At 65.7% G+C, this 230686-nt stretch carries 184 protein-coding genes, 1 pseudogene and 1 riboswitch (2 of these 186 cut by a window edge); of the genes and pseudogenes, 115 read left to right on the top strand and 70 right to left on the bottom strand.

Translation table 11 applies throughout. The annotated features are described in order from the left end of the window. The 3 genes from E5673_RS12035 to E5673_RS12025 form a co-directional block, all read right to left on the bottom strand. Window positions 1-447, bottom strand: partial view of a PhnD/SsuA/transferrin family substrate-binding protein gene (locus E5673_RS12035; protein ID WP_136190188.1) — the 5' portion only. Its footprint begins 351 nt before the window's first position; 447 of the gene's 798 nt are visible here — the first part of the coding sequence; it begins with the start codon at window positions 445-447; its stop codon lies off the left edge, out of view. Beyond that, window positions 444-1337 (bottom strand): fatty acid desaturase, encoded by an 894-nt coding sequence (locus E5673_RS12030; RefSeq protein ID WP_136190187.1) that lies wholly within the window; start codon window positions 1335-1337, stop codon window positions 444-446. The genes E5673_RS12035 and E5673_RS12030 overlap by 4 nt, the downstream gene beginning before the upstream one ends. A gap of 147 nt (window positions 1338-1484) precedes the next feature. After that, complete coding sequence (locus tag E5673_RS12025; protein WP_136190186.1) at window positions 1485-3164, bottom strand: alkaline phosphatase D family protein; 1680 nt, start codon at window positions 3162-3164, stop codon at window positions 1485-1487. A gap of 170 nt (window positions 3165-3334) precedes the next feature. On the opposite strand from E5673_RS12025, the gene E5673_RS12020 reads away from it, so the two are divergent. Both E5673_RS12020 and E5673_RS12015 read left to right on the top strand, forming a co-directional pair. Beyond that, complete coding sequence (locus E5673_RS12020; protein ID WP_136190185.1) at window positions 3335-5734, top strand: TonB-dependent receptor; 2400 nt, start codon at window positions 3335-3337, stop codon at window positions 5732-5734. 49 nt (window positions 5735-5783) lie between these two features. Further along, window positions 5784-8258 carry a PhoX family phosphatase gene (locus E5673_RS12015; protein WP_136190184.1) on the top strand — a complete coding sequence of 825 codons (2475 nt, stop codon included), beginning with the start codon at window positions 5784-5786 and terminating at the stop codon, window positions 8256-8258. A gap of 324 nt (window positions 8259-8582) precedes the next feature. On the opposite strand, the gene E5673_RS12010 is transcribed toward E5673_RS12015, so the two are convergent. Both E5673_RS12010 and E5673_RS12005 read right to left on the bottom strand, forming a co-directional pair. Then, window positions 8583-8975, bottom strand: coding sequence for a MerR family DNA-binding transcriptional regulator (locus tag E5673_RS12010; protein WP_120300301.1), 393 nt, complete (start codon window positions 8973-8975; stop codon window positions 8583-8585). Continuing rightward, window positions 8972-10657, bottom strand: a complete 1686-nt coding sequence (locus E5673_RS12005) for a long-chain fatty acid--CoA ligase (protein WP_247599368.1) — start codon at window positions 10655-10657, stop codon at window positions 8972-8974. The genes E5673_RS12010 and E5673_RS12005 overlap by 4 nt, the downstream gene beginning before the upstream one ends. 131 nt (window positions 10658-10788) lie before the next feature. Here E5673_RS12005 and E5673_RS12000 point away from each other — a divergent pair, with 131 nt between their 5' ends. The 4 genes from E5673_RS12000 to E5673_RS11985 all read left to right on the top strand — a co-directional run bounded on the left by E5673_RS12000 (window position 10789) and on the right by E5673_RS11985 (window position 16318). Continuing rightward, on the top strand, window positions 10789-11925 hold the full coding sequence (locus E5673_RS12000; protein WP_136190183.1) for a thiolase family protein: 1137 nt from the start codon (window positions 10789-10791) through the stop codon (window positions 11923-11925). Next, window positions 11925-14252 carry a 3-hydroxyacyl-CoA dehydrogenase/enoyl-CoA hydratase family protein gene (locus tag E5673_RS11995; protein WP_136191491.1) on the top strand — a complete coding sequence of 776 codons (2328 nt, stop codon included), beginning with the start codon at window positions 11925-11927 and terminating at the stop codon, window positions 14250-14252. Before E5673_RS12000 ends, E5673_RS11995 begins: the two co-directional genes overlap by 1 nt. A 270-nt stretch (window positions 14253-14522) precedes the next feature. Beyond that, entirely contained in the window at window positions 14523-14933 is a 411-nt protein-coding gene (locus E5673_RS11990) for a DUF2147 domain-containing protein (RefSeq protein WP_136190182.1), read from the top strand. Window positions 14934-14983: 50 nt separating this feature from the next. Next, complete coding sequence (locus E5673_RS11985) at window positions 14984-16318, top strand: porin (RefSeq protein WP_136190181.1); 1335 nt, start codon at window positions 14984-14986, stop codon at window positions 16316-16318. Window positions 16319-16359: 41 nt separating this feature from the next. Here E5673_RS11985 and E5673_RS11980 read toward each other — a convergent pair whose 3' ends face one another. Then, the gene (locus tag E5673_RS11980) at window positions 16360-16887 is read right to left on the bottom strand and encodes a gamma carbonic anhydrase family protein (RefSeq protein ID WP_136190180.1); all 528 of its coding nucleotides are present in this window, start codon (window positions 16885-16887) and stop codon (window positions 16360-16362) included. Continuing rightward, on the bottom strand, window positions 16887-18995 hold the full coding sequence (locus E5673_RS11975; RefSeq protein WP_210731733.1) for a malate synthase G: 2109 nt from the start codon (window positions 18993-18995) through the stop codon (window positions 16887-16889). Before E5673_RS11975 ends, E5673_RS11980 begins: the two co-directional genes overlap by 1 nt. 93 nt (window positions 18996-19088) lie before the next feature. On the opposite strand from E5673_RS11975, the gene E5673_RS11970 reads away from it, so the two are divergent. Then, window positions 19089-19964 carry a LysR family transcriptional regulator gene (locus E5673_RS11970; RefSeq protein ID WP_136190179.1) on the top strand — a complete coding sequence of 292 codons (876 nt, stop codon included), beginning with the start codon at window positions 19089-19091 and terminating at the stop codon, window positions 19962-19964. On the opposite strand, the gene E5673_RS11965 is transcribed toward E5673_RS11970, so the two are convergent. Then, window positions 19919-20419, bottom strand: a complete 501-nt coding sequence (locus E5673_RS11965) for a MarR family winged helix-turn-helix transcriptional regulator (RefSeq protein ID WP_210731732.1) — start codon at window positions 20417-20419, stop codon at window positions 19919-19921. The two genes, E5673_RS11970 and E5673_RS11965, sit on opposite strands and share 46 nt — an antisense overlap. Before the next feature lie 79 nt (window positions 20420-20498). Between E5673_RS11965 and hppD the strand changes: the two genes are divergently transcribed. The 5 genes from hppD to E5673_RS11940 all read left to right on the top strand — a co-directional run bounded on the left by hppD (window position 20499) and on the right by E5673_RS11940 (window position 25135). Further along, the gene (gene hppD, locus E5673_RS11960) at window positions 20499-21569 is read left to right on the top strand and encodes a 4-hydroxyphenylpyruvate dioxygenase (protein ID WP_136190178.1); all 1071 of its coding nucleotides are present in this window, start codon (window positions 20499-20501) and stop codon (window positions 21567-21569) included. A 198-nt stretch (window positions 21570-21767) separates the two neighbouring features. Further along, window positions 21768-23102: a homogentisate 1,2-dioxygenase gene (gene hmgA, locus E5673_RS11955; RefSeq protein ID WP_136190177.1), complete on the top strand. Its 1335-nt coding sequence runs from the start codon at window positions 21768-21770 to the stop codon at window positions 23100-23102. Next, window positions 23099-23743 (top strand): maleylacetoacetate isomerase, encoded by a 645-nt coding sequence (gene maiA / locus E5673_RS11950; protein ID WP_136190176.1) that lies wholly within the window; start codon window positions 23099-23101, stop codon window positions 23741-23743. The genes hmgA and maiA overlap by 4 nt, the downstream gene beginning before the upstream one ends. Then, window positions 23740-24105 (top strand): Rieske (2Fe-2S) protein, encoded by a 366-nt coding sequence (locus E5673_RS11945; RefSeq protein WP_136190175.1) that lies wholly within the window; start codon window positions 23740-23742, stop codon window positions 24103-24105. The genes maiA and E5673_RS11945 overlap by 4 nt, the downstream gene beginning before the upstream one ends. 55 nt (window positions 24106-24160) lie before the next feature. Continuing rightward, entirely contained in the window at window positions 24161-25135 is a 975-nt protein-coding gene (locus E5673_RS11940; protein ID WP_136190174.1) for a rhodanese-related sulfurtransferase, read from the top strand. 80 nt (window positions 25136-25215) lie between these two features. On the opposite strand, the gene E5673_RS11935 is transcribed toward E5673_RS11940, so the two are convergent. Genes E5673_RS11935 through E5673_RS11920 form a run of 4 tightly spaced genes read right to left on the bottom strand, consistent with a single transcriptional unit; the run spans window position 25216 to window position 28104 of the window. After that, entirely contained in the window at window positions 25216-25737 is a 522-nt protein-coding gene (locus E5673_RS11935) for an ankyrin repeat domain-containing protein (RefSeq protein WP_136190173.1), read from the bottom strand. Beyond that, window positions 25727-26896 carry a glutathionylspermidine synthase family protein gene (locus tag E5673_RS11930; RefSeq protein WP_136190172.1) on the bottom strand — a complete coding sequence of 390 codons (1170 nt, stop codon included), beginning with the start codon at window positions 26894-26896 and terminating at the stop codon, window positions 25727-25729. The genes E5673_RS11935 and E5673_RS11930 overlap by 11 nt, the downstream gene beginning before the upstream one ends. Further along, window positions 26896-27645 carry a PspA/IM30 family protein gene (locus E5673_RS11925; RefSeq protein ID WP_056049207.1) on the bottom strand — a complete coding sequence of 250 codons (750 nt, stop codon included), beginning with the start codon at window positions 27643-27645 and terminating at the stop codon, window positions 26896-26898. Before E5673_RS11925 ends, E5673_RS11930 begins: the two co-directional genes overlap by 1 nt. A 24-nt stretch (window positions 27646-27669) precedes the next feature. Beyond that, the gene (locus E5673_RS11920; RefSeq protein WP_136190171.1) at window positions 27670-28104 is read right to left on the bottom strand and encodes a YjfI family protein; all 435 of its coding nucleotides are present in this window, start codon (window positions 28102-28104) and stop codon (window positions 27670-27672) included. A gap of 128 nt (window positions 28105-28232) precedes the next feature. On the opposite strand from E5673_RS11920, the gene E5673_RS11915 reads away from it, so the two are divergent. Genes E5673_RS11915 through E5673_RS11905 form a run of 3 tightly spaced genes read left to right on the top strand, consistent with a single transcriptional unit; the run spans window position 28233 to window position 29901 of the window. Further along, window positions 28233-28874 carry a DUF2491 family protein gene (locus E5673_RS11915; protein WP_056481639.1) on the top strand — a complete coding sequence of 214 codons (642 nt, stop codon included), beginning with the start codon at window positions 28233-28235 and terminating at the stop codon, window positions 28872-28874. A gap of 32 nt (window positions 28875-28906) precedes the next feature. Further along, the gene (locus tag E5673_RS11910) at window positions 28907-29320 is read left to right on the top strand and encodes a DUF350 domain-containing protein (protein ID WP_136190170.1); all 414 of its coding nucleotides are present in this window, start codon (window positions 28907-28909) and stop codon (window positions 29318-29320) included. Window positions 29321-29331: 11 nt separating this feature from the next. Further along, a complete protein-coding gene (locus tag E5673_RS11905) occupies window positions 29332-29901 on the top strand; it encodes a DUF1190 domain-containing protein (protein WP_136190169.1) in 570 nt (189 codons plus the stop codon). A gap of 29 nt (window positions 29902-29930) precedes the next feature. Here E5673_RS11905 and E5673_RS11900 read toward each other — a convergent pair whose 3' ends face one another. After that, entirely contained in the window at window positions 29931-30557 is a 627-nt protein-coding gene (locus E5673_RS11900) for a glutathione S-transferase family protein (RefSeq protein WP_136190168.1), read from the bottom strand. A 102-nt stretch (window positions 30558-30659) separates the two neighbouring features. On the opposite strand from E5673_RS11900, the gene E5673_RS11895 reads away from it, so the two are divergent. After that, entirely contained in the window at window positions 30660-32075 is a 1416-nt protein-coding gene (locus E5673_RS11895; protein WP_136190167.1) for a dihydrolipoyl dehydrogenase, read from the top strand. A 169-nt stretch (window positions 32076-32244) separates the two neighbouring features. Here the strand turns inward: E5673_RS11895 and E5673_RS11890 are convergent, their stop codons facing one another. Next, the gene (locus tag E5673_RS11890; RefSeq protein WP_133019783.1) at window positions 32245-32445 is read right to left on the bottom strand and encodes a hypothetical protein; all 201 of its coding nucleotides are present in this window, start codon (window positions 32443-32445) and stop codon (window positions 32245-32247) included. Window positions 32446-32554: 109 nt separating this feature from the next. Between E5673_RS11890 and paoA the strand changes: the two genes are divergently transcribed. From paoA to E5673_RS11870, 4 genes are all read left to right on the top strand, one after another. Continuing rightward, a complete protein-coding gene (paoA, locus tag E5673_RS11885) occupies window positions 32555-33199 on the top strand; it encodes an aldehyde dehydrogenase iron-sulfur subunit PaoA (RefSeq protein ID WP_136190166.1) in 645 nt (214 codons plus the stop codon). Beyond that, window positions 33196-34146: a xanthine dehydrogenase family protein subunit M gene (locus E5673_RS11880; protein ID WP_136190165.1), complete on the top strand. Its 951-nt coding sequence runs from the start codon at window positions 33196-33198 to the stop codon at window positions 34144-34146. Before paoA ends, E5673_RS11880 begins: the two co-directional genes overlap by 4 nt. A gap of 5 nt (window positions 34147-34151) precedes the next feature. Next, window positions 34152-36344 carry an aldehyde oxidoreductase molybdenum-binding subunit PaoC gene (gene paoC, locus E5673_RS11875; RefSeq protein WP_136190164.1) on the top strand — a complete coding sequence of 731 codons (2193 nt, stop codon included), beginning with the start codon at window positions 34152-34154 and terminating at the stop codon, window positions 36342-36344. Window positions 36345-36435: 91 nt separating this feature from the next. Next, window positions 36436-37395, top strand: coding sequence for a nitronate monooxygenase family protein (locus E5673_RS11870; protein ID WP_136190163.1), 960 nt, complete (start codon window positions 36436-36438; stop codon window positions 37393-37395). Window positions 37396-37425: 30 nt separating this feature from the next. On the opposite strand, the gene poxB is transcribed toward E5673_RS11870, so the two are convergent. Next, window positions 37426-39174, bottom strand: coding sequence for a ubiquinone-dependent pyruvate dehydrogenase (gene poxB, locus E5673_RS11865; RefSeq protein WP_136190162.1), 1749 nt, complete (start codon window positions 39172-39174; stop codon window positions 37426-37428). A gap of 269 nt (window positions 39175-39443) precedes the next feature. Between poxB and E5673_RS11860 the strand changes: the two genes are divergently transcribed. From E5673_RS11860 to E5673_RS11805, 12 genes and pseudogenes are all read left to right on the top strand, one after another. Then, the gene (locus tag E5673_RS11860; RefSeq protein ID WP_210731731.1) at window positions 39444-40793 is read left to right on the top strand and encodes a mannanase; all 1350 of its coding nucleotides are present in this window, start codon (window positions 39444-39446) and stop codon (window positions 40791-40793) included. After that, window positions 40793-41068 (top strand): annotated as a pseudogene (locus tag E5673_RS20235) (hypothetical protein); the annotation flags it as partial. The gene E5673_RS11860 and the pseudogene E5673_RS20235, both read left to right, overlap by 1 nt. Beyond that, complete coding sequence (locus E5673_RS20050) at window positions 40987-41922, top strand: GDSL-type esterase/lipase family protein (RefSeq protein WP_348769866.1); 936 nt, start codon at window positions 40987-40989, stop codon at window positions 41920-41922. The pseudogene E5673_RS20235 and the gene E5673_RS20050, both read left to right, overlap by 82 nt. A gap of 21 nt (window positions 41923-41943) precedes the next feature. After that, window positions 41944-42096, top strand: a complete 153-nt coding sequence (locus E5673_RS20045; RefSeq protein ID WP_247599367.1) for a glycoside hydrolase family 9 protein — start codon at window positions 41944-41946, stop codon at window positions 42094-42096. A 218-nt stretch (window positions 42097-42314) separates the two neighbouring features. Beyond that, window positions 42315-42548, top strand: a riboswitch (cobalamin riboswitch). 231 nt (window positions 42549-42779) lie between these two features. Further along, window positions 42780-44960: a TonB-dependent receptor gene (locus E5673_RS11845; protein WP_136190161.1), complete on the top strand. Its 2181-nt coding sequence runs from the start codon at window positions 42780-42782 to the stop codon at window positions 44958-44960. Further along, entirely contained in the window at window positions 44947-46389 is a 1443-nt protein-coding gene (locus E5673_RS11840; protein WP_168711616.1) for a PepSY domain-containing protein, read from the top strand. The genes E5673_RS11845 and E5673_RS11840 overlap by 14 nt, the downstream gene beginning before the upstream one ends. A gap of 88 nt (window positions 46390-46477) precedes the next feature. After that, entirely contained in the window at window positions 46478-46879 is a 402-nt protein-coding gene (locus tag E5673_RS11835) for a DUF2946 family protein (RefSeq protein WP_247599366.1), read from the top strand. A gap of 147 nt (window positions 46880-47026) precedes the next feature. Then, window positions 47027-49252 (top strand): TonB-dependent siderophore receptor, encoded by a 2226-nt coding sequence (locus E5673_RS11830; RefSeq protein ID WP_136190159.1) that lies wholly within the window; start codon window positions 47027-47029, stop codon window positions 49250-49252. A 14-nt stretch (window positions 49253-49266) separates the two neighbouring features. After that, entirely contained in the window at window positions 49267-50649 is a 1383-nt protein-coding gene (locus E5673_RS11825) for a PepSY domain-containing protein (protein WP_136190158.1), read from the top strand. A gap of 547 nt (window positions 50650-51196) precedes the next feature. After that, a complete protein-coding gene (locus E5673_RS11820) occupies window positions 51197-52879 on the top strand; it encodes a ShlB/FhaC/HecB family hemolysin secretion/activation protein (RefSeq protein WP_136190157.1) in 1683 nt (560 codons plus the stop codon). Window positions 52880-52936: 57 nt separating this feature from the next. After that, a complete protein-coding gene (locus E5673_RS11815) occupies window positions 52937-55813 on the top strand; it encodes a filamentous hemagglutinin N-terminal domain-containing protein (protein WP_247599365.1) in 2877 nt (958 codons plus the stop codon). Window position 55814: 1 nt separating this feature from the next. After that, complete coding sequence (locus E5673_RS11805; RefSeq protein WP_247599364.1) at window positions 55815-56537, top strand: L,D-transpeptidase; 723 nt, start codon at window positions 55815-55817, stop codon at window positions 56535-56537. A gap of 150 nt (window positions 56538-56687) precedes the next feature. On the opposite strand, the gene E5673_RS11800 is transcribed toward E5673_RS11805, so the two are convergent. Continuing rightward, window positions 56688-57404: a 2OG-Fe(II) oxygenase gene (locus E5673_RS11800; protein ID WP_136190156.1), complete on the bottom strand. Its 717-nt coding sequence runs from the start codon at window positions 57402-57404 to the stop codon at window positions 56688-56690. Window positions 57405-57677: 273 nt separating this feature from the next. Between E5673_RS11800 and E5673_RS11795 the strand changes: the two genes are divergently transcribed. The 3 genes from E5673_RS11795 (at window position 57678) to E5673_RS11785 (ending at window position 61804) form a co-directional block, all read left to right on the top strand. After that, window positions 57678-57869 carry a hypothetical protein gene (locus E5673_RS11795; RefSeq protein WP_133019800.1) on the top strand — a complete coding sequence of 64 codons (192 nt, stop codon included), beginning with the start codon at window positions 57678-57680 and terminating at the stop codon, window positions 57867-57869. A gap of 95 nt (window positions 57870-57964) precedes the next feature. After that, on the top strand, window positions 57965-58408 hold the full coding sequence (locus E5673_RS11790) for a hypothetical protein (RefSeq protein ID WP_136190155.1): 444 nt from the start codon (window positions 57965-57967) through the stop codon (window positions 58406-58408). 183 nt (window positions 58409-58591) lie between these two features. Continuing rightward, window positions 58592-61804, top strand: coding sequence for a histidine kinase dimerization/phosphoacceptor domain -containing protein (locus tag E5673_RS11785; RefSeq protein WP_247599363.1), 3213 nt, complete (start codon window positions 58592-58594; stop codon window positions 61802-61804). On the opposite strand, the gene E5673_RS11775 is transcribed toward E5673_RS11785, so the two are convergent. Further along, window positions 61773-62978, bottom strand: a complete 1206-nt coding sequence (locus tag E5673_RS11775; RefSeq protein ID WP_136190153.1) for an MFS transporter — start codon at window positions 62976-62978, stop codon at window positions 61773-61775. The two genes, E5673_RS11785 and E5673_RS11775, sit on opposite strands and share 32 nt — an antisense overlap. Before the next feature lie 100 nt (window positions 62979-63078). On the opposite strand from E5673_RS11775, the gene E5673_RS11770 reads away from it, so the two are divergent. The 3 genes from E5673_RS11770 (at window position 63079) to E5673_RS11760 (ending at window position 65726) form a co-directional block, all read left to right on the top strand. Further along, on the top strand, window positions 63079-63987 hold the full coding sequence (locus tag E5673_RS11770; protein ID WP_136190152.1) for a LysR family transcriptional regulator: 909 nt from the start codon (window positions 63079-63081) through the stop codon (window positions 63985-63987). Between the two features lie 69 nt (window positions 63988-64056). Further along, window positions 64057-64830: a glucose 1-dehydrogenase gene (locus tag E5673_RS11765; RefSeq protein WP_136190151.1), complete on the top strand. Its 774-nt coding sequence runs from the start codon at window positions 64057-64059 to the stop codon at window positions 64828-64830. Continuing rightward, window positions 64830-65726 (top strand): glycosidase, encoded by an 897-nt coding sequence (locus E5673_RS11760; protein ID WP_136191485.1) that lies wholly within the window; start codon window positions 64830-64832, stop codon window positions 65724-65726. The genes E5673_RS11765 and E5673_RS11760 overlap by 1 nt, the downstream gene beginning before the upstream one ends. Window positions 65727-65772: 46 nt before the next feature. On the opposite strand, the gene E5673_RS11755 is transcribed toward E5673_RS11760, so the two are convergent. Beyond that, entirely contained in the window at window positions 65773-65994 is a 222-nt protein-coding gene (locus E5673_RS11755; RefSeq protein WP_136190150.1) for a hypothetical protein, read from the bottom strand. 233 nt (window positions 65995-66227) lie between these two features. Here E5673_RS11755 and E5673_RS11750 point away from each other — a divergent pair, with 233 nt between their 5' ends. Beyond that, entirely contained in the window at window positions 66228-66725 is a 498-nt protein-coding gene (locus E5673_RS11750; RefSeq protein ID WP_247599362.1) for a DUF2141 domain-containing protein, read from the top strand. Between the two features lie 4 nt (window positions 66726-66729). On the opposite strand, the gene E5673_RS11745 is transcribed toward E5673_RS11750, so the two are convergent. The 4 genes from E5673_RS11745 to E5673_RS11730 are packed head-to-tail and all read right to left on the bottom strand — an operon-like array spanning window position 66730 to window position 72013. Then, entirely contained in the window at window positions 66730-69156 is a 2427-nt protein-coding gene (locus E5673_RS11745) for a TonB-dependent receptor (RefSeq protein ID WP_136190149.1), read from the bottom strand. Further along, a complete protein-coding gene (locus E5673_RS11740; RefSeq protein WP_136190148.1) occupies window positions 69110-70123 on the bottom strand; it encodes a FecR domain-containing protein in 1014 nt (337 codons plus the stop codon). The genes E5673_RS11745 and E5673_RS11740 overlap by 47 nt, the downstream gene beginning before the upstream one ends. Next, window positions 70095-70652 (bottom strand): RNA polymerase sigma factor, encoded by a 558-nt coding sequence (locus E5673_RS11735; protein WP_247599361.1) that lies wholly within the window; start codon window positions 70650-70652, stop codon window positions 70095-70097. Before E5673_RS11735 ends, E5673_RS11740 begins: the two co-directional genes overlap by 29 nt. Beyond that, window positions 70649-72013 (bottom strand): lipopolysaccharide biosynthesis protein, encoded by a 1365-nt coding sequence (locus tag E5673_RS11730; protein ID WP_247599360.1) that lies wholly within the window; start codon window positions 72011-72013, stop codon window positions 70649-70651. Before E5673_RS11730 ends, E5673_RS11735 begins: the two co-directional genes overlap by 4 nt. Window positions 72014-72124: 111 nt before the next feature. On the opposite strand from E5673_RS11730, the gene E5673_RS11725 reads away from it, so the two are divergent. Continuing rightward, a complete protein-coding gene (locus E5673_RS11725; protein WP_136190147.1) occupies window positions 72125-73348 on the top strand; it encodes a hypothetical protein in 1224 nt (407 codons plus the stop codon). 64 nt (window positions 73349-73412) lie between these two features. After that, a complete protein-coding gene (locus E5673_RS11720; RefSeq protein ID WP_136190146.1) occupies window positions 73413-74333 on the top strand; it encodes a formyl transferase in 921 nt (306 codons plus the stop codon). Here E5673_RS11720 and E5673_RS11715 read toward each other — a convergent pair. The 3 genes from E5673_RS11715 to E5673_RS11705 form a co-directional block, all read right to left on the bottom strand. Then, window positions 74305-75387, bottom strand: a complete 1083-nt coding sequence (locus tag E5673_RS11715) for a glycosyltransferase (RefSeq protein ID WP_348769865.1) — start codon at window positions 75385-75387, stop codon at window positions 74305-74307. The genes E5673_RS11720 and E5673_RS11715 overlap by 29 nt on opposite strands. Next, entirely contained in the window at window positions 75384-76466 is a 1083-nt protein-coding gene (locus tag E5673_RS11710; RefSeq protein WP_136190145.1) for a glycosyltransferase, read from the bottom strand. The genes E5673_RS11715 and E5673_RS11710 overlap by 4 nt, the downstream gene beginning before the upstream one ends. 82 nt (window positions 76467-76548) lie before the next feature. Further along, window positions 76549-77352, bottom strand: coding sequence for a transglutaminase-like domain-containing protein (locus tag E5673_RS11705; RefSeq protein WP_136190144.1), 804 nt, complete (start codon window positions 77350-77352; stop codon window positions 76549-76551). 108 nt (window positions 77353-77460) lie between these two features. Between E5673_RS11705 and E5673_RS11700 the strand changes: the two genes are divergently transcribed. After that, window positions 77461-78045, top strand: coding sequence for a glutathione binding-like protein (locus E5673_RS11700; protein ID WP_136190143.1), 585 nt, complete (start codon window positions 77461-77463; stop codon window positions 78043-78045). A gap of 331 nt (window positions 78046-78376) precedes the next feature. Then, window positions 78377-80260: an EAL domain-containing protein gene (locus E5673_RS11695; protein WP_168711615.1), complete on the top strand. Its 1884-nt coding sequence runs from the start codon at window positions 78377-78379 to the stop codon at window positions 80258-80260. Window positions 80261-80268: 8 nt separating this feature from the next. Here E5673_RS11695 and E5673_RS11690 read toward each other — a convergent pair whose 3' ends face one another. The 7 genes from E5673_RS11690 to E5673_RS11660 all read right to left on the bottom strand — a co-directional run bounded on the left by E5673_RS11690 (window position 80269) and on the right by E5673_RS11660 (window position 87543). Next, window positions 80269-81111 (bottom strand): crotonase/enoyl-CoA hydratase family protein, encoded by an 843-nt coding sequence (locus E5673_RS11690; protein WP_247599677.1) that lies wholly within the window; start codon window positions 81109-81111, stop codon window positions 80269-80271. 196 nt (window positions 81112-81307) lie between these two features. Next, on the bottom strand, window positions 81308-83473 hold the full coding sequence (locus tag E5673_RS11685) for a TonB-dependent receptor plug domain-containing protein (protein ID WP_136190140.1): 2166 nt from the start codon (window positions 83471-83473) through the stop codon (window positions 81308-81310). A gap of 97 nt (window positions 83474-83570) precedes the next feature. Next, window positions 83571-84569 (bottom strand): FecR domain-containing protein, encoded by a 999-nt coding sequence (locus E5673_RS11680; RefSeq protein ID WP_136190139.1) that lies wholly within the window; start codon window positions 84567-84569, stop codon window positions 83571-83573. Window positions 84570-84709: 140 nt separating this feature from the next. Beyond that, on the bottom strand, window positions 84710-85219 hold the full coding sequence (locus E5673_RS11675; RefSeq protein WP_136191480.1) for an RNA polymerase sigma factor: 510 nt from the start codon (window positions 85217-85219) through the stop codon (window positions 84710-84712). Between the two features lie 137 nt (window positions 85220-85356). Beyond that, a complete protein-coding gene (locus E5673_RS11670) occupies window positions 85357-85623 on the bottom strand; it encodes a hypothetical protein (RefSeq protein ID WP_136190138.1) in 267 nt (88 codons plus the stop codon). Then, the gene (locus E5673_RS11665) at window positions 85620-86795 is read right to left on the bottom strand and encodes a glycosyltransferase (protein ID WP_136190137.1); all 1176 of its coding nucleotides are present in this window, start codon (window positions 86793-86795) and stop codon (window positions 85620-85622) included. The genes E5673_RS11670 and E5673_RS11665 overlap by 4 nt, the downstream gene beginning before the upstream one ends. Continuing rightward, window positions 86782-87543, bottom strand: a complete 762-nt coding sequence (locus tag E5673_RS11660; RefSeq protein ID WP_247599359.1) for a polysaccharide deacetylase family protein — start codon at window positions 87541-87543, stop codon at window positions 86782-86784. Before E5673_RS11660 ends, E5673_RS11665 begins: the two co-directional genes overlap by 14 nt. A gap of 281 nt (window positions 87544-87824) precedes the next feature. Between E5673_RS11660 and E5673_RS11655 the strand changes: the two genes are divergently transcribed. From E5673_RS11655 to E5673_RS11635, 5 genes are all read left to right on the top strand, one after another. Continuing rightward, complete coding sequence (locus E5673_RS11655) at window positions 87825-88748, top strand: hypothetical protein (protein WP_136190136.1); 924 nt, start codon at window positions 87825-87827, stop codon at window positions 88746-88748. Continuing rightward, window positions 88745-89251 carry a DUF2141 domain-containing protein gene (locus tag E5673_RS11650; RefSeq protein WP_136190135.1) on the top strand — a complete coding sequence of 169 codons (507 nt, stop codon included), beginning with the start codon at window positions 88745-88747 and terminating at the stop codon, window positions 89249-89251. The genes E5673_RS11655 and E5673_RS11650 overlap by 4 nt, the downstream gene beginning before the upstream one ends. An 82-nt stretch (window positions 89252-89333) precedes the next feature. Continuing rightward, a complete protein-coding gene (locus tag E5673_RS11645) occupies window positions 89334-90362 on the top strand; it encodes an endonuclease/exonuclease/phosphatase family protein (protein ID WP_168711614.1) in 1029 nt (342 codons plus the stop codon). Between the two features lie 81 nt (window positions 90363-90443). After that, on the top strand, window positions 90444-92426 hold the full coding sequence (locus E5673_RS11640) for a beta-N-acetylglucosaminidase domain-containing protein (RefSeq protein WP_136190133.1): 1983 nt from the start codon (window positions 90444-90446) through the stop codon (window positions 92424-92426). After that, a complete protein-coding gene (locus E5673_RS11635) occupies window positions 92423-92806 on the top strand; it encodes a GCN5-related N-acetyltransferase (RefSeq protein ID WP_247599358.1) in 384 nt (127 codons plus the stop codon). The genes E5673_RS11640 and E5673_RS11635 overlap by 4 nt, the downstream gene beginning before the upstream one ends. Here E5673_RS11635 and pbpC read toward each other — a convergent pair. Together pbpC and E5673_RS11625 are read right to left on the bottom strand one after the other, a co-directional pair. Further along, window positions 92793-94898, bottom strand: a complete 2106-nt coding sequence (gene pbpC, locus E5673_RS11630) for a penicillin-binding protein 1C (RefSeq protein WP_136190132.1) — start codon at window positions 94896-94898, stop codon at window positions 92793-92795. The genes E5673_RS11635 and pbpC overlap by 14 nt on opposite strands. After that, the gene (locus E5673_RS11625) at window positions 94895-100639 is read right to left on the bottom strand and encodes an MG2 domain-containing protein (RefSeq protein ID WP_136190131.1); all 5745 of its coding nucleotides are present in this window, start codon (window positions 100637-100639) and stop codon (window positions 94895-94897) included. The genes pbpC and E5673_RS11625 overlap by 4 nt, the downstream gene beginning before the upstream one ends. A 163-nt stretch (window positions 100640-100802) precedes the next feature. Between E5673_RS11625 and E5673_RS11620 the strand changes: the two genes are divergently transcribed. Further along, window positions 100803-102578: a GGDEF and EAL domain-containing protein gene (locus tag E5673_RS11620; protein ID WP_136190130.1), complete on the top strand. Its 1776-nt coding sequence runs from the start codon at window positions 100803-100805 to the stop codon at window positions 102576-102578. A 26-nt stretch (window positions 102579-102604) separates the two neighbouring features. Here E5673_RS11620 and E5673_RS11615 read toward each other — a convergent pair whose 3' ends face one another. Beyond that, on the bottom strand, window positions 102605-103561 hold the full coding sequence (locus E5673_RS11615; RefSeq protein WP_136190129.1) for an alpha/beta hydrolase: 957 nt from the start codon (window positions 103559-103561) through the stop codon (window positions 102605-102607). Window positions 103562-103659: 98 nt separating this feature from the next. On the opposite strand from E5673_RS11615, the gene E5673_RS11610 reads away from it, so the two are divergent. From E5673_RS11610 to E5673_RS11600, 3 genes are all read left to right on the top strand, one after another. Further along, a complete protein-coding gene (locus E5673_RS11610; protein ID WP_136190128.1) occupies window positions 103660-104658 on the top strand; it encodes a LysR family transcriptional regulator in 999 nt (332 codons plus the stop codon). A gap of 194 nt (window positions 104659-104852) precedes the next feature. Beyond that, window positions 104853-107624: a DUF3857 domain-containing protein gene (locus E5673_RS11605; protein WP_136190127.1), complete on the top strand. Its 2772-nt coding sequence runs from the start codon at window positions 104853-104855 to the stop codon at window positions 107622-107624. A gap of 92 nt (window positions 107625-107716) precedes the next feature. Further along, window positions 107717-107974, top strand: coding sequence for a hypothetical protein (locus tag E5673_RS11600; RefSeq protein ID WP_056059124.1), 258 nt, complete (start codon window positions 107717-107719; stop codon window positions 107972-107974). On the opposite strand, the gene E5673_RS11595 is transcribed toward E5673_RS11600, so the two are convergent. Together E5673_RS11595 and E5673_RS11590 are read right to left on the bottom strand one after the other, a co-directional pair. Further along, window positions 107971-108708, bottom strand: a complete 738-nt coding sequence (locus E5673_RS11595) for a DUF72 domain-containing protein (RefSeq protein ID WP_247599357.1) — start codon at window positions 108706-108708, stop codon at window positions 107971-107973. The genes E5673_RS11600 and E5673_RS11595 overlap by 4 nt on opposite strands. Before the next feature lie 115 nt (window positions 108709-108823). Next, entirely contained in the window at window positions 108824-109939 is a 1116-nt protein-coding gene (locus tag E5673_RS11590) for a Gfo/Idh/MocA family oxidoreductase (RefSeq protein ID WP_136190125.1), read from the bottom strand. 185 nt (window positions 109940-110124) lie between these two features. Here E5673_RS11590 and E5673_RS11585 point away from each other — a divergent pair, with 185 nt between their 5' ends. The 3 genes from E5673_RS11585 (at window position 110125) to E5673_RS11575 (ending at window position 113482) form a co-directional block, all read left to right on the top strand. Then, on the top strand, window positions 110125-111105 hold the full coding sequence (locus E5673_RS11585; protein WP_136190124.1) for an aldo/keto reductase: 981 nt from the start codon (window positions 110125-110127) through the stop codon (window positions 111103-111105). A 103-nt stretch (window positions 111106-111208) separates the two neighbouring features. Further along, window positions 111209-112402: a DUF2252 family protein gene (locus E5673_RS11580; RefSeq protein WP_136190123.1), complete on the top strand. Its 1194-nt coding sequence runs from the start codon at window positions 111209-111211 to the stop codon at window positions 112400-112402. Between the two features lie 120 nt (window positions 112403-112522). Further along, a complete protein-coding gene (locus tag E5673_RS11575; RefSeq protein WP_136190122.1) occupies window positions 112523-113482 on the top strand; it encodes a glycoside hydrolase family 43 protein in 960 nt (319 codons plus the stop codon). Between the two features lie 19 nt (window positions 113483-113501). Here the strand turns inward: E5673_RS11575 and E5673_RS11570 are convergent, their stop codons facing one another. Then, complete coding sequence (locus E5673_RS11570; protein ID WP_136190121.1) at window positions 113502-114515, bottom strand: NAD(P)-dependent alcohol dehydrogenase; 1014 nt, start codon at window positions 114513-114515, stop codon at window positions 113502-113504. Window positions 114516-114550: 35 nt separating this feature from the next. Further along, window positions 114551-115753 carry an MFS transporter gene (locus tag E5673_RS11565; protein WP_247599356.1) on the bottom strand — a complete coding sequence of 401 codons (1203 nt, stop codon included), beginning with the start codon at window positions 115751-115753 and terminating at the stop codon, window positions 114551-114553. Between the two features lie 105 nt (window positions 115754-115858). On the opposite strand from E5673_RS11565, the gene E5673_RS11560 reads away from it, so the two are divergent. The 13 genes from E5673_RS11560 to E5673_RS11500 all read left to right on the top strand — a co-directional run bounded on the left by E5673_RS11560 (window position 115859) and on the right by E5673_RS11500 (window position 140729). Next, window positions 115859-116485: a TetR/AcrR family transcriptional regulator gene (locus E5673_RS11560; protein WP_136190120.1), complete on the top strand. Its 627-nt coding sequence runs from the start codon at window positions 115859-115861 to the stop codon at window positions 116483-116485. A 197-nt stretch (window positions 116486-116682) separates the two neighbouring features. Further along, a complete protein-coding gene (locus E5673_RS11555) occupies window positions 116683-117633 on the top strand; it encodes an alpha/beta hydrolase-fold protein (RefSeq protein WP_136190119.1) in 951 nt (316 codons plus the stop codon). A 152-nt stretch (window positions 117634-117785) separates the two neighbouring features. Continuing rightward, complete coding sequence (locus E5673_RS11550; RefSeq protein ID WP_136191476.1) at window positions 117786-119069, top strand: DEAD/DEAH box helicase; 1284 nt, start codon at window positions 117786-117788, stop codon at window positions 119067-119069. A gap of 390 nt (window positions 119070-119459) precedes the next feature. After that, complete coding sequence (locus tag E5673_RS11545) at window positions 119460-122795, top strand: autotransporter domain-containing protein (RefSeq protein ID WP_168711613.1); 3336 nt, start codon at window positions 119460-119462, stop codon at window positions 122793-122795. A 734-nt stretch (window positions 122796-123529) separates the two neighbouring features. Then, complete coding sequence (locus E5673_RS11540) at window positions 123530-126322, top strand: TonB-dependent receptor (RefSeq protein WP_136190117.1); 2793 nt, start codon at window positions 123530-123532, stop codon at window positions 126320-126322. Between the two features lie 663 nt (window positions 126323-126985). After that, window positions 126986-130177 carry a TonB-dependent receptor gene (locus E5673_RS11535; protein ID WP_136190116.1) on the top strand — a complete coding sequence of 1064 codons (3192 nt, stop codon included), beginning with the start codon at window positions 126986-126988 and terminating at the stop codon, window positions 130175-130177. 131 nt (window positions 130178-130308) lie between these two features. Continuing rightward, complete coding sequence (locus tag E5673_RS11530; RefSeq protein WP_136190115.1) at window positions 130309-131028, top strand: SapC family protein; 720 nt, start codon at window positions 130309-130311, stop codon at window positions 131026-131028. A gap of 14 nt (window positions 131029-131042) precedes the next feature. Continuing rightward, complete coding sequence (locus E5673_RS11525) at window positions 131043-132065, top strand: cupin-like domain-containing protein (protein WP_247599676.1); 1023 nt, start codon at window positions 131043-131045, stop codon at window positions 132063-132065. 9 nt (window positions 132066-132074) lie between these two features. After that, entirely contained in the window at window positions 132075-133580 is a 1506-nt protein-coding gene (locus tag E5673_RS11520) for a tryptophan halogenase family protein (protein ID WP_136190113.1), read from the top strand. A gap of 217 nt (window positions 133581-133797) precedes the next feature. Continuing rightward, entirely contained in the window at window positions 133798-134781 is a 984-nt protein-coding gene (locus E5673_RS11515) for a LacI family DNA-binding transcriptional regulator (protein WP_136190112.1), read from the top strand. Between the two features lie 98 nt (window positions 134782-134879). Further along, window positions 134880-137390, top strand: a complete 2511-nt coding sequence (locus E5673_RS11510) for a TonB-dependent receptor (protein WP_136190111.1) — start codon at window positions 134880-134882, stop codon at window positions 137388-137390. A 14-nt stretch (window positions 137391-137404) separates the two neighbouring features. Then, window positions 137405-139207 (top strand): alpha-amylase family glycosyl hydrolase, encoded by a 1803-nt coding sequence (locus E5673_RS11505; RefSeq protein WP_136190110.1) that lies wholly within the window; start codon window positions 137405-137407, stop codon window positions 139205-139207. 178 nt (window positions 139208-139385) lie between these two features. After that, complete coding sequence (locus tag E5673_RS11500; protein WP_247599355.1) at window positions 139386-140729, top strand: MFS transporter; 1344 nt, start codon at window positions 139386-139388, stop codon at window positions 140727-140729. 75 nt (window positions 140730-140804) lie between these two features. Here the strand turns inward: E5673_RS11500 and E5673_RS11495 are convergent, their stop codons facing one another. From E5673_RS11495 to E5673_RS11450, 10 genes are all read right to left on the bottom strand, one after another. Beyond that, complete coding sequence (locus tag E5673_RS11495; RefSeq protein WP_235517993.1) at window positions 140805-141554, bottom strand: serine hydrolase; 750 nt, start codon at window positions 141552-141554, stop codon at window positions 140805-140807. A 403-nt stretch (window positions 141555-141957) separates the two neighbouring features. Then, the gene (locus tag E5673_RS11490; protein WP_136190109.1) at window positions 141958-142668 is read right to left on the bottom strand and encodes a FadR/GntR family transcriptional regulator; all 711 of its coding nucleotides are present in this window, start codon (window positions 142666-142668) and stop codon (window positions 141958-141960) included. Further along, window positions 142665-143417, bottom strand: coding sequence for an AraC family transcriptional regulator (locus tag E5673_RS11485; RefSeq protein WP_136190108.1), 753 nt, complete (start codon window positions 143415-143417; stop codon window positions 142665-142667). Before E5673_RS11485 ends, E5673_RS11490 begins: the two co-directional genes overlap by 4 nt. A gap of 96 nt (window positions 143418-143513) precedes the next feature. Continuing rightward, the gene (locus E5673_RS11480; RefSeq protein WP_136190107.1) at window positions 143514-144818 is read right to left on the bottom strand and encodes an MFS transporter; all 1305 of its coding nucleotides are present in this window, start codon (window positions 144816-144818) and stop codon (window positions 143514-143516) included. A gap of 9 nt (window positions 144819-144827) precedes the next feature. After that, window positions 144828-145766 (bottom strand): alpha/beta hydrolase, encoded by a 939-nt coding sequence (locus tag E5673_RS11475; protein WP_247599354.1) that lies wholly within the window; start codon window positions 145764-145766, stop codon window positions 144828-144830. Window positions 145767-145814: 48 nt separating this feature from the next. Continuing rightward, window positions 145815-147218 (bottom strand): FAD-linked oxidase C-terminal domain-containing protein, encoded by a 1404-nt coding sequence (locus E5673_RS11470; protein ID WP_136190105.1) that lies wholly within the window; start codon window positions 147216-147218, stop codon window positions 145815-145817. A 1-nt stretch (window position 147219) separates the two neighbouring features. Next, window positions 147220-149379, bottom strand: coding sequence for a TonB-dependent receptor (locus E5673_RS11465; RefSeq protein WP_136190104.1), 2160 nt, complete (start codon window positions 149377-149379; stop codon window positions 147220-147222). A gap of 129 nt (window positions 149380-149508) precedes the next feature. Next, complete coding sequence (locus tag E5673_RS11460) at window positions 149509-150270, bottom strand: glucose 1-dehydrogenase (protein WP_136190103.1); 762 nt, start codon at window positions 150268-150270, stop codon at window positions 149509-149511. Window positions 150271-150279: 9 nt separating this feature from the next. Next, window positions 150280-151764, bottom strand: coding sequence for a carboxylesterase family protein (locus E5673_RS11455; RefSeq protein WP_136190102.1), 1485 nt, complete (start codon window positions 151762-151764; stop codon window positions 150280-150282). Between the two features lie 132 nt (window positions 151765-151896). Then, window positions 151897-152364 carry an NUDIX domain-containing protein gene (locus tag E5673_RS11450; protein WP_136190101.1) on the bottom strand — a complete coding sequence of 156 codons (468 nt, stop codon included), beginning with the start codon at window positions 152362-152364 and terminating at the stop codon, window positions 151897-151899. A 222-nt stretch (window positions 152365-152586) separates the two neighbouring features. Between E5673_RS11450 and E5673_RS11445 the strand changes: the two genes are divergently transcribed. The 4 genes from E5673_RS11445 to E5673_RS11430 all read left to right on the top strand — a co-directional run bounded on the left by E5673_RS11445 (window position 152587) and on the right by E5673_RS11430 (window position 156576). Beyond that, entirely contained in the window at window positions 152587-153768 is a 1182-nt protein-coding gene (locus E5673_RS11445; RefSeq protein ID WP_136190100.1) for an alpha-hydroxy acid oxidase, read from the top strand. A gap of 191 nt (window positions 153769-153959) precedes the next feature. After that, the gene (locus tag E5673_RS11440) at window positions 153960-154688 is read left to right on the top strand and encodes an NUDIX domain-containing protein (protein ID WP_136190099.1); all 729 of its coding nucleotides are present in this window, start codon (window positions 153960-153962) and stop codon (window positions 154686-154688) included. A gap of 5 nt (window positions 154689-154693) precedes the next feature. Next, window positions 154694-155683, top strand: coding sequence for an SPFH domain-containing protein (locus E5673_RS11435; RefSeq protein WP_136190098.1), 990 nt, complete (start codon window positions 154694-154696; stop codon window positions 155681-155683). Further along, window positions 155683-156576, top strand: coding sequence for an NAD(+)/NADH kinase (locus E5673_RS11430; protein WP_136190097.1), 894 nt, complete (start codon window positions 155683-155685; stop codon window positions 156574-156576). The genes E5673_RS11435 and E5673_RS11430 overlap by 1 nt, the downstream gene beginning before the upstream one ends. A 77-nt stretch (window positions 156577-156653) precedes the next feature. Here the strand turns inward: E5673_RS11430 and E5673_RS11425 are convergent, their stop codons facing one another. Then, window positions 156654-158213 carry a hypothetical protein gene (locus E5673_RS11425; RefSeq protein ID WP_136190096.1) on the bottom strand — a complete coding sequence of 520 codons (1560 nt, stop codon included), beginning with the start codon at window positions 158211-158213 and terminating at the stop codon, window positions 156654-156656. Then, window positions 158213-159607 carry a DUF4139 domain-containing protein gene (locus E5673_RS11420; RefSeq protein ID WP_136191474.1) on the bottom strand — a complete coding sequence of 465 codons (1395 nt, stop codon included), beginning with the start codon at window positions 159605-159607 and terminating at the stop codon, window positions 158213-158215. Before E5673_RS11420 ends, E5673_RS11425 begins: the two co-directional genes overlap by 1 nt. A 381-nt stretch (window positions 159608-159988) precedes the next feature. Here E5673_RS11420 and E5673_RS11415 point away from each other — a divergent pair, with 381 nt between their 5' ends. From E5673_RS11415 to E5673_RS11340, 16 genes are all read left to right on the top strand, one after another. Next, a complete protein-coding gene (locus tag E5673_RS11415; protein WP_136190095.1) occupies window positions 159989-160276 on the top strand; it encodes a hypothetical protein in 288 nt (95 codons plus the stop codon). A gap of 194 nt (window positions 160277-160470) precedes the next feature. Beyond that, window positions 160471-161649 (top strand): inositol-3-phosphate synthase, encoded by a 1179-nt coding sequence (locus E5673_RS11410; RefSeq protein ID WP_136190094.1) that lies wholly within the window; start codon window positions 160471-160473, stop codon window positions 161647-161649. Beyond that, window positions 161646-162539: an HD domain-containing protein gene (locus E5673_RS11405; protein ID WP_136190093.1), complete on the top strand. Its 894-nt coding sequence runs from the start codon at window positions 161646-161648 to the stop codon at window positions 162537-162539. Before E5673_RS11410 ends, E5673_RS11405 begins: the two co-directional genes overlap by 4 nt. Continuing rightward, window positions 162536-163735 (top strand): methyltransferase domain-containing protein, encoded by a 1200-nt coding sequence (locus tag E5673_RS11400; protein WP_136190092.1) that lies wholly within the window; start codon window positions 162536-162538, stop codon window positions 163733-163735. Before E5673_RS11405 ends, E5673_RS11400 begins: the two co-directional genes overlap by 4 nt. 2 nt (window positions 163736-163737) lie before the next feature. Then, window positions 163738-164733: a Gfo/Idh/MocA family oxidoreductase gene (locus E5673_RS11395; RefSeq protein ID WP_136191473.1), complete on the top strand. Its 996-nt coding sequence runs from the start codon at window positions 163738-163740 to the stop codon at window positions 164731-164733. Then, entirely contained in the window at window positions 164724-165539 is an 816-nt protein-coding gene (locus E5673_RS11390) for a hypothetical protein (RefSeq protein WP_136190091.1), read from the top strand. The genes E5673_RS11395 and E5673_RS11390 overlap by 10 nt, the downstream gene beginning before the upstream one ends. Next, on the top strand, window positions 165536-167056 hold the full coding sequence (locus E5673_RS11385; RefSeq protein WP_136190090.1) for a YcaO-like family protein: 1521 nt from the start codon (window positions 165536-165538) through the stop codon (window positions 167054-167056). The genes E5673_RS11390 and E5673_RS11385 overlap by 4 nt, the downstream gene beginning before the upstream one ends. Further along, window positions 167053-167883: a sugar phosphate isomerase/epimerase family protein gene (locus E5673_RS11380; RefSeq protein WP_136190089.1), complete on the top strand. Its 831-nt coding sequence runs from the start codon at window positions 167053-167055 to the stop codon at window positions 167881-167883. Before E5673_RS11385 ends, E5673_RS11380 begins: the two co-directional genes overlap by 4 nt. A 47-nt stretch (window positions 167884-167930) precedes the next feature. Further along, the gene (locus E5673_RS11375) at window positions 167931-169091 is read left to right on the top strand and encodes a glycosyltransferase family 4 protein (protein WP_247599353.1); all 1161 of its coding nucleotides are present in this window, start codon (window positions 167931-167933) and stop codon (window positions 169089-169091) included. Window positions 169092-169098: 7 nt separating this feature from the next. Further along, window positions 169099-169794, top strand: a complete 696-nt coding sequence (locus tag E5673_RS11370; RefSeq protein WP_136190087.1) for a PIG-L family deacetylase — start codon at window positions 169099-169101, stop codon at window positions 169792-169794. Window positions 169795-169845: 51 nt separating this feature from the next. After that, window positions 169846-170775: a galactosyltransferase-related protein gene (locus E5673_RS11365; protein WP_136190086.1), complete on the top strand. Its 930-nt coding sequence runs from the start codon at window positions 169846-169848 to the stop codon at window positions 170773-170775. Continuing rightward, entirely contained in the window at window positions 170772-171845 is a 1074-nt protein-coding gene (locus E5673_RS11360; protein WP_136190085.1) for a glycosyltransferase, read from the top strand. The genes E5673_RS11365 and E5673_RS11360 overlap by 4 nt, the downstream gene beginning before the upstream one ends. Then, window positions 171842-172774: a polysaccharide pyruvyl transferase family protein gene (locus tag E5673_RS11355; RefSeq protein WP_136190084.1), complete on the top strand. Its 933-nt coding sequence runs from the start codon at window positions 171842-171844 to the stop codon at window positions 172772-172774. The genes E5673_RS11360 and E5673_RS11355 overlap by 4 nt, the downstream gene beginning before the upstream one ends. Continuing rightward, window positions 172771-173694 carry a glycosyltransferase family 2 protein gene (locus E5673_RS11350; protein ID WP_247599352.1) on the top strand — a complete coding sequence of 308 codons (924 nt, stop codon included), beginning with the start codon at window positions 172771-172773 and terminating at the stop codon, window positions 173692-173694. The genes E5673_RS11355 and E5673_RS11350 overlap by 4 nt, the downstream gene beginning before the upstream one ends. Before the next feature lie 69 nt (window positions 173695-173763). Next, complete coding sequence (locus tag E5673_RS11345) at window positions 173764-174084, top strand: HNH endonuclease (RefSeq protein ID WP_136191471.1); 321 nt, start codon at window positions 173764-173766, stop codon at window positions 174082-174084. Window positions 174085-174194: 110 nt separating this feature from the next. Next, window positions 174195-175070: an SDR family oxidoreductase gene (locus E5673_RS11340; RefSeq protein WP_136190083.1), complete on the top strand. Its 876-nt coding sequence runs from the start codon at window positions 174195-174197 to the stop codon at window positions 175068-175070. A gap of 39 nt (window positions 175071-175109) precedes the next feature. Here the strand turns inward: E5673_RS11340 and E5673_RS11335 are convergent, their stop codons facing one another. The 3 genes from E5673_RS11335 to E5673_RS11325 are packed head-to-tail and all read right to left on the bottom strand — an operon-like array spanning window position 175110 to window position 177174. Then, window positions 175110-175871 carry a sterol desaturase family protein gene (locus E5673_RS11335; RefSeq protein ID WP_136190082.1) on the bottom strand — a complete coding sequence of 254 codons (762 nt, stop codon included), beginning with the start codon at window positions 175869-175871 and terminating at the stop codon, window positions 175110-175112. Next, entirely contained in the window at window positions 175868-176644 is a 777-nt protein-coding gene (locus E5673_RS11330) for a fatty acid desaturase (protein WP_247599351.1), read from the bottom strand. Before E5673_RS11330 ends, E5673_RS11335 begins: the two co-directional genes overlap by 4 nt. 2 nt (window positions 176645-176646) lie before the next feature. After that, the gene (locus tag E5673_RS11325) at window positions 176647-177174 is read right to left on the bottom strand and encodes a sterol desaturase family protein (protein WP_107953011.1); all 528 of its coding nucleotides are present in this window, start codon (window positions 177172-177174) and stop codon (window positions 176647-176649) included. A 299-nt stretch (window positions 177175-177473) separates the two neighbouring features. On the opposite strand from E5673_RS11325, the gene E5673_RS11320 reads away from it, so the two are divergent. Beyond that, the gene (locus E5673_RS11320) at window positions 177474-178337 is read left to right on the top strand and encodes a phosphatase PAP2 family protein (RefSeq protein WP_168711612.1); all 864 of its coding nucleotides are present in this window, start codon (window positions 177474-177476) and stop codon (window positions 178335-178337) included. On the opposite strand, the gene E5673_RS11315 is transcribed toward E5673_RS11320, so the two are convergent. Together E5673_RS11315 and E5673_RS11310 are read right to left on the bottom strand one after the other, a co-directional pair. After that, a complete protein-coding gene (locus E5673_RS11315; RefSeq protein ID WP_247599350.1) occupies window positions 178285-179592 on the bottom strand; it encodes a glycosyltransferase in 1308 nt (435 codons plus the stop codon). The genes E5673_RS11320 and E5673_RS11315 overlap by 53 nt on opposite strands. A 263-nt stretch (window positions 179593-179855) precedes the next feature. Continuing rightward, entirely contained in the window at window positions 179856-181634 is a 1779-nt protein-coding gene (locus E5673_RS11310) for a DUF885 domain-containing protein (protein ID WP_247599349.1), read from the bottom strand. A gap of 434 nt (window positions 181635-182068) precedes the next feature. On the opposite strand from E5673_RS11310, the gene E5673_RS11305 reads away from it, so the two are divergent. The 3 genes from E5673_RS11305 (at window position 182069) to E5673_RS11295 (ending at window position 184117) form a co-directional block, all read left to right on the top strand. Next, entirely contained in the window at window positions 182069-182941 is an 873-nt protein-coding gene (locus tag E5673_RS11305; protein WP_247599348.1) for an alpha/beta hydrolase, read from the top strand. A gap of 88 nt (window positions 182942-183029) precedes the next feature. After that, complete coding sequence (locus E5673_RS11300; protein ID WP_136190078.1) at window positions 183030-183224, top strand: hypothetical protein; 195 nt, start codon at window positions 183030-183032, stop codon at window positions 183222-183224. Continuing rightward, on the top strand, window positions 183224-184117 hold the full coding sequence (locus E5673_RS11295) for an alpha/beta hydrolase (RefSeq protein ID WP_136190077.1): 894 nt from the start codon (window positions 183224-183226) through the stop codon (window positions 184115-184117). Before E5673_RS11300 ends, E5673_RS11295 begins: the two co-directional genes overlap by 1 nt. Before the next feature lie 166 nt (window positions 184118-184283). On the opposite strand, the gene E5673_RS11290 is transcribed toward E5673_RS11295, so the two are convergent. Next, complete coding sequence (locus E5673_RS11290; protein ID WP_136190076.1) at window positions 184284-185009, bottom strand: SDR family oxidoreductase; 726 nt, start codon at window positions 185007-185009, stop codon at window positions 184284-184286. Between the two features lie 152 nt (window positions 185010-185161). On the opposite strand from E5673_RS11290, the gene E5673_RS11285 reads away from it, so the two are divergent. The 7 genes from E5673_RS11285 to E5673_RS11255 all read left to right on the top strand — a co-directional run bounded on the left by E5673_RS11285 (window position 185162) and on the right by E5673_RS11255 (window position 190804). After that, window positions 185162-186058: an AraC family transcriptional regulator gene (locus E5673_RS11285; protein WP_136191468.1), complete on the top strand. Its 897-nt coding sequence runs from the start codon at window positions 185162-185164 to the stop codon at window positions 186056-186058. Window positions 186059-186296: 238 nt separating this feature from the next. Continuing rightward, the gene (locus E5673_RS11280; protein ID WP_136190075.1) at window positions 186297-186629 is read left to right on the top strand and encodes a hypothetical protein; all 333 of its coding nucleotides are present in this window, start codon (window positions 186297-186299) and stop codon (window positions 186627-186629) included. Window positions 186630-186844: 215 nt separating this feature from the next. Further along, window positions 186845-187129, top strand: coding sequence for a hypothetical protein (locus E5673_RS11275; RefSeq protein WP_136190074.1), 285 nt, complete (start codon window positions 186845-186847; stop codon window positions 187127-187129). Window positions 187130-187132: 3 nt separating this feature from the next. After that, entirely contained in the window at window positions 187133-187447 is a 315-nt protein-coding gene (locus E5673_RS11270) for a DUF1488 family protein (RefSeq protein WP_136190073.1), read from the top strand. Between the two features lie 45 nt (window positions 187448-187492). Beyond that, on the top strand, window positions 187493-188479 hold the full coding sequence (locus E5673_RS11265; protein WP_136190072.1) for an aldo/keto reductase: 987 nt from the start codon (window positions 187493-187495) through the stop codon (window positions 188477-188479). Next, window positions 188476-189309, top strand: a complete 834-nt coding sequence (locus tag E5673_RS11260) for an SDR family NAD(P)-dependent oxidoreductase (RefSeq protein WP_136190071.1) — start codon at window positions 188476-188478, stop codon at window positions 189307-189309. Before E5673_RS11265 ends, E5673_RS11260 begins: the two co-directional genes overlap by 4 nt. 139 nt (window positions 189310-189448) lie before the next feature. Beyond that, window positions 189449-190804 (top strand): serine hydrolase, encoded by a 1356-nt coding sequence (locus E5673_RS11255; RefSeq protein ID WP_136190070.1) that lies wholly within the window; start codon window positions 189449-189451, stop codon window positions 190802-190804. A gap of 28 nt (window positions 190805-190832) precedes the next feature. Here the strand turns inward: E5673_RS11255 and E5673_RS11250 are convergent, their stop codons facing one another. The 3 genes from E5673_RS11250 to E5673_RS11240 all read right to left on the bottom strand — a co-directional run bounded on the left by E5673_RS11250 (window position 190833) and on the right by E5673_RS11240 (window position 194090). Next, complete coding sequence (locus E5673_RS11250; protein WP_136190069.1) at window positions 190833-191846, bottom strand: acetamidase/formamidase family protein; 1014 nt, start codon at window positions 191844-191846, stop codon at window positions 190833-190835. 10 nt (window positions 191847-191856) lie between these two features. Then, window positions 191857-193746, bottom strand: a complete 1890-nt coding sequence (locus E5673_RS11245; RefSeq protein ID WP_136190068.1) for a gamma-glutamyltransferase family protein — start codon at window positions 193744-193746, stop codon at window positions 191857-191859. Window positions 193747-193877: 131 nt separating this feature from the next. Continuing rightward, window positions 193878-194090 carry a hypothetical protein gene (locus E5673_RS11240; RefSeq protein WP_120300415.1) on the bottom strand — a complete coding sequence of 71 codons (213 nt, stop codon included), beginning with the start codon at window positions 194088-194090 and terminating at the stop codon, window positions 193878-193880. A gap of 67 nt (window positions 194091-194157) precedes the next feature. Between E5673_RS11240 and E5673_RS11235 the strand changes: the two genes are divergently transcribed. The 3 genes from E5673_RS11235 to E5673_RS11225 all read left to right on the top strand — a co-directional run bounded on the left by E5673_RS11235 (window position 194158) and on the right by E5673_RS11225 (window position 197654). Next, window positions 194158-195069, top strand: coding sequence for an oxygenase MpaB family protein (locus E5673_RS11235; RefSeq protein WP_348769864.1), 912 nt, complete (start codon window positions 194158-194160; stop codon window positions 195067-195069). 64 nt (window positions 195070-195133) lie between these two features. Beyond that, complete coding sequence (locus E5673_RS11230; protein ID WP_136190067.1) at window positions 195134-195523, top strand: barstar family protein; 390 nt, start codon at window positions 195134-195136, stop codon at window positions 195521-195523. A 163-nt stretch (window positions 195524-195686) separates the two neighbouring features. Continuing rightward, on the top strand, window positions 195687-197654 hold the full coding sequence (locus E5673_RS11225; protein WP_136190066.1) for an alpha/beta fold hydrolase: 1968 nt from the start codon (window positions 195687-195689) through the stop codon (window positions 197652-197654). Between the two features lie 125 nt (window positions 197655-197779). Here E5673_RS11225 and E5673_RS11220 read toward each other — a convergent pair whose 3' ends face one another. Beyond that, a complete protein-coding gene (locus tag E5673_RS11220) occupies window positions 197780-198673 on the bottom strand; it encodes a hypothetical protein (RefSeq protein WP_136190065.1) in 894 nt (297 codons plus the stop codon). A 153-nt stretch (window positions 198674-198826) separates the two neighbouring features. Between E5673_RS11220 and E5673_RS11215 the strand changes: the two genes are divergently transcribed. Further along, window positions 198827-199303 carry a DUF2231 domain-containing protein gene (locus E5673_RS11215; RefSeq protein WP_136190064.1) on the top strand — a complete coding sequence of 159 codons (477 nt, stop codon included), beginning with the start codon at window positions 198827-198829 and terminating at the stop codon, window positions 199301-199303. After that, window positions 199300-200649: a sorbosone dehydrogenase family protein gene (locus tag E5673_RS11210; protein WP_247599346.1), complete on the top strand. Its 1350-nt coding sequence runs from the start codon at window positions 199300-199302 to the stop codon at window positions 200647-200649. Before E5673_RS11215 ends, E5673_RS11210 begins: the two co-directional genes overlap by 4 nt. Window positions 200650-200679: 30 nt before the next feature. Here E5673_RS11210 and E5673_RS11205 read toward each other — a convergent pair whose 3' ends face one another. Beyond that, on the bottom strand, window positions 200680-201552 hold the full coding sequence (locus E5673_RS11205) for a VOC family protein (RefSeq protein WP_136190063.1): 873 nt from the start codon (window positions 201550-201552) through the stop codon (window positions 200680-200682). A gap of 421 nt (window positions 201553-201973) precedes the next feature. Here E5673_RS11205 and E5673_RS11200 point away from each other — a divergent pair, with 421 nt between their 5' ends. Beyond that, window positions 201974-203800, top strand: coding sequence for a DUF885 family protein (locus E5673_RS11200; protein ID WP_136190062.1), 1827 nt, complete (start codon window positions 201974-201976; stop codon window positions 203798-203800). Between the two features lie 123 nt (window positions 203801-203923). Here E5673_RS11200 and E5673_RS11195 read toward each other — a convergent pair whose 3' ends face one another. The 3 genes from E5673_RS11195 to E5673_RS11185 all read right to left on the bottom strand — a co-directional run bounded on the left by E5673_RS11195 (window position 203924) and on the right by E5673_RS11185 (window position 208440). Next, window positions 203924-206341, bottom strand: a complete 2418-nt coding sequence (locus E5673_RS11195; RefSeq protein WP_136190061.1) for an ABC transporter permease — start codon at window positions 206339-206341, stop codon at window positions 203924-203926. A 126-nt stretch (window positions 206342-206467) separates the two neighbouring features. Continuing rightward, window positions 206468-207148 carry an ABC transporter ATP-binding protein gene (locus E5673_RS11190; RefSeq protein WP_056481307.1) on the bottom strand — a complete coding sequence of 227 codons (681 nt, stop codon included), beginning with the start codon at window positions 207146-207148 and terminating at the stop codon, window positions 206468-206470. Between the two features lie 8 nt (window positions 207149-207156). After that, a complete protein-coding gene (locus E5673_RS11185; protein WP_247599344.1) occupies window positions 207157-208440 on the bottom strand; it encodes an HlyD family efflux transporter periplasmic adaptor subunit in 1284 nt (427 codons plus the stop codon). A 126-nt stretch (window positions 208441-208566) separates the two neighbouring features. Between E5673_RS11185 and E5673_RS11180 the strand changes: the two genes are divergently transcribed. Beyond that, window positions 208567-209799: a response regulator gene (locus E5673_RS11180; RefSeq protein WP_136190060.1), complete on the top strand. Its 1233-nt coding sequence runs from the start codon at window positions 208567-208569 to the stop codon at window positions 209797-209799. Further along, window positions 209789-210985, top strand: coding sequence for an ATP-binding protein (locus E5673_RS11175; protein ID WP_136190059.1), 1197 nt, complete (start codon window positions 209789-209791; stop codon window positions 210983-210985). Before E5673_RS11180 ends, E5673_RS11175 begins: the two co-directional genes overlap by 11 nt. Window positions 210986-211235: 250 nt before the next feature. Here the strand turns inward: E5673_RS11175 and E5673_RS19680 are convergent, their stop codons facing one another. After that, a complete protein-coding gene (locus E5673_RS19680; protein WP_168711611.1) occupies window positions 211236-211385 on the bottom strand; it encodes a hypothetical protein in 150 nt (49 codons plus the stop codon). Window positions 211386-211434: 49 nt separating this feature from the next. Then, window positions 211435-212934 (bottom strand): MFS transporter, encoded by a 1500-nt coding sequence (locus E5673_RS11170; protein WP_247599343.1) that lies wholly within the window; start codon window positions 212932-212934, stop codon window positions 211435-211437. A gap of 136 nt (window positions 212935-213070) precedes the next feature. Between E5673_RS11170 and E5673_RS11165 the strand changes: the two genes are divergently transcribed. Then, window positions 213071-213751, top strand: a complete 681-nt coding sequence (locus tag E5673_RS11165) for a DUF6445 family protein (RefSeq protein ID WP_136190057.1) — start codon at window positions 213071-213073, stop codon at window positions 213749-213751. A gap of 86 nt (window positions 213752-213837) precedes the next feature. On the opposite strand, the gene E5673_RS11160 is transcribed toward E5673_RS11165, so the two are convergent. Continuing rightward, window positions 213838-214926: a substrate-binding domain-containing protein gene (locus E5673_RS11160; RefSeq protein WP_210731730.1), complete on the bottom strand. Its 1089-nt coding sequence runs from the start codon at window positions 214924-214926 to the stop codon at window positions 213838-213840. A gap of 212 nt (window positions 214927-215138) precedes the next feature. Here E5673_RS11160 and E5673_RS11155 point away from each other — a divergent pair, with 212 nt between their 5' ends. Genes E5673_RS11155 through E5673_RS11130 form a run of 6 tightly spaced genes read left to right on the top strand, consistent with a single transcriptional unit; the run spans window position 215139 to window position 227154 of the window. After that, entirely contained in the window at window positions 215139-218090 is a 2952-nt protein-coding gene (locus E5673_RS11155; RefSeq protein WP_247599342.1) for a TonB-dependent receptor, read from the top strand. A gap of 44 nt (window positions 218091-218134) precedes the next feature. Next, window positions 218135-219688, top strand: coding sequence for a tryptophan halogenase family protein (locus E5673_RS11150; protein ID WP_247599341.1), 1554 nt, complete (start codon window positions 218135-218137; stop codon window positions 219686-219688). Continuing rightward, complete coding sequence (locus tag E5673_RS11145; protein WP_136190056.1) at window positions 219685-221487, top strand: alpha-amylase family glycosyl hydrolase; 1803 nt, start codon at window positions 219685-219687, stop codon at window positions 221485-221487. Before E5673_RS11150 ends, E5673_RS11145 begins: the two co-directional genes overlap by 4 nt. Further along, a complete protein-coding gene (locus tag E5673_RS11140) occupies window positions 221487-223100 on the top strand; it encodes an alpha-amylase family glycosyl hydrolase (RefSeq protein WP_136190055.1) in 1614 nt (537 codons plus the stop codon). Before E5673_RS11145 ends, E5673_RS11140 begins: the two co-directional genes overlap by 1 nt. Next, the gene (locus E5673_RS11135; protein WP_136190054.1) at window positions 223097-224629 is read left to right on the top strand and encodes a tryptophan halogenase family protein; all 1533 of its coding nucleotides are present in this window, start codon (window positions 223097-223099) and stop codon (window positions 224627-224629) included. Before E5673_RS11140 ends, E5673_RS11135 begins: the two co-directional genes overlap by 4 nt. Beyond that, window positions 224626-227154 (top strand): TIM-barrel domain-containing protein, encoded by a 2529-nt coding sequence (locus E5673_RS11130; RefSeq protein ID WP_136190053.1) that lies wholly within the window; start codon window positions 224626-224628, stop codon window positions 227152-227154. The genes E5673_RS11135 and E5673_RS11130 overlap by 4 nt, the downstream gene beginning before the upstream one ends. Before the next feature lie 451 nt (window positions 227155-227605). On the opposite strand, the gene E5673_RS11125 is transcribed toward E5673_RS11130, so the two are convergent. Then, complete coding sequence (locus E5673_RS11125; RefSeq protein WP_247599340.1) at window positions 227606-229342, bottom strand: flotillin domain-containing protein; 1737 nt, start codon at window positions 229340-229342, stop codon at window positions 227606-227608. A gap of 25 nt (window positions 229343-229367) precedes the next feature. After that, window positions 229368-229988 carry an OB-fold-containig protein gene (locus E5673_RS11120; RefSeq protein WP_136190052.1) on the bottom strand — a complete coding sequence of 207 codons (621 nt, stop codon included), beginning with the start codon at window positions 229986-229988 and terminating at the stop codon, window positions 229368-229370. Between the two features lie 302 nt (window positions 229989-230290). Between E5673_RS11120 and E5673_RS11115 the strand changes: the two genes are divergently transcribed. After that, window positions 230291-230686 carry the start of a DUF4173 domain-containing protein gene (locus E5673_RS11115; protein ID WP_136190051.1) on the top strand. Its footprint extends 1221 nt past the window's final position, so only the first 396 of its 1617 coding nucleotides appear in the window; the start codon lies at window positions 230291-230293; the stop codon falls past the right edge of the window.

The raw sequence follows: 230686 nt of genomic DNA, 5'->3' as shown, positions 1-230686 counted from the left end.
ATGCGCTCCGGTTTCGACCACCTCGGCAAAGAACGCCCCCTGCCCCGCAAACGGCGCGATAGTCGCGCGGAACAGGTTCATGCCGGTGTTCGACTGGCGATCGTTGATGGCCGCGCGACTACCGCGAAACGCCGAGACCGACCCGCGGGAATCGTCCGCTCTCGCCACGATCACGCTGCCACTCTCTCGCCCGGCGTAGATCGGGAACGCGATCACGCGCAGATCCAGCGTCGGATCGGCGATCAACGGATAGCCACAGGCCTGACCGAACAGCAGCGCCGGATCACGCCAGATCGCATGGACGTAACGCGTTCGATCGAGCCGATCGGGCACCTCCGCGACACCGCGTTCGCGCAGGACAGCGGCAATCGCCGACCACAGCCGGTCGTTGGCATCATGCTGCGCGGGGTGATCGTACATCCCGAGCGAGGCGATCCGGCCCGTCAAGACACGGGCTCGCGGTGGAGGGGGTGGATCATGTCGTCATGCGCGCTGAAGGCGAACCGCCGTACGATCTCGCCATACCCCTGATAGATCGGTGCCCCCGCCTCCGCGAAACGGGCTCGGTTATGTCGGTGGTACGCTGGCAGGTCGTACCAGGCGAGCGAGGGCCGCTCGTGATGCGCGGCATGCAAATTGTTGTTGAGATACAGCAGCCCGAGCAGCCCGCCATGCTCGACGCTGGCGGCGCGACCGGGGCTTGCGAGATCGGCGCGGTGCTCGGCATAGGAGCGCACCATGGTCAGCGCCATGCCCGGATAGACGAAGCACAGCACGTAACGGCCGAGGCCAAGACCGACATGACCGAGCCACCAGAGCACCAGTGCGACCGCGACGAGGTGCGGTGCCCAATCGCGCGCGACGCGCGCCGGTTCGAGCGCAAGTCGGCGGGACTCTTGTAGGAAGAAGCGGCCGACCGAGATCGCAGGTCCGAAGATCATCTGACCGAGAAGCGTCGATTGAAGCCGGCCGAGGACCGCGGCGAGACCACGCGCCTGCACGCGGTAGCGGGACTCAGGGTCATGCCGCGGATCGGTGATGACCTCCGCGCGGTGATGCGCGACATGGCTGCGGCGGTACAGGCGGTATGGCAGCCACAGCGACAGCGGCGCGAACCCGATCGCGTCGTTGATCCAGCGGATCCGCGTCGGATGCCCGTGAATGACCTCGTGCTGCAGCGATCCCTGCCAAGCGAGCAGCCACCCGCCGATCAGCACCAGCAACGGCGTCGGAATGACCACATGCCACGCCGTCGCGACCACCCATCCGCCGTACACGATACCTGCCAGAAGGACGGTCGGCCATCCTACCGTCGAACTCGAAGCCTCTCGCTGCATTCCCATCTCCGTCCGATGGAATGAATATCCCCCGGACGGATGGGAATTGACAGTCGATTGAACTTTGCGGCGGAAAAACTTTGATTGTCAGCGGTAACCCTGGCGATCGGCGACCGGTTTCCGTTCCTCTTCGAACGGAGGATCGTTTTAGGCAATCTCTTCCAGCGGCAGTTCGGGCCGAGCCGCGAGCGCACGAAACCGCTTCACCGTCGCTTGGGTGAACGGCTTGGCAAACACCGTCGACACGGTCACGAAATCGGCGGTCGCCTGCTCATGCGTGAGCGTCAGCAGCGTGAAGCCCTTGGCGTCCTGATCGCAGAACCGCACTTCGCCCTTGTTGGCGTCGGCGATCAATGTGCCGATACCCGGCAACAACGAACCGTAGGACGGACTGGTGATCGCGGTGCAGCCGAACTCGACCGCGACCAGCTTGCCCGCGTCGTCGTGCAGATCGTTCGCCCAGGCGGCATGACTGTCACCCGACAGCACGATCGGCCGCGACTTCGCACGTCGGAACGCCGCGTACAGGCGCTCGCGGGCGGGCGGATAGCCGTCCCAGCTGTCGAGGCCGAACGGCATGCCGGCACGGTACGAAGCGATGCCTGCCGCCAGTCGCTCGCGCCACATCGCCGGCAGCTTCGCCATCGTCTCGCCGAATTTCACCGGTCCGAGTTGCCGCTCCATGTCGGGACCAGCGACCTTCGCCATCACGATCTGGTTGCCCAGCACCTGCCACGGCTTCCCCGCCGACACGGACGCCGCCATCGTCTTCTCGACCCAGGTAAGCTGTGCCGGCCCGAGCAGTTCGCGTTCGGGCCGGGCGCGTTCCGCCAGCATCGGCGCGTATTCTGCGGGTGTGATCGCCTCGCCCTTCGAAACGACCTGATGACTGCGCGCCAGCAGCCGCGTCTCGACCATCACCAGCGTCGCGAGATCGCCGAAATCGAAGCTGCGGTTGATCGCCGCCCAAGGCTGGCTGGGCTTGGGATCGCGGATCGGCATCCACTCGAAATACGCCTGCATCGCGGCGGCCTTGCGCGCGTCCCAGTCGCCCTCGGTCTTGGGATCGTGGTTCTCGGCACCGTGCATCCAGTCGTCGTTGGCGACCTCGTGATCGTCCCACACGCAGATGAACGCAGCGCGCGCATGGGCGGCCTGCATGTCGACGTCGCGCTTCACCTGCGCGTGGCGCATCCGGTAGTCGGCGAGGCTGACGATCTCGTGCCGCGGCTCGACCAGACGGCCGATCTTCTTGGCGATGTCCGCGCCGTACCCGTCGACGCCGTATTCGTAGATATAGTCGCCGAGGTGCAGGACGGCGTCGAGCCGGTCGAGCTTGGCGATCGCGTCATACGCGTTGAACAGCCCGCCCGCGTAGAGCTGGCACGAGACGACCGCCATCACGACGTCGGCAACCTTGCCCTTCGGCAGCGTCCGGAGCCGGCCGACCGGCGAGCGCGTGCCGTCCGCGGCATCGAACCAATAGCGGTACTCGCGGCCCGGCTGGAGCCCGGTCGCCTCGACCTTGGCGGTGAAGTCGCGCGCCGCGCGGGCCTTGACCGTGCCCGAGCGGATCGGCTTGCCGTCTTCGGTCTCCGCGACGTGCCAGGTCAGCGCGATGTCGCCGGCCTGCGCCGCATCGACCGGTGTCGCCCGCGTCCAAAGAATGGCGCCGTCGACCGAAGGATCACCACTCGCCACCCCGTGATCGAAGCGCGCTTTCGCCGCGTCGGCCGCTTGTGTCGCTACCGCGGGAAGCGCGAGGGTCGCACCCGAGCCCGTAAGTTTCAGGGCATACTTGAGCGCATCGCGGCGGTTGATCGTCATCGTCTCGGGCTTTCGTAACGGCTGTTGCCCGCCTGCTAGCCACGATCGAAGACACCCCGGCGGCAACGATGTGACAGCGTCGTTACGGAATAGTCATTTTGCTTTCATGAAGACGCCATCGAAACGTCACCTCGCCCCCGTAGTGCGACGGCAACGACACGGGGGACTTAATGACACGTATCTTCACGCGGCTCGCGGTTGCGACGCTCGCCACGACCTGCTCGACCATGGCGCTCGCACAAGCCGGCACGCCAGGCACTGCCCAAGCCGAAACCGAGGCCGCAACGTCGGACGACGAGATCGTCGTCACCGCGCAGAAGCGCGAACAGCGGATCGAAGACGTCCCCATTACCGTCACCGCGCTGACCGGCGCCCGCATGGCGTCGATCGGCGTCAACTCGCTGAGTGAGGTCGCTGCCTATATTCCCGGTCTCCAGATCCAGGAGCAGAGCGCCAACAACCCGGGCTTCGTGATCCGCGGCATCACGTCGGACAACGGCTCGTCGCAGCAGGGCGCGCGCGTCACGCTCTACTACAACGGCATCGACATCAGCCGTTCGCGCGGCGCGTATCAGGACCTGTTCGACCTCTCGCGGATCGAAGTCGTGAAGGGTCCGCAGGCGACCCTGTTCGGCACTGCGGCTGCGGTCGGCGCGATCAGCCTCGTCTCGGCCAAGCCAGAGCCTGGCGTATCGGGCGCGATCAACGGCACGTACGGCAATTTCGACCGCACCCAGGTGTCGGGTTTCTTGAATGCAGGCAACGACGTGCTCGCCGGCCGCATCGCCTTCGCGTATAAATATCGCAAGGGCTACGTCCGCAACATCGCGGGCGACGCGAACGTGCCGAACCAGAACCAGGGCGGCGTCGACCAGGACGATCTGAACGGCCAGGACCAGCGCGGCATCCGCGGTTCGCTCCGCTATCGCCCGAGCGACAGCATCACCGCCGACCTCGTCCTGACTTATGACGGACAGCGCAACCCCGGCACCGCGTTCAAGAGCCGTGCGCACGCCCCGACCGGCGGCCAGACCGGTGACTATGGCTACGCGGAACTCTCCGGCTCGCCGTACAGCGCCGCAGTTCTCGGCGCGCGGAAGCTCGGTCTCGACCGCAACGTCTATGACGCGAACCTGACGATCACCGCGGACGTGTCGCCGGGCATCACCTTCACCACCGTCAACGGGTATCGCAAATTCGATGCGCTCGAAGTGTTCGACGCCGATGGTGGCCCTGCCGCGTATCTCGAGTTCGCCGAGGACGCGAAGGGCGACCAGTGGAGTCATGAGAGCCGCTTTGCTTTCGAAGGGCCTAAGTACCGCGCCTCGGTCGGCTGGAACGCATTCTTCGAGAACGGCTTCCAGCGCGTCCCGTTCGCGACCGAAGAGGGCACGTACCTCGCCTGTTCGGTCACGCCCGCCTACGCCCCGATCCGCTCGGCGCTGAACGGCGCGGGCATCCCGACCGGGACCGGATGTGTTGCACCGAACGGCACGGTTACCGCGACGCGCGCAACCGCAGCGCTTACGGGTGGTCGTGCAACGGCAATACCTTACGCTGCGGAGTTCACGAACTACGGCAACAACGACACCTACTCGGTGTTCGCTGACGCAACGTACATTCCAATACCCGCGCTCGAACTGACCGCGGGCGCGCGCATCCTGATCGAGGATCGCCAGTCGGGCTATTCGTCGGTCCAGCCGAACTCGGTAATCTTGGCAGCGCTCGGTATCCAGTCGAGCCTGCTTGGTACGGCCAACACCAATGGCAATAAGTTCGTTGCGGAGAAGAGCTTCACCGCGATCCTGCCGCGCTTCAACGCGCTGCTGAAGCTCAACGACGCGGTCAATCTCTACGCGACGATCAGCAAAGGACGCCGCTCGCCGGTAGTCCAGCTCGCCGCGCAGCGCACCGCGTTCGGCGTCGGTCCCAACCTGCAAGTCGTGCCGCAGGAGAACGTCTGGAACTACGAAGGCGGCATCAAGGGTCGCGTCGGCCCGTTCAGCGGCGCGGCATCGGTCTTCTACCAGACCTATGACGGCTTCCAGGTGTCGGTGACGAACAACGGCGTGACCACGACGCAGAGCGCCGGGTCGGCCAAGAACCTCGGCGTCGAACTCGAAGGCAATCTGAAGCTCGCCTCGTATCTCTCGGTATTCGGGACATTTGCGTATATCGACGGCGGCATCGGCGACGAAGCGGCGAACGGCGTATTCGCTGGCAACCGCTTCCGCCTTCAGCCGGACACGACCGCGTCGGGCGGCGTGATCCTCCGCCTGCCGGTCGGCGGCGCGACGGTCTACGCCACGCCGAGCGTCACCTACCGCACAAAGGCGTTCTTCGAGCTGCCGAACAATCCGGCCATCAGCACGCCCGGCTATACGCTGGTCAACGCTCGCGCCGGGGTCGAGTTCGCGCAAGGTCGCTACAGTGTCGGCGGGTTCGTCCGGAACGCGACCAACAAGCGCTACCTGATCGACGCGGGCAACACCGGCGGCGGCTTCGGTATCCCGACCTACATCGCCGGCGAGCCACGCTTCTACGGCGTCGAGCTGGGCGCAAAATTCTAACTCTCACGCATCGTTACACACCACGCAACCATCCCCGGGGGGACCAAGCATGACGTTCGAGACCATCTATACCGACGGCGATATCGACACCAACCCGACCGCCAATCCGCATATCAACGACCTGATCGAGTCGCGCTATTCGCGTCGCCAGACCTTGATGGGCGGCATGTCCGCGACCGCCGCGGCGGTGTTCGGCGGCATGTTGCTGACCGGCTGCGACGACGACAATGACGGCAACGGCTCAAGCCCTGTCACGGTGACGGCGACCGCCGGCGGCAGCTCGACCGCGGGTCGCGTCGCGACGCTGACCGGTGCAGCGATCGGCCAGGTCGACAGCGTGACCTGGACGCAGACCGCCGGCCCCGCCGTCACGCTAGCCGGTGCCTCGACCGCCACCGCGACCTTCGTCGTACCGGGTGCTGCTGCCGGAACCGTCCTCAGCTTCCAGTTCACCGCGGTATCGGCCAGCGGTTCGGTCAGCGCTAACACCAGCGTGACCGTCGGCGCGGCCTCGCTGGGCTTCACCGCGGTTGCGAAGAGCCTTGCGGATGTCGTTGCCGTGCCTGCGGGTTACGCGGTGACGGTCTTGTACCGACTGGGCGATCCGATCGGCAGCGGCGTCGGCGCCTATACCAATGACGGCACCGACGCGACCTTCTCGAAGCGCGCGGGCGATCATCATGACGGCATGAGCTATTTCGGCATGTCCGCCACCGGAACGCCCGACGCGAACGGCAACACCCGCGGCCTGCTCGTGCTCAACCATGAGAACATCACGCAAGCCTATCTCCATCCGAACGGCCCGACCACGACCGCAGGCGCCCGTCCCGAAGCCGAAGCGCTGAAGGAGATGGAGTGCCACGGTGTGTCGGTGATCGAGGTCAACCGCGCCGCCGCCTGGAGCTACACGACCGCCTCGTCGTTCAACCGTCGCATCACACCACTGACGCCGATGAGCTTCTCGGGCCCGGTGCGCGGCGCCGACAGCCTCAAGACGCGCTACTCGCCGGATGCCACCACGGGCCGCGGCACGATCAACAATTGTGCCAACGGCACAATGCCTTGGCACACGTACCTGACAAACGAAGAGAACTGGGTCGGATATTTCAAGCGCGAAGTCGGCGACGCGGCGCGGCGCGCGGCAACTGGCCCGGTGGGCGTCAAGGCGAACACCTCGCTGACGCGCTACGGCAAGGGCGAGAGCAACACCGGCGGTAACTATGGCTGGTCGACGGTCACGCCAGCGGACACGACCAGCACGATCTATTCGCGCTGGAACATCACCGCACAGGTCAGCGCGCCTGCCGATGGCACGGGCGATTTCCGTAACGAGATCTTCCAGTACGGCTGGGTGGTCGAGATCGATCCGTTCGACGCAGCTTCGACGCCGCGCAAGCGGACCGCGCTCGGTCGCATGAACCATGAGGGCTGCCAGATCGGCCGGACGATCGCGGGCGTGAAGCCGGCCTTCTACATGGGCGACGACGCGCAGAACGAGTATATCTACAAGTTCGTGTCGGCGACGCCGTGGTCTGCGGCGGATGCAACGGCGGCGAACCGCCTCGCGATCGGTGACAAGTATCTCGATGCAGGAACGCTTTACGTTGCGAAGCTCGCAGCGGACGGCAGCGGTCAGTGGTTGCCGCTGGTGTTCGGCCAGGGGCCCCTCACCTCGGCCAACGCAGCCTATCCGTTCTCGAGCCAGGTCGATGTGTTGATCAACACGCGACTGGCCGCGGATGCTCTGGGTGCGACGCGCATGGATCGGCCGGAGTGGACGGCGGTGAACCCGGCAACCGGCGAGATGTATTGCACGCTCACCAACAACTCGTCGCGGACGGTGGCTACCGCGGACGCCCCCAACCCGCGCGCCTATGTCGATCCCAAGACCACGGGCGGCCAGACCACGGGTAACGCCAACGGCCACATCATCCGCCTGCGCGAGACCGGTGACACGTCCGAGGCAACGACGTTCGCTTGGGACATCTATGCCTTCGGTGCGGGTAGCGATCTCGACGCGACCAACATCAACCTGTCGGGCCTCGATGCGACCAACGACTTCTCGTCGCCGGACGGCCTGTGGTTCGGCCTGCCGAGCAATGCTTCGGGGACGATCGCACCGGTGATGTGGATCGAGACGGATGACGGCGCATTCACGGACGTCACCAACTGCATGCTGCTCGCCTCGGTGCCGGGGATCGTCAACGATGGCGGCACGCGGACGTTGACCAACACGATCGGTGCGGCGACCGGCTCGGTGACGACGCGCGTCGGCAAGGCACCTGGGGCGGCGCTTCGCCGCTTCCTGGTCGGGCCGAAGGAGTGCGAGATCACCGGTATCCATACGACGCCGGATGGGCGGTCACTGTTCGTTAACATCCAACATCCGGGTGAGAATGGCGGGCCGACGAACATCACGAGCAGCTGGCCGGCTAACCAGGCGGGGACGGTGACGACCCCGTCACGGCCGCGGTCTGCGACGATCGTGATCACGAAAAACGACGGGGGTGTCGTGGGGCTTTAAGCCAGGCGAACTTCCGATCCTCCCCCGCAAGGGGGAGGTGGCACCGAAGGTGACGGAGGGGGAGGACTCGGAACAGCGGTTATCCTGTCCGCCCGCTCCGTCTGGCAAGTGCCAGCCACCTCCCCCTGGCGTGGGAGGATTTTACACGCTCCTCGATCTGCACAATGTGCCCCGCCCCGGCCGAGGCCGGGGTCCAGTTGGGGGACGTTGCTGATTGGCGCTGCGCTTCGTTATTGCCACCTTTCCAACTGGGCCCCGGCCTTCGCCGGGGTGGGGCAGTTTCAAAGGGTGGTGCAATTTCAGGGGTGCCGCGTCCCGCAGGCCTTAAACCGTTCCCGCCGGGATCCGCGCGAGAGCCTCCTGCTCGATCTTCTCAAGCTCATCCCGCGTTTGCACGATCGCCTCGCGTTGCGCATCGAGCAGATCGATCCGCTGGCGACATCGTTCCGCCAGCGCGCGCATCTGCTCCACATGCTGCGGATCGGCGTCGTAGAGGTCGAGGAACTCCTCGATGTCGCGCAGCGTGAAACCCAGCCGCTTGCCGCGCAGGATCAGCTGCATCCGGGCGACTTCGCGCCGCGTGTAGACGCGCGTGGTGCCGATCCGGCAGGGCTCGATCAGCCCCTTGTCTTCGTAGAACCTGAGCGTTCGCGCGCTCACGCCGAGCATGCGCGAGACTTCCTGTATGCCGGTAAGATCGTCCTGTCGGTCGTTCACGCGTCCACTCCCCTCGCCTCCGACGCCGCCGCTTTTGCGGTCTCTTCAGCGACAAGTTCCTTTTTGGATAGCTTGCCGATCAGCGTCTTGGGGAGACTGTCGCGGATTTCGACCTCGCGGGGAAGCTCGATCTTGCTGATCTTGTCGCGGAGAAAATCGCGCAGTTCGAGCGGGGTAGCGACCGCACCTTCGGCCAGCACCACGAACGCCTTGGGCGCCTGGCCGCGGTATTTGTCGGGGACGCCGATGACGACGGCTTCGAGCACGGAGGGGTGTTCGTACAAGGCCTCCTCGATCACGCGCGGATAGACGTTGTACCCGCCGGCGAGGATCAGATCCTTGATCCGGTCGACGATGAACAGATAGCCGTCCGCGTCGAGGTGGCCCACGTCACCGGTGCGTAGCGCGCCATCCGCGAACAACTCGGCGGTGGCGGCGGGCTTGTGCCAGTATCCCTGCGTGATTTGGGGCCCACGCGCGCAGATCTCGCCATTCTCACCTACGGGCAGCAGCCGGGTCGGGTCCTCGCGGTCGCGGATCTCGATCGTCGTGCCGGGAAAGGGCAGCCCGGCGGAGCCCGGCTTGTTGAGGCCATCGATCGGGTTGCAGGTGATGATCGGCGAGGCTTCCGACAGACCATACCCCTCGCACAGCTTGGCGCCGGTCGCCGCCTCGAACGCGATCCGCACTTCCGCTGGCAGCGGTGCGCCACCCGAGATGCAGGCGTGGATCGAGGACAAGTCGATCTTCTGCGTCTCGGCGGCGGTGGTGATCGCGGCGTAGATCGTCGGCACCGCGGGGAAATAGCTGGGCTTGGTGCGCTCGATCGTTTTCAGCAGCGCTCCGAGTTCGAACCGCGGCATCAGGATCATCTCCGCGCCGGTGCGGATCGAATAGGTCAGCACGGTGGTCAGCGCGAAGACGTGGAACAGTGGCAGTGCGCCAAGCACGCGATCCTGATGCGGCTGCTCGCCGCCGACGAACACGACCATCGCATCGGCGTTCGCGACGAGATTGGCGTGGCTGAGCATCGCCGCCTTGGGCTCACCGGTCGTGCCGCCGGTATATTGCAGCACCGCGACCTCGTCCGGGGAGACAGCGACCGGAGCAGGCGCGCCCTTCGCTTTCAGCAGCGCATCGAACGTCGAATGCCGTGCGTCGCTGGGCGCATGACCAATCTCGGCGCGCTTGAAGATGCGGTAGGCGATCGACTTCACCGTCGGCAGCGCGCCCGCGATCGGGCAGGTGATGACGTGCTTCACGCCCATCTGCCCCGCGACCTTGAGCACGCGCGCGTGGATCTCGGCGATGTCGCAGGTGGCGATGATCGTCGCGCCCGAATCCTCGAGCAGATGCGCTAGCTCGCGCTCGACATAGAGCGGGTTGACGTTGACGACGACGCCGCCGGCTTTGAGGATCGCGAAGAACAGGATCGGATAATAGGGCGTGTTCGGCAGGCACAGCGCGACGCGCGTGCCCTTCACGACACCCATGTCCTGGAGCCCGCGCGCCGCCCGATCGACCGACTTGCCTAGCTCGGCGTAGGTCAGCGTCCGGCCCATGAAATCGAGCACGTTGCGCGACCCGAACCGCTGCACCGACAGGTCGAGCATGTCGCCCAGCAGCCGTGGCTCGCCCAGCAACGGAACGCCGATCGCCTTGCCCCCGGAAGTGTCCTGCATCTCGCTCTCCATTGCTCAGTGTGCGTAAGCCATATTGTCGGCCGCTTCACCTTGACGTAAAGGTGAGGTATCGCACCTTAAGGGTAACCCGCAAGCGTTAACCGGGTCGACCGCAATATGAGAGGATCATCGTGACCAACGTCGTCATCGCCGGGTACGCCCGTTCGCCGTTCCACATCGCCGGCAAGGGTGAGCTCGCCCGCGTCCGTCCGGACGATCTCGCCGCGCAGACGATTCGCGGGTTGCTGGACAAGACCGGCGTCGATCCCGCCGAGATCGAGGACATCATCCTCGGCTGCGCGTTCCCCGAGGGCGAGCAGGGCCTCAACGTCGCCAAGCTGATCGCACAGATCGCCGACCTGCCGATCTCGGTCGGCGGCATGACGGTCAACCGGTTCTGCGGCTCGTCGATGAGCGCGATCCACATCGCTTACGGCCAAATTGCGGTCGGCGCGGGCGAGGCGTTCATCTGCGCGGGCCTCGAATCGATGAGCCGCGTGCCGATGGGCGGCTACAACCCCCTCCCCAACCCCGAGCTCGCGAAGAAGAGCGCCGGCGCGTACATGGGCATGGGCGAGACTGCGGAGAACGTAGCACGCAACTACCAGATAACGCGCGCCGAACAGGACGCGTTCGCGGTCAAGAGCCAGGACAAGGCCGCCGCGGCGCGCGCCGATGGCCGCTTGTCCGACGAGATCGTGACGATCCAGACCAAGGCGGGCCCGGTCAGCCAGGACGGCGCGATCCGCGCCGGCACGACCACTGAAGCGCTCGCCAGCCTGAAGCCTGCGTTCAGCGCGGAGGGTTCGGTCACGGCCGGCACGTCGTCGCCGCTGACCGACGGCGCTTCCGCGGTGCTGGTGACTTCCGAGGAGTTCGCGAAGAAGCACGGCCTGACAATCCTCGCGCGGATCAAGTCGATCGGCGTGTCGGGTTGCGCGCCCGAGACGATGGGGCTCGGCCCGATCGGTGCGTCGAAGAAGGCGCTGGAGCGTGCCGGGATCACCGTCGCCGACCTCGACGTGGTCGAGATCAACGAGGCGTTCGCGAGCCAGGCGATCGCCTGCATTCGCGACCTTGGCCTGAAGGACGAGACGATCAACCTCGATGGCGGCGCGATCGCGATCGGTCACCCGCTCGGCGCGACCGGCGCGCGGATCGTCGGCAAGGCGGCCGCGCTGCTGGCGCGCGAGGGCGGCCGCTATGCGCTGGCGACCCAGTGCATCGGCGGCGGTCAGGGCATCGCTACGGTGCTGGAGCGCGCATGATGGTCGATGCTGTGAAAAAGGTCTGCGTCATTGGCGCAGGCGTCATGGGCGCGGGCATTGCGGCGCAAGTCGCCAACGCCGGCATCCCGGTGCTGCTACTCGATATCGTACCGCGCGACCTGCCCGAGGGCGGCGACCGCGATGCGGTGGCGAAGGGCGCGGTCGCTAAGATGCTCAAGACCGACCCCGCCCCCTTCATGTCGAAGCGCGCGGCCAAGCTGGTCGAGACCGGCAACATCGACGATCACCTCGACCGAGTCGCCGAGTGCGACTGGATCGTCGAGGCAATCGTCGAGCGGCTCGATATCAAGCAGGCGCTCTACGCCAAGCTCGAAGCGCTAAAGCGTCCTGGCACAGCGGTGTCGTCGAACACCTCGACGATCCCGCTTGGCAACCTCGTCGAGGGGCGTTCGGACCAGTTCAAGGCCGACTTCCTCATCACGCACTTCTTCAACCCGCCGCGCTACATGCGGCTGGTCGAGATCGTCCGCGGCGTGGCAACCGACGTCGCGGTCGCGGAGAAGGTCGAGGATTTCGTCGATCGCTTCATGGGCAAGCGGATCGTCCGGGCGAAAGACACGCCGGGCTTCATCGCCAACCGCATCGGCACCTACTGGCTGGCGATCGCGATCAACGCGGCGATGGACCAGGGGCTGACCGTCGAGGAAGCCGACCAGATCGGCGGCCGTCCGATGGGCGTGCCCAAGACCGGGATCTTCGGGCTCGTCGACCTCGTCGGCGTCGATTTGATGCCGTTGCTGTCGAAGAGCCTCTCCTCCACGCTCCCCGCGGGCGATCCGTATTTCGATACGGTGCGTCCGCTGCCGCTGGTCGACAAGATGATCGCGGAAGGGTTCACCGGCCGCAAGGGCAAGGGTGGCTTCTACCGCTTCGACAAGGCGACGCGGACCAAGTTGTCGCTGGACCTAGCGACCGGCGAGTATCGGCCTGAGGCCAAGCCGGCGGAGTTGCCGGGCAAGGCCGGCAAGGACCTTGCCGCACTGATCGCGGAGCCGGGCAAGATCGGCACCTATGCGTGGTCGATCCTCGGCAACACGCTGTCCTACGCGGCGATGCTCGTCGGCGAGGCGGCGGACGATGTCGTCGCGATCGATGACGCGATGAAGCTGGGGTATAACTGGAAATACGGGCCGTTCGAGCTGATCGACCGGATGGGTCCCGGCGTGCTCGCCGCGCGCCTCGCCGAGGAAGGTCGCGACGTTCCTGCGATCCTGACGACCGCGGGCGATCGACCGTTCTATCGCGTCGAGAACGGCCAGCGTCAGTACCTCACGGCTGGCGGTGAGTATGCCGACGTGCCGCGCGCCGACGGCGTCGAATTGCTGGAGGACATCAAGCTTCGCTCGCAGCCGATCATGATGAACCTGTCGGCGTCGCTCTGGGATGTCGGCGACGGCGTCGCGGCGCTCGAGTTCCACACCAAGATGAACGCGCTCGACGATCAGGTCGTCGCGCTCATCAACGAGGCGATCCCGGTCGTACGCGAGCGCTTCAAGGCGCTGGTGGTGTATAATGAGGCGGCGAACTTCTCGGCGGGCGCGAACCTGGGCGCGGCGATGTTCGCGGTCGGGGCAGGCCTTTGGGACATGGTCGAGGCCAGCGTCTCGGGCGGGCAGCAGGCGTACAAGGCGCTTAAATACGCCCCCTTCCCGGTCGTCAGCGCACCCGCCGGCCTCGCGCTCGGCGGTGGCTGCGAGATCCTGCTCCACTCGGACGCGGTGCAGGCGCATGCCGAGACCTATGCCGGGCTCGTCGAATGCGGCGTCGGCCTTGTCCCCGGCTGGGGCGGCAATGGCGAGATGCTCGATCGCTGGACCAAGTCGCGCACGCTGCCGAACGGCCCGATGCCAGTGCTGACCAAGGTGTTCCAGGCGGTCTCCACCGCGCAGGTCGCCAAGTCGGCAGCGGAGGCGAAGGAGATGATGATCCTGCGCAAGGCCGACGGCATCACGATGAACCGCGACCGGTTGCTCGCGGATGCGAAAGCCAAGGCGCTGTCGCTGGTTGACGGCTATGTCGCGCCGGAGAAGCCGACCTTCCGCCTGGCGGGCGCAAGCGGCCGGACAGGGCTCAACATGGCAGTGGCGGACTTCCACAAGAAGGGCATGGCGACCGACTACGACCTCGTCGTCGCGGATCGTCTTGCCGAGGTGCTGACCGGCGGCGAGGCCGATCTGGTCGATACGGTGACCGAGGATCAGATGCTCGACCTGGAGCGCGCGGCGTTCATGGCGAGCGTGAAGGATCCGCGGACGCAGGCGCGAGTCGTGCACATGCTGCAGACTGGCAAACCACTCCGCAACTAAGACTGTTCCCCCGTGAAAGCGGGGGCCCAGGGTCAAGCAGCGTTGCGTTCGTGATCCTGGGCCCCCGCCTGTCCGGGGGCACACCGTGCGCATGAACACTTTTTCACCGCCCGAAATCAGTAAGAAGACTTGACTTGTCTTCGTACAATTCTAGTCGGGACCGATAACTGCCGTATACGGCAACGAGGTCGCGGTAACGTCGCCGACTTTACGAGATTTTAGCGACCGTACGCATACGGCGCGCCAAACGACACTAGGAGAGGATAGAAGATGTCCCTGTTGATCGCCACCGCCCTGCTCGCCGGCGCGTCTGCCACGCCCGAGACCGTCATTGGCCGCTGGAAGACCGAGACGCACAACGCCATCGTCGAGATCGCTCGTTGCGGCCCGTCGATCTGTGGCAAGATCCTTACCTCCGACGCGTTGCGCGCGAATCCTTCGATGAAGGACGCGAACAATTCCAACACCGCGCTGCGCAGTCGCCCGATCCAGGGCCTGCAGATGCTCAGCGGGTTCAAGTCGGACTCGGACGGCGTGTGGAGCAGCGGTCAGGTCTATAATGCTGAGGACGGCAAGACCTATAGCGGCAAGATCACGCCGCTCGGTGCGAACCAGCTCAAGCTGCGCGGCTGCGTTTTCTTCCCGCTTTGCAAAACCCAGACCTGGACGCGTGTGCGCTGAGGCGCGGCTTCCTCTTCCCTATTATCAGTATAGCTTTCAGGACCTTACCCATGATACTTCGCACCAAAGCTCCGCTTCTCGCGGTATCCGCACTCGTCTCCGCCTTCGGCTTCGCCAGCACAGCCTACGCCGACGCCTTCTATCTCCAGGCGCAGTCCGCGCGCGGCGCAGGCCGCGCATTCTCGGGCGAAGGCGCCGATACCGGTCCTGACTCGCTGTGGTGGAACCCGGCCGCGATCGCCGGTATCCGCGATGGTAGCGCGACACTGAGCGCAAGCGCGATCCTGCCCAAGGGCGACGTCGTCGACACCGGCACGCTCATCGGCCGCCCGACCTTCTCGCCCACGACCGGCCGTCCAACCGGGTTCAATTACGCGCCGGTCGGCGGCAACGGTACGTCGAGCGATCCGATCAACAAGGGTGTCGTTCCGTCGGGCGCGATCGCCTATCCGCTGACCGACCGGATCGCGATCGGCGTCGCGGTGACGTCGCCGTTCAGCTTCACCACCAATTACGAGGCGAACAGCTGGGCACGCTATAGCGCGGACAAGACGCGGCTGCGGACGATCGACATCCAGCCGTCGATCGGCGTTGCGGTGACCGACTGGCTCCGTGTCGGTGGTGCGCTGAACGTCGAATATACCGATGCGACGCTGAACAACGCGCTCCCCAACCTGTCTGCGGCGCTGCCCGATGGCTTCCAGGAGTTGAAGGGTGACGGCTGGGACTTCGGCTGGACTGCAGGCGTTCAGCTGCACAACGACTTCGCGACCGTCGGCGTCAGCTACAAGTCGAGCATCCGCCACAATCTGAAGGGCAGCCTGAACATCACGGGGCTGGTCGGCCCGCTGGCGAGCTCGAACGTCTCGATCGACGGCGCCAAGGCGAGCTTCAACACGCCGGGCCAGGTGATCGTCGCCGGTCGTATCCGTGCCACCAACGCGCTGACGCTCAATGCGCAGGTCGTCGCGTACAACTGGAGCAAGTTCGACACGATCGATCTCGGTGCCCCGCTGAACACCGCGATCCCTGAAAACTACCAGGACAGCTGGAGCCTCGCAGGCGGCTTCGATTACGCTGTCACCCCCAAGGCGACGATCCGCGCGGGTGTCCAGCGCACCAAGACTCCGACGCAGGACGGCTTGCGCGATGCCCGCGTGCCCGACGCCGACCGCTGGACCTATGCGGCGGGTGGGTCGTACCAGTTGACCTCGCGCATCGCACTCGATGCCGCCGCGCAATATGTCGACTTCGAGAACACCACGATCGACCGCAGGACTGCCGCCTATGTCGGCACCGCCGCACAGACGAACATCCTGACCTCCGGTGCACTGCGCGATGCGTCGGCCGTCGTGCTGTCGCTCGGTGGCCGGCTGAGCTTCTAAGGGTCCCACCTTCACGATCCTCCCCCGCAAGGGGGAGGGTTTTATACCTCGACCAGTCTCAAGCCGTCGGCGTAGATGCGCTGCTTGGCCGCGTACGACGCCGCGGACATCTTCAGCCCCGCAATCGCCTCCGGGGAGAGTTCGCGGACCGCCTTGGCTGGCGCGCCGACGATCAGGCTCCCGGCCGGAAACACCTTCCCCTCCGTCACCAGCGCGTTCGCACCGATCAGGCAATCGTCGCCGATCACCGCGTTGTTGAGGATCGTCGCGCCCATCCCGACCAGCACATTGTTACCAATCGTGCAGCCGTGGAGGATCACGTGATGGCCGATCGTGCAACCCTCGCCGATGGTCAGCGGCGCACCGGGATCGGAATGCAGCATCGCGCCCTCCTGGATGTTCGTTCGCGCGCCGACGAGGATCGGCGTGTTGTCCGCGCGGATCACCGCACCGAACCAGACGCTCGCGCCCTCCCCCAACCGTGCGTCGCCGATGACGTCGCCCGATGGCGCCACCCAGACGTCGTCGGCCAGCGTCGGTCGTTTACCCTCGATCTCGTACAGCGGCATCAGGCAGCGTCCCTTTCCTTTGCCCGCGCGCGGAACGCGTGGAGCAGCGGCTCGGTATAGCCGCTCGGCTGCGTGAGACCATCGAACACGAGCGCCCGGGCGGCTCGGAACGCAAGGCTCTCGTCCTCCCGCCCCGCCATCGGCCGGTACAGCGGATCGCCCGCATTCTGCGCATCCACCTTCGCCGCCATCCGCCGCAGCGCCGCGTCAGCCTCTTCGGGCGTAGCGATCCCATGAAGCAGCCAGTTCGCCATGTGCTGCGAACTGATCCGCAGCGTCGCGCGATCCTCCATTAGGCCGATGTCATGGATGTCCGGCACCTTCGAGCAGCCGACGCCCTGGTCGACCCAGCGCACCACATAGCCGAGAATGCCCTGCGCGTTGTTCTCCAGCTCCTCGCGAACCTCGTCCGGCTGCCAGTTATGCCCGGTCGCGACGGGGATCGTCAGCAGCGCGTCGAGCGAGGCGATCGGCTCGGCCTTTCTTTCCGCCTGCCGCGCGAAGACGTCGACCCGGTGGTAATGCGTCGCGTGCAGCGTCGCGGCGGTCGGCGACGGTACCCAGGCAGTGTTCGCACCGGTCATCGGATGCGCGATCTTCTGCTCCAGCATGTCCGCCATCCGGTCCGGCGCGGCCCACATGCCCTTGCCGATCTGCGCCTTGCCGCTGAGCCCGCAGGCGAGGCCGATCTGGACGTTGCGATCCTCATACGCCTTGATCCACGACGACGCCTTCATCTCGCCCTTGCGGATCATCGGGCCGGCGCGCATCGACGTGTGCATCTCGTCGCCGGTGCGGTCGAGGAAGCCGGTGTTGATGAACACGACGCGGTCCTTTACCGCGGCGATGCAGGCGGCGAGGTTGGCGGAGGTGCGGCGCTCCTCGTCCATCACACCGACCTTGATCGTGTGGCGCGCGAGCCCGAGCAGGTCTTCGATTCCGTCGAACAGCCGGTTGGTGAAGGCGGCTTCGTCGGGCCCGTGCATCTTCGGTTTGACGATATAGATCGAGCCCGCGCGGCTGTTGCGGATCGGGCCGGTGCTCTTCAGGTCGTGCAGGCCGATCAGCGACGTGACGATGCCGTCGAGGATACCCTCGGGCGCCTCGCCGCCGTCAGCGAGCAGAATCGCAGGCGTTGTCATCAGATGGCCAACATTGCGCACGAACATCAGGCTGCGACCGGGGAGCGTGAACGCGCTACCGTTGAGGGCGGTGTACTGCCGGTCTGGTTCGAGCGAGCGCGTGACCGTGCGGCCGCCCTTGTCGAAGCTGGCGGTCAGGTCGCCCTTCATCAGCCCGAGCCAATTGGCATAGGCGGCCACCTTGTCCTCCGCATCAACTGCGGCGATCGAGTCCTCGAGATCGGCGATCGTGCTGAGCGCGGATTCGAGCACGACGTCGGCGAGGTTTGCAGGGTCGTCGCGGCCGATTGGATGCTGGGAGTCGATTACCAGTTCGATGTGCAGGCCGTTGTGGCGCAACAGGATATTGTCGCCTTCGTGCCCGACGAGCTGGCTCGGCTCGGCGAGCTGCGGCGTGCCACCGGTCCAGTCGGTCCACGACCCGTTCGTCAACGGCACGGCATCGTCGAGGAAGGCCTTCGCCCAGGCAATTACCTGCGCGCCTTGGGCGGCGTCATACCCCTTGCCCGACGCCGCGCCGGGAATCGCATCGGTGCCGTAGAGCGCGTCGTACAGGCTCCCCCACCGCGCGTTCGCCGCGTTCAGCAGGAAGCGCGCGTTGAGGATAGGCACCACCAACTGCGCGCCGGCGAGCGAGGCGACCTCCGCATCGACCTTGGTCGGGGCGACCGCGAACGGCGCAGGCTCGTCGACCAGATAGCCGATCGCGCGCAGGAAAGCCTGATACTCGGCCTGGTCGATCGGCTTGCCGGCGCGGGCTTCGTGCCAGGCATCGATCTTGGCCTGAAGGTCGTCGCGAACAGCGAGTAGCGCGGTGTTTTCCGGCGCGAACCGGGCGTAGATATCGGACACGCCTTGCCAGAACGCGGCGGCGTCGAGACCCGTCCCCGGCAACGCCTGTGTCTCTATGAAGTCCACGAGCGATGCGGCGACCTTCAGGCCTGCCTTTTTGATCATCTCGGCCATGCTGCTCTCCTATACTCTGCTGCGATGATAGACGCCCGCCACCTTCGCCACTAGACACTATAAACCGAAAGCTGTTGATCGCCTGGAGAACGAATGGATCCCGACATCGTCCTCTTCGCCGAAGTCGTCCGCACCGCCAGCCTCAGTGCGGCGGGGCGTTCGATGGGTATCTCGCCAGCAATGGTGTCGAAACGGATCGCGCGGCTGGAGGCACGGCTTGGCGTGCGGTTGCTCAACCGGACCACTCGCCGCCTCGACCTTACGGCACGGGGTGCCGCCTATCACCGCGACATGGTGGATATCCTCGCCGCGATCCGCGACGCCGAGGCGCGGGTGTCGGACCGCACGGATACGCCGGCCGGTCCACTACGGGTCAGCGCACCTACGTCGTTCGGCCGCCTCCACATCGCGCCGCACCTCAAGCCGTTCCTCGACGCGTATCCGGCAATCGAACTCGACCTAGATCTGTCGGACGGCTTCTCGGACGTCATCGGCGACCGGCTCGACCTCGCGATCCGGATCGCCCCAGCCGTGCCGCCAAGCCTGACCGGCCATCGCCTCGCCGACACCCGTCGGGTCCTGTGCGCTGCTCCGAGCTACAGTGCGCCGTGCGACGCGGCCGATCTTACGGAACACCGCCTGCTCGCAGCGAAGGGCCAGATGCCTTGGCGCCTGGCCGGACCAGATGGCGACGTTACGATCGATCGCCCGAGCTACGTCGCAACCAACTCCAGCGAAGTCGTGCGCGAACTCACGCTGGCTGGCGTCGGCATCGCGCTGCGCTCGCTGTGGGACGTGAGCGCGGACCTTTCGAGTGGCCGCCTCGTCCGCATCCTGCCGGAACTGGCCGGGTCTGCGGACGTCGGAATCTATGCAGTCCATGCGCGCGGCCCGGTGTCGTCGGGTACCGCTGCACTACTCGATTACCTGCGCAGCCTCTGGTCACCGACGCCGCCATGGGAGTCCTGAACGAGGTCAATCGTCACCGCATCGATCCGTCTCAGCATCGCCACGAACTGCTCCACCTCTGCGCCTGAGAACCCGGCGAAGATCCGGCGCTCCAGATCAAGCGCTTTTGGCGCGACCGAGGCGTAAAGCGTGTGACCATCACCTGTGAGCTTCAACAGATGCGAGCGGCGATCCTCGGGGTTCGCATGCCGCTGCATCAGCCCGCGTTCGACCAGCGCGATCGCCGCGCGACTGACCGTGACCTTGTCCATCCGGGTCTGCTGGCCGACCTGCTGTTGCGTGATTCCATCCGCCTCGGCGACCACCGCCACCAGCCGCCACTCCGGGATCGTCAGCCCGAACAGCGCCTCATACGTATCCGCCACCGCCTCGCTGACGAGGTTCGAGGTGATCGACAGGCGATACGGGATGAAATCGTCCAGGACGAGTGCGCGAGTGGCATCGGAGTTGGGCATATCAAAATCGTAACGATTGACACCAGTTGTTCAACCCGCCAGATTGGTAACAACGGATACCAACTGTCAGGATGTGATCATGGACCATATGGACGTAAACCCGATGGGTCTCGACGGGTTCGAGTTCGCCGAATTCACGTCGCCCGATCCCGACCGGATGGCCGCGCAGTTCGAGCAATTCGGCTTCGTCGCCGCCTCGATTCACCCGACCAAGGCCGTCACGCGCTACAAGCAGGGCCGCATCAACCTGCTGCTCAACCGCGAGGACGGTGGTCATGCGGCGGCATTCCACGCGGATCATGGCCCGTCGGCGAGCGGCATGGCGTTCCGCGTTCATGACGCCAAGGAAGCCTTCGACGCGGCGCTCGCCCGCGGCGCCAAGGCGGCCGATGCGAGCATGGGCGCGCTCGGCGAGGGCAGCTATGTGCTCGAAGGGATCGGCGGTTCGCTGCTGTATCTGGTCGACAAGCACGGCGCGGCCGGCAGCCTGTACGACGACTGGAATGCGGTGCCGGGCGCGGCCGAAGCCGAAGCCGAGAACAACGTAGGGCTCGATCTGCTCGATCACCTCACGCACAACGTGAAGCGTGGCCAGATGCGGACTTGGGCCGAGTTCTACGGCCAGATCTTCGGCTTCGAGGAGCAGAAGTATTTCGACATCAAGGGCAAGGCGACCGGTCTGTTCAGCCAGGCGATGATCGCCCCCGACCGTGCGATCCGGATCCCGCTCAACGAGAGCCAGGACGACAAGAGCCAGATCGAGGAATTCATCAAGGATTACAACGGCGAGGGCATCCAGCATCTGGCGCTGACCACCGACGACATCTTCGAGACGGTCGAGAAGCTGCGCGCGCGCGGCGTCAAGCTGCAGGACACGATCGAGACCTATTACGAGCTGGTCGACAAGCGCGTGCCGAACCACGGCCACGACCTGGAGCGCCTGCGCCGCAACCGCATCCTGATCGATGGCAATGTCGGCGAGGAGGGGTTGTTGCTCCAGATATTCACCGAGAACATGTTCGGGCCGATCTTCTTCGAGATCATCCAGCGCAAGGGGAATGAGGGCTTCGGCAACGGCAATTTCCAGGCGTTGTACGAGTCGATCGAGTTGGATCAGATCCGCCGCGGGGTCATAACGGTCGACGCGTAAGTTCTAAGCCCTCTCCCTCGGGGAGAGGGATAGGCGCGCTAGCGCCGAGGGTGAGGGCACGGGCTACGCCAGCACGTGCCCTCACCCTTCCGCCGCGCAAGTGCGCGTCTCCCTCCCTCTCCCCCGAGGGGAGAGGGGTAAGAGTTTGAACGGCCGGCGGTTCGGGCGTTGATCGGAACAGGTGACGGAGAGGAAGCCATGACAATCCACCAGCCGACCAATGCCGCAGGCGAGACCGCCGGCCAGACCGAAGACACGGCGTATCAGCCCGGCTTCGGCAACCACGTATCGACAGAGGCGATCCCCGGCGCACTGCCGATCGGCCGCAATTCGCCGCAGCGCCCTGCGTTCGGCCTCTATACCGAGCAGCTCTCCGGTACCGCGTTCACCGCACCGCGCCACGAGAACCGCCGCAGCTGGCTCTACCGGATGCGCCCGACCGCGGAGCATCCCCCGTTCGAGCGCTACGCCGGCGCCAAGCGGTTTGCGCCCGGCACCACCGATGCGCCGCTCGCGCCCAACCGCCTGCGCTGGGATCCCATCGAGGCGCCCACTCCTGGCACCGATCTGATCGACGGCATGACGACGATGCTCGCCAACCGCGAACCCGCCGATCTCGAAGGCGTGGCACTCCATGTCTATGCGGCCAACGCCGACATGACGACGCGCGTTTTCATAGATGCGGACGGCGAACTGCTGTTCGTGCCGCAGGCCGGACTGCTCCGGTTGCTGACCGAACTCGGCCGTATCGACATCGCCCCCGGCCAGATCGCGCTGATCCCCCGCGGCGTGCGCTTCCGCGCCGAACTCCCCGATGGCGAAGCGCGCGGTTATGTCGCGGAGAATCACGGCGCGCTGTTCCGTCTGCCCGATCTCGGCCCGATCGGCGCCAACGGCCTCGCCAACCCGCGCGATTTCGAGACGCCGGTCGCGTGGTTCGAGGACCGCGACGAGCCGGTCGAGGTGGTTCAGAAGTTCATGGGGTCGCTGTGGACCACGACGCTCGATCACTCGCCGCTCGACGTCGTCGCGTGGCACGGCAACTTGGCGCCGTGGCGCTACGATTTGTCGCGGTTCAACACAATCAACACGGTCAGCTTCGACCATCCCGATCCATCGATCTTCACGCTCCTGACCTCGCCGAGCGACGTGCCCGGTCGCGCGAACGCCGATTTCGTGATCTTCCCGCCACGCTGGATGGTCGCCGAGGGTACGTTCCGGCCGCCCTGGTTCCACCGCAACGTCATGTCCGAGGCTATGGGCCTGATTACCGGCGCATATGACGCGAAAGCCGAGGGGTTCGCACCGGGCGGTATATCGCTGCACAACCTCATGTCGGGCCACGGGCCGGATCTGGCGAGCTGGCAGGGTGCGAGCGCGGCCGACCTGAAGCCGCACAAGATCGACGGGACGATGGCGTTCATGTTGGAGAGCTGCTGGCCGTACAAGCCGACCGCCTATGCGCTCGAGCATTCGCAACTCGATTATGATGCGGTCTGGTCGGACTTCCCCAAGGCGATCCTGCCGAAGTGAGCCTGACATTACACGGTTACTGGCGCTCGACCACCGCCTACCGCGTTCGCATCGCGCTGGCGCTGAAGGGCGTGGCGTATGCGCAGGTCACGCACGACCTTCGCAAAGGCGCGCAACGCGAGGCTGGCTACCGCACGCTCAACCCGCAGGGGCTCGTGCCGGCTCTAGAGACCAAAGACGCGGTCCTGACGCAAAGCCCCGCGATCCTCGAATGGATCGAGGAGACGTACCCCGATCCACCGCTGCTTCCTGGCGACGCGAACGGCCGGGCGATCGTCCGTGCGATGGCCGCGACGATCGCGTGCGACATTCATCCGGTGAATAATCTTCGTATCTTGAACGCCTTGCGCACCGAATTCGGAGTGGACGAGGCTGTGGTGAACCGCTGGATCGCACGCTGGATCGGCGACGGTTTCGCCGCGATCGAGACGCAGATCGCGCGGCATGGCGACGGCTTCGCGTTCGGGACGACACCGACGATCGCCGATTGTCACCTCGTCCCGCAGGTCTACTCCGCGGAACGGTTTGCGGTCGATCTCTCACCTTACCCGAAGCTCAAGGCGGCGGCAGAGAACGCCCGCGCTCTCCCCGCTTTCGCCGCCGCGCATCCGGATCGGCAACCGGACGCGGACCGCGCATGAGCGACGGCGAACGGCTGATCGCGACGCCGGCCGGGATCAAGCTCGCGCCGCTCGACGCGATCGTGGACGGCAAGGCGCGGAACTTCGTGCTGCAGATGCGCGCCGGCCGCTTCCACGGGTTCGTCGTGCGCAAGGACGACGCGGTGTTCGGCTATGTCGATCGCTGCCCGCACATGGGACTGCCGCTCGCGCAGGTGCTCGACGAGTATCTCACGCCGCGCGGGGACCTGATCGCGTGTAGCTGGCATTCCGCGCTGTTCGAGATCGACAACGGCGCGTGCGTCGGCGGACCATGCGGGGGAACGCGGCTGACGCCTTGGCCGGTCGCGGTAGTCGACGGGATGATCGTCACCGCAGGCTGACGCGGCGGGCGACTTGCGCTAAGGGAGCGCATCTCCTCCCCTGCACGATGAACCGATGACCGAAACCATGCCCATTCGCGTCGTGGCGCTGTACCGCTTCACGCCGTTCGCCGACATCGCCGCGATCCAGCCGCCGCTCGCGCTCGCCTGCTGCTCGAACGGGGTGAAGGGGACGCTGCTGCTCGCCGCCGAAGGGATCAACGGAACGATCACGGGGTCCGAAGAGGGGATCGACGCGGTACTCGCGCATATCCGCGCGTTGCCGGGATGTGCCGACCTCGACGTCAAGGAATCGCGCGCGGAGACGATGCCGTTTCACCGGATGAAGGTGCGGCTGAAGCGCGAGATCGTGACGATGGGTGAACCGACGATCGATCCGCTGACGGGCGTCGGCCATTATGTCGAGCCGAAGGACTGGAATGCACTGATCGCCGAGCCGGGGACGATTCTGATCGATACGCGCAACGACTATGAGGTCGCGGTCGGGACGTTTGCCGGCGCGGTCGATCCGCAGACGCGGACGTTCCGGGATTTTCCGGCTTGGTTTCGCGAGCATCGTGACGAATTGGTCGGGGACGGCCCGCCGCCGAAGATCGCGATGTTCTGCACCGGGGGGATACGGTGCGAGAAGTCGACTGCGTTCCTGAAGGCCGAGGGGCTGGACGAGGTGTATCACCTCAAGGGCGGCATCTTGAAATATCTGGAAACCGTGCCCGCGGCGGAAAGCCTGTGGGAGGGGGAATGTTTCGTGTTCGATCAGCGGGTTGCGGTTGGACATGGTCTAGCGCTGGGAAGTCATGTGCTGTGCCATGCGTGCCGGATGCCGGTGAGCGTGGAGGACCGTGCTTCGCCTCTATATGTCGAGGGGGTGAGTTGCCCGGCGTGCTATGACGCACGGGATGAGGCGCAGCGGGCGGGGTATGCGGAGCGCGAGCGGCAGATGCGGTTGGCAGAGGCTCGGGGCGAGGCGCATGTCGGGGCGGTTTTGCCAAAGACGCATGCCGGAGCCGCGCTCGAGGTCGATGGCTAACGAAGTGCAGTAAGCTTGTTCACCCGCGAAGGCGGGTGCCCAGTCTGGGCACCCGCCTTCGCGGGTGAACAAATGGGGGGCTAGTTGGTCGTTGCGAAGCGCTCGGCCAACGCTGCATTACCTTGCGACACCGCCAGCGAATGCACGCTGTTTCCCGCCGCATCCACAATCGTCGCATCCGCGCCGTGCTCCACTAACAGGTCGATGATCGCCGTCTTGTTTACCAGCGCCGCCATCATCAGCGCGGTCTGACCCACGCCGTTGCGCCGGTTCACGTCGGCGCCCGCGTCGAGCAGGATCTGCGCGATCTCGGTATAGCCCTTGAAGCAGACGCCCATCAGCGCGGTGTTGCCGCGTGCATCTGCTGCGCCGTCGACCTGCGCGCCTGCTGCGAGGAGAGCCGCGGCGGCTTCGGCCTGGCCGTTGTAGCTGGCGATCACCAGCGACGTGTAGCCCTTGGCGTCGGTCACCTCGATATCGACGCCCGCCTGCAGCAGCGCCGGGATCATCTCGTCACGCCCCGTCCGGGCTGCATCGAACATTAGCTCGACCAGCCGCTCCATCGGCGGCAGTGGCGGCAACTCTGGCGCGTCAGTCACCATTCGCCTCGATGATATGCGGCACGAACCGCGCGAGATTGCGCGTCACGACCGTGTCGTCCTCCCGAACGCCGATCCCGGCGGCTTCGTTGCCGACCATCCATGCGCCGATCACCGGATGCCGGCCATCGAAAACCGGCGGCGGTGCATAGGCCTGGCGGATTGCGCCCTCTGCGCCGTAGCCCTGGTCGAGCACGGCGTGGCCACTATCGCCGATCACCTCGACGTTGGCGCCTTCACGCGAGAACAGCGGCTTGCGCACATATTTCGGCCCGAGGATCTTCGCGGCGGGATCTTTGTCGAAGAACGCCGGCAGCAGGTTCGGATGTTCCGGATGGCGCTCCCACAGCAGCGGCAGGATGCCCTTGTTCGACAGGATCGACTTCCACGCCGGCTCGATCCAGCGCACGTCGGCGCGCGACAGGTTCGGCGCGTAGGGCTCGCGAAGCATGAACTCCCACGGATACAGCTTGAACGCGGCCTGCACCTCGAAGCCGTCGGTATCGATGAAGCGGCCGTCGGCGGCGAGGCCGATGTCCTTCATCTCGACGAACTTCGGCTCGATCCCGACCTGCGACGCCAGATCCTCGAAGAACCGCACCGTCTGGCGGTCCTCGATCGCCGACGCGTCCGCGGCGAAGTGCACGAAGCCGCCGCTCGGGAACAACGCGCGGAAGCGTTCGCGCAGCTTGTCGAACAGGCTGTTGAACTGGTCCGTTCCGGCCGGCAACGCACCGCTGGCAAGCAGATCCTCGAGCCACATCCACTGGAACGTCGCGCATTCGAACACAGAGGTCGGCGTGTCCGCGTTATACTCATAGAGCTTGGCAGGCCCGGTCCCGTCATAGGCGAAGTCGAACCGCCCATAAAGCGACGGCTGGCGCGTCCGCCACGTCTCCGCGACGTAGTTCCACTGCTCGCGCGGGATAGCCAAACGTTCCATCAGCTGCTGATCGCGGACCACCTCGTCGACCAGATCGAGGCACATCGCGTGCAGCTGTTCGGCGGCGGGTTCGAGGTCGTCCTCGATCTCCGCCAGCGTGAAGCTGTAGGCCGCACCCTCGTCCCAATAGGGTTCGCCATCCGTGTCGTGATAGACGAACCCGATCGCGTCGGCCCGTTCGCGCCAGTCGCCGCGCGGGTCGACCGCGATCCGGCGCATCAGGAGTCCGACGTCTTGGAGTCGTCGCGCTGCTCGATCTGCAGCGTCTGGCCGACCTGCGGCGTCTTTGGTGCCGTCAGGCGCGCGAGCACGTCATCCGCCGACGACTGTCCCGGTCCGATGCCCGCCAGCCGCAGCTTCTCGTCGAGATCGGCACCGGTGCGGCGGTCTTCCAGTTCGCCTGCAGCCTTGATCCGCTCGCCGCGGATCGCCTGGCGTTCACGAATACGCGCGAGGCTGTCCGCCGCCGAGCCGAGCTTGTTGCCCGCACCCATGCTGCCCGACGCGACCGAAGCCTGCGCCTTCTGCACCGACTCGTTGACCTTGACGACCTCGACCTCGCGGCGGAGCTGTTCGATTTTCCGATCGGTCTGCGCGACGGCGGTATGGATCTGCTCCTCGGCGGCGCGCATGTCCTCGACCTGCGGGGACTTCAGCGCGATGTCCTGCTCGAGGTCGGCGATCCGTTGCGCGACCTGGCGCGCGAGATCCATGTTGCCCTTCTCGACCGCGATCCGCGCAGACGCCTCGTACTTGGTCGCCTGAGCACGGAAGCTCTCGACCTCGGTTTCGAGGATACGACGACGCGCTACCAGCCCGGCGAGATCGTCGCGTGCCTTGCCTTGCGCCTTGTCGGCATCGCGGATTTCCTGGTCGAGGATGCGCAGCGCGTTCGCATCGACGACCGCGGCTCCGGCTTCGTGCGCGCCGGCGCGACCGAGGGTGAAAAGCTTGCTCCAGATGGCCATGCCAGTCTCTCCGTTTGTATCAATTCAGGCGGCGGGAATCTGCGCGTGGCGCAGGTCGGTGGCCGCATCGATCGCATTCTCGGCAAGCGTGCGCAGTTCGATGATCACGGTATCGAGCCGGCTCGACGTCGCGAGTTCGCCGAACAGCTCGTAATAGTCGCGGCCATCGACCGTGCCGATCCCGAAGTTCGACAGCGGCACCAGCTTCTGCGATTTCAGCAGGAAGGTGTTGAACGCGAGCGGATGCTCCTGCTCGTCGCACGGCCACAGTAACGTCGAGCACGCGATCTGCGCCTCGCTGACGTTGACGAACAGTTCGAGCTCGCCGTGATGGTGCATCGTCACCAGCAGCACCGGGTCCGCGCCCTCCAGGATTCGTGCGGTGAATTCGCCGGCTTTCGCAGGCTCGGACGTGTCGAGCGCGGCTTTCAGGCTGCGGACGGTCCAGATGTCGGTCAATGCAAGAACTCCCGTGCTTGTCGCTCGCGCAGACACATAGGCGCAGGCGAAGGGCACGCCAATGGCGCTTTGCGACGGCCCGCGCTTTGGCCTAAGAGGCACGCCAACCACAGAGACGCGAGGATTGCATGTTCGATCGCCTGTTCGGCCGCAAGCCAGCGCTTGACGGCAACGCCCTACCCGTCGTCCGCAACGTTACGCTGGGGCGGACGGTGACGGTCGATCCGCTGGCGTGGCGGCGGTTCGGGTCGGAACTGCTGTTTCCGTTCGACCGCGACACGCTGGTGATCGTCGCACAGGGGCTGATTGACCTCAACGAGGGCGGCTTCGTCCACCGGTTCTACACTGACGACGACATCATGTTCCAGGCCGTGTCGAACGACCGCGACGGGCAGGACGTGACGGACGTCACGCTGTTCGCACCGTGGGACAGCAGCTACCCGTCGTCGGCCGCCGAGCGTCCGGCGTGGAAAAGCCGGCTCAAGGCGCGCACCTTCACCGCCGAGGGACTGCCGGAATACAGCCGCGCATGGTTCGGCCCCGAAGCCAGCGAGCAGGAGCCCGTGACGTTCTGGGAGGAGCTCCACGACGACCGCGACGGGATCGTCGACCGCCGCATCTTCCAGACCTGCATGTTGTTCAGCCGCGACCTGCCGGGCGACGACGGGCGCGAATTGCTGTTGGCGATCGACATGGAGACCGAGTCCGGCGACGTCTCGTTCGAGATCATGCTGGGCGTGGCACTGGAACTCGGCGAGTTCCGCGCCTAGCGTCTGCCGCTAACGGCTTCGGGGGAACCAGCATGATCGACCAATACAGCTTCGGCGCCAGCGCGCTCGCCTTCCTGATCGCGTTCGTCGCGGCGGGGGCGTTCACAATACTGTTCAAGATCGTCTATCAGGTCGCGACGCCGTATCACGAGAAGTCGCTCATCCGCGAAGGCAACACCGCCGCGGCAATCACGCTCGGCGCGGCGTTGCTCGGCTATGTCCTGCCACTCGCATCCGCGCTGACGCATACCGTATCGCTGCTCGAGTTCGCGGTGTGGGCGTTGCTGGCGGGCGTGATCCAGATCGTGACGTTCCTGATCGTCCAGCATTTCGTGATGCGCGACTTCAACGACCGGATCGTCCGCGGTGAAATCGCGGCGGCGACCTATATGGGCAGTATCTCGCTGTGCGTCGGCATCCTCAACGCCGCCTGCATGACGAACTGAGAGGCATAGCGATGAAGCGTTCCAGATCGATCGTCCTCACCAGCCTGATCGCAGGATCGGGCATCTCGCTGACCGCCTGCGATGGCGATGTCGGCGGCAAGCCCGTCGAGGCGCAGAGCTACGCGTCGGTGGCTGAATGCCGTGCGGCCGGCGCGTTGTCCGCCGTCCAGTGCGACACCGCGTTCGAACAGGCCAAGGCCGATGCCGCGAAGACCGCGCCACGGTTTCAGGACCGCCAGACGTGCGAGGAGCAATATGGCGCCGCGCAATGCGAGCCACGCAACAACGGCAATGGCGGCAGTTTCTTCACCCCGCTGCTCACCGGCTTCCTCGTCGGGCAGGCGCTCAACGGCGGCTTCGGCAACCGCGGCGCACCGATGTACCGCGACCGCGACGGCAATTACTATGGCGGCGCAGGTGGCCGGATCAACCGCGACTATGTGACCGGCCGCACCCGCGTAGGCTCCGACGCCTTCACCCCGACAACCGCCAGAGCCCCTGCCCGCGTCCAGTCGCGCAGTTCGGTGATCTCGCGCGGTGGCTTCGGCGGCGGCTTTGGTGGTCGCAGCTTCGGGGGGTAACGCGGCCGCTACCCCCTGTCGTATCGCGTTTAGCGGCGGGCCGGCATCAGCGGGCCACCGATTTCAGTCGCGGCGATGAACGCCGGGCGGGCGCGCAGGCGATCCAGATACGCCGCGACGTCGGGGTGCTCCTTGAGCAATCCGGCGCTCTCGGCGATCGCCAGGATGTAGCACATCTGGATATCGGCCAGCATCAGCTGCTCGCCCATCAGATACGGGCCATCGCCAACCCCCGCGCCGATATAGTCGAGCGTCTTGGTCACTTCGGGTCCGGTGAACTTGGCAAGGCCGTCGGGCAGACCGCCCATCCGCTTGCCGAGCGACGTCATCATGATCGGCAACGACGCCGAGCTTTCGACATATTGCAGCCACTCGTCGTGCACGGCGGCGGCATCGCTGTCGACCGGCGGCGAGAAGCGGCGGTCACCGTAACGCTCGTCGATGTACGACAGGATCGGCGCGCTCTCGGCGAGCGTCAGCGCATCGTCGACCAGCACCGGCGCCTTGCCGAGCGGATGGATCGCTTTCAATGCGGACGGCGCGCGGAAATTCTCGTCACGCTCGTATTTTACGAGGTCGTATTCGATGCCGAGCTCTTCGAGCAGCCAGAGTACGCGGATCGAGCGCGAGTAGTTCAGGTGGTGGAGCGTTAACATGAGCGTCCTTCGACTAGGAATGTGCTGCAGCGCGGAACGGCTGGGCGGCATCGAAGGTTTCGTTGACCGCGGCTCCGGAATTCTCCGGCAACGGAGAGACTTATGACCAAGCTGACCTGCGACGTGGCAATCATCGGTGCCGGAACCGCCGGCCTCGCCGCCGAGCGCAGCGCCCGACGCAATGGCGCCAAGACGCTGCTGATCGACGAAGGCTTCGGCGGCACGACCTGCGCGAGCGTGGGATGCATGCCCTCCAAGCTGTTGATCGCGGCCGGTAACGCGATGCACGCGGTCGAGCACGCGTCGGTGTTCGGCGTCGACGCGTCGGGCAAGGTCGACGGCGTAGCGGTGATGGCGCGGGTTCGGAAAGAACGTGATGCGTTCGTCGCGGGTGTCGAGAAATCGATCGATAAGCTGCCCGAGGAGGTGAAAATCGAAGCACGCGCCAAATTTGCGGGTGCGACGATTCTGTCGTTGAGTGACGGCCGCGAGGTACACGCGAAGTCGGTGGTGATCGCGACCGGATCGAGCCCTGCGATCCCCGAGATGTTCGACGCGGTGCGCGACCGCGTGCTGACCAACGAAAGCATCTTCGATCTCAACGACCTTCCGAAGTCGCTCGGCGTCATCGGCGCGGGCGCATTGGGCCTCGAACTGGCGCAAGCAATGGCACGGCTTGGCGTCGACACGATGGTGTTCGACACGGGCGAGACGATCGGCGGGTTGAAGGACCCCCACGTCGCCGAGGCCTACCACGCGATTCTGGAGCGCGAGATGCCGATCCTGCTCGGTGTCGAACTGACGGTCGAGCCGGACGGCGATGGCGTCAAGCTGGCTTGGAGTGGTTCCGCATCGAGTGAGCAGCGCTTCGACTATCTGCTCGTTGCGACCGGGCGGCCGCCGCGGATCAAGGGTATCGGACTGGAGACGACTGGCCTCGTGCTCGATGAGCATGGCATGCCGGACTTTGACCTCGAGACGATGCAGTGCGGCACGGCACCGATCTTCATTGCGGGCGACGCCGACCATGACCGCGCGGTGCTGCACGAGGCGTCGGCGGAGGGCATGATCGCGGGGCGGAACGCGGCGAGCTACCCCGAGGTGACGCCGGGCAAGCGTACCGTGCCGTTCGCGATCACCTTTACGCATCCCAACGTCGCGGTCATCGGCAAGATCGCCAAGGATGACGATGCCGACACTGTCATCGGTACCGCGTCGTATGACGATCAGGGCCGCGCGAAGGTCGAGGCGTGCAATGCCGGGTTGGTCCGCTTCTACGCTGATCGCCGCGACGGGCGCCTGACCGGTGCGACGATGGCGGGGCCTGCGGTCGAGCATAGCGCGCATCTGATCGCGTGGGCGATCCAGAGCGGATGGACCGCGACCGAAGTGCTCGACCTGCCGATTTACCATCCAACGTTCGAGGAGGGGATGAAGGGTGCGCTTCGTTCGATATGTAGCGAGGTGCATGCGCCTACCCCGCCGGATCGGGATGACGGGTTCACGCCGGGGACGTAACCGAACCAATTAATAGAGTGCCACCCCGGCGGAGGCCGGGGCCCAGTTGGAAAGGTGGCAATAACCGATCGCAGCCCGCCGTTAAACATACCTCCCAACTGGGCCCCGGCCTTCGCCGGGGTAGTGAAATCTAGTGCGGCGCATGCAAACAGCCGTCGCTACCTCGGCGCTACTCCTCCAGATCGAGATACGCGACGACGTCGTTCTCCGTGGCCAAATACAGCCCCGCCTGCACATCCTCTTCCTGCTGCGCTGCGATCGTCAGGGCCTCGCCGAGTGGACCATAGAACAGCGTGGTTGCCGCCCCGCCCTCGCCGCTGTCGTCGAGATGATACAGCCGCACCGACACGCTGGAAGAAATTGTCCGCATTTCAATACCCTATCGCAGATTTTATGACGTAACATTCACGGAACCAATTGTGAAGCAGCGCAACTTTGCCCGCTCTCGCCCGTTACGCTAGCAGATACAGGGATTTGATATGCATCAGGATGAAGGTTTTCCGGTGTCGCGCCGTAGCGTGATCGCCGGCGGTGTTGCGTCGGCTACGTTGGTTGCGGCGCCCGCCGTACAGGCTCAGACGCAGGGTACGGCGCAAGCGGCCCCGCCGACTATGCCCGTGACGCTCAAGGTCAATGGTCGCACGACCAAGATCACCGTGGATACGCGGACCACTCTTCTGGACGCGCTGCGTGAGAATTTGAAGCTTACCGGCACCAAGAAGGGCTGCGATCACGGTCAGTGCGGTGCGTGCACGGTCATCGTCGAGGGTCGGCGCATCAACAGCTGCCTGACGCTTGCGGTCATGCACGAAGGCGAAGAGATCACGACGATCGAAGGCCTCGGCACCCCCGAGAAGCTGCACGCGATGCAGGCCGCGTTCGTCAAGCATGATGGCTATCAGTGCGGCTATTGCACCCCCGGCCAGATTTGCTCGGCCGTCGCGACGCTCGGCGAGATCAAGGCGGGCATCCCCAGCCACGTGACTGGCGATATTTCGGCTCAGCCAACGGTGACCACCGACGAACTGCGCGAGCGGATGAGCGGCAACATCTGCCGCTGCGGTGCCTATGCGAACATCATCGACGCGATCCACGACGTCGCCGGTACGGAGCGCACCGCATGAAGGCCTTCACCTACGAGCGCGCGACCTCGGCAAAGGAAGCTGCCAGCGCTGCAGTCCGCACGCCAGGCGCGAAGTTCATCGCGGGCGGCACGAACCTGCTCGACCTGATGAAGCTGCAGATCGAGACGCCGCAGCACCTGATCGACGTCAACGGCCTCGGCCTCGACAAGATTACGCCGACCTCCGACGGCGGCCTCCGCGTTGGTGCGCTCGTCCGCAATACGGACCTCGCCGCCGACGCACGCGTGCGGAAGGATTATGGCGTGCTCAGCCGCGCGCTTGTGTCCGGCGCGTCGGGCCAGCTCCGCAACAAGGCGACGACTGCGGGCAACCTGCTCCAGCGGACACGGTGCCCGTATTTCTACGACACCACTAAGCCCTGCAACAAGCGTCAGCCCGGCAGCGGTTGCGCGGCGATCGGCGGGTTCAACCGCAACCTTGCCGTGATGGGCACGAGCGACGCGTGCATCGCGACGCACCCGAGCGACATGGCCGTCGCGATGCGCGTGCTCGATGCAACCGTCGAGACAGTGAACGCCGCGGGCCAGACGCGCGCGATTCCGATTGCGGACTTCCACCGCCTTCCGGGTACCACACCGAACATCGAGACGTCGCTGGCGCCTGGTGAACTGATCACTGCGGTCAGGCTGCCCAAGCCGATCGGCGGAACGCACATCTACCAGAAGGTACGTGATCGCGCGTCGTACGCGTTCGCGCTGATCTCTGTCGCTGCCGTGATCCAGCCGGGTGGCCGCGGGCGTCTCGCCTTCGGTGGTCTTGCTCACAAGCCGTGGCGCGTCGAAGCGGCCGAGGCTCAGATGCCGAATGGCGCCAAGGCGACCGCATCGGCGGTCCTCGCCGGCGCCCGCACCACATCACAGAACGCGTTCAAGCTGCCGTTGGTCGAACGCACCATCGGCGCCGTGTTCGAAGAAGCGAAGGCCTGACGCCCATGAAGTTCGATACCCCCGCCACGGCGAATCCGACCGACCGGATGAAGGTGCTCGGCAAGCCGCTCGATCGCGTCGACGGCAAGCTGAAGACTACCGGCACCGCGCACTACGCGTATGAGCGCAACGATGCTGCGCCGAACGCCGCCTATGGATACATTGTAGGCTCGGCGATCGCCAAAGGCCGGATCGAGAGCATCGACGACGCCGACGCGAAGGCCGCTCCCGGTGTGCTCGCGGTCGTCACCTACCAGAATGCCGGCAAGCTCGGCAAAGCCAAGAACCACACGGCGCGAATGCTCGCTGGCCCGGACGTCCAGCATTACGACCAGGCCGTCGCGGTCGTCGTCGCCGAGACGTTCGAGCAGGCCCGTGCCGGTGCCAAGCTGCTCCGCGTCAACTACGCGCGGACGGCCGGACGCTTCGATCTCGCCGCATCGCAATCCTCGGCGACCAAGCCCAAGAGCGGCACGCCCGACACCGCCGTCGGCGACTTCGCCGGTGCGTTCGCCAAGGCGCCGGTCAAGCTCGACGAGCGCTACACCACGCCCGACCAGAGCCACATGATGATGGAGCCGCACTCCACCACCGCGGCGTGGAAGGACGGCAAGCTCACGCTCTGGACGTCTAACCAGATGATCAACTGGGCGGTCGGCGACATGAGCGAGACGCTGCTGCTGCCGAAGGAAAGTATCCACGTGATGTCGCCTTATGTCGGCGGCGGGTTTGGCTCGAAGCTGTGGGTCCGCAGCGATGCGGTCATGGCGGCGCTCGGCTCGCGTGCGATCGGCGGGCGTCCGGTGAAGCTCGCGCTTGCGCGTCCGCAGGTGATGAACAACACCACGCACCGCCCGGCGACGATCCAGCGCCTGCGCATCGGTGCGCAGAAGGACGGCAAGATCACCGCGATCGCGCATGAGAGCTGGTCGGGCGATCTCCCCGGCGGTGGTCCCGAGACCGCGCCTAATGCAACCCGCCTGCTCTACGCCGGCGCCAACCGCATGACCGCGACGCGTCTCGCCGTGCTCGATCTCCCCGAAGGCAACGCGATGCGTGCACCCGGCGAGGCGGTCGGCCTGCTCGCGCTCGAAGCCGCGATGGACGAACTGGCCGAGAAGCTGAAGATGGACCCGGTCCAGCTGCGGATCATCAACGATACGCAGGTCGATCCGGAAAAGCCGTCGCGCCAATTCTCGCAGCGCGACCTCGTCGGCTGTCTGAAGACCGGCGTCGAACGCTTCGGCTGGAACAAGCGCAACCCCGTCCCGGGGCAAGTTCGCGACGGCCGCTGGCTGGTCGGCATGGGGATGGCGTCGGCGTTCCGCGACAACGTCACGATGAAGTCGGGCGCACGCGTCGGGATCGACAAGAAGGGCGTCGTCACCGTCGCCACCGACATGACCGACATCGGCACCGGCAGCTACACGATCATCGCGCAGACCGCGGCAGAGATGATGGGTGTGCCGATGGACAAGGTCATCGTCCTGCTCGGCGACAGCAGTTTCCCGGCTTCGTCGGGCTCCGGCGGCCAGTGGGGCGGCAACAGCTCGACCGCGGGCGTCTACGCGGCGTGCATGGCGCTGCGCGAGCGGGTCGCGCAGAAACTGGGCTTCAACTCGACCGACGTCGTGTTCGAGGACGGCAAGGTGAAGTCGGGCAACCGCAGCGTGTCGCTGTCGGAAGCTGCTGGCGATGCCGGCATCTCGGCGGAGGATTCGATCGAGTTCGGCGACCTCACCAAGACGTACGCGCAGGCCACGTTCGGCGCGCATTTCGTCGAGGTCGGCGTCGACTCGGCAACCGGCGAGATCCGCGTCCGCCGCATGAGCGGCGCGTTCGCCGCCGGTCGTATCCTCAACCCGAAATCGGCCCGCAGCCAGGTGATCGGTGCGATGACGATGGGCGTCGGTGCCGCGCTGATGGAAGACGCGATCGTCGACACGCGGTTCGGCTATTTCGTCAACCACGACCTCGCCGAATATCATGTGCCCGCACATGCCGACATTCCGATGCAGGACGTGTTCTTCATGGACGAACTCGACGAGAAGTCCTCGCCGATGAAGGCCAAGGGCATCGGCGAACTCGGCCTGTGCGGCGTCGGTGCGGCGATCGCCAACGCGGTCTACAACGCATGCGGCGTCCGCATCCGCGAATACCCGCTGACGCTCGACAAGGTCATCGGCAAGATGGCCTGATACCCTGCCCTCCACCCCGCCGTATCGAGGGCCGGGGTGGAGGGCAAAACCGGCTCTGGCGCGCGCGAATAGGTTGCGCTAGAAAACTGGCATGACCGTACCCGCCATTCTACAAAACCTGCGCCTGCCCGTCATCGGCTCGCCGCTGTTCATCATTTCCGGCCCCGATCTGGTGATCGCGCAGTGCAAGGCGGGTATCGTAGGTTCGTTCCCCGCGCTCAACGCGCGGCCTCAGGCGATGCTCGACGAGTGGCTGCACCGGATCACCGAGGAACTGAGCGCGCATAACCGCGCCAATCCCGATCGCCCGGCGGCGCCCTTTGCGGTCAACCAGATCGTCCACAAATCCAACGACCGGCTCGAAAGCGACCTCGCGACGTGCGCGAAGTGGCAGGTGCCGATCGTCATCACCTCGCTCGGCGCGCGCGAGGATCTCAACACCGCGGTACACGGCTGGGGCGGCATCACGCTCCACGACGTGATCGACGACCGGTTCGCGCGGAAAGCGATCGAAAAGGGCGCCGACGGCTTGATCGCAGTCGCGGCCGGTGCTGGCGGTCATGCGGGTCGGCTGTCACCGTTCGCGATCATCCAGGAAATCCGCCAATGGTTCGACGGCCCGCTCGCGCTGTCGGGCTCGATCGCAACCGGCGACGCCGTCCTCGCCGCGCAGGCGATGGGTGCGGACTTCGGCTATATCGGTTCGCCGTTCATCGCGACCACCGAGGCGAACGCGGACCAGGCGTACAAGGACGGCATCGTCGCCGGCAAAGCCTCAGATATCATCTATTCCAACCTCTTCACCGGCGTGCACGGGAATTACCTGCGCGCGTCGATCCAGGCGGCCGGGATGGACCCGGACAACCTGCCCGAGGGCGACCTCACGACGATGGACTTCGGCGGCGGCAACGGTTCCAAACCCAAGGCGTGGAAGGACATCTGGGGCTCGGGCCAGGGCATCGGCGCGGTCACCGAGGTCGAGAGCGTTGCCGATCGCGTCGATCGTCTCGAACGCGAATACCGCGCAGCGCGGGCCCGTCTTTCGCTCTGACGGACCCGGCAACGACCGATCTGAGCTCGCTCAGAACAGACGTTTGAGCAAGCCGACATTCGTCTTGCCCAGCTCGACCACCTCGTCGCCGCGCCCGCTGATGATCGCCTTCGCCATATAGAGCGTGAAGCCCTTCATCTGCTCCAACGTAATCTTGGGCGGCATCGACAATTCGGTGCGCGCGGTGACGGCGTCGAGCAACGCCGGCCCCGGATGCGCGAGCACTTCCCGGATGCTGGCCTCGACATCCCCCGGATCGGTAACGCGCACGCCGTGGATCCCGATCGCCCGCGCCATCGCCGCAAAGTCGGGGTTGTCGAGCGCGACGCCGGTCTCGACCAGGCCCGCCGCCTTCATCTCCATCTCGACGAACCCGAGCGTGCCGTTGTTGAAGACGATGATCTTCACCGGCAGACCAAGTTGGCGCACGGTCAGCAACTCGCCCATAAGCATCGCCAGCCCGCCATCGCCCGACAACGTCATGACCTGCCGCTCCGGGTACGCCGCCTGCACGCCGATCGCCTGCGGCAGCGCGTTCGCCATCGATCCGTGGTTGAACGATCCGATCAACCGGCGCCGACCGTTCATCTTCAGGTAGCGCGCAGCCCATACGGTCGGCGTGCCGACATCGCAGGCGAAGACAGTATCGTCCGCCGCCTGCTCGCTGAGGACACGGGCGACATGCTGCGGATGGATGACGCCACTGCCGGGCGTCCCGTTGGCAAGATCGTCCAGCCCCTTGCGGGACTCGGCGTAATTCTCGATCGCTGATTTTAGGAAGCTGCCATCGCGCCCGGTCTTCACGCGCGGGATCAGCGCCGCAAGAGTAGCGCAGACATCGCCGACCAGCCCGATATCGATCGCCGTCCGCCGACCGAGGTTCTCCGGGATCAGGTCGATCTGTGCGACCTTCGCCTTCTCCGGATAAAATTGCCGATACGGGAAATCCGTGCCGAGCATCAGCAGCACGTCGCACGCCATCATCGCGTCGTAGCCGCTCGCAAAGCCGATCAGCCCGGTCATGCCGACGTCATAGGGGTTGTCGTATTCGACGAACTCCTTGCCCCCCAGCGCGTGGACGATTGGCGCCTGAAGCACGCCAGCGAGCGTGACGAGCTCGGAATGCGCGGTGCGGCACCCCCGCCCTGCCAGGATCGTCACCTTCTGCGCACCGTTCAACAGCGCAGCGAGTTCGGCGATGTCCGCCTCCGCCGGTATCGTCACCGAAGGCGGCGGCAAGAGTGCGCCCTTCGACCGCGCCAGCGTGCCCGTCGTCGACCGAAGCGCTACATCGCCCGGCATCGCGACGACCGAAACACCGCGATGCCCGACCGCCGCCCGGATCGCCGTCTCCAACGTTCGCGGCATCTGGTCGGCATCGGAGATCGTCTCGCAATAGACGCTGCATTCGCGGAACAGCGCTTCCGGGCGCGTCTCCTGGAAATAGTTCGAGCCGACCTCGCCGCTCGGTACCTGTGCCGCGATCGCCAGCACGGGCACGCGCGTCCGGTTGCAGTCGTAGAGTCCGTTGATCAGGTGCATGTTGCCGGGACCGCAGGATCCGGCGCATACCGCCAGCTTACCGGTAAGTTGCGCCTCCGCACCCGCCGCAAAGGCCGCAGCCTCCTCGTTGCGAACATGGATCCACTCGATCTTGCCCTGCCGTCGCAGACTGTCGGTCAGGCCGTTGAGGCTGTCGCCAACGACACCGTAGATCCGCTCTACGCCCGCCAGGTGCAGCGTCTCGGCAAACAGGTCGGCGATGATGGTCTTGGACATGAGCAACTCCGGCAGTGATGGCGACCTAACTCGGCTAGCGAGACGGTAGAGGACAAACGCGTTCTGGTACGATTGGGATGCACGGAATGCAGGTGCATCATCCCCCAGCCGCGAACGTCCGACGTGTTCGACTTCAAGTATGATAAATCCCGGTAGCGCGCCGCGTCATGCAAACCTAAAGACGAGGGCTCTGGTGCTGGGCAATCCGACCGGTCGATCAATCGTCCGGCGGAGACGCTCGACGCGGTGGCGGTATAAGGGGGGATGGCGTGGACGAGGCGATGATCGGTCGACGTGCGGCGTTGCTGGGGGGCGTTGCTCTGGCCGCTGGCTGCACGAACAACGGTCGGCTGGCTGGATTGCCCGCAGCATCGCCGTTCGTCACGGTCGACGGAACCCATTTTCGGCGTGGCGGCGAGCTCTACCGCTATGCTGGCGCCAACATCTGGTACGGCGCGTGGCTCGGCGCGGAGACCGCATACGGCAACCGCGCGCGTCTCGGCCGTGAACTCGACCGCTTGAAGGCGCTCGGCGTGCGCAACCTCCGCATCCTCGGGTCGGCGGAACTCTCGCCGCTGAAGAACTCTATTACGCCCGGCTTCCGCGACAAGACCGCGACTTATAACGAAGACTTGCTCAAGGGCCTCGACTGGACGCTCGCCGAGATGGCGAAGCGCGACATGACCGGGGTGATCTACCTGGCCAACTTCTGGGAATGGTCGGGCGGAATGATGACCTATTTGTCGTGGGTCAACGGCGGCAAGTTCATCAACATGAACGACCCCGCGCATCCGTGGCCCGCGTTCGCCGACTGGAACACCGCGTTCTATGCCAACGGCCAGGCGCAGGCGATGTACCGCGACTATATCCGCGCGATCGTCTCGCGGACCAACACCGTGACGGGCGTCGCCTACGCCGCGGATCCGACGATCATGGCGTGGCAGTTGGCGAACGAGCCACGCCCCGCCGGTGGCGCCGTGGTGGCCATACCCAACCTGCCTGCTTTCTACCGCTGGATCGACGAGACCGCGCGGTACATCAAGACGCTCGATCCCAACCACCTCGTCTCGACCGGTTCGGAGGGGCTCAAGGGTTCGATCGAGCGCGAGGACGTCGTGCTCGCCGCGCACCGTTCTCCGTCGATCGATTACCTCACGACGCATATCTGGCCCAACAACTGGACCTGGATGGACGCGGGTGATCTCGCCGGTACCTATGACGCGGGCGCGGCCAAGGTCGCCGGCTATATCGACGCGCATATCCGGCTCGCCACGACGCTCGGCAAGCCGCTGGTGATCGAGGAGTTCGGCTATCCGCGCGACGGGAAGACCGCCTATGATCCGACCATCACGACGGTCTATAAGGATCGCTTCTATCGCCAGATCTATGCGGCGATCGAAGCCAATGCGAGGTCCGGCGGACCACTCACGGGCTCGAACTTCTGGGCGTGGAACGGCGAGGCGCGGACACCGCATGCCGACCACCGGTTCCAGCGCGGCGACCTCGGCTATATGGGTGACCCGCCGCACGAGCCGCAGGGTTGGTACGGCGTGTTCGACAGCGACGCCTCGACGCAAAACGTGATCCGGGCGCATGCCGCAGCAATGGCGGCGCTCTGATGCCGGCCGTGTCGGATCGAACTGGAGCACATGGTATGCGTACGGTTCTGGGCCTGCTCGGTGCAGCGCTGCTGTCGACATCGGCGGTCGCGACGCCGATCACCGTCACCGCGGTATCGAGCAAGCCCGGTGCCGCGCTTCCGATGCATATCGGCGGCCGGGTCGAGCGGACGCCGGACGGCTATCGACGCCAATGGCCGGGCACCTATTTCGAGACGAATTTTCGGGGCGCAGGCATCCTGCTGAAGATCGGCGACGGGGATGTCATCCTGCTTATCACGGTGGACGGTCCTCCCCGACGACGCTCTTCAAGCCCAAGCCAGGCCTCTACCGCGTCACCGGCCTCGCCGACGGGCGCCACGCAATACGCGTCGACGTCGTCAGCGAGAGCCAGGCCGCACCGACCGTCTTCGGCGGATTTTACGCGGCGTCCGGGACGCGCCCGTTGCCCGCCCCCGCCCGAGCGCGGCAGATCGAGTTTATCGGCGATTCCCACACCGTCGGCTATGGCAACGTCTCGACCAAGCGCGACTGCACCGAAGCGGAGGTGTGGGCGACCACCGATACCTCGCAAGCCATGCCGGCGCTCGCGGCGAGGCGGTACGGCGCGGACTATCAGGTCAACACCATCTCTGGCCGCGGGATCGTCCGCAATTACAATGGCATGGCGGCCGACACGCTTCCCGTTGCCTATCCCTTCACGCTGTTCGACAAGGCGACGCGCTACGTCGACCCGGCGTGGCACCCGCGTCTGTTCGTGATCGCGCTCGGCACCAACGACTTCACCACGCCGCTCCATCCCGGCGAGCCGTGGAAGACGCGCGAGGCGCTCCATGCCGATTACGAGCTGCGTTATGTCGACTTCGTCAAACGCCTCCGCGCCCGCGATCCGGACGCACATGTCGTCCTGTGGGCAACCGACATGGCCGGGGGCGAGATCGCGGCGGAAGTCGGCAAGGTCGCCGCGCGTTTGAAGGCGGAAGGGCAGCGCAATATCGCGTTCGTGCCCGTCACGGGGCTCGCGTTCACGGGATGCCATTCGCATCCGTCGACCGCCGACGATGCGCGGATCACGACCGCCCTGTCGGGCTATATCGACGCGCATCCCGAGATGTGGGCGCAGCGATAGCCAGCGTACCGCAATGCAGTCGTGGCGAGCCTCGACTACATCCTTGGCCGCAATCCGCTCGACCGGTCCTACGTCACCGGCATCGGCACGCGTCCGATGCAGCACCCGCACCACCGCTTCTGGGCCGCCGCGGCGGACGGACGCTATCCGGCCCCCCCCCCACCGGCCCGATGAAGGGGTGCGCACCACAAACGTGGTGGACCGACGATTACCGCGCGTTCACCGTCAACGAAGTGGCGATCAACTGGAACGCCCCGCTCGTCTGGCCCGCCGCGTTCCTGGACGCAACGCGACGACGATAGGTCGACGGATCGCCAAGATCGTTACGCGATCGTCGATTGCCCGCGTCGGAACGTCACGCTACACCTTGCCCGTCGGCCCGTTCTCGGATGGGTCGGCATGATCGCACCGGTGCTCCGCGAGGAGCTTAATAGGGAACGCGGTGAGGGTGGCTTCGTCCACCTGATGCCGAGGCTGTCCCTGCAACTGTAAGCGGCGAGCGTGATGCACGTGCGTGGTCGGGCAAAGTCCCCGGCCACCAGCCACTGGACCGATCGGTCTGGGAAGGTTGTGCATCGGGCGTTGACCCGTGAGCCAGGAGACCTGCCGGCGTGTGGTCGCTCTTGCCTAGTCCAGGGGATGGCCGAGGCACGGTACTCCGTCTGAGCGACGATGTGTGCGGTGGGGACCGCATGGGCAGGCGTGCCGGTCGCGATGGCGTCCGTCGGGCACGACTGGTCCCGTTCGCTTGGACGTGCTCGGGCAATCCGCTCGTGGCGCGCTCGCCGGCGCACGTTCGAGCCTCGTGCTCGGTGACAGGCCCCTGCCGGTTCGTCCGACGCCTCGGGGGCTTTTATATGTCGTTTCCATCACCGTGCGCCGCGTTTGCCGCGTCGTTGCTCGTCACCTTTCTACCATCCCTGGCCAGCGCGCAGGTTGGGGAGGATCGCTCGGCGGGTAACGCCGACGATATCCTCGTCACTGGCCGCCATCAGGCCGACCTTACGGTTCCGAACTCGACCGGCAGCCGCCTGAACCTGTCGCCGCTCGAAACGCCGGCAACGCTGTCGACGATCGACGGCAACACGATCCGGGCGCGCGGCGACGTGTCCGTGAACGACGCGACGAGCCGCGCGCCCGGCATCACCAGCGTCGCCAATCTCGGCAATGGTGGCACGGCGCTCGCCGCGCGCGGGTTCAGCGGTCAGGGTTCGGTGTTGCAACTGATCGACGGTATCCGCCTCTTTCCTGCGGCCGGCACGATCACCTTTCCGAGCGATCCGTGGATGGTCGAGCGGATCGACGTGCTCAGCGGTCCGGCTTCCGTCCTGTACGGGCAAGGTGCGCTAGGCGGCGCGGTCAACGTGCTGATGCGCAAGCCGAATACACGGCACACCGATGTGGACGGCGAGATCGGCTATGGATCGCAGGACAGTTTCCACGTCGCTGCCGGTGCCGGTGGACCGCTCGACGAGCATCTCTCCTACCGTGTCGATGGCAGCTACAGGCGGTCCGACGGATATGTCGATCGCGGGCAGTCGCGCAGCTACGCGCTGTCGGGGACGTTGCGCTGGGCACCGACCGATCGGCTCGTCGTCACGGTGCGCGATGATTATGGCAACCAGAACCCGATGCGCTATTTCGGCACGCCGCTGATCGACGGACGGCTCGACCACGACAATCGCGACCGCAACTACAACACGCGCGACGGCCATGTCCGCTACCGCGACAACCGGACCAGCCTCCAGATCGATTGGCAGCCGAGCGAGACGCTCACCGTCAGCAACCAAGCCTATCGGCTCACCTCCAAGCGCGAGTGGCTCAACCTCGAAAGCTATTGCTGGCTGGCGGCGGACGGCTTCTGCCCCAATGGCGCGAATGACGTGCGCGCCACGCCCGGGGGCATTTATCGCACCGACATGACCGGGATCGTTCACGATCAGACGCAATGGGGCGACCAGGGTGGCGTTACGCTCAAGACGCGGATCGCGGACGGCGTGACCAACGATGTCGTCGCGGGGTTCGATGTGAACCTCGTCAAGCTCACCTATTCGCACAATTTCGGCGCCGACCCGCAAGTCTCGGTGGTCGATCCGTTCGTGTTCGATCCTGGCGTGATCGTCGACACCCAGGGGATCGCGCCGCGGTATCGCACGCGGACGAACGAATATGCGATCTTCGCGGAGGACCGGCTGAAGGTTGGCGAGCATGTCTCGATCGTCGGCGGCATTCGCTACGAGTGCGATCGGATACGGCGCTGGACGATCGACTCGACTGTCGCCGTCCCGACCGAAAGCTTCGCGCTCGACAAGCGGCTAGGCAACACGACATGGCGGGTCGGGACGGTGTATCAGCCAGTCCCGACGGTCTCGTTCTATGCGCAATATGCCACCGGGGTCGATCCGCTGGGGACGCTGACGACCTACACCACCGGGCAGGTCCAGTTCAGCAACGCGACGGGCGATCAGGTCGAGGCGGGGGCCAAGGCCGTGTTCCTGGGTGGCCGCGGCACCGCGACGATCGCCGCCTATCGCATCGTCAAGAAAGGACTGTTGTCGCAACTGACGCCGACGAGCCCGATCGAGCAGGTCGGGCAGCGATCCGCGAAGGGTATCGAGGCCGCGGTGTCGCTGGACTTGCCTGCAGGGTTCGGGATCGATGCCAACGGTAGTGTATTGGAGGCGCGGTTCGACGACTTCGTCTCGGGCGAAAGGAGTTTTGCGGGCAACACGCCACCCGACGTCCCCGGGACGACAGCGAACCTATGGCTTAGCTGGACCGCGACACCGGCAGTCCAGGCGCGCGCCGGACTTCGCTATGTCGGGCGAAGATTCTCCGACAACGCCAATGTTTTCCGCATTCCGGGCTATGCGACGGTCGACGCGACGCTGTCCTACGCGGTGACGCCGCGGGTCGTGGTCGACGTGCATGTCTACAATCTGTTCGACAAGGATTATGCGATCAACAGCTACGGCGTGCAGCAATGGGTGCTGGGGCGGCCACGCGCCTTGGACGTGTCGCTTCGTGCCGGTTTCTAACGCCGGCAGGCTCGCGCGCCGGTGGCTGTACCTCGTGCACCGATGGGTCGGCATTGCCAGTTGCCTGTTCTTCGCGATGTGGTTCGGGTCGGGCCTCGTGATGCTGTACGTGCCCTATCCTTCGCTCTCACCAACCGAGACTCTGGCGAGAGCCGAGGCGATCGACTGGTCCGCCGTGACCGTGCCGCCACCGCTCGATGGGGGGCGAATGCCGCAAGAGCAGTTGCTCGAGATGCGCGACGGCGTCCCGGTCTGGCGAAGCCAGGGCTGGGACGACGAGCGGCATACCATTCCCGCAAGCAAGGGCCGGCATCTGGCTCCGGCTGACGCAGCTTATGCCGTCCGCGTCGCAAGCCGTTTCGGGCGAGCACACGTCCTGAATGTCGAGCGGATCATGCGGGATCAGTGGACGGTGTCGGGTGGTTTCGACCGACATCGCCCGCTGTGGAAAGCAACATTTAAGGACGAGGGCGGCACCAATCTCTACGTGTCGTCTTCGACCGGCGGGATCGTCCAGTCGACCGACCGGACCGAGCGGTTCTGGAATTGGCTGGGATCGGTGCCGCACTGGCTGTATCCGACCGTGCTGCGCCAGGACAACGCCGCCTGGCGACAGGTTGTCACGTGGGTTTCGGGGCCGTGTATCGCCGCGGCACTCGCGGGCATCTGGATCGGTATCCTCCGCGCACGCATCGGCACACGCCGGTTCAAGGGTGGGCGGATGACGCCCTATCGCGGGTGGATGCTGTGGCATCATGTCGCGGGGCTGGTCGGCGGCGGTTTCCTGATCGCGTGGATCTTCAGCGGATGGTTGTCGGTCGATCCCTGGCACCTGTTCCGAAGTACGGAACCGGATGCGCGGGCGGTGCGTGCCTACGCTGCCGCTGGCCTGATGCCGGCCGTCTCCCTCGACCGGCTCCGCCATGTCGGTGCGGGAGCCGTCCGCGCGAGGATTACCGACTATGCGGCGACACCCCTCGTGGTGCTCGAGTATCTGGATGGTCGACGTCGGATCCTAGACGCGGCGACGCTCGTGCCGTCCCAACCAAAGCCAAATGCGATCGTTGTCGCCGCACGGGTGCTCGTCGCTAGCACGCAGCCGGTCGCGATCGACCGGTTGACCGAGGCCGACGCATATTGGTACGATTCCGGTGGTCTCCCTCGCCTGCCGATGCTCCGATTGCGCTTCGACGATCCCGCCGCGACGTGGCTGTATATCGACCCCGCGACCGGCGACGTGCTGGCCAGGATCGATCGACGCAGGCGGACATACCGCTGGGCGTTCGACCTGCTGCACAAATGGGATCTGACCATACTGACGCGGCACCGGCCGGCGTGGGACCTGCTGATCTGGCTGTTCTCGCTGGTTGGCTTGGTGACGTCGGTCAGCGGCATCTGGCTCGGCTGGAAGCGGTTGAGACGCTTCTGATCCAGGCTTTAACGGGACGTTTCGTCCACGTGACAGCGCCACCGCGAGCGCGTAGTCGTGCGTCGTGGCAGCACTCCGTCGCCTTCTCTTGAACCATCGCCAGCTGGCGGCTTGGGTGCTTGCGTGCGCGCTGGTGATGAAAATCCTGGTGCCCGCCGGGTTCATGCCGGTCGTCTCCGGGGGGCGCGTGACGATCGAGATCTGCGGCGGCATCGCGCCCGCGCAGAAAGTGATGGCACCGATGATGGCGATGCCGATGCCGGGCATGGCGCATCATCCGGGCAAGTCCGATCATCAGGAGCGGGAAATGCCCTGCGCCTTTTCCGGCCTGACCGCGCCGTCGCTGGCAGCGGTCGATCCGGTGCTGCTGGCGATCGCAATCGCGTTCATCGTCGGCCTCGTCTTCCGCGTGAGAACCGCGGTACCGATCACCGCGCGAGCCTATCTTCGGCCACCCTTACGAGGCCCCCCGCCCTTCCCCGCCGCGTGATCCGTCGGTCTTCGGACCGCGCGCGATCACGATGCTTCGACTGGTCCACCACGTCGGCGGACCGGTTTCGACACGCGCGGCAAGTCCGCGGGGATGACGGTATCCGATCCGCACCTCGATGTGCGGACGGGTCCAGCAGGGATTCACATGTTCAAAACCATAGTCTTCGCGTCGGCATCGATCGTCGCGTTCTCGGGGACCGCCCACGCGTCTGACAAGGACGAAGCGATCGACAAGAAGGCCGAGATCGTCGTCACCGGCCAGCGCGACCAGCTGAAGCTCGATCGCAAATCGGATACCGGCAGCCGGCTCGGCCTGTCGGTGCGCGAGACACCCGCGACCGTCGAGACGCTGACGCAGGCGGACATGCAGGTGCAGGGGCTGCGCACCGCGCGCGAGGCCTTCAACAGCGTCGTCGGCGCGATCGCTGGCAACGTCCCCGGCAACCCCGCGGTCGTGACGTTGCGCGGGTTTTCGGGCGGCGCCGTCTCGATCCTGCAGGACGGCGTCCGTATTTCTACCTCGACCGTGGTCCAGCGCGATACCAATGTGTGGCATTTCGACCGGATCGAAGTGATCAAGGGGCCAGCCTCGGTGCTCTACGGCGAAGGCGCGCTGGCTGGCGTCATCAACAAGGTCACCCGCAAGCCGACGTTCGACGGCGACCACCTCGATGGATTGCTGAGCGTCGGCAGCTTCGACACGGTGACCGCAGCCAGCGGCGTAAACCTGAAACTGTCGGACACCGTCGCAGTCCGCGCGGACGCGAGCTACATGCATTCCGCCAGCCTGTACGACGTCGACGACAATGCGACGCGCTCGGTCGGCCTGACGGGCAGCATCCTGTTCAAGCCGTCGGCCGACCTGAGCCTGCTCTTCGCCGTCGACCATTACGAGGACCGATACGACAGCAGCTATCAAGGGCTGCCGTTCGTCTCCGCCGCCGTCGCGCGCGATCCGAGTGACGCATTGCGTAGCCAGAACGGCATGGTGCTCGACAAGGCACTGCGCCGTCGCAACTATAATCCGTACGGTGCCTATTCCGGCGCACGCGACACGACGCTGCGGTCGCGGATCGATTATGCGATCGGCGGCGGCTGGTCGGTAGCGAACGACATCACCTGGTATCACGCCAAGCGCGACTTCGTGCTGAGCGGCGATCAGAACTTCACCGCCCCCACAGCCGCCTTCCCCAATGGCAGCTTCGCGCGGTCGGTCCAGCGGATCTACCACGACCACAAGTTCTGGAACGAGCGGCTGGTGATCACCAACGACAGCGTGATCGCAGGACTGCGCAACCGGTTCAGCCTGGGCGGCGAATATAACGACACGAACTTCGTCAACCCGCGCCAGCAAAGCCCGGTCGGTGGCAATGCGGCTGTGCGGATCGCGAACGTCGATCCGTTCGCGCCAATCGTCGGCGTCTTCCCGACCAGCGATGCCGCCTATTCGACGACCAACGTCGTTTATGACTCGAAGCTCAAGACGGCGTCGGTGTTCGCCGAGGATGCGCTCAACCTGACCCCGGGCTGGCTGCTGGTCGGCGGTGCGCGGTACGATCACATCGACCTGACCCGCGTCATCACCAACCTCAACGCGAACGGCGCGGTCACGCGGGGCACGCCGACCTATGATCCGTTCTCGTGGCGTATCGGTACCACCTACGACCTTACGCCGGGCATCACCTTGTACGGCCAATACACGACCGCGGTCACGCCGGTATCCTCGATCCTGCTCCAGTCGATCGTCAACACGACCTACAAGCTGACGAAGGGCCGCTCGTACGAGGTCGGTTTCAAGGCCTCCGCGTTCGCCAAGCGGGTGACGATGACCGGCGCCGCATACCGGATCGAGCAGACCAACATCCTCACGCGCGATCCGAACAATCCGCAGCAAGCCATTCAAGGCGGCGAGCAATCGTCCCAAGGCGTCGAGCTCAACATCGGCGCGGCGGTGACCAACGCGCTCTCGCTATCGGCGGGCGCTGCCTACACCGATGCGCAATATGATCAATTAAGCGAACTGATCGCCGGCGCCCGCATCGACCGCGCCGGCAACCGGCCGATCAACACGCCATCGACCACCGTCAGCGGCTCGGCGCTCTATACGATCAAGGCAATTCCGGTGACTCTCGGCGGGTTCGTACGGCACGTGTCCGGCTTCTACACCGACACCGCCAACAGCTATTTCGTCCGCAGGCATACGACAATCGATGCGTCGATCAGTTATCAGGTCGCACCGCAGGCCTCGGTTTCGGTCCGCGGCCGCAACCTGACCGACGCGTTCTACGGCGAGTATTCGGGCTACCCGACGACCAACGTCTATATCGGCGCGCCACGCAGTGTCGAAATCGCGCTTTCCACGCATTTCTGAGCAGGGGTTTCCAGATGGCATTCACCGGTTCGGTCGATCCGAAAGCATACCGCGCGCTGTGGCGCTGGCACTTCTATGCAGGCCTGATCGTCGCCCCCTTCCTGCTGATCCTCGCCGTCACGGGCTCGATCTATCTGTTCAACGACGAGATCGATGATGCGCTGTATCCGGCGCAGCGCTTCGTCGCGGTCCATGCAACGCAGGTGCCGCCGTCGCGGATGATCGATGCCGCGCTGAAGGCTCATCCGGGGGCTGCAACCCGGATCGACCTGCCGGGCGCGCCCAACCGCTCGGCGGTCGTCTTCGTCATCCCCGATCACGGCGAGCCGCTCCGCGTGGCCGTCGATCCGGGAACGGGCCGCGTGCTCGGCTCGACTATCTACGCCCGCACGCTGGTAGGGTTCGCCGACGAGATGCACGGATCGCTGACGCTCGGCACGGTCGGCGATCGGATCGTCGAGCTTGCCGCCTGCTGGGCGCTCGTCCTGATCGTGACCGGAGTGTATCTGTGGTGGCCGCGCGGTCGCGGTGGGTTCGGGGGTATCCTCTATCCCAGGCTCGGTGCGAGAGGGCGCCTGTTCTGGCGCGACCTGCACGCGGTGATCGGCGTCTGGTCCGTCGCGTTCATCGCGTTCCTGCTGCTGACCGGCCTCCCCTGGGCCGGCATCCAGGGCGACCTGCTCAACCGCGGCACCGCGGCGCTCGGCATCGGCTACCCGGCATCGAACCGCACCCACAATGCCCCGGCGAGCGTGCCGATGAAGACCGCGCTCGGCGAAGCACAGTGGACGATGGAACTCGCGCCCATGCCAACATCGACGGCAGCTTCCGAGCATGCCGGTCATTCTGGCCACGAGATGACCATGGCCGTCCGCGACGATGCAGCGGTGGCCGGGATCGACCGGATCGCAAACTCGGTGACGCGCAATCACCACGTCGCGGGTGCGTATCGCCTGTTCCTGCCGAGCGGACCGACCGGCGTCTATACGGCCTACACCTATCCCGATCAGCCGCAGGGGCAGCGTACACTGTATTTCGATCGCTGGACCGGCGCCCTGATCCGCGAGGTCGGCTACCCCGATTATGGCTGGGCGGCGAAGGCGATCGAGCTCGGCGTCCAGCTGCACATGGGCAATTACTTCGGACTCGCGAACCAACTCGTGATGTTGGCGACGTGCATCGCGATCGTGCTGCTCGTGATCAGCGGCGTCGTGATGTGGTGGAAGCGCCGCCCGACGGGCCGCCTCGCCGCGCCAGCGCGCGTCTCCCCGACGAGGATCAAGGGCGCCATCGCCATCCTGATTCTCGCCGGGATACTATTCCCGATCCTGGGCATGTCGGTGATCGTGATCTTCCTGATCGACCGGTTGGTCCTGCTCGTTGCCGTGAAGCGGTAGCGGAACGATCGAGGATAGCTGCGGCACGCTATGCGCCACGGCCGCGAAACAATCGGTGGCGGACGTACCGTGTCCCCGCGTGCGAGGGATGCCGATTACGACGCGTGCCTGCGGCAGCCTAACCACTTCCAGCAACAGCATACCGCTGCCGACCGTCCCGACTGACAGTATCCCCCTGCTCTTTACGTCAACGTCATCTACACGCTCACGTAACAGGCCCCAGTCACGCCCACGACTGCTACTCTACTGCAATAGTTGTAAATTAATGATCAATTAAGCATACATTTATCTTTTAATTGATCTTAGTAACATACATAGATCAAGTATGGTGGAATAGGCCAAGCGTTGCGAACGTCGCGACGGACCGTTTCAGCCCCATGACGCCTGTTTGCATACAGATTCTTGAGACCCGATCATAATCGGGCTCCAGTGTCTTCGAAGGCTTCGTCCTTGCTTCGGACGCTCTCCCCACATTCATTGAACATGGCTCCCGCTGCTGCGGATGGGAGACCCGTGCCTTCCATCCGCGGTGACTTTCGAGGTGTTCATGTACAAGTCGACCCTTTGGGCGGCCGCGCTTGCGGCTGTGAGCCCGGCTGCCTTGCTGATTTCGACGCAATCGGCGCAGGCGCAGGTGCCCGTCGGCGCTGGTGGACAGCTACAGCAGATCCCGCCCGTACCGTTGAACGAGACGCCCGCACCCGACTTCGGCTTCGAGCACAAGACGCCCGTCGTCGTTGCCGCGACCGGTGGCCCGAAGACGCTCGTGCGGTCGCTGCGCGTGACCGGCGCGACGCTGTTTCCCGAGGCCGACCTGATCGCCGCGTCGCAGTTCACGCCGAACAGCGAGCTCGACCTGTCCGACCTGAAGACGCTCGCCGCGCGGATCACCGCCTATTACACCAGCCGCGGCTACTTCGTCGCGAACGCCTACCTGCCCGCACAGGACGTACGGAGCGGCGCAGTGACGATCGCCGTCATCGAGGCACGCTTCGGCGCGGTCGGCGTTAAGAACGAGTCACGACTTTCCGACAGCGTCGCGAACGGCATCCTTGCCGGGCTCGACGTTGGCGATCCGGTCGCGGTCGCGCCGCTCGAGCGCCGCTTGCTGATGCTGTCGGACCTGCCCGGCGTGCGCGTATCATCGACGCTGAGCCCCGGCACCGCGGTCGGTACGTCGGACCTGCTGGTCGCGATCACCCCCGGCCAGAGCATCACCGGCAGTGTCGAGGCCGACAACGCCGGCAACCGCTACACCGGCGCCTACCGCGTCGGCGGCGTGGTCAACTGGAACAACCCGACCGGCTCGGGCGACGTGCTGAGCCTGCGCGCGCTGACCTCGTTCTCGGGGCTGGCCTATGGTCGCGCGTCGTACCAGGCACCGATCGGGCAGGTCACGCTCGGCGTCGCGTTCGCGCATCTCGAATATTCGCTCGGCAAGGAATTTGACAGCCTCGACGGCAGCGGCAACGCCGACGTCGCCAGCGTCTATGCGAGCTATCCGCTGATCCGGTCGCGCGACAACAATCTGTACGTGACGCTCGGTGGCGACGTGAAATGGTTCGAGGACAAGATCGGCATCGTCGACGTCACCACTTTCCGCCGCGCGCAGGTCGTCACCGCAGGACTGAGCGGCGACGAGCACGACACGCTGCTCGGTGGCGGCTGGAGCGCGTATTCACTAAGCTATTCGGTCGGCAATCTCGACATTCGCGGCGCCTATGAGCGCTCGGTCGATGCGCTGACCGCACGCACCGACGGCAGCTACGGGAAAGTGCAGTTCAGCTTCGCGCGATTGCAGACGATCGCCGGGCCGCTGTCGCTGTTCGCCTCCGCCCGCGGGCAGATCGCGTTCAGCAACCTCGATATTTCCGAGAAGATGGAGCTGGGCGGCGCCTATGCGGTGCGCGCCTATCCGGAGGGCGAGGCGTACGGCGACCAGGGCTATGTCGCCACCGCCGAGGCGCGACTGGCCCTGCCGCAGGTCGTGCCGGGTGCGCTTCAGCTGTTCGGGTTCGTCGACGTCGGCGAGGTCGATTACGTCAAGCACCCGTATTTCGACGGATCGAACCACGCGAAGCGCAGCGCATACGGCGCCGGGCTGAGCTGGGCGGGACCGTACGGTATCGCCGCCAAGGCGACCTATGCGCGAAAGCTCGGCGACGAGGACGCGACGTCGGCCCCCGACAAGTCGGGCCGCGCCTGGTTCCAGCTCTCGAAGACGTTCTGAGCGCACCAGCACCCCCCGAAATTCAGCGGCCATCGGCCGCCACCGAGGATACCGCACATGACCCCCATCCCTTCGTCGATCAGAAACACCCGTCGCCCCGCTCCCACCGTCACGCGCATCAAGCGCGGCGGCTTGTTCGGCACGACCGGCCTTGCGCGGTTCGCGTGGCTGATCGGATTCAGCCTCGCGGGCACGGTGGCGGCGCGTCCGGCCGAGGCGCAGACGCTCCCGACCGGCGGTGAGGTCGTCGCGGGCCAGGCAAGCATCGCGACCGGTACCAATTCGCTGACCGTGACGCAGACCAGCGACCGCGCGGCGATCAACTGGCAGTCCTTCTCGATCGGCAAGGGCAAGAGCGTCGTCTTCGAGCAGCCGACCAGCAGCTCGGTTGCGCTGAACCGTGTGCTCGGCTCGGACCCTTCGGTGATCCTCGGCAATCTGTCGGCGAACGGGAAGGTGTTCCTGGTCAACGCGAACGGCATTCTGTTCGGCCAGACGGCCAACGTCAACGTCGGCGGGCTGGTGGCCTCGACGCTGAACATTTCCGACGCTGATTTCCTCGCGGGCAAGAACAGTTTCGCGGGCACGAGCGGCGCGAGCGTGCAGAACGACGGCACGATCACTGCGAAGAACGGCTATGTCGCGTTGCTCGGCGCGAACGTCGGTAACGGCGGCACGATCAAGGCGAATTTCGGCACGGTCGTGCTGGCGGGCGGCGAGGCGATCACGCTCGACGTTGCGGGCGACGGGCTGCTCAACGTCGCGGTCGACAAGGGTGCGGTCGGCGCGCTGGTCCGCAATGGCGGGCTGATTCGCGCCGACGGCGGCAAGGTCGTGATGACCGCGCAAGGGGCTGGCGATCTGCTCCACACCGCGGTCAACAACACCGGCATCGTCGAGGCACGCACGTTGCAGAACCGCGGCGGCACGATCATGCTGCTCGGCGACATGAAGACCGGCACGGTCGGCCTGGCCGGTACGCTCGACGCCAGCGCGCCGGTCGGCGGCAATGGCGGCTTCATCGAGACGTCGGCGGCGACCGTCAACGTTGCGGACAGCGCCAAGGTGTCGACCTTCGCGCGGTCCGGCGCGACGGGCATGTGGCTGATCGATCCGCAGGATTACGTTATCGGCGCGGGCGGCAACATCTCGGGCGCGACGCTGTCGGCGCAGCTCGTGACGACCAGCATCACGATCAGCACGATCCCCGCGGCGGGCGACACGACCACCGGCAATGGCGACATCTTCGTCAACGACGCGGTAGCCTGGACCGCGTCGGGCGTGCCGACCACGCTGACGATGAACGCGTTTCGCGACGTCAACATCAACGCGCCGATCACCGCGACCAACGGCAACATCGTCGCCTGCTGCGGTCGCGACGTGAACGTCAACGCGGACCTGACCACCACCAACGGCAGCATCCTGCTCAACGCCGGGCGGAACGTGCAGGTGTTTCACGCGATCACGACAACCGACGGCAACATCGCCTTGTGCGCCGGCCATGACGTGATGATCGATGCGGCGGTCACGCTGACTCGCGGCACGACAATTCCGGCGCAGAGCCTCGGCCTGCCGGTAGGCCTCACGCTGATCGCTGGGTCGGACGGCACCGGGCCGGGCGTCAACGGCGGCACGATCGTGTTCTCCGCGCTGTCGCCACCGACCACCGTCACCGCGGCGCCGGTGTCGATCAACTACAACCCGGTCTCTTACACCACGCCGACCGACTTCTCGACCGAGTTCGTCCTGACCGAGGGCGCCGCGATCACCCAGCGGATGCTGTTGTTCCCGACCGCGCAGAAGGTCGCCGACGGCACCAATGCGGCGGTGCTGAGCGGGTTCAACACCAACGGCACCTCGGGGACGCCGACCGGCGTATCGCTGGTCGCCGGCCCGAATGCGACCGCGACGTTCGACAGCACTGGCGAAGGCACGGGCATCGGCGTCAGCTTCAGCGGCTACACGCTGACCGGCGCGAACGCGAACCAATATGCGCTGGCGAGTTCGTGCTGCGTCGCCGGGTTCCGGACGACCGGGACGATCACGGCTGCGGCACCTGCTCCAGCACCAGCGCCTGCTCCAGCACCGGCGCCGGCGCCTGCTCCAGCACCGGCGCCCGCTCCAGCACCGGCGCCCGCTCCAGCACCGGCGCCTGCTCCAGCACCGGCGCCCGCTCCAGCACCGGCGCCTGCTCCAGCACCGGCGCCTGCTCCAGCACCGGCGCCTGCTCCAGCACCGGCGCCTGCTCCAGCACCGGCGCCCGCTCCAGCACCGGCGCCCGCTCCGGCACCGGCGCCCGCTCCAGCACCGGCGCCCGCTCCGGCACCAGCGCCCGCTCCGGCACCGGCGCCTGCTCCGGCACCAGCGCCCGCTCCAGCACCGGCGCCTGCACCGGCACCGGCGCCTGCCCCGGCACCAGCGCCCGCTCCGGCACCAGCGCCCGCTCCGGCACCAGCACCAGCGCCTGCCCCGGCACCAGCGCCTGCTCCAGCACCAGCGCCTGCTCCGGCCCCGGCTCCAGCTCCGGCTCCAGCTCCGGCTCCTGCGCCTGCCCCGGCACCAGCGCCCGCCCCTGCACCAGCGCCTGCTCCGGCACCGGCACCGGCACCGGCACCAACGCCGACGCCTCCGCCAGTACTCGCGCCGCCCCCAACCGCGACACCGCCCGTTACCCCGGTTCCGAACCTACCGAATGCTACGCGGCCGTTTCTGGAGGTTCCGCCGGTGACGGTGCGTATCCCGACGCCGCCGACGATCGAGGTCGTCGAGGGTGGCGTGACGTATCCGACGCCAGAACGGCCCGGCACCGTGATCGTAGAAACACCCGAAACGCCGCAGGTCGTGCAACCGGTCGTCGAACGCCCGTTCGTGCAGCCTACGCCGCCCAATACGCCAGCCGTGCCCAATTATCCGCGGAAGCAGGCGCGTCATTGAGATGATCGGGACCGCGCGGCGCGGCGTCTCGGCGCCCGCTCGCTGGTTTTCGCGCTGGCAGGCACTGCTCGGCTGGGGCATCGTTGCAAGCGGCGCGGCGGCACCGGGCATCGCGGGGTCCCCCGTGCCGGCTGCTATTGTCGCGACCGCCTCGCCGGACGATGCCGGCCGCTTCGGCGGCGTGGCGACGTCCGACGACGTGCGCGACACGGTGAACTGGGTGTCGACGTCGCACGACAATCACGCGCTGCCGTTCGTCGTGATCGACAAGGTGAATGCAGTCGTGCTCGCGTTCGATGGCAGCGGCAATTTACGCGGGCGGGCGCCGGCGTTGCTCGGGATGGCGCGCGGCGACGCCACCGTGCCAGGTATCGGCCAGCGCAAGCTAGCGACGATCACGCCAGCCGAGCGCACCACGCCGGCAGGGCGCTTCCAGGCCTCGCTCGGGCGCGATTTCGAACAGGATATCCTGTGGATCGACTATGATGCTGCGCTGTCGCTGCACCGCGTGATCAAGGGTCGCCGCGTCGACGATCGCGCCGGACGGCTCGCATCGGCGACACCGAGCGACAACCGGATCTCATATGGCTGCGTAAACGTGCCGCCGGGATTTTACGATGGGGTGGTAAAGCCGTTGTTCACCGGCACGGTTGGGATTGTTTATATCTTGCCCGAGACCAAGCCGTTGCGAAGCGTGTTTGCGGTTCCGGTCAGCGAGAAGTAGCGGATCTTGCTAATCCTCCCCCGCCAGGGGGAGGTGGCACCGCAGGTGACGGAGGGGGCGGACACGGAACCGGTGTTGCCCTTTCCTCCCCCTCCGTCTGGCAAAAGCCAGCCACCTCCCCCTAGCGGGGGAGGATTAGGAGGGCCTACTTCACTGGCACCAAGGTCGTTCGCGGTACCATTTCGTCAGAACGTACTTCACGCCCTGCTCGACCGGCATTCCCTGGTGGAGCGACCCCGAGTTCGGCGCGCCATACTCGTCCATGTTGTTCCAGATCACGAGGTTGCCTGCTTTCGGCGCGATCATCACCCCCGCGGTCGGGTAGTTCGTGCGCCCTCCAGCCTCGGGTTCGTTGAGGAAGGTCATCGCCGACCAGGTCCGCTGGCCGCCCATCGTCACCTGATCCAGCCAATAGGGCTGTTCGGTATCGAAGAAGTCGTGATGCGGCTTGAACTCCTGCCCGACCGCGTAACGTTGCCCCTGCAACGCCTCGCCGTAGCGCGGCTCGAGTCCCGTCAGCAGGTCGAGCTTGGTCTCGACCGCGGTCACGGGCGCGGGGCCGGGATAGAGGTAGCACGTCTCGCTGGTGCGGTGCGGAGACACCGGGGCATCGCCGACGACCGGCGACGGCACGCGATTGGCCTCGATCAGCGCGATCACCGCGGCGCATTCGTCGAGCGTGAGAAAATCGCGAACGATATAAAGCTCCATGCCGTTCGCCGGCATCCGGACCGCGCCGGGATAGCACAGGATCCGATCGCGCACCTGCTCGGCAGAGTTCGCCCTGCCAAGCGCTTCGCTTTGACCATCGCGACGATCGGTGGATCGTGCGTACGAATTGGCGCCCAGGCTTTCAATATTAGTCATCAAGTCCGCAATACTCACAAGAATCACGATATGGATTGTGACTTGGATCTATAAAGCAGGTTAAGTTTCGTACAACGTGCATCCTTATCAGACAACCGACGTTTATCCTGTACGACCAACATAGGTTAGGCCGGTTGCGCGACTACATCGCGAACCGCAGCCCTCATGGATGCGCATAAGTCGCACCTACCGAAGAGTTCGGGAACATCCCCCGCTCCGCTGCCGGCGTGAGCCTTGGGTGACGCGATTGAACGACATCGGCGGAGATTATTCATGAACACGAGGTATCTCGTGGGTGCGGGACTGCGGTCCGGCACGCGCGCACCCCTGGCGGATAGACCGCGCTCGACCGCCGCATTCCAGCGCGGCGCTGCCTGCGCGATGGCGACGGCGGTTGCCGCGGAAGCACAGGACCAGCGCGTCTCGCAGCGGATCAAGAACCGGGAGACCGAGCGCTTTCGGTAGCCGCTCGCGGGTCGCGCGCTGAACGCCAGCGCAACCCACCGACGTCCCCCATTCTGCTCTTGCTCGTCCTCGCGCCTCGCGGGGCCAGGATAGTCATGTTCAAAAATCTTCTCGCCGGCGCCGCCGCGGCGTTCCTCGCAGTCATCCCGCAACCCTCGGCCGCGCAGACGGTGGTATTGCCGGGCGCGCTCCTGCTCGCCGGCTACCGCGCGACCTGCGGACCGGTCGACACGATGATCCAGCCGATCAACGACATCGCCGCCGCGTACAAGGGTCGCATCATCCTCCACCCGCGCGTCCTCGACTTGCCGCGCGCACAGCAACTCTTCTGGTACACGCACGAATGCGCGCACCAGATCTTCGGGCCGGGCGAAGCCGCCGCCGATTGCTGGGCGGTACAACAGGGCAAGATCCAGGGCTGGCTCACCGGAGACGAACTGGCGAAGCTCGCGGTAACGATGCGCTACTATCCAGGTGACGCCACGCATACCGACGGTGCAGCGCGGATCGTGGCGATGGACGCTTGCTTCGCACGATAGTCCAGCGATCCCAGCGTATAATAGAAACTCAAGACTGTGGCGCTAGTTCGGTATCGACAACGCAATAACTACCTCCGGCTGATCCAGGTCGTTGACAAGATCCTACCGACGGCTTCTGTATCGTTAGCGTAACGATACGGCCCATTACGGTGTCGGATCGCCTCCGTCTGGATTGCACACGCCATGCCTGGTTCTCTACCCGAGGCGATAGATGGCGGTGCACGATCGCACGGCCCGGACGTTTCCGCCTGCGACCGCGAACCGATCCACCGGCCAGGATCGATCCAGCCGCACGGCCTCGTCCTCGTCGCCGACGCCTGCACCTTCAAGATCATGGCGGGCGCGGGCGACATCGAAAAATTGCTTGCGCCGCATTGGCTCGGCGCGAACCTCGACGATCTTCTCGGCCAGCCCGTCTCAGCGCAACTCGCGGCCAAGCCCAACGCCAGCACGGTTGTGCTCACGCGGGCGGTCGGCACCAAAACGCCGTTCGACGCAATCGCACACCGCATATCGAACACCATCGTCGTCGAACTCGAGCCCGCCCCCCTAGCGATGCCGTCCCCGATCGACGTTCTGGTGGAGATGGAGGAAGCCGCGGCAACGTTCGAACAGGCGTTTGGCTTACGCGAACTGTGCGAGCGCGCGGCGAGAACGTTCCGCCAGTTGACCGGCTTCGACCGGGTGATGCTGTACCGCTTTCTCGACGATGACGCCGGGGTCGTCCTGGCCGAGGACCGCGATCCCGCGCTCGGCAGTTTCCTGAACCAGCATTTCCCGGCGTCCGACATCCCGAAACAGGCGCGCGCGCTGTACGTGCGAAACCGCGTCCGCATCATTCCCGACATCGCCTATGAACCGGCATTGCTACGTCCAGCAGGCGCGACGCCGCTCGACATGAGCGATCTCGCGCTGCGCAGCGTATCGCCGGTCCACCTACAATATCTCGCCAACATGGGCGTCGCGGCGTCGGCGTCGGTGTCGATCGTCCGCGACGGCGCGCTGTGGGGCCTTGTCGCCTGCCACCATCCGACACCGAAGTTCCTACCACTGCATGTCCGCATGGCCTGCCGTGCGCTCGCCGGGAGCCTTGCCCGCCAGATCCGCGCGAAGGAGGATGCGGAGCTCTACCGCGAGCGCATTCGCCTCCGTACCGCGGAGGACGCGGTCGTGCTTCGGCTCGGCAGCGACATATCGCTCGCCGGCTTCTTCGCGACCGCGGGCGACGACATGTGCCGGATGCTGGGCGCCGACAGTTTCGCGGCGGTTCGCGGGACCGAATTGTTCGTCGCCGGCCGCTCGCCGCGCCATGACGACATCCGCGCGGTCGCCGATCATGTCATCGATCTCGGCCGGGCGCTCCCCTTCTCGACGGATCGGCTGTCGGAACAGCTGCCCGCAGCCACCGGTTTCCAGGATCTCGCCAGCGGCGTTCTCGCGGTGACGATGTCGACCGACGAGCCGACGATCCTGATCTGGTTTCGTGCCGAGCAGATCGAGGTGATGAACTGGGCGGGCAACCCGCACAAGGATTTAGGCGTCGATCCTCACATCCCGTTGACACCGCGCGCCTCCTTCGAAAGCTGGAGCGAGGCGGTTCGCGGCCGATCGGTACCGTGGACGTTGTTCGAGATCGAGGCGGCCGGGCGGCTGAAGCGGACGATGTTCGACGCGCGCCAGAACCGTCGCCTGTTCGAGGTGAACCGCGAATTGACCGCGACGATCGCCGACAATGAGAGCCTGTTGCTGCAGAAGGACTATCTCATCAAGGAGGTCCATCACCGCGTCCAGAACAGCCTGCAGCTCGTCTCCGCGTTTCTCGGCCTTCAGGCGCGGGCAGTCGGCGACGACGTGCTGACCGCGCACCTGGCGGAGGCGCAGCGACGGCCGTCAGCGGTCGCGATGGTCCACCGCCGACTGCACTCGGACGAGCACGTCCAGGCGGTCGATCTCGCGCGGTACATCGGCGACCTGTGTACCGAGATCAAATCGACGATGGACAAGTCATGGGGCGGCCAGATCGAACTCGAACTCGCGCCGATCCTGATCTCCACCGACCGCGCGGTCAGCGTCGGACTGATCCTGACCGAGCTGGTGATCAACGCCAACAAATACGCCTATGCCGGCGCATCGGGACCGATCACGATCGCGCTAGAACAGCATCGCAACCGCTTTCGCCTGATCGTCGCCGATCGCGGTCGGGGCAAGGCGAGTTCCGGGACCGGTTCGGGTCGCGGATGCTCATGTCCATGGTCGCGCGGCTGTCCGGCACGATCGAGGAGGCCGACAACGATCCCGGCCTCCGCGTCACCATCGGCGCGCCGATCAACGACGACCTCCCGCACGCCTGATCCGCTACTCGGTCGAGCCCGTATGCATCAGGTGACGCACGTCGTCCGCGACCTGGTTGTTGGCGCCGAGCCGCTCGATCAACTGCGCCTGACGGCTGCCCCGCAGGCCGGCCGTCGTCAGCTGCTTGTCGCGGACATAGGTGTAGACGCCGCTCACCGCGAACGCCTGGACATGCGCGATGTTCGCCTTCTGCGCGCCCTGCGTGGCGACGAAAATGTCGGACTCGAAGAAAGCGCGGCGTGCGAGCGGACTCTCGAAGGCCAGTTCGATCACCGCGATCAGCGCACGCTCGGCCAGCACGAGGTGGTCGACGTTGGGTGCGGGCGGCGCGGGTTCGGCGTTGTCGTAGCGGTCCGGCAAGTGCAGCCGCAGTTTCAATACCGCAGGGTCCGCGGCGAGCGTCCGGGCAAACTCGGTCATGAACGTACCAAACGCGTCCGCATCGTCGCCCGCCGCGCCGAAATGGACGTGGATCCGGTCGAAGCCGTCGTCGCCATTCGGGATCGGATCCGCGATCCGGTCGACCAGCGTGCGCGATCCGCTCGGCAGCGCATAGGCGACAGTGGCGGCGAACATGTTCTGTTCGTCGGCGAACAGGATGTGGCTCGCGGCATTGAACACGTCCTGATCCGCCTTCGAGGCGAAGCCGATCTCGACCCCGCCATCGAGTTCATAGTCCGCAAACGGCGCGATACCGTCGATCACCGGCCAGAGATGCGCGTCCTGCTCGCGGTTCAGATGGTTCTGGACGTACCAGCCCAGTCCCGGAATGCGCGAACACAGCGGACCGTGGACGTCGCGCCAATAGGTCGCGAAGACCTCGTGCGGCACGCGGGGGCGGCGCAGCACCGTCGTGTAGCTGTTGATGACGATGCTGGCATCGCGCTCTGCATAGTCGGTCGTGGTCGAGACTTTGGGCATGGCTGGGTTCCTGATGACGGAAGGGTCGAACGCGCGGAGACAGAATGTGGGGTCCAGACGGGTGCGTTAATTCCCGCACAAAAACCGATCGTTACGCGATGCTCCGGGTCTTCAACCGGTTGACCACCGGCGTGACGAGCACCGCGAGGATGGCGATCGCGGCGGCGACATAGCCGACCGCGCCGAGCCCGAGATGCTGGATCACCGAGCCGCCGATGATCGCGCCTAGACCAATGCCGGCATTGGCCATCGACACGTTGAGCGTCCCGGCCAGTGCCTGCGCGTGGCTCGCCGACTGCATCACGCGGACCTGGCAGATCGGGTAGAGCGCGGTGTTGGCGATGCCCCAGACGGCGAGCGCCACCGCGAGCCAGGCATGCGAGCCCGCGACCAACGTCGTTGCCGCCATGCCGACCGCCAGCACCAGCGACGTGATCGCCGTCACCAGCAACGGTCCGCGGCCGACGAACTGTCCGCCCAGCCAGTTGCCAGCGAGACCGACGATGCCGAAGCCCATCAGCCACCAGCCCACCTGCCCCGCCGGAATGTGCGCGATCTGCTCCAGCGTGTCGGCGAGATAGGTATAGGCCGTGAACATCGCGGTGAAGACGATCACCGACAGCACGACGTTGCCGAGGAAATACGGGTCCTTCAGGATGCGCGCCTGTTCGGCCAGCTTGACGCGCGCGGGGCGGGCCAGCGTCGGCATCACGACGAGCAGCAGCACTGCCATCAGTAGCGACAGTCCCGACAGTCCCCAGAACGTACCGCGCCAACCGAATGCCGTCGATGCGAGCGTCCCGAGCGGAATGCCGAGCACCATCGCGCCGGAAATCCCGAGATAGACGTTGGCGACGGCCTTGCCCGCCTTCTCGGGCCCCGCGAGTTCGCCCGCGGTCTCGCTTGCCGTCCCCCAGAACACCGGCAGGGCGAGCGCCGGCAGGAACCGCGCGACGCCCAGCACCCAGATATCCGGCGCGGCCGCGGCGAGAGCGTTGGCGGCGGCGAAGATCACGAGGATCACGACGAACAGCTTTTTGCGCTCGAAATGCGACAGCACCGCGGTCAGGAACGGGCCGGCGAGCATCACGGTGAACGCAAACAGCGTCACGAGTTGCCCCGCGACGGTGATCGAGATGCCGAGGTCGCGCGACAGGCTCGGGAGCAGGCCGACGATGATGAACTCGGTCGTGACGATGACGAACGCGGAGATCGCCAGCAGCAGCACGGCAAGGCCATGCCCTGCGGACTTGGCACCAGGCGGCGCAGCAGCAATGGGACGAACGGGGGACGACATTGGCAAACTCCTGTAGCTGCCGTCTCTACGCGCGACGAAAAGCGACGTCTTGCGGCATGTTTTCGCGTATGGCGGGACAATAATTCCAGAATGGAGTCGCATGATCCCCTCCGAACGCCTCAAGGGCATCGAAGCTTTTGTCTGTACCGCCGACGCCGGCAGCTTCACCGCGGCCGGTGTGCGGCTGAACTTGACCAACTCCGCGGTCAGCAAGAGCGTCGCCAGGCTTGAGGCGCGGCTGGGTAGCCGGCTGTTCGAACGAACCACTCGTCGCCTGACGCTGACCGACGTCGGCGCCGCCTTCTACGAGACCTGCGTCCGCGTGCTCGAAGATCTTGCCGATGCCGAAGCGGTACTGGCAGCGCACCGGTCGGAGATCGTCGGACGGCTGAAGGTCGACGTACCGATCGCGTTCGGGCGGATGCAGGCGATGCCGCTGTTGCTCGCCTTCGCCGAACGCCATCCGAATTTACGCCCGAGCATCACCTTCACCGACCGGAAGATCGACATCGTCGAGGAGGGCATCGACGTCGCGATCCGGATCGGCGCGTCGGAGCCATGGGCGGACAATCTCGGCCATCGCTATCTCGGCAGCGAGCGCGTGATAATCTGCGCCGCCCCTGCCTATCTCGCGCGGCGCGGGACACCGGCAGCGGCGGACGATCTCGCGCGGTTCGACTGCATCCTCTACGGTCGCGGCGACGGCAGCACGATCAAGTGGCGTTTTGCCGACGGCGCTGGCCGCATCGACGAGCGCGCGATGGATGGCCGGATCGTCCTCGGCAGCGCGGAGGCCCAGGTCGGCGCGGTCAAGGCTGGTTTCGGTATCGCGCAACTCGCGACCTGGTTGATCGAGGACGAACTCGCGCGTGGCGACCTGGTCGAGGTCCTTCCCGAACTGGCGACGGCGGGGCTTCCGCTGCATCTGGTCTGGCCCCGGCGACGTCAACTGAGCCCGAAGGTTGATGCGCTGCTCGATGCACTGACCAGCGGACTTCGGATTGCATGACGACGAGGTGAAAAGCGCGTCATCCCGCCATTTACTGCAACTCGGGGTCGCATCGCCTGTTGGGGAAGGATGACCATCCTCAACGATCAAATCGCTATCGTCACCGGCGGTGAATCCGGCATTGGTGCTGCTTGTGCCAAGGCGCTCGGCGAGGCCGGCGCGCGCGTCGTCATCACCTATTTCAAGGACGCGGCGGCGGCGCAGGCTGTATGCGCGGCGATCGGCGGCACCGACCGTGCGATCGCCGTCCAGGCCGACGTCGGCGACGAAACCGCGATCGAACATTTGTTCGCGCAGGCGGAAGCAGCGTTCGGCACGGTTACGCTGCTCGTCAACTCCGCGGGCCTCAACATGAGCGGCGTCATGCTGGTAGATATGGAACTGGCCCAGTTCGACCGAGTGATCCGCTCCGACCTCTACGGCCCGTTCCTCACCTGTCGCCGCATGGTACGCGCCCTCGAAGCCAAGAACATCAAAGGCCGCATCGTCAACATCTCGTCGATCCACGAACGTGCGCCGCGACCCGGCGGCGTCGACTATGACTCCGCTAAGGGCGGCCTGTCGCAACTGACGGCGACGCTGGCGCTCGAACTTGCGCCGAAGGGCATCGCGGTCAACGGTGTCGCGCCGGGCATGATCCTGACGCCGATGAACCAGTCCGCGCTCGATCATCCGCAGGAGCTCGCCGCCAAAGAGGCCGCGATCCCGTGGAAGCGCGCCGGACGGCCCGACGAGGTGGCGTCGCTGGTGACGTTCCTGCTCTCCCCCGCCGCGGACTATATCACCGGCACGACGGTGACGATCGACGGCGCGCTGTCGTTGACCGTGGCGCAAGACGCGTGATGGTCACCTACGCGGTCGAGCAGCTCGACACCGTCGCGATCTCGGCCAATTCGGTGATCGATGGCATGGATCTGATGAGCCCGTTCGTCTGGAAGGAAGGCGGCCTCTACCGGATCATGGTCCGCGGTGTTCCCCATCCGCTCGGACCGCACGACCCGACCGGGATCATCGCCCGCGGCGAAAGCCGCGACGGGCTGTCGTTCACGATGGATCCGGGCTTAGCGATAACCCCCGGCCCCGGCGCGGAGGACATGGGTGGGTGCGAAGATCCCACCGTCCTGACGACGCCCGACCACGAATATCTGATCTACTACACCGGCGTCGATGCGGACCGCTCGCAGGGCTGCATGATCCTCGCCGCCGGCCGCGACCTGACGGCGCTGGTCAAGGAGGATCTGGTGCTCAAGGCGCCGCCGGGCGAGGGCAACATCAAGGAAGCCACGCTGGTGCAGACGAGTGCTGGCGACTGGCGGCTGTTCTACGAATACGCCGCGGATGGCGCGTCGCGGATCGGCATGGCGGGCGGACCCACTGCAAAGGGACCGTGGACCGTGCTGCCCGATCCGTTCGGGATACGCGAGGACAGTTGGGACAATTGGCATCTGTCGACCGGGCCGATCTGGCAGGCTGAGGGCGCCGACCCGGTAATGTTCTACAACGGCGCGACGCATGATGCACGGTGGCGGATCGGCTGGATCAGCTTCAGTCCCGATCTCTCGCGGGTCACGGGGCGCGGGTTGGAACCGCTGCTTGTGCCGCCACCTGCGCTGAGCCGTGAGGCCACCGATATCGCGTTCGCGGCATCTACCGTCGCCGAAGGCGACCGGATCGCACTCTATTATTCGCTCGAGGACCGCATGCTGCGGCGCGCGTTGATCGGACGCTATAGCCGCTGACCACGAGAAAGGTCGCGAGCGGCGTACCGTCCGCGACCCTTGATCATCAGCCGTGGGTGCGGGCAGCGGCTTTCTGCGCGCGTGCCTGCTTGGCGTAGTGGTGATGTGCAACGACGCACCCGATGGCGGCACCAGCAACCGCGTGTCCCTTACCGACGAAATGCCCGCCAACGCCGCCGGCAGCAGCGCCGCGGATGCAGCCCTTCGCCAACACGGGCGACGCCGTCATCGCGAGGAGCGGAAGAGCGAGAAGGGGAATGAAGCGCATGGTGGTATCCTTGAAAGCACTGCAGCAAGACCTGAAATACCGTTCAAGCCGCCACCGTGTTCCGTGAGAAATTCGTCATGTTCGACATGCGCGAGGTTCTCTCCAACGATACGAACTGTCCGCCATAAGATATTGAAGATGCGGTAGTCCTGTAACGAGCGGCACATCCACTGATCCGGGGTACGACGCGCCGGCGTTGCATCCCGATCCGAAAGAACCGAAAGCCACGAACCATGATTGCCCTGTATCTCGCGGCGTTGTCGATGACGCCCAATGCCGCCTTGAAACCGATCGGTCCCGACGCTGCGAAATGCACAGTGGGTAGCACCCATCCGGCGATGCTGGTGATCGTCGAGGGGTTCAAGGCGCGCACCGGAACCGTTCGTGTCCGCACGTTCGGGGGGGCGCCCTCGACCTATTTTGACAAGAAAAAGACGCTGTTGCGCACCGAAGTTCCGACGCCGCGCGAAGGCCGGGTCGCCATCTGCATGCCGGTCGATCGGCCGGGCGTCTATGCTGTCGACGTGCGCCACGACATCAACGCCAACGACAAGACCGACCGCAGTGACGGCGGCGGGGCGTCGGGCAATCCGCATGTCACGCTGTTCGACATGCTGTTCTCACGCAAGCCCGATCCGAAGATCGTCCAGGTGCGGGTCGGATCGGGCACGACGGTCGTGCCGGTCACCCTCACCTACCTGCAAGGCGGATCGTTGCAACCGATCCGCTGATCGATCACCAGCCGATCGCGCCGCCCAGCCGGAACGTGCGCGGGCGCAGTGGCGTGTATTCGTTACGCGCCGCCAGCGCGAACGGGTTGCCGCCCGCAAAGCGGTCTCCCTTCACGTCGAACACATTCTCGACGGTGGCGGTCAGACGAATGTTGTTCCTGCTCCACGTACCGCCGAGGTGCGTGCTGCCATATTCCCCCTGTGACACGTCGAGCGGGGCCTGCGTCCCGACGGTCGACCGGCCGACGTAGCGCCAACCCGCGTCGACGCTGGCGTGCGTATCGGCGCTGAGCGACCATTCATAGCCGACGCTTCCCGATACCGCGAACGGCGGCGTGTTGGGCAGCCGTGCGCCGACCTGCCGACGGAATGCCGGATCGGGATCGGCGACACGCGTATCGTTGAGGAACATCGCCATGTCGATCTTCAAGCCGGACAGCGGCACCCAGTTGGCGCTCGCCTCAAGCCCATAGATGTGGCTGTTGCCGAGATTGGTGGTGAACGGAAAACCGGATTTGTCGACCAGATCCGCCTGGATATGCCGCCAGTCGGTCAGCGATGCACCGATCGATGCGGAAAGCCCGAGCGGTCCATGGCGCTCCCTGCGCAGGCCGATCTCCCCGACGTGGATTGTATCGCTAACGAGATCGGTAACGCGGCCGACGCCCGGCGCCACGGTGATCCCCCCGGTCCGAAAACCCGATTGGTAGCGCGCATACGCCGCCAGCGTCGGGGTCAGCAGCCAGGATACGCCGAGCGTCGGATCAAGTCGGGTCGAACTTAGTCCGCGGATGTATGTCGTCGTCTTGAGCTTGGCGATCGGGTCGCCGTCGGTGCGCTGATGCGTCAGTCGTGCACCTGCGGTGATGGTCAACGCCGGGCTGATCGCGATCCCCGCCTCGCCGAACACCGCTGCGTCGAGTGTGCGATTGGTGACGCCGACGATGTCGCGCAGGTTGTCGGGCGCGCCGTATTTGCGCGCATAGGCGTCGCGCGCGTGGATCAGTGCGACGCCGACCAGCCAACCGGCGCCGTTCGGCTTTGCGCGGGAGAGCCGTGTCTCGTGCGAGAACAAGCGGCTGCGTTCGTCGGTGTCATAGGCGATCGGTGCGTTCGGACGGATCGGCCGCGTGGCGTCGAACCGGCTCGCCGCATCGCGGTGGACGAACCCGGTCGCCGAGACGAGGTGCAGCCCGTCCTCCCAACGCCTGTCGACCACGACACGTCCGAGGAAATATTGCTGGCTGAACGGCTGCGCCAGCAGGGACGCGCGCGAGAGCGATCCCATTCCGCGCTCGGCATATTGCAGGTCGGGGGCAGTCAGATTCTGGATCACGACGCCCGCGTCGACCGTCCACCCGCTCGCCGGAACGACGCGCACGTCCAGACGTCCGCCCGTCGTCGCCACGCGGTTGACGTTGCGCAGGCCGCGGCGCACGTCGTCGATATAGCCGCCTTCGACGACCCGGTAGCCGACCGCGCGTACGCCAGCGACGCCCGTCTCGATCGGTATGTTGACCATCCCGGCGATATCGCCGCCTGGATCGCCCGACTTGGTCGCGCTGACGCCGCCCGACACATTGGCCGACACCCCCGACAGATCGACCGCGTGCGGCACCAGCCTGACGATCCCCCCGATTGCGCCTGCGCCGTACAGCGTGCCCTGCGGGCCTTCGAGCACTTCGACCTGGTCGACGTCGTACAGGTTCAGCCCCGGTTCGGGACCGTTATAGGCGACCGGTACCTCGCCAAAATAGACGTTGGCGGTCGATTGCGTCGGTCCGGTGAAGCTGCTGTCCGCGACCCCGCGAATGAACAGCTTGTTGCGACCCGCACCAAGCGCCGTGCTCTGCAGGATCGGCGTCGCGGCGATCGCCTCGTCCATGCCGTTCGCGGCATCGTTGCGGATGTTCACGGTGCTTGCCGGTCGCAGGATGGTGAGCGCGCCGGGAAAGCGTAGTCGCGACGTCGCGCGCTTGGTCGCGGTGACGATGATTTCGGGAGACACTTCGACCGGCGGCGGCGTCAGCGGGAGTCTCGGTTTCGGTTGGCGTCCGCGCGCAACTGGTTGCTGGACGACAGCGCGACGAACGATCCTAAAGCTGCCTCCGCCAAGTCGCTGCGCGGTGTACGGGCTGCCTGCGAGCATTTGGTCAAGGGCTGCGGCCGCGGTCAGTCGACCCTTTGCCCCCCGCGTCATGACCCGCGACAAGCCAGGCTCCGCACTGCCGATATCGACGCCCGCCTGCTGCGCAAGCACCGCGACCGCGCGATCGAGCGGCCCCGGCGCAACGGCGATCGCCCGCCGCTCCGCTGCGTGAGCAGGCGTAGACAGCGACGGTGTGATCAGGGTGGCGGCGAGGAGCGATACGGCCAGGCGGAGTTTACGGACCGGCATGGCCTCCAACCAGACGCCAGCGGCCGTTAGCATGCTCCGCTCGAGCGCCGATCAGCGCTGCGGCGCGCGGGATCAGGCTGTCGGCACCGCCCGCCACGCCGATCGATCCGGTGAACCGCGTTTCCGCCAGTCCGGGAGCGACGCGGACGACCGTACCGGTGCTGCGTTCCAAAGCTGCGGCGACGAGCCGAACCGGCGTCTGCTGGAACACCAGCCGGCCTTTACGCCAGCTGCCGACGTCGTCGATCGCGATACCCGACATCCGCGGTGCGCCGCCATCGACGTGTGACAGCGCCGCACCGGCGGTCAGCATGATGCGCTCCTGTTCGGGCTGGAACATCACTGCACCCTCAGCAACCTGAACGCCGAGATGCGTACCGACGCGAGCGACGTTGAATACGGTGCCGACGTCCTGCAACCGCATCGTCCCTGACTGGACCACGAACGGATGGGCGACGTCGTGCGTGACCCGGAAGATCGCTTCGCCGCGTTCCAGCGTGACCAGCCGCGCATTGCCGTCGTCGACCGCGAGCCTAGTGCCGCCGTTCAGGTCGATACGGCTGCCGTCGGCGAGCGTCACGCTGCGGCGAACCCCGGCCGGTGTCTCGATAATCCGCGCCGCCGTCGTCGATGGGTTTTCGAGCGGCAGCATGACGCCGACGATCCCGGCCGCAGCCAGTCCGCCGACGGTTCCCAGCACCCAGCGCCGCCGCGGTGTCGGTCGATCGTCGTTGGCGGCAACCAGCGGTATTGCTTGCGACCAGTCTGGCGGCGACAGCGCGTCGGTCAGTTCCGCGTCCGATACCGCCAGCGCGTCATAGGCACGTGCATGCTGCGGGTCAGTCTCCAGCCAGTCGGCAAACGCCGTCCATGCGCCACCATCGGCAGTCGGCAAACGGATGTGCCACGCGACCGCCTCGGCCGCGGCGTGTTCGCCGTAACCCGGGCCGTAATCGCCGTCCTTGCCCCACTCATCGACCATCGCGCTGGTCCTCCTCATGAGTGAGACGTCCTGCCTGCGGGATATCCGCACCGGAATTGCCCCGTTGCAAGTGAATTCGCAGATACGCGCGGTGCAGCAGTTTCTCGACGCCACTGACGGTTATGCCCATCTGCTCGGCGATCGCCTTCTGCGGCAGGTCCTCGAACCGGTAGAGGCGGAACGCGGTCGCCACGCGATCGGGCAGGCCGGTGAGCGTCGCCTCGACCCTACCGAGCCGTTCGCGCGCGATCAACGCGCGTTCGGCATCGGGATGCTCGTCGGCGGTCGCCTGCGTTTCCAGCCAGTCGGTGTCGCGGTCCGCCCGCCGCGCCGCGCGACGGCGACGGTCGACCGCGATGTTGTTCGCCATCCGGCAGATATAGCCGAGCGGTTCGGCGATCGGGCCGCCGGTCACCGTCTCCAGCTTCAGCCACAGATCCTGCAACGCGTCCTCCGCCTCCTCGACGCTGCCCAGTCGCGCGACGAGCAGCCGCAGCAGCATCGCGCGCTCAGCGAGGAATACGGCGCGGAGCCCGCCCAGGGTCATGCCGGGTCGGCCTTCGCATCGCGGCGGAACAGCACCGCAAGCGCAATGATCGCGACGCCGTTCTGGAGCAGCGCGTGCCACCCTGCCCCGTCGGCCCCGAACGCCCACAGCATCGCGGGCAGCAGCGGGTAGAGCACGAGACTGGTGACGAGGCCGATGGTCATCGAGCGGCCCGGCAGTCCGAGTGCGGTCAGACCCGAGGCCATTGGTGCGCTTGCGAGCCCTGCGGCACGCGCGCCGGCAATGAGGATCAAGAGGACCGTGCCGCCTTCAAAGCTCGCGCCGCCCAGCGTCACCAGCAGGCGGTTGCCCGCAAAAGCGAGAACCAGAACGATCGGCAGCGCCACTGCGAGCGCCAGTCCCGCGCTGCGCCAGACCGTGTGCCGCAACGCCTTCAGATCACCGCGCGCGACCTGGGCGGCGAGCACGGCGTAGCTGGCCTGGCTCAGCAGCACCGTCGGCTGGGCGAGCAACGACGTCGCGCGCTGCGTCAATGCGAGCAATCCTGCCGCCGCCGGCCCGAGCAACCAGCCGACCGTCAACGGCGCGAGGTTCGGCGCGAGCTCCCGGACCGTGATGTCGAAGTTGGTGATGAGGATGAAGCGCTTGAGCCCCTCGGTATCGCGCGCCGTGCCGCGCCAAGGTCCGCGCAATGGTTCGCCCCCGGCAAGCTTGCGCCACGCCACCCAGCCGAAGCCCCACATCGCCAGCCCCTCGGCGACGGCGGCGACCAGCCAGACCGCGATGAACCCGATCAGCCCCCCGCCCGCGAACCAGACCCCGAGCGCACCGACCAGGCGGATCAGCGGCGACACCGCCTGGTGGATGCCGATCAGGTCGAACCGGTCGGCGATCTGCAGCAGTCCTTGTGGCGTCGCGCGCACCGTCGCGATCACCGCGAGCGAATAGGGAATGGCAATCCGGATCGTGTCGGGCGACCAGCCAAGCCGTGGTCCGATCAGCGGCACCAGCAGCGCCGCCACGACCACCGCGGCGGCACCGCAGCCGAGTTCGATCACCGCCATGAACCGGACGATCCGCGCGAACCCGGCCCGATCGCCCGCCTCCAGCGCCAGCCCGCCATACCGAACCACGCCGTGGAATCCGGAGAACGCGAGGACGCTGCCGATCAGGACGGCATAGGCGTTGACCAGCACCAGCACGCCATAATCGGCCGCACCCAGCCGGTGCGTCACCAGCACGAGGTAGACGAGGCTCATGATGCCCGCCGCCGCCTTGCCGCCGAGCAGGTGACCGAGGTTCGCCAACACCAGCCACAGCCCCGACCGATCGCCGCGTCCCGCCCCAGCTTTGGCGGAGTCCGCCTGCCGGGACGTCATACGGTGGAAAAGCGAACGCATCGCGAGCGCTTAGACGCGGAGCGTTGCGCCGACGAACGGAAAGTTCCGCGTGATCGGCCAGATGACAAAATATTTAGTGAGGATGCCCGGCGCCGGGAACGTCTACCGGCCATGAAGATCGGTTTTCTGTTCAATCACGACCAGGTTCATCAGGTCGCGCACGCTCTCCCGACTGCCCTGGCGATGGCGGAGGGCTATCCCGATGCGGAGATCGTCGTCGCGACCACCAACGCACGGCTAACCGACGAAGTGCGGCGCCTGTGCGCGCGGCTCGGCGTCACCGTTCCCTTGGTCGAACTGGGCCTGCGTCGCGCATCGACGCGCGCGCTGGCGAGCTCGCTCGAATGGGCGCTGCCGGTGACCAAGATCGGTATCTACCGCGACAATCTCGATTTCTTCCGGTCGCTCGACGCGCTGGTGGTCGCCGAGAAGACGTCGCTGCTGCTCAAGACGCGCTATGGCCTCGACGATCTCAAGATCATCCATACGCGCCACGGTGCGGGCGACCGGGCGATCGGCTTCAACAAGCACAGCGCGACGTTCGATCACGTCCTCGTGTCGGGTAGCAAGATCCGCCAGCGCCTGCACCGCGAGGCCGGCGTGCCGTTCAACCGGATGAGCCTGATCGGCTATCCCAAGTTCGACCTGATGCCGGAGCCCGCGCCGCGCCTGCCGTTCCAGGCTAACGGCAAGCCGACCGTGCTCTACAACCCGCACCCGTCGCCGCATCTGTCGTCTTGGTATGCGCAGGGCCGCGCGGTGCTCGAGCATTTCCTGCACGACGACCGCTATAATCTGATCTTCGCGCCGCACGTCATGCTGTTCCACCGCAAGTTCGTGCTGACGATCGACAAGTTCCGGATCGACCGCGCGGGCGTGATCGAGCAGCGTTTCCTCGATGCGCCGAACATCCATGTCGATCTCGGATCGGCCGCATCGACCGACATGACCTATACCGCGGCGGCGGACATCTATTTCGGCGACGTGAGCAGCCAGGTGTACGAGTTCCTCCACACGCCGCGCCCGTGCCTGTTCCTCGATGCGCATGCGACGGCGTGGGACGGCGATGCGAACTATGCGCACTGGCAGGCGGGCGAAGTCGTCACCAGTACCGAGGACCTCGGCGCCGCGCTCGACCGCGCGGTGGCGCAGCATGATCGCTATCGTCCCGTGCAGCGCGCGCTGTTTCAGCGCAGCTTCGAACTGACCGCGGAGCGCTCCGCGGTCCGTGCGGCGCGGGCGGTGATGAGCGTGCTCGGCGATACCGTCCCGACAGTGCTACCCGAGCGCGAACTCGAAACGGTCACCGGAACGCAGGGGTTGCGCGTAGCCTGATCAGCCGCGAGAAGGCCCGCGCGGCGCCCCTGTCGGACGCGGCGTTTGGGATCGATCGACCACCGTGGCTCTACGCAAGGATATCTGGCGCCCCGCGATCGTGATGGCGACTGCCGAGGCGATCGTCGCGCGCGGCTCGATCGAGGGGTTCCCCCTGATGTGGCTGCCGCCGATGGGCAGCTTCCAGTTTCTCGCCGACCCGTTCGGGCTGTGGCGCGACGGGCGGCTGTACGTGTTCGTCGAGACCTATGACTACCGAGTCCGGATCGGCGCGATCGAAGTGCTGGTCTATGACGCCGACTTCCGCCTGGTCGACCGTCAGCCGGTGCTGAACGAGCCCTGGCACCTTTCCTATCCGCTAGTGTTCGAGGCGGAGGGCGAGACGTGGATGCTGCCCGAGGCGCATCGTTCGAACCGGCTGAGGCTGTATCGTGCGGTGGACTTCCCGACCCGGTGGGAGCCCGCGCACGTGATCGAACTCGATCACGTCGCGGTCGACGCGACGCCGGTGTTTCACGACGGGCGGTGGTGGTTGTTCTACACCTCGGCCGACCGCGAGCCGGACAAGATGAGCGCGCTGCACGTCGCCTATGCGGACCGGCTGGCGGGACCGTGGACGCCGCATCCGATGAACCCTGTGCGGGTCGATGTCGCCAGCGCGCGACCGGGCGGGATGCCGCTGGTGATTGATGGCCGGATCGTGCTGCCGGTGCAGGATTGCAGCCGGACCTACGGTGGCGCGATTCGGCCGCTGACGATGACCGTTTTGACCACCGAACGGTTCGAGGCCGAGGTGGGCGACGCGATGGTCCCGCCGGCCTCTTCCGCGCCGTTCGTCGAAGGGTTTCACACGCTGTCGGCGGCGGGGCCGGTGACGCTGGTGGATATGAAACGTACCGAATTGTCGTTGCATGGTCTCTCTATCGAAGCGGTCCGAGAGATCAAAAAATTGCGTCCTAGAAGGCGCGAATCCGTTCGAGGATAGCAATACCGGTCGCGGCGAACCGGTCCGGCCCGAATGTCGCGAGAACGCGCTCGCGACCCGCCTGCCCCATCGCTCCCAGTTGCGCCGGCTTGGCGAGCGCGCGCGACATCGCGGCGGCGAGTGCAACCGGATCGCCCGGGGGGACGGTGAAGCCGGTCTCGCCGTCGACGATGCTACCGGGGAGTTCGCCGACCGCCGAAGCGATCACAGGCAGCCCCGCCTGCATCGCCTCGTGCGCTGCCACGCAAAGGCCTTCGGAGCGCGATGGCTGCACGTAGAGATGGCAGCTTGCCAGGAATGCCGCGGGGTCAGCCGCATAGCCCGCGAACCGCAGCGTCTTTATGCCGAGAGCGTTCGCGCGAGCTTTGAGAGCGTCCCGTTCTGCGCCGTCCCCCGCGATCACCATCTCGTACGATGTCGACGTATCGAGCAGCGCCAGCGCTTCGACCAGTACGTCGTAGCCCTTCACGCGGTGCAGACGGCCCAGGCTACCGATCCGAATGGGCTGGCCCGGCCGCCACGGCGTCGCTTGAAGCGCTTCGGGATCCGCGCGGAAGATCGACCATTGGACTAGACGCTCGGGGGGAACGTGCAGACGTTCCGCGGTCAGTCGCGTCACTGCGGTGGAGTCGCCGACCCACAGCCGCGACAGGCGCTGCATCGCGCGTAGTAAAATGCGGTTGGCCGGCTTGAGGAAGGCGGCGTGCTGCCAACTGACCACAGGCCATCCCCGCCGGACGCCGACGATCTGGCCGAGCAGGGTCGCACGGGTGAGCGAGGTCCAGAGATGCGTCGGCGCCCAGTCCTTGAGAGTCGTGTCGAGCCAGCGGAGTGCGGCGGCGTGATCGGTCTCGCCGCCGTCGCGCACATGCACGTCGAGCCCGGCGGCGCGCATCGCCGTCTCGCCGCGACGATCGCGTGCGGTCAGCGCGAAAACCGCCACCTCCGCACGGCCGTCGCGCAACACGTCGAGCACCGCGGGCACGGGGGAAGCAGCCCCGCCGCCCTCGACCGAGTTGATCACATAGGCGATCCGCATCGGGCGATCGGTCACGCGCGCAACCCCGCAAACAGTTCGAGATACTCGGCCGCGACCGCACCTATCCGATGATGTGCGACCAACGCCGCCAGTGCTTCCGGATCGGGCGGAGATTGCGCGAGCATTGCCGCGATCGCGCACGCCAACGCCTCGCTGTCGCCCAGAGGCACGACCATGCCCGCGCCCGACGCATCGAGCAGACGGGTCGCCGGGGTACAGTCGGTCGCGACCACCGGCCGCCCCGCTGCAAGAGCTTCGACCAGGACCGCCGGATAGCCTTCAAAATCCGACGCCAGCACAAACAGCCGCGCGGTATCGAGCCACGGCCGGATGTCCGTGACATACCCGACAAGCTCTACCCGATCGGCCAGACCCAGCGTCTCGCTCTGCCGACGTAACGCATCCGCCTCCGGGCCGTCCCCGACGATGACAAGTCGCGCCTTGACGTCCCGCAGTTTTGCAAAGGCCTCGATCAATCGCGCGAACCCCTTTTCGGGGACCAGTCGCCCCGCGGCGAGTATGACCGGCGGCTTCGTTTCGGGGATCGGCAATGGCGGCGAGGCGTCTTCGCTCAGTGCGGGCAACGCGATCGTCGTCGTCACGGGACGGCGCAGGATCCGGTCGGCCTGATCGCGCGCGACGTCCGACAGCGCGACCACGGCTTGCACCCCGCGAAGAAGGTATCGCATCCGAACCTCGAACGCCCATTGCCGCAGCCGACCGCGCTGCGGCTTGTCGAGCGCTGCGCTGACCTGCGCGACCACGGGTATGCCCGATCCAGCCAGCGCGGCGGCGACCGGCCAATGGAAATTACCGGGAATGAAGACGCCGTCGAACCGTCGCTGCTCGACGAACGCGCGCGCGGCCTGCGCCAACCGCCTGCGTGAGCCCGATCTACGTGTGATCGAAGGCTCGGCAACGACGATCTCGACCGCTTCGCCGGCCAACGCCCGAAGCGGCCCGGCGTCCGAACCGGCAAAGATCGTGACCGCGGCACCCCGCTTCGCCCACGCTTCAGCGAGCCGCACGGCAACGCGTTCGGTGCCCCCCAGCGCGAAATCATGGAGGACGATAAGGATCGACAGCGCGGCCATTCCCGCGCGGTTAGCGCCGACAGCGCGCCGACGCCAAGCTTTGTTAGGGCGGGACCCCGTGCCCCGACACGAAAGAGGAGAGCTAGGTTGGAGGCAGAGACCCCAGCGTATCCGTCACGCGCCGTCGCAAATCGGGATCGCGCGTGATCTCCAACATCGCGCTCAGGCTGCCACGCGCGGCCGTCACGTCGCCGTCGACCAGTTCCAGGCGCGCGCGCTCCCACCACGCGTGCCCGTAGGCAGGCGCCATCAAAGTCATTCGCGTATAGAGTTCCAGCGCGCGTCGGCCATGCCCCGCCTGCTCGGCGCGCGTCGCCTGGTTCAGCAACAGCCGCACCAAGATCGCGCGATTTGGCATCGTCGCGATGTGGGACACGGCTTCGGCAGGTCCAGTGTTGGACGCCAGCACCAAAGCGGCCAGCGCCTCGCGGTCGACTCGCATCCCGCCGCGAAACGGATCGACGATCACGGGTGCCGCTTCGGCCCCGACCATCACCAGTACGTGCCCGGGAACATCGAGCGCGTCGGCCGCCCATCCGATCCGGCGTGCCGCACCCACGTAGAGAATGGACAGGCTTACCGGCAAGCCGCGGCGCCGGTCGATCACACGGATCAGGTCGGCATTGGCGGGGTCGTCATAGGTCTCGCGGTCGCCGACGAAGCCGAACTCCTCGCCCAGCACTTCCGACAGGACATCGGCGCGCTCTTCAGCGGTACCGGCGCCTCGGCCGACCGCCTCGAGACGTGTCGCCACGGCGTCGATCAGAGCGCGATAGGGTATCGGGTCGGTGTCTGGATGATCGAGCAGCGCCAGCGAAAGCGCGGCCTCATCGAGAATGATGTCGTCCTCGTCGAGGAGACCGAGGCGGATCAAATTGTCGTTCATCGACCGGAGATGGGTGCGCGTAGCGATGCTGCAATAGCGGCGGTCGGGGTGGCGGTCGCAGCTATTGCCGCGCTTGCGCGTTCAGGAGGATCAACGCGGAGACCATCGATGAAGCTCTATTATTCCCCCGGCGCTTGTAGCCTCGCAGATCACATCGCGCTGCACGAAGCCGGGCTTTCGTTCGAACACGAGAAGGTCGATCTCAAGGCCAAGCGGACCGAGAGCGGCACCGACTATACGACGATCAACCCGAAGGGATACGTCCCCGCCCTGACCCTGGACTCGGGCGAGACGCTGACGGAGAACATAGCCATCCTCGACTGGATTGCGCATCAGGACAGTGCGCTGAAACCAAGCGGAGCGATGGGGCACACGCACCTGCTCATGGCGCTCGCCTTCATCTCGACCGAGATCCACAAGAGCTTCAAGCCGTTCTTCTCCGGCGGGAGCGATGAGGAGAAGGCCAAGGCCAGCGAGACGATCGTCAAGCGGATGGGCTATCTCGCCAATACTATGGAGGGCGACTATCTGTTCGGGGACGCCGTCAGCGTGGCGGACTGCTACCTGTTCGTGATGCTGTTGTGGGCGGCGAAGAACCAGATCGACGTGCCGGCGCCACTGGAAGCATTCCGGGAACGGATGAAAGCGCGCTCGGCCGTCCAGACGGCGATGCAGCATGAGGGGCTGATCTGATGCGGTTGGGCGTCAAGGGTCGCTGTCCGAACCGGTCGTTCGACTTCACTCGGGGTCGGTGACTCTTGTCGCCATTGGCTTATCGGTCTGACGCATATGCGGAGCGCACTAACGATCCGCTTGACCACGCGTGTTCTGCGGACGCGCAGGGGCTCCATCACGGTGTCTTCGACATTCCTGACTCACGTACTGAACGGTGGCAAATCTCGCTTCATTCGTTTCTTTTAAATCTTCGACGTCCATGGACGATTGAATGAGTGGCTTAATCTCTCGTCTCAGACAGCTACGGCATTCTGACCAGGCGATCGCCGCGTCGGTTCGTGCCACCCTGTTGGAGTCGCTATACGCATCCCCTCAATCGCTGATCATCGGCGCGATTACCAGCAGCGGTATTACGGGCATCGTCGCCTACGTCAGTGGCAATCATTGGCTGGTCGTCTGCGCCTTGGCGATCGCGCTGGTTGCGGGAATACGAATGATCGATGCGCTGAAGCGACCGGGTCGGGCTGCTCGGACAAGATCATCGAAAAACGGCTGGGCGGCACGGCAGGAATTTATCTATCGGTCGGGCGCACTGGGGTATTCGGCGCTGCTCGGCACGTTCGGGCTTTTGACGCTTGTCCATAGCGACGACGGCGTTCTTCAGCTGCTCGCGGTGACGACGACGATCGGATACGCTGCAGGGATTGCGGGTCGCAACGCCGGGCGGCCCTGGATAGCGCTGTCCCAATTATGCTTCGCCTCGCTGCCCCTGACCGTGGGGCTGGTCGTTTCGATGCAGCCGTTGAAGATGGCACTGGCTGCGGTGATCGTCCTGTTCGTCGTGGCGATGATGGACATCACCTTACAGACTTATGGCGTCATCTTGAAGGCGACGCTGGTATCCCGCGAGAAGGCGGCGCTCGCCGAACATCATGCTGCCGTCGCCCGCCGCGACGACCTGACCGGCGTCGCCAACCGGACGGCGTTCCGCGAACAGTTCGAGTCGCGGTTGCAGGCTTTAGGTCACGGCAACCGACGCCTCGCCATTTTCTGGATTGATTTGGACCGGTTCAAGGAGATCAACGACTCGTTCGGGCATTTGGCCGGCAATGCGCTGCTGGCAGGGGTGGCACAGCGGCTCGACACCGAATTCGGCGCAACCGGGATCGTAGCCCGGCTGGGTGGCGACGAGTTCGCGGTGATCTGCGACGTCGTCTCGCAAACAGAAGCCGTCGCGAAGGGCGAGCGGATCATCGCGCTCGTCGAGCAACCAGTCCATCACGACGGCCGCGCGTTGTGCGTCGGGGCATCGCTTGGCATCGCGGTCGCACCATCCGACGGCATCGACGCGGACACGTTGTTGAAAAATGCCGATCTCGCTTTGTACCGCGCAAAGGAGAGCGGCCGTGGCCAGATGCGGTTCTATGAGCCGCTGATGGACGAGAAGATCGAACGGACGCGCGATCTGGGCGCAGAGATGCAGGGCGCGCTGAAGCGCGGCGAGTTCCATCTCATGTTCCAGCCGATCTTCGACCTGACCGGACAGCGCATATTGTCCTGCGAGACGCTGCTGCGTTGGACCAACCGCCGTTACGGCGCGATTTCGCCCGCCGAGTTCATACCGATCGCCGAGGAGAATGGGTTGATCGTCGTGATCGGTGACTGGGTGATTCGGGAAGCGTGCCGGACCGCCAGCGACTGGCCTAAGGACGTGACCGTCGCCGTCAACTTGTCACCGATCCAGCTGCGATCGGCGAACATGCCGACCGTCATCATGAGCGCGCTGGCCGCCAGTGGCCTGGCAGCGGACCGCCTTGAGCTGGAGGTGACAGAATCAGTCCTTCTCGAGGATATTGATGCGTCGCTGGCGGCGCTGGACGCGATCAACCGCCTTGATGTCCGGACCACGCTAGACGATTTCGGGACGGGATATTCCTCACTTAGCTACCTGACCAAGTTTCCCTTCCAGACTTTGAAGATCGACCGATCGTTCATCACGGACCTCGAGCAGAGCCCGGCATCGGTTGCGATCGTCCAGACCGTGATCGAACTGGCAGCCAAGCTGGGTATGCATACGGTGGCCGAAGGGGTCGAGACGCAGGCGCAACTCGAACAGTTGCGCCGTACCCGCTGCGATGCGGTGCAGGGTTTTCTGCTGGCACATCCTATGCCGGCAAGCATGGTCATGACGATGCTTGCCGGCAAAGACGTCAAGGCGTTAGGCCGCTCCTGAGCGGGACGCTACGCTGCCTTGTCCAACAGCCGCGTCTGCGCACCAACCAGGCGGCGCATCAGCTTGAGGTCCGCCTCGCTAAGCCTGAGCGCGGCATCCGCCCACAGATCCACGACCGCCTGCAGTTCCCCGAGTGGCAGCGGATTGACCGACCTCGACGCCTCGTAGATCGCGCAGTGCCCGCTATGCCGGCGGCGGTTCTGGCGAATATAGCGCTCGACTTCGGCACGGCCCATGCCGGGATCGGCGAGCGCGTGGACGATGCCGAGATCGTACAGCTCTTCGGCGGTGTACGACCGGCCGCTCAGGATCATCTGCTCCGCCCGCGCCGCGCCCAGGCGCCGGGACAGGAAGCAATGCGCCCCCATGCCGGGAAAGAGACCGAAATTGGTTTCGGGCAGGCCGAAATGCGTGCCGCGTTCGGCGACCACGACGTTGAACGACAACAGCGCCTCGAACCCACCCCCCAGCGCATCGCCTTCCACCAGTCCGATCGTGATGATCGGTTGATTGAGGCTCAGCATGTTGCGGTGCAGGATATGGACACATGCACGGCCGTAGCGGACGAGTGCCTCCCGATCGCCGTTGCGGATGTGCGCCGAGAAGAGATCGAGGTCACCGCCCAGGGAAAACACGCCGGGAAAACGAGATCCGAGGACGACATACCGGATCGGCATGGTAGCCGACGACCGTGCGGCTGCGATGTCGTTCTGCCACTGAGTGAACTCGGCGAGCAAACCAGGGTTGAAGCTTGGCCGGCTGCGTTGGCGCATATAGGTCCAGAGGGTTTCGAGTTCGGCGTCGAAATGCGTTTCCAGATCGACGAACTCGAACGGGCGCCGGCTGGGCACCGCGCTCAAGGAATGAATTGAGGCCTCGTGAAGCTCTTGGTGCCTTTCGGAGGGTATGAAGGGGGAATGTTCGAAGGTCATTGCGACGTCCTTTTTTACAAGCAGCGATCTGCTGCGCGAAAAGGTTACGTCGGAATCCGAAATCCAAACTGCGATTCGGTCGGCAATTGCGGTGGTTGGTCGTGCGTTCGGGACTTTACAGCCCGATCGTGGCGCGCAGGGTTATGGTTCTCGGCCGGATTGGAACGGTCTGCGTGCTCGTGGCCAGCGTGAACGGATTGCCGAAGCCGAAACTGTTGCCGCGGCTGTCGAGCAGGTTGTCGACGGCGATCGACCAGTGCCACGGCCCGCGGTCGATCGTCGCGCCGGCGTCGATCGTCGCGTAGTTCCCCGCCGGGCGATCCAGCAACGGATCGAAGCTCAATCGCGTGCGACCGGTATAGCGCGCGACACCGTAAACCGACGCGGGCGAGCCGAACGCGACGAGGGTTCGCGATGCCGTCAGTCGAGACGATATGTCGGGAACGACCGGCAGGCGCCGATCGTCGCGATCGAGGCCGGTGTTTGACGACGGCGACGTCAGACGGGCGCGTTGCAGCGTGGTCCCGAAATCGATCGTGATCGGGGACAGGTTCAGGACGCCGCCGAGTTCGACGCCGTAGTTTACTGCATTGCCCGCATCGACTGTACCGAGAAGTCCGTCGGGGCCGACCGTATCGCTGCGCAAATGCTGCCACGCCGAACCAAACACGGCACCGTGGAAGGCCAGCCGGTCACGTGCGACGCGGATGCGCCAGCCGAGTTCCAGGCTCTGGAGTTCGTCGCCGGGGATCCGGAGATTGGTCGGATCGGCTGTCCGGCTGATCCCCGCGGGACGCACGGCGCTGGCATAGCGAAGCCAGACGAGGCCGAGATCGTCACGATGCCAGCTAAGCGTTCCGCTGGGGGTAATGCCGATACGGTTGGCGCGAACGCGGCCGGGTGCCTGTTGTTCGAGATGGCTCGACGTCGAGAAGGCCCGCAGCCCGAGCTTGAAATCGAGCGCGCTCGAGAGGCGCTGCGTACCCTCGGTGAACACGGCGAGGTCCGTGACGTCCTCCTCGTCGCGTCGCACGTCGATGGTGTCGTCGCCGACCGACGTGAAGCGCCCCTTCAGAAGACTGGTCGAATGCAGGATGGTCGCACCGATGATCCAGGGATGGCGCGCGGTCGGGTCACTCAGCCGGACCTCCTGCGACAGCAACCGCGCGGAGCGATCCTCGATATAGGCGACCGGCGATGCGACGCCGAGCGACGATGCCAGAATGCTCGCATCATAGGTGCTTCCGAACTCCTGGTCGACATAGGCCGTCGTGGCCTGCGCCTCGAGCTTGCCGATCGGCCCCCGCACAGTCAGCGCTCCGGATGTGAAGTCGTTGTCCTGCGGCTCGGCGATCCGCGTGGCGCGCGAGAGGCCGCTGGTCGCATATTGGCTGTCGCGCGCGTCGATGCGTTGGGCGACGCCGCTCAAGGTCGCCGACCACCCCTCGCCGATCGACCAGCGCAGCGCGGCACGGCCGCCGACCCGCCGCGTGCGGTTTACGTCGCGCCGGTCGCGCCCGGTATCGTCGATCCAGCCGGGGATCGTCTCGGCCCAAGCTGATGTTCGTAGCGCGACCGTCCCGGTGACGATCGGGAGGTTGAGCATCCCCTCGACCGCGCCACCGACCGCACCGTTGTTGATGCCCGTTCCCTCGACCGCGACGCCGCCCGCGCGCCGATCCAGGTCCGGCGCGGCGGTCACGACACGAACGACCCCGCCGAGTGCACCGGTGCCGTAGAGCGTGCCCTGCGGTCCGCGTAATATCTCGATCCGGTCCACATCGACGAGCCGCAGGTCGGGATCGGGCGACGAATAGCCGATCCGCGCATCGTCCAGATACAGGCTTACGAGCGACTGGCTGGTGCCGTTGAATGCGCTGTCGGCAACCCCGCGGAGAAATATCCGGTCACGGCCCGGGCCCAGGTTCGTGGAAAATGCCCCGTCGGTCGTCGTCATTACGTCCGTCAGTCCACGCCGTCCCGCCAGCCGACCCAAGCTAGGTGCGCCGACGATGCTGATCGAGGCGGGAAGATCGGACAGCCGTTCGTCGCGCTTGCTGGCGATTACGACGATATCGCCGGTCATCAGCGTCCCTGCGGCGTCAGCGCGACGCGCCAACGCGCGCGGTGGTTTTGCCGGAATAGCCTCGATCCGCCACGTGGTCGCATCGACCTGCACCGCCCGCAGCCGGCTGCCGGCCAACATGCGGCGCACGGCCTGCGCTACGTCAGTTGAATGGTCGACCCGCTTGACGACGAGATCCGGCAACCCACCGGCCATCCCGATCGAGATCCCGGTCTGGCTTGCGAGCGACTCGAGCGCAGACCGTAACGGTCCCGCAGGGATCGTAATCGAACGCCTGGCCGGTGGAGCCCGTTCAGCGTCCGCCGGCGGCACCCAGATGCACGACGCCAGCAACCCGACGAACGCGTATCGGCAACACTGCCTGTAGCTGATCGACGAGCCGCGATCCGTCACCAATCGTCAATACCCCGGAAAAGCGCAGGTTCGCCGCCGATGCGTCAACGGTCAACGGGCTGTCCGCATACCGCGCGATATCCGCGGCAACCAGTGGCAATGGGGCGCCGTCATAGTCGAGCCGGCCGTCGGTCCAGTCGGACACGCGCGCAGGATCGACCTTCCGCCGTTCGGCAATCTGTTTGTCCTGCGTGATATCCAGGTTCTGGCCCGCGTGCAGCGTCGTTGCGTCGGATGGCGTGCCACCGACGGGCGTGACGCTCACCATACCCTCGGCGACGGTGACGGCGACCCGTCCACGCGCACTGACGACATCGAACGTCGTGCCGAGATCGCGTACTTCGTATCCGCCCGCGCGTACCATCAGGACGCGCGAAGGATCGTGCCGGACGGCAAAGTTCGCCGCACCCTGTGCGATCTCGATCACCGGACTACCGCCGCCGCTGACGGACACGCGAGAGCCGCGATCGATCTGCATGCGACTGCCATCGGCAAGCGTCACCGACCGGGTTTCGCTGCGACCCGTCTCATAGGCCTGCGCCGCGTCGTCGCCCGACGGCGCGACCAACATCAACGCCAGCCCTGCGGCAAGCGCTCCACTGGAACCGAGCGCCGCCCACTGCCACCGGCGACCGCGCGCTGCTGCGCGGGGTACGACGTCTTGGTCGGCGATGTCTGCATTGTCGTCATTCGCCGGCAGGCGCGCGGCGATCGCCGGTGCGGCAGCGACGAACTCCGCATCGAGACTCGCGATCGAATCATAGGCATTGCGATGGGCCGGGTCGGCCGCCAGCCACTCGCCAAACCGGTCCCAGTCCATATCCGGCGCGTCGAGCCGCGAATGCCACGTCGCAGCGGCTTCGACCGCGCTATCCGTCGCAGCGTGCGTGTCAGTCATGCGTCCCCCTTTCCGGCGGATGCCCCCCGCCTGCGTCAGGATCGACGCAACCCGCGCCCATCCTGCAAACCTCTCCCGATGAATATCGGACCGCTTGATAGACGCCGCGGCGCGGATCGAACCGCACCCCTCCCCCTAAATCATTCATCCAACGCCTTTCTCAGATGTCGGAGAGCGACGGCGATGTGTTTTTCGACAGCGCTTCGCGAGATGCCGAGTTCGGTGGCGATGTCGGCATGGGACACGCCGTCTATACGGTGGCGACGAAAGACGCGCATCGCACCCTCGGGAGGGCCGGACAGCGCAGCGGCCAGCCGATCGAACCGCTCGCGGCTGGCGACCGCGTCGAACGCGGAGGGCGCATCGTCGACCGCCTCTACACCGACGATCGACGTCGTCGCGTCGACATAGCCAATGTCGCGACGCTGACGACGGCCATTCGCACGGACACGGTCGAGCACGATGTTCATGCCGACGCGGTGCAGATACGCTAGCGGATTGGCGATCGGTCCCGTTGCCTGTCCCAGCGACGGCTGCGCCGTGTGGAGCCAGATTTCCTGCACGACGTCCTCGGCCTCCGCGACGCTGCCCGTCCGCGCCGCAAAGAACCGGACAAGCCGGCCACGGTTGGCAGCGAGTACGGCGGACAGGCCTTGGGACTGGCCCGCGGAAGGTATTGTATCGGGGTCGGCTACGGCATTCCTCCGAGGCTCATCGTCGCTGGAAGAGCGTCTTGCTCCTGCCCGTCCGGGATGTCGCCCTGAAAAATAAGACCGTCGGCGTCGGGTCAGCGCGCTGAGTGGTTCGGTACAATCCCGACACGGTCGCACAGGCGGATCGCCGCGGCAGCAAAGGCCAGGACCGCATACGCCGGAATGGCAAGGTAGAACAGCGGACAGCGCCAGGCGGAGCGCGGGTGGACGATGGCATCGATCAGGCGTCCGTCGCCCCGAAAATCGCAGAGCGGCACCGCCGCTTCGGGCGGCTCGGCTCCCCAGACCGGATCGTGATCCGAGACGTGTATCGGTTGCAGGGCGAAATGGGTCGCGGTCATCGACATGATCCTTCTCTCCTCACCAGATTCTCGTTCGCGTACAGTGCCAGCAGCGCGTCGAAGTGATCGTCCATCGTGCGGACCGGGGCTGCCGCGCGTGGCGTACGACAGTTGCGTGCAACCGAAAGGATCGCCTCGGACGCCGCCAGCGCGTCGCTGGACCGATAGAGGACGCCACCGGATTTTCGCGCGAGGTCGGCAGCGCCGCCCCGGTCGGGGGCGATCAGCGGCAGGCCGGAGGCGATCGCCTCGGCGGCGACGAAGCAGAAGGTTTCCGCCTCGCACCCGTGGATCAAGGCATCCGCGCTCGCCATCATCCGCGCTAGTGCCGCACGATCGGTGGTCGGTTCGAGCAGGCGAACGTGGGGATTGCCGTCGATCGCCTCGATCACGGGACGCTGGCGTGATCCGCCACCGACGATGACGAGACCTACCGGCGCCTGCGCCCCCGCCATGGTCGCCGCCTGCGCCACCATCGGCCAGCGCTTTTCCGGTGCGTGGCGGCCGACGCCGATCAGCAGCATCGCATCTTCCGGGAGCCCGCATAGCGCCAGCATCTCGCGACGCACGGTCATGTCACGAAGCGCTGGAGAGAACTGGCCGGGTTCGACGCCCATCGGATCGGTCAGCACTTTTTGCAGGCCGCCCTCCCGCAGCCGTTCGCTCAGGCTGTCGCTTGCGCTGACGATCATGTCGAAGCGTTCGTCGAGGCGGCGTAAGTGGCGCCAATACCAGTCGAACGCGCGATCGATCGTCTGCGTCGATGCCACGCCGCCGAACCAGCGATACGCATAGGCCGCAAGCGGATCGGCGTGAGCGATCAGCGCGAGCCGCGCCCGGGCGCCGCGTTCGCTTTTCCAGTCCGCGACCATCGACGCGCTGCGCCAGGGCGACGAGACTTCGACCAAGTCAGGATCTTCCTCATCAAGCACGCGGTGAAGTGCCGAGCGATTGGAGAAATAACGGTAGGACCGGTCGAGGGGAAACCGCGGCGAGCGCACCCAGCGGATGCGCGCGTTCGGTCCACGACGTTCCTCGCCGTCGCGCTCGCCCGGTGCGACGACCACCATCTCATGCCCACGTTCCGCAAAGGCGACGAGCTTGCGGTCGACATAGGTCCGGACCCCGCCGCCGCTCGGCGTGTAGAAGGCGCAGACATCAACGATCTTCATGACGGCCCTCCCCTTCCGACATAGCTGCGCCCGGCAACAGATCCGCGTAGCGGGCAACCGTGCGGCGGCCCGCCAGACCCCGGATGGTCCGATCGATACTGGTCATAAGCGACTCCTTCGTGACGTCACCGGGATGCACGGCCACCCGCAGCGTCGGGAGCCAGTCCGGGAGCATGCGCGCGGCGGCGGCGACTGCGAGCGAACTGGCGGTGCGCGCGCGGGAGCGACTTGCCCAGGTGACGACGGGACCGCGCGCGACGACCGCGTTGTTGACTGGACGCCAGACCCGGAGATGGTCCTCCGCGAGCGCGAAATCGCATGCCTTCAGCGCCGATATCGCGCCCGGGCCGTAGAGCCAGGCCGGCGCGATGAAGCCGGCGACGGGGCCGCCGATCGCCTGTTCGACCATATCGCGTCCGGCGCGCATCCGGTATTCGGCCTCGTCCGCGCTGAGTCCGAGAAACTCGCCCTCGCCCGCGGTCATGTAGCGCGCCTTCATCGTCGCCGCCGTGCTGCTGTGTGCGCTCGTGTCGCGGTGGAACCAGCCGTGGAGGAACATCTCGACGCCCGCATCGGCCCATTCGCGCAACCGGCGCGCGAACGCCGGCGTCCGGTCGAGCGGCGCCGCGCCCCAGTGATCGGGGACGACCAGCATCGCGAACCGCGGCCCGCCCAGGATCGCGCCGATCATTTCGACCAGTCGCTCGATGGGATCGGCGAATGCCGGCGAGACATCGTGGATCGACACGATGAGGCGCCGGTCCGGTGACGGCGGACGCACGGCCTTTGGCAGGGCGTTCACGACAGAAGGTCGAGCAGCTTGGGCACACACATGCCCCGGAGACGGCACCGCGCGATCCGAACCGCAGTCCGCCAAGATTATTTTTTGTGGCGAATATTTCGGGCTGCGGATGCTGCGATGCGGTGACGTCCAGAACCCATGACACATCCCGGCTCCCCCGCCGTCGCGGCATCGCTGCGTCATGGAAATCAGATTGCCGTCCCGGTCGCCGTACGGCGCAGGGCGGCATGAGTAACGCCCTCAACCCGGCGGCCCTGCCCGCCCCCAAGCTTCCGCTGAAGACGATCGAAGTCCGCAAGGGAATCGTCGCGCGCGGGCTGACGCCTTTGTTGTCCGCGGCGATCCTGATCGCGGCGTTGTGGCAGCTGCGCTATCTCGACGTCCGCGGCGTGATCGCGATGGTGCCGCGCTCGCCGCTGTTCTGGCTGCTGTTCGCGGCCGGCTATCTCGCGCTGCCGGCGAGCGAGTGGTTGATCTATCGCCGCCTGTGGACCCTGCCGCCGCGCGGATTCCTCGCGCTGTTGCGCAAGCGGATCAGCAACGAGATCATCGCAGGCTATTCGGGCGAGCTGTACTTCTATGCTTGGGCGCGGCGGCATGCTTCGCTGGTCGGCACTCCGTTCGGCGCGATCAAGGACGTGTCGATCCTGTCCGCGGTCGTCGCCAACGTCTGCACACTCGCGCTCGCCGCGGTCAGCTGGCAGTCGCTGGTTGCGCTGAACCTCGGCACCGATGCCAAGGTGATGATCGTATCGGCCGCGAGCATCGCGTTGCCGTCGGTCGTCGCGCTCGTGATGCGCAAGCGGCTCTTCACGCTGCCGCGCGATGAGCTCGGCCGGATCGCGGTCATCCACCTGTTGCGGATCGTCACGACGACGGTCTTCGCCGCCGCGCTTTGGGCAGTCGCACTGCCCGCCGCGCCGCTCGCCTGGTGGCTGGTGCTGGCGACGTTGCGGCTGCTCGTCTCCCGCCTGCCGCTGTTGCCGAACAAGGACATCGTCTTTGCCGGCCTCGTCGCGTTCACCGTCGGGCAGGCCTCCAACGTCGCCGCGATGCTGACGATGATCGCGGCGCTGTGGCTAGTCACGCACCTCCTGCTCGGCGCGGCGCTGACCGCGGTCGAACTTCTCAATCCGGAGCATAATCAATGATCGTCGCGCTCTTGGCCCTCGCCGCAACGCCAATCGCGTCGACCCCTGCGCTGGGGACCGCGGCGGCGCAGTGCCGGCCGCACGAGACGGGCCCGGCGATCGTCGTCACGGTCGAGGGACTGAAGGACCGCGTGGGCAACCTGCGTGCCGAGATTTATCCCGCGGTCGAGGGTGAGTTCCTGGCCGACGACAATGTGCTGGTGGCGCAGGGCAAGACGTTTCGCCGCGCGGTGATCCCGGTTCCGGCATCAGGTCCGGCGCGGCTGTGCCTGCGGGTTCCTGGCGAGGGTGCGTATGCGCTCAGCGTCGTCCATGCCCGCAGCGGCGGGCACGGATTCAGCCTGCTCCACGACGGCATCGGTTTTGCCGGCAATCCGCGGCTCGGCCATTCCAAACCGAGCGCGGAGGCGGCGCGGGTCGTCGCGCATGCCGGCATCACGCCGACGACGGTGGTGATGAACTACCGAAGCGGACTGTTCTCGTTCGCGCCGCTGAAGCGCTGACATCGTCATAAATATGCCCGGGCAGGTGCGGTTCCGGCCGGACCGTGGCGTCACCCACGCACATACAGGAATTGGATCGCCAATGGTTTCGCGTCGTCTCGGTCGGTTTGCCGTTTTCCTCGCGCTGTTTGCAGCAGCCGCATCGCCCGCAATCGCGAGCAGGCCGGAATCGACGGTATCGGTCATGACCTACAATGTGCACGGCCTGCCTTGGCCGATCGCGGAGGACCGGACGGCATCGCTGTCGGCGATCGCGGCACAGCTCAAGGCGATGCGCGCCGCCGGGCACCAGCCGAGGATCGTCGCGCTGCAGGAGGCGTTCGTGCCCGACGCGAAGGCGATTGGTGCCGCCGCCGGCTATCGCTACATCGCGTTCGGTGCCACCGCCGACGCCGCCGCGACCGCCGAAACGCCGACCGACCGCAGCTTTGTATCGGCCGGCAGCATGTTCCGCGGCGAACAGGTCGGCAAGCATGTCGACAGCGGACTCGCCATCTTTTCCGATTATCCGATCCTGGCGGTGCGGCGGATCAGCTATCCGGTCTGCGCCGGCTATGACTGCCTCGCCAACAAGGGCGCGATGGCGGCGATGATCGCGGTTCCCGGATTGGCGGGGCCCGTCACGGTGATAGACACGCATTTGAACTCGAACGGCGCCACCGGCGTATCCGAGCCCCGCGCGCTCTATGCGTACAAGCGCCAGATCGACCTTTTGAGCGCGTTCATCGGCTCGATGGAACGACCACGTGAGACGCTGCTCGTGGCGGGCGACTTCAACGTCGGGCAGGACATCGCGCGCCGCGCGTATTTCGCGCAGCACATGTTCGGCGGGGCGATGCCGCTCACGGGCGGCGAGCAGCGGTGTCGGTCGACCCCGACATGCCTGGTGACGCAAGCCGCCGACGTCGCAACCTCGACCGGTCGCGCAAAGGACTGGCTTATGTACCGCGCGTCGGATGCGTCGTCGGTGAAACCAGTCGCGTTGAGCGCGCCGTTCGGCCTTGCTGGCGACAAAACCATGCTGTCCGACCATATCGGCGTGATGGTCAGCTACAGGCTCGACGGGGTCGCCGTCCGGCCGAAGATGGCGGCGATGCTCGCCAGCCGCTGAGGGTTTTCCGTACGGGTTGCGGTCGTCCCGCGGCTACCGTATCCCCGGGTTCATAATACCATTATGATACCGGAGACGATCATGACGCGACAGATTGGCAAGTTCGGCCTCGTGCCCTCGCTGATGGTTGCCGCGAGCCTGGCGAGCCTCGCGGCGGGATCCGCCTCGGCCAGTCCGGTGACGATGCCCGCACTGTTCCCCACGCCGACCTCGATCGAGCTCGGCTCTGGGACGATCGAGGTCGGGCGTTCGGTATCGCTGATCGCAGCGCCGGGCGTCGATCCCGACACGATTGCGCTGGTCCGCAGCATCCTGACGGCATCGGGCGTCGAGACGATCACCACCGCCCGGCGCCTGCCCTCGGTCATCGACGGGACGTATGTCGTGCTCGGGACCGCCGCCGCACCGATCGTCCGCGACGCGCTTAGCCGCAGCCGCGCGGTGGCCGACGACCATGCCGAGGGCTACACGATCGCGAGCCTCGCTTCGGCAACGGGCGGCGTCGTCACGCTGGCGGGTCACGATGCCGACGGCCTGTTCCATGCCGCACAGACGTTTCGCCAGCTTGCAAGGCGGCCGACGATCCCGGCCATGGTGATCCAAGATCATCCGGCGATGCCGATCCGCGGCACGATCGAGGGATTCTACGGCGCGCCGTGGTCGATGGCGGACCGCACCAAACATCTCGACTTCCTCGCCACGGTCAAGGCGAACACCTATGTCTACAGCCCGAAGGACGATCCGTACGCGCGCGATCGCTGGCGGGAAGCGTATCCCGCCGCGACGCTGAAGGCGCTGGGGACGCTCGCGACGACCGCGCGGCGGAACCATGTCGACTTCGTCTACGCGGTCTCGCCGGGGCCGTCGGTATGCTTCTCCGATCCAGCGGACGTGCAGGCGCTGGAGCGCAAGTTCGACGCGATGCGATCGATCGGCGTCGGCAGCTTCTACGTCGCGCTCGACGACATCGAATACACCAAGTGGAATTGCGAGAAGGACAAGGCGTCGTTCGGTCCGTCGGGCGCGGAGGCGGCAGGCATCGCGCAGTCGCAATTGCTGAACGCGGTGCAGGCGAACCTCGCGGCCAAGGACCCGGCGGCGCGTGCGCTGATCATGGTGCCGACCGAATATTACGACGCGAAGGAAACCCCGTACAAGGCGGCGCTGCGCAAGCATCTCGATCCGCGGATCGTCGTGCAGTGGACCGGTACCGACGTCGTGCCGCCGGCGATCTCGATCCCCGATGCCAAGGCAGCGACCAAGGCGTTCGGTCGCAAGACCCTGTTGTGGGACAATTATCCGGTCAACGATTATGCGCAGACCACGGGTCGCCTGCTGATGGCGCCCTATACGCGGCGCGAGGCAGGGCTGTCGGGTGAACTGACCGGTATCCTGTCGAACCCGATGAACCAGGAGGCTCCTAGCCGTCCGGCGGTGACCGGGGTCGCCGCGTTCGGCTGGAACGACAAGGCGTATGATGCGCAACGGACGTGGCATTTCTCCGCGCGGGAACTGGCGGGCGGCGACGAGCGCGCGACCGCGGCGCTACTGACGTTCTTCGATACGCAGCACATGGCACCGACCTTCGGCAGCCAGCCCTGGCAGGAGCAGGCGCCGCGATTGAAGGCGGCGCTGGACGGCGTGCGGGAGGCACTGGCCGGCGGCGATGCGGCGGCGCGGCGTGAAGCTATCGCGGACCTGACCGCGCGTGCCGACGAAATCACGAATGCGCCCGACATCATTCGGTCCGGGACCATCGACCCCGGTTTCGCGGCGCAGTCGCGGCCGTGGCTGGACGCGATGCTGCGTTGGGGGCGTGCGCTCCAGTTGACCGCCGCCGGCCTCGACGCGGCCGATCACGGCAGCAGCGCCGCGGGACGGTATTTCGCCGATGCCAAGCGGCTGGCCGCCGAAGCCGCAGCGATCCAGAGCATTCCTGGCGCAACGCGGTTCGACGGGCCGATCAAGATCGCGGATGGCGTGCTCGACACGTTCGTTGCCGACGCGCCGACGCTGATCGCGTTCGACCGCGCTGGCAACGCTTCCCCCGCCATCGAGCGGTGACCGATGATCCGGTAGCGGACGGCGCGACCTTACCGGGTTTCGATCGTTGCCACCGGATGGAGTCCGAAGACCGTTCTGCCGCCGAAGCCCGATGGCTGAAACTTACCCGCGAGAGTTTGCCGGCGGTGGCGGGTACACGCCGCTGGCCGGTCGTGGCGGATCATTGCTTCCAGCGCATCTTCCTCGACACTGCGTGCGACGGCGTGTGGTATGACCGCATACCGGGCCGCCCCGCGTATGCGCACGCCGACCGCGCGCTGCTGGACCGGGCCATCGCGCTGGCCGAAGCTGCGCTTGCGGATAAGGTGGACCTTGCCGTTCTGAACCGCCGTTCGCTGACCTGGCGGAGAAAACGAACGGTCCCGCTTACCGGATCGTGACGACGACCTGGTCGGTGGCGCGACCGGCTGTGTCGACGAGCCGCAACCGGTGGCGGCCCGGCGGAGCGAAGAACAGCAATTGCTGGGCGGCGGGGCCGAGGTCGCGATTGTCGAGGAACACATGATGCGCGCGGACGTCACCGGTGGTCTCGATCGCGAGGCGCTGGCGGTCGGCGGGGATGTCGGGGTCGATCGCGTAGACGCTGCCCGAGGCGGGGTTGACGATCCGCGCGCGCCGGGCGGTCGCTGGCGCCGCGGCGATCAGCGACTGGCCGGTGCCGCGGAGGAAATATTCGATCCGTGGCTGTTCGATCGCGTCGGCAAATGCGATGCGGCGGCGCTCGATGCCGGCGGGGATAGGGGGCCCGCGTTCGTCGTCGCGTCCGAGCGCCAGCATGACGTCGCGCCAGACCGGCGCCGCGCCACTGGTGCCCGAGACCGCGCGCATCGGATCGCCCTCGACGTTCCCGACCCAGACCGCGACGGTGTAGCGGCGCGAGAACCCGACGCACCAATTGTCGCGCATGCCTTTCGAGGTGCCCGTCTTCACCGCTGTCCAGAACGGCAGGCGTAGAGCCGAGTCCAGACCGAAGGTGGCGGCGCGGGCATTGGGGTCGGCCATCATGTCGGCGACGATCCAGGCTGCGGCAGGGGTCGTGACCGGGCGTGCGGCGACGTGGGGAGCATCAGCGGTCAGCCGCAGCGGGGACCAGCGGCCGCCATTCGCAAGCGACCGGTACGCGTCGGCCTGCTCGAGCAGCGTCACTTCTGCCGATCCGAGCGCGAGGCTGAAGCCGTAATAATCGCCGTCCTCGACGAGACCACGAAAGCCCGTATCCCATAGCCGGTCGCGAAACGGCTCGACCCCAACCAGCAACAGCGTCCGCACCGCGGGCACGTTGAGCGATCCCGCCAGCGCGCTACGCACCGACACGCGCCCCTTGAACCCGCGATCGTAATTCTGCGGCACGTAGAGCCCCGACGCGGTATCGAGCTGCACCGGAGAATCGTCGAGCACCGACGCTGGGGTCAGGTATCCGCGCTCGATCGCCTGCGCGTAGAGGAACGGTTTCAGCGTCGACCCGGCCTGGCGATAGGCGTTCGCGGCATCGACCGCAGGGGCGGTCGAGGCGCCGCCGATCCCGCCGACATAGGCAAGGACGTCACCGCTGGCATTGTCGATCACGACCGCGGACCCGTCGCGCGCGCGCGATCCGCCCAGCCCGAGAAGCTGGCGACGCAGCGCGGCGGCGACCGTGCGCTGGAGCGCGGCATCGAGCGTGGTGGTGATCCGCAGGCCGGGCTTGGTCAGCAGGCGATCGGCGAGATGCGGCGCGAGCCCCGGATCTAGCGCGAGCGTCCGCACCGGGCCAAGCATCGACGCGGCCTCGCTCGCGAACCGCGTACAGTCGCCCGCGCCCCCCAATCGGCAGGCCCGCGCGGCGATGCGAGGGGCGGGCGCCTGCGGATCGGGGAGCAGCGCGGTCAGCAGCAGCGCGTCGTCGCGTGCCATCGCCGCGGGGGTCTTGCCGAACAGCGACAGCGCCGCCGCACCAATCCCCTGCGCCTCCCCGCGGAACGGCGCGAGGTTGAGGTACGCCTCGAGGATCTGGTCCTTGCTCCACGTCATCTCGAGCGATCGTGCCGCGCGCATCTGGCGAAGCTTGTCGCGCCAGCCGCGTGCGCCGGGCATCGCCAGTGTCGGCGACAGGAACGCCGCGACCTGCATCGACAGCGTGCTGGCACCCCTGCCCCGCTCACCCTTAGCGTGCGCGCCAACCGACCCGAGGATCGCCAGCCAGTCGACGCCGCCGTGGCTGCGGAAGCGGGCATCCTCCGCCGCGACGACGGTGGCGGGCACGACCGGGGCGATCTGATCGAGCGGCACCCATGCCAGCCGCCGCGCCGCGAAATTGACGCGCGCGCTGTCGATCAGCACGCCGTGGCGATCGTACAGCCACGCCTCCGACGGCTTCCACGCAGCGCGCACCTGCGCATAGCCCGGCAAAGGCGGCGGGAACGTCGCCCAGTCGAACCCGACCGCGGCCAGGATCAGCACCAGCAGTCCGGCGAGCGCCGCGCGCTGCTTCATCGATCCGCGACGACCATCGTCTGGTTCGGCACCGCGGCGCGAATTGCCGGCGAATACATCGCCTCGACCCGGCTTGGCGGCATCTGGAACCGGCCGGCACCGTTGAGCCGCACCGTGTACGTCACGGTGGTGGTCCCCTTGGGCAGCCAGGCGAAATAGGCGCGCCACGTATCGCGGCCGCGTTCGACGTAGCTCGGACCGCCACCCTCACCATCTGCCGCGCCGCCTTGCTGGAGCAGTTGCGACTGGCCGCCGAGATCGCCGATCACGGTTGCGCCGGCGGGCACCGGATCGCTGATCGCGACCCAGTTGCGCTCGGCGGTCGCCTCGACCGCGAGCGTCACGCGGAGCACGTCGCCCGTCGTCAGCCGCCCTGGTGTGCGCGCCTGCACGACGTCGACTTTCCGCGTCAGGCGATAGCCCGCGAACAGCGGTTGCCGCAGCGGCACGGCCGCGGAGATCGACACGGTCGCCCACGGCCCCGCCCCGCCGCCTTGTGCCAACCGCAGTGGTCCGGCGGCGGCCAGCGGGAACGATACCGTCCGCGCGGGTTCCGCCAGCGGCCAGCCGCGTGCGACGCTCCGCCCTGCGTAAGACAGCATCGTCGTCCCCGTGACCGCCTGCGCCGGATAGACCTGCGCGAACCGCCGCGCGGCGATCGCACCCCAGGCGTTGGCGGTGGTCGTATCCCAATGCCCGCGCGACTGGCGCAGCGCCGTGCCGACCATCAGCCGCGGCGCATCGTCCTGCCAACCCGGCCGCCCGAGCACCGCCGCGGTCGCCTTGTTCGCGGCCTCGTCCGCCGACGACATCAGCCACCACGACGCGTTGGCCGAGTCCGACAGATCGAGCCGGGTGCCCTCGAACACGAGGCGCGTGCGCAACACCGCCTCGGCCTGCGCCTTGGCCTCGGTCGACGCGCCGGGGATCGCGGTCAGCGCGGTGATATAGTCGGCGAGGCTCGCGGTCGGCATTTCCGCGGGCGTCATGCCGATCTGGCCGAGCATCGCTGCCGTCGCGTCGCCCTGCCGCGCCAAGGCCGCCAGTGCCGCGACCTTGGTCAGGCGGACATCGCCGTAATCCTCATGCCGCAAGCGCCCGTCGAGCACCGCCTTCATCGCCTCGATCATCCGCGCGCGCTGGACCGGCGGCAGCCACAGGTTCGCCGCGCCCGTCATCGACAGCACATAGGCGGTCAGTGCCTCGGACCCCTGCAGGCTGTCACCGGGGAAATACCGGAGCAGGCCATCGGGCGCCTGATAGGTCGGGATCTCGCCCGCGAGCGTCGCCCAGCCCGCCATGTCGCCGAGCACGACGATCCGCGACAGCCGCTGTTCGAAACAGTTGAACGGATAGCGGCTCATATAGTCGCGGACCCCGGCAAGCGACGGCGCCAGCGTATCGGCAAGGCGGATGTCGACGCTGCCACGACCCGGCAGCGCCCCCATCGGCGGCGCGATCGGGATCAGCGTAGTCTCACCGACCTGCGCGAGCGTTGCCGCCCAGATCTCGGTCGGCACCGCCGGGATGACGTCCTGCGTCACCGTCACCTGATCCGTCGCGCGGCCGTCGTTACTCCTCGCGCGCACCGTCCAGCGCAACGTATCGACTCCGGACGGCGCGGTGAGGTTCCACGCCACCGGTGCCGCACCACCCGCGGGAATGGTGACGGTCAGCGGCTTGCCCTGCGCGATCCGCGGGAAGACATCGACGTTCGCCGTGACTGTCATCGCGCGATCCGATCCGTTGCGCAGCGTGAACCGCGCGCCGTAGAAATCGCCCGAGCGGACCAGCGGCGGCATCCCGGCATAGAGCGACAGATCCTGCGCGGTGCGGATGTCGGTGCTGCCGGTACCGAACGCCTGCGCACCGTCGGTGGCGATCACGACCAGCTTGAACGACGACAGCGCATCCGACAGCGGCACGGACACGCGCGCACGCCCTTGCGCATCGAGCGGGACATGCCCCTTCCACAGCAATACCGGCTGGAAATTCTCGCGGTTGAGCCCCGACAGGTCGCCGCCACCACCGCCGCCACCCGCTTCGAGCGCCTTGCGTCCATAATGCCGCTTGCCGACGACCTGCATCTGCGCGGTCGCGGTCAGCACCGATAGCGGCCGATCGCCCATCATCGCGTCGAGGAGGTTCCAGCTGTCGTTCGGCGCGAGTTGCAGCAACGCCTGGTCGACCGCGGCGAACGCGACATCGGCCTCGCGTGCCGGGCTGCCATCGGGCTTCCGGACCTGGATCGCGACGTTGGCCGTGCCCCGCGGCGCATAACGCTCGCGGTCGGCCTTGACCGCGACGGCGAGCGTATGGCCTTCCCAGCCGACCTTCACCTTGGCGATGCCGAGGCGGTAGGCGGGCTTGGCAAGATCGACCAGCGCGGTCGGCTCGGCGGCGTCCTCCGGCGTATCCGACAGCCCGAGCGTTCGCGCGATGCGGTGGATCCAGCTCCAGAAGCCGCTCTCCACGCGCCCGCGCACGACCAGCACCGAGACATAGACGTCGGGCGCATAGGCCGCGTCCATCGGCACCTCGATCACCGGGTCCTTGCCCGACAATTCGGTCACGAAGCTCGACAACACGCCCTCGCGCTCGACGCTGACCAAAGCGGTCGCGGAGCGGAACGGCATCCGCACCTGGAACCGCGCGGTCTCGCCCGAGGCATAGGTGAGCTTCTCGGGAACGACATCCATCCGGTCGCCATTGTCGCCGCCGAACCACCAATCGTCGTTCCCCGCGAGCCACACCGACTTAACCGCGCGGGCGACGTTGCCGTCGGCGTCGGTGGTGGTGACGACCGCGTAGATCTCGCCCGAGACGCCCGGATCCGCCTTGCACTGCGCGAGCCCCTGCGCATCGGTCGTCGCGCTGCACGACGCCGACAGCTTCGTCGTCCGCATCCGGTTGTCATAGGCATAGAACCCACCGATCAACCGCCGCCGAGCGGTCAGGATCTGGCGATTGTAGAGCGCGACCGACAGCTTCTGCCCCTTGATCGGCTTGCCGTCGGTATCGAGCGCGACGAAGCGCAGGCGCAGATCGTCCGCGCGCATCATCCAGCCATCGGTGGCGACGCCGAGCTGCACGCCCGAGGCGTAGATCGGGATCGATTTCGAGGCAGTCAGCGTCTCGCCATTGGCATCGCGGTAATCCATCTCGACCTGCATATCGGTCGTGCCGGGCAGCGTTTGCGGCATGTCGACGGTCATCCGCCGCGTACCGTCGCTGCCGAGCGTCGCCGGCAACATCTGCGTCGGCGGCAACGGCGTCTTCGCATCCTCGCCCTCGCCGTCGAGCGGCTTGACGCCCTCGGTGATCGGTTCGCCGCCGAAGCTGAACTTGTCATAGCCGACAGGCGTCGCACTGTGCGCGAACCAGCCGATGCGGACGTCGACCGGCAAGTCGGGAGCACCGCCGCCCGAGAGATAGCCGGCGAACAGATCGAGCTGCGCGGTCCGTGGTTTGATCAATGCGGTCTTCGGCCCGGTCACGCTCGCGCGCATCGTCGGCAGGCGGTATTCGTCGACCTTGAACGACTGCGCGGACTCGCTGGTGGTGTCGCCAACGACGAAGACCAAGTCGTAATCCCCCATCGGCGCGCCCTTAGGGGCGGTCCAGACGGTTTCGCCGGTGCCGTTGGCGCCGATCGTCACAGGCATCTCGAACTGCGTGTCGGAGCCGCGATGCGACAGCCGAAGCGTGCCGGTAAAGCCCGGCGCCAACGAGAAGCCGCGCGCGTCGGGGCGGCGCAGGATGTGCTTCATGTGGATCGTCTCGCCCTGGCGGACCAAAGCGCGATCGAACACGGTGTGGATGATGTCGGTCGCCGCCGAATAGCCATAGGACAGGTCGAAGTCGAACGGCCGGATGCCCTCGCCCCAGTCGGTCAGCGTGAAGCTGAAATCGTCGCCAGTACGCGCCGAGATCATTAGTGGATGCGGCGAACCCTCGCCCTTGCAGCTGCCATAGGTCTCGGGTTCGGGCAGCCCGCGCGCGACCATCAGCCCGCCGCTCCTGTCGGTCGCGCCGCGCGCGAGTGGCTTGCCCGTGCAGCTGTCGCTGACCTGCACCACCGCGTTCGCCACCGGCTTGCCGGTCGACAGCCGCGTGACCCAGGCGAGCGAGCGATCGCGTCCCCATTCGAAATGCACGGCCAGATCGGTGACCAGCGCCGCGCTCGCGACATAGCGCGGCACGTCGCGACCGAGCAGCGCACGGCCGAGCGTCGGGCTGGCGAGTTCGACGACGTAGAAGCCGGGCTTGCCGAGCGGAAGTCCGACGACCTCGAAATCCTTGCCCTTGCCCGGCAGATCGAGCTTGAACGGATCGCCCGCGCCTCCGCCACCGCTCCCGAACAGCAGCGGCTTCTCACCGGTATGGTTGATCTGGAGCGGCTCGGCGCCCTTGCGCTCGATCGTCTGGTAGTCGGTCTTGCCCGCCTCCTCGACGCGCCGCAGCCACGCAGCGATCTCGCCGTCGGTGCCGCCCACGCGCAGCCGCTGGCCGCCGATGCCCGCGGTCTGGCCTTGCAGCGACGGCTCGACGTTGCGGACGGTAACGGGCAGCACGCCGCCCTGTTTCGCCTCGAGGATGCCGAAATCAGCCGCGAACTTGACGAGCGGCGGGGCTTCGTCGAACTTCACCTCGAGCGGAAAGCGTTCGCTGTTTGCAAGGATCCGGCCGCTTTCGTCCTTGAGGTCCGCGGGGATCGACACGTTGCCACGCGTCGCGAAGGGCAAGGGTGCCGCGAACCTGATCTGTTCGATCGTCGCGCGGGTCTTCTCCTCGTCGCTGAACACGGGCGCGACAGACTTGCCGTCGGCAAGCGTCAGGCGGACCTGCGTCGCCGCGCTCATCGGGACCGGCGCGGAGAACCGCAGATACGCCTTCTCGACCGGGCTGCATCCCGCCGCGGTGTTGACGCGCGAGCATTCGAACCGCGCGGTGAAGGGTTTCCGAACGGTGAAGTCGAACCGCTGGTCGGCGCCGGCGAGCTTGCCCCCGGCGCTGGCGATGTTGCTACCCCAGACCAGCGCCATGTCGCGGCCGGGCGGCAGGGGGCGACGGCATTTCAGCGCTGTAATGCCGGCCAGTGCACGCTGGCGCGACGCGGCATCGGCGGGGATCGTCTTGGGCAGCCCGGCGCTTTCGAGGAAATTAGTGACTGCGTAGTTGTTGCCCAACCCGGCGAGCAGCTTGCCGGGCAGATCGGGCGCGAGCACGTCGACCGCGATCTTCTCGCCGATCCCGTCGACCGCGCAATAGGCGTTGGCGGCGATCGACCCACGGGTCGCGAGCATGTTCGCGGCGACCAGGAACACCTGATCCTCCTCGATATCGCCTTCGCCGGGCAGCACCGCGCGGACGATCGGACCACCGGCATCGACGGTGAAGCTCTCCGTGTCGACGCCGTATCCAGCCGCGCTCTTGAGTCCTTCGCGCGTCGCGAGCGTACAGCGCGTTCCGCCCGGCAAGGGCTGCGCGAAGTCCCAGACATAGGTCTGCTGATCCGCCCAGCGCCCTTCGCCCGGCACTGCGCACTCGATCTTCAGCGGCGAGGCGGCGCGCGGATCGCCCAGCGGGACGATCGCGGCGCTGAACCGCACGGTAAAGCGTGTGATCGTGCCGTCCGAGATGTTGGGCGTGGCAAGCGTGACGTGTGGCGTATCGCCCCCGAACGCGGCAACCGGCGCGACGACGATCGCTAGCGCCGCCCACAGTCTCGCAAATCGCATGCCCGCTCTCCCCGCCAACAGAATAGGGGCCGGGCGGCGCTAGTCCAGACTTAACAGGGCCCCGCCCGAGTAGCGCTAGATAAACCTAGGTTTCATTTATCTAGTCTGACATGGATTAAACCATTAAGGTTTTGATTATAGAGGGGAACGTGAAAGGAATCGTGTGCGCGACCATCACGAAGAGGCTCGGCTGGACGCCCTGTACCAGCTGAAGTTGCTCGATACCCCGGCCAGCGAGGGATTCGATCGGATAACCCGGATGGCCAGCCAGATCTTCGGATTGCCGGTGGCTGCGGTGTCGCTGACGGATCGCGACCGGCAATGGTTCAAGTCGCGCGTAGGCGTCGAGCATCGCAGCATCCCGCGCGATAAGGCGCCCTGCGCGCAGGTCGCCGAGTCGACCCAGCCGCTCGTCATCGAGGATTTTCAGGCCGACGCGTGTTACGCCGACAGCGTGCTCGGTCGTGCCGGAACGCGCTTCTATGCCGGCGCGCCGTTGGTCACCAGCGATGGCTACGGCCTCGGATCGCTTTGCGTATTGGGGACCGAACCGCGCAAGGCAACCGAGGCCGAGCTTGCCGCGCTGGTCGATCTGGCGGCGATGGTGATGGCGCAGATCGAGCTGCAGCACGCCTTCGGACGGATCGATCCGGTCACCGGCATGCCGACCCGGAACCAGTTCCGCGACGACCTGATGGATCTGGAGCGGGACCATCCGGGCGAGCACCGGTTCGCGGTGGTGGTCGACATGGCGCGCGAAGATCAAATCAGCCGGATCGTGCGTGCGTTGGGTGTTGCCCGCGTCGACGATTTCATCCGGGAGGCGTCGCAGGCGCTGCGCGTGGCGCTGGGGCCGGGTCGCGTCGCCTATCAGGTTGGCAGCGCGCAGTTCGCGTTCATCTCACCGCCGGGTGTCGAGGAGCTGGCCTATGTTTCGCTGCTCCGGTCGAGCTTCGAGACGATGCATGCCACGTCGTCGGTACGCTTCGTCACGAACGTCGCGATCGGCGTCCGGTCGTTCGTCATCGGCAGCGTTTCGGCCGACGACGTGCTGAGGGGGGCGGCCAGCGCTGCACAGGACGCACGCAACGCCGATGGCGCGATCGCACTGCATTCGCCCGCCAACGACATCGCCCACCGCCGCCAATACGGCCTGTTGCAGGATTTCGGCGCCGCACTCGAAGCCGGCGACCAGTTGCGACTGGTGTACCAACCACGGATCGAGCTCGCGACGGGACGGTGCCTGGGCGCGGAAGCGTTGCTGCGCTGGCAACACCCTCGACTGGGCGAGGTGTCGCCCGCCGAGTTCATCCCGATCATCGAAGAGACCTCGCTGGCGCGCGCGACGACGCAGTGGGTGATCGATGCGGCGATGGATCAGATGGCGGCCTGGAATTGTGCTGGGATCGCGCCGGTCCTGTCGGTCAACATCTCCGCCGCCAATCTCGGCGAGGCCGACCTGATCGACCGGATCCAGCTGGCCTTGTTCAAGCGCGATCTGCGGCCCGAGCGGCTGGAGATCGAGCTGACCGAAAGCGCGATCATGGACCAGCCCGACCAAGCACTGGCGATGCTGCGCGAACTGGCGGAAGCGGGCATTTGCCTTGCGATCGACGATTTCGGGACGGGACACAGCAGCCTCGCCTATCTCCAGCGCCTGCCCGCGCGGATCGTGAAGATCGACCAGGCCTTCATGCGCAACCTCACCGAAGCGGCCGGGCCCGACTTTGTCCTTGTCGAGACGATGATCGGGCTAGCGCACAAGCTCGGCTACCGCGTGGTGGCCGAGGGGATCGAGACCGCAGAGGCAGCCGCGATCCTGACGCAGCTCGGTTGTGAGGAGGCGCAGGGCTTCTGGTTCGCGCGCCCGATGGAAGCCGCGCCGTTCGCAATCTGGCTTGCCGAACGCGATACGGCGGCCGAGCCCGAACGCGGCTGACTTTGCAGCCCCGCCCGGGGATCGTCTCAGGTCCCCCGTACGAGGAAGCCCCGCATCAACGCCGCGATCTCGGCATGGTGTGTTTCCAGCGCAAAGTGGCCGGTGTCGAGAAGGTGGACCTCCGCGTCCGGGACGTCGCGGCGATAAGCCGTGGCGCCGGCTGGCAGGAACGCCGGGTCATGCCGACCCCAGACTGCCAGCAGCGCCGGACGATGTTTGCGCAGGTACGCCTGGAAGGCGGGGTAGAGTGCGACGTTGGTCCGGTAGTCGAGGATCAGGTCGAGCTGGATCTCGTCCGCACCCGGTCGCGCCATATAGGCGATGTCGAGCTCGTAGCCGTCGGGTGATAGTCGGAGCGGATCGGCACCGGTGCCGTATTGCCAGTTCCGGATCGTGTCCGGCGCGAGAGAAGACCGGCAGGCTTCGCGGTTGCTTGCGCTCGGATCGCGCCAATACGCCTCCCACGGTCCCCATTGGTCGCTGAAGCCCTCGACGTACGCGTTGCCGTTCTGCGAGACGATCGCCGAGACGCGTTCAGGATGGCGCATCGCGAGACGCAGACCGACAGGCGCGCCATAATCGAAGATGTAGAGCGCGTACCGCGTCAGGCCGAGTGCCTCGACGAAACCGCCGACCACGGTCGCCAAGGCATCGAACGTATAGGCGAATGTCCCCCGCGGCGGCGCCTTGGTCTGGCCGAACCCGGGCAGGTCCGGCGCGATGACCCGAAACCGGTCGGCCAGTTGCGGGAGCAGGTCGCGGAACATGTGGCTCGCCGTCGGGAACCCATGGAGAAGCAGGATGACCGGCGCGTCGACCGGCCCTGCCTCTCGGTAGAACAGATCGACGTCGCCGACTTTCTGCCTGCGATACCGGACGGATGCCGCCGACGCATTCTTCGGTGACGTGGCGACGCGCGACGCGTCCGCGACGGTCGCGCGCGCCGCCGCCAGGACTGCAGGACCGGTGGCCAAGGCAGACATGACACCTCGGCGGGTCGGCGTAGTCAGGTTCGTTCTCATGGCGTTGTCCTTCGTTGAATACTCCAGATAATCGTTTCAGCACGGATCATAATGCTTGCATGCCGGCAGGCTCAGTTGCAGGCTCCGCAACGATGGACCGGCTCGATGCGATGAAATTGTTCGTGGCCTCGGTCGACGAAGGATCGCTAGCCGCCGCCGGGCGTCGGCATGGTCGGTCTGCGGCCAGCGTGACTCGGGCCATCGCGTTGCTGGAGGGCATTGCCGGCGAAGCGCTATTGCTCCGGTCGACGCGTCGGCTGCACCTGACCTCGGCGGGGGAACGGCACGTGGCAGTATGGCGCGACGTGCTGCTGCGGCTCGGCGACATCGCGCCCGCCCCGTCTGAAGGCCCGATGCGTGGCAGTTTCGTCCTGACCGCCCCGGAGCTCTTCGGACGGCTGAAGGTGATGCCGGTGCTCGAAACGTTCCTGCGTCGCGAGCCGTCGACCAGTGCGCGCGTGTTGCTGGTCAACCGCCTCGTCGATCTGATCGGCGAAGGCGTGGACATGGCGGTTCGGCTGGCACCACTGCCGGACTCGACGATGACTGCGACCAAGCTTGGCGACGTTCGGACGCTCGTCTGCGCCTCGCCCGACTATGTCGCGCGGTGCGGCATACCGGCGACGCCGCAGGATCTGGGTCGGTTCGATTGCGTCGGGTTGAACGTCGAAGGCGATGGCGAACTCTGGTCGTTCGGATCGGAGACCGAGCGCGCCCGCGTCCGATCGATCCGGGTTCGGACCCGCCTGAGCCTGAACAATGCGGGCGCGGGTATCGATGCGGCGGTTCGCGGCCTCGGGCTGGTGCGCACCCGGGGATATCAGGTGGCGGAAGACCTGGGGACAGGCCGCCTCGTCACCGTTCTGACAGCATTCGAGCCACCACCGCAGCCGGCGCACCTCGTGTTCCATCCGGACCGGGGAAGCCGGGGCGTCGTTCGCGCGTTCATCGACCATGCCGTGCCGGCACTGCGGGACGAGTTTCGGCGGATCACGACGATGCTGGACGCGATCGGCGAACCGACGCCGCCCAAGAACGATCGCTTGCCCGCGGAATAGAGCGCTGGCGGGCCGATCCCGACTCCGCAGATGCGGCAAGAGTTGACCGACATCGACAGCGATTTGCGCGTGTCGCTCATCTATCTTCGATTTCTCTGGGCTTGCGAACGAATTTGCCGATATCGTCTGCGCGGGGACTATCGGGGGGCCGAATTGTGCGAAGTATAGTGGTTGCAGCGGTGTCGCTGGGGTGCATGGCGACATCTGCGGCGCAGGCCAGCGACCTTCCCTTGTATCAGCCCGCGCCCGGCTGGATCATTCCGGCCGTGCTGCCGGACGCGGCGAAGACAGGCGCAGATACGCCGGCGCTGGTGATCTTCGATACGCAGCAACGGATCGAGGACGGGCGGCTGTGGTCCTACATAGATGTCGCGTCGCACATCACGTCGCCGGAGATGCTGGCGCAGGCGACGTCGCTTGCCTTGCCCTGGGCGCCGGACAAGGGCGACATCATCGTCCACGAACTGGCGATCTGGCGCGGGAGCCAGCGTATCGACCTGCTGGCGAACGGACAGAAGTTCACGGTCTTGCGGCGCGAACAGGCGCTCGAACAGCGCGAATTGACGGGTATCCTGACGGCGACGCTGGCGGTCGAAGGTCTTCAGGTCGGCGACATCCTGCGGTTGCGGGCGTCGACGACATCGAAAGACACCGCGCTGGGTGGGCGCGTGCAGAACGTCGTTCCGATGATCGCCCTACCCGCGCGGGTCGCCTTCGCTCGCGCACGCATATCGTGGCCGACCGCGACGCCACCGCGCTGGAAGCTGGAAGCCGACGGCGTCAAGGCCGTGCCGATCCGCGACGGGCAATACACCGTGCTCGACCTGGCCCTGCCCGCGCCGAAGCCGGTTGAGATGCCGCAGGATGCGCCAAGTCGGTTCCGGCATCCGCCGATGATCGAATTCGCCACGTTCGCCGACTGGGCGGACGTCTCGAAGACCTTCGCACCGCTATATGGCGCGGAAGCCAACGCCATCGCGCCCGGCTCCCCGCTGAGGACCGAGGTCGACGCGATCATGAAGGCGGATGCGACGCCGATCGGCAGGGCCGAACGCGCGCTGGAACTCGTCCAGGACAAGATCCGCTATCTTGCCGTCGGGATGGACGGCGGGAACTATGTTCCGCAGAAACCCGCGCGGACGTGGGAGGTTCGCTACGGCGACTGCAAGGCGAAGACGGTGCTGTTGCTGTCGATGCTGCGGGCGATGGGGATCGATGCCGAGCCGGTCCTCGCCGCCGTCGGATCGGGGGACTTCGTGGCCGAGAGGCTGCCGAGCGCGGCGGCTTTCAACCATGTCTTCGTGAAGGCGACGATCGACGGGCAGACCCTGTGGCTCGATGGGACGGGCGCCGGTTCGAGGCTTGCGGATATCCACGACACGCCCGACGTCGGCTATGTCCTGCCGATCCGCGCCGACGGTGCCGCGCTGCTCAGGATCGCGACGCACGCAAATGCGCGTCCGGTGATCGATTTGATCGTCGAGGCGGACGAAACCGCCAGCGTCGACTTGCCGAGTGCGTTCGAGGCGACGGCGATCGTCCACGGGCGACCGGCGGCGATGCTGACGATGGCCAAGACCCAGTTGGGCGAGAAAGAGCAGCGCCAGGCCGTCGGGCAGTTCCTGCAGGGCTTCCTGGGCGAAGGGCAATTCGTCGATACGTCGATCACGTCCGATCCCATTACCGGTGCGGTCACGCTGAAGGCGCGCGGCGCGACGAGCACGATCTGGACGACCGACGACCGTCGCCGCAAGCGCGCGGTCGACAGGCTGATCGATCAGGTCAATTTCGATCCCGACCGCAGCAAGGCGACCTGGGCGTCCGTTCCCGTTCTGGTCAACCAACCCGACGGTATGCGCTATCGCTTGCGGTTGCGCCTCCCCGACGGTGGCCGGGCGTTCGCATTAGAGGGGGAGCCCGATCTCAAGGCGAACATTGCCGGGTATGACATCGTTCGCAGCGCCAGCTTGGCGAACGGTATGTTCACGCTCGACGAGCGGATCGACACGGTCGGCGGCGAGATCGCGGTTGCCCGCATTCCGGCGGAGCGCGATGCCCTGACGACCGCGAAGGCCCGCGCACCACGTATCGTCGCCTCGGCCGACACGCGGCGGCGCTGGGACATCAACGCCATCGACCCGCCCGGCGCCACGCAACTGAGGGCGATCGAGGCGATCTTTGCGAAGTCGATCGCCGACGATCCCGACGAAGCCAGCGGCTATACCAGCCGCGCATCACTCAGAAGCGGCGTGGGCGATCGCCGCGGTGCCGTCGCCGACCTGACGCACGCGATCGCGATCGCCCCGACGATCGACCTCTATCTCCAACGCTCGACGGAGTCGCACGAGTTGGGCGACATGGCGGCGGCGCTCAAGGACGCGGAAGCAGCGCGTGCCCTGGATCCTTCGTCGCAACAGGCGATCGGCCAGCTCAGCGACCTGAAGGCCGAAGGCGGCGACATGCCCGGAGCGCTGGCGCTCCTGGATCAGCGCATCGCGCTGGGCGGCAGCATGCGCAACGCGTTTCGCGAAGCCAAGGCCGGCCTGCTCGGAGAATATGGCGACGTCACCGCAGCACTCGTGTTGTTCGACAGCCTGATCGCGGACAAGCCGGGTTCACCGTCGCTGATGAACGCACGGTGCTGGGCCAAGGGAACGCGCATGGTCATGATCGACAGTGCGTTGAAAGACTGTACGGGGGCGATCGAGTTGAGCACCGACACGAGTGGTCCGCTCGATAGCCGGGCGATGGTCTGGTATCGGCTCGGAAAGTACGAGCAGGCGCTGGCCGATCTCGACGCGGTGCTGGCGTCGACACCCAATCAGGCGGAAAGCCATTTCATGCGCGGAATCGTGTTGGCGAAATCGGACCGGCGACCCGAAGCGACGAAGGAATTCGCGATTGCACGGCGGCTTCTACCGAGCGTCGACAGGCGGTATGCGCGCTACGGCATCAAGGCGGACTGATCATCGGTATCGGGTAGCCATCAACGTGGCGCTCGGCATAGTGATTGGCGGTGACGGTGAATGGTGCCGGATCGCAGGGAGAAAACCGCTTGATGTCGGACGAGTATGCGCATGGCCGGCGAGATGGGTTGCGGCTGGCGCTGGCGATCTTGGCTGCCGAAGAAGCCAAATGGGCGGCGTTGCTGGGCGAGAGTGCATCCTGGCGGACCAACGCCACGCGTGAGGTGCGGCATAAAACGCTTCAGGTCGCACAAACGCGCGTCCAGACCGTGCTGAACCGGCTTTCTCCCAAGGACGACACTGCGTCGAATGCGGAATTGTCCGCCGCGCTGGCGAAGATCGGGCTTTAGCCCGCCCTGCCGTCCGACAATGCGTCGACCAGTTCGATTAATTGAACCGCATCACCCAGCGCCGCAGAGGCGGCCGTGTTGTCGAACATGCACCATGCCGGGCGCCCTGCTGCGCGGTCCTCGGCAACCAGGCGCGCATAGGCGCATAGGCGGTCGAGCCCGTACGCGGTTCGGTACATGTCGGGCGACCCGTGCAGCCGGTAATAAGTGAGCCCGCGCCAGCCACCCGGCCGTGCCGCCGCCGGGACCCGGGCGGGATCGGCAGCGACCCGTGCTACTTTTTGGGCCGCTAACAGGCTGTCGACATCGGGCTCGAACCAGCTGGCGTGGCGCGGTTCACACACGATGCTGGTGTCGGTTCGTTCGCCGACGTCCGCAAGAAAGCGAGTGACCGTCGCATGATCGAAGACGAGGCTTGGCGGTAGTTGCAGGAGGAGGAGCGCAAGCTTGCCACTCAGGCCGGACACCTCGTCGAGAAAGCGATCAAGCGGCGCGGCGGCGTCGTGCAGGCGAAGATCGTGGCTGATCGACTTGGGTATCTTTGCCGCGAACCGGAAATCGTCGGAAACGCTGGCGGCCCATCGAGCCCAAGTCGATTGCCGGTGTGGCCGGTGGAAGGACGAGTTCACTTCGACACCGTGCATCACGGCCGCGTAACGCTGTAGCGCGGTCCCCGTTTCCGGAAAGTTCGGCCGATCCGCGGCCGGTATGCTCCAGCCGGCGGTGCCGATCACGCAGGCCGGATCCGTCACCGGAAAACGACCTTCGCGGAAGCACCACGGCAATCGTCCGGCATCCGTCCCCTGCCCCGCTGGTCATCGCGGCGAAGGAGACGGACGCCGGCGTCGATCATGCCGATTGGGGGATGATGCTGATCATCTCGCCCGCGCCAGGTTCCTTCGCCGGCTTGAGCTTGAGCGCTTGGTCCGGTTCGACATGGCGGCTTCGCGAAGCGGGTTCGAGCGTCACGGTCTCGCCGGTGTCGAGCGACCGCTCGATCGCGGCCAGGACACGCATGTCGAACAGGCCTTCCTCGCCGTCGGCTTCGGGATGCAGATCCTCGAGGATGCAGTTCGAGAAATACTGCGTCTCGTTGCCGAACTGTTCGACCGGATCGAAGCTGTGCGTCTTGCTGCCGGCGCTGGTCTTCTCGACATAGGTGATGCCGATCTTCGGCCCGAACATGAAGGCGGGCGACGCGTGGATGCTCGCCTTCGTGCCGACGAGCTGGAAGAATTCGGCCGATGCGGTGGCGTAGCTGACGCTGAACTGTGCGACGCGTTCGTTGGGGAAGCGCAGCGTGACGGCCACGGTGTCGTGGAAGTTGAAGCCGCGCCCCGGGGTCTTGGTACCGATCGCGTGCACGGCGATGGGTTCCTGCCCGAACAGGTTGCGCACCGCGTTGAGTGGATACGTCCCCATGTCTGGCACCGGACCGCCCCAGTAACCGTTGTGACCGCGCGAATTAGCCTCAGCGACATTCTGCGCGAATACCGAGACGAAGCTGCGCAACTCGCCGAACTCGCCGTCGCGAGCGCGGGTGATCATCTCGACCGTGGCCGGTTCGTTGTGGAGGCGATAGGCGATCATCAGCTTGCCGCCGCCCTTCTTCTGCGCGGCGATGATCTGTTCGGCTTCGGCGACGCTGGACGCCATCGGCTTTTCGAGCAGGACGTGAATGCCCGCTTCGAGCGCGGGAACCGCGTATTGCAGATGGAGGAAGTTCGGTGTCGCGACATAGACGGCGTCGATTTCGTCCGACTTGAGCAGCTCGTCATACTGCTCGTAAGTCCATGCCTTGATACCGTAGAGCTTGGCGAGCTTGTCCGCCTTGACCGGATCGCCCGTGACCAACGCCGCGAGTTCCGAATTGTCGGTGCGACCGATGCCCGGCATGAACGCCTGCTGAGAGATCTGGCCACCGCCGACGACGGCATAGCGCACCTTCTTCTTGTGTCCGAACATATCGGTCCTTCGGTGTAGTTTGGGGATGCAGAGCGAACGACGGACGACCATGATCGTTGCATTCTTCGCGCGTTTGCCCCGTACGTCGGGATCCGCGACGCTGCGTTTCCGCAATCGCGCCGATCATACCGGACCGCATCGCGGTGCCGTTCGTTCGGCACGTGAACCTCTGAGGTAGACGAATCATGGACTATACCAAACTCGGCAGCACCGGCCTGGACGTTTCGCGGCTTTGCCTGGGCTGCATGACCTACGGCATCCCCGATCGCGGCAATCACGCGTGGACGCTCGACGAGGAAACCAGCCGGCCGATCCTGCGCGCGGCGGTTGAGGCCGGGATCAACTTCTTCGACACCGCCAACGTCTATTCGGATGGCACGTCGGAGGAGATCGTCGGTCGTGCGCTGAAGGACTTCACGCGCCGCGACGAAGTGGTGATCGCGACCAAGGTGCACGGGCGGATGCGTCCGGGCCCGAACGGCGCCGGTGTCAGCCGCAAGGCGATCATGGCCGAGATCGATGCCAGCCTCACGCGGCTCGGCACCGACTATGTCGATCTCTACCAGATCCACCGGTTCGATTACGACGTGCCGATCGAGGAAACGCTGGAGGCGCTGCACGACGTCGTGAAGGCAGGCAAGGCGCGGTATATCGGTGCGTCGTCGATGTTCGCGTGGCAGTTCGCGACGATGCTGCACGTCAGCGAGGCGAATGGCTGGACGCGGTTCGCGACGATGCAGGATTATCTGAACCTGCTGTACCGCGAGGAAGAGCGCGAAATGCTGCCGCTGTGCGATGCCGAAGGGGTCGGCGTGATCCCCTGGAGCCCGCTCGCTCGCGGGCGCCTGACGCGCGACTGGAACGAGACCACCGGACGTTCGCAGACCGACGAGTTCGGCAAGACGCTGTACGCGCATACCGTCGAGGCGGACCGCAAGGTGGTGGAGACGGTCGCGACGATCGCCAAGGAACGCGACGTGCCGAGGGCACAGGTGGCGCTCGCTTGGGTGCTGGCGAAACCGGAGGTATCCGCGCCGATCATCGGGGCGTCGAAGACCGCGCATCTCGACGATGCGATCGCGGCGCTCGAACTGGGCCTTACCGATCGCGAGATCGCACGGCTGGAAGAACCCTATGTGCCGCATGCGGTCGTCGGCTTTTCGTAAGCGATCTGCGGCCGGCTACCTTTGAGCTGGCCGCATCAATTCCACCGAGCGTAACGCGCATATTCTGCCCGACGGATCATCCGTCGCGGCACAAAGGACCTATATGACGAAACCGACACTGGCCGAGCGACCGGCTATCCTGGCCGCCAAGCGCCAGCTGAAAATGGCGCGCTCGACCCATGCCTATGTCAGGGGCAACACAGCCAAGTTCTACGAATGGCTCGACGAGTCACCCGCGTCGCGACGCGTTCCGCAAGGGCCGGCGATCTGGATCTGCGGCGACTGCCATCTCGGTAACCTCGGCCCGATCAACGATGGTGGCGGGCGGATCGCGATCCAGATCCGTGACCTCGACCAGGCGGTGATCGGCAACCCGGCGCACGACCTGATCCGCCTCGGGCTGTCGCTCGCGACCGCGGCGCGAGGCTCCGACCTGCCCGGCGTGACGACCGCGCACATGATCGAGGAGATGGTCACCGGCTATGCCAGCGCGATGGCGGATCCCGCGAGCAACGATGCCGGCCCCGAGCCCGAGGCGGTCCGCAGCGTCAAGCGCCGCGCGCTGGGACGCCGCTGGCGGCACCTCGCCAAGGAGCGGTTCGCGACGCAGGAGCCGATGATCCCGCTCGGCGACAAGTTCTGGCCGCTGGAGCAATCCGAACGCGATGCGCTTGCCGAACTGGTCACCGAGCCGGAGGTCGCCGCCCTGGTTCTCTCGCTCGACGCGAAGGACCGGGACCGAACCGTCCGGCTGGTCGACGCCGCCTACTGGATGAAGGGGTGCAGTTCGCTCGGGCTGTTGCGGTTTGCGGCCCTGGTCGGGTTGAAGAACGCGAAGGGGCGATCGGACTATGCGCTGATCGACTTGAAGGAAGCGACGACACCGATCGCGCCTGCCGCTAAAGGCGCCAAGATGCCGACCGACCAGGCGGCGCGCGTCGTCGAGGCTGCGCGCGCGCTGTCTCCTCACCTCGGTAGCCGGATGGTCGCGGCGCGTGCGCTCGATCGGTCGCTGTTCGTTCGCGAATTGTCGCCGCAGGACCTGAAGCTCGAGGTCGAGCAGTTCAGCGCGGGACAGGCCGTAAAGGCGGCACGGTATCTCGCCTTCGTTGTCGGCAAGGCGCACGCACGCCAGATGGATACGGACACGCGCCACGAATGGGCGAGCGTGCTCGATGCGGACCGTCGCGGCGCGATCGATGCGCCGAACTGGCTGTGGGAGAGCGTCGTGTCATTGGCGGGAAGCCATGAGGCGGGATATCTGGAACATTGCCGCCAGTACGCAATGCGGGCGTGATCGGCGGTAGGGCTATGCCCGCCGCGAAGTACTCCGAGTGCTGCGTGCTTTACATGGCCGATCCTGCTGTCACACTCATCGCCGAACTCGGGCGCGTGCGCCGTATTGGAGCATTCGACCATGGACTTCATCGACCGGCGTACGGCTATTTCCGGTATCGGTGCGGCGATCGGGTGCGCCGCCTTGCCCGTCTCCGCGCGTGGCGCACCCGACGACGTGTTCCTGCTAAGCTATTTCACCGACATGGATGAGGGTCGCGAGGGCCTCAAGCTCGCTCGCAGCGACGACGGGTATGTCTTTCGCGCGCTAGGCAATGGCCGTGGCTTCCTGACACCGATGGTCGGCGAGAACAGGCTGATGCGCGATCCCAACCTGTTGCAGGGACCGGATGGGCTCTGGCATCTCGTCTGGACGAGCGACTGGTTCGGCCCCGTCATAGGTCACGCCACGTCGCGCGACCTGATGCACTGGTCGCAGCAACAGACCATTCCGGTGATGAAAGGCTTTGTCGGCGTCCGCAACACCTGGGCGCCCGAGGCGATCTACGATCGCGCGCGGGGCGACTTCGTCCTCATGTGGTCGAGCAGCATCGACGGCCGTTTCGGGGCGACTGCGGGCGAAAAGTTCGCGGGGATCAAGCTGCGCCCCTATTATACGCGGACTAGGGATTTCCGTACGTTCACGCCGACCAAGTTGTTGTTCGATCCCTGCACCGACTCGATCGACTTCACCTGGCTGAGGCTGGCCGACGGCAGGTTGCGGCTGATCTACAAGGACGAGACGCATGACACCGAAACGCGGCGGTGGCTGGTCAGCCGATCCGCGGCCTCGCCGACCGGTCCGTTCGGGCCGGTCAGCGCGCCGTTCACCAAACCGATGACGGAGGGACCGACGGCGATACGGCTCGGCGACCGCTACATGGTCTATTACGACGTGTACGAGCAGCATCGCTTCGGTGGCGCCTCGACCACGGACTTCGTCCACTGGACCGACGAGAGCGCGCGCATCCGGTTTCCCGAGAACGCGCGCCACGGAACAGTCGTTCGCGTGCCTCGCGCCTTTGCCGACAGGATCGCGTGATGCCGGCGACTAGGCGCAATCAGAACGCGATCATCACCTTGCCGAGATGCCCGGCGGCGGCGAAGTAGCGGACCGCTTCCGGCGCGTCGTCGAAGCGAAAGGTCCGGTCGACCACCGTCGTCATGCCGTTCGCCACCATCGCGTCGAGCAGGTCGACGAACATAGCGCGGCTGCCGTTGGCGATACCGCGGATCGTCACGTTCTTGATGATGAGCGACAGATAGTCGGGGATCGCCGGCCCCTCGCCCGGCGACACGCCGACGACGATGATCCGCGCATTGGCTGCAGCCGCAGCGATCGACTGGCCCAGCGTATCGACGCCGCCCGTTTCGATCACGATGTCGGCGCCCTTGCCGTCCGTCTTGGCATTCACCTCGGCTACCCAATCGGGGCAGGTCCGGTAGTTGATCGTAATGTCCGCGCCGAGCGCTCGCGCCGTCGCGAGTTTCGCATCGTGGGACGAGGTGATCGCGACCCGCGCACCGCGTGCCTTGGCGATCTTCAGCGCAGCAAGCGAGACGCTGCCGGTGCCGAGGCACAGGACGGTGTCGCCAGCCTCGACGTGACAGATCTCGACCAGCGCGTTCCAGGCCGTTAGCGCTGCGGACGCAAGCCCGGCAACATCGGCATCGGCCAGCGCATTGGGCACCCGGATGAGCGCCGCGGCGGGCAGGACGATGCGCTCGGCCAGCCAGCCGTCATGCGTGATGCCGATATCGTGCGCGAAAACGTCCGCCCGGAACGCGCCGTCGAGCCAGCTCGCGAAATGGCCGCAGACGGCGCGGTCACCGACCGCGATCTCGGTCACGCCCTCCCCGATTGCGATGACCTCGCCGACGCCTTCGGACATCGGGATGCGGGTCTCGGGTTGGCGAGGACCATAGGTACCGCGCAGGAGTTGTACGTCGCGGCTGATGAGGCCGACGAGACGCGGTGCGACCAGCGCCTCGCCGGGGCCGGCGACTGGGTCCGGCCGGGTCGTCGCGACGAGCGCGTCGATGCCGTCCTGCGCGCCGATTTGATAGGCTTTCATCGAAATCTCCTGGAGTTAGGCGCGCGGCCGGCGCATCAATCGAATGCTGTTGGGCCGGGCTTGAAGGCGTGGCGGTGGGCGCGCAATGCAATCCAGAGCGCCAGCAACGTCGGCGCCAGCACGGCCCAGGCGAGCGAACCCGCGCCAAGATGGTCGAGCATCACGCCGCCGACGATTCCGCCCGCGGCGATCGCGCCGTTCCACGTCGTCGTCAGCATCGCGTTCGCCAGATCGACGCCCTCGCCTGCGGCATCAGCCAGCGCGGTTTGGAGCTGCGTCGCGGCGCCGCCGAACGACAGGCCCCACAGGATCGTCGCCACGATCGTCACGACGGGGCTGGCTGCAAACAGCCCGAACGCCAGCGATACCGCCGCGAACGCTGTTAAGCTAACCAATACCAACGGTCGCAACGCCCGGTCGATCAGCACGCCCGTCACCCAGATCCCGACCAGCGCGGCAACGCCGAACCCGAGCAGCAGCAGGTCCAGCCGGCCTTGCACGCCCGAGAGCGCGGCGACCGGCGCGATGTAGGTATAGAGGATGTTGTGCGCGGTGATCCACGCGAACAGCGTGACGAGCACGGTGCGTACGCCGCGCGTGCGGAAGACGCGCGCGATCGACAGTCGCTGTTCCGCCGGCTGTCCGGGGAAATCCGGCACTTGCCACAGCACCCAGCCGATCAGGACCAGCGTCGTGATCGACATCAGCCCGAACGCCATTCGCCAGCCAAGCGTGGTGCCCAGCATCGCCCCCAGCGGAACGCCGATCGACAACGCAAGCGGCGTACCGACCATCGCGATCGCCAGCGCCTTGCCGCGCAACGGCGCGACGACCATCCGCCGCGCATAGCCGGCGATGATCCCCCAGCCGAGCCCGGCCGCGACGCCACCCATGAACCGCGCGACCAACGTCAGCGCGTAGGAAGTCGATACCGCGGTCACGCAGTTGAAGATCAGGAACCCGACGATCGCAACCAGCAGCGTCGGCTTGCGACGCCAGCCTTGCGTGTACAGCGTGAGCGGGATCGCCGCGAGCAGCGATCCGACCGCATAGACCGTGACCGTCTGCCCCGCGAGCGACTCCGATACGTCCAGCCCCACTGCCATGTGCGGCAATAGTCCGGCGGGCAGCGTCTCGGTCAGGATCGCGGTGAAGCCGGTCATCGCCAGCGCCAGCAAGGCTGAGATCGGCAGCGTCTCGCTCGCGCCGACGTCGGTCGGAATAGGGTTTGGACGCACGGACTACTCACTTCTGGATCGACTGGTCCAGTGCAGTCGACGACCGAACGCGGCTTGTCAATGAATAATGGATCGATTAGTCCACAACGTCAGGAGCGGAGACTTATGGCACGGAGCGGACGACCGCGCGGTTTCGACCGGGATGCGGCGCTGGACAGCGCGATGCACCTGTTCTGGGAGCACGGGTATGAGGGCGCGTCGCTACTGACGCTGCGCCACGCGATGGGTGACATCTCGTCGGCAAGTTTCTACGCGGCGTTCGGCTCGAAGGAAGCGCTCTACCGGGAAGCGCTGGCGCGGTACCTGGATCGGCATGGCAGCATCATCGACGCGCTCGATGACGAACGGCTCCCGCCGCGCGCGCGGCTCGAACAGGCATTGATGGCGTCGGTTGCGGTACAGACCGACGTCGCGCATCCCACTGGCTGCATGGTCACGCTGTCGGCGACGATCTCGTCGGAAGCCAGTGCATCGACGCGCGCGCTGACCCGAACCGAGCGCGAAGCCACACGGCAAGCGTTGCGTCGGTGTATCATCGCCGGCATGAACGCAGGCGATCTCGACCCCGGTGCCGATGTCGCAGGGCTGGTCGCGCTGTACGACGGATTGGCGCTCGGTATCTCGATCCAGGCGCGCGACGGCATCCCGGCGGAAACGATCCGCGCGGCCATCCGGCACGCGATGGCGGCGTGGGACCTGAACCGAAGCGCTCGCAGCGGCAACGGCAAATGATGGGCTGAAGCGGCGCTCGCACCAAGCGTTCTGACAGCGCGCGTCCGTCGTATGGACCGCCCTGACCTAACCCATTCGCGGCTGACGACACTAAGCTAGCGCGACGAGTGCGGCGGAGATCCGAAGGCGCGATCGATTACCCCGTCTATCTTGCCGATCCCGTGTGGTAGGACCCTTGCGACGATTGGGGAACGGCAATGCGGACGATCATCATGGCGACGATGTTGCTGGCGCTGGCATCGGGTACCACGTCGGTAGCTGCCGTCAGGGTGGCCGACGCCGTGGCGCAAACCTCGCTGGCGCACGGCAGGATGGAGGGTCCGTTCGAACTCCATTCCCGGGTCTATCCGGGCACGGTCAGGCGCTATTGGGTGTATGTGCCAGCAGGCTACGACGCGTCGAGGCCACCCAATCTGCTGCTGTTCCATGATGGCCAGCGCGCGGTCAATCCGGAAGGGTCGCTGAAGCTTCCCGCGGTTCTCGATACGCTGATCGACCAGAAGGCGATTCCGCAGACGCTGGGCGTGTTCGTCACGCCGGGGAATGTATCGGCCCGGTATCCCGATACGCTCGGCATGCAGAACCCGGACCATCGGCCCGAGGAGTACGACGCGCTTTCGGACGCTTATGCCCGGATGACATTGGACGAGTTGCTGCCCGCCGTGGCGCGGCGATGGCGGTTTTCGGCGGATCCGAAGCGGCGCGCGATCGGCGGCACGTCGAGTGGTGCGATCGCCGCATGGACGGTCGCATGGCGCCATCCGGACGCGTTCGGCAACGTGATAAGCTTCATCGGCAGCTATACCTCGATCGGCCTGAAACTCGGCCCGGACGGTACGCCGCTGGCCTATGGCGGGGATACCTATCCCGGCCTGATCCGGAAAAGCGCGATCCGCCCCTTGCGCGTCTTTCTTCAGGACGGGCGCAACGACCTGGATAACGAGCACGGCAATTGGTTTCTCGCGAACCAGCAGATGCTGAAAGCGCTCGAATGGGCCAATGCGCATGCGGACGCGGAAAAGCACGCGGGGCCGCGGTACGCCATCAACCATGCCTGGACCGAGGGTACGCATTCGGATGCCGATGGTGGATCGATCCTGCCTGACGTGCTGCGCTGGATCTGGCGGGATCAGCAACCCGGCCGGTAAGCCTCGGGTCTGATTCAGGCGTGCTTCGCCGCAACCGCCTGAGTCTCGCTTTCGACATTGACGCAGTGCAGCATCACACCTACCAGCCCGCGCTCACAAGATGCTTGCCTACAAGGCGCAGTTTAGCTCAGCGCTGGAGGCGCCGCGTGACCATGACCATGACCTTTGCCGATCTCTCCCTGGCGCCGTTTTTGCTGCAGGCGCTAGCAGAGGAAGGCTATGCCCACCCTACCCCGATCCAGGCGCAGTCGATCCCGATGCTGCTGCAGGGGCGCGACATCCTCGGCATGGCGCAGACCGGCACGGGCAAGACCGCCGCCTTCGCGCTGCCGCTGCTCCACCGCCTCGCTGCCGACCCCCGCCCTGCACCCAAGGGCGGCGCGCGCATCCTGGTACTCGCGCCGACGCGTGAACTCGTGTCGCAGATCGCCGCCGGGTTCGAGAGCTTCGGTCGTCATCTGAAGCCGAGCGTGATGACGATCTTCGGCGGCGTCAGCCAGTTCCATCAGGTCAAGGCGCTCGAAGGCGGGGTCGACATCATCGTCGCCGCACCGGGGCGCTTGCTGGATCTGGTCGATCAGGGGCTCTGCGACCTGTCGCAGCTCGAGGCGCTGGTGCTCGACGAAGCCGACCAGATGCTCGACATGGGCTTTGCCAAGCCGATCGAGCGGCTCGTCGCGACGCTGCCGACGGATCGCCACACGTTGCTGTTCTCTGCGACCATGCCGAAGTCGATCGCGGCGCTGGCCGAGAGCCTGCTGCGCGATCCGGCGAAGGTCGAGATCGCCCCGCCTTCGACCACCGTCGACCGGATCGACCAGTCGGTGATGTTCCTCGATGCGACCGACAAGAAAGCGGCGCTGCTGGCACTGCTCAACACCCCCGACATGGGCCAGGCGGTCGTCTTCACGTTGCAGAAAAACATCGCCAACGACGTCTGCGCGTTCATCGGCGAGGCCGGCTTCACCGCCGAGGCGCTCCATGGCAACAAGTCGCAGGGCCAGCGCGAGCGTGCGCTCGACGCCTTCCGCGCCGGCACCGTCCAGGTGCTCGTCGCGACCGATATTGCCGCGCGCGGGATCGACGTCGACACCGTGACGCACGTGTTCAACCACGACCTGCCCAGCCTCCCGGAAAGCTATGTCCACCGGATCGGCCGCACCGGTCGCGCCGGTCGCAGCGGGTTCGCGATCACGCTGTGCGATGCCGAACAGCGTGCCTGGCTGCACGACGTCGAACGAGAGATCGGTCGCACCTTGACCGTTCAGGACGATCACGAATGGCATTGCGAAGTGGCACGCCATTCGACCAAGCGCGCCCCCGTGCTGGGTGGCGGCCCGGTCAAGCAGGCCAAGCCGGCGAAGGCACCGCGCGAGCGGAAGGTCTGGACCGAGGAAGAAAAGCTGGCCGCACGGATGGCCGCAAAGGCCGCCTGATAGCGGTGCATCGTTCGACGAGGGTGCGATGCCCCTCGTCGAATGATACAACGGTCGCGGCGAGACAGGGGTCACGCATTCGCGACCTGTCTGACGCGGCATCCTAGCGTGTCCAACCCCGCCATGACTTGAGAGTCTGATGCGGGCGTCCGATGCCCATCGGGCAGTTTTCGCCGCACTGCGGAAGATAAACTGAGCGCCGCAAGCACCCACTCTGGCGGCCCTCGCTCTGACACAGTTTGCATGATGTCGGACTTATCGTCCAGCAACCTGACCGCCCAAGCGATCATTCCGCGACCCCCGTCTTTATGACGCACCTGCAACATAAGTCGCATAAAACCGTCGCCGCAGGATGCCATGCCCCTCTTCGAAACGCGTAAGGGGAATGGTGTGTCTTTAAGTAAGTTCATGGTCTGTGCGGCATCGGCAACGATGCTGACGCCGCTGTCGATCGCGGCGCAGACGATCCCGACATCCCCACCAGTCAACTACGTCAACGAGAGCAATCCGGCGATCGGCAGCATCGTTCCGAAGCTGCTCGACAGCTATGTGAAGCTGATCCGCGACCATCCCGAAGTGATGGTGCAGAACTACAAGACCGTTGTCACGATGACCAACGCGCGCACGCCGAGCCAGACCTTGGCGGCGATCCACGACGATCGCACCAACCAGGCATACAGCATCCTGAATGGCCTCGGCGCGCTGACCAATCTTTACATGGCGGGCGCAGGGGCGTCGACCAGCGGATCGGCGCCGAACACGCTTACCCCTACCAGCTATGCGACCGCAACGCTCGCGGACTATGTCGCGAATATCAATCTCGGCAACAGCTTCAGCCCGGGCGCCGAGAAGTTCGGCAACGGTACCGCCACGCCGCTGGCCGCCGCGGTCGCCTTCATCAACAACACTGTCCGCGCCAGTTCGTCGACCGAGCCCGCCAAGCGGACGTTCGCGCGGTATCAGGGCGAAAACCCACCGATCGATCCGCTCGATCCGCGGTTCGCCAACTACAACGTCAACACCAATCGCGGTGCGCTGACGCTGGCGGACACCGCGGCGATCATCGTGCCGTCGTATCTGTCGAGCTTTACCACGCCTGCGCCCTACGCCTCTACGACGCAGTGGGTACGTGGGTTCGTCGTGACGGCGGACATGGTCGCGGCAAATGGCGGCAAGCCGATCACCGCACCCAATTTCGGCACGTTCGATTCCGCGGGCAAGTTCACCGCGGCGACGTTCAAGGTCGGCGAATATGTTCCCGGCATCGGTGCCTCGCCGCGACCGTACCGCGTGACGACCGACGTCAACGTACCGACGCCGATGCTTCAGATCATCAACTCGTCCAACCCCTATGCCGATGGTGCCTATCCAAGCGGGCATACCAATTCGGGCATGCTGCAGGCGCTGGGCACGGCGTTCCTGGTCCCGCAGCAAGGGCAGGAATTGCTCGCGCGCGCGGCGGATCTCGGCACCAACCGTATCCTAGCGGGCATGCATTCGCCGCTCGACATCATGGGCGCCCGGATCGAGGCGACGGCGCTGTCGGCGACCAACATCTACGCAGCCTTGTATGACGCGAAGGGCAATCGCCTCGACTGGACCAACCCCGGCAATGCCGGCGCGTACGCGGTCTACCAGGCCTATACCCAGACCCAGTCCTATCTGGCGTCCGCCTGCGGCACCGCGACCGTCACGGCATGCATCGCCGCCGCCAACGCGTCTGGCGCAACCGCAGCCGATCCGTATGCCAACGTCGCACAGAACAAGGCGACCTACCTTGCCGAGATGACCTACGGCTTCGCGCCGGTCGGTCCGGTCAGGGCGATGACCGCCGCGGACGTGCCGGTGCAGGCGCAAGTGCTGCTGCTGACGCGGTTCGGGTATCTGACCGATGCGCAGCGGACCGATATCCTCGCGACTACCGCCCTCCCCTCGGGCTATCCCGTGCTCACCGGCAACACGCTGGACGGATGGGGCCAGTTGAACCTCTATGCCGCGAACGACGGCTATGGCGCGTTCAACGGCCAGGTCGCGGTGACGATGGACGCCGCGCAAGGTGGCTATGCGGCCGCCGACAGCTGGGGCAACGATATCGGCGGAACCGGCGGGCTGACCAAAAATGGCACCGGCAGCCTGACCCTGACCGGGAAGAACAGCTATGCCGGCCCGACGATCGTCAATGGCGGAACGCTTGCCGTCACCGGCTCGATCGTCTCGGCGACGACCGTCAACACCGGCGCAGTCTTTGGTGGCACGGGCAGCACCGGCGCAGTCACGGTCAATAGCGGCGGCACGCTGGTGCCGGGCATGGGAACCACGCCGGGCACGCTGACGATCAACGGTCCGCTCACGGTCGCCAGCGGTGCGACGCTGGTGCAGACGGTATCGCCTACGCTTGCCAGCCGCACGGTCGTATCCGGCGCGGCGAAGCTCGACGGCACGGTACGCGTCCAGGGTTCGGTCGGCACGCTACCCGTCACGCGCATCACTTTGGTCACGGCAGCCGGTGGAGTGTCGGGCAGCTTTGCGGGCGTTACGGGGGTGCCCACCAACCTGCGCGGCGTGCTCGACTATTCGACGACGGCGGCAAGCCTGAACCTCAACCGGACCGATATCGACTATCGTCCACTCGGGGTCACCGCGAACCAGCGACGCGTCGCGGCGGCGCTGACCAGCGCGGTGCCGTTGGCGAGCGGTGCCGGCGCGGCAACGTTGCTCAACACGGTCTATGCCACGGGCCAGGGCTCGGCGGCGGCGGGTACTGCAGCGCTCGACACCCTCTCGGGTGAAGGCCTTGCCGACGCGAACAGCGCAGCGTTGTTTGCCGGGCGGGTATTCGGCGATACCGTGACCGATCAGCAGCGTGCGGTCCTGACCGACACGCAGATGCACCTCTGGGGCGGGCCGCTGGGTGGTCGGGAATGGACTGATGGCCGGGACGGCGACGGTACGGTCGATCGTCGCAGCAACAGCTGGGGCGGCGTGATCGGGCTCGACGGCGAGGTCTCGACCGGGTGGCGTGCCGGTTTCGTCGCGGGGGGGCTCGATACCCGTTTCAACACCGCGGCGCGCGCGACCAAGGGCAAGGCGTCGAGCTATCACGTCTCGGCCTACACCTCGTATGCGCTGCCGACGGGCACGTATGTTCGCGGGTCGCTGGGCTATGGCCATTATGCGATCCGTACGACGCGGACTGCGGGCGGGATCGGCAGCGTCGCCAGCGAAACCGAGATCGCACGGTACGACGCCGCGGAGTTGCGCCTGCGCGGCGAAATCGGTCAGCGCATCGCAATCCAGTCGTTCGACCTGACGCCGTTCGTCGCGGCGGAATATGCGCGTCTCTACACCGATGCGTTCGCAGAGCGCGGCAGCGTGCTGGCGTTGCAGGCGGGCAAGCAGACCACGACGTCGCTCCCGATCAATGTCGGGTTGCGGATGGATGGCAGCGTCCCGTTCGGGAACGGCCTCGTGCTGCGGCCAATGATCGAAGCGAGCTACCTGCACGAGTTCCGCCGCGACCGCGATATCGGAGTCGATTTTGTCGCGCTGGCCGATCCGTCGTTCACGATCGCCGGCGCTCGACCTTCGCAAAGCGCGTTCGTCGGCAAGGCCGGACTCCAACTGCCGCTGGCCTCCGCGCTGGTCCTCTACGCCACGGGAACCGGCGTGTTGTCCTCGCAACAGCGATCCTATGCCGGCAACGTCGGCGTGAGGATCAACTTCTGAGACGTTAGAACACTCGGTCGACCGAGCGCACGCGCGCGGATGATCGCCAATTGGCGAGGTGTTTTGATGGAACACCTCGCCGGTCTGCTGCTGCTGGCCCTCTACATGATCGGTGGGCCTTCGAACGAGTCGGAGACGATCGGCGAGAACTACCCTTCGGCATAGATTGCCGCTCAGCGACGCTGGATCTCGCCCGCCTTCCAACCCAAACCAGAACCGAACTCGGATTTTCGGCATCAGGTCGCGCGCGATCCGCAGCGCATCGTCATACGCAGATCACGGATGGTCGCATTTCGGACCAATCGATCTGGCCGAACAGGCGCGATTCCATAAGCTGCCTATACGTGCCGGATGACTAGCCCGGCGGTTTTTGAGTTCGACGGTCGGTCGTGACTATGCGGACGATGGGTGTCGCTTGCACTATGCTATAGATTGGTAGCATTCTAGATCACTGGCATCTTGAGATCGTAGCGTCGTCTCGGCCAGCTTCGCATTTTGTCGACGGACCACCTCCAAACGATCATGAGATTTTTGCGGGCTTTGCAAAGCGCATCGGCCACCGCGAAACTGTAATTTTCCGATAGCGTCAGGAATTAGATTGGTTATATAGTACCAATACCACGCTGCGATGACAGTACCCTGTAGAGGTCCGGCCAGTGAGGTGAGTTGAACGATACGGGCAGGACCGTGTCGAAGGGTGACGCTGCGGCGTCGATGGGAAGGGGCTTTTGACGATGGTTTTTCGTAAGCAGGTTTTGCTCGCATCCGGTGCGGCGATATTCGGTCTGGTACCAGTTTTCGCGCAACCCGTTCTCGCGCAGTCAGCGCCCGCGCCATCGTCCGCCCCCGTCGCCACCGCAACCCAAGGTAATCCCGCCCCGGACGGCGCCGATACGGACATCGTCGTCACCGGTATCCGCGGCAGCCTGCGCAGCGCGATCGCGGTAAAGCGCAACGCCAACGCGATCGTCGACGTCATCAGCGCCGAGGCGATCGGCAAGTTCCCCGACCGCAACGTCGCCGAATCCCTCTCGCACGTTCCCGGCGTCAGCATCGATCGTCGCTTCGGCGAAGGCGAGAAGGTCGCGATCCATGGCACCGATCCGGCGCTCAACCGCATGCTGCTCGACGGCCACGCGGTTGCTTCGGCGGACTGGGGCGGCAACGACAACGATCCGACCAGCCGTACCTTCAACTATTCGCTGCTCGCGCCCGAACTGGTCGAGCGCCTCGAAGTCTACAAGTCGCCCGAGCCGCGTATCGAGGAAGGCAGCATCGGCGGCACGGTCATCGTCCGCACACGCCGTCCGCTCGACACGCCCGCCAACTCGATCTTCGCGTCCGGCGGCTATTCGTACAACGACCGCGCCGACAAGGGTAACGTCCGCGCGTCGGGTCTGTACAGCTGGCACAACGAGGGTGGCACGTTCGGCGTGCTCGGCGCCGTCACCTACGACAAGCAGAGCCTGACCCGCTCGGGTGTCGAATTCTTCGGGTTCGAGAATGCCGGCGACCGCTTCTTCCAGAAGGACGCCAACAACGCGCTGATCCGCGACGCGAGCGGCCAGCCCGTGTTGAAGAACACGGCCGCGACGGTTACCGGCGGCACGCGCCAGGATCTCGCCAACGCGGTGTCGCCGTTCGGCATCAACTACGCGTATTTCACGCAGGAGCGTAAGCGCATCAGCTATGTCGGCACGGTCCAGGCCAAGCCGACCGACGATATCACGCTGACGCTCAACGGGCTGCATATCGACGGCAACTACAACAACAGCAGCCAGTCGATGTACGTCATCCCCGGCGCATGGAGCGGCGACGTGCTCCAGTCGGCGACGGTCGCGAACGGCGTCGTCACCAACGCGAGCTTCGGCGCAGCCTCGGCTAACAGCCAGAGTGCGCAGCTCGACCTTCTGATCCGCAAGACCAAGCTGACCACCGACAACCTCAACTTCGTCGCCGAGTGGGAAGGTCCTGACGGCGCGACCGTGGCGGCGACCGGCGGCTGGAGCAAGGCGATCGGCGGGCGCAATCCCGAATATCTGCTCGATGTGCGGACCGACCTGCCGTACAGCTACGGCTTCACCTCGGACAGTGCGAACGTCGATTACGTTGGCGACCTGACCAACCCGGCCAATTACCGCCGCAGCAACAGTCCGCAGCTCCAGACGATCGACGGCGCCCCCGTCATCGTCAACGGCACGCAGCTGAATGCAGCGCGAGCGGGCGGCATCGATTTCTCCAAGACGATCGATCGCGATTACTACGCCGGCTATGACGCGGTCATTCCGTTCGAGGCGGGGCCGTTCAAGGAAATCCGGATCGGCGGCAAGTTCACCGATCACCGCAACCGCCTGAACGCGAGCGGCTTCAACAACTACTCGACGTCGAACTACACGCTGGCGAGCCTGGGCGTCGACACGATGACGACGCCGAACGGCACGTTCGACGGCACTGGCGGTACCGGCAACGCGACCAAGTACATCAACCTGTCGCAGCAGACCGTGATCGACATCCTCGCGAACTCGATCAACATCCCCGTCGCCAAGCCGACCGCATCGTACATCGTCGACGAGACGGTCGCGGCGAACTACGTCCAGCTGAACTTCGACCAGAGCGGCTTCCGCGGCAACATCGGCGGTCGTCTGGTTTATACAAAGAACGTGTCGAACTACGCCGATCAAGTTTCCGGCACCGATGGCAGCCTTCCGACGATCGTGCCGCAGCGGGTCGAGAACGACTATCTGAAGTTCCTGCCGAGCCTGAACGTCGCGTACGAAGCGGGCACGCACCTGATCTTCCGCGGCAGCGTTGCCAAGGTGATCGCCCGCCCGCGCTATGAACAGCTCGGTGGATCGGTCGGTCGCAACGACATCACGCTCGATGCGAGTGGCGGCAACCCGAACCTCAAGCCGTACCAGTCGACCAACTACGAACTGTCCGCGGAATATTATCCGCGCGAGGGGACGTTGCTGTCGCTCGAGCTGTTCCGCCGCGAGGTGAAGGACTACATCCTCAACGGCCTCAGCCGCCAGACGTTCTTCAACGAGCTGACGCAGAGCAACGCGTCCTATCTCGTATCGCAGCCGCTGAACGGCGGCAAGGCGAACGTCAACGGTGCGCTGGTTTCGGCACAGGGTGAGATCTGGCATGGCTTCGGGCTGCAGGCGAACTACTCCTACGCCGAGAGCTCGACCGACGAGGGGCTGAACCTGCCTTATCTGTCGAAGCACACCGTCAACGTGATCCCGTATTACGAGAACGGACCGTTCCAGGCGCGCCTGAGCTATAACTACCGCTCGTCGTATTTCCGCGCGATCGGTCGCCTGAACTCGATCGATATGGTCGCGCCGTACAGCCAGCTCGACTTCTCGGCAGGCTTCAACCTGACCAAGGCGATCACGCTGACGGTCAACGCGCAGAACCTGCTCGACTCGACCTACACGCAGTATAGCGGCTCGCGAGATCGCCCGACGGCGTTCTACAAGAACGGCCGCACGTACGTCGCGTCGGTATCGTTCCGAATGTAAACCAAGGGAGGCGCGCCGCGATGGCGCGCCTCGTCGAACTGAGCGGTGACTGCGATTAGCCTGCGGCACGCCTTTACAGGTGAACCGCTAGCGCCCCTCACCTTCCCTCATCGATTCAATCGCGCGTTGGTGGTCCGTTTAAGTCGCCTGTGTCGCAAGGACCGGTATCGCTTACGATCGGGATCATATGCCCGTTGTCTAACTGCACGAATCTACTTCAAGTCCACCCGCCTCGCGTTGAAGTAGACCCACATGTCTATAGGTATTCCATGCCGATATTGGATCAATTGGGTAATAATGGCTGACCTTAAAGACTGGAATTCCGGGATAGTTCGACCTCCCAGCGCTGGCCTTCCGCACACTGCCCGCACACTATCGTAATAGTGCTCAATTTATCACAGCTGAGACAGATTCCATTAGGTTCATTACTGATGAAATCAGTACGGAATATCCAAGCGCAGCAATCCGATCAGGTAAACCGCTGTAAATAATGGTATTCCATGAGCGCTGTTCGCGACGTCGGTCGATCAAGTTCTGACGATCGTACGGGTCTACTTCCCTCCCACAGTTGACACCCGCGCCCTTAATGGTAGCCCTATCATACACGGCAACGACCGTGTGCAATCCGGCCTGATCAGGGCGGCCGGGAATGGGGGAGGATTTATGAAGAAATTTTCGCGCACGCTCGCGCATTCGGTATCGACCATCGCGGTCGTGACCGGGCTGGCAGCTTCCAGCGCTGCGATCGCGCAGACGAACACTGCCGCGACCAGCCAGAGCACTCAGACGACGACCGTGCAGCAGACCGCACCCGACGCGGCGCCCGCGACTAGCACGCTCGACGAAGGGACGGCCGGTCCGGCCAACGAGATCGTCGTTACCGGCATCCGCGCCAGTCTCAATCGCGCGATCGACATCAAGCGTAATTCGGCAGGCGTCGTTGATGCCATCTCGGCCGAGGATATCGGCAAGTTTCCCGACACCAACCTCGCGGAATCGCTGCAGCGCATCACCGGCGTGTCGATCACCCGCGCCAATGGCGAAGGCTCGCAGGTCGCGGTCCGCGGCTTTAGCGGCGGCTTCAACCTCGTGACGCTCAACGGCCGTCAGCTTGCCTCGACCAGCATCGACACCAGCACGGGCAACGCCTTCGCGGTCGGCACCGGCCGCTCGTTCGACTTCCAGAATCTAGCGTCCGAAGGCGTCGCTACGCTGGAAGTCTACAAGACCGGCCGGGCGAACATTCCAACGGGCGGCATCGGTGCTGCGATCAATGTCGTCACCCGCCGGCCGCTCGACGCGCGCGAAGACGGCCTGTCGGGCTCGATTGGCGCCAAGGCACTGTACGACAGCTCGGTCGAGAATGCGGAGGCGAACCTGAAGAAGGTCACGCCCGAACTCTCTGGCCTGATCAACTGGAAAAACCCCAGCGAAACCTTTGGCGTCAACGTCTTCGGCAGCTATCAGTTACGCGAGTCGACATCGATCCAGTCGAACCCGAACTACTGGAATATCGTTCCGCTGGCCGATTTCCTGAATACGGCGGGTGCGTACATCACGCCGACGACGAACATCACGAACCGTCCCACTACACAGTACGTGCAAATCCCGAACGACAGCCGCTATCAGTTCTCCGAGAACCGCCGCGAGCGCATCAACGGGCAGGCCAACATCCAGTTCAAACCTACGGATCGGCTGGAGATCACGATCGACGGCTTGTATGCGCGCAACAAGTTGAGCGACGAGCGTAGCGAGCAGACCAACTGGTTCCAGCGGCCGTTCAGTGACGTCACCTTCGACGACAACAAGAAGATGCAGACTGCGATCATCCTGGCCGAGGCTAAGCAGGCGGATAAGGGGTACGAGCAGCAACGGTTCGCCACGAAGACCGAGCTCTACTCGGTTGGCGGTAACGTCAAGTGGAACTTCACCGACGTGCTGTCGCTGAAGCTTGATGCAAACCATTCGAAGTCGACCACGAACCCGGACAACGCGAACGGCACGTCGGCGACGACGATCTCGATCGGCGCTCCGGTTCGCGCTACGCACAAAGTCGACTTCAGCAGCGGCTTCCCGCAGCAGTCGGAAACTCTGAACGATTGCAACGCGACCAACGGCGGCCGCGGCGGCAATTGCAACAATATCCTCGACATCGGCGACTTGGGCACGCAGGTCGCGCGTCGGATCTTCTCCAAGCAGGAGTCGAGGGTCAACCAGTTCAGTGGCGAACTGGGCTGGGATCTCGGCAACGATAGCCGTTTCGTGGTCGGCAGTAACTATGTGGATGCAACGACCCGCTCGGCTAGTTCCAATAACCAGCAGATTCTCGGCGACTGGAGCATTACGGACACCGGCCGCGTCCAGGAGCTCGCCGGCGATCTCATCAAGACCTATTGCATGACCTGCAAGTTCGACAAGTATAATCCGAACTCGACCGGGTCGGCGCTGGTCGCGTTTCGTGGCGATGCGGTCGACCTGCTGGACATTTTCTCACCCTATTATGCGAAGCTGGGACGCCCCGACGCCTTGCAGGGTTCGTCGGACGACACCGTCGGCGAGAAAAACCTGGCGGTCTATGGCCAGATGGCCTGGGGCGGTGACATTGGCGGACGCCGTGCAAACGCGCTGATCGGCGTTCGCTACGAACGGACCCGGGTCAAGTCGGTCGGTCTTCAGTCGATCCCGACGGCTTTGGCCTGGCAATCGGACAATGACTTCACCGTGATCGGCGGACCGCCGGGCGCCGCGGTGATCGTGAAGTCGAAGTACGACAACCTGCTGCCGTCGCTCGACTTCAATATCGAAGTGCTCGACAACGTCATGGCGCGCACCTCGTTCAGCCGTACGCTGGCCCGTGCGGACTATGGCAATTTGTTCGCATCGGTGACGGCAAACGCTCCGAACCGTCCGACAGCACTCGGTGCGGCCCCGGCTCCTGCCACGCGGCAGGATCCAGCGCTGTTGCCGCTGATCTCGGACAATTTCGACGTGTCGCTGGAGTGGTATTACAAGCCCACGAGTTTCGTCTCGGTCGGCTTCTTCAACAAGAACGTGCGCAACTTCGTCGGCAACCAGATAACCAACGGTAACCTGTTCGGGCTGCGCGACCCGGGTTCAGGCGCGCCAGGATCGCGGTCGGGTATTGCGCAGGCCTACCTCAGGAACAATGGGATTACCCAGACCGATCGAAATCTGTTCGCCTACGCGGCGCTGCTACAGCAGAATGGCGGCAATCAGGCGGCGGCGACGGCGGCCTTCCGCGGCGCGCTCAATCCCGCCACGGGCGAAATCAGTGATGCGGTCTACAATCCCCTCGCCCTTGCGGTCGATCTCGTCGGGGACGCCAATGATCCGCTCGTGAACTTCGCAATCAGCGGGCCGGTCAACAACAAGGAAGGCAATATCCACGGCTTCGAAGTCGCCTGGACCAACTTCTTCGGTCAGACCGGCTTCGGTTTCGCGGTTTCGTACACGAAGGTGAGTGGCGACGTGAACGTGGATCCCTATGCCGATCCGAACGTCAACATCTTCGCGCTGAGCGGTTTGGGCGACAGCGCCAACTTGACGGCAATCTACGACAAGGGCGGTATCTCGGCTCGCGTCTCGTACAACTGGCGCGACAAGTATCTCGCGGCTACGAACCAGGGCGGCAATCGCAACCCGCTGTTCACGGCCGCGTTCGGTACCTTGGACGGCAGCATAAGCTACGATGTCACGAAGGCGTTCTCGGTCTCGCTCGAAGCGGTCAACCTGACCAGCGAACCGTTCCGCCAATATGCCCGCACCGAGACGAACCTGGTGTATGTGCAGGAACTGAAGCCACGCTATTATCTCGGCGCGCGCTATCGTTTCTGATGACGGCGGGAGTGGATCTTGGTCCACTCCCGACCCCATTAAGAAGGCCGCCGCCGTGCCGTGCAGCGGCCTTTTCCTTTGTCGGTCGCCGTCGCGCTGATAAGCGTGAGGCAACAACAGGACCGGAGCGGATGAATCCCGTACAGATCAACAACGTCGACCATGCCGATTTACGCGTAAGCCCGCGGGCGGGCGCCGCATTCGGCGACGCGGCCAATCAGACGCTGATATTCCCCGCCGAGTTCGAGGCGGTGCAGCGCGAATTCGCCATCATATTCCGTCGTCGTGACGAGGGATTGCAGGCCTATGCCCTGTTGGGGCTGGACCGCGACGAGAACCTGTTCCTGTCCGGCGACTATTGGACAAGCCGCTATGTGCCCGCCAGTCACCAGCGCGGCCCCTTCTCGATCGGGATGGTTCGCCCCTCCGGAGACGATGTCGGCGAGCCTATGCTGCACGTCGATCTTGACGACGGGCGCGTCGGCGACAGCGCCGGCCTGCCGCTGTTCCTGGAACATGGCGGCAACACACCGTATCTGGAACATATCACCGGCGTGCTCCGCCTGCTGTACGAGGGGCTGGAGACCGCGCCGGCTGCCTATACCGCGCTTGACGAGGCTGGCCTGCTCACGCCGGTAACGCTCACCGTCGATGTCAGCGAAGAGCGTCGCTATACCATAGCCGATGTGCTGGTCGTCGACCTGGAGCATCTAGCCGCTCTGAAAGGCGAACCGCTCGAGCGGCTCCATGGATCAGGCGTGCTGCGTCTTGCCATCCTGGCCGCAGCGTCGCTCGGCAACATCCAGCAGTTGATTGCGCGCAAGCAATCTCTGCTCACCCAGAACGGTTGATCCCGGTGGCAGGTATCACGCGCCGTACGCGTGTCATCGAGGGCACGAGCGCGATCAGCGTGCCGATCGCCGACCTGATCGCCGATGGCGTTCCGGTGATCCTGCGCGGGATCGCCAGCCACTTGCCGCTGGTGGCTGTCGGGCTGGAAGGTGCAGAGCCTGCGATGACATGGCTCAAGCAGTTCGACGGTGGCCGTCCCGTCACGGCGTACGTCGGCGATCCGGCGATCGGCGGCCGCTTCGGGTATTCCGACGATTGCACCGCGTTGAACTTCAAACGAGAGAGCGGTTCGCTGTCCGGCTATCTCGACCAGCTTCTTGCTGGCCTCGGCGATCCGGAAGCCCCCGCCATCTATATCGGCTCGACCGACATCGATCTGTACCTGCCTGGCCTTCGCGCGCAGGCCGCGCTGCCGTTCGAAGACCCGCAGCTCGTCGAGAACCCGCCCCTGGTCAGCATCTGGATCGGCAATCGTACCACCGCCTCGACGCATTACGACATGTCGAACAATCTGGCGTGCTGCATCGTCGGCCGACGACGCTTCACGCTGTTCCCGCCGGACCAGGTCGCCAACCTCTACCCCGGACCGTTGGAGCCGACGCCGGCCGGACAGGTGGTGAGCATGGTCGACCTCCGCGCACCCGATCTCGACCGATACCCACGCTTTGCCGAGGCCCTGGCGCATGCCGAGGTCGCCGAACTCGAGCCGGGTGACGTGCTGCTCTACCCGGCGTTGTGGTGGCATAATGTCGAGGCGCTGGACGCGTTCAACGTGATGATCAACTATTGGTGGAACGCGGTGCCACGGTTCATGGATACGCCCATGAACACCCTGCTTCACGGCCTGTTGTCGTTGCGCGATCGGCCTGATCACGAGAAGCAGGCATGGCGCGCGATGTTCGACCATTATGTCTTCGGCCCTGCGGATCAGGCTAGGGAGCACCTACCCGAGCACGCGCATGGCGAACTCGCGCCGCTGGACGCGATGTCGGCACGCCGGTTGCGCGCCAAAATCCTCCAGCGCATCAACCGATAGGAGCCGAACATGGCCGAGCAGCGCATCAGGAAAGTGGTCATCGCCGGCGGTGGCACCGCCGGCTGGCTCGCCGCTGCCGCGCTGTCGCGGCAGTTGGGCCAGTTGCTCGACATCACGCTGGTCGAATCGGAAGAAATCGGCACCATCGGCGTCGGCGAAGCGACGATCCCGACGATGCGCGCGTTCCACTCGATCCTGGGCCTCGACGAACGCGAATTCATGCGGGCGACGCAGGCAACGTTCAAGCTCGGCATTTCGTTCGAGAACTGGGCACGCGACGGCGATCGCTACATCCATTCGTTCGGCGACATCGGCAAATCGACCTGGTTGGGCGACTTCCACCATTTCTGGCTTGCCGCAAAGGCGGACGGGGATTCGAGCGAGATCGGCGACTATTGCCTGGAACTTCAGGCGGCCAAGGCGGAGCGGTTCGCGCTCCCCTCCGAGGGCCAGATCAACTACGCCTATCACCTCGACGCAGGCCTGTACGCCCGCTTCCTGCGCGCGCGCAGCGAGGCGAACGGGCTGAAACGGATCGAGGGGCGGATCGCCAGCGTCGATCGCGACGGCGAGACCGGCTTCATCCGCGCCCTCGTCCTAGAGTCTGGCGAGCGCGTCGAGGGCGACCTGTTCATCGACTGCACCGGCTTTCGCGGGCTGCTGATCGAGGGCACCTACGCCGCCGGATACGAGGATTGGTCGCACTGGCTGCCCACCAACAGCGCGCTGGCCGTGCAGACGGCCGCGGCGGGCCCGGCGCACCCGTACACGCGCGCGATCGCGCATGACGCGGGCTGGCGCTGGCGTATCCCGTTGCAGCACCGCGTCGGTAACGGACTGGTCTATGCCAGCGATCATCTGTCGGACGACGAGGCTCATGCCCGGTTGCTCGCCACGATCGACGGCGCGCCGCTTACCGAGCCGCGGCTGATCCGGTTCCGTACCGGTCGCCGGCGACAGGTATGGATGGGGAACTGCGTCGCGCTCAGCCTTGCCAGCGGGTTCGTCGAGCCGCTCGAGTCGACCAGCATCCATCTGATCATGACGGGCATTACGCGGCTGATGCAGACCTTCCCGTTCGGCGGAATCGCACCCGCGCTGGTCAAGCGGTACAATGATCAGGCGCAGGCCGAGCTCGAGCGCGTCCGCGATTTCATCATCCTCCATTACCACCTCAACGAACGTCCCGAACCCTTCTGGGCAACGCGCCGGGACATGCCGATCCCCGACACGCTCGTGGAGCGCATCGCGCTCTTCACCGAAGGTGCGCAGGCGTATCAGGGTGGCGATGATCTGTTTCGCGTCGCCAGCTGGGTGCAGGTGATGCTCGGCCAGCGCCTGACCCCGCGCGATCACCACCGCCTGGGGAGCATCATGGGCGGCCCGCAGCTCGCCGGCGTGTTGGGCAATATTCGCAGCACGATCGCAAACGCAGTTGCAGGGATGCCGACGCACCAACACTTCCTGGATCGCTACCTTGCAGCCCCGATCACCGCCTCGCATGGGATGTGTTAGGTCGCGTCGAACGTCACTATGATGCATCCGGCAAGCGGACGATGACGCTACGGCAGTGTTCGCGATCGCATGGCGATCCTATTGCCAAATAGCCCGTTGGCACTCTCTCGATCACCGGATCGTACAAGTCCGTCGGTAATTCGCCCGACAATTGCAGCCCCTCGGTGCTGACTGTACGACGTGGCCTACGCGCGTACCGACGAGGAACTCCATCACAATGAAACTCGCCGACCTGGCCGCCCTCGCGGGCGTTTCGACCGCAACCGTGTCGCGCGCGCTTGCCGGGCATTCCTCCGTGAACGAGCAGACGCGCGAGCGGATACGCGTGCTGGCGCGCGAGCATGACGTGCGGCCCAACCAGCTGGCGCGCAACCTGCGGATGAAGAGCACCGGCGCGATTGGGTTGGTCCTGCCGCTGGGCCACGCGAAGACGCAGCACCTGACCGACCCGTTCTTCCTGTCGCTGCTCGGATTTCTCGCCGACCTGCTGGTCGAGCGCGGCTATGACATCCTCTTGTCGCGGGTGATTCCCGATGCCGACGACTGGCTCGAACGGCTGGTCGACAGTGGGCGGATTGATGGCTTGCTACTGGTCGGCCAGTCGGACCAGTTCGCGGCGATCGAGCGGGTTTCGCAGCGCTATCGTCCGCTGATCGTGTGGGGCGCGAACCGTCCCGGCCAGCATCATTTGACGATCGGATCGGACAATGTCGCGGGCGGTCGACTGGCAGCGGAGCATCTGATCGCGCAAGGGCGGCAGCGACTGCTCTTCGTCGGCGACCCTGCCCCGCCCGAGTTTGCCGACCGGCTTGCCGGGTTCGCTGCGGCGGCTGACCAGGCCGGTGTCGCGTACAAGGTCCTCGCCACGCCGATGAGCCCCGAGGCGGTTCATGCCGCGGCGGCGGCGCACCTCGCGGGCGGCACCGTTCCCGACGCGATCTTCGCCGCATCGGACGTTGCGGCGATGAGCGTGCTGCGCGCGCTGGCCGAAGCGGGGATCGACGTTCCCACCACGACCGCGGTCATCGGCTATGACGACGTCTCGTTGGCAGCGCACACGTCACCGTCCTTGACGACGATCCGCCAAGATCTTGCGATCGGGGCGGAATTGATGGTCGATCGCTTGCTGAAGCGCGTCGCCGGCGAGCCAGCCGAGTCCGCGATCGTTCCCCCTGCGCTGATAATGAGACAGTCCGCCTGATTTCTGCAATCGATTGTGAAAACTTGTTGCAATCGATTGCGGCGACGGTAGGAAGCGGCCTTGGGCTTCTCAGAAAGCCGTCGCGCAGGGAGAGTCGCATGAAAGTACGTCACGCATTGCTGGCTGGCATCGCCGCCGCATCGTTCGCCACCGCAGGCGCCGCACAGACCGCACCGCAGGCCGCTCCGGCAGCCACGCGGGCCGACACCGCCGCTGCTCCCGCTGCCGACGTCCCGCAGGACGACATCGTCGTGACGGCGGTCGCGCGCGGCACGAACAAGCTCAACACGTCGATCACGACCAGCTCGATCAGCTCGGATGCGCTTATCCAGCTCGCACCGCGCACCTCGGGTGAACTGCTCCGCAACCTCCCCGGTATCCGGGTCGAGGCATCGGGCGGCGACGGTAACGCGAACATCTCGGTCCGCGGCCTGCCGGTCGCATCGGGCGGCTCAAAGTTCCTCCAGCTGCAGGAAGACGGCCTGCCGATCCTCGAATTCGGCGACATCACGTTCGGTAATGCCGACATCTTCCTCCGCGCCGATTTCAACGTGAGGACGGTCGAATCGGTCCGTGGCGGTTCGGCCTCGACCTTCGCATCGAACTCGCCCGGCGGTGTCATCAACTTCATCTCGAAGACCGGCGAGCAGGAAGGCGGCGCGTTTCAGCTGAGCAGCGGGCTCGACTACCGCGAGTTCCGCGTCGACTTCGACCAGGGCGGCAAGCTGTCCGACACGCTGACCTATCATTTCGGCGGCTTCTACCGGATCGGTGACGGCCAGCGCGAAGTCGGCTTCGATGGCGTCAAGGGCGGTCAGTTCAAGGCGAACATCACCAAGTCGTTCGGCAATGGCGGCTATGTCCGGCTGTACGGCAAGTATCTCGACGACCGCGCGATCGGCTACCTCCCGAACCCGGTACAGGTGAGCGGTACGAACAGCGACCCGACCTACAGCAACATCACCAACTTCTCGATCAACAACGGCACGCTGCACAGCGCCGACATCCGAACCGTGCAGACGCTCGACGGCAACAACCAGCTCGTCACGCGCTCGATCCGCGACGGCCAGCACCCCGTGGTCTATTCGGCGGGTCTCGAGACGCAGATCCCGGTCGCGGACGGCTGGAACATCGTCGAGCGGTTCCGCTATTCGGACATCTCGGGCGGCTTCACCTCGCCGTTCCCCTCGGCCGTCGGCTCGGCGCAGACGATCGCCAACGGCATCGGTGGCGCCGGCGCGCAGCTGTTCTACGCGAGCGGACCGCAGAACGGTCAGCGGATCGCCAACCCGGCATCGCTCAACGGCAACGGCCTGCTGGCGAACGTCGTACTGTTCGACGTCGACCTGAAGAGCCTCAACAACATCACCAACGACATTCGTCTCAACGGCTCGGTGCCGGTGGGTACCGGAACGCTGGCGATCACCGGCGGCTTCTACGCCTCGCGCCAGGACATCAAGAGCGACTGGCTGTGGAACTCGTTCGTCCAGACCGTCGGCGATGACGGCCGCTCGGAGCTGGTCGACATCCGCACTGCAGCGGGCGTTCCGGTCACGCAGAACGGCACGCCGGGGTATTCGGCATTCGGCTTCGGCAATTGCTGCCGCCGGTCGTACGATCTCGACTACACGACCTACGCACCATTCGCGCAGCTCGGTCTGGAGATCGGCCGCTTCAACATCGACGGCTCGCTGCGCTACGATTTCGGTCGGGCCCGTGGCAGCGTCGCCGGCGCCGATCTGGGTGCGGGCTTCGGCAGCGGCATCACGACGTTCGACATCAACGGCGACGGCGTGATCTCGGCGCCCGAGCGTCAGGTTGCGATCATCCCGAACCGCCGCTCGCCGCTCAACTATAACTATGATTACCTGTCCTACTCGGGTGGCGCGAACTATCGCCTGACCGACAGCACCGCGGTGTTCGCCCGCTACAGCCGCGGCGGTCGCGCCAATGCCGATCGCCTGCTGTTCGGCCCCTCGATCAACACGACCACGGGCGGCCTGACCGACGAAGGCGCGGCGGTCGATTTCGTCCGCCAGCTCGAAGGTGGGTTCAAGTTCCGCCAGAACGGTCTTTCGCTCTACGCCACCGGCTTCTGGGCGCGCACCGAAGAGCAGAACTTCGAGGCGACGACGCAGCGTTTCTTCAACCGCGAATATGAAGCGAAGGGCGTCGAGCTCGAGGGCCGGATCGCACGCGGGCCGTTCTCGCTATCGGCGGGCGGCACCTACACCGATGCCGAGATCACCAAGGATGTGCTCAACCCTGCGGTCGAGGGCAACCGCCCGCGTCGCCAGGCCAAGTTCATCTTCCAGGCGACCCCGCAGGTCGATGTCGGCCGTCTGACCGTCGGCGCGAACGTGATCGGCACCACCGATAGCTACGCGCAGGACAATAACGGGCTGAAGATGCCCGGCTATACGCAGGTCAACGCGTTCGTGTCGGTGCACCCAACCGAGAACGTCACGCTGTCGGTCAACGGCAACAATCTGTTCGACGTGAAGGGCATTACCGAAGCGGAGGAAGGCGCGATTCCGACCAACGGCATCGTCCGGGCACGCTCGATCACCGGCCGGACGATCTCCGCCGCGGTCCGCGTCGGCTTCTGATAGGGCGGGTGAGCGTGACTTTCTCCTCCACCGAGCGCCGTCTCGACGCGCTCGCCCCCCTGCTCAAACGCCAGCTCGAACGCCTGTACGGCACCGATCGGCTGGCGCAGCTCTGGCCGCGGATGGAAACGATCCTCCGCGACCGGGCGGCCGAACGGCCAGCGGCGATGGTCGCGCTCGACGAAGCGCAGCTGAGCGATCCCGACTGGTTCGTTGCGCCCGACATGCTCGGCTATTCGACCTATGTCGATCGGTTCGCGGGCACCGTCGGCGGGTTGACCGACAAGGTCGACCACCTCGAATCGCTCGGCGTCCGCTACCTCCATTTGCTCGCGCTGTTGAAGGCCCGTGAAGGCGACAGCGACGGCGGGTTCGCGGTCGCGGACTATCTCGCGATCGAACCCCGGCTGGGGACGATGGCCGATGTCGAGCGCCTCGCCGCGCGGCTCCGCGAGGGGCGGATCAGCTTGTGCGTCGACCTTGCACTCAACCACACTGCGGACGATCACGCCTGGGCGAAGGCGGCGCTCGCGGGCGATCCGCATTACCGTGCCTTTTATCACGTGCTGAGCGTGGACGAGGCTCAGGCGTACGAGAACGACCTCCCGCAGGTGTTTCCGACCACCGCACCGGGTAACTTCACCCATGTGCCGGCGATGGGGGGACAGGTCTGGACGACCTTCTATCCGTTCCAATGGGACCTGAACTGGTCCAATCCCGAGGTCATGCTCGCGATCGTCGACACGATGCTGAGGCTGGCGAACCACGGCTTCGAGGCGTTCCGGCTCGATTCTATCGCGTTCCTGTGGAAGCAGATCGGCACCGATTGCCGCAACCGCCCGGAAGCGCATTTCATCGTCCGCGCCCTCCGCGCCGCGCTGGACATCGTCGCACCCGCGACGTTGCTGAAGGCCGAGGCGATCGTCCCCACCGCACTTGTGCCGCCGTATTTCGGCGCCGACGAGGGCGCGGACTGGGATGGCGGGTTCGAGCCCGAATGCCATCTCGTCTACAACAATTCGCTGATGGTCGCAGGCTGGGTCGCGCTGGCCGAGCAGTCCGCCACCCTGCCCCACGCGATCGTCGAAGCAAGCGGCGGCCTGCCGCGCGGCGCCAACTGGCTGAGCTATGCGCGCTGCCACGACGATATCGGCTGGGGCGCGGTGATCGGCGACCTTGCCGGGATCGACCCCGATCCGGTCGCGCGGCTCAAGGTGGCGGCGCGGTTCCTCGAAGGCGGTGACGGCAGCTGGGCACGCGGCGCGCCGTTCCAGTCGGACGGCTCGGTGCTGCACGGCTCGAACGGGACGATGGCGTCGCTGGCCGGTCTCGAAGCCGCGGCAGACGATGACGCGCGGGAAATGGCGTTCCGGCGGATCGCACTGCTCAACGCGCTATCGATTGCGAGTGGTGGTCTGGCGACGACGTACATGGGCGACGAGGCGGGGCTGCTCAACGACGCGAGCTATCTGGACGACCCTGAGCGCGCGCATGAAGGCCGCTGGCTGCACCGGCCCGAGATGGACTGGACGGCGCTCGACGGCACGGTCGCGAGGCGGATCAGCGGGGATCTTGAGGCACTGCGGACGGCACGAATTTCGAGCGGCGGCGCGGGTTCGCCGACCGTCATCGCGACGGGCCATGCCGCGCTACTCGGGATCGGCTGCGGCAGCGACCGCGTCTTCCTGAACTTCTCCGATACGCCCGTCTCGATCGATGGGTTGGAGGGCTGGCAGGATCGGTTGTCCGAACAGCCTTGCGGTGCCACCCTCACCGTCGAACCCTGGGGCGTCATATGGGCGGGCCCGGCGACATGAACATCCGGCGAACGCACAATCCTCCCCCGCAAGGGGGAGGTGGCTGGCTCTTGCCAGACGGAGGGGGGGGCATGCGAAACGCAGGTTCCGTGTCCTCCCCCTCCGTCGCCTACGGCGCCACCTCCCCCTGGCGGGGGAGGATCGATCGGCCCACGCTGGGCCATCTCGCACAAGAGGCATGACAATGAACCTCGGCCTGATGACCAAACCCCGCCTCTCGCTGATGCGGCTGATCGAGATGAACCTCGGGTTCCTCGGGCTGCAATTCTCGTTCGGTCTGCAACAGGCCAACATGGCGCCGATCTACGGCTATCTCGGCGCGGACGAGGCGAGCCTGCCGCTGCTATGGCTCGCCGGGCCGATGACCGGCCTGCTGATCCAGCCGCTGATCGGCGCGATGAGCGACCGGACCTCGACTCGGATCGGCCGCCGCACCCCCTATTTTGTGGTCGGCGCGGTGCTGTGCAGCCTGTGCCTGCTGGCGATGCCGTACAGCCCGACTCTTTGGGTGGCGGCGAGCCTGTTGTGGGTGCTCGATGCCGCCAACAACGTGACGATGGAGCCGTACCGCGCCTATGTTGGCGACCGCCTGCCCGACGACCAACGCGCCGCCGGCTTCCTGACGCAATCGGCATTCACCGGCCTCGCGCAGACGCTATCGTATCTAGCGCCGTCGCTGCTGGTGTGGATCGGCTTCAACAAGGACGCCGTGGATGGCAACGGCATCCCCGACATCACGCGCATCGCGTTCCTGATCGGCGCGGTGCTGTCGCTCGCGACGATCGTCTGGTCGGTCGTGCGCGTCCCCGAACTGCCGCTGCCGGCCGAGGAAAAGGCACGGCTGGCGAAGGAACCGCTGACGCTCGGCGGCACGCTGCGAGACTTGAAGACCGCGCTGGTCGAGATGCCACGGCCGATGCGACAGCTGGCGATTGCGATGCTGTGCCAATGGTACGCGATGTTCGCCTATTGGCAGTTCATCACCTTCGCCGTCGCACGCTCGCTGCACGGCACCTCGGACGCCAAGAGCGAGGCGTTCCGCGACACCGTGCTCACCGTCGGCCAGCTCGGCGCGTTCTACAACGCCGTCGCGTTCGTCGCGGCGATCGCGCTGGTCCCGCTCGCCCGACGCTGGGGCGCCAAGAGCGCGCACGCCGCGTGCCTGCTCGCGTCGGGGGTGGCGATGCTGGCGATCCCGGGCCTGCGCACCGAGCCCGCGCTGTTCGTCGCGATGCTCGGGATCGGCATCGGCTGGGCGAGCATGATGGGCAATCCGTACATCATGCTGATCGACATGATCCCGCCCGAGCGCAACGGCGTCTACATGGGCATCTTCAACATGTTCATCGTCATTCCGATGATCATCGAGAGCCTGACCGTACCATTGTTCTACCACTCGCTGATGGGCGGCGAACCGCGCAACATTCTGTATCTCGGCGGCGCGCTGATGGTCCTGGGCGCGATTGCGACGACCCGCGTGACGATGCGCCCATCGGTGTCGCCCTCTGAAACCTCCGCCTAGGCCAGATACATGCTTTGCGGTTTGGCGAAAACCGTGCCGCCCACAGTTCGCAGCAGGCCGGAAACTGAACCTGGATTACCGCATCTGCATGAAGAGAGCGAGCGCGTTGCGGGCGCTATCGGCGAAATAGTCGTAAATCGCGCGTGAGACTTCGGCGATAACCGGCTGGCGGTCGCGCCCCCCTCGCGCGAACACCACGATCGCGACGCGGCGGCCGTCGGGCATGGTGATGAACCCGACGTCATTGGTGATACCGTCGAGCGTACCCGTCTTGTCCTCCACCCTGGTACCCGCGGGAAGAAGGGCGCGAATACGGCGCGTACCCGTCTGGCAGCGGCTCATCAATTCGAGCAGGAATTGACGACTTTGAGCCGCCAGGACGGTGCCGTTGTCGAGCTTGTTCAACAGCGTGACCATGGCGATCGGCGTGGCAACATCCTTGCTGTCGGCAAGGTGGCCACGCTCCCTCAGCAACTGGGCGATAGTCCGGTCCATTCGGATGCCAGTAATCCTGTGCGACGACAGCCACTGCTGGATCGCGACGGGGCCCCCGAGAGCGGCAAGCAACTGGTCGGTCGCCTGGTTGTCGCTATGGACGATCATCAATTCCATGACCTTCGCGGCGGGACGACCGACAATCATATCGCCGAGGGTACGGCGACCTTGATCGACATCGGCAAGGTAGGCGGCGGCAATCGCGATCTTGACCGTGCTCGCCATCGGAAACGGCGTGTCCCCCCTAACGGATGCGGTCGAGCCATCGCGAAGGTCCAGGGCTGCGATGCCGTAGTCACCGGAGCGTTCCGCGACCAGCAAACTCAACACGCGTTCGAGCCCGGTAGGCGCAATCGAGTCTGCAGTCGCCGGTGTCGCAACGAGGAGGCTAGCGGCGATGCTCGATAGAAACAGGCAGGAAAGCCGAGGTGCGCGCATCAGTCGTCCTTGAATGTCGTCCGTCGTTGTAGTGGAGATGCTAGACCGAAAAACATCAACGCATCATGTTGCATGCCGCTGAGGAACGAACAACGGCGAATGGCATGCGACGGGGGGCGACGCCAGCCATGTCCGGTATTTTCCCGTTCCGCCCGTCGCTTTTGACATGGCAGAGGCCGCTGCGACCAGGTCCCATGCGGTAGATGATGCCAACGCCCGCGCGCCCCCGCCGATGTCAAAGGTTGAACTTCAAAAGTTACCGGCCCTGGAGAAAGCGATGCCGGCTGGGCGCAACTCAAAGACGCGCGAAAAGATCGCCGATGGACGCGACGAAATGCGTGCTCATTGCTGCGATCGCCGCTTTCGGGTCACGGTCGGCGATCGCGCCCGCTAGGTTATGATGGTGCACCAGCACGGCGGTACGCTGCCGTGCGGTGGTTCGCGTTGCCCAGGCGGCAGGCACCGCGTGCACCATCATCGGTGCGAACGAGCGGACGATCTGCAGGAACAGCATGTTGCGCCCCGCCTGCGCGATCGCCTGGTGAAACGCGATATCGTGGCGGGTCAGCGCATCGACATCGGTACCGGCCGCTTCCATCGCCTCGGCCAGGCCGACGATCGTCCGGGCCTCGTCGTCGGTGCGCTCGATCGCGGCGAGTTCGGCGGTGCGGAGTTCTAGAGTGCGGCGCACGTCCCAGATCTGCACCATCGAGATCTGCGCCGTCGCCACCGCGTGATCAAGCGACGTCGCCATCACCGATCCGTCGATCGCGGCAACGCGCGCGCGCCGGCCGTTGCCGACGTCGATCAACCGAAGCGCCGCCAGCGCGCCGAACGCCTCGCGCAGCACCGGCCGGCTGACGCCCAGTTCGGTCGCGAAATGACCTTCGGACGGCAGCGTATCGCCGACTTTCATGTCATTGGCGCGGATATGCGTGCGGACCGCGTGGACCGCCTGGTCGACGAGCGAGCCGCCCTCGACCAGCCGCAGGCTCGCCGCGCTCATGCCGCGAGCCGCGGTGCGCGCAGCGAGGACGGTGTCGTGCCGAACTGGCGTGAGAAGGCGCGCGTGAAACTGGCATTGTTGAGATAGCCGCACTGGTATCCGATCGACGATACCGGCAGGTCGGTCGCAATCAGCAGCTGACGCGCCGCCCCGAGCCGCCGGTCGAGCAGCGCGTCGGCGACCGTGCAGGCGAACATATCGCGAAACCCGCGCGTGAGCTTTGCCCGGTTCAGTCCACAGGCGCGTGCGATCGAATCGAGCGTCATCTTCTCACCCCAGCGCTCGTCGATCATCCGCTTTGCCGCGACGATCCGCTGGCTGTCGCGGGCGGACAATTGCCCGGCACCCGCGAGAGGGACAAGCTCGTCCTCGACGATCCGCTGGAACGTGCTGGACAGGAGCTCGATGCATTTTGCCGAACGATGCGTGCTGCGCCAGGGTTCGGGCAGCGTGCAATCGAGGATCGCGGCGACCATCATCCGCAATTCGCTCGGCAGATGGCACGCGATGTTCGCGTCGGGCGCGTAATCGAAGACCCGCAGGCAGGCGCCACGTTCGACCGCGAGGACGAGGATCGCGCGCTCCTCCGACGGAACCGTGCCGGTGGTAACGGTGACTTGCGCCGGCGCGTCCTCGCCTACCGTGAAGCAGAGGACCACCGCGTCGGCGGAAGCAGCCGTTGGGTCGACCAGGCCCTCGCCGATGAAGGCCGCCATCTCAGGCGACACCGTGACCCGTTCCTTCTGCATGCTACCCTCGCCCAACACCGATCTCCTGTTCCCGATTGCCGGGATTGGGTTGATCATGCAGCTATCGGATAGCTCGTGCAAGAGCTATCTTACAGGTCAGGCCGTTGCCGATACCGGTGCGCGACGCATCGCCATCGTGAAGGCAATGACGGAGATCGCGCTGCTCACCACGCCGACGATCGCGAGACCCTGCGCGAGATGCCCCTCGCCGCCCAGCATGCCGCTTGCCGCCGCGACCAGCGTCGGTGCGAGACCGTAGCCGATCAGCCCGGCGATCGCGATGAACGCGCCGATGCACAGCCCGCGCAGTTCATTGGGAATAAGCACGGTCAACGCCACCGAAGTCACCACGCCCGTCACCGCGCCACACGTCACGAGCAGGCCGACCGCGACCCCGAACAGCGGAACCGAGGGCATGATCGGGAACAGCGCGGCAGGCACGCCGACCGCCGCGGCGACGATCGCACCGATCAGCAGGCCACCACGCCGCCCGCTCTTCTGTCCCCGGTCGGCGGACAGCCCACCGACGATCGCACCCACGACGCCCGAGCCAAAGAGCAGCGTGCCCATCCAGCCGGCGAACTGGTCGGGCTGCAGGTGGAAATTGCGTGACAGGACCGGCGAGACCCAGATTCCCGCGGCGGCATCGGCCATCACCACGCTGATCTGGCCGATGAACAACGGAATCAGGAACACGCGCCGCGCCCAGAGTTCGCCGGCCACGATTTTGAACGGCGCATGCGTGCCCGCCGCAACCTCCTGTCGCGCCGGCTCGCGCAACAGCAACAGCGGCAGGATAGCAAACACGCTGATGACAGCGAGGCCCAGATGGACGCTGCGCCACGGCATCATGCCTGCGAACCATGCCGGCGCGCCGCCATGCGCGAACAGGCCGAACAGCGCGCCTGACAACCCCAAGGCGAGCGCAATGCCGAGCGACTTGCCGAGGTTGACGACCAGCATCGCCCTGCCCCGCTGCGTCGGAACGCAGAAGTCGGCGCACAATGACAGCGCTGCGGTCAACGCGCCGGTCGTGCCGATCCCGGTCAGCATGCGCGCAACGAACAGCAGCGGCACGCCCTGCGCGAAGCCGGTGAGCACCGTGCCCAGCGTCCACACGAGCGCGAGCGCGATCATCATTCGCACGCGGTTGTAGCGATCGACCATGATACCGATCGGGATCGAGAACACCGCGAGAGGCAGTGCCGCCGACAGTCCCTGAATCAGGCTCAGTGTATAGTCGCTGAGGTGGAGTTCGGCCTTCGCGCCCTCCTGCACCGTCCCGAACGAGCCCATCATCGTGAAGCCGACCGCCATCGCCAGCGCGAGCGCGAGCAACGGCATCAGCGTCCTTGCGAACGGCGGTGAGGCCGCGTCGATCGGTCGGGCGAAATCGGTCATGGGAGGTCCTTATGCAAGCGCACGGCGCAGTGCCTCGTGGCTGTCGCGGCGCCCCTGTTGCGAGACCGGACCGTCGGCGAAGACATCGAAGGCGTGATAGCCGCCCGGATAGACGTGAAGCTCGACCGGCACGCCCGCGCGAATCAGCCGCGCCGCGTAGTCGATGTCCTCGTCGACGAAGAGATCAAGCGCGCCGGTCGCGATATAGGTACGCGGCAGGTTGCCGAGGTCGGTGGCACGCGCAGGCGCGGCGTAGGGCGAAACGTCGTCGCCACCGGGCGCGTGGCCAAGCAACGAACTCCAGCCGAAGCGATTGCTCTGAGCAGTCCAGATGAACTCGCCGGCGTACGGATGCGGCGCGGCGGTGCACGTACGATCGTCGAGCATCGGGTAGATCAGATGCTGGAACGCGAGCGCATACTCACCACGGTCGCGCACCATCAGCGCCAGCGCCGCAGCATACCCGCCGCCCGCACTCTGCCCCATCACGCCGAGCCGGGTCGGATCGATGCTGAGTTCCTCGGCATGGGCGATCGTCCAGGCGAGCCCGGCATAGCAATCCTCGATCGGACCTGGAAAGTTCGTCTCGGGCGCGAGGCGATACTCGACCGACACCATGATGCATTGCAGGTCGGCGATCAGCGGACGGACCAACGGATCATAATCGCTGACCTTGCCCATCACATAGCCGCCGCCATGGATGTGATAGATACAGGGCAGCGGGCCAGTGACGCCCACCGGACGGAAGACGTGCAAATCGATATCGGGCGCTCCGGCAGGCCCTGGAACCGTATGGATCTCCAGCGTCGCCAGCGACTCGTCGGCCGGGGGAAACATCGAGGGCCGGTCGCGCATCGCCGGCAGGATGTCGTCCGTGAGCGATATCCGCGGCATCATCTCCAGCAACGGGCGCAGCGTCGGATCCACCAGGTGCAGGCTGTCCATCATTCTCTCCACGATCTTTGTTACGACGCACGTTAGATATCGGAACGTCGTTCAGAACGCGAAGATCTTGCCGGGATTGAACAGGTTGTGCGGGTCCAGCGCATGCTTCAGAGTCCGCATCAGATCGACCGCATCGCCCAGTTCCGCGACCAGCCAGTCCTGCTTGCCGATGCCGATGCCGTGCTCGCCGGTGCAGGTGCCATCCATCGCCAGCGCCCGCTCGACCATCCTTGCGTTGATCGCCGACACCTCGGCGAGCTCCGCCTCGGACTCCGGATCGATCGAGAAGACGACGTGGAAATTGCCGTCGCCGACATGCCCCAGGATCGTTGCTGGGACCGACGACGCCTGCAAATCGGCCTTGGTCTCGCCGATGCACTCCGCCAGGCGGCTGATCGGCACGCACACGTCGGTCGCCCAACCCACTGCGCCGGGACGCAGATTGACCGCCGCGTAATACGCCTCGTGCCGTGCCTTCCACAGCTTCGAGCGTTCCTCGGGCAGATTCGACCAACGGAAGTCGCCTCCGCCGTTCGCCGCCGCGAGTTCGCGCACCGTCTCGGCCTGTTCGTTGACATAGCTTGGCGAGCCGTGGAATTCGAAGAACAGTGTCGTCAGTTCGGGATAATCGAGCTTCGACCAAGCGTTGACCGCCTTCATCTGCATGTCGTCGAGAATTTCGACGCGCGCGAGCGGCACGCCGATCTGGATCGCCTGCACCACCGTATCGACCGCGCCGTTCAGCGTGTCGAAGCTGCACACCGCGGACGAGATCGCCTCGGGAATGCCGTGCAGCCGCAGCGTGACCTCGGTGATGATGCCGAGCGTCCCCTCGGAGCCGACGAACAGCCGCGTCAGGTCATACCCCGCCGCCGACTTGCGCGCGCGGCGGCTGGTGCGGATCTCGCGGCCGTCGGGCGTCACCACGCGCAGACTCAGTACCGCCTCGCGCATCGTGCCGTAGCGCACCGCGTTGGTTCCGCTCGCCCGCGTCGCCGCCATACCGCCGATCGTCGCATTGGCGCCGGGATCGATCGGGAAGAACAGCCCCAGGTCGCGGATATGCTCGTTCAGCTGTTCGCGGCGGACCCCGGCCTGCACCGTGCAGTCGAAATCCTCGGCGTTGATCGACACGATCTGCGTCATCTCGGACAGGTCGACAGAGACGCCGCCGTGCACCGCCAGCGTGTTGCCCTCGATCGAGGTGCCAGCCCCGAACGCCACGATCGGCACCTTGGCGGCAGTACACAGCTTGACGAGATCGACCACCTCCTCGGTCGATCGCGCGAAGACGACCGCGTCGGGCAGCATCGGTGCGAAATGCGCCTCGCTGCTGCCGTGGTGGAGCCGCATCGCGTCGCTCATCTGGAGCGCGTCGCCGAACCGCTGCTTGAGCGCCGCGACGAACGCGGCGTCGAGCGGTGCGCGTTCTATGGGATCGAAGTGCATGGTCATCCTAGAACCGGAAGCTCGCGCGCACGCCGTAGCGGCGGCGGTCGCCCTGGATTGCGAGGTTCGACGCGAGCGGCGCGAGCCCGGCGCGAACCAGCGCCGACTTGTCGATATAGCTCTCGATGAACTTGGTGTTGAACAGGTTCGTGCCGAACGCCGTGATGGTCAGGCCGCTGGAGAAACGAAAGCCGAGCGACGCATTGGTGATCGCATAGGCCGATAGTTTCGGCGCGACATTGGGGTCGAGCGAGGAGCCGATGCGGCTGCCCTTGCCGAAGATCCCGGCGTCGAGCAGCACCGCATTGGCGCCGACCGGCACGATGTAGGTCGTATTGAAGTTGAAGTTGTAATCGGGCGTGAAGATGATCCGGTCGCTCGATACGTGGACGCCGGTGGTCGCGAAATACTGGCTGTCGTCGGTGATGCGGGCATGGAGATAGGACGCGCCGGCATCGATCCGCCACTGGTTCGTCACGCGCAGGTGCGCCTCCACTTCGGCGCCGTAGCTTTCGACGGTGCCGGTGTTGAGGTTGATCGCGACGAAGCCCCCGCTGGTGTTGGGCGCGAGCGAGTTCTGGCCGATGAAATCCTTGTAGTCGTTGTAGAACACGTCGGCGTTGATCGTCAGGCGGCGGTCGAACGCGTCGAACTTGGTGCCGAGTTCGTAGGTCCAGACATTGTCGCCCTTGTAGGTCGCATTCTCCGGCCGCGTACCCGGACCGTTCTGGCCACCGCCGCGGATACCCTTGGCGACCGAGGCGTAGCTCATCACCGCCGGTGTCCAGTGCTGCGTCAGCGTGACGCGCGGCTGGAACTGGTCCTTCTTGTACTCGGGCGCCGTATACGGCGTGATGCCGTTCACCTGGCTCGCGACCAGCTTCTGGTGATCGTAACGGCCGCCTACGGCGAGATCGAGCGTGCCGACTTTCAGGAACGCGGTGGCGAAGATCGCGCGGGTGTCGTTGCGGACATAGGTCGACGACGGCGTGGTCGAGGCCGGCGCCGGGAAGGTCGGCCCCAGCAGCGCACGGAAATCGATCGTCGTCAGCTGGTCGCTCGTCTGCGTGTAGCGGTTGCCGTACAGCCCGATCAATGTCGAGAACGCGTCGCTCCACTGCGTATCGAAGCGCAGTTCGGCAGTCTTGGTCTTCAAGGTCGAACCGCCGCGGGTGCGGAGCAGGTCGACGGGGCCGAAATCGCCGTCGTTGATCCCGGCGACATTCTTCTGGTTGTAGGCGCCGATCGCAGTGATCTTGGTCTTGAGCGAGGCGGCGTCGAACTCGCCCTTCACGCTCGCACCGTAATAGTCGATCACCGCGCGGTTCAGGACGTTGGTCGCGCCGTCGAGACGGTAATCAGTCGGCCCGGCGACATGAATATACGACGTGCTGCCGCCTGCGGTCTGGTCGTAATTGCCGTTGACCGTGAACACCGCCCAGTCGGCCGGCGTGAAGCGCAGCGTGCCGCCGACGCTCTGCTGCTTCAGCGGATTCATGTCGCCGATCGTCAGCGTGTTGCGCATGAAGCCGTCCTGCTCGTGATAGGACGCACCGATCCGGAACTGCAGCAGGTCGCGCACGATCGGCCCGCTGACCGAGCCCGAGACTGACGCATAATTGTCCGTGCCGGCGACCGCGGCGTCGAACCGCCCTTCCCATTCGTTGCCCGGCTGGCGTGTGATGACGTTGATCGCGCCGCCCAGCGTGTTGTTGCCGAACAGCGTCCCCTGCGGCCCGCGCAGCACTTCGATCCGCGCGACGTCGACGATCGGCGAGTTGAGGTACGACGTGTTCGGCTGATAGACGCCGTCGATGAAGATCCCGACGCCCGGCTGTACCGTGTCGATCAGCGTCGTACCGATGCCGCGGATCGACACGAACGCGCGGCCCACGCTGTCCGAATTGATGTTGAGGCCCGGCGTGTAGGACGCGACGTCCTTCACCGTGTTGACCTGGAGCTCCTTCAGCCGATCGCCGGTGATAGCGGTGACTGCAATCGGCACATCCTTCAGCGACTCCTGGCGCTGGCGGGCGGTGACGACGATGTCATCGGAGCTGACGGGCGTTGCAGTCTTGGCCGTATCGGCGGCGTCCTGCGCGAAGGCCGGTACCGTGGTGAAGGCGGCGGCGGCGCATCCTGCGGCGAGCAATGTCTTGAAGCGCATTGGATCCTCATCCCTGTAGAGCGCCGATCCATCGCCGGCTACTTCTAGGATTAGAGCTATCCGATAGCTCACCTGTATGAAAGGTCCAGTGCTATGCCGTCCGGCTCGCGTGCTTCGCCGATCGGTGCGCTACCAGCAACTATAGCCGCCGTCGGCGAGGACGATGCTCCCTGTCATCAGGCTTGCCGCATCCGAGGCCAGAAACGCAACGATCGACGCGACCTCTTCGGGTTCGCCGAGACGGCCCTGCGGCGTGCCGTCGATCCAGCGCTTGTACATTTCGCCCTCGCGATCCGCGAAGCTGTTGAGAACGGTGTTGATGTAGGTTGGCGCAACCGCGTTGACGCGGACGCCGCGTGGCGCCCATTCGGCAGCGAGGCTCTTGGTCAGCTGATGCACTGCGGCCTTCGATGCGTTGTAATAGCTCTGCGGCTGCGGTCGGTTGACGATGAAACCGCTCATCGACCCGACATTGACGATAGCACCCTTCCCCGCCGCCAGCATGTGCCGGCCAAAGGCGCGCGCGCACCAGAAGGTGCCGTTGAGATTGACGTCGAGTACGTTCAGCCAATGCTCGTCGGCGACGTCTTCCGCTGGGGTTTCACTGCGCGCGATGCCGGCATTGTTGACGAGGATGTCGATCGCCCCTCGCTGATCGGCGACCGTGGTGACGCGTGCTGGGTCGGTCACGTCCATCGCTATGCCGTCGACCGCATAGCCCTTGTCCGCGAGCGCTGCCTGTCCGGCTGCAATCGCCGCCTCGTCGCGGTCGGTGATCGTCACGTGCGCGCCCATCTCCGCCAGCGCTTCGGCACAGGCGAGGCCGATCCCCGCCGCGCCACCCGTCACGAGCGCACGGCGGCCGGTCAGCTTCTGTCGTTCGAGATACATCGTCGGTCCTCAGGGCAGGAAGGGTGCGGCCGGCATGACGGGCTCGTGCCGCGCCTCCTGCCGGACAAGCGAATAGACCTGCCGCGTTTCGGCATCGAATTCGCCCCAGGGCAGGCGGCCGTCGGTGGCGAACCGGATCCACAGCGCGTGCATCCGTTCGGCCAGATCCTGCGGCGGGTTGGGTCCGCACAGACCCTGCTCGCCGGTCACGCAGGCCAAGGCGTCGAACACGAACGGCAGCTCCATGCCGTGCGACGCGCCTAGCTCGCCGCCGAACATCGGCGAACGCCAGTCGAACTCGTACATGTGCGTGCGCCCCTTGTGCGCTTCCGCAAATCGCCGCGCGGGCCAGCGAAAGACGAGATCGTTCATCGCGTCGGTCAGCGCCTGTCCCGGCTTCCTGCCCTTCGTGCCGATCCCGTAGGCCTTCAGCACCTTGCGCGCATGCGGTTGCGACTTGTAGAGGACATAGGTCGCCAGCAACCGCCCGATCTTGTCGCGCACACCGGTGGGGACGAGATACAGGTTCATCTCCTCGGCATTGGTGCCGATCAGCAGATCGACCTCCGCGCCAGCGTCGTTCGCCAGCGCATCGAGCGGACGCTCCGGCAGCACGTCGTCGCCGTGGACCGGGACGAAGCGGCTGATTCCGAACACCGGTTCGTGGCCCGCCTCGTCGCGCAGATCGATCCGCGCGGTCGGTGCGGATACCGCCTCGACCGCGTCGATCAATGCGTCGTACGGCACGCTGCTAAAGCCGGTCGCGTCCGGGGTGATCTTCAGGATCTTCGCGAGCTTCTTCACCAGTCGCTGCATCACCGGGACCGAGCGCGTCATCCCGCCATGCCCGCTCTGGACGATCGCGCGCCGGAACAATCCCCTGGCGAGCGGCGAGGCGATCAGGTCGGCGATCGCCATGGCACCCGCGGACTCACCAAACACCGTGATGTTGCCCGGATCGCCGCCGAACGCGGGTATCCCGTCCCGTACCCACGTCAGCGCCGCGATCATGTCGCGCAAGCCCAGGTTGGTCGAAACACCCGGGATCGGCAGGAAGCCGTCCACGCCCATCCGGTAATTAATTGCGACGCAGACCACGCCATCGCGTGCGAACGTGCTGCCATCCTGCACCGGCGCATCCTTGCTGCCGATCACGAAGCCGCCGCCGTGGATGAACACCATCACCGGCAGGCCAGTCCGGTCGTCATCGGGCCGCCAGATATTCGCCGTCAGATACTCGTCGCCCGGCGTCCAGCCCTCGCCGATCAGCGGTACGGTATCGAGGCCGGGAAACGCCTTGGTCCGCTGCGGCGCATTGGGGCCGGCCACCGTCGCGTCGCGCACGCCTTGCCACGGCACGACCGGTTGTGGCGGCGCGAACCGGTTCGCACCCACCGGCGCCGCGGCGTAGGGCACGCCGAGGAACCGCCGCACGTCGCCTGCGGCACTCCCCTGCACGATACCGTCGGCGGTCGAGACGATGGGTTGGCTCACGATGTTCTCTCCTCCCGATCCGCAGCCGCGGTCGGAGGACAAAGGTAGCAGCCCGGCAACGCACGTCGCGAACTCACGTTATGCGCATCGTTGCTTTTATCGTGCAGTCCGGTGGGCCGACGAGCGCCCGCGTTACCAGGCCCCGGTCCCGGTCGCGCCCTGCTGGTATTCGGCGATGCGCCGTCGGGTCGCCGGCGATGTTGTCTCCGGCAGGTCGCCCAGCGGGAACCAGCCCGCCTGTTCGATCTCCCGCAAGTCGGCGCGGGCGAGAACACCGCTCGCCCCGGTTCGCACGACGAAGATCACGATATGGTCGTCCTTGCCCTCCCCGCGACTGTGATAGATGCCGAGTACCCGCTCGATCACCGGGTCGGCGATCGCCACTTCCTCGGCAAGCTCGCGCATCAGCGCAGCGGCGATACTCTCGCCCTTCTTCACGCCGCCGCCCGGAAGATACCAGTGATCGACATAGGTGTGCCGTACCAGCGCGACCCGCCCGTCCCGGTCCAGCAACAACGCACGAACACCGATCGTGCGCGGCTTGGCGATCCGCCAGACCAGCCGCGCCACCTTGCCGATCAGTCGATGACGTACACCCACGCGCTTATTCCCCTGCTTGTGATCGACTCGTCCCAAGATACCCAAGAGCCTGGTTTTACGCGCGATGTCGTTAGGAGGCACAGCCAAGCAGCGGACGGGCACAGCGAAGCCCTTTGTAGCTCGCTCCGACCGCAGGCAGATTACAATCGCATCGCCGTCATTCTGATCACGGGAGCAATCCGCACCGATTTCAATCAGTGGCGATGGAAAGTGGCAGGGCCGATGACGCGACTTCGACGGGCGAACAATGTTGCCGACCTGCGCCTGATGGCGCGCAAGCGACTGCCGCGCCCGATCTTCGACTATATCGACGGTGGCGCCGACGACGAGGTATCGCTGCGCCGAAACGTCGATGCGTTCTCGCACTACGAGCTGGTGCCGGACGTCCTGAACGACGTCTCGGCAATCCGGACCGGGACGACGCTGTTCGGACAGCCATCGCGCTGGCCGCTGATGCTGGCGCCGACCGGCCTTACCCGCATGTTCCACGGCCATGCAGAACTCGCCGTGGCACGCGCTGCCGCGCGACACGGCATCCTTTACAGCCTGTCGACGATGGGAACGACGCGGCTGGAAGACCTTGCCCAGGCATATGCCGGGCCGAAGGTCTTCCAGATCTATATCTTCAAGGATCGCGGCCTGACCGCGGAGTTCGTCGCGCGCTGCCGGGACGCAGGTTTCCACGGGCTGGCGCTGACCGTCGATACGCCCGTCGCCGGCAACCGCGAGAGAGACCGGCGCAGCGGACTGTCATTGCCGCCAAAGCTGACGCTCAAGTCGCTCATGAGCTTTGCGCGTCATCCCTCATGGTCGCTGCCCGCGCTCACAGGATCGAAATTCGATCTCGCGAACGTCAGCCACAAGATCGACGCGCTCGCATCGGGGCCAATGAGCCTGTTCGACTATATCGGCGGCCAGTTCGATCGCTCGGTCGGTTGGCGCGAGGTCGAATGGCTTGCCCGCGAATGGAACGGCCCGCTCGCGATCAAGGGCGTAATGACGCCGGAGGACGCGCGCCGGTCGATCGCGTCGGGCGCAACCGGCGTGATGGTCTCCAATCACGGCGGTCGCCAGCTCGATGGCGCACCTGCGCCGATCGACCAGATCGCCGCGGTACGCAACGCCGTCGGCGATGCGCCGGACGTCATCTGCGACGGCGGCATCAGGCGCGGCTCGGACATCGTGAAGGCGCTGGCACTGGGAGCGACCGCCTGTTCGATCGGGCGCCCCTACCTGTACGGCTTGGCGGCAGGCGGAGAGGCAGGGGTCGACCGCGTATTGACGCTGCTCACGGAGGAGTTCGAGCGTACGATGACCCTGGCTGGCGTGAACGATATCGCGGCCCTGGCCCCCCGCCATGTTCGGGTGAACCGCGCCCAGGCGAAATCCGTCGGCACCTCCTGATCGTCATCGTTCTCACGTCTGACGTGATCCAGGCATTGTCTGTGGCTGCCAACCTATCGGACGGAGCCTTCCAGGGCATACGCTGAACTTCTCGCCTCAGTCTAAACCGTGATCGGCCCCTAGCACGACCATCCTTGACATATATCCTTCTGGCATATTAGTAATATGCCAGAAGGATATATGGGTGCGATATGAACGAGACTGAGTTTCTCGATGGATATGATCCAAACCCGTACGAGCGCCCATCGGTTGCGGTCGATCTGATCCTGGCCAGCGTCGTTAACGGCAGGCCCGCCGCGTTGCTCATGCAGCGTGCCGAGCATCCTTGTCTCGGCGCGTGGTCACTGCCTGGTGGGTTCGTCGGCATCGACGAGAGCCTCGATGCCGCGGCACACCGAGTGCTCGAAACAAAAGTGCGGATGGCGGACGCGTATATCGAGCAGCTCTACACGTTCGGTGCTGTCAAACGCGACCCGCGCACCCGGGTGATCAGCGTCGCGTACTTCGCACTGCTTCCCCCTGCCCGCTTCGCAGCCGCGCTGAAGGCGGCGCCCGACCTTACATTGGCCGAACTCGTCGTCCCCTGGTCCGGCGAGACCGGGGGTCCGGTCGAGGCACGATCGCAGGACGGAGACGCGCTGCCATTGGCGTTCGACCATGCCGACATGCTCGGGCTGGCGATGCTGCGACTGCGCGGCAAGCTCGATTATTCGGACGTCGCCTTCGCGCTTCTCCCCGAACGCTTCACGCTGAGGGCGCTGCAGGACGTCCACGAGACGATCCTCGGGCGATCGCTCAACAAGCCCGCCTTTCGCCGCCGCATGCTCGCCACGAACACGCTGGTGGCGACCGGCGAACGCGAAACCGGTGCGTCGTTCCGTCCCGCCGAACTCTTCCGCCACCATTCGACACAGGAGTAACCGTCATGGCCTCGATCAAGAACCTCGGTTTCCTCGCGCAGTTGCGCAGCGATGCCAGCAACCACGTGATCCGCTACCGCAGCGGCAAGGTGAAGCAGAGCGGGCGCGGGCTGGTCTTCTGGTTCCGTCCGGAGACCGCGAGCATCGCCGAGCTGCCGATGGACGACCGCGAGATGGCGATATTCGTGAAGGGTCGCAGCCAGGATTTCCAGAGCGTGGCGATCCAGGGCACGCTGACCTGGCACGTCGCCGATCCCGAACTGCTCGCCTCGCGCGTCGACTTCAGCCTCGGCCTGCTTACCGGTGCCTATAAGAGCGAACCGATCCAGCGGATCGAGACCCGGCTCGCGGGGCTGGTCAACCAGGCGGCGCTGCAATATCTCGCGCAGGGCTCGGTGCGGGCGCTGCTCGATGCCGGTCCCGAGCCGCTGCGCCACCAGCTCGAAGCTGCACTCGCCAACGATCCGGCGCTGAACGAGATCGGCATCGCGGTGACCGCGGTTCGCCTGACCAACCTCGCGCCATCGAGCGAACTCGAACGCGCGCTCCAGACCCCGACCTTCGAGGCGCTCCAGCAGAAAGCGGACCAGGCGACGTTCGAACGCCGCGCGCTCGCGGTCGAGAAGGAACGCGCGATCGCCGAGAACGAACTCGCAAACCGTACCGAACTCGCACGCCGCGAGATGCTGCTTATCACGCAGGAGGCGGAGAACGCACGCAACCGCGCGACCGGCTTGGCCGAGGCACAGCAGGTCGAGGCTGGGGCGGAGGCCGAGCGCATCCGCACGGTCGAGAGCGCCAAGGCGGAAGCGGAGCAGGCGCGGATGACGATCTACCGCGACCTGCCGCCCGGGGTGATGCTCGGGCTCGCGGCGCGTGAGCTGGCTGGCAAGCTGGATACGATCGAGCATCTGAACATCACGCCCGACCTGCTCGCGACCGTGCTGGACGGGTTTCGTAATGCCCCGACAGCGCACACTGCGCTGCCCCGCTGATGGCGACCAACGCCCCGCGCGCGGTCTTCGTCACCCGGGAGACCGACTATGACCTCCTGCTCGCGCGGCACGCCACGCGCGGACAGGCGAAGTTCTTTCTCGATACGCGGGGCCAGGACATCGACGTGATCGAGGATCGGCACCGCCGGTTCCACGCCACGCTGCACGAAGCGCGCTCGCTCGTTCCCGACGACTGGCGCCAAGCGAGCGTCGCTCGTGCCGACCTCGATCGATTCCTGTTCGGCCCCGAGGACGTGATCGTCGCCGTCGGGCAGGACGGGCTGGTCGCCAACGTCGCGAAGTATCTTGATGGGCAACCCGTGCTCGGGCTTAACCCCGCTCCCGATCTGTACGACGGCGTCCTGGTGCGCGTGCCGCTCGCGCGCCTGTCTGCGTTGCTGCCGGCGAGCGTCGCGGGTGCGGCGCCGGCCGAGCAGCGGACGATGGTCGAGGCGCGGCTGGATACCGGTGAAAGGCTGCTGGCGCTGAACGAGGTGTTCGTCGGTCATCGCAGCCACCAGTCGGCGCGCTACCGGATCACCTGCGGCGACCAGGCCGAGGACCACTCGTCAAGTGGGCTGATCGTTGCGTCGGGGACCGGCGCGACGGGCTGGGCACGCTCGATCATGGAGGCGACGCATGCCGCCCTCCCGCTCGATCCGCAGGAGCGCGCGGTCGGCTTCTTCGTACGCGAACCCTTCCCCAGCGTGGCTACCGCGACCTCGCTTCGTGCCGGCAAGCTCTCAGGGATGCCGCTCGCGGTCACGTCGCGGATGAACGACGGCGGGGTGATCTTCGCGGACGGTGTCGAACAGGACTTCTTCGCGTTCGACTGGGGCCGCGGCGTCACCATCGCCCCCGCCACCCGCACCCTTCATCTCATTACCGGTTGAGTCGTTCGGCACAGTGTTCGCTCAAGGCAAGCACGGCTGCCCGAGACAACGACCTTTGTGCTGGTCAGCTCGAGACGTCAGTAGCGGTAACGCAACACGGCCTTGCCACCCGGTGGCAGCAGCGGCGACCAAGTAGAAGTTCCGTCGATACGACGAACCTCCTCGCCGTCGGCTTCGATCGCCTGGCCCGCGGCGCCAATCGCCACGTCTAGCATCACGGGAAACAAGTTGCCGTTGCTCGCCGTCACGACGGCCTCGTGCGAACCCGCGGTTCCTGATGCGAGCGCCCCCGGCGGGCTCAGCACGGCGACTGCCTGGGTTAGCGTCACACGGCTACTCACGCCGGCGGCCAGACGAACCGTTTCACCAATAGTGCGGTCGCCGATCGTCCCCAAACCCAGGAGCAATCGCCCCCCTGTCTGCTCCGCGTAGAGCGCAGTGCTGCCGGCGGGCAGCGGCACGCCCAAGCTGTGCTGTTTATCGTTCTTCAGCACCAGCACGATCGACGTCGGCACACCGTCGAGTTGTTGCCCGGGATACACGGCGCGCCGGTAGCGCCGTTCGACCGGCACCGCCTTCTGAACGATCAGGGCAACCTGCTTCTGCCCCCGGGCCGCGACGGTGGTCGGCATCGGCACGCGGTACAGCTTGAGGTCACCCAGGTCCTCGGGTGGCGGTGGTGGCGGCGGTGGTGGTGGTGGCGGTGCCGGAACCGGCGCAGATAGCGCGAACTCCATGACTCGCGATCCGGTTACCACGATCTCTTCGGGCAGCTCGAATTGCTTTTGCCGTAGGTCGGAGGTCGTGGTGCCGAGCGGGTAGCAGACCAATCGCAGCGCACCAGCCGTCGCAGGGATCGCCGGAACCGCGACGCGGTTGAGCCGGCCTGCGACAGCCTGAACGTCCGCGTTCGCGAAGATCTCCGGATTACCGTTGGCGAGAGTCAGCCAAGCGAACAGGTCGACCGTGCGACCGTCGGCGGCAAGCGACGTGACGTAGCTCGCGCGCCAGTCGAAGCCCGAGGACAGATAGGAGAGTCGCACCGTGACCGTGCGCGCCGTCGGGCTAGTCGTCGTTACGCTCAGCACCGGCTTGCTCGATAGGCTCGTAGGCACCCGCGCGAAGTTCAACCGCTCGGCCAGACCCGAACAGCGCAACGCCTCGATCCCGGCAGTCGTGCGCAGGATAACCCCCGGTGTCGGGCCCGCAACGATCGTCGCGGGTTCGCTCACCAACCTTCCGCTCGCCTTGTCGGTGCGGATCAGCGTCACCTCGCGACCGAGCGTACCATCGACCAGAGAGGCGGGCGACAGCAGGCGGGCGTCGCGGTTCTTTTCGATCGTGCCGCCAGGTAGGCCGTCGACAATCGCGCTGACAGGGACGATCCCCTCCGCCACGCCCTCGAACCGGATCACTGCGGATCCCCGCGGCAATCGTACGCGCCGGGTCTCCGTCACCAGGGCGAAGCCACCGAGATACCGCAGGTTCATCGCGCCCTTGCCGTAAGGCGAGCGGTATACCGTCAACGCGACGTGATCGGGCGCGGACGACGTAACGATGGCCGTGCGGGTCTTCGCTTCCGCCCCTCCCGACAACAACACGCCCGTCAACAGCGCGAGGAGCAGCCAAAGCCGCATCAGTAGCGGGTGTCGAAGGTCACAGTCACCGTCGCGGTGCCGTTGGCCGGCACCGGGACTTGCCACGTCATCTTGCCGGCGTCGCGACGCTCACCCTTGGCGCTATCCGCAACGACGCGCACATCGCCCCCGTCGAGACCGCCCTGCACGAGTTCGACCGTCACCGGTCGGCCGCGCGCATTGGTCAGCGTATACCGCATCGCCGTACGCCATCGGCTATCACCCTGCCGCGTACGCGATACGGTGGTCGGCCGCACCTTCACGTCGAAGGCATCTCCTGTTGGCAGCGCGATCGTCGATCCTTGGGGAGTATGCTCGATACGGTTCTCGCCCGTAAACTGTGGTTGGCCACGCGCGTCCCGGACATAGACCCGGACCACGCCCGCTGGCAGCGCGTCGCCGAGGCCGGCCGCGCCCGAGTTGCTGAAACGGAGCACCGACTGCGCGCTTCGTGGCTCGTCGGAGCTGCCCAGCCAGCCATTCTCGAAACGATAGCCCGCGCTTGCCGCAACGCCCTTTGCGTCGAGGAAACTGACCTGCTTGGTCTGCTTGTCGGCGATCGTGGTGCGCTCGGCCAAAGGGTACAGATAGAAGTCGCCGATCTGTCCGCGCGCGGTGCTTTCGGTTCCGGGCATAGTTGTCGTCATGCGGCGGCGGCGCGGCGTGTAATTGCCGTCCCCGTCATCATCCGTGCTGCCGACCTCGCCAGCGACCAGCAACGTTCTGGCGTTGCCGAACGTCGTGCCGCTGGTGTTCTTCAACGTCACCCAGCCTTGAACGTCCACTGTCCCGCTCTTGTCGTCGAACAAAGCGACATAGTCGGCACTCCAGCCTAGCCCGCGGCTCAGGTAGGACAGCGTGGCCGGCCGCGATCCCGCACGCGTGCTGGCCAGCGTCACCGACAATGTCGGACGTGCTCGCAACGCATCGGGCACCCGGTCGAAGATCGCGCGCACGGGCAGTCCGTCGTCGCGCAACACCTCGACATGACCGTTCACCTCGATCACGACGCCGCCATTGACCGCCAACACTTTCGCACGGTCGCGGGTCTCGGCGCCGGTAGCGGGGTTGGTGCGCACCAGCGTGATCGTCTCGCCTACCGCTTTCTCCATCAGGCTCGACGGGCTGAGCAGATCATAGTCAAAGTTCTGCTCGACGATCGCGGCATCGGGCACCGTCAGCGATACCGTCTCCGGCCGGATCGACGCGCTCACGTCGGGAAAGCTCTGCCGCACCCGCCCGTCTGCCAGGGCCAGCGACCGCACGTCCTGCACCAGCGCGACGTCGTTATTGTAGATGGTGACCGACACGTCCCCCTGCGCGCTACCTGCGGTCGGCGAGTCGGCGGGGGGCGGCAGTTGTTGGGCGCTCGCCGCCGTCGATCCGAGCAGCATTGCCAGCCCATACGCTCGCCAGATGTTGTCGCGCACACCATTCTCCCCTGAGCGCGCGACAATGACGCGGTCGGATCGGAAGGGCAATGCGACAATGCCCCCCGCTAAGCGCTGGCGAGGCGTGGGCTCGTTGGTCGATCCGTGATCAAGCAGAAGCCCAATCGACTCCCGATGGCGCTGAACAGAACGTACGGAATCTCGAATTGCGCCGGGCCTCGTCGAACTGGCTCAAGGGGTTAGCCGCCCAGGCCTCTGCTCCAGGTCTGCAGCCCGCCCGACGCTCTGCGATCAGCGCTCCCCGGAATGTGGCACGGGGACCTTGCCGGGGACTTCATGACGACGGTGCGTCGTTGCGAAAGTGGGATAGTCCCGACAAGCGGATTGGCGACCGACACCGCGGAAGCGTTTGTTTACGACCGAATCCTGACAGCTCTCGACCGCCGCCGGAAAGGGCTTGGCCGGGCGCTGACGACCGCCCTGCGCGAGACGCGTCACGATCCGAACCTGCCCGAACTATTCATCGCAACAGCGGATGGCCGGGCGCTGTATCCGACCTTGGGATGGGAAACTTTATCGACCTATCGACGGCATCGATCCCAATGGTCTGATTGCGGCCCCTGGCGGATAGCGGACCCGACGTTCAATCTGGCGGTTTTCGTTCAAGACTAGGTATCGAAAATCTGATCAAGCCAACAAGGCTCGTACTGACGAGGTGGCGCCCCGACCAGGCCTCATCGTCTTCCCCCTCCCATGACAGCAACATATGTAATTCCCGGAGCAGTTTAGCGCCAATTTCCGCAGACTTCGATGGACTTTACTTTGCGGACAGCTAGCCACGCGCTCAGTTTTGAGAGGACGTAATTATGGGCGAACGGGTCGGGATCGCAGTGATCGGACTGAATGGCGCGGTGGCCACCACCGCGGCCGCGGGGATCGCGATGATCCGCGCGGGGTCGAACGACCTGTCGGGCCTGCCGCTCGCCAGCCGCGACGTCGACGGCATGGCGGCATACCGCGATCTCCATTTCGGTGGCTGGGACCTCAGCCATGACGACCTCGCGACCGCCGCGCTGAAGCACGGCGTGCTGAGCGAGAGCGAGCTCGCCAACGGGGCGTCCAGCCTGTCGGACATGCGGCCCTGGCCCGCCGTCGGCTCGACCGATTTCTGTGCGAACATCGACGGCGCCAACAAGATCGCCGCGCCCGGCCACCGCGCCGCGGTCCAGCATATTCAGGACGATCTCGCGCGCTTCAAGACCGAGCAGAATCTCGACCGCGTCGTGATGATCAATCTCGCCTCGACCGAGCGCAAGGCCGATCTCGGTGCGGACTCGCTGACCAGCGTCGAGGGCTTCGAACGCGGTCTCGACAGCGACGACGCGGCGATCAGCCCGGCGATGCTCTATGCCTACGCCGCGATCGCCAGCGACACGCCCTATGCCAATTTCACGCCATCGGTCGCCGCCGACGTGGCACCGCTCGCCGAGCTGGCCCGCCAGCGCGGCGTGCCGATCGCCGGCAAGGACGGCAAGACCGGGCAGACGCTGTTGAAGACGGTGATCGCGCCTGCGCTGCGCGATCGTGCGCTGCATGTCGATGGCTGGTTCTCGACCAACATCCTCGGCAATTCGGACGGGCTCGCGCTCGACGATCCCAAGAGCCTCGCCTCCAAGGTCGACACCAAGAAGTCGGTGCTCGACCAGATCCTCGGCTATCCGGTCGAGGATCACATCATCATGATCCATTATTACAAGCCGCGCGGCGACAACAAAGAAGCGTGGGACAACATCGACCTCACCGGCTTCCTCGGCCAGAGGATGCAGCTGAAGCTGAACTTCCTGTGTAAGGATTCGGTGCTCGCGGCGCCGCTGGCGATCGAGATCGCGCGCTGCCTGGCACTGGCGCAGACGCGCGGCGAAGGCGGCGTGCAGGACCAGATGGGGATCTTCTTCAAGATGCCGCAGACCGCAGACGGCGGCGAGCCGATCCACGCGTTCGGCGAGCAGCAGTTGATCCTCGACACCTGGCTCGACCGCCGGTGACGCTGGATGCGGCGCATCTGCCGCTGCTGCGCGAACTCGGCGACCTGAAGCGGATCCGCTCGGCGGACCGCGACGGGTCGATCGCGGAGCGGTTGTTCGCGCGCGGGTGGGCGGCGCTGGCGGCGGGTGAAGATCCCGCGGTTGTGATGCGTCGTACCGTCGCGGCCGCGCTCGCCGCGGCACGACTGGGTGATCTGGACCGCGCCACGCTAGCCGAGCTTGGTCTGTCCGGTGCGGAAGCTTGCGCCGTGCTGGAACGCGGGTTCGATGAGGTGGCAGTGCTGCTCGACCCGGCGCTCGCGGCGGACCTTCGCCGTGCACTGCCGGAGGGCGCACCGGCGGCGGGGCCGGTGCCGCGGTTCGTCATGCAGCTCGCGACACAACCGCGCGCGGGCGTCACCTGCCCGGGTCGGCCACGCCTGCTGCTCCAGCCGCCGGAGAACCATGCCGAGCACTGCTTGATCGTCGCGGTGTATGGCGTGCTCGCGGCGCCCGGTTACGGCGCCGATCCGGCGGAGGTGTTCCTCGCGTCGATGGCGCATCATTTCCACAATGCGGCGATGCCCGATGCGGGGTTCACCGGCGAAGTGCTGCTCGGCGACCTGCTCGACCGGGTGATCGACGCCGCGCGCGAGCAGGCGATGGCGATGCTCGATCCGGCGGTCGCGGCGCAGGTTCGCGCGGCGATCGCGCCGATCGCCAGCGACACGACGCCGGCGGCGCGCGCATTCCATGCAGCCGACGTGCTCGACCGGGTGCTGGAGATCGAACAGCACACGCGCGCCGCCTCGGCGACGATGGACGCCGTGCTGCACACCTACGAACTCGTCCATGCCGGCCCGATCAAGACGTTCCACGACCGCGTGCTGGCGGACGTCGGCCTGTTGTGACCTACCGCTCGCCCGTCACCGGACGGCCACTCGTCGCCGACACGCCGCATTCGCTCGCCGCGGTCGGAGAGCGCTGGCCGGTGGTCGATGGGATCCCCTATCTGCGGACCGACAGCGAGGGGCTGGTGGCGGTGGCGCTCGACCATCTCGACGCAGGCTGCCCGGACGATGCGCTGGTTGCGTTGCTGACCGATCAGGATGCGTGGTGGACGGGCCCCGCGACCGATCTCGGCGAGCTGAAGCAGTTGGTGCGCGAGCGTGACACGCTGTCGTTGCGCGCGGCAATGGGGTTGCTCCGGATGGGGCCCGTGGCGGATTACTTCGCGCATCGCTGGAGCGATCCGACGTACCTCGCCGGGCTCGCGCTGGTCGAGGCGCATTGGCGGCAGCCCGGGACCGGGTTCGAGTTGGCGTGCGGCATCGGCCACTATCTCCGCGAGCTGGCAGCGCGAGGCGTCGCGTGCGTCGGCGCAGACGTCGTGTTCTCGAAATGCTGGCTCGCAAAGCACTGGGTCGCACCGGCCGCGGAGTATGTCGTGTTCGACGCTGCCGCGCTGTGGCCAATCGAAACGCGGAAGTTTTACTTGGTCGCATGTCACGACGCCTTCTATTTCCTGCCCGACCAGCCGCGGATCGCCGGGCTGTTGCGCGAAGCCGTCGCACCCGGCGGCGTGCTTTCGGTAAGCCATCTCCACAACGCCGCCGTCTCTGGCGGGGCAATGGGACCGGCACGCGCAGGGACCGAGTGGGCGACGCTGTTCCCCGATGCCGTCGTCTATGATGAGCGCGAGTTGCGCCGTGCGTTGCTTGCGGCGGATTCGCCTGTGGCGACCGCGTGGTCCGACGATCCGGCGATCGAGGCGTGGTCGATCGTCGAGGCGGACGGCGTCGAGGCGGACGGCGTCGAGGCGGACGGCGTCGAGGCGGACGGCGTCGAGGCGGACGGCGTCGAGGCGGACGGCGTCGAGGCGGACGGCGTCGAGGCGAACGGCGGCGCTGCGCGTGCGCTTACCAGCGGGCTGGTGATGCCGGTCGTCGATGCGGTCCTGCAACCGAACCCTTTGCTCGATGGCGAAGCGCCGCGCTGGCCCTCCGATCGCTACCGCGCGGAATATGGTGAGGCTGCCACATGGCTCGCGGACTCCGGCGATGCGGCGCGAAATCGTCGCGTCCTCGACCTGCCGGCGCGGTGGTGAGCATGCGCTGGGGCATCGTCGGCTTCGGCTGGGTCGCACGCGATTATATGGCGCCCGGCATTGCCGCGGCGGGCGGGACGCTGGTCGCGATTGCCGACCCCTCGCCGATGGCGCAGGCCAGCGCGATGTCCGGCGGCATCCTCGCCTACGATACCGCCGAGGCGATGCTGGCCGATGCCGCGCTCGACTGCCTCTACGTCGCCACGCCCAACAATCTTCACGCCGACCCGGTCCGCGCGGCCGTTGCGGCGGGCGTGCCGGTGCTGTGCGAAAAGCCGATCGCCGCAACGCTGGACGATGCCGAGACGATCGGCGCGGCGGTTACGGGACATCTCTACGGTACCGCGTTCGACCAGCGTCACCACCCTGCTCACCGCGCAATGGCGCAGGCGATTCGCGACGGGGCGATCGGCCGACCGATCGCGGTACGGATCGTCTACGCCTGCTGGGTCGATCCGACGTGGTCGCCTTCCAGCGAAGGCGGCGGCTGCAACTGGCGCGCCGATCCAGCGGCCGCGGGCGGCGGCGCAGTCATCGACCTCGCGCTCCACGGCCTCGATCTCGCGGCGATGCTGGTCGACGAACCGCTCGCGCGCCTGCACATCGACCTGCAGCGGCGCATCCACGACTATCCGGTCGACGATGGCGGCATCCTGTCGGGTCGCACCGCTGGCGGCATCCTGGTGCAAAGCCATGTCGCCTATAACTGCCCCGAGGTGCTGCCCCGCCGCCGGCTCGAGATCCTGGGCGAGGACGGCCTGCTCGTCGCGACCGACACGATGGGCCAGACCAAGGGCGGCACCGTGATCCGCCGTTGCGCCCGCACCGGGGAGGAAGCCGCCCTGCCCTTCGATGCCGCGCTGTCGCCATTCACCGCGCAGGCCGCCGCGTTCGCCGCCGCCGTCCGCGGCGACGCGCATGATTTCTCGATTCACAGGGACCTGTCGCTCATGCGCCTTTTCGACACCGCCTATACCGAGGCGCGATCATGCCTCTGAGCTGGTATGCCTGCGCGCATTGCGGCTTCTGGCAACGACATTTCGCGCCCGCTGATTGCCCGGTCTGCAACGATACGCGCAACGACTTGCCCGAGGATGGCTGGTGTTTCCTCCCCGAGCACGACGTTGCCGCAAGTCATGACGGCAGTTGGCGACAGGTTGCCGATGATCTCTGGGCCTTCACCACAACGCCGCATCTGGGGCTCGGCGGCACCGGCTGGCTGATCGTGCGCGAAGGCGGCAACATCGCGTTCGAAGCCGCGCCCTATTACTCCCCCGCGATGCTCGAACAGATCGAACGGCTAGGCGGCATCCGCTATCTCGCGGCCAGTCATGCGCATGGCTATGGCGCGCTGTTCCAGCTCCAGCGCGACTGCACCCCTGAGATGCTCGCGATCCACAAGGACGACCTCGGCATGACCAAGGCGTTCCGCGTCACGACGCCGTATGACGACGTGCTGGAGATCGCCCCAGGCTATACGTTGCATCACGTCGGCGTCCATTACGAAGGCCAGGCGGCACTCCACGATGCGGTCGGCAAGCGCCTGTTCTGCGGTGACATGTTCAAGATCGACCAGGACGCGGCGGGCGTCAGCCACGCGATCTCGAGCCACAAGGCGTTCCACAAGGACATCCCGCTAACGCATGGCGAGATCCGCCAGTACCGCGACGTGATCGCACCGCTCGCGTTCGACGCCGTCCTGACCCCGTTCGAATATGCCCCCGAAGTCGGTCGCGACGTCGCTGTCGCCGTGCTCGACGAGGCGCTGGCCCGTGCGCCGGGCGTGAAGAGGATTCCGCTATGACCCGCACCATTACCGGTCTTCCCGAGCAACTCGGCGCAGCCTGTCACCTCTATCTCGACGCCTTCCCCGCCGGCGACATCGTCGCGTTTCCGATCGACGGCATCGACCGCGTCGGCATCCCGGTCTGGGTAGTCGCGTTGTTCCCGGAGACCACGGACCTCGACGGCATCATGCCGTACGGCGTCGGCTATGGCGCGACCGACGAGGCCGCGATCCTGGGTGCCTTGGGCGAAATTGCCGAGATGGTTTGGCCGACGCTCACCCTGTCGGCGCGCGGCAAGACGCACGGCAGCTATGCCGACCTCGTCCGCGGACGCGGCGAGCGTGGGATCGCCGATCCGCTGACGCTGTGCCTTCCCGCCGGCTCCCCGGTCGGCCGCGAAACGCCGCTCGATTGGGTCGAGGCCAGGCGTTGGGCGGACGGTTCGAGCGTCCTCGTGCCAATCGACCTCGCCGCCTATTCGGCGAAGGAACTGGCGCCCGGCTACGTGCCGTTCACGACGATAATCTCCAACGGGATGGGCGCGGGGCCGGACCTCGACTGGGCGATCGGCCACGGCCTGTGCGAGATCCTCCAGCGTGACGGCAACGGCCTGCTGTTCCGCGCGCTCGACCGCGGCGTCGCGATCGACCTCCCCGAAAGCCTGCCCGCCGAGATCGGCGACCTGATCAACCGGTTCGCCGCCGCCGACGTCCGCGTGATCCCCAAGTTCGCGACCGACGAGTTCGGCCTTGCCAACGTCTATTGCGTCGGTGTCGATGCGCGCGAGCCAGCAGTGCCGATCATGGCGACGGCGTGCGGCGAGGCAGCGCATCCCGACGCGGTGCAGGCGCTGGCCAAGGCGATCGCCGAATACGCCGCCAGCCGCGCGCGCAAGGCGTTCGCACACGGCCCGATGGCGCTTGCCGAGACGATAGCGCCACGCGGCTATATAGACCGGTTCATGGCGCAGGCCAGTGGTGCCGCGAAATCGAGCGACGGTCGCGCCTTCACCGAGATGCAGCGCTGGACCGATGTCGACGCCGCGACGCTGCGCGCATGGCTCGCCGACACGATGCTGTCCGAGCGCAGCCGCCGCGCCTTTGCCGACCTGCCTCGCGCGGACGTGCCCGATGCGCGTGCCCGCGGGCGACTGGCAAGGGAGGCGGTCGAGGCGGCCGGCTTCGACATCCTCTACGTCGACATGTCCCCCGCGGATGCCAGCGTCGCGGTCGTCAAGGTGATCGTGCCCGGCATGGAGGTCGAGACGATGAGCTATTACCGGATCGGCGAGCGCAACGTAGCCAAGTTGGTCGCGCTCGACAGCCCGATGATCAGCTTCGGCGGCGAAGAAAGCGCATCCCGCCGGCCCGTTCGCCTCACGGAGGAAGCAGTCGCGCGGCTCGGCGGCCAGCCGTTCTTCGATACCGTACTCGCGGACGAAATTGTCGGCCCGCTTTATCCGCTCTACCGCGAGCCCGAAGCGCACCACGTCGCCTGGTCCGACCAGGGACTCGAAACGGAGGCGGCACGATGACGCTCCGTTTCGCGTACAACACCAACGGCGCGGCCAACCACCGGCTCGACGATGCGCTGCATCTGATCGCCGACGCGGGTTACGACGGCGTCGCGCTGACGCTGGATCATCACCACCTCGATCCCTTCGCCGACGATTGGGCGCGGCACGCGGAGCGGGTCGGCGCGCTGCTGCGGTCGCTCGGGCTGGGGTCGGTGATCGAAACCGGCGCGCGCTATTTACTCGACCCGCGCGACAAGCATGAACCGACACTGGTCACGGCCGACCCCGCGGGTCGCGACCGCCGCGTTGCTTTCCTCGCCCGCGCGCTGGAGATTGCGGCGATCCTGAACGCCGAGACCGTGTCGTTCTGGGCCGGCGTGCCAAAGGCCGGTGTCGCGCATGGAGACGCGCTCGACTGGCTCGATGCGGGGCTCGGCAAGGTTGTCGAACATGCAACTCGCACCGGCATCCCCGTCAGCCTCGAGCCCGAGCCCGGCATGCTGATCGAGACCGTCGCGGACTATGCGCGGCTCGCGATCCGCCACCCGGACCTGCGGCTAGCGCTCGACACAGGCCACTGCCTCGTCACGCAGGATATCGCCCCCGACGCCGCGGTGCACGCCTATGCCGATCGTCTCGGCACCGTCGCGGTCGAGGACATGCGCCGCGGCGACCATACGCACCTCCCGTTCGGCCAAGGCGACATGGAGATTCCCGCCATCCTCACCGCGCTGAAATCGATCGGCTTCGACAAACTGGTCTGCGTCGAACTATCGCGCGAGAGCCCCCGCGCGCATCAGGCCATTCCGGAATCGATCGCCTATCTTCGTGCGGCACTTGCCTGATGAGGATCTGCTTCGTCTCGCGCCGCTTCTTCCCAGCGATATCGGGCATGTCGATTTACGCGATCAACCTGTTGCGTCAGCTCGTCGCGGCGGGCCACGACGTGACGATGATCAGCCAATATTACGGCGATCCCGCGCGCGTGCGCGTCTATGGCGGCGGCCCCCCGCCCCCGGTACCGGGCGTGCGCGTCGTCGGCCTCGAAGCACTGGGCGAACAGGATGGCGGCGATTTCGAACGCGATATCGACGCTATGGTCGAGGCCATCGCACGTGACCATGCCGTGAACCCGTTCGATATGCTCCACGCACAATATGGTTATCCGACCGGCTGGGCGACGATGATCGCGGCCCACCGCCTAGGCCTGCCCTGCGTCGTGTCGATCCAGGGCGGCGACGGGCATTGGGTCGGCTCGTGCTGCGAAACGCACCGGCTCGCGATGGTCCGCGTGCTCGATCGTGCCGGCGCGCTGCTGATCGGCGGCAACAGCTTCGCCGGCGAAGTTCACGACCGGCTCGGCACACCGCTAGACAGGTTCACGATCGTTCCGGGTGCCGTCGATACCGACCATTTCACGCCGGCATCCAAGGCAGCGCCCGAAGGTCCGGTCCGCTTGCTCTATCACGGCCGCGTCGACCGCCGCAAAGGCGTGCTCGACTTTCTCCAGGCGCTACCGGAGGTGCACGGCGACTGGCACGCCACCATCTCGGGCATCGGCCCCGACGTCGACCCCGCGCAGGCGCTCGCGACCGAACTCGGGCTGACCGACCGCGTGACGTTCAGCGGCTATGCGGATTATGACGCGGTCCCCGAACTCTACCGCGCACACGACGTGTTCGTGTCGCCGACCTACGCCGAGGGGTTCTCGAACACGATCCTCGAGGCGATGGCGTGCGGCCTTGCCGTCGTCTCGTGCCACGCCGTCGGTGTCGTCGACTGCGTCCGCGACGGCGAGAACGGTGTGCTGACCGATCCCGGCGACGTACCTGCGCTGGCTGCTTCGCTGACCCGCGTCATCACCGATACGAGCCTGCGCACGCGCTTGGCGACCGCTGCGCTGGAAGAATGCCGCCGAGTGTATAGCTGGGACGCGGTCGGGCAACAGATCGTCGGGATCTACCGCGACCTGCGTAGCCAGCCGCAAGCCGCCTTCGATACAGACCTGCCGATCACGCCCTGCCGCTTCCGCAGCGAACCGCATCTGCTGTGACCGACCAATGAAGCTGCTCGCGATATCGCCGCATCTGGACGATGCCGCCTTCTCCGCCGGCGGGCTGCTGGCGTCGCGCGTCGACCAGGGCTGGGATGTCACCGTCGCGACGTGCTTTACCGGCAACGTCGCACAGCCGACCGGGTTCGCGCTCGCGTGCCAGCTCGACAAGGGGCTTGGCGCGGACGTCGACTACATGGCTTTGCGTCGTGCCGAAGACCACGCGGCCTGCGAAGCCCTTGGCGCGCGCGCGATCCATTTGCCATTCCTGGAGGCTCCGCATCGTAGGTACACCTCGGCAAAGATGCTGTTCGCGGCACGGTTGCCCGACGACCGGATCGTCGACGATGTCGCAGCGGCGCTAACCGAACTTCTCGCGGCGGAACAGCCTGATCTCGTCCTCGGGCCAGTGTGCCTCGGCAACCATGTCGACCATCACGTCGTTCTGGAAGCGATCCGGCGATCCTGTGCCGATCATACCGTATTGCTGTGGGAAGACTGGCCTTATGCCGATCGCGAAGACCGGGTTGCCGCCATGCCCGCGGTGATCGAATACCTCACGTCCGAGACACGCGCGCGGCGGATCGCTGCCTGTGCCGCGTACACGTCGCAACTCGGCTTCCAGTTCGGTGGGGTCGAAGCGATGACCGAGCGGACCGAACGGATCACCGAGGAACGTTTTTACCCCCTTCAAGCGTTCTGATCGACCGGCCAACACCGCCGCGCGTCCCCAAATCCAAGCAGAGCCATCATCATGACCGAAGTTTCCGTCGTTACCCTGGGCAAGGGGCGTCCAGACCATCTCGTCAACGTCGTCCGCGGGCTGATGCGCCAGACGCTGATGCCGACCGAACTGATCGTCGCGGTGATGCAGGACGACCTGTACGACCTGCCCGAGGCGCCGTTCCCGATCCGCCAGATGCAGGTTGTCGCCGACGCCCTGCCCCTCGCCTCCGCACGTAACGTCGCCGCCCGCGCAGCGACCGGCGACGTCATCGTCTTCCTCGACATGGACTGTATCCCGACGCCCACGCTGCTGGCCGATTATGCCGGGTTCCTCGACACGTTCGACGGACTGCTGATGGGCGAGGTTCTGTACCTGCCGGGTGGCGCGACCGATGGCGACTGGCAGTATGACCGGTTCGCCGAGATCGCGGTAAAGCATTCGGACCGCCGCGGTCCCCCGCCGCAGGGGATCGAGATCTGCACCGACTATCGCTGTTTCTGGTCGCTCAACTTCGCGATGCGGCGGACGACGTTCCTCGGTCTCGGCGGGTTCGACGAGCGCTATGTCGGCTATGGCGGCGAGGACACCGATTTCGGCAAGGCGCTCGACGAGGCCGGCGTGCAGATCGCGTGGATCAAGGGCGGTCTGGCCTATCACCAATATCATCCGCACCACATGCCGCCGGTGCATCATCTCGACAGCGTCGTGCGCAATGCCGAGCTGTTCGAGACCAAATGGGGCTATCTTACGATGGGTCATTGGCTTCAGGCCTTCCGCCTGATGGGCCTGATCGACCCGACCCCGGGTCGGCCGATCCGCATCCTCCGCCGCCCCGACGCCGCCGATCTCGCGCTGACCGGGCAGCAGAGCCATCAGCCCTATGCCAATACCGCGACCGTTATTCGCCTGCTCGAAGACCGGCTGGCCGCAAGCGAGAGAGCGGCGGCGGCCGAATGAGGATCGCGGTCCTCTGCCATGTCCGCCAGCCGATTGCCCAACCCTTTGCTGGCGGGATGGAATCGCAATGCTGGCATCTGGCAGCGGGTCTCCAGGCGCGCGGCCATGACGTGGTGCTGTTCGCTTCAGGGGACAGCGATCCGCGATTTACGATCGATGCCGTGATCCCCGAGCATTACGAACGCACCTTTCCGGGGGCCGAGCACCGTGGTTTCGCGCCGCTGATCGCGCATCTCGACGACGGCTATGCCGCTGCCTGCGACCGGATCGCCGCCGGTGGTTTCGACGTGGTGCACAATAACAGCCTGCACCGCTTCCCGCTCGAGCCGGCGCGGACCGCGGCGGTCCCGACCGTCACGTCGCTGCACGTCCCGCCCTACGACGCGCTGCGCTGGTTCGTGCACGCCAGCGTCACGCCGACCCACCGCCTGACCGCGACCTCGGCACACCAGCTCGCCGCCTGGTGGCCGGATGGCCCGCCACGCGAAGCCTCGTTGCTGCACAATGGCATCGACCTCGCCGCGTGGCCGTTCGTCGCCCAAGGCAACGGCAGCGCAGTCTGGTGCGGAAGGATGACGCCGGACAAGGCGCCGCATCTGGCAGCGCAGGCGGCGCGGCTGGCCGGCGTCCCAATTACGCTGTTCGGACCGATCGAGGATCGCGACTATTGGGACACCGACGTCGCCCCGCTGCTGGACGGCAGCATCCGATATGGCGGGCATCTGGATGCATCGGCGCTGGCGGCGGAGATGGGGCACGCCTCGGTGTTCGTGTTCACGCCGTGCTGGGACGAACCATTCGGGCTGGTCGCGGTTGAGGCGATGGCCTGCGGCCTGCCGGTAGCAGCGTTCGACCGCGGCGCGCTGCGAGAAGTCATCGGCGAGACGGGGTGTTTCGCGCCGCCCGGTGATGTTCCGGCGCTCGCCGACGCGATCACTGCGGCTATTCAACGTCCCCGCGCCGCGCAACGCGATCGGGTCGAGACGGCCTTTACCCGTGATCGGTGGCTCGATCGATGCGAGGACCTTTACCGTGACCTGGTCGGTCACGAACAAGGGCGGGTCGCATGACGAACAGCGACCATTTGGGAGAGCAGCGCGCACTGCTCACCGCACTATACCGGACGCATGTTGAGCTTGGTTCGCGCTATGCGCTGGTCGACTTTCCGGATCATGCGAACGTCGGCGACAGCGCGATCTGGCTCGGCGAACTGGCGATGCTGCGGGAGATAACAGAGCGCGATCCGTGCTACGTTTCGACCTGGCACGATTTCGATCTCGATGCCTTTCGTAGTGCCTGCCCCGACGGCGTGCTGTTCCTGCATGGCGGCGGAAATCTCGGCGACATCTGGCCGCATCACCAGCGGTTCCGCGAGGACATCCTAGCAAGGGTCCGCGATCGACCGGTTGTTCAGCTACCGCAATCGATCCATTTTCGCGTGCCGTCGGAGGTCGATCGGTTCGCCGCGCTCGTCGCAGACCATCCGGATTTCGTCCTGTACGTCCGCGATACGCGCAGCCTGGACTTCGCGCGCAAGCATCTGGCCTGCCCGTCACACCTCGCCCCGGATTCGGCGTATGCGCTCGGCAAGCAATCTCGCGACGCGGCCCAATGTGACGTGCTGATGCTGATGCGCACCGACGACGAACGGCAAGGCTATGCGATATCGCTGGCCGATCCAGCGACCGTCGTCGACTGGCTGGAGGACGATGCCGATCTACCGGTCGGGATCGACGCCAAAGCACGTGAAGCTCAAGCGGTCGCACGCGTCGACCGTGGGCTGCGGTTGCTCGCGCAGGGGCGGGTCGTCGTGACGGACCGGCTCCACGGCCACATCCTCGCCGACCTGCTCGGTATTCCGCACGTCGTTCTCGACAATGACTACGGCAAGATCGCCGCGTATCTCGACGCTTGGCCTGCCCCAGACGCGATCGTGACGAGGGCCACGACGATCGAACACGCCGTGGTTCTTGCCAAGCAGCTCGCCGGCGCGCGGTGACTGCCGCCATGGACGTCAGCCTGCTCGTCTGCACGCGCAATCGCGCCGGCTCGCTGGCGGCTACGCTGGAGTCCGTGGAGCGTGCGGCAGCGTATGCCAGAAATACGACCGTGGAGGTCGTCCTGGTCGACAATGGCTCGGTCGACAGCACGCCGCGGCGACTGGCGGAATGGGGCGCGCAGCAGACTTTCCCGGTCCACCTCGTCTACGAACCGCACCCCGGGCTCGCCCGCGCGCGCAACGCCGGGCTCGCGCACTGCACCGGGCGCATCATCGCGATGACAGACGACGACTGCGTCCTGCGTCAAGACTATTTCGCTGCCCTCTGCGCGGCATTCGGACGAGCCAGCCGGCCGGCGATCATCGGCGGTCGCATCCTGCTCGGCAACCCGGCCGATTTGCCCGTCACGATCAAGCTCGAGGACCATGCCATGGTCGCACCGTCGCGCGGGTTTCCGGGCGGGTTCATCATGGGGGCAAATCTGGCGTTCACCGCGGATGTCCTGCGGTTGACGGGACGCTTCGACGAACGGTTCGGGGCCGGAGCTCCGTTCATTTCCGCCGAGGATACGGATTTCCTGTTTCGTGCAGCAGGCGTCGGCGTCGCGATACTCTACGACCCGCTGATGGTCGTCGATCATCATCACGGGCGCCGGGATATCAAGGACGAAACACGATTGCTGGCGGGCTACAGCTTCGGCGACGGCGCGCTGTACGCCAAGTATCTCGTCTCCGACCGGCGCGCGCTTCGCGCTATCGTCGAGGATATTCTTGCCGTTCGCTTCGACTGGACGCGGCCTGTGAAGACGCATGCCGGCATCAAGCGGTTCTACTGGTTCCGGCTGCGCCATAAGGCCCGGGGCTTCGCCTACTTCTGGTGGATAGCCCTCCGGCGAAACATGTCACGTTTCATCCGATAAACCGCTGTATCTGCTGTTCTTTCGTCCACGATTCACCATATTCGGACCATGGGCGGACGTGTGAAGCGGATGGCAGGACTATTGGAGGCGGAGGCGCGGACGATCGCTGCCGAAGATGCCGGGCGATGCGGGCTGTGCGAGCGGCCCTTGGGGCGAAAGATGGAATGGCATCACCGCATTCCGAAAAGCCGGGGTGGTACGGAGGTCATCCCGGTTCATCCGATCTGTCACCGTATCATCCATGCCAGCGTCTCGAATCAGGATCTGGCGACGGAGTTCGCGGACCTCGATGTCTTGAAAGCACGCCCGGATATCAGTCGCTTCTTGCGCTGGATCGCCGACAAGCCCGCGGATTTTCACGCCCCCACCCGCCGCGCCGATATCCGCTGAGTACACCGGCCTCGACGATCGATCGGTCATCATCAACGGACTTCGACGTAGGCGGCACTTAACGATCGGAGGACCGTTCCTTCAGCGACCCGAACAGCAGGACGCTTTCCATGACCGATGATCCGCGCACCAGCCACCCGACGAGCTTCCCTGGTGAACCGCAGCAGCCGCGCCCCGGGCTTGTCTCCAACATGAAGACCAAGCCCGACCACGGCGAGGAAAGCTATGTCGGCAAGGAGCTGCTGAAGGGGAAGGTCGCGCTCATCACCGGCGGTGATTCCGGCATCGGCAAGGCGGTGGCTATCGCCTATGCACGTGAAGGCGCGGACGTCGCGATCTCGTACCTCGCCGTCGAGCAGGTGGATGCCGACGATACTCGCGCCTGGGTGGAAAAGGCTGGACAGCGATGCGTCTTGCTGCCGGGCGACATTCGCGACCGGGATCACTGCGTCACGCTGGTCGAGCGCACCGTCAGCGACCTTGGCGGGATCGATATATTGGTCAACAACGCCGCAGCGCAGACGATGAACGAGGATCTGGACAGCATCGACGACGACGAGATGCAGGGTGCGTTCGCCGCCAATGTGTTCGCGATGATCCGTCTGGCGAAGGCCGCGGCGCCGCACATGAAGCCGGGGTCGGCGATCGTGAACACCACCAGCGAGCAGGCCAAGGTCGCGACCAAGAGCATGATCGTCTACGCCGCGACCAAGGGCGCGATCTCCAGCCTGACGGTCGGGCTTTCAAACCTGCTCGTCGCAAACGGCATTCGCGTCAACGCCGTGGCGCCGGGCCCGATCTGGACGCCGATCCAGCCGATCGCGAAATCGCCGGAGGAACTGGAGAAGCTTGGACAGGATACGCCTCTGGGACGCGCGGGTCAGCCCGCCGAGCTCGCGCCGGCCTATGTCTTGCTGGCGTCTTCGGAGGGAAGCTACATGACCGGCGCGGTGATTGCGGTCACCGGTGGCGTGCCGATCAACTGACGAACGGACGGGCGCCCCGGCGCCCGTCCATTGATACGGCTAAGAGTTCGCCACTTCGACGCGACGCGCCGCGCGCGCATGCTCTTTCGTGAAATCCCCGACGCCGCGGTCGGTGTGGCACAACCGGTCCCAATGGCGAAAATACAGGCCATAGTTGCAGCCATAAAGTTCGTGATGCCGCTGATGATGGCTGGCCGTGATCAACCATCCGCCCAGCGGGCCCGACCACATGAAACGCGGAAAAATCTCCCATCCCATATGGTTCGTCACTCCCATAACCGTCATGATCGTCAGCACGATGCCAAGACCAGCGATATGAATCGGGACGAGGAACACCAGCAGCGGAATCACCACCGCACCAGTCAGCGCCTCAATCGGGTGAAACGCCATTGCGGCCCATGCCGTCGGAGGGCGGCTGGCATGATGCAGCGCGTGCGCCAGCTTAAACGGTTTCGGACGATGCATCCAGCGGTGCGTCCAGTAGAACCAGGTATCATGCAGCAGCAGGTACAGGAAAACCGAGACCGGCAGGTACCAGAGCGGATAGGCGTGGATATCGGAATATACCTTGGTCCAGCCATGATGCTGCCATCCCCAGGCGACGACGCCTGCGGGGATCCCGTAGAGCGCTGCGGACGCCAGGCTCCAGATGATTTCCCGACGGACCTGCGGGTCCAGCCCGAGGTACAGCCCCGGATGCTTGCGGACCGTGATCCACGCGAACGCGCCCGACACAAGGAGATAGCGAACGCCGACGATGACGGTCATCGCGACAGCGGAGAAGATGATGGCGAGCGTCATGCTTGATCCTCGACGACCCTGCAATCGGCTGCTCGCACCGTGAGAGCACGGCGCCGCGAGGGAAGCCCCCACCACGGCGTTCCCGGCGAGAGATGGTGCTCGTGATGATAGCCGCCGAAGTGGAAGCAGGTCAGCAGCGATACTATCGGGCCCACGTCGATACTGTGCGCGCGGTGAGCGTCCACAAAAGGAGTCTCGCGCTCCCGGTGCGGCAACCACGTCCCGAACACGAACAACTGCGCCACGGCACCCAAGGCCGGCAATGCCCAAAAGATGACGATGTTGCCGAGCGGTGCCCCGAGCAGCAACGTATAGATCAGCGCGACCACGGTTATCCGGATGATCTGCCCGTGGGAATAATAGGTCTTGAAGAACTGCAGGAACCAACCGCCGAGACTGGGGTCGCCACCGTGAAAATCGGGGTCCCCCGCTCGTCCGGTTTCCTTGTGATGCAGATGATGCTGCGGCAACAGGGATGCATAGGACAGGCAGGCATAGAGCGAGAGGCAGGTCGCACCGATCGCCCGGTTCAACCGTGGTCGATCGGGCGCCAGCGCACCGTGCATTGAGTCATGCGCGACGATGAACAATCCGGTACTCAGCCAAGTCTGGACGATGACCAGCACGGCGGCCAGAGGAATTGTATCCAGGCCCCAACGCCAGAAGAAAATGCCGGTTATGTGGATCGCCAGCCACGCCACGACGATCGCGGCGGATAACGACACGCCGACACGGGTCTGATGCCGCAGCGCCTCCGATTGGCGAACCGTCACGCTCACTTCTTTGCATCTGCCGAGACAAGGTTTCCCGCTTTGTCAGCACGTACCGCTCGTCGCTGCGGATCGGCGTTCGCGCGCAACTGCGCCTTCAGCACGGCAGGCTTGCGCGCGAACAGGAAACCGTGACTGACGGTACCGTCCTTGCCCTCTACCGCGTGGTGCAGGCGGTGCGCTTGCAGCAGGCGCTTGAAATACCCTTGTTTGGGCACCCAGCGGAAGCCGCCGCGCTGATGCACGAGCATGTCGTGCACGAAGGCATAAATGCCGCCGTACACCGTGATGCCGAGCGCTGCCCACCACAGCGGCTCCCACCAGAGCCCGACGACGAACAACACGATCGGCACGATCGCGAAGACGACCGCATACAGGTCGTTCTTTTCGAACCAGCCCTCGTGATCTTCGTGATGCGACTTGTGCCAGCCCCAGCCCCAGCCGTGCATGACATAGCGATGCGCCGCCCACGCGAAGCACTCCATGAACAACACCATGAAGACGACGATCGCGAGTTTCTCGAACCAGGTCACTTTGCGCGATCGCACGAATTGACGGTGGACGGGTGCAGCGAATTCAGCATGATGCACACATAACCGTTACCCGCCGGCTATGCGAGGGCGCTGCGCGACAAAATATCCCGAGCCGGTGGCGTCGAAGCCATTCTCCGCTCCGGACCACGTCGTCTTTAGATCGCGTGATGTCCATGTAATGTGGTCGAAATCGACCTGCTTGGGCACCGCATGGCGGCACGCTGCGTTCGACCGGTATGATTGCCCCGTTGTTCCGCGCCGACCACCGAGAGACTCCCTCCTGGGTCTTGATCGGGGCCATGTTGATGAGCTTCCTCGTCGCCCAATATCATCACCGCTTTACCGTGGATCCGATCCGAGCGGCTCCCGCGATGGCAGCGGTGATGGCACTCGCCCTCGCGCTGGCGATCGGCAAGTACACCGCGCGGCCGCGCCTCATTGCCGGCGCGCGAGCGTTTCTCCAAATGACGCTGTTCACGGTGCTCGGCGTCGTTCTGGCGTATGCCCTGGCAGCAAACGCAGGACGGTTGTGGGATGCCCGCCTAGCCGCCGCTGATCGCGCGATCGGTTTCAACTGGCCGGTCGTGTTGGCGTTGCTCGACAAATCCCCTCCTTTGATTTGGCTGCTTGGACTGGCGTATCACAGCCTCACCTTGCAGATGATCGTCGTCATCGTAGCGCTGAGCGGCATGGGGAAATTCGACACACTGAGGACGATGGTCTGTGCCGCGATCCTGTCCGGTTTCGTCACGATACTGATTTCAGGGCTCACTCCGGCGATGGGCAATCTGTTCGATCCATCGCGCTACGGGCATCTCTGGCCGTCCATAGCCTGGCTCGAACAGGGGCTGATTTCTGGGCTTCGCGACGGGTCGCTACGCGTGCTCGATCTCACCATGCTCATGGGAATCGTCAGCTTTCCCAGTTTCCATGCGACGCTCGCCACCATCTTCATATGGGCGTTCGGCGCGATGCCACGGCTTGCGGTTCCAGGCCGGGTATGGGCCGTACTTACGATCGTCGCGACACCGGTCTTCGGCGGTCACTACGGGGCCGACGTCATCATGGGGCTGTTCCTCGCACCACCTGCCATCATTGCAAGCCGCCACATCACGCGGCGCAGGCGGGCTCCCCATCTGATGGACTCAGCCCTGCCGGCATAGCGTCGACATCGTCGAAGAGGGCCGAATCAACCAGCGCCGCAGCCTCGGCAGCGCCCCCGGCCCCCGCCATTTCAGCGGCGAGCAAATTCGCCGCCTGGCGGTACGACGGATCCGACAGCACGAGTCGCAGCGCCGCTTCAAGCTCCCCCTTGTCTGCTTCGGCGGGCGATACGATACGAGCCGCCCCGATCCGCTTCAGTCGCGCGGCGGTAGCGGGTTGTTCGAATGCCAGCGGTACCGCAACGATCGGAACGCCGGCGGCCAGTGCGTCCAGCACCGTGTTGAACCCGCCGTGCAAAATCGCCGCCGAACATTTTGGCAGGATACGTGTCTGAAACCAGAATGCCCGCACCAGCGGCCTCCCGGGTAGCGAAGTGACTTCGGCCTCGCGCAGCCCGCCACCATGCGCGACCACCGCACGAGCGCCGACCGCGGCACAGGCAGCCGTCATCGCGGCGAACAACGATCGGCGCGCGCCCTGCAATGACCCCAGCGAACAGAATATGAGGGGTCGGCCGTCGTCTTCCGGAAGATCGACGTCAGGTTCGTCCAGCCGCCACGGCGCGCCGTATCGGAAGCTCGGTGGCAATGCCGCGCGGGGGAAATCCAGACCTGCCGGGCATTGTGCGACGTGCAGGCGGTCCGACCATTGATGCCTAGGGTCGGGGTCAAGCTTCCACCGGCGCGCATAGGACGACACGACTTTCGCGATCGGCCGCATCAGCAGGTCGCTGACGGCGTACCCACCATTGTTGCGGCGAAGGCCGGCCGCGGTGGGACGATATTCCCACCCGAGAAACGGTGGCGGGACCATTGGCTCTCTGAGCAAGGGCAAGCCGGTGACGGCAGTCACGAACGGCAGTCGGAGATGTCGTGCCACCAGCGCACCGGCCGGCTCGACGGAGTCGGCGAGTACCGCATCGACCCCAAGCCTCGACAGTGCCGCCGGAAGAGCCTGCAATAGCAGTTCCGTCACGGACGCCGTGCCGCGGATCATCCTGGTAAGTCCGACAGGGCCGGACGGCTGCGCCAGCTTCCGGTTATATGCCGCCAACAAGCCTTGGCAGTCCGCCGGGTGGTCCAGCGCCGCAAAACCGACACTGCCGTTGGGCACTAGCGAGGCGACGTCGGCCAGATGGACTATCGTGACTCTACGCCCTGCTTCGACGAGCGAAGTTCCCAATGCCACCAGCGGATTGATATGCCCGGCCGTTGGCGGCGCGATGATGGCGATGTGTCGCCGATTGACCGTCAATGCCGTGGAGCTTTCCGTCGCCGTCTCGTTTGACCGCTTACTATCAGCATGCAGGCGAGCAGCGATAGCTCGATTTTGCGGGGTAACCCACTACGCTTGCTCCATTGATCGTAGTCAACGCGTGTTCAAATACAGGCGTTCAGACACTCGTCCCAGAACTCGCGTGCTGATCTGGCCTCACCAAATTCTGACCTTTGGACTGCTAACCAAGCGGCGAGGTTCGTCGATCCGCCCCTCGTCGCGTGGTAGCCTTGGCGTAGGTCTCAGGCCACCCCGATCCAAGCATCGACCTGTTCCGCCAGTACCCCGAGCGGCAGCGCGCCATGCGCCAGCACCACCTCGTGAAAATCGCGAATGTCGAAGCGCGCGCCCAATGCGGCCTCCGCTTTATGCCGGAGCGCCGATATACGCTGCTGGCCCATCATGTAGCTCGTCGCCTGGCCAGGGTTGTTGATGTAACGGTCGACCTCCTTGACCACGTCGCGTGCCGAGAGTGGCGCATTCTGGGTGAAATAGGCGACCGCCTGATCGCGGCTCCAACGCTTGGCGTGCATGCCCGTGTCGAGCACCAGGCGACACGCGCGCCACACTTGCAATGCCAGCATCCCCAGTTCCGAATAAGGGTCGCGATAGGCGCCCATCTCCTTGGCGAGCCGTTCCGAGTACAGGCCCCAGCCTTCGGTATACGCGCCATAATAGCCGAAGCGCCGGAACTTCGGCACGCCGGTCGGCTCCTGTGCGCGAGCAATCTGGAAGTGATGCCCCGGCGCGCCTTCGTGATGGGCGATCCCCTCGACCTGAGTCTTCTGCACCTGCGTCATGTCCGCCAGATTGACGTAGAAGATGCCGGGCCGCGAGCCATTCGGGGCGGGCTGATCGTAAAACGCCACCGCGGCAGTTTCCTGTCGCCACGTCTCGACCGCGCGTACCTCCAGCGGCGCCTTTGGCAGTCGGCGAAAGAAGCGAGGTGCGGCGGCCATGGTCTGCGCGATTGCCGCGCGTGCGTCGGTGAGATAGAGTTGACGGCCAGCATCGGTGTTGGGGTATTTGAATTTCGGATCGGACCGCAGCGCCACGAAGAGATCCTGCAACGATCCGGTGAAGCCCGCCCGTTTCATCACCGCCGTCATCTCGGCGTGGATCGATCGTACCTGATCCAGCCCAAGCTGGTGGATCTGCTCCGCAGTCATGTCGGTGGTCGTGTAATAGGCGAGCCGCGCTTGATAATAGGCGTCGCCGCCTGGCAGGCTCCACGCGCCGTCATTGCCCTTGGCGAGTGGCTCGTTCTCGTCCAGCGCGGCAAAGAGTATGTCGAAGCCTTGGCGGAACGGCCCTTTCAATGCCGCGACCGCATCCGCGATCAGCGCCGCCTTGATGCCCTCGGACACGCCGAGCTTGCCGACCTTCGCCTTGAAATCGGCGAGCAGGCTGCTGTCCGCGCCACTATCGAACGGCGCTCCGGTGATAACTTGGCGGGCATCGCCACGGGCAGGCGTGAAAACCATCTTTGGCGGCACGATGCCCTTGGCCGCCTGTTTGCGCATGGTTGCGGCGACCTCGCGCATGACGCGCAGGGAATCACGCAACCGCGCCACATAGGCGTGAGCGTCGGCTACCGTGGCGATGCGGTGCTGGTTGATGAGGAAAACCGGGATGTTGCCCGCCGGGCTGCCGTTCGTCGATACCGGGAAGGCATAGTCTCGGAACGCGAACTGGCGGCGATCCGTGGCGACCTGCGCTTCGAACAATCTATAGCTCAGCCGAGCATCGGGTCCAAGCCGATCGACCGAGAAGCTGCGTCGCAGGTCGGCGAGTTGCGCATCCTGCAAAGCTTGTGCGCGCTGTGCGGCAGCGTCGGTATAATCGTCGAGCCTGTCGTAGTTGGTCTTGAGGCCGAGGCTGGTCTGTGTCTCGGGACTGAGTGCGACACTCGCATCGAACGCGGCATCGAGAAAGCGCAGGAGCCGCGCATCGTCATCGGCGGTCCCGGTTGCCGCAATGGCGATCTGTGGGTCGATCAGCGGCAGAGCGGCGCCCGCCATCAGCATTCCTACAAACGCGCGCTTGGTAAGCATTCCAGAGTCTTTCTATCGGTTCCGGACCAGCGCTAGCCGCCGCTTTGCGTCACCGCAATGATCAACACTGCCGAATACTAGGAGCCGAACAGGAGATCGTTCACAACGCGCGATGACCTTGGGGGGAGATGTTCAGTAGACCTCTGATGCCTTCCAAGTCCTGTCATCTGGACGGCCCCCATGGCGGCGATCATGTGATCCCGGGCACTCTAACTTTCGCTAGTATTCACGGTAGACGGGTTACCGGGGAAACCTGTTCAGAACCTATTGTACTATGGTAGCGCTATCGATATCGTCACGAAAAGAACGATAAAAATGGGAGAGCGACTATGGGATTCGGGTTCCGCGTGAACGCCGTTCGTCGATGGGTTGGACACCCGCTTCTGTGCCTGTCCGGCCTGATGATTGCCTCGACCACGCCGGCGCTGGCACAGACCGACAAGATGGCGTCTATCGCCACTCCGGCGCAGCCCGACGCCATCGCGCTTGGTACCGGTAAACTCCCGGGGGCGACCGCACCGGAGGCTTGGCACAGTCAATATGGCAGCGTGTTCGCCCGCAACGTCACCGTTGCGACCCTAACCCCCTTCCTGCCGGATCCCGCCAAGGCCACCGGTACAGCGGTGATCGTCGCACCGGGCGGTGGATTCCAGACGCTGTCGATGCAGAACGAAGGCTGGGACGTGGCGCGTGCACTTGCCGCCAGAGGCGTCGCTGTGTTCGTCCTGAAGTATCGCCTGAACCCGACACCGCAGGATCTTGCCACATTCGCGCGACCGGTGCCGCAGGGTATGCGCCCGCCACGTCCGAACGCCGCTGCGATGATGGCGGGACTTGCGCCGCAGATCACGGATGCGAGGGCAGCGTTCGCCACGGTCCGCAAGCGTGCGGGCGAATGGCATGTCGATCCCAACCGCATCGGCATGGTCGGATTTTCCGCAGGTGCGATGCTGACGATGGCAACGACCGTCGCCGGGCAGGACGCCAAGCCGGCCTTCATCGGTAACATCTACGGTCCGCTTGCCGCGATGACGGTGCCGGCCGACGCGCCGCCGATGTTCGTTGCGCTCGCGGCAGACGATCCCTTCTTTGGCAATGGCGGCTATGGGCTGATCGACAGCTGGCGTGCGGCCAAGCGTCCGGTCGAGTTCCACCTGTTCGAACAGGGCGGTCACGGCTTCGGCATGTACCCGAAGACCACCACGAGCACGGGCTGGTTCGATGAATTTACCCGCTGGATGGCGATGCACGGCTGGCTTAAACCGGCGCAGTAAACTCCCTCTCACGAGTTTTATGACATTTCCGCCGGAGAGCCGCGCAACCAAGCGCGCCACCGGCCACGATATTCGACAGGAGAGACGTGTGTCCCGCAAGAGCATCGCCACCGCCCTCGCTTCGGTGAGACTCTGTGCATTTTCCAGCGCGATATACGCGCAGTCGCTGACGGTTAGCCCCGCCGAAACGCTCGAGGCGCAGGGGTTCAGCGTCATCGTCGACCATAACCAGTCGAGCCCGATCCGCTTCGCGGCGATGGCCGCGACCGCGGAGGTGAAGTGATGCGCACCCTTTTCATCGCTATTGCCCTGCTGGCCTCCGCTACCGTCGCAACCGCATCATTGGCTGGACAGGATCCGGCGCCGGAGCAGCCGCCCCGCTACACCGCGATCAAGCTCTGGCCCAACGGCGCGCCGGGTTCGGCGGCACGCCGCGGCGAGGCGGAGATCGGCCGTGACTATTGGGTCCGCAACATCCACGACCCGTCGCTGGTCGCCTTTCCCGCCGACGTAGCGAACCGCAATGGAGCCGCGATCGTGATCATGCCCGGCGGTGGGCACAAATTACTCGTATGGACGAACGAGGGCACGAAAGTCGCGACCGCGCTGAACCGCATGGGGGTGACCGCGTTCGTGCTCAAATATCGCCTCGCGAACGAGCCCGGCTCGAAATATTCGGTCGAAGGCGATGCTGCGGACGACGCGCGGCGCGCGATGCGCTGGGTCCGCGCGCATGCCGCAGACTATGGCATCGATCCGTCGCGCGTCGGTGCGATGGGCTTTTCGGCAGGCGGCGAACTCGTGTCGCTGATCGCGGACAATCCCGAGCCTGCCGAGCGTCGACCCGCCGATCCGATCGACCGTCAGTCCGCTCGCCCCGATTTCCAGGTGTTGATCTTCCCCGGGCCACGAGGCATCCCAGCGACCGCCATCGCCAACGCGCCCCCAGCGTTCCTCGTAGCCGGCAGCCGCGATCCTTGCTGCGCCGCACCGACGGTCACGCTCTACGAACAGTTGCGCAAGAGTGGCGTGTCGGCGGAACTTCACATGTATGCCGACAGTGGCCACGCGTTCAATCTCGACGAGTCGAACCGGATCTCGATCCTGCACTGGCCGGATCGCCTGCAAGACTGGCTAGCGGATGGCGGCTGGCTTTCGCCCCGACTTGCGAAATGAGGCACGGATATTTTCGTTTTTTGGGGCCGATCATGCCGGGCGACAATCCGGATTCTCCAATGTGAACTGACATTGATGGTTTTCGATGACCTATTGACGAGACGGTCGTCCACCTGACCCGTCCGGGGGACAGAAAGTCCGCCCGGATTGAGTTTGGCACCGTCGCCTACATGCCGGCTGCGGTCGGGCGGACGATGACCTCGTTGATGTCCACTCCCTCGGGCTGCTCCAGTGCGTAGCGGATCGCCCGTGCGATCGCGTCGGGAGTCAGCGACTTTTGCCGCCATGTGGTCAGTGCAGTGGCAATATCCGGGTCGGTGATGTCGTTGCCCAGTTCGGTTGCCACGACGCCGGGCGAAATGATCGTCGTGCGGATATCGTCATGCTCCTGCCGCAACCCTTCGGTGATCGCCCAGACCGCGTATTTGGTGGCGCAGTAAACGGCGGCGCTCGGCATCACGAAATGCGCGGCGATCGATGCGACGTTGACGACGTGGCCCGCCTGCTGCGCGATGAAGCGGGGCAGCACGGCAGCGATCCCGTTCAGCACGCCGTGAACGTTGACGTCGATCATCCGCGTCCACTCGTCCTGCTTCAGCGCCGCAAGTGGCGATAGCGGCATCACGCCGGCATTGTTGATCAGCACGTCCACGCGCCCGAACCGCGCTTCCGCCGCATCGGCGAACGCGGCGAAGCTTGCCGCGTCGGTCACGTCCAGCACCTGCCACGCGACGTTGTTGCCGAGTTCTGCCGCAAGCGCCTCAAGGCGATCGGTCCTGCGCGCACCGATGAAAAGGCGCGCGCCCTCGGCCGCCAGTTCGCGCACGGTGGCCTCGCCGATACCGCTGGAGGCGCCGCTGATCAGCACTGTCTTGTCGATGACGTTGTTCATGATGGTTCCTTTCGTGTCGCCTTGAAGGCTGGACACAGATGGAACCGGATTGCCGACCAGCGTGAGACCGATCCCCCGCAATGCTTGCACGATCCTCCGAAACGACCTCACCTCCGCTTGTGACAATGGCTGGCAGCGGACACAGTCCCATGATGAGTACGATCGCAGACCTCGCCACGCTGGTTGCGCGCCATGTCCCGAGAACCGGCATGGTCAGCACGCCAATCCATCGACTATCGCTGTTCCGGGCCGATGAGCCGACCGTGCCCCTGCCCGCCGTGTATGACGCGTCGCTTTGCATAATTGCCCAAGGTGCTAAGCGAGTCTCGCTCGGCGGAGAGAGCCTGCTCTACGATGCCGCGCATTATTTGCTGGTCTCGGTCGACCTGCCGCTCGTCGGACACGTCGTCCAGGCGGATCGTGACGCGCCGTACCTCTGCTGCAAGATCGACATCGACCAGTCCATGCTGGCGGACCTCATCCTGGCGGAAGGCGGCCGGGCGCCGAAAGCCGATCTGCCGGCGCTCGCGGTATATCGCAGCGACGACGATCTGGTCGACGCGGCATGCCGACTGGTTCGGCTACTGGATCGGCCCGACAGCATCGCTGCGCTAGCGCCGCTGATCGAACGGGAGATCCTGTACCGTTTGCTCGTGGGTCCCCACGGGGCTGCGCTTCGCTACATGGCAGTCGCCGACAGCCACCTCAATCAGGTCAGCCGCGCTATCGCAACAATCCGCACCGGGTTCGATCGGCCGCTCCGCATCGGCGACATCGCCACCGCCGCGGGTATGAGCCCGTCGTCGCTCCACGAACACTTCAAGGCGGTGACGAAAATGACGCCGTTGGCGTATCAAAAACAATTGCGACTACAGGAGGCACGACGCCTAATGCTGTCAGGGAACACCACGGCAAGCGGCGCAGGTTTTGCCGTGGGCTATGAAAGCCCATCACAGTTCAACCGCGAATATACACGGTTGTTCGGTGCCCCTCCGCGTCGTGACATCGAGCAACTCCAACTGAGCGGCAATTTACTGACGCCCGTGTAGCGACACTCTACTGGTTCGGCGATTTCTACCCGCTCGACAACGGCGCCGATCGCGGTTGCGGAAACGATGATCGCCGAACCGTTCCAGGTTCGGGGAGTCCGGCCAATCGCTAACACTTTGCGGCAAAGCTATTCTCTTGTGGGCGGATCATCGCGCCTTCGATCTTGGCGGGACCGATGGCCTGCGCCTTTCGCCCCCCAGTCTCGAACGATACAGGTCAGGAACGGAGGAGACGAGCATGACCGCAAACACGATGAAGGTAGACGACCAAGCCAAGATCGACCTGTTCCAGGTTATCGCGCCCATCGTAATGCAGTATCTCGCCGCGAACTCCCCGGATCGAGCACTGATTGCGGATGACATCATCGATTTCTTTGCGCTGTCGATCGCTGCGGTGATCGAAAACGACACGGATCTCTCGACCCCGCAGCATCAGCGAAAGGCCGGTGAGGCAGCCGGGAAGCATATCGCGCACTGGGTCAGGCTTCTGAAGCTGGATCACGAACACCGCGGCATGTCGTTGCTGGCGATGACGATGGGTACGGTCGCGTCGGACGAGGCGCAGCAATAGCCGCCCAGTTGTTCCCCTCGTTCCCCTGCGCCGGCCAGAAGGCGACACCCGCCGCCGTCGATTTCTAATCGCTCATGCTGAACTACGTCGCGGCCTGAGCCTGCCGCGAAGGTGAACCGTCCGACCGATATGCGAATTAACCTGGAACCAGCCTTCGAAGGTGAGCGCTTGAGCCATCAGGAAGCCGGCACTCCCGGTCAATTTGGGATTTGAGCATGACGGAAGCGACCTGGGGCGACGATGCGAAGACGCCGGATATCGACTGGCGGATGAGTGCTGCGTTGGAGAACGTGCCGCGTGGGAACGAAAACCTCGCCGAGGTAACGAGCCTGGAGGGCGCTGTCCGTACGTGGATGACGCTCGATTTCGAGCATCGCGACGCTGCCGTTCTTACGCCGGAGCACCCTTTGCAAATCGACGGTGCGGCCCATGCAACCCTCGCTGGCGACGGTATCGCCGCGCTGGCCGAGCGGCTGCCTAGCGCGAACGACGAGGGCTGAGGCATGGCATCTGCGAGCGTTCGCTTCGAGCCTGGCGAGTATGAATGGCTTGCCGAACGGCACGGCGTCCTGTTCCTCGGCCACACGGACCTTGGCATGGTCGAGTTCCTGATCACGAGCGAGGCGTTGGCGGAGTTCATCGATCCGGACCTCGACGGCATCGACAGCGATACCGCGATCGAGGCGTATGGGGAATTCGAGTCCGACATACACCGTATCGCGCGGCGGGAGTTCGTCAGCCGGCTGGGTGGGGAGCCCCCAGTCCTGCTCACGGCCGCCGACGTTTGGGACGAACCTTCGCAATCCCGCAGGCCGTAACCCTTCGACCGCCAATCATATTGCCCGCCAACAAGGACTGATCTGATGGAAACCCGCAAACTGGGCCAGCAAGGCCTCGAAGTCTCCGCGCTGGGTCTCGGCTGCATGGGCATGTCCGACTTCTACGGAAGCCGCGACGAGACGGAGTCCATCGCGACGATCAATCGCGCGCTGGATCTCGGCGTGACGTTCCTGGACACCGCCGACATGTACGGCGTTGGCGCCAACGAAGAGCTGGTCGGTCGCGTGGTACGCGAGCGGCGCGAGTGGATCGTGGTCGCGACCAAGTTCGGCAACGTCCGCGGGTCGGATGGCAGCTTCAAGGGCATCAACGGTCGCCCCGACTATGTACGGTCGGCTTGCGACGCGAGCTTGAAGCGGACCGGGCTCGATTTTATCGATCTCTACTACCAGCACCGCGTCGACCCCGACGTGCCGATCGAGGAAACTGTCGGCGCGATGGCAGATCTCGTCCTCGCGGGTAAGGTCAAGTATCTCGGCCTGTCCGAGGCCGCCCCCGCGACGATCCGCCGAGCGCATGCCGTGCATCCGATTTCCGCGTTGCAGACCGAATATTCGCTATGGAGCCGTGACGTCGAGGACCAGATCCTGCCGACGGTACGCGAACTGGGGATCGGCTTCGTGCCGTACAGCCCGCTTGGCCGCGGTTTTCTCACGGGCCAGTTCAAGACACCCGACGATTTCGACGCAGGTGACACGCGCCGCAACCATCCCCGCTTCCAAGGCGAGGCATTTCAGAAGAACCTCGACCTCGTAACCGCGATTGGCACGATGGCGGCAGACAAAGGCTGCACACCGGCCCAACTGGCGCTCGCCTGGGTACTCCGCCAAGGCGAGGATATCGTGCCGATCCCGGGTACCAAGCGCCGCAAGTATCTTGAGGACAATCTGGGTGCGCTCGACGTGGAGCTGAGCGATGCCGATCTCGCCCATATCGATGACATTCTTCCGCCCGGCGCGGCGCAGGGGACACGCTATCCAGACGCCTCGATGGCGAGCATCGACGCGTGAGCGTGCCATCTTTCGCGGCGATCGCGCCGGGCAGGCTCGCGGTCGTCACGGGTGCGGCCGGCGGCATTGGACGGGCCGCTGCTCGCGCCTTTGCGGACGCGGGCATGCGGGTGGTTCTGGTCGACCGTCCCGGTGAGGCGCTAGAGCAGGCCGCAGCCTCGATGAACGGCGCGGTTGCGCTGCCCGCCGACGTCGCGGATCGTACCGCGATGGCCGCGCTGGCAAAGGAGGTGGTCGACCGTCACGGTCCCGTCTCGGTGCTGATGAACAACGCCGGCATTGGCGGGGGCGGTGATGTGTTTGCCGACCCATCAAAGTGGGACGAGGTGCTCGGCGTCAACCTGATGGGCGTGATCCACGGCGTCCAGGCCTTCGTCCCGGGCATGGTCGAAGGCGAGGCCCCTGCCCTCGTCATCAACACCGGCTCCAAACAGGGCATCACGCAGCCGCCCGGCAACACCGCCTACAACGTCAGCAAGGCTGGGGTGAAAGCGCTGACCGAAGGCCTCGCCCACAGCTTGCGCGAACGGTCCGGAAGCCGGGTCAGTGCCCATCTGCTCGTGCCCGGCTTCACCTGGACCGGAATGACGGGTGGTCGACTGGCCGAGAAACCGCCCGGCGCGTGGACAGCCGAACAGGTCGTGGCGCTGATGATGGACCGCGTGGCAGCGGGCGACTTCTACATCTTGTGCCCGGACAACGAGACGACTTCCGAACAGGATGCGAAGCGCATAGCGTGGGCGGCGGGGGACCTGATCGAAAACCGCCCCGCCCTGTCGCGCTGGCATGAGGATTGGCGCGATGCCTTCGCGGAGTTCATGCGGGACTAGTTGCCTGCTGGGGGGCCTTCACGGCAAGTCATCGCTGCCGTGAAGGCCCGCCCTGCATGCGCCAGACCGTGCCGCTCCCCTCACACGCATGGCAGAGAAACGGATTGCCGATCTGGTTGCGTGATGGAAGAATGCGATCATGCAGATACTAAAAGCGGCCGGTCTCGCCCTCCTCGCGTCAGTTCCCGCCAGTGCACAGATCGTCGCACAACCCTCGGCAGGAACATACCAACGCGCCGTCGCGGCCGGTTACAAGGCGGCGTTCTATTGCTCAGGCATCTTCAATGCAGGCCGCACGCCGGAGCAGATCGATGCCGATGAGTTGGCCGGCATCTACCCGGACTATGAGAAGATCGTGCTGAGGCTCACGGCGAACGTCGACCGCGCCCGCCAATCCGTCTCCGTAGGGTTCGATCCAAAGCTACCTCCGAGACGCGCGGAGTGGACTAGCGGGCATGGTTGCGTGACGTTGCCGATCGGCAGCACGGCACCATCTAGCCGCAAGTCGACGGCGGCACCGTCGATTAGAGCAGCCGATCCTCGTCGCTGGCCGCTAGGTGACGCCGGCATCGCACCGCGTCCGTCGGCCACGCTGACCGGCGCCGTCGGCCAGGCATTCGGGACCGGCTATGGCGTCGGCACCAAGACGGTCGGCGTAATCGTTGTGAAGGACGGCGAAGTTCTTGCCGAGCAATATGGCCCCGGTTTCGGGCCGTTCGTGTCCAATCGAACCTGGTCGGTCGGCAAGTCGATCGCCGGCACGCTCATCGGCCTGAACAACGCAGGCGCGTTGAAGGCCCCCGCCGCCGTGCCGCAATGGAAGGCCGGCGATCCGCGTCATGCCATCACGCTCGACAATCTTCTCCGCATGGCATCCGGCCTGCACAGCGACACCGCCGGCAATCGCACCGATGCCATTTATTTCGGCGGTACCACGGTGGACGAACAGGCGGTGGCATGGCCGTTGGAAGCGCTGCCCGGCACGCGCTTCCGCTACGCCAACACCGATATCCTGCTCGCGATCTATGCCACCCGAAACGCGATCGGAGAGGCGCGGTACCGGGCATTGCCGGGCAGCCTGTTCGGCCCTCTCGGCATGGCGCATACCGTTGCCGAGACCGACTGGCACGGCAATTACATCCTCTCCAGCCAGGTCTGGTCGACCGCGCGCGACCTAGCGAGGCTGGGATTGTTCTGGTCGCAGGACGGCGTCTGGCAGGGCAAGCGCCTGCTGCCGACAGGCTGGATGCGCACCATGACGACGCCGAGTGGACCGCAGCCGTTGAGCGGACCAGGCTATGGCGCAACGATGTGGCTGTTCGGGCCCAAGCAGGGTTTGCCCGAGGGCAGCTACGCCGCGCAAGGCAACCGGGGCCAGTATGTGATGGTGATCCCGTCCCGGCAGCTCGTGATAGTCAGGCGCGGCGAGGATCCCGGTGCTGCGCGGTTCGACGTCGCGCGCTTCGCCGCCGACGTCGCCGCGGCGTTACCGTGAGCTTCCCAGGCAGAGTCCGCCGCGACATCTAGCGTTTCGTGAACACCGCCTTGGGCAAGACGACGTGGACGCCCTTGTTGCGGTCGACGAGCTCGGTGATTTCGACATCGCCCGCGACGCTGATCAGCATGTACGCATCGTCGCGCGTCATGCCTTTTTCCGCGACGAGGAAATCGATCATGTTGCGCAGCGCCTTGCGGGTCGCATGGCTGAGATCGTCGTCGAAGCCCATCGCGATATAGGCCTTGGGTGTCTCGGCGCGCGGATAGGTGATCGCCGCCCTCTTGTGCAACACGAACTCGAACGTCCCGGTCAACGAGGTCTCGAGAGCGGTGATATCGACCTCGCCATTACCCTGCGCGGCATGGCCGTCGCCGACCTGGAACAGCGCGCCGGGGGCGTAGACGGGAAGGAACAAGGTCGTCCCGGCGACGAGCGCCTTGTCATCCATGTTGCCGCCGTTGATCGTCGGCGGCGCGCTGTCGTAGCGTCCGAACGCAGGCGGCGGCGCGACCCCCATGCTGCCGAAGAACGGTGCCAGCGGCACTTCGACGCCGGGCGCGAACAGGCCCACCATGCGCTTCGCGTCCAGCGGCACGATCTTCATCCGCGCATAGGGAAAATCGTCGGTCAGGAACCCCGCCCCGTACCGGAACGCGTTATAGGCATAGGGTATCGCCAGATCGACTCTCCGGATGCGCACTTCCAGCATATCGCCGGGTTCCGCGCCGGTGATCGCGATCGGTCCCGTCAGGATATGGCCGCCGGGGCCGCGCGCGCTGGCTGAGACGCCGTCATAGACTGCACGCAGCGCCGGTTCGATCTGCGCGGGCGCGACGCCGGCCTTTTCGAGGCCCGCCGGGCTGTTGGTCAGCAATGTGTGGATCACCACCGTGTCGCCCGACCGGATCGTCAGCACCGGCTTGTCGGTGGCATCGTAATGCCCCCAGGCGACCGTCTGCGGCGTCGCCTTCAGTTCGTAGGTCGCGGCGCCCGCGGGCATCGCCACGGAAGCCAGAGCGGCAAGGATCAGGTAGCGCATCGTCATCCCCTTAATAGGCCAGAGCGCAGCCGTCCGCGCGCATCTCGCTCGCGGCGGCATAAACGCGCGTGTCACCGTCCATGCGGTGCTCGACGCATTCGTAGCGGCCGAAGCCCCCGTCGGGCTCACCGATCGTCCAGCCGATGTCGGCCAGACGCTGCTTCGTGGCAGCAGGCACACCCGATTCCAGCCGCAACAGTCCACGCGGTCCCAGCCCGGCGCTGTCCTCCCCCATCGATTGCGACGAGCCCTCATGGTGCCATCGCGGCGCATCGCCCGCCGACTGGATCTCGAGGCCATAGTCGACGCGGTTGACGATGATCTGCGTCTGCCCCTGCGGTTGCATGTCGCCGCCCATCACGCCGAAGCTCATCCAGGGATCGCCGCTGCGCGTGGCGAAACCGGGGATGATCGTCTGGAACGGCCGCTTGCCGGGCGCGTAGATGTTCGGGTGACCGTCCCTGAGGCTGAACAGTTGGCCGCGATCCTGGAACATGAAGCCGAGACCATCGGCGACCAGTCCCGACCCCATGCCGCGGAAGTTCGACTGGATCATCGACGCCATCATGCCGTCCTTGTCGGCGCAGCTGAAATAGGTGGTGTCGCCGTGGCTGGGCGCTTGGCCGGGGTGAACGGGGTCGAGGATCCGGTCGCGGCGGATCAGTTTCGCGCGCTCGCGGGCGTAGTCCTTGGAGATCAGCCACTCGACCGGGACTTTGCTGAAATGCGGGTCGGCGTAGAAGCGCGCACGGTCTTCATAGGCGAGCCGCTTGGCTTCCGCCTGCAGATGGATCGCCAGCGGCGACTGGAAGCCCGCGTCGCCGAGGTCGAAGGTCTCGAGGATGTTCAGCATCTGCAGCGTCGCGATGCCCTGCGTGTTGGCACCGAGCGCATGCACGTCCACGCCGCGATACCCCGTCTTATGTGGCTCGATCCATTCCGAGCGGTGCGCGGCCAGATCCTCGAAACGCAGCCAGCCGCCGATCCGCTTGAAGTAGCGATCGACGACGCGCGCGATCTCGCCGGAATAGAACGCATCGCGTCCGCCCGCTGCGATCGCGCGATAGGTGCGGGCAAGATCGGGATTGCGGAACACCTGCCCGATCGCCGGGCCCTTGCCGTCGGCTAAGCCATAGGTCCTGAGGGCGTTCGCAGTTTCCTCGATGCCGTTACCCGGCCGGCGGAATGCCGCCATGCTGCGGCGGATGTAATAGGCGATGATGTCCGGCACCGGCGCGCCCGCCTCGGCATGCGCGATCGCCGGCTCGAACAACTGCGCCCAAGGCAGCCGGCCATAGCGTTGGTGCATCGTCCACCAGGCATCCACTGCACCCGGCACCGATACCGACACCGCACCCAGCGGCGGCAGCGCCCCGCCCCGCGCGCGCGACCGCACCGTTTCCAGGCTCAGGCCCCTTGGCGACGCGCCCGACCCCGCGAGCCCGACGACCTTGCGCTGCTTCGGATCCCAGATCATCGCATAGGCGTCGCCACCGATGCCGCTCGATGTCGGCTCCAGGAAACCGAGACACGCGTTGATCGCGATCGCGGCGTCGACCGCCGATCCGCCTCGCCGCAGAATGTCGATCCCCGCCTGTGTCGCTAGCGGATGCGCAGTCCCCGCAGCGCCGTTGAGGCCATAGGCTGCGGTGCGCGAGGCGAAACTGGCGCCGACCGGGCGATCCCCCGCCGCCACGTCGGGACGAAGGAAACGGTCTTCCCCCGCAACCCAGCGCGGCGGAAGAGTTACCGTCGTTGGCTGCGGCGCACCACCTTGTCCGGGCCCCGGTGCCCCCTGCTTGCCCGGAACGCCGGGTCCGGCCTGACCGCCTTGTGCCATACCGATGCCCGGCAGCAATGCGGCCCCTGGCAAGGCGGCAATGAAAGTTCGACGACGCATAGAGGACGCTCCCGGTGCTGATGCCCGATCTTCGCTGGCTCCTTGAGCGAGTTCAAGGGGTTGATAGCGCCCGCGTCGCTACAGCGTCCGTCCACCGAAGCTGACTCCGTCAGACACCGCAGTCGCAGCGCCTAACCGTCGCGCGGGGCGCGGGCGATCACGGCTTGAGCTACACGAAGACGCGCCTTCCAGATCTTGACCGAAGGATGCCCGGCAGCGAGGCCGACCAGTCGCCCCTCGATCTGCGTGACCTCTCGCTTGGCTGCATCAAGCTCGGTCGCTGTCGGTGCAGGCTGGATATTGGCGCGTGCATGCGCGCCGGTGCGTCCCTTGCTCTTTGTCATGGGCAACGCGATGGTCTCAGATGGCAGGGGCCGTCAATATAGGACGGCATCTATGACAGGTCTCAGCATGTCGATGACCGATCCGCCGTTGCTAAATACGGGCTCGGGCGTTCGTGACGGCATGAACGACAGCCTGCTATCGATCCGCGACCAGACCAAGACCGGCATCGTGCGACAAGTGCGGACTCTGTTCAATGACCAGGCTCGTGGCGAGGAGCCGGTGAAGCGGAGCGATACTGCACTGTTTCCGCCCGACTCCATGATCTGGCGTGTGCATGGCGACGTTGTCAGCATGATGGTGGGCGGCGTGTCCGCGTTGCTGCTCCAGATGCTGCATCCAGCCGTTCTAGCCGGGGTTTGGGACCATTCGAACTTCCGAACCGATATGCTCGGCAGGCTGCGGCGCACTGCCCGATTCATCGCTGCGACCACATATGGCGAGCGCGCGGAGGCAGAGGCGGCAATAGCGCGAGTCCGCGCGGTCCATTCGCACATCGGCGGCGCGCTTCCCAACGGTACGCCCTACCGTGCCGACGACCCCAGTTTATTGGCGTGGGTCCATGTATCCGAGGCGTGGTCCTTCCTGGCGGCGTGGCAACACTACGGAGATCGCCGGCTGACGCTTGCGCAGGAGGATCTTTACTACGCCGAGTTCGCGAGCATAGGTTCAGCATTGGGTGCTGACGCCCTCCCGCGGAACCGTGCGGGCACGAATCAGGCGCTTCGTGATATGCAACCGGCGTTGATCGCAGACGGTCGCACGCGCGAGGTCGCGCGGTTGGTGCTGGATCAGACGCCGGGCAATCCGCTGGCAATACCGCTTCAACGAACCATCGCCCAGGCGGCGGTGGACCTTCTCCCGAGCTGGGCACGTCGGATGCATGGCCTGCATGCGTCGCCGGTATTCATGAGACCCGTCGTTCGGTCCGGTACGCGACAGATGGCGAAAACGTTGCGCTGGGCCTTCGACGGCAACTGAAGCGGGAGGCGCAGAAGGCGAAGCTCGTTGCTACCCATCGACGGCATGGTCCGGGAGTGATTTGATGAAGACGTTGACCATCATTGGGCGGAATATCGGCGATATCCCGACCTTCTACGCCGAGATCAACCGGGTGTTTATGTCAAAGGAAGATTGGCAATTGGGCGAAAGTCTCGATGCGCTGAACGATCTGCTTTATGGCGGCTACGGCGCGATCGAGGGGCGGGAACGGGTTCGTATCGTCTGGCAGGACGTTGCGGCCAGCAGGACGGCGCTCGGTATCGAGACGACCCGGGCGTTCCTCGCCAGAAAGTTGCAGCGACCGGCTGGCTTCGACGTGGCTGCGATTGGTCGCCAACTGGACGCGCTCGACCGTGGCACCGGGCAAACCTATTTCGAGATCGTCATCGAGATCTTCAGCGATCATCCGAACATCGAGCTTGTCATGGCTTGATGCGAAGCGATCGAGCTCCGTTGGCGACCTTGCCGCGCGGACGTTGACGCAACCTCCTCAGTCTCGCGACTTTGCCCGCGGCTGTCGGACGATTGAACGCGACGTACGCGAGCGCGTTGTCGATCGAGAAGGGGCGCGTCGCCTCGGAGCGCGAGGACACGACATGGCAAAGCCCTTCACGATTGCAGTACCGGATGAGCGGCTCGCCGGCATCGACGCCAAAGTCGCATCGTTCGACTGGGGGGCGCTGCCGGACGCCGGAGGCTGGCAGTCGGGTGTCGGCCTCGCAGACCTTAAGCGGCTCGTGGATTATTGGCGTACACGGTTCGACTGGCGTGCGCAGGAACGTCGGTTGAATGCTCTACCCCACTTCACCAGCGAAGTACTCGGCCAGAAGCTTCATTTCGTTCATGCGCGGGGCGATGGTTCACGCGCACCGCTGCTCCTGCTGCACGGCTGGCCGGGGTCGTTCATAGAATTCGAAGCGCTGATCGCCCCGTTAGTGGCTGACGGCCATGACGTCGTCGTGCCCTCGCTCCCGGGCTACGCCTTCTCCGGGCGTCCTGCCGCGCCGATCGGACCGCGCCGAACGGGGGAGATCATGCATGGCTTGATGACCGAACTGTTCGGTGATGCTCGCTATCTGGTGCAAGGCGGCGACTGGGGCGCAGCAATCGGAAGCTGGATGGCGCACGATCATCCTGAAGCGATCGACGCGCTGCACCTCAACATGGTTCTCATCCAGGCTGCAGACGTATCGCCGAAGACGCCGGACGAACTCGCCTGGGCAGCACGACGCGCGACGCTGGCCAAAGAGGAGACCGGCTACTCGCAAGAGCAGGGCACGCGTCCGCAGACGCTCGGGGTCGCCATGGCGGACAGCCCCGTCGGCGTTGCCGCCTGGATCCTGGAAAAGTTCGGTGCATGGGCGGACGTGCCGCGCGACGAACAGGGCCGGCCCGATCTTTGGCAAGCCTTCGACGAGGATACCCTTCTCACCAACATCATGCTTTACCTTGTCGAGGGGTCCTTCATCACATCGACCTGGATGTATCGCGGTCGCGTATTGGAGGGGTCGGGCCAATTTCCGGCCGGCAGCCGCATCAAGGTGCCGACCGGCGTCGCAGCCTTCCCAGACCCCGTCTTCCCGCCGCCACCACGATCGCACGCACGCAAGACCTACAACATCGTCAACTGGAGCGAGATGAAGGCCGGCGGCCATTTTGCTGCACTCGAGCAGCCCGAACTCCTACTGGCGGATATGCGACGTTTCTTCGCGGACCAAGAATCTTCGCAGAGGGGCAGACGCCATCGGCTGATAGGTGCGGCTGGCCTTGCTGGCGTCGCCGCCTTAGGCCTCTGGGCACTGGCAGGCGGCAGCCGACGCTCGCACGATGCGGAGGCCCGGCGCCGCGCGACCTACCAGCCACTGGATGTCCCAAAAGCAGTTGCCGAGGGTGTGTGGATCGTCGACAGCGGGCCGATCGATGCGATGGGTTTCGCATTACCTGTACGGATGACGATCCTTAGGCTCGAGAACGGCGATTTGCTGTTACACTCGCCCACCCCCTTTTCGACCGAGTTGGCCCAGGCCGTCGAGGCGCTTGGTCGGGTCCGGCATCTCGTCGCACCTAACGTGGCCCACTGGACTTTCCTTGCCGACTGGCAACGCGCCTACCCCGAAGCGACCACCTGGGCCGCGCCGGGGCTACGGGACCGGGCGCCGGTCCGTGCATCGTCCGTCCGGTTCGATGCCGAACTAGGTGAGACAGCCCCCGCCGAATGGTCGGGCACGCTTGATCAGGGCATCGTGCATGGCGGTGCCGGTTTCAACGAGGTCTGGTTCTTCCACCGGCCAACCAAGACGCTCGTTCTCGTCGACCTCATCGAAAACCTAGATCCTGAAAAGCTTCCGCCCATCACGCGAATGGTGATGCAGGCGTCCGCTGCGACGCACGGCACGACCGCACGGTACCTGCGCCTACCGGTACGACTAGGTGGAGCGGACGCCAAAAAGGCTGTGCAGGCGATCGTGGCGCTCGAGCCTGACCGGGTGATCTTCGCGCACGGGCGCCCGTTCGACAGCGATGGTGCGGCACGATTGAAGCGTGCCTTCGAATGGCTGATTTAGGCACGATCCCGTGCAGTCTCTGTTGCCGCCTTGGCCCTAGAATGTCGTTCGGGTGTCGGTTTCAGCAGGCGCGGCCGGCGGCATCGTTTATCGGCGGCGTATTGGTTCCCGATAGCTATAGTGGACTAATATGCCGTCGAAACTGACCACGTGATCAGCGGCACGACGGTACCGGTTTCCCCGCGCGGACCGCTCAGCGCTGCAAGGCGATCATCACGTACGACTGCCAGCGCTTCAAGGCGCGTACTCCACTGCATGGCGCCCAACAGAAATGGCTGCTCAAGGGCGGCGCCGGCGCTGAGGTAGCTACGGCTGCCACTTCCCGAACCATAGAAGCCGCCCCATCCTCGCCCGATCGCGACCGGTATGCTCAATTTCGGCCCGTCTTTGCGCTCGGAAAGGTTGAAGCTCGGCTCGATCGCCGCCAGCGTGAAGACCCCGTTGTCTCCCTTCGGTCGCATCGTGACGGCGAAGGTCGGCGACAAGTTGCCAACTACGTCATCGCCGTCATAGGCAAGCGACAGACTCGCCTCGTGCGTCGTGGCCGACACGCCGTTGGGACTCGTCTTGATCGTATAGACTCCGACGGCTCTCAGCCCCTTCACCGGCGTGAACACCAGAGCCGCGAGGTTGTTGCTCTCGTACCATATCCGCGGTGTCGATATTTCTCCCGTCGACGGCGCATGAAAACCATTGGAGGAGCGCAACACCAGCCAGCTGGTCGCCACGCCATCCGAGCCGTGCGACAGATCGATCGCGACCCCGAGTTGCGCATGGACAGGCAGCCGGTCCAGGTCCGCACGATCGTCATCGTAATTGCCTCGCGCGAAGTCGCCATTGCGGACGTCGAAGGCCAGTTGAGGATGAAGGTCGCCGCCCCCGGATATTTTGGCCGACCCTAAAGTCGCATCCTCGGTATCGATCGTCGGCACCGACTGCGCTGACGCATCGATGGACGCAAGCACGGCAATTGCCGACCACGCGAAGCGCGCGCCACGACAACATGTCAGAAATTTCATGTTACTTAGCCTCGTGTACCATCGTCGTTAGTATGTCCGAAGAACGGCGGTTAATTTGGAGGAAAACGTACTGATCTACATTCAAATACGATCGATACTTGCTCGGATACTTTATGGCCGGGAACTGACTGCCCAGTTTAACGCTTAGACAGTATGAGCATTCGATCTGAAGAGCATCGCACCGACGGGGGAAACCCAAGGTCCACGGCCAAGCTTTTTGGCCACCCCCTCCATCCCATGCTGGTACCGTTCCCGATCGTTTGCTTCATAGGCGCACTGCTAACCGATCTTGCTTATTTAGGGTCGGCAAACATCATGTGGAGCAACTTTTCTATCTGGCTGATCACCGCCGGGTTGGTGATGGGTGGACTAGCTGCCGTGACCGGGATGATCGACTATGCGGGTGACCGCCGAGTGCGCGCGGCACGTCCGGCGACCCCGCATATGATCATCAACCTCGGGGTGTTCGTGATCGAGCTCTTCAACGCATTCGTTCACAGCCGCGATGGTTGGACGAGCGTAGTACCGACCGGCCTGACCTTATCGGTGATCTCGGTGGTGTTGCTCGGGATCAGTGCGTGGCTCGGCGGGTCGCTCGTCTACAAGCATCGCGTCGGGGTGAAGTCGTGATCGCCGCAAGGGTGCGCGTCTGGAACCTTCTCGCGGGTGTCGCGGTGGCATCGGTGATCGCGCTTTCCGGCTGCAACGATGGCGGCGCAGAGTTCGATCGCAATTCGCAGATCGGGTCCAATCCCGTCTTGCCCGCACCAAAGCAATATCTGGTCCCGCCCATACACGTCGCTGAGGTCGTCGGATGGAGTGCGGGCCAGGCACCCACCGCTGCGGCTGGCCTCCGAGTACAGGCGCTGGCACGCGATCTGAATCATCCGCGAAACATTCTGGCATTGCCGAACGGCGACGTACTCATCATCGAGTCCCAGGGCCCAAATCTCGATCCGATCACGCGCCCGAAGAATCCTATCGTGTCATGGGTTCAGAAGCGCGCGACCGGCCAGAACGGTGCGAAACCGAAGGGCGGGACCAATCAGATCACGTTGGTACGGGACACCAATGGTGACGGCGTACCCGAACTGCGTACAGTTCTGGTCGACCATCTCTTCTCGCCTTTCGGCGTCGTCTTTGCCGACAATTATCTGTACGTCGCAGCCACCGACGCGGTCCTGCGATATCCCTATACGCTGGGTCAGACCCGGATCACGGCCGCCCCCGTGCGGTTGACCGAATTGCCCGGGGGGCCAATCGACCATCACTGGACGAAGAGCCTGGCGCTCAGCCCGGATAGCAAACTGCTCTATGCGACGGTTGGATCGAACAGCAACATCACCGAGAACGGCATGGAGGCCGAGAGGAACCGTGCGGCAGTGTGGGAAATCGATCGGTCATCGGGCCGCTCCCGCGTGTTCGCCACGGGACTGCGCAATCCGAACAGCCCCAACTTTTACCCAGGGACCAACACGCTTTGGGTCGTCGCGAACGAACGCGATGAACTGGGGCCGAACCTCGTCCCGGATTATCTCACCTCGGTACGCGATGGCGGCTTTTACGGTTGGCCCTATAGCTATTACGGCCGTCACGTGGATCCTCGCGTCATGCCACAGCGACCCGATCTGGTCGCGCGCGCAATCGTTCCGGACTACGCGCTGAGCAGCCATGTCGCGGCGCTTGGACTCACATTCTATTCCGGGTCGTCGCTTCCGCCCCGCTACCGCGGCGGTGCCCTGATCGGCGAGCACGGCAGTTGGGATCGCGACGAATTGAATGGCTACAAGGTTGCCTTCGTACCGTTCAGCAACGCACGCCCAAGCGGCAAGGCCGAGGACTTTCTGTCCGGCTTCGTGTCGCCCGATGGCAAGGTTCGCGGTCGTCCCGTCGGCGTTACTGTTGACCGAACAGGCGCGGTTCTGGTTGCCGATGATACCGGCAACGTCGTTTGGCGGGTTTCGGCGGCGCGGTGACCCGATACGCGCCGGAGGATCACATTGGCTTCAGTCCGTGGGGCTTTGGGCGGTGAAGGGGGAGCAGCACGGCTTGGTGACCGGCTGAAACTCCATCAACTCGACCCGGGTCCCGTCCGGATCGTAGAAGTTGGCCTGCCACTTGCCGTCCAGCCCCATCTGGGGTCCATCGTGACGCGGGCTCAAGCGGCTTTCCCGATACAATGTCGTGACGGCTGCCTGCATGTTCGGCACGCCAAGCGAAAGATGGTTGAGTACGCCAAGCTGGTTGGCGTTCACCTTGGCGATCGGCACGTCTGATCCCGGCCCGACCATCATGTATTCCATCCAATCACGCCCATCCGGCGCCTGCTGGGATACCCAGTCGACCTTTGTCGGCTCGAACGCACCAAACCAATAGGGTCGAAAGCCGAGCAGGCGGCGGTAGAAGCCGTCCTGTTTAGCGCGATCATGGACCGCATAGCCGACATGAATGACGCGACTACTTATCGCGCCAAGTACCGCAGTGGCATCCGGACTGGCGGATTGAACGAACTGGACCTCGTTACCTTCCGGATCGTGCGTAACGAACCAACGATCGCCGCCAACCACGCCCCGGACCGGACCAAGCTCCGTCATGCCCTGCGCTACGAGCCATGAGCGCAGGCGCGCTGCGTCCGTCGTGAGATAGGCCGCATGGGCGAGCATGCTGGCGCCGTGTCCGGTAGGCGCGGGCAGCACCTCGACGAACTGACGAGAACTGAAATAGAAGCGGACGCCGGATGCGTTCTCCGGGTCCATACCTTTCCGTGCGCCGAGTACGTGCGTGTAGAAATGCTCCGATTTCGCCATGTCGCGCGAGTAGACGGCGAGATGCGAGATCCCCGTGATTGCGGGTCGAACCTCAGGGGGCCTGGCCCCCATCAGTGCAGTCGCAGCGCATGCCAACGCTAATAGCCGTGGCGTCACAGGTCGATCCTCTCATCATTATACGCACGTCGTAGGCCGGCTGATTGACCGTTTAAGGACACTATTGCCCTTGTCACGCGGGGCGCATTAATCGTCAAGAAGTTGGAACACTCTAAGAGGAAGTTTGATCGGCTACTGCGCTACATCACACCCCATCCATGCCTCGTATCAATCCCGAAAGCCGCAAATGCTTCCCCTTTAGCGGGCGAAGTCCAGGAAGATTTACGGGCGTCACAGAGCGGGGTTGGCTGCGCATTGGCCTGACTGCACGATGCATGAGGCTGTACTGCTCGGGCTGTCCAATGCAGTAGGGTTGCGCGGCTGCCCTAGTGTCGCCTAGCGTGGCGCCATCAGCTTCACAGTCAGGAACATCGGCATGGATCGTCGCGCTTTTATCATGTCCAGTGCCGCTACCGCCACGCTGAGCGTGCTACCCACACGGCTCGCGTCTGCGCAGACTTTGGCAGGAACAGCAGCGCCACCATCGCCGGGCGACGCCCGGTTGAACGCGGCCTTCGATCAGGTCCTGCGCGAAACCGTCCGCCAATCGCCGGAATTCGCCACCTCGCTTGGGCTCGATACCGGCAAGGATGCCGATCTGCGCCACATGCTGGGTGACAACAGTTACGCCGCCATCGCGAAGGATCTGGCGCGCAACCGCAAGGCACAGGCGCTCGTCACTGCCGTCGATCCCGCCTCGCTGTCGCCGCAGGCGCGCATTGATCGCGAAGTCGTCCTTTACAGCATCCAGTCGAACATGGTCGGCCCGGAGAAGTTCGGCCTCTCCTCGCCGCAGGGGCCCTATCCGATCACGCAGCAGGACGGCGTCTATTTCTCCATGCCGGACTTCCTGGCCTCGACCCACCCGGTGAAGACCGCGGATGATGCCGAAGCCTATCTGGATCGATTGGCGATGATGGGCCGGCAGCTGGATAACGAAACCGAGGTTCAGCGTCGCGAAGCCGCCAAGGGCAGGCTGGCGCCCGACTTCTCCCTCGATCTCGCGCTAGGCCAAATGGCGAACCTGCGGTCACCCAGCCCGGCCGACAACCAGCTCGTCCAGGCGCTGACCAGCCGCACCGGCCCCGCGAAGATCGCCGGGGATTGGCAGGCACGCGCTGCCCGGATCGTCGCGACCCAGGTCTATCCGGCGCTGGACCGCCAGATCGCTTTGCTGCGCTCGCTGCGGCCCTCGGCGCGCAGTGCCGCCGGCATCTGGGCGATCCCCAACGGCAATGCGATCTACGCCGCCGCGCTCGCGCAGGCGACCACCACCAGCTTGTCGCCCGACGAAGTCCATCGCATGGGCCTGCAACAGGTCGCAGAACTCACCGCACAGCTCGATCCGATCCTGCGTGGGCAAGGCCTCACGCAGGGCAGTGTCGGTGCCCGCCTCGACCAGCTCAACCGCCTGCCCGCGCAATTGTTCGCGAACACGGACGCCGGCCGTGCCGAGCTGCTCGCCGGCCTCAACGCAGGCGTCCAGGCAATGCAGGCACGGCTACCTCAGGCATTCACGAACCCGCCCAACGCGGCGCTCGAGATCCGCCGCGTGGCGCCCGAGATCCAGGACGGGGCCCCCAACGGCTATTATTTCCGCGCGCCGCTCGATGGCTCGCGCGCCGCGATCTACTGGATCAACCTCAAGAACGTGCACGACTGGCCGAAATACACGCTGCCGAGCCTGACCTATCACGAAGGCGTGCCGGGGCATCATCTCCAGATATCGACCGCGCAGCGCGCGCCCACGCATCCGCTGCGCAAGATCGCCTTCTTCAACGCCTATCTGGAAGGCTGGGCGCTCTATGCGGAACAACTCGCCGACGAACTCGGCGGCTATGCCTCGCCGGTGGAACGCGCCGGCTATCTGCAATCGTTCCTGTTCCGCGCGGCACGGCTGGTCGTGGATACCGGCATTCACACCAAGCGGTGGACGCATGATCAGGCGACGAAGTATCTGGTCGATACGGTCGGCTTCGCCCCCGGGCGCTCGCAGCGCGAGGTCGAGCGCTATTGCGTCTCGCCGGGTCAGGCATGCAGCTACAAGATCGGTCATGCGGCGTGGCTGCGCGCGCGCGCGAAGGCCAAGGCGATCGCCGGCGATCGCTTCGACCTGAAGCATTTCCACGATGTGCTGGAAGCCGGTGCGATGCCATTGTCGATGCTGGAGCGGATCGTCGAGGAACGTGCGCGCGCCGTCTGACGGCTGGTCCTGGGGCAACACGCGATGCCGAGCGCCCGCCCGCCCATGTTGAGGACGGCGTGTAGCCGATGCCGGGCGAGCGAACGGTACAGCGTCGGGAAGGCTGAGGACATCGACCGGCCCCTATTCGTGGCGTAGCGCGCGCGCGGGCTCGGCGCGGGCGACGCGCCATGCCTGGCCGAAGACGGTCGCGCTCGCGATCAGCGCTGCGGCGAACGACGCGCCGACGAAGAACAACGGCGACAGCGCGATCCGGTCGTCGAACCCACCAAGCCAACGCTGCATCGCGACATAGGCGAGCGGCCACGCGACGAGGTTGGCGAGGATCACGGGGCGCAGGAACTGGCCGATCAGAAGCCGCAATACCTCGGCGGTCGAGGCACCGAGCGTCTTGCGGATACCGATCTCCTTGACGCGTCGCGCCGTGTCGAACGCCGCCAGCCCGTAGAGCCCGATGCAGCCGATCAGGATCGCCAGCACCGCACCGATCGTGAACAGCCGCGAGCGTTGCGCATCCGCCTTGTAATAGCGCTGGTACAGATTGTCCTCGACCGAGCGCGCCTCGAACGGAACGCCGGGAACGACGCGCTTCCACGCCGCCTCGAGTGCCACCATCATCGTCTTCGCATCGCGGCCGGCATAGCGTACCGCCGCGAACGGCGAGAGGATATCGACCGTGTTGTAGGTGTAGGCGACCGGCGTAACGGCATCGCGCGGGCTCCTGAAGCGCAGATCGTCGACTATGCCGATAATGGTCGAGTCCCGCTCGCCGTCGTTGATCGCCTGCCCCAGCGCTGCGGCCGGCGACGCAAAGCCCAGCGCGGTCACCGCCGTCCGGTTGATCACCACGTTGGGCCCGGCCCGCTTGCGTTCGGCAAGCGTCAACAGGCCGCGGTCGTCGGCATGCGCGGCATCGAACAAGCGCCCCGCGACGAGGCGTGCGCCGTACACGCGGAAATAGTCGCGGCCGGTGCCGACATCCATCAACGATATCTTGGCGCCCGACGCTCCTGCGCGGCTGTACCCTGAGAAATTGGTCGTGCTCTGGTCGCCCGGGGCATTGTTGGCGACGGTGACGCCGGTGACGCCGGGGGCCGCCGCGAGGCTGCGCAGGATCGCAGCGCGCTGTGGGGAGTCGATCCCGCCGGTCATCAGCGACCGCACGATCATCAACCCGTCGCGGCGAAATCCGAGATCGGCGTCACGGATATGTTCGGTCTGTTTGAGCATGACTCCGGTCGCGATGGCGAACGCGATCGCGATCGCGAACTGCACGACCACCAGCGCGCTTCGCAGCCGGGTCCCGCTACGCCCACCACCGGGTGCTCGCGTCGAGGCGAGCACTGCGGCAGGGCGAAACCCCGAAAGCACGAACGCGGGATACAGCCCCGCGACCAGCGCGATGCCCAGGACCAGCAGGACCAGCGGCAGGACGACGCCGTCCCATCCGACGTAGCGGATCGCCAGCGTCGTTCCGCCAAGCGCATTGATGAAAGGCAGCGCGATCTCGGCCAGCGCGAGACCGATCAGCGCTGCCAACGCGACGGTCGCCAGCGCCTCGCCCAGGAACTGCCGCACCAGCGACCGCCGCGTGCCGCCCAGCACCTTGCGCATCGCCACTTCGCGCGCGCGCAACCCGGCACGCGCGGTGGCCAGATTGACGTAGTTCACGATGGCGATGAGCAGCGTCAGCAGCCCGACCGCACCCAGAGTCGTGACGATCGCGCGATCACCCGGACTATACAGATGCATCGCGGTCAGCGGCCGCAGCGACTGGAAATACTCGCCTTTCTTCAGATTGCCGCCGGCATAGGCATGGCGATCGAGAAAGGCTGGCAATTGCGCCTCGAACGCTCGCGCTGCCACCGCATCGGGAAACCGCAAAAACGTGGTCAGCGACGCGCTGCCCCAATGCTCCCACCATTCGTTGCCGAAGCGAGTCCGTGAGATTTGCGCGAACATCTCGCTCTTGAAGGTGACGTCGTCGGGCATGTCGCGTAGCACCGCCCCGACCGTGTAGGGATAGGTCGTCCCATCGATCGACAGTTGCAGCGTCCGGCCGATCGCCGACTGGCTCCCGAAATATTTCCCCGCGGTCTTCTGCGTGACCACCAGGCCGTTCGGATCGGCGAGCGTTGCCGCTGGATTCCCCTCGACAGCAGGAAAGCGCATGAGATCGAAGAAGTTCGGGTCGACCGTGCCCAGATCCTCGGCCGTCGCCTGCCCGCCCTGCTGCACCGTCGCCGCCATGTTCATGTAGCGCGTGCCGACCAGCTGCGGGTAATCCGCTTGCAGGATCTTGAGTTCGCTGCCCATCGTGTTCGGATTGGTGTCCGCCGGATAGCCCGGCATCACATAGCGCTCCTCCATCACCCACAACTGGTCTTGCCGCGGCAATACGCGGTCGTACCCGGTCTCGAACCGGACGAAGAGGAACAGGACGAGGAACGTCGCGATCCCCAGTGCGAGACCGCCGATGTTGAGGAGCGCGAACAAGCGGTGATGGGCGAGCGACCGATAGAGGCTGGTGAGTGCGGACATGGCGGTTCCTTCAGGCGTCGCTTGCGGTATCGGGGCCGGGCTTGGAACCGGGCTTGGTCGCGGCGAGATGGCGGACGAGGACCACCAGGAGCAGCATCAGCACGAGCATCTGGAGCGAGCGGCGCATCAGGCAGCGCGCCGCGCCGACGACAGGATCCGGCCATCGAGCATGTGCACCGTCCGCTTGGCGATATCGGCGTGCGACGGGCTGTGCGTGACCATCACGATCGTCGCACCCTCGGCGTTCAGCTGGCCGAGGATGTCCATCACCTGCGCGCCGTTCTCGGTATCGAGATTGCCGGTCGGCTCGTCGGCGAGGATCAGCCGCGGCTCGCCGACGATCGCGCGGGCGATCGCCGCGCGCTGTTGCTGGCCGCCCGACAATTGATGCGGGTGATGGCGCTGGCGGTGGGCGATGCCGACCCTATCCATCGCCGCCGCCACGCGGTCCTTCTTCTCGCGCGCGGGCATCGTCCGATAGGCGAGACCCAGCGCGACGTTCTCTGCGATCGTCAGTTCGTCGATCAGGTTGAAACTCTGGAACACGAAGCCCAGTCGATCACGGCGCAGCTTGGCGAGTTCGGCTTCGGGCGCGCGCGCGATATCGGCCCCTTCGAACAGATACCGTCCGTCCGTGGGCCGGTCGATCGTGCCGATGATGTTGAGCAGCGTCGATTTGCCGCACCCCGACGGCCCCATGATCGCGACGAACTCACCCGCCTCGACTGCGAGGTCGATGCCGCCGAGCGCAGTCGTCTCGACCTCGTCCGAGGCATAGGTGCGGCTGAGGTCCTGTAACTGGATCATATCGAATCCTATCGGATGAGGAGGGTCTGGAAGGGGGTGTAGGTGCCGAGCGCGGTGGTCACGATCCGCTCGCCGGGCACGAGGCCGGAGACGATCTCGACCTGGTCCGGATTGCGTCGGCCGGCGACGATCGCCCGCCTGACGGCCTTCGCGTTCCCGTCGAGCACGAAAGCGGTGGTACCACCCGCGTCGAGCCAGCCGCCTGACGGTGCGACCACCGCAGGCCGGTCCGCGCCGAGCACGAGCCGCACGTCGAGTGTCTGGCCGCGGTTCAGTCCTGTGGGTGCAGCGCCACGAAAACCAAGCTCGACGCGAAACCGGCCTTCGGTGACCTGTGGCAGGATTTTGATGACCGACATCGGATAGCTGCGCCCGTCGATATCGGCCGCCGCGCCAAGCCCGACCCGGACGCGCCCGAGATAGAATTGATCGACATCGGCAGTCAGCTTCCACTGTTCCTCGGAGTCGATCTGCCCGACCGGATCGCCGGCCTTGAGCGTCTGCCCGGGTTGCAGCGTGAAGGCGGTAAGCCGTCCCGCGACCGGCGCGCGCAGCACCAGCGCGGAGAGACTTGCCCGAACCATGGCCAGGCTCTCGCGCAACTGCCGCGCGGTCGCGGCGATCCCCGATGACTGGTCGGCGAGCGTCGCGCCCGCTTCCGCGGTCCCGCGGTCGAGCGCGGAAACACGCGCCTGCTGATAGCCGACATCCTCGCGCACCGGATCGATCGCGGCGCGCGTGATTATGCCCTTGTCGAACAGCACCTGCTTCTGCGCGAGCAACGTCCGCGCCTTGGACAGCGCATTACGTGCTTCGGCCAGATCGCGTGCGCCGTCCTGCCGCGTGTTCTGGACCGACAGCCGCTGGCCGCTGATCGCGCTCAACTGCCCGACGATCTCCGCCGAGCGACTGGCCACGTCGAGTTCGAGCGACGGATTGGACAAACGTGCGAGCGGCGTGCCGGCTGAGACCATCGCGCCGTCGCTTGCGGTGAGCTCGGCGACCTGCCCGCCGGAGATCGCGGTCACGAACACGGTGCGCAATGGCGCCACCTCGGCGCGGAGCGGCACAAAATCGCGGAACGGCGCGCGCACCACATCCCCGGTACGGATCGCAGCGGCATCGACGGTCAGCGCATTGGCGCCGGGCATCAGCAGCCACAGCAGCACCGCCGCAGCCACCACCGCGATTGCAAGCGCACCGCGCACGATACGCTTGCGCCGCTTGGCGTGCGGCCGCTCGATACGCCGGTCCATCGCGGCGCCGGTTCCTGTTGGGGTCGTCTCCGTCATGCGGACAGTGTACGGGATCGAACGAGGTAAACCTAAGTCACTGTTATTACTAGCCTTCCTTGTCGAAGGCACCGGAACAGTCACCGCTACTGTACCAACTGTCCATTTCCGGACACTATGACGGCCATGTCAACCGAATCACATATCCTGGTAGTCGACGACGATCCCGACATCGCCAAGGCAGCGCGGTTGCTGCTCGAGCGGCACGGGATGCGCGTGTCGACCGCGGCGAACCCGGAGGCGGCCTGGGTGCTGCTCGCAGGCGAACCGATTGACGTCATCCTGCTCGACCTCAACTTCGCGCGCGGGCGGACCACAGGCGAGGAGGGTTTCGCGATGCTCGACCGGCTGATCGCAGCGGACGCGCGGGCGGTCGTCATCGTCGTCACCGGGCATAGCGGGATCGCGGTCGCCGTCCGGGCGATGCGCAGCGGCGCGACCGATTTCGTGATCAAGCCCTGGAACAACGAACGCCTGCTGACCACGGTGGAGCGCGGGCTGGCGCTGCGCCGCGCGAAGCTGGAGACAGCGGCGACACCGCCCATCCACGACGGCATTCTGCTCGGCGAAAGCGCCGGGATCGCACGCGCCCGCGACCTGGTCGCCCGCGTCGCGCCGACCGCGGCCCCGATCCTGATCCACGGCGCTGCGGGCACCGGCAAGACGCTGATCGCCCGACTGGTTCATCAGGCCTCGCCCCACGCCAGCCTGCCGCTCATCACGGTGGACGCCGAGGCCGCGGACGCCGCTGTCATCGCCCAGCAAACGGCAGCAGCCGCTGGCGGGTTGCTGGTGATCGACCATATCGACCGCCTGCCTCGTGCGCTCAACGGCGTTCTGCTGTCCGCGCTCGACGGCATCCGCGTCATTGCGACCGCGCGACTGGATCGCACCGGCGTTCGGGGGGCAATCGGCGAAGACCTGCTCGACCGCGTCGGAACGATCGAAATCACCCTCCCGCCGCTCGTGGATCGCGCGGGCGACGCGGCGCTGCTCGCACGCCATTTCCTTGCACTGTTCGCCTACCGCCACGGCAAGCCCCTCAGACCACTCGATGCGGACACTGTGCAGGCGATCGCGGCGGATCGTTGGCCCGACAACGTCCGCGGCCTGCGCCAGACGATGGAACGCGCGGTTCTGCTCGGCAATGGCGAGACTTACGCGGTCGGCGACCTGGTGCGTTCACCCGGCGCCGCCGAGCCGCAATCGCTCGCCCCCGATCTGTCGCTCGCGCGCAACGAGGAAACGCTGATCACCGCGGCACTCGAGCGTCACGCCTTCAACGTCAGCCGCGCCGCCGCACAGCTCGGACTGACCCGCGCGGCGCTCTATCGCCGGATGGCGCGCTATGGCCTCTGACCGGATGCGCGCGGTGGTACGCGCGCTGGTGATAGCTGCGGCCGGCGCCGGTGGTGCGGTTGCGGCCACACGCGGTCTGTACGCCACCGCGCTCCTCGCGGCGATGATCGCGACCTGGATCGTCGCGCTCGACCTGGTCGACGCTGGTCAGCGCTCGCCGATGCCGGCGCCACCAATCCCGGCCCCGTCTGCCGGAGAAGAGGAACGGCGCCGTCTGAACGCCTATCTCGATCTGTCGCCTGCGCCCTTGGTTGCGCTCGACGACGGCCGGTTGCGCGCCGTCAACCGCGCCGCGCGGCGATTGCTTGGCGCAGGCGATCTGGTCGTCGATCCGCCTGAGGGGCTCGTTTCCGCGCTCGCCGACACCCGCCCCGGCCGCACCGCCACGATCGAGATCGGGCAGGACGCCGACATCCGGAGCTTCGCGCTGGCCACCGGCGACCTTGCACTGGCAGGGCGAATGACGCGGATCGGCGCGCTGATCGACATCGACGCCGAACTGAAGGCCGCCGAGGCCGCCGCGTTGCGCGAACTCGTCCAGGTCCTGAGCCACGAGATCGTCAACGCGCTTACCCCGATCGCCTCGCTAGCCGAGACCGCGGTGGCGATGCTCGACGATCCGGACCCGATGCTGCCCAAGGTGCGCGACGCGGTTGAGACCGTCGCGCGCCGCGCCGCCAGCCTGCACCGGTTCGGCGAAAGCTACCGTGCGTTGGCGAAGCTGCCCGCCCCCTCGGTGGAGCGTATCCCTCTGGCCGGGTTCGTCAGCGATCTGGCGGCATTGTTTGCGACGAGATGGCCGAGGATCGCGTTTACGACCGACCTCATCGATGCACCGGCCCATCTGCTGGCCGACCCCGATCAATTGACCGCGGCGCTCTGGGCGGTGTTGCAGAACGCAGCCGAAGCGTTGCACGACTCGTCCGACATGCGGGTCACGCTCACCATCTCTGCCTTTGTCGGCCAAACACAGTTCACGGTGACCGACACCGGCCCCGGTATCCCCGTCGCAAACCAGGTCGACATCTTCCGACCTTTCTTCACCACCAAGACCGAGGGCACGGGCGTGGGTCTGGCGCTCGCCCGGCAAATCTTCCGGGGGCACAACGGCGATCTCAGCCTCGCCCATTCTCTCCCCGGCAACACATGGTTCGAGGGCACCGTTCCTTCCGTTCCGTCCAGCTGAGCAATCAGAGCGAATGGGACTAATGGATGGTTTGAACACGGAGGCTAAACCGGAAGATCCACAAAGCGCAGTTCTGGGGATTTCCGGGTTCGCAACTTTCGACCCTCATTAAACGGGGGCAAACGTCCTTAGCCTTGCTCGAATGATAAAGCTCGGACTGCGCGGTTATATATTGTTACCTGCAGAAGGCGGCTATGCGACTATTGCGTGCCATCCGAGCCCCGAGTAATCAGCGGGGTGCTCTGAAGATTCAGGCTGTCACATGCCGCATCGGGTCTTGAAAGATCGCCGCTTGAGCAAGTCCGATCGAGGTTTCGTCCCCAGGGATGGCAAGCGCACCAGACAGATCGTCGATGTCCAGCGACGCGCGCACCGAAGACGTCGCATACGTCGCCCACATCGCGCGGCCCCTTCTCTAGCCGTCCAGCGCCGGTTTGCTGCTTCTCGCATCAGGAGAACTTATCGGGAATCTCGGGGACGCGCAGCATCGCGAGGGCTGCGAGAATCATCACGATGGCGGCGAATGCCATCGTCCAGATCGGTTCGGTCGGGAAGAATGCCTTCAGCACCGATCCCATCAGCGTGGCAACCAGCAGCTGCGGAAGAACGATGAAGATGTTGAACAACCCCATGTAGATACCGAGCTTGGCTTGCGGCAGGCTGGAGGCGAGGATCGCGTAGGGCATGGCGAGGATCGACGCCCAGGCAATCCCGACGCCGACTTCGCTGACGATCAGCATCGTCGGATCGCGCACCACGAGGAAGCTCGCAAACCCCGCGGCACCGCACAGCAGGCAGGCGATATGCGTTTTGACCCGGCCGATCCGTCTGGCCAACCGCGGCAGTATCAGTAACGCGACCAGCGCGGCGACGGCATTGTAGACTGCGAACAGCACACCGACCCAATCGCTGCCCGCATTGTAGGCGGCGCTCGTCGCGTCGCTCGACCCGTACATGTACTGGGCGACGACGGGCGTGGTGAAGATCCACATGATGAACAGCGCGGACCAGCTGAAGAACTGGACGAGCGCCAGGCGCTTCATGACGCTGGGCATCGCGGCAAAGTCGCCGACGATCTGGCTCAGCGCGTTGTCGACATTGCCGCCACGCGCGAGGAGTATGGCCGCGAGGCTGGCGCCGCCATAGGCTACGAGCAGGCCGCCGAGCAGGTACACTTCTTTCTGCAACGCCAGTTCGGGCACCGCGACCACGACCGCTATGCCGGCGACGATCCAGGCGATGCTGGTCGCGAAGCCGCGACTGGCAAGCGCGCGGACCGGAACGCTGTGCGCCTCGTCACGGTCGGATTCAGCGAACGATGCCATCTGTTCGGGGCTGTATTCGCGCGTGTTGCCGACCGTCCACAGGACTGCGAGCAGCAATGCCGCGCCGCCGAACCAGAAGCTGTAGCGCACGGTGTCGGGAACACCCGCCAGCGCATCGCCCGACACGCCGAGATGCGCGAGCGCGAACGGAAAGATCGAGCCGACGACTGCGCCCGTGCCGATGAACGCGGTCTGGAGCGCATAGCCCGCAGTGTGCTGGTCCTTGCGCAGCATGTCGCCGACGAACGCGCGGAACGGCTCCATCGACACGTTGACCGAGGCGTCGAGCACCCACAGCGTCAGCGCGGCGAGCCACAGCATCTTCGCCTCGGGCATCACGAACAGCGCGAGCGCTGCGAGGACGGCACCGGCGAAGAAATACGGACGGCGGCGGCCGAAACGTGTCCAGGTGCGATCGCTGTAGTGGCCGATGATCGGCTGGACGAGCAGACCGGTCAGCGGTGCCGCGACCCATAGATAGGAGAGATCGTCGAGCGATCCGCCAAGCGTCTGGAAGATCCGGCTCATATTGGCGTTCTGTAGCGCGAAGCCGATCTGGATCCCGAAAAAGCCGAAGCTGATGTTCCACAGGCCGGCAAAGCCCTGGACTGGTTTCTCGGTCAAAACGCGGCTCTCCTGATCGGTCGCCACTTGTCTGCGTGGCGATCTGATGGACCGGCTTGACCCCAAGCGACCGGCAAAACAACTATGCATACGAATACCTTGCCCCGCCGCGCCGCCACACCGCATGAAGGCCGGTATGACCCAAACGCCGAAAACCACGCTTCACCTCCAGGGGGAGGAACAGCGCCCGCTGATCGTGATCGATGATTTCTGGCCCGACCCGGACGCACTGCGCGAGGATGCGGCGAGCCTGCGGATGGCACCGATCGGCCCGCATTATCCCGGCGTCCGCGCCGAGGTGCCGCCGCGCCTCGCCGAGACGATGCGACGCCGGATCGCGCCATTGTTGGCGGAGCATTTTGAGCTCGATCCGGCGCTGGCGGTATCCGAAGCCTATTATTCGCTCGTTACCACGGCGCCTGGCGATCTTGCGCCGATCCAGCGATTGCCGCATTTCGACGGCGTCGAGCGGGGGCGGATCGCCGTGCTGCTATTCCTCGGCCATGGCGAACAGGGCGGCACTGCGTTCTACCGCCAGCGATCGACGGCGTTCGAGACCGTCGATGCGTCGCGGCTCGATCGGTTCAGGGCAGAGCTGGAGGCGGGCGTGCAGGCGCACGGCATGCCCGAGGCGTCCTACATCGCCGGCGACACGGCATTGTACGAACGCATCGCGGTCCAGCCGGCGCGCTTCAACCGCGCGCTGATCTATGCGGGAAATACGCTGCACTGTGCGTATCTGCCGCCTGAGGTGGTGCTGAGTTCGGAGCCGCTGTCCGGGCGGCTGACGCTCAATCTGTTCCTGTTCGACGACTGAGCGGCCGCCCTTACACGCGATCCTCCCCCGCCAGGGGGAGGTGGCGCCGCAGGTGACGGAGGGGGAGGTTGCGCAACAGCGGTTGCTCATGCCGCCCCCTCCGTCAGGCTGACGCCTGCCACCTCCCCCTGGCGGGGGAGGATCGTGCTGGGCCATGCCCCGCTGCTCGCGCGGATCACCAGTCGGGTCGGCAAGGGCGAGTCGTCGGACACTTCGCCGCGCAGTTTCGCCAGCAACGTCCGTACCAGCGCCTCCCCTGCCCGGCGCGCGTCCTGCGTCACGGTCGTCAGCGGCGGGTTGGTGAGTTGCGCCGAGGCGATATCGTCGAAGCCGACGATCGCGACGTCGTCCGGGATCGGTCGCCCTGCGGCCGCCAGCGCGCGCATCGCGCCGATCGCGATGCTGTCGCTAGCCGCGAAAATGGCGTCATAGTCGGCGCCGCGGCGCGCGAGTTCGGCGATCGCGTCCTGTCCGGCGTCTTCGGTGGTGATTGCATCGACCTGCAATGCGGCGTCCGCCGTCAGCCCCGCAGCCGCCAACGCGTCGAGATATCCCCGATACCGGTCCTCCAGTTCGGGATACCGCCCGTCCGCGGCGCCCAGGAACGCGATCCGCCGTCGGCCGCGCGCAATCAGGTGCGCGGTGGCCGCCTCGCCGCCGCCGCGGTTGTCCGAGCCGACCGTGATCCCGGCGGGCCCGGTCCCGACCGCGCCCCAGCGCACCACCTTGGTACCCTGTTCGGTCAGGTGATCGAGACGCGCCCGGTAGGCTTCGTAATCGCCGTAGCCGAGCAGGATGATGCCGTCGGCCTTGCGGCTGTCCTGGTAATCGACGTGCCAGTCGCCCGACAATTGCTGGAACGAGATCAGCAGGTCGTAGCCGGCGCGGGCACAAGCGTGCGTGATCGAGCCCAGCATCGACAGGAAGAACGGGTTGATCGTCGACTCGTCCTCGGCCGGCTCCTCGAAGAACAGCAGCGCCAGTGTGTTCGCCGACTGGCTTCGTAGCGACGAGGCGTGCTTGTCGACCGCGTAGTGCAGGCTGCGCGCGATCGCCTCGATCCGCTGGCGGGTCTGCGCGTTGACCGACTTCGATCCGCGCAACGCCCGCGACACCGTCGGCTGCGACACGCCGGCCAGTTGCGCGATGTCGAACGATGTCGGGCGGCGACCCATCGTCAGCGCCCTTGCCCGCGCCACTGTGGGCGGGCGTGGTCCTGAAGAGACACGGTTTGCATGAAACAGTGAATACGTATGCCCGTCCCTTTTGCAACGCCTCCACCCGAAATATAGCCGTGTTGCGACACCCGACGCGTCAGCACGACGTCGGGGATACCAAAACAAGCAATTGAGGATGCGCGGGATTAATCTCGCCTGAAGGGGATTTCATGAGCCAGTCTATTCCGTGCCGCCTGCGCGTCGCGTCCGGCATTTCCGCGCATAGCCGCCTCGCACTGCAAGTCAGCGCGACCGCGCTTGCCGCTGCTCTGATGCTGCCGGGTCAGGCTGTGTTCGCGCAAGCGACGCCGGGCACGGCAAATGCCAATCCGACTGCACCAGCGCAGATCGACGCGGTCCCGACCGTCGCCGCGCCGACGCCTCAGCCCGCCGATGCCGTGCCAACCACAGCCCAGGCCGATGCCGCTGGCGGTGACGAGATCGTCGTCACCGGTATCCGCGCCGGCCTGGAATCCTCCGCGAAGATCAAGCGCCAGTCGGTCCTGATCGTCGATTCGATCTCGGCCGAAGACGTCGGCAAGCTGCCCGACGTGTCGATCGCGGACTCGCTCGCTCGCCTGCCCGGCGTGACCGCGCAGCGTCTCGAAGGCCGCGACCAGCGCCTGTCGATCCGCGGCCTCGGCCCCGATTTCTCGACCACGCTGCTCAACGGCCGCGAACAGGTGACGACCGGCGACAACCGCGGCGTCGAGTTCGACCAGTACCCGTCGGAATTCTTCAAGACCGTCAACGTCTACAAGTCGGCCGACGCGTCGCTGATCGCCGCAGGCGTCGCCGGTACGGTCGACCTGCGCATGCTGCGTCCGCTCGACCAGGCGCACCGCATCATCGCGGTCAGCGCGCGGGCGCAGATGAACGGCATCGACAAGCTCAACCCGGATGGCGATCGCTACGGCTATCGCGCGTCGGCGACCTATGTCGACAAGTTCGCCAACGACACGCTCGGCATCGCGATCGGCGTGTCGGCGACGCAGACGCCGTCGCAGGACGAGCGCTACAACGCGTGGGGCTATAGCGGCGCCGGCACCGCGACCAGCCCGTTCCTGCTCAACGGCGCCAAGCCGTACGTCCAGTCGAACGGGCTGAAGCGCTATGGCGGCGTCGCCACGATCGAGTGGCAGCCGTCCGACAGCTTCCATTCGACGTTCGATGCGCTGTATTCGCACTTCGAGGAAACGCAGATCCTGCGCGGCATCGAGTTCCCGCTGGCTGGTCAGTTGACGACACCGACCTCGCCTGGCGGAACGACCGCTACCGGCGTGACAATTGCCGACGGCTTCGCGACCAGCGCGACGTTCGGCAACGTCTTCGCGGTGCAGCGTAACGACTATAACCAGCGCAAGGCGGACAATTTCTCGCTCGGCTGGAACAACGACCTCAAGCTGACCGAGTCGGTTCACCTCAACGTCGATGCGAGCTGGAGCCGTGCGAAGCGCACCGACTTCCTGCTCGAGACCAACACCGGTACCGGCTTCGCCAAGAGCGGCGCGGCGGACACAGTCACCGTCAAGCAGAACGGCAACGGCACCTACACCTTCTCGCCGACGCTCGATTACACCAACACCAACATCTTCAAGCTGACCGATCCGCAGGGCTGGGGCAACAACGGCACGCAGCAGGTCGTCCAGTCGGGCTTCCTCAACCGGCCAAGCTTCAAGGATGATCTGAAGTCGCTCCGCGCGAGCCTGAACGGCGAGTTCTCCGACAGCGTCGTCAAGGGCTGGGAAGCCGGCGGCAACTACAGCCAGCGCAAGAAGACCAGCGCGTACACGTCGTACTTCCTCTGCCCGACCGGCGGTGGCACCAACTGCACCGTCGCGAGTGGCTCGCCACTGAGCGGCAACGTTCCCAGCGAGGCATTGCTCGGCAAGAACGTGGCGCTCGATTATCTCGGCATCCCGCAGATGCTGACGCTCGATCCGCTGTATCTCTACAACAACTCGCTCAACGCGGCGTTCGATGGCCGTCCGTCCGCGCTGGTGCGCGACAATGTCGTGCTCGAGAAGGTCTGGACCGGCTATGCCAAGGTCACGATCGACGGCCTGGTCGGCGACAAGCCGCTCAAGGGATCGATCGGTGCGCAGGTGGTGCATTCGGACCAGAGCTCGACCGGCCAGATCGCCAGCGTCGTCGGCGGCGCAGTGACGATCGCACCCGTGAAGCAGTCGCTGAAATACACGAACTTCCTGCCCTCGGCGACGATGTCGGTCGAACTGATCCCGCTGGGCTTCGTCAAGGTCGGCGCCTCGCAGACGATGGTCCGTCCGCGTCTCGACCAGGAGCGTGTCACGCAGGACGTGGCGATCAACCTGACCAACATCGGCCAGACGCCCGCCGGGCTGTTCCCGGTGTTCACGTCGACCGGTGGCAACGTCAATCTGAAGCCATACCAGTCGACCAACATCGATCTGTCGTTCGAGAAGTATTTCAACGGGGGCGGCTATGTCGCGTTGTCGGGGTATTTCAAGCATCTGACCGACTTCGTCGATCCGAACAACTCGCTGCCCTACGACTTCTCGGCGTTGCTGCCGGCGCTGACCGCGGCGCAGCAGGCGCAGGTGATCGCGGCGGGCCAGACGATCGGCAACGTCTCGTCGCCCGCCAACACCGGTCGCGGCGAAGTGCTGGGCGTCGAAGGTACGGTGTCGCTGCCGTTCAAGGCGATCACGTCGGCGCTCGATGGCTTCGGCATCTTCGCGAGCGGCAACTACACGCAGTCGACGATCAAGTACGGCAGCAACCCGACCGAGGCGATCACCCTGCCCGGCCTGTCCAAGTGGACCGGCAGCGGCACGATCTACTTCGAGAAATGGGGCTTCCAGGCGCGCGCGAACTATCGCTATCGCTCCAGCTTCCTCGCCGAAGTCGCTGGCCTATCGGCCAACCCGACCTATCGCACGGCACGGTCCGAGGGCATCCTGGATGCGCAGATCGGCTATGAGTTCCAGAGCGGTCCGCTTGCGAACTTCGCGATCCTGGCGCAGGCGAAGAACCTGACCGACCGGCCGTTCGTGACCTACCAGAACGACGACCCGCGCCAGGTGATCGACTACCAGCGCTATGGTCGCGACTACTATGTCGGCATCACCTACAAGTTCTGATGTCGATGGCGGGGCGGTTGACGCCGCCCCGCATTTGCCCCGCGATGGCGGCACCTGACGGTTTCGAAGCGGGGACGCGGACGATGGCCAATCACCCTTTGCGTATCGTGATCGCCGGTGGCGGTACAGCCGGCTGGATGGCAGCGGCGACCTTCGCTCGGTTCCTGGAGACGGGATACGAGATCGACCTGATCGAGTCCGACGAGATCGGCACGGTCGGGGTGGGCGAGGCGACGATCCCGCAGATTCATTTGTTCAACGACGCACTCGGTCTCGACGAGGACGCGTTCCTCCGCGCGACCGGCGGCACGTTCAAGCTCGGCATCGAGTTCGTCGACTGGTTCAAGCCCGGCCATCGCTACATGCACGCGTTCGGCGATGTCGGTCGCGACGTCGGCTTGCTGCCCTTCCACCAATATTGGCTGCGCGCGCGATCGCTCGGGCTGGCCGGCGAGCTCGGCGCCTATTCGCTGAATACGCACGCGGCACTTGCCGAGCGGATGCAGCGGGGGCCGGCTCGTACCGCGCGGACGCTGCCGTCGATGCCGTACGCCTATCATTTCGATGCGGGGCTCTACGCGCGCTACCTGCGGCGCTATTCGGAAACGCGCGGCGTCAACCGGATCGAAGGCAAGATCGTCCGCGTCACGCGCGACGGCGAGAGCGGCGACGTCTCCGGCCTCGTGCTGGAGAACGGCACCACCGTCGACGCCGACCTGTATATCGACTGCACCGGGTTTCGCGGGCTGTTGATCGAGGAGGCGCTCGGCACCGGGTACGAGGACTGGACGCGCTGGCTGCCGTGTGATCGCGCGATCGCGGTGCCGTCTGCGCGAAGCAATAAGTTCACGCCCTACACGCGCTCGACCGCGCATCCCGCCGGCTGGCAGTGGCGAATCCCGTTGCAGCACCGCACGGGCAACGGCGTCGTCTTCTCCAGCGCGCACATGAGCGAGGACGAGGCGACCGCGACCTTGCTGGCGGGGCTCGACACGCCGGCGATGGCCGATCCGCGGACGATCGCGTTCCGCACCGGCCGCCGCAAGCGGATGTGGAACCGCAACGTCGTCGGGCTCGGGCTCGCCGCGGGGTTCATGGAACCGCTCGAATCCACCAGCATCCACCTGATCCAGTCGGCGATCTCGCGATTGCTGAAGCTATTGCCTGGCCGCGTCATCGCCGACGCCGACCGCACCGAGTTCAACCGGCAGAGCGACTTCGAATACGAACGCATCCGCGACTTCATCATCCTCCACTACAAGGCGACGGCGCGCGACGACACGCCGTTCTGGCGCGAGTGCCGCGACATGGCCGTCCCCGACACGCTCGCCGCGAAGATCGACCTGTGGCGCGGCAACGGACACATCGTCCGCGAGCATGAGGAGCTGTTCACCGAAGTTGGCTGGCTTCAGGTGCTGGCGGGACAAGGCATCATGCCGGCGGGCCACCACCCGCTGGCCGACGCGATATCGACGAGCGACCTGGGGGAATTCATGGACACGATCGACAAGCTCAACGCGCGCGAAGCGGGCCAGATGCAGGACCACGCCGCGTTCGTCGCGCAGCATTGCGCGTCACCGGCAGGGCTCGGCGCATGAGCATCGCCACTGCCATCCTGCTCGCGCTGTCCGGCGCGGCCGCCGTGCCGCCCGTCGACTACCGCGCGCGTGCGCCGCAGGACGAGGTGATCTATTTCGTCCTGCCCGACCGGTTCGAGAATGCCGACCCGAGCAATGACCGCGGCGGGATCGGCGGCGACCGGCTGAAGACCGGCTATGATCCGACCGCGAAGGGCTTCTATCACGGCGGCGACCTGAAGGGCCTGACCAAGCGGCTCGACTATATCCAGCATCTCGGCGCGACCGCGATATGGCTCGGGCCGATCTTCAAGAACAAGGCGGTGCAGGGTTCGCCGGGCCACGAATCCGCGGGCTATCACGGATACTGGATCACCGACTTCACGCAGGTCGACCCGCATCTCGGCACCAATGCCGACATGACCGCCTTCGTCGATGCCGCCCACAAGCGCGGGATGAAGGTGTATATGGACATCATCATCAACCACACCGCAGACGTGATCCAGTACCGCGAATGCGCGGTCGGCATGCCCTGCCCGTACCGCGATCGCGCGACCTATCCGTACCAGCGCAAGGGCGGTGTCGGCGGCAAGGCGATCAATCCCGGTTTCGTCGGAGACGGTGTCCAGACCGCGGCGAACTTCGCGAGGCTGACCGACACGACCTATGCCTACACGCCGTACGTGCCCGCCGCCGAGCGCAATGTGAAGTTGCCGGCGTGGCTCAATGACCCGATCTATTACCATAATCGCGGCGACACGACTTTCATGAACGAGAGCTCGACGTTGGGCGATTTCTCGGGGCTCGACGACATCATGACGGAAAACCCGCGCGTCGTGAGCGGGATGATCGACATCTTCGGATCGTGGATCGACCGGTTCAAGGTCGACGGCTTCCGCATCGACACCGCGCGCCACGTGAACCCCGAATTCTGGGCGCAGTTCGTGCCGGCGATGCTGACGCGCGCGCAGGCGAACGGCATCCTGAACTTCCACATCTTCGGCGAAGTCTCCGATCACGAGGTCCGCCCCGCGGTGCTCGCGCAGCACACGATCGTCGACAAGCTACCCGCGGTGCTCGACTTCGCGTTCCGCCAGGCGGTGGTCGAGACGGTCGCGGGCACGCGCGGCACCGATGCGTTCGAGGCGTTGCTCGACGGCGACGTGCTGTATGCGAAGGGCGTCGACACCGCGGCAATCCTGCCGACCTTCACGGGCAACCACGACGACGGGCGGTTCGCCACGTTCGTGCGGAAGGCGTTCCCGCAGGCGTCCGACGACGAGGTGCTGAAGCGCGTGCTGCTGTCGAACGCGATGCTGCTGACGTTGCGCGGCGTGCCGACGATCTATTCGGGCGACGAGCAGGGCTTCGTCGGCGATGGCAACGATCAGGACGCGCGCGAGGACATGTTCGCGTCGAAGGTTGCGATCTCAAACGACAACCGCCTGCTCGGCACGACCAAGACGACCGCGACCGAAAGCTTCGGCGAGACCAATCCGCTGTTCCGCCAAATCGCCGAACTGGCGAAGGTGCGCGTCACGCATCCGGCGCTCACGCGGGGCCGGACGGTCATCCGCAGCCGTAGCGAAGCGCCGGGTCTACTTGCGGTTTCGCGCTTCGATCCGACGACGGGTGCGGAAACCCTGCTCGCGTTCAACACGTCGGCCAAGCCAATCACGCAGGCGGTGCAGGTCGAGACCGGTTCCACGCGCTTCACTACGCTCGCCGGCACATGCGCAGCCCGCGCTGCCGCCCCCGGCAGTGTCACACTAACCCTGCCCGCGTTCGGCTATGCCGTTTGCGCCGCGGAGACTCGTTGATGCCTGCACGATTACCTGAGTCCGTTGCCGACCACCCTTGGTGGAAGGGCGCGACGATCTACCAGATCTATCCCCGGAGTTTCGCGGACTCGAACGACGACGGGATCGGCGACCTGCCGGGCATCACCGCGCATCTCGACTATGTCGCCAGCCTCGGCGTCGACGCGGTGTGGCTGTCGCCGTTCTTCACGTCGCCGATGAAGGATTTCGGCTACGACGTATCGGATTACCGCGACGTCGATCCGATCTTCGGCACGCTCGCCGATTTCGACGCGCTGATCGCGCGCGCACATGCGCTCGGGCTGAAGATCATCGTCGATCAGGTCTATTCGCACACTTCGGAGGAGCATGACTGGTTCCGCCGGAGCCGTGCCTCGCGCAGCGGCGACAAGGCGGACTGGTATGTCTGGGCGGATGCGAAGCCCGACGGCACGCCGCCGTCGAACTGGCAGTCGGTGTTCGGCGGCCCCGCCTGGACCTGGGATGCCAGGCGCGGGCAATATTACATGCACAATTTCCTCAAGGACCAGCCGCAGCTCAACGGGCACAACCCCGCGGTGCAGGACGAGTTGATCGCGACCGCGCGGTTCTGGCTCGATCGCGGCGTCGATGGCTTCCGCCTCGATGCGATCAACTTCGCGATGCACGACCCGGCGCTGACCGACAATCCACCCGCGCCCGCGACCAATCGCGCGCGGACGCGGTCGTTCGATTTTCAGCAGAAGCTGCACAACCAGAGCCATCCGGATATCGTCGGTTTCATCGAGCGGATCCGCGCGCTGCTCGACGAATATGGTGCCGGGTTCACCGTCGCCGAAGTCGGCGGCGACGACAGCGACCGCGAGATGAAGCTGTTTACCGGCGGCAACGGCCGGCTCAACAGCGCGTACGGGTTCGACTTCCTGTATGCGGATCGGCTGACGCCCGAGCTGATCGTCGATGCGGTCGGCAACTGGCCCGATACGCCGGGTCTCGGCTGGCCGAGCTGGGCGTTCGAGAACCACGACGCGCCGCGCGCGGTGTCGCGCTGGACCACCCCCGACCAGCGCGACGCGTTCGCGCGGATGAAGATCCTGCTGCTCGTTGCGTTGCGCGGCAACATCTTCCTGTATCAGGGCGAGGAGCTTGGCTTGACGCAGGTCGACATCGCGTTCGACGACCTGCTCGATCCTGAGGCGATCGCGAACTGGCCGCTGACCTTGTCGCGAGACGGCGCACGTACGCCGATGCCGTGGATCGGCGCGGCGCCCGATCTCGGGTTCGGCAGCACCGAGCCGTGGCTCCCGTTCGGGGAAGATCACCGCGCGATCGCGGTTGACGCGCAGGAAGCGGACGCGACCTCGCTGCTGCATTGGACGCGGGCGCTGATCGCCGCGCGGAAAGCGCATTCGGCGTTGCGGCTCGGCAGCCTGCAGATCGTGCACAGCGACGATGCGGTAATCGCGTTCGAGCGGCAGTCCGATGGCGAGTTGCTGCTCTGCGTGTTCAATCTCGGCGACGAAGCGCGCGAATGGCCGACCGGCATTGCCACTGACGGCGACATGCTGTTCGCGACCGATGGCGCCGACACGACGACGCTGCCGCCGCTGTCCGGGCTGGTCCTGCGACGGTGATCGACGGGCTTGGCCAGCATATCGTCATCCTCGGCGGGGGCACCGCCGGGTGGATGACCGCGTGCCTAATCGCGCATCGCTGGCGGGATCGCGGCGTCCGCGTGACTCTGGTCGAAAGCCCGGAGATCGGCATCGTCGGCGTCGGCGAAGGGTCGACGCCGCAGTTGAAGCATTTCTTCGACACGCTTGGCATCGCAGAGGCGGAGTGGATGCCGGCGTGCGATGCGACCTACAAGCTCGGGATCGGGTTCGAAGGCTGGTCGGACCGCGAGGGGTATGAGCGCTATTTCCACCCCTTCCCCACCGCGCTCGACGGGCACACCGCGCCGCAATTCTTCTACAACACGCGGGCCCGACGCACCGGCCGCGACGTCGACGCGCACCCCGACCAGTTCCTGCTCCCTGCCCGCCTCGCCGCTGCGAACTCCGCGCCGCAGCCTGCCGCAAACTTCCCCTTCGAGGTCAGCTACGGCTATCATTTCGACGCGTACAAGGTCGGCGCCTTCCTCGCCGCGCACGCGACCGAAACGCTGGGCGTCGTCCATCTCCAGCGCCGTATCGTCAGCGTCGAGACTGCCTCAACCGGTGACATCACCGCACTGATCGATACCGACGGCGAGCGTATCGCAGGCGATTTCTTCGTCGATGCCAGTGGGTTTCGCAGCACGATCTTCAGCGCGCTCGAAATGCCGTTCGTCAGCTACGCCAACGCGCTGTTCAACGACCGCGCGGTGGTGATGCCGACCGCGCATGCCCCCGGAGCACCGATCCCTAGCCAAACGCGCGCGACCGCGCTGTCGGCCGGCTGGGCGTGGCACATCCCGCTGACCAGCCGCATCGGCAACGGCTATGTCTACTCGAGCCGCCACCTGACCGAAACACAGGCGGAAGCGGAACTGCGCGCGCATATCGGCGCCGAGGCCGGCGAAGCGCGCCACCTCAGGATGCGCGTCGGCCGCGTCCGCGACAGCTGGTCGCACAACGCACTCGCGGTTGGGCTCGCGCAAGGCTTCCTCGAACCGCTCGAAGCAACTGCACTGCATCTGGTGATCGCCACCGTCGAAGCGTTCCTCGACATGGTCGACCAAGACGGCGCGGCCGACGCCGTCCGCACCGCATTCAACACGCGCATCGCCGCGCGCTACGACGGCGTCCGCGATTACATCGTCGCGCATTACCGGCTCAACCAGCGCCACGACGATCCGACCGGCTATTGGGCAGAAGCGCGCGGCGTGGACGCCCTGTCCGGTGATCTCAAGATGCTGATGTCCACCTGGTTCACCGGCGCGGACATGGTCGCGGCGATCGATCGCGCCGGGCTCGGCCGCTATTATTCGGCGATCAGCTGGCACTGCCTGTTCGCAGGCTACGGCACCTTTCCCGATGCCGCGCGGCTGATCCCACCCGGCGCCGATATCGATCCCATCGACCTGCCGAAGATCGACGATTTCCTGACCCGTTGCGCATCGAATTTCGGGTCGCACGCCTCTCGCCTCCGCGCCGCCGCGGACCACAAGGATCACGTATGAAACGCATCGCCCTCCTGCTCGCCGCCACCGCCGCCATCTGCAGCGCACCCGTCCAGGCGCAGACGACCACGCTCGCCGCCCCTACGCTCGCCCCGCGCAATGACGGCGTCGAGGTTCGTGCAGGCGCGACGACCATGCGGATCACCGCGATGACCGACGGCCTCGTCCGCGTGCGCGTCGCCAAGAACGGCGCGTTCGCCGAGGATGCGAGCTGGGCGGTGACGGCGGCGACCCGCAAGCAGACCGCCAAGGTGAGCGCAGCCCCCGACGGTTTCACCACCGCCAGCGTCCGCGTACGGATCGGTGCCGGCGGCGCGATTACCTTCGAGACGCTCGACGGAAAGGTCATCTCCGCCGATGCCGCCCCCGTCACGACCGACGGCAAGGCGTTCACGATCGCGAAGACGCTGCCGATCGCCGAGCATTTCTACGGCCTCGGCGACAAGACTCAGGGGCTCGACCGCCGCGGCCACGGCTTCGTGGACTGGAACACCGACGCGTTCGGGTTCAGCAGTGCGGACGATCCGATCTACAAGTCTATCCCGTTTTTCATCGGCAGCGGCGGAGCCGGTGGCAGCTACGGCATCCTGCTCGACAACACCTATCGCACCTGGTTCGACTTCGGCCACCGCGACGCCGAGACGCTCTCGTTCGGCGGCCCCGACGGCCCGATCGACTATTATTTCATCGCCGGACCATCTGTGGCCGAGGTCACGCGCCGTTATGCCGACCTGACCGGCCACGCGCCGCTCGCCCCGAAATGGGCGCTCGGCTATCAACAGTCGCGCTACAGCTATGGCAGCGCCGACGAGGTCCGCCAGATCGCCGCGCGCCTGCGCAGCGACCGGGTGCCGACCGACGTCATCTGGCTCGACATCGGCTATCAGGATCGCAACCGCCCCTTCACCACCGACGCCAAGACCTTCCCCGACCTACCCAAGCTCGCCACCGAGATGAAGGCGGACGGCATAAAGCTGGTCGCGATCACCGATCTCCACATCGCCGCGGTCGAGCAGGGTTACGCGCCCTACCAGAGCGGGATGGAGGCCGACGCGTTCATCAAGAACGCCGATGGCACCCCGTATGTCGCGCCGGTCTGGCCTGGCCCTTCGGTATTCCCCGACTTCACCAAGACCGCCGCACGGACCTGGTGGGGCACGCAGTACAAGGGCTTCCTCGACGCCGGAATCGCAGGGTTCTGGAACGACATGAACGAGCCAGCGATCTTCGAAACGCCGACCAAGACGATGCCGCTCGACACCCGTCACCGTATCGACAGTGACGATTTCGCGGCGCGCATCACCGATCACCGCGAGGCGCACAACGTCTATGGCATGCTCAACACGCGCGCGACATATGACGGCCTGCTCAAACTGCGTCCCGACGAACGCCCGTTCGTGATGACGCGCGCGAGCTATGCTGGCGGGCAGCGTTATGCGGTCACCTGGACCGGCGACAACAGCGCGACCTGGGATCACCTCAAGCTGTCGGTACAGCAGATCATCAACCTCGGCCTGTCCGGCTTCGGCTACAGCGCCGCCGACGTCAGCGGCTTTGCGGGCGGCCCGAGCCCCGACCTGCTCACGCGCTGGACCGAGATCGGCGCGTTCACGCCGGTGTTCCGCAACCATTCGGCGACCGGCACACCTCGCGTGGAACCCTGGGTCGACGGCCCCGACCATCTCGCGATCCGCCGCCGCTTCATCGAGGAGCGTTATCGCCTGATGCCGTATTTCTACGCGCTGGCGGACCAGAACGCGCGCTTCGGCGATCCGATCATGCGCCCGGTCTTCTACGACTACCCGGCCGCCGCGACCGCGTCGTGCGATCAGTCGATGGCGTTCACACTCGGCAAGTCGCTGCTGATCGCACCCCCGCCCAAGCCGGAGTCGCCGCAGACCTACGACGTGTGCCTGCCCGCTGGCGGCTGGTACGACTATTGGACCGGCCAGCGCGTTGGCACGCCCGAGCCTGCCGCCGCCGGCCCGATCCAGTCTGCGACGCAAGCCGTGCCGACCGCGCGGACGCTAGGCGATCGCGTGACAGAAACACCGCGCCTCGATCGCCTGCCCGTGTTCGTCCGCGCCGGCACGATCCTGCCCCGCCAGCCCTTGGTCCAGAGCACAAGCGAAACCCCGAACGGCCCGCTGCGGCTCGACGTCTATCCCGGCGCGGATTGCGTTGGCACCCTCTACGAGGACGATGGCCGCACGCTGGCGTACACCCGCCGCGGCTATTTCCGCCAGACGGTGCGCTGCACGATCACCCCCACCGGCCTGTCGATCGACTTCGCCAAACCCGAGGGTAGCTTCAAGCCGTGGTGGAAGAGGATCGCGATCACCGTCCATGGTTGGGACGGCGCCGGCACTGCCAGGATGAAGGGTAGGCAGACCAGTGTCGCTCAAGACGCAGCCGCCGGAACGTCGACCTTGGTCATTCCATCGATGAATATTGCCGGCACTGTACACTTGGAGGGACGGCAAGTGGCGATTGGACAAGCGCTGAAAACCATCTCCCTGCGGTAATATCGATTTGCAGTTCGCCCTGCACTGCCGGCGTCTCGAGGAGGTGGGAAGCGGAGGTTTCAACGTCCCACACATGGAGAACGCCGGCAACGGCAGCGTCCTTAGAGCACGTCACGACGGTCTCATTGTCCCCCGGCGGCTATGCAATCGCTTGGGATCGCGTGGCGGCGCTTACGGTATGCTCGCTCGACCACCAGACTATGTCGTGGTCGCGAGCCAGGTTTGAAAGATTACTCGGTAGCCCCCTAGTCGAGAAGACCCATAGGTCGAGTGATCGACGCTCCGTGGACCGCCGTTGCCAGCGAACGATAGCTAAAGCACGTAGTTAGCGGGGACGGCGCGTTGCGACCGGATATGCCGCCTCGCCCAAAAATTCTCGTGCTTGAAATCCATTGCCGACCGAGCGGCGCGTAGATCGATTTCGAGGGGTCGTGCGATCGCATATACACGATCAAGCCGGAGGGTTGCCCGATCCGCCGTTGAGTGCAGCGGGCTGTTTGTGAGTATCGGTGGAGGTGGTTCGGGCATGCACTGCATCCCCGCCGCTCCCGGCGAGCATACCGTTCAACGAACTGCCGGTCATGCCGAGTTCCGCCATCAGCCCATCGATCAGTGGGCCGCCGACGCGGTAGCGCATCGCCGCGGCGACCGCGGCGTCGGCGAGATTGCCCTGACCGCCGCCGGCCGCGCCGTCGCTGCTCCCGTCGCCATGCAGTCCTCGGGCATCGAGGATGCTGATCTTGTCAATATTCTCCATTGGCTTGCTGGCCGCAGCGATGATCGCGGGCAGGGCTTCAAGCATCGCGCGGCGGATCAGCAGCGCGGTCTGTGCGTCACTCAGCAGGTTGGTCGCCTCGTTGAGCGATGCCTGACCTGCCGCGTCGACCTTGAACGCTGCCTCGCGACCTTCCGCACGGGCCTTCTCGGCATCGGCTTCGGCGGTCGCTTCGGTCCGCAGGGCACTGGCGCGTGCCTCTGCGGCCTCCTTCTCGGCGGTCGCGGCGACGGTGATGCCGACGGCCTCTTCCTGCGCGCGCTGGGTGGCGGCGATCACGGCGACGTTCTTGTTGCGGTTGGCAATCTCGGTTGCCTTGGCGGTGGCAACGCTTTCCTCGGCGCGGACGGCGAGCGCACGAGCCTCATTGGCGGCGGCTGTGGCGGTCGATTCCTCCTCTGACTTCTGCGCGGTCTGCACGGCGGTCGTTATACGCGCGATTTCGATGGTGCGGTCGCGCTCGATCGTCGCGGTCTGAATCGCACCGTCGCGGGCGATGGTCGCGGTCTGGATCACCTTGTCGGCCTCGGTCTGCGCAACGGTCTGCGCCTGGCTGGCGGTGATGCGCGCGATCTCGGCGAGACGGGTCTGCTCCGCTTCGGCGGTGGCGATCGCGGTCGCCTGCTCGGCACGCCGGGCGGACAGCGTCTGCTCCTGCGTCAGGCGCGCCTGTTCGGCAGCCTGCGCGATCTCGAGCGACTGGTTGTTCGCATCCAGGTTACGCTGCTCGATCTCGACGCGGTTGGTGGCGACGATGTCGTTGCGGATCTTCTTGCGCTCCTCGATCGTCCGCGTGAGCACGGTCAGGCCCTCGGCATCGAACGCGTTATTCTCGTTGAAATGCTCGAACGCGGTCTGGTCGAAATGCGTGATGCTGACGGACTCGAGCTGGAAGCCGTTCATGTCCAGATCGGTCATCAGCGCCTCCTGCACCTTCTGGATGAAGTCGGCGCGGTTGGCGTGGAGGTGCTCCATCGTCATCGTCGCAGCAACCGAGCGCAGCGCCGAGACGAGCTTGCCGTCGAGCAGCGACTTCACCGCATCGGGGCTGTTGACCGAATCGCCGAGCGTCTGTGCCGCGGCGGCGATCGACTCCGCGTCGGGTTTCACCTTGATGTGGAACAGCCCGACGACGTCGACGCGCAGCTTGTCGAGCGTGATCAGCGCGTCCTTGTTAAGGCGTGAGACTTCCAGTTTTACGGTCGTCAGGCGTACCTGCATCAATTCGTGGAGCACCGGGATGACCATGATGCCGCCGTTGAGCACGACCTTCTCGCCGCCGAAGCCGGTACGGATCAGCGCCACGTCCTTGGTCGCGCGGCGGTACAGCCGGGTCAGGATGATGCCGATCACCACCAATGCGAACAGCACGATGCCGGCGTAGATCAGGACGTTCAGAAGCTGTGCGGGCATGAAACCCTCCCCGGTTATGCGTTGGTTAGATCGACCGCAGAAGCGCGTTGGCTTCGGGCAGTGCGTAGAAGAGTTTGCCATCGCGGCGGACGATGAGCGCGGTCTCGCCGGCGGCGATCGTGTCGATGTCGTCGTGCGGCTCGACCATGATGAAATGCGCCTGCCCGTGCTGGTCGACGATCTTTGCGCGGGCCGGCGATCCGCGGCGGGCGGTGCCTTCTAGGATCGTACCGCGGCGCCGCAGGAAGTCGTCGGTCGAGATCACGCTGGTCTCGAAGCCGGGCATGATCCGGGCGAGGCCGTTGGCGGCGAGCGTGTTGAGCAGGCTGCCGGCGATTAATGCGCCGCCCGAGGCGAGGCCCCAGTGCAGCGGGGCGCCGGCCAGCGCGGTCGCGCCCTGCTGAATGGCAATCCCTGAAAGCGTGAAGCAGCCGAGCAAAGAGGTGAGCCAGATCAGGATCGGCAGTTCATGGCCGAGCCCGAGCCAGTCGAGCACGCCGCCGCTATCGGCTTCGGCATGGACGTCCGCGTGGAGATCGAGATGGCCGAGCCCAAGGCCGATCGCCTCGATCAGCCCGATCCCGATCATCACGACGAACGCGATCGCGAACGGCGCGTAAGCCGGCGTCAGGAAGATCACGAACATAGGCCGTAGCGCTGGTGAGGAATCCGGTTCTGCATCGGCGAACGGGTAACGGACAGACGACAACGCTTCGTTACGAAACGCCGGCCGATCCGGTCTTTGCACGCCATGTGTCGATACCCCCCAAGGCGAGGCCAGCCCTGTGCCGAGGCATTCGCAACGCAGGTTGAGGGAAACCGGCCGGGTTTGGATTCATCCTCTGCACAGGATCTGCACGACAAGCGAACGGACCGCACACGGACCTCGCGATCCGACGCTCACGGGACCGCGGCAAAGCCGATCCACGACAATCGGGGAGTGCGAAGATGAACCGCAATGGAAAACTGATGGCCAAGGCCGGCGCTGCTCTCGCGCTGATCGTGCTGGCGGAAATACTGATCGACGATGGCAATGGCGCGGTTGTTGGCGGGTTCGCGTTCGCCTGGATCACCGCCCTGTTGCTGACGCGACGGGCGATCTGGCATGACGGATTGGCGCGACCGGCGTTGATTGCCGGCGCCGGATTGGCGGCGGTGCTCGTCGACGATCCAAGTGTCCTCGGCTGGGTTCTGTTCTGGACCGCGCTATCGCTTGCCGCACTCCTGCCGCGTCACGGGTTCGACGATGCACTCGCCTGGGCGCGCAGGCTTGGCTGGCACGCGATGTCTGCCGTCGTTGCGCCGTTGAAGGATGCTGCGCGGCTGTCGATGGTCCGCCAGCGT

It is taken from the genome of Sphingomonas sp. PAMC26645 (assembly GCF_004795835.1).
GTDB lineage: Bacteria > Pseudomonadota > Alphaproteobacteria > Sphingomonadales > Sphingomonadaceae > Sphingomonas.
The sequence above is the reverse complement of the archived record's forward strand: the minus strand, read 5'-3'. Positions and strand labels throughout refer to the sequence as shown.

What these genes read in the sequence shown, in the direction of transcription:
- E5673_RS11150 (WP_247599341.1), top strand. Translation starts at nt 218,135, where the DNA reads ATGGCGGCACCTGACGGTTTCGAAGCGGGGACGCGGACGATGGCCAAT.
- E5673_RS11200 (WP_136190062.1), top strand. Translation starts at nt 201,974, where the DNA reads ATGGATCGTCGCGCTTTTATCATGTCCAGTGCCGCTACCGCCACGCTG.
- E5673_RS11970 (WP_136190179.1), top strand. Translation starts at nt 19,089, where the DNA reads ATGGATCCCGACATCGTCCTCTTCGCCGAAGTCGTCCGCACCGCCAGC.
- E5673_RS11385 (WP_136190090.1), top strand. Translation starts at nt 165,536, where the DNA reads ATGACCCGCACCATTACCGGTCTTCCCGAGCAACTCGGCGCAGCCTGT.
- E5673_RS11285 (WP_136191468.1), top strand. Translation starts at nt 185,162, where the DNA reads ATGAGTACGATCGCAGACCTCGCCACGCTGGTTGCGCGCCATGTCCCG.
- E5673_RS11145 (WP_136190056.1), top strand. Translation starts at nt 219,685, where the DNA reads ATGAGCATCGCCACTGCCATCCTGCTCGCGCTGTCCGGCGCGGCCGCC.
- E5673_RS11470 (WP_136190105.1), bottom strand. Translation starts at nt 147,218, where the DNA reads ATGACCATGCACTTCGATCCCATAGAACGCGCACCGCTCGACGCCGCG.
- E5673_RS11815 (WP_247599365.1), top strand. Translation starts at nt 52,937, where the DNA reads ATGACCCCCATCCCTTCGTCGATCAGAAACACCCGTCGCCCCGCTCCC.
- E5673_RS11185 (WP_247599344.1), bottom strand. Translation starts at nt 208,440, where the DNA reads ATGACGGAGACGACCCCAACAGGAACCGGCGCCGCGATGGACCGGCGT.
- E5673_RS11220 (WP_136190065.1), bottom strand. Translation starts at nt 198,673, where the DNA reads ATGAAATTTCTGACATGTTGTCGTGGCGCGCGCTTCGCGTGGTCGGCA.
- E5673_RS11195 (WP_136190061.1), bottom strand. Translation starts at nt 206,341, where the DNA reads ATGTCCGCACTCACCAGCCTCTATCGGTCGCTCGCCCATCACCGCTTG.
- E5673_RS11605 (WP_136190127.1), top strand. Translation starts at nt 104,853, where the DNA reads ATGGCGACATCTGCGGCGCAGGCCAGCGACCTTCCCTTGTATCAGCCC.
- E5673_RS11490 (WP_136190109.1), bottom strand. Translation starts at nt 142,668, where the DNA reads ATGAGCGCGGCGAGCCTGCGGCTGGTCGAGGGCGGCTCGCTCGTCGAC.
- E5673_RS11705 (WP_136190144.1), bottom strand. Translation starts at nt 77,352, where the DNA reads ATGAACGACAATTTGATCCGCCTCGGTCTCCTCGACGAGGACGACATC.
- E5673_RS11235 (WP_348769864.1), top strand. Translation starts at nt 194,158, where the DNA reads ATGTCGATGACCGATCCGCCGTTGCTAAATACGGGCTCGGGCGTTCGT.
- E5673_RS11995 (WP_136191491.1), top strand. Translation starts at nt 11,925, where the DNA reads ATGGTCGATGCTGTGAAAAAGGTCTGCGTCATTGGCGCAGGCGTCATG.
- E5673_RS11775 (WP_136190153.1), bottom strand. Translation starts at nt 62,978, where the DNA reads ATGTCGTCCCCCGTTCGTCCCATTGCTGCTGCGCCGCCTGGTGCCAAG.
- E5673_RS11125 (WP_247599340.1), bottom strand. Translation starts at nt 229,342, where the DNA reads ATGCCCGCACAGCTTCTGAACGTCCTGATCTACGCCGGCATCGTGCTG.
- E5673_RS11130 (WP_136190053.1), top strand. Translation starts at nt 224,626, where the DNA reads ATGAAACGCATCGCCCTCCTGCTCGCCGCCACCGCCGCCATCTGCAGC.
- E5673_RS11750 (WP_247599362.1), top strand. Translation starts at nt 66,228, where the DNA reads ATGATTGCCCTGTATCTCGCGGCGTTGTCGATGACGCCCAATGCCGCC.
- E5673_RS11845 (WP_136190161.1), top strand. Translation starts at nt 42,780, where the DNA reads ATGTCGTTTCCATCACCGTGCGCCGCGTTTGCCGCGTCGTTGCTCGTC.
- E5673_RS12005 (WP_247599368.1), bottom strand. Translation starts at nt 10,657, where the DNA reads ATGCAGGACACTTCCGGGGGCAAGGCGATCGGCGTTCCGTTGCTGGGC.
- E5673_RS11395 (WP_136191473.1), top strand. Translation starts at nt 163,738, where the DNA reads ATGCGCTGGGGCATCGTCGGCTTCGGCTGGGTCGCACGCGATTATATG.
- E5673_RS11270 (WP_136190073.1), top strand. Translation starts at nt 187,133, where the DNA reads ATGGCATCTGCGAGCGTTCGCTTCGAGCCTGGCGAGTATGAATGGCTT.
- E5673_RS11275 (WP_136190074.1), top strand. Translation starts at nt 186,845, where the DNA reads ATGACGGAAGCGACCTGGGGCGACGATGCGAAGACGCCGGATATCGAC.
- E5673_RS11735 (WP_247599361.1), bottom strand. Translation starts at nt 70,652, where the DNA reads ATGACCCTGGGCGGGCTCCGCGCCGTATTCCTCGCTGAGCGCGCGATG.
- E5673_RS11640 (WP_136190133.1), top strand. Translation starts at nt 90,444, where the DNA reads ATGACGCGACAGATTGGCAAGTTCGGCCTCGTGCCCTCGCTGATGGTT.
- E5673_RS11965 (WP_210731732.1), bottom strand. Translation starts at nt 20,419, where the DNA reads ATGCCCAACTCCGATGCCACTCGCGCACTCGTCCTGGACGATTTCATC.
- E5673_RS11645 (WP_168711614.1), top strand. Translation starts at nt 89,334, where the DNA reads ATGGTTTCGCGTCGTCTCGGTCGGTTTGCCGTTTTCCTCGCGCTGTTT.
- E5673_RS11120 (WP_136190052.1), bottom strand. Translation starts at nt 229,988, where the DNA reads ATGTTCGTGATCTTCCTGACGCCGGCTTACGCGCCGTTCGCGATCGCG.
- E5673_RS11460 (WP_136190103.1), bottom strand. Translation starts at nt 150,270, where the DNA reads ATGTATCTCGAACGACAGAAGCTGACCGGCCGCCGTGCGCTCGTGACG.
- hppD (WP_136190178.1), top strand. Translation starts at nt 20,499, where the DNA reads ATGGACCATATGGACGTAAACCCGATGGGTCTCGACGGGTTCGAGTTC.
- E5673_RS11915 (WP_056481639.1), top strand. Translation starts at nt 28,233, where the DNA reads ATGTTCGATCGCCTGTTCGGCCGCAAGCCAGCGCTTGACGGCAACGCC.
- E5673_RS11500 (WP_247599355.1), top strand. Translation starts at nt 139,386, where the DNA reads ATGACAATGAACCTCGGCCTGATGACCAAACCCCGCCTCTCGCTGATG.
- E5673_RS11530 (WP_136190115.1), top strand. Translation starts at nt 130,309, where the DNA reads ATGAATCCCGTACAGATCAACAACGTCGACCATGCCGATTTACGCGTA.
- E5673_RS11870 (WP_136190163.1), top strand. Translation starts at nt 36,436, where the DNA reads ATGACCGTACCCGCCATTCTACAAAACCTGCGCCTGCCCGTCATCGGC.
- E5673_RS11745 (WP_136190149.1), bottom strand. Translation starts at nt 69,156, where the DNA reads ATGCTAACGGCCGCTGGCGTCTGGTTGGAGGCCATGCCGGTCCGTAAA.
- E5673_RS11935 (WP_136190173.1), bottom strand. Translation starts at nt 25,737, where the DNA reads ATGGTGACTGACGCGCCAGAGTTGCCGCCACTGCCGCCGATGGAGCGG.
- E5673_RS11895 (WP_136190167.1), top strand. Translation starts at nt 30,660, where the DNA reads ATGACCAAGCTGACCTGCGACGTGGCAATCATCGGTGCCGGAACCGCC.
- E5673_RS11480 (WP_136190107.1), bottom strand. Translation starts at nt 144,818, where the DNA reads ATGACCGATTTCGCCCGACCGATCGACGCGGCCTCACCGCCGTTCGCA.
- E5673_RS11740 (WP_136190148.1), bottom strand. Translation starts at nt 70,123, where the DNA reads ATGAGGAGGACCAGCGCGATGGTCGATGAGTGGGGCAAGGACGGCGAT.
- E5673_RS11165 (WP_136190057.1), top strand. Translation starts at nt 213,071, where the DNA reads ATGACCCAAACGCCGAAAACCACGCTTCACCTCCAGGGGGAGGAACAG.
- E5673_RS11410 (WP_136190094.1), top strand. Translation starts at nt 160,471, where the DNA reads ATGGGCGAACGGGTCGGGATCGCAGTGATCGGACTGAATGGCGCGGTG.
- E5673_RS11730 (WP_247599360.1), bottom strand. Translation starts at nt 72,013, where the DNA reads ATGCGTTCGCTTTTCCACCGTATGACGTCCCGGCAGGCGGACTCCGCC.
- E5673_RS11760 (WP_136191485.1), top strand. Translation starts at nt 64,830, where the DNA reads ATGGTCACCTACGCGGTCGAGCAGCTCGACACCGTCGCGATCTCGGCC.
- E5673_RS11755 (WP_136190150.1), bottom strand. Translation starts at nt 65,994, where the DNA reads ATGCGCTTCATTCCCCTTCTCGCTCTTCCGCTCCTCGCGATGACGGCG.
- paoC (WP_136190164.1), top strand. Translation starts at nt 34,152, where the DNA reads ATGAAGTTCGATACCCCCGCCACGGCGAATCCGACCGACCGGATGAAG.
- E5673_RS11225 (WP_136190066.1), top strand. Translation starts at nt 195,687, where the DNA reads ATGGCAAAGCCCTTCACGATTGCAGTACCGGATGAGCGGCTCGCCGGC.
- E5673_RS11280 (WP_136190075.1), top strand. Translation starts at nt 186,297, where the DNA reads ATGACCGCAAACACGATGAAGGTAGACGACCAAGCCAAGATCGACCTG.
- E5673_RS11295 (WP_136190077.1), top strand. Translation starts at nt 183,224, where the DNA reads ATGCGCACCCTTTTCATCGCTATTGCCCTGCTGGCCTCCGCTACCGTC.
- hmgA (WP_136190177.1), top strand. Translation starts at nt 21,768, where the DNA reads ATGACAATCCACCAGCCGACCAATGCCGCAGGCGAGACCGCCGGCCAG.
- E5673_RS11140 (WP_136190055.1), top strand. Translation starts at nt 221,487, where the DNA reads ATGCCTGCACGATTACCTGAGTCCGTTGCCGACCACCCTTGGTGGAAG.
- E5673_RS11380 (WP_136190089.1), top strand. Translation starts at nt 167,053, where the DNA reads ATGACGCTCCGTTTCGCGTACAACACCAACGGCGCGGCCAACCACCGG.
- E5673_RS11805 (WP_247599364.1), top strand. Translation starts at nt 55,815, where the DNA reads ATGATCGGGACCGCGCGGCGCGGCGTCTCGGCGCCCGCTCGCTGGTTT.
- E5673_RS11975 (WP_210731733.1), bottom strand. Translation starts at nt 18,995, where the DNA reads ATGGCCGAGATGATCAAAAAGGCAGGCCTGAAGGTCGCCGCATCGCTC.
- E5673_RS11765 (WP_136190151.1), top strand. Translation starts at nt 64,057, where the DNA reads ATGACCATCCTCAACGATCAAATCGCTATCGTCACCGGCGGTGAATCC.
- E5673_RS11555 (WP_136190119.1), top strand. Translation starts at nt 116,683, where the DNA reads ATGCGGACGATCATCATGGCGACGATGTTGCTGGCGCTGGCATCGGGT.
- E5673_RS11420 (WP_136191474.1), bottom strand. Translation starts at nt 159,607, where the DNA reads ATGCTGCTCGGATCGACGGCGGCGAGCGCCCAACAACTGCCGCCCCCC.
- E5673_RS11445 (WP_136190100.1), top strand. Translation starts at nt 152,587, where the DNA reads ATGACGCGACTTCGACGGGCGAACAATGTTGCCGACCTGCGCCTGATG.
- E5673_RS11290 (WP_136190076.1), bottom strand. Translation starts at nt 185,009, where the DNA reads ATGAACAACGTCATCGACAAGACAGTGCTGATCAGCGGCGCCTCCAGC.
- E5673_RS11360 (WP_136190085.1), top strand. Translation starts at nt 170,772, where the DNA reads ATGAGGATCGCGGTCCTCTGCCATGTCCGCCAGCCGATTGCCCAACCC.
- E5673_RS11615 (WP_136190129.1), bottom strand. Translation starts at nt 103,561, where the DNA reads ATGTCTGCCTTGGCCACCGGTCCTGCAGTCCTGGCGGCGGCGCGCGCG.
- E5673_RS11590 (WP_136190125.1), bottom strand. Translation starts at nt 109,939, where the DNA reads ATGTTCGGACACAAGAAGAAGGTGCGCTATGCCGTCGTCGGCGGTGGC.
- E5673_RS11175 (WP_136190059.1), top strand. Translation starts at nt 209,789, where the DNA reads ATGGCCTCTGACCGGATGCGCGCGGTGGTACGCGCGCTGGTGATAGCT.
- E5673_RS11655 (WP_136190136.1), top strand. Translation starts at nt 87,825, where the DNA reads ATGAGTAACGCCCTCAACCCGGCGGCCCTGCCCGCCCCCAAGCTTCCG.
- E5673_RS11255 (WP_136190070.1), top strand. Translation starts at nt 189,449, where the DNA reads ATGCAGATACTAAAAGCGGCCGGTCTCGCCCTCCTCGCGTCAGTTCCC.
- E5673_RS11190 (WP_056481307.1), bottom strand. Translation starts at nt 207,148, where the DNA reads ATGATCCAGTTACAGGACCTCAGCCGCACCTATGCCTCGGACGAGGTC.
- E5673_RS12015 (WP_136190184.1), top strand. Translation starts at nt 5,784, where the DNA reads ATGACGTTCGAGACCATCTATACCGACGGCGATATCGACACCAACCCG.
- E5673_RS11710 (WP_136190145.1), bottom strand. Translation starts at nt 76,466, where the DNA reads ATGGCCGCGCTGTCGATCCTTATCGTCCTCCATGATTTCGCGCTGGGG.
- E5673_RS11990 (WP_136190182.1), top strand. Translation starts at nt 14,523, where the DNA reads ATGTCCCTGTTGATCGCCACCGCCCTGCTCGCCGGCGCGTCTGCCACG.
- E5673_RS11785 (WP_247599363.1), top strand. Translation starts at nt 58,592, where the DNA reads ATGCCTGGTTCTCTACCCGAGGCGATAGATGGCGGTGCACGATCGCAC.
- E5673_RS12020 (WP_136190185.1), top strand. Translation starts at nt 3,335, where the DNA reads ATGACACGTATCTTCACGCGGCTCGCGGTTGCGACGCTCGCCACGACC.
- E5673_RS11335 (WP_136190082.1), bottom strand. Translation starts at nt 175,871, where the DNA reads ATGACGCTCGCCATCATCTTCTCCGCTGTCGCGATGACCGTCATCGTC.
- E5673_RS11475 (WP_247599354.1), bottom strand. Translation starts at nt 145,766, where the DNA reads ATGATGGACAGCCTGCACCTGGTGGATCCGACGCTGCGCCCGTTGCTG.
- E5673_RS11320 (WP_168711612.1), top strand. Translation starts at nt 177,474, where the DNA reads ATGTTGATGAGCTTCCTCGTCGCCCAATATCATCACCGCTTTACCGTG.
- E5673_RS11370 (WP_136190087.1), top strand. Translation starts at nt 169,099, where the DNA reads ATGAAGCTGCTCGCGATATCGCCGCATCTGGACGATGCCGCCTTCTCC.
- E5673_RS11670 (WP_136190138.1), bottom strand. Translation starts at nt 85,623, where the DNA reads ATGACCGCGACCCATTTCGCCCTGCAACCGATACACGTCTCGGATCAC.
- E5673_RS11880 (WP_136190165.1), top strand. Translation starts at nt 33,196, where the DNA reads ATGAAGGCCTTCACCTACGAGCGCGCGACCTCGGCAAAGGAAGCTGCC.
- E5673_RS11430 (WP_136190097.1), top strand. Translation starts at nt 155,683, where the DNA reads ATGGCGACCAACGCCCCGCGCGCGGTCTTCGTCACCCGGGAGACCGAC.
- E5673_RS11905 (WP_136190169.1), top strand. Translation starts at nt 29,332, where the DNA reads ATGAAGCGTTCCAGATCGATCGTCCTCACCAGCCTGATCGCAGGATCG.
- E5673_RS11570 (WP_136190121.1), bottom strand. Translation starts at nt 114,515, where the DNA reads ATGAAAGCCTATCAAATCGGCGCGCAGGACGGCATCGACGCGCTCGTC.
- E5673_RS11310 (WP_247599349.1), bottom strand. Translation starts at nt 181,634, where the DNA reads ATGGCGGGCGCCGCTCTGCCGCTGATCGACCCACAGATCGCCATTGCG.
- E5673_RS11160 (WP_210731730.1), bottom strand. Translation starts at nt 214,926, where the DNA reads ATGGGTCGCCGCCCGACATCGTTCGACATCGCGCAACTGGCCGGCGTG.
- E5673_RS11245 (WP_136190068.1), bottom strand. Translation starts at nt 193,746, where the DNA reads ATGCGTCGTCGAACTTTCATTGCCGCCTTGCCAGGGGCCGCATTGCTG.
- E5673_RS11610 (WP_136190128.1), top strand. Translation starts at nt 103,660, where the DNA reads ATGCCGGCAGGCTCAGTTGCAGGCTCCGCAACGATGGACCGGCTCGAT.
- E5673_RS11820 (WP_136190157.1), top strand. Translation starts at nt 51,197, where the DNA reads ATGTACAAGTCGACCCTTTGGGCGGCCGCGCTTGCGGCTGTGAGCCCG.
- E5673_RS11440 (WP_136190099.1), top strand. Translation starts at nt 153,960, where the DNA reads ATGAACGAGACTGAGTTTCTCGATGGATATGATCCAAACCCGTACGAG.
- E5673_RS11265 (WP_136190072.1), top strand. Translation starts at nt 187,493, where the DNA reads ATGGAAACCCGCAAACTGGGCCAGCAAGGCCTCGAAGTCTCCGCGCTG.
- paoA (WP_136190166.1), top strand. Translation starts at nt 32,555, where the DNA reads ATGCATCAGGATGAAGGTTTTCCGGTGTCGCGCCGTAGCGTGATCGCC.
- E5673_RS11305 (WP_247599348.1), top strand. Translation starts at nt 182,069, where the DNA reads ATGATTGCCTCGACCACGCCGGCGCTGGCACAGACCGACAAGATGGCG.
- pbpC (WP_136190132.1), bottom strand. Translation starts at nt 94,898, where the DNA reads ATGAAGCAGCGCGCGGCGCTCGCCGGACTGCTGGTGCTGATCCTGGCC.
- E5673_RS11700 (WP_136190143.1), top strand. Translation starts at nt 77,461, where the DNA reads ATGAAGCTCTATTATTCCCCCGGCGCTTGTAGCCTCGCAGATCACATC.
- E5673_RS11340 (WP_136190083.1), top strand. Translation starts at nt 174,195, where the DNA reads ATGACCGATGATCCGCGCACCAGCCACCCGACGAGCTTCCCTGGTGAA.
- E5673_RS11510 (WP_136190111.1), top strand. Translation starts at nt 134,880, where the DNA reads ATGAAAGTACGTCACGCATTGCTGGCTGGCATCGCCGCCGCATCGTTC.
- E5673_RS11650 (WP_136190135.1), top strand. Translation starts at nt 88,745, where the DNA reads ATGATCGTCGCGCTCTTGGCCCTCGCCGCAACGCCAATCGCGTCGACC.
- E5673_RS11390 (WP_136190091.1), top strand. Translation starts at nt 164,724, where the DNA reads ATGCCTCTGAGCTGGTATGCCTGCGCGCATTGCGGCTTCTGGCAACGA.
- E5673_RS11205 (WP_136190063.1), bottom strand. Translation starts at nt 201,552, where the DNA reads ATGGGGGCCAGGCCCCCTGAGGTTCGACCCGCAATCACGGGGATCTCG.
- E5673_RS11535 (WP_136190116.1), top strand. Translation starts at nt 126,986, where the DNA reads ATGAAGAAATTTTCGCGCACGCTCGCGCATTCGGTATCGACCATCGCG.
- E5673_RS11910 (WP_136190170.1), top strand. Translation starts at nt 28,907, where the DNA reads ATGATCGACCAATACAGCTTCGGCGCCAGCGCGCTCGCCTTCCTGATC.
- E5673_RS11930 (WP_136190172.1), bottom strand. Translation starts at nt 26,896, where the DNA reads ATGCGCCGGATCGCGGTCGACCCGCGCGGCGACTGGCGCGAACGGGCC.
- E5673_RS11770 (WP_136190152.1), top strand. Translation starts at nt 63,079, where the DNA reads ATGATCCCCTCCGAACGCCTCAAGGGCATCGAAGCTTTTGTCTGTACC.
- E5673_RS11540 (WP_136190117.1), top strand. Translation starts at nt 123,530, where the DNA reads ATGGTTTTTCGTAAGCAGGTTTTGCTCGCATCCGGTGCGGCGATATTC.
- E5673_RS12030 (WP_136190187.1), bottom strand. Translation starts at nt 1,337, where the DNA reads ATGCAGCGAGAGGCTTCGAGTTCGACGGTAGGATGGCCGACCGTCCTT.
- E5673_RS11790 (WP_136190155.1), top strand. Translation starts at nt 57,965, where the DNA reads ATGTTCAAAAATCTTCTCGCCGGCGCCGCCGCGGCGTTCCTCGCAGTC.
- E5673_RS11830 (WP_136190159.1), top strand. Translation starts at nt 47,027, where the DNA reads ATGTTCAAAACCATAGTCTTCGCGTCGGCATCGATCGTCGCGTTCTCG.
- E5673_RS11795 (WP_133019800.1), top strand. Translation starts at nt 57,678, where the DNA reads ATGAACACGAGGTATCTCGTGGGTGCGGGACTGCGGTCCGGCACGCGC.
- E5673_RS12025 (WP_136190186.1), bottom strand. Translation starts at nt 3,164, where the DNA reads ATGACGATCAACCGCCGCGATGCGCTCAAGTATGCCCTGAAACTTACG.
- E5673_RS11900 (WP_136190168.1), bottom strand. Translation starts at nt 30,557, where the DNA reads ATGTTAACGCTCCACCACCTGAACTACTCGCGCTCGATCCGCGTACTC.
- E5673_RS11355 (WP_136190084.1), top strand. Translation starts at nt 171,842, where the DNA reads ATGACGAACAGCGACCATTTGGGAGAGCAGCGCGCACTGCTCACCGCA.
- E5673_RS11685 (WP_136190140.1), bottom strand. Translation starts at nt 83,473, where the DNA reads ATGGCCGGTGGGTTGCCGGATCTCGTCGTCAAGCGGGTCGACCATTCA.
- E5673_RS11520 (WP_136190113.1), top strand. Translation starts at nt 132,075, where the DNA reads ATGGCCGAGCAGCGCATCAGGAAAGTGGTCATCGCCGGCGGTGGCACC.
- E5673_RS11825 (WP_136190158.1), top strand. Translation starts at nt 49,267, where the DNA reads ATGGCATTCACCGGTTCGGTCGATCCGAAAGCATACCGCGCGCTGTGG.
- E5673_RS19680 (WP_168711611.1), bottom strand. Translation starts at nt 211,385, where the DNA reads ATGTGGGCGACGTATGCGACGTCTTCGGTGCGCGCGTCGCTGGACATC.
- E5673_RS11515 (WP_136190112.1), top strand. Translation starts at nt 133,798, where the DNA reads ATGAAACTCGCCGACCTGGCCGCCCTCGCGGGCGTTTCGACCGCAACC.
- E5673_RS11155 (WP_247599342.1), top strand. Translation starts at nt 215,139, where the DNA reads ATGAGCCAGTCTATTCCGTGCCGCCTGCGCGTCGCGTCCGGCATTTCC.
- E5673_RS11940 (WP_136190174.1), top strand. Translation starts at nt 24,161, where the DNA reads ATGACCGAAACCATGCCCATTCGCGTCGTGGCGCTGTACCGCTTCACG.
- E5673_RS11800 (WP_136190156.1), bottom strand. Translation starts at nt 57,404, where the DNA reads ATGACTAATATTGAAAGCCTGGGCGCCAATTCGTACGCACGATCCACC.
- E5673_RS11600 (WP_056059124.1), top strand. Translation starts at nt 107,717, where the DNA reads ATGTCGGACGAGTATGCGCATGGCCGGCGAGATGGGTTGCGGCTGGCG.
- E5673_RS11230 (WP_136190067.1), top strand. Translation starts at nt 195,134, where the DNA reads ATGAAGACGTTGACCATCATTGGGCGGAATATCGGCGATATCCCGACC.
- poxB (WP_136190162.1), bottom strand. Translation starts at nt 39,174, where the DNA reads ATGTCCAAGACCATCATCGCCGACCTGTTTGCCGAGACGCTGCACCTG.
- E5673_RS11945 (WP_136190175.1), top strand. Translation starts at nt 23,740, where the DNA reads ATGAGCGACGGCGAACGGCTGATCGCGACGCCGGCCGGGATCAAGCTC.
- E5673_RS11725 (WP_136190147.1), top strand. Translation starts at nt 72,125, where the DNA reads ATGAAGATCGGTTTTCTGTTCAATCACGACCAGGTTCATCAGGTCGCG.
- E5673_RS11240 (WP_120300415.1), bottom strand. Translation starts at nt 194,090, where the DNA reads ATGACAAAGAGCAAGGGACGCACCGGCGCGCATGCACGCGCCAATATC.
- E5673_RS11890 (WP_133019783.1), bottom strand. Translation starts at nt 32,445, where the DNA reads ATGCGGACAATTTCTTCCAGCGTGTCGGTGCGGCTGTATCATCTCGAC.
- E5673_RS11625 (WP_136190131.1), bottom strand. Translation starts at nt 100,639, where the DNA reads ATGCGATTTGCGAGACTGTGGGCGGCGCTAGCGATCGTCGTCGCGCCG.
- E5673_RS11580 (WP_136190123.1), top strand. Translation starts at nt 111,209, where the DNA reads ATGACGAAACCGACACTGGCCGAGCGACCGGCTATCCTGGCCGCCAAG.
- E5673_RS11180 (WP_136190060.1), top strand. Translation starts at nt 208,567, where the DNA reads ATGTCAACCGAATCACATATCCTGGTAGTCGACGACGATCCCGACATC.
- E5673_RS11345 (WP_136191471.1), top strand. Translation starts at nt 173,764, where the DNA reads ATGGCAGGACTATTGGAGGCGGAGGCGCGGACGATCGCTGCCGAAGAT.
- E5673_RS11575 (WP_136190122.1), top strand. Translation starts at nt 112,523, where the DNA reads ATGGACTTCATCGACCGGCGTACGGCTATTTCCGGTATCGGTGCGGCG.
- E5673_RS11485 (WP_136190108.1), bottom strand. Translation starts at nt 143,417, where the DNA reads ATGCAGAAGGAACGGGTCACGGTGTCGCCTGAGATGGCGGCCTTCATC.
- E5673_RS11560 (WP_136190120.1), top strand. Translation starts at nt 115,859, where the DNA reads ATGGCACGGAGCGGACGACCGCGCGGTTTCGACCGGGATGCGGCGCTG.
- E5673_RS11665 (WP_136190137.1), bottom strand. Translation starts at nt 86,795, where the DNA reads ATGAAGATCGTTGATGTCTGCGCCTTCTACACGCCGAGCGGCGGCGGG.
- E5673_RS11550 (WP_136191476.1), top strand. Translation starts at nt 117,786, where the DNA reads ATGACCATGACCTTTGCCGATCTCTCCCTGGCGCCGTTTTTGCTGCAG.
- E5673_RS11250 (WP_136190069.1), bottom strand. Translation starts at nt 191,846, where the DNA reads ATGCGCTACCTGATCCTTGCCGCTCTGGCTTCCGTGGCGATGCCCGCG.
- E5673_RS11985 (WP_136190181.1), top strand. Translation starts at nt 14,984, where the DNA reads ATGATACTTCGCACCAAAGCTCCGCTTCTCGCGGTATCCGCACTCGTC.
- E5673_RS11425 (WP_136190096.1), bottom strand. Translation starts at nt 158,213, where the DNA reads ATGCGGCTTTGGCTGCTCCTCGCGCTGTTGACGGGCGTGTTGTTGTCG.
- E5673_RS11980 (WP_136190180.1), bottom strand. Translation starts at nt 16,887, where the DNA reads ATGCCGCTGTACGAGATCGAGGGTAAACGACCGACGCTGGCCGACGAC.
- E5673_RS20050 (WP_348769866.1), top strand. Translation starts at nt 40,987, where the DNA reads ATGGCCGGGCACCTATTTCGAGACGAATTTTCGGGGCGCAGGCATCCT.
- E5673_RS11680 (WP_136190139.1), bottom strand. Translation starts at nt 84,569, where the DNA reads ATGACTGACACGCACGCTGCGACGGATAGCGCGGTCGAAGCCGCTGCG.
- E5673_RS11925 (WP_056049207.1), bottom strand. Translation starts at nt 27,645, where the DNA reads ATGGCCATCTGGAGCAAGCTTTTCACCCTCGGTCGCGCCGGCGCGCAC.
- E5673_RS11375 (WP_247599353.1), top strand. Translation starts at nt 167,931, where the DNA reads ATGTCGATTTACGCGATCAACCTGTTGCGTCAGCTCGTCGCGGCGGGC.
- E5673_RS11585 (WP_136190124.1), top strand. Translation starts at nt 110,125, where the DNA reads ATGGACTATACCAAACTCGGCAGCACCGGCCTGGACGTTTCGCGGCTT.
- E5673_RS11465 (WP_136190104.1), bottom strand. Translation starts at nt 149,379, where the DNA reads ATGCGCTTCAAGACATTGCTCGCCGCAGGATGCGCCGCCGCCGCCTTC.
- E5673_RS11365 (WP_136190086.1), top strand. Translation starts at nt 169,846, where the DNA reads ATGACCGAAGTTTCCGTCGTTACCCTGGGCAAGGGGCGTCCAGACCAT.
- E5673_RS11215 (WP_136190064.1), top strand. Translation starts at nt 198,827, where the DNA reads ATGAGCATTCGATCTGAAGAGCATCGCACCGACGGGGGAAACCCAAGG.
- E5673_RS11435 (WP_136190098.1), top strand. Translation starts at nt 154,694, where the DNA reads ATGGCCTCGATCAAGAACCTCGGTTTCCTCGCGCAGTTGCGCAGCGAT.